General features: G+C 63.9%; 203 protein-coding genes, 3 pseudogenes and 1 riboswitch (2 of these 207 cut by a window edge). Of the genes and pseudogenes, 125 read left to right on the forward strand and 81 right to left on the reverse strand.

Annotated elements, in window-relative coordinates; genetic code table 11:
* The 14 genes from M1D34_RS17500 to M1D34_RS17565 all read left to right on the forward strand — a co-directional run.
* Positions 1-1,448: the 3' portion of an ABC transporter substrate-binding protein gene (locus tag M1D34_RS17500; RefSeq protein WP_498783217.1), read on the forward strand. 634 nt of this gene lie to the left of the window's left edge; only the last 1,448 of its 2,082 coding nucleotides appear in the window; its start codon lies beyond the left edge, outside the window; its stop codon occupies positions 1,446-1,448.
* Between the two features lie 116 nt (positions 1,449-1,564).
* Positions 1,565-2,578, forward strand: coding sequence for an ABC transporter permease (locus M1D34_RS17505; RefSeq protein WP_003527990.1), 1,014 nt, complete (start codon positions 1,565-1,567; stop codon positions 2,576-2,578).
* Entirely contained in the window at positions 2,575-3,702 is a 1,128-nt protein-coding gene (locus tag M1D34_RS17510; RefSeq protein ID WP_003527991.1) for an ABC transporter permease, read from the forward strand. The genes M1D34_RS17505 and M1D34_RS17510 overlap by 4 nt, the downstream gene beginning before the upstream one ends.
* A gap of 11 nt (positions 3,703-3,713) precedes the next feature.
* Complete coding sequence (locus M1D34_RS17515; RefSeq protein WP_027991404.1) at positions 3,714-5,384, forward strand: ABC transporter ATP-binding protein; 1,671 nt, start codon at positions 3,714-3,716, stop codon at positions 5,382-5,384.
* 20 nt (positions 5,385-5,404) lie between these two features.
* Positions 5,405-6,778, forward strand: coding sequence for an alpha-glucosidase/alpha-galactosidase (locus M1D34_RS17520; protein ID WP_498783220.1), 1,374 nt, complete (start codon positions 5,405-5,407; stop codon positions 6,776-6,778).
* 163 nt (positions 6,779-6,941) lie between these two features.
* Complete coding sequence (locus tag M1D34_RS17525) at positions 6,942-7,700, forward strand: DUF992 domain-containing protein (RefSeq protein ID WP_498783222.1); 759 nt, start codon at positions 6,942-6,944, stop codon at positions 7,698-7,700.
* Positions 7,701-7,848: 148 nt separating this feature from the next.
* Complete coding sequence (gene paaX / locus M1D34_RS17530; protein ID WP_498783224.1) at positions 7,849-8,769, forward strand: phenylacetic acid degradation operon negative regulatory protein PaaX; 921 nt, start codon at positions 7,849-7,851, stop codon at positions 8,767-8,769.
* A gap of 205 nt (positions 8,770-8,974) precedes the next feature.
* Positions 8,975-9,973 (forward strand): 1,2-phenylacetyl-CoA epoxidase subunit PaaA, encoded by a 999-nt coding sequence (gene paaA, locus M1D34_RS17535; protein WP_498783226.1) that lies wholly within the window; start codon positions 8,975-8,977, stop codon positions 9,971-9,973.
* 19 nt (positions 9,974-9,992) lie between these two features.
* Complete coding sequence (paaB, locus tag M1D34_RS17540) at positions 9,993-10,277, forward strand: 1,2-phenylacetyl-CoA epoxidase subunit PaaB (protein ID WP_003527997.1); 285 nt, start codon at positions 9,993-9,995, stop codon at positions 10,275-10,277.
* Positions 10,277-11,062, forward strand: a complete 786-nt coding sequence (paaC, locus tag M1D34_RS17545) for a 1,2-phenylacetyl-CoA epoxidase subunit PaaC (protein WP_498783229.1) — start codon at positions 10,277-10,279, stop codon at positions 11,060-11,062. Before paaB ends, paaC begins: the two co-directional genes overlap by 1 nt.
* 9 nt (positions 11,063-11,071) lie before the next feature.
* Positions 11,072-11,596: a 1,2-phenylacetyl-CoA epoxidase subunit PaaD gene (gene paaD, locus M1D34_RS17550; protein WP_498783231.1), complete on the forward strand. Its 525-nt coding sequence runs from the start codon at positions 11,072-11,074 to the stop codon at positions 11,594-11,596.
* 28 nt (positions 11,597-11,624) lie between these two features.
* Positions 11,625-12,701, forward strand: a complete 1,077-nt coding sequence (paaE, locus tag M1D34_RS17555) for a 1,2-phenylacetyl-CoA epoxidase subunit PaaE (protein WP_498783233.1) — start codon at positions 11,625-11,627, stop codon at positions 12,699-12,701.
* A gap of 49 nt (positions 12,702-12,750) precedes the next feature.
* The gene (gene paaZ / locus M1D34_RS17560) at positions 12,751-14,817 is read left to right on the forward strand and encodes a phenylacetic acid degradation bifunctional protein PaaZ (RefSeq protein WP_498783235.1); all 2,067 of its coding nucleotides are present in this window, start codon (positions 12,751-12,753) and stop codon (positions 14,815-14,817) included.
* On the forward strand, positions 14,817-15,317 hold the full coding sequence (locus tag M1D34_RS17565; RefSeq protein WP_003528002.1) for an acyl-CoA thioesterase: 501 nt from the start codon (positions 14,817-14,819) through the stop codon (positions 15,315-15,317). The genes paaZ and M1D34_RS17565 overlap by 1 nt, the downstream gene beginning before the upstream one ends.
* Before the next feature lie 33 nt (positions 15,318-15,350).
* On the opposite strand, the gene paaG is transcribed toward M1D34_RS17565, so the two are convergent.
* Positions 15,351-16,142, reverse strand: coding sequence for a 2-(1,2-epoxy-1,2-dihydrophenyl)acetyl-CoA isomerase PaaG (gene paaG / locus M1D34_RS17570; protein ID WP_498783238.1), 792 nt, complete (start codon positions 16,140-16,142; stop codon positions 15,351-15,353).
* A gap of 92 nt (positions 16,143-16,234) precedes the next feature.
* On the opposite strand from paaG, the gene M1D34_RS17575 reads away from it, so the two are divergent.
* From M1D34_RS17575 to M1D34_RS17630, 12 genes are all read left to right on the forward strand, one after another.
* A complete protein-coding gene (locus M1D34_RS17575) occupies positions 16,235-17,551 on the forward strand; it encodes a 3-hydroxyacyl-CoA dehydrogenase family protein (RefSeq protein WP_498783240.1) in 1,317 nt (438 codons plus the stop codon).
* Between the two features lie 119 nt (positions 17,552-17,670).
* On the forward strand, positions 17,671-18,768 hold the full coding sequence (nspC, locus tag M1D34_RS17580; RefSeq protein WP_498783242.1) for a carboxynorspermidine decarboxylase: 1,098 nt from the start codon (positions 17,671-17,673) through the stop codon (positions 18,766-18,768).
* Between the two features lie 43 nt (positions 18,769-18,811).
* A complete protein-coding gene (locus M1D34_RS17585) occupies positions 18,812-20,053 on the forward strand; it encodes a saccharopine dehydrogenase family protein (RefSeq protein WP_498783244.1) in 1,242 nt (413 codons plus the stop codon).
* Positions 20,054-20,452: 399 nt separating this feature from the next.
* Entirely contained in the window at positions 20,453-21,412 is a 960-nt protein-coding gene (locus M1D34_RS17590) for a LacI family DNA-binding transcriptional regulator (RefSeq protein ID WP_498783246.1), read from the forward strand.
* A 51-nt stretch (positions 21,413-21,463) separates the two neighbouring features.
* Positions 21,464-22,699, forward strand: a complete 1,236-nt coding sequence (locus M1D34_RS17595) for an ABC transporter substrate-binding protein (RefSeq protein WP_498783248.1) — start codon at positions 21,464-21,466, stop codon at positions 22,697-22,699.
* Positions 22,700-22,888: 189 nt separating this feature from the next.
* On the forward strand, positions 22,889-23,806 hold the full coding sequence (locus M1D34_RS17600) for a carbohydrate ABC transporter permease (protein ID WP_498783250.1): 918 nt from the start codon (positions 22,889-22,891) through the stop codon (positions 23,804-23,806).
* The gene (locus tag M1D34_RS17605; protein ID WP_498783252.1) at positions 23,803-24,666 is read left to right on the forward strand and encodes a carbohydrate ABC transporter permease; all 864 of its coding nucleotides are present in this window, start codon (positions 23,803-23,805) and stop codon (positions 24,664-24,666) included. Before M1D34_RS17600 ends, M1D34_RS17605 begins: the two co-directional genes overlap by 4 nt.
* 19 nt (positions 24,667-24,685) lie before the next feature.
* Positions 24,686-26,608 (forward strand): glycoside hydrolase family 127 protein, encoded by a 1,923-nt coding sequence (locus M1D34_RS17610; protein ID WP_498783254.1) that lies wholly within the window; start codon positions 24,686-24,688, stop codon positions 26,606-26,608.
* A 12-nt stretch (positions 26,609-26,620) separates the two neighbouring features.
* Positions 26,621-27,706 carry an ABC transporter ATP-binding protein gene (locus M1D34_RS17615; protein WP_498783255.1) on the forward strand — a complete coding sequence of 362 codons (1,086 nt, stop codon included), beginning with the start codon at positions 26,621-26,623 and terminating at the stop codon, positions 27,704-27,706.
* Between the two features lie 98 nt (positions 27,707-27,804).
* Positions 27,805-28,059: a type II toxin-antitoxin system VapB family antitoxin gene (locus M1D34_RS17620; RefSeq protein WP_498783257.1), complete on the forward strand. Its 255-nt coding sequence runs from the start codon at positions 27,805-27,807 to the stop codon at positions 28,057-28,059.
* Positions 28,060-28,144: 85 nt separating this feature from the next.
* Complete coding sequence (locus M1D34_RS17625) at positions 28,145-28,414, forward strand: CopG family ribbon-helix-helix protein (RefSeq protein WP_498783259.1); 270 nt, start codon at positions 28,145-28,147, stop codon at positions 28,412-28,414.
* On the forward strand, positions 28,411-28,719 hold the full coding sequence (locus M1D34_RS17630) for a type II toxin-antitoxin system RelE/ParE family toxin (protein ID WP_498783261.1): 309 nt from the start codon (positions 28,411-28,413) through the stop codon (positions 28,717-28,719). Before M1D34_RS17625 ends, M1D34_RS17630 begins: the two co-directional genes overlap by 4 nt.
* Positions 28,720-28,752: 33 nt before the next feature.
* Here the strand turns inward: M1D34_RS17630 and M1D34_RS17635 are convergent, their stop codons facing one another.
* Positions 28,753-29,739 (reverse strand): AraC family transcriptional regulator, encoded by a 987-nt coding sequence (locus M1D34_RS17635; protein WP_027988255.1) that lies wholly within the window; start codon positions 29,737-29,739, stop codon positions 28,753-28,755.
* 75 nt (positions 29,740-29,814) lie between these two features.
* On the opposite strand from M1D34_RS17635, the gene M1D34_RS17640 reads away from it, so the two are divergent.
* Entirely contained in the window at positions 29,815-31,020 is a 1,206-nt protein-coding gene (locus M1D34_RS17640) for an MFS transporter (RefSeq protein WP_107592037.1), read from the forward strand.
* A gap of 24 nt (positions 31,021-31,044) precedes the next feature.
* Here M1D34_RS17640 and mtnA read toward each other — a convergent pair whose 3' ends face one another.
* Together mtnA and mtnK are read right to left on the reverse strand one after the other, a co-directional pair.
* Positions 31,045-32,139, reverse strand: coding sequence for an S-methyl-5-thioribose-1-phosphate isomerase (mtnA, locus tag M1D34_RS17645; RefSeq protein ID WP_498783264.1), 1,095 nt, complete (start codon positions 32,137-32,139; stop codon positions 31,045-31,047).
* The gene (gene mtnK, locus M1D34_RS17650; RefSeq protein WP_498783266.1) at positions 32,136-33,407 is read right to left on the reverse strand and encodes an S-methyl-5-thioribose kinase; all 1,272 of its coding nucleotides are present in this window, start codon (positions 33,405-33,407) and stop codon (positions 32,136-32,138) included. Before mtnK ends, mtnA begins: the two co-directional genes overlap by 4 nt.
* Positions 33,408-33,542: 135 nt before the next feature.
* On the opposite strand from mtnK, the gene M1D34_RS17655 reads away from it, so the two are divergent.
* The 3 genes from M1D34_RS17655 to M1D34_RS17665 are packed head-to-tail and all read left to right on the forward strand — an operon-like array spanning position 33,543 to position 37,192.
* Positions 33,543-35,066, forward strand: coding sequence for a sugar ABC transporter ATP-binding protein (locus tag M1D34_RS17655; protein WP_498783268.1), 1,524 nt, complete (start codon positions 33,543-33,545; stop codon positions 35,064-35,066).
* Positions 35,056-36,102 (forward strand): ABC transporter permease, encoded by a 1,047-nt coding sequence (locus M1D34_RS17660; RefSeq protein WP_003529409.1) that lies wholly within the window; start codon positions 35,056-35,058, stop codon positions 36,100-36,102. The genes M1D34_RS17655 and M1D34_RS17660 overlap by 11 nt, the downstream gene beginning before the upstream one ends.
* Before the next feature lie 46 nt (positions 36,103-36,148).
* Positions 36,149-37,192: a substrate-binding domain-containing protein gene (locus tag M1D34_RS17665; protein ID WP_498783270.1), complete on the forward strand. Its 1,044-nt coding sequence runs from the start codon at positions 36,149-36,151 to the stop codon at positions 37,190-37,192.
* Positions 37,193-37,234: 42 nt separating this feature from the next.
* Here M1D34_RS17665 and M1D34_RS17670 read toward each other — a convergent pair whose 3' ends face one another.
* From M1D34_RS17670 to thiC, 6 genes are all read right to left on the reverse strand, one after another.
* The gene (locus M1D34_RS17670) at positions 37,235-38,224 is read right to left on the reverse strand and encodes a sugar-binding transcriptional regulator (protein ID WP_498783272.1); all 990 of its coding nucleotides are present in this window, start codon (positions 38,222-38,224) and stop codon (positions 37,235-37,237) included.
* A 69-nt stretch (positions 38,225-38,293) separates the two neighbouring features.
* Entirely contained in the window at positions 38,294-38,899 is a 606-nt protein-coding gene (locus tag M1D34_RS17675) for a thiamine phosphate synthase (protein ID WP_498783274.1), read from the reverse strand.
* Positions 38,896-39,669 (reverse strand): thiazole synthase, encoded by a 774-nt coding sequence (locus tag M1D34_RS17680; protein ID WP_498783276.1) that lies wholly within the window; start codon positions 39,667-39,669, stop codon positions 38,896-38,898. Before M1D34_RS17680 ends, M1D34_RS17675 begins: the two co-directional genes overlap by 4 nt.
* Positions 39,670-39,671: 2 nt before the next feature.
* Entirely contained in the window at positions 39,672-39,869 is a 198-nt protein-coding gene (thiS, locus tag M1D34_RS17685; RefSeq protein ID WP_003529414.1) for a sulfur carrier protein ThiS, read from the reverse strand.
* Positions 39,866-40,843, reverse strand: a complete 978-nt coding sequence (gene thiO / locus M1D34_RS17690) for a glycine oxidase ThiO (RefSeq protein ID WP_498783279.1) — start codon at positions 40,841-40,843, stop codon at positions 39,866-39,868. The genes thiS and thiO overlap by 4 nt, the downstream gene beginning before the upstream one ends.
* A 1-nt stretch (position 40,844) precedes the next feature.
* A complete protein-coding gene (gene thiC, locus M1D34_RS17695) occupies positions 40,845-42,680 on the reverse strand; it encodes a phosphomethylpyrimidine synthase ThiC (RefSeq protein WP_498783281.1) in 1,836 nt (611 codons plus the stop codon).
* 98 nt (positions 42,681-42,778) lie between these two features.
* Positions 42,779-42,890: riboswitch (TPP riboswitch) on the reverse strand.
* A gap of 205 nt (positions 42,891-43,095) precedes the next feature.
* Here thiC and M1D34_RS17700 point away from each other — a divergent pair.
* Positions 43,096-45,114, forward strand: coding sequence for an aq_1923 C-terminal domain (locus M1D34_RS17700; protein ID WP_498783283.1), 2,019 nt, complete (start codon positions 43,096-43,098; stop codon positions 45,112-45,114).
* Between the two features lie 124 nt (positions 45,115-45,238).
* Here the strand turns inward: M1D34_RS17700 and dctD are convergent, their stop codons facing one another.
* The gene (gene dctD / locus M1D34_RS17705; protein ID WP_498783285.1) at positions 45,239-46,621 is read right to left on the reverse strand and encodes a C4-dicarboxylate transport transcriptional regulatory protein DctD; all 1,383 of its coding nucleotides are present in this window, start codon (positions 46,619-46,621) and stop codon (positions 45,239-45,241) included.
* Between the two features lie 3 nt (positions 46,622-46,624).
* Positions 46,625-48,490, reverse strand: coding sequence for a sensor histidine kinase (locus M1D34_RS17710; RefSeq protein ID WP_498783287.1), 1,866 nt, complete (start codon positions 48,488-48,490; stop codon positions 46,625-46,627).
* 231 nt (positions 48,491-48,721) lie between these two features.
* On the opposite strand from M1D34_RS17710, the gene M1D34_RS17715 reads away from it, so the two are divergent.
* Positions 48,722-50,047, forward strand: coding sequence for a dicarboxylate/amino acid:cation symporter (locus M1D34_RS17715; RefSeq protein WP_010976308.1), 1,326 nt, complete (start codon positions 48,722-48,724; stop codon positions 50,045-50,047).
* A gap of 112 nt (positions 50,048-50,159) precedes the next feature.
* Here the strand turns inward: M1D34_RS17715 and M1D34_RS17720 are convergent, their stop codons facing one another.
* Positions 50,160-51,089, reverse strand: a complete 930-nt coding sequence (locus tag M1D34_RS17720) for a response regulator transcription factor (protein WP_498783289.1) — start codon at positions 51,087-51,089, stop codon at positions 50,160-50,162.
* Positions 51,076-54,456, reverse strand: coding sequence for a hybrid sensor histidine kinase/response regulator (locus tag M1D34_RS17725; RefSeq protein WP_498783291.1), 3,381 nt, complete (start codon positions 54,454-54,456; stop codon positions 51,076-51,078). The genes M1D34_RS17720 and M1D34_RS17725 overlap by 14 nt, the downstream gene beginning before the upstream one ends.
* 304 nt (positions 54,457-54,760) lie before the next feature.
* Here M1D34_RS17725 and M1D34_RS17730 point away from each other — a divergent pair, with 304 nt between their 5' ends.
* The 9 genes from M1D34_RS17730 (at position 54,761) to M1D34_RS17770 (ending at position 62,740) form a co-directional block, all read left to right on the forward strand.
* A complete protein-coding gene (locus M1D34_RS17730) occupies positions 54,761-55,099 on the forward strand; it encodes an ArsR/SmtB family transcription factor (RefSeq protein WP_003529430.1) in 339 nt (112 codons plus the stop codon).
* A 32-nt stretch (positions 55,100-55,131) separates the two neighbouring features.
* Positions 55,132-55,596, forward strand: a complete 465-nt coding sequence (locus tag M1D34_RS17735) for an SRPBCC family protein (protein ID WP_498783294.1) — start codon at positions 55,132-55,134, stop codon at positions 55,594-55,596.
* Positions 55,593-56,042 carry a GFA family protein gene (locus M1D34_RS17740; protein ID WP_498783296.1) on the forward strand — a complete coding sequence of 150 codons (450 nt, stop codon included), beginning with the start codon at positions 55,593-55,595 and terminating at the stop codon, positions 56,040-56,042. Before M1D34_RS17735 ends, M1D34_RS17740 begins: the two co-directional genes overlap by 4 nt.
* 210 nt (positions 56,043-56,252) lie before the next feature.
* Positions 56,253-57,545 carry an urea ABC transporter substrate-binding protein gene (gene urtA / locus M1D34_RS17745; RefSeq protein ID WP_498783298.1) on the forward strand — a complete coding sequence of 431 codons (1,293 nt, stop codon included), beginning with the start codon at positions 56,253-56,255 and terminating at the stop codon, positions 57,543-57,545.
* Positions 57,546-57,687: 142 nt separating this feature from the next.
* On the forward strand, positions 57,688-59,301 hold the full coding sequence (gene urtB / locus M1D34_RS17750) for an urea ABC transporter permease subunit UrtB (protein ID WP_498783300.1): 1,614 nt from the start codon (positions 57,688-57,690) through the stop codon (positions 59,299-59,301).
* A complete protein-coding gene (urtC, locus tag M1D34_RS17755) occupies positions 59,298-60,473 on the forward strand; it encodes an urea ABC transporter permease subunit UrtC (protein ID WP_498783302.1) in 1,176 nt (391 codons plus the stop codon). The genes urtB and urtC overlap by 4 nt, the downstream gene beginning before the upstream one ends.
* A 5-nt stretch (positions 60,474-60,478) precedes the next feature.
* Positions 60,479-61,231, forward strand: coding sequence for an urea ABC transporter ATP-binding protein UrtD (gene urtD / locus M1D34_RS17760; RefSeq protein ID WP_010976302.1), 753 nt, complete (start codon positions 60,479-60,481; stop codon positions 61,229-61,231).
* A gap of 18 nt (positions 61,232-61,249) precedes the next feature.
* Complete coding sequence (gene urtE / locus M1D34_RS17765) at positions 61,250-61,945, forward strand: urea ABC transporter ATP-binding subunit UrtE (RefSeq protein ID WP_498783304.1); 696 nt, start codon at positions 61,250-61,252, stop codon at positions 61,943-61,945.
* 366 nt (positions 61,946-62,311) lie between these two features.
* Positions 62,312-62,740 carry a BRA0787 family protein gene (locus tag M1D34_RS17770; protein WP_003529443.1) on the forward strand — a complete coding sequence of 143 codons (429 nt, stop codon included), beginning with the start codon at positions 62,312-62,314 and terminating at the stop codon, positions 62,738-62,740.
* Positions 62,741-62,802: 62 nt separating this feature from the next.
* Here M1D34_RS17770 and repB read toward each other — a convergent pair whose 3' ends face one another.
* The 3 genes from repB to M1D34_RS17785 all read right to left on the reverse strand — a co-directional run bounded on the left by repB (position 62,803) and on the right by M1D34_RS17785 (position 65,707).
* The gene (repB, locus tag M1D34_RS17775; RefSeq protein ID WP_498783306.1) at positions 62,803-63,879 is read right to left on the reverse strand and encodes a plasmid partitioning protein RepB; all 1,077 of its coding nucleotides are present in this window, start codon (positions 63,877-63,879) and stop codon (positions 62,803-62,805) included.
* Between the two features lie 3 nt (positions 63,880-63,882).
* Complete coding sequence (repA, locus tag M1D34_RS17780) at positions 63,883-65,142, reverse strand: plasmid partitioning protein RepA (protein ID WP_498783308.1); 1,260 nt, start codon at positions 65,140-65,142, stop codon at positions 63,883-63,885.
* Positions 65,143-65,287: 145 nt separating this feature from the next.
* The gene (locus tag M1D34_RS17785) at positions 65,288-65,707 is read right to left on the reverse strand and encodes a DoxX family protein (RefSeq protein ID WP_498783310.1); all 420 of its coding nucleotides are present in this window, start codon (positions 65,705-65,707) and stop codon (positions 65,288-65,290) included.
* Positions 65,708-66,035: 328 nt separating this feature from the next.
* Between M1D34_RS17785 and M1D34_RS17790 the strand changes: the two genes are divergently transcribed.
* Positions 66,036-68,879: a DNA translocase FtsK gene (locus M1D34_RS17790; RefSeq protein WP_498783312.1), complete on the forward strand. Its 2,844-nt coding sequence runs from the start codon at positions 66,036-66,038 to the stop codon at positions 68,877-68,879.
* A gap of 51 nt (positions 68,880-68,930) precedes the next feature.
* On the opposite strand, the gene M1D34_RS17795 is transcribed toward M1D34_RS17790, so the two are convergent.
* From M1D34_RS17795 to M1D34_RS17805, 3 genes are all read right to left on the reverse strand, one after another.
* Entirely contained in the window at positions 68,931-69,245 is a 315-nt protein-coding gene (locus M1D34_RS17795) for a cupredoxin domain-containing protein (RefSeq protein WP_498783314.1), read from the reverse strand.
* 8 nt (positions 69,246-69,253) lie between these two features.
* The gene (locus tag M1D34_RS17800; protein ID WP_498783316.1) at positions 69,254-69,778 is read right to left on the reverse strand and encodes a DUF4142 domain-containing protein; all 525 of its coding nucleotides are present in this window, start codon (positions 69,776-69,778) and stop codon (positions 69,254-69,256) included.
* A 78-nt stretch (positions 69,779-69,856) separates the two neighbouring features.
* Complete coding sequence (locus M1D34_RS17805; RefSeq protein WP_498783318.1) at positions 69,857-70,540, reverse strand: RNA polymerase sigma factor; 684 nt, start codon at positions 70,538-70,540, stop codon at positions 69,857-69,859.
* Between the two features lie 420 nt (positions 70,541-70,960).
* Between M1D34_RS17805 and M1D34_RS17810 the strand changes: the two genes are divergently transcribed.
* Positions 70,961-71,248 carry an acylphosphatase gene (locus tag M1D34_RS17810; RefSeq protein WP_324280274.1) on the forward strand — a complete coding sequence of 96 codons (288 nt, stop codon included), beginning with the start codon at positions 70,961-70,963 and terminating at the stop codon, positions 71,246-71,248.
* A gap of 197 nt (positions 71,249-71,445) precedes the next feature.
* Here M1D34_RS17810 and pcaF read toward each other — a convergent pair whose 3' ends face one another.
* From pcaF to M1D34_RS17825, 3 genes are read right to left on the reverse strand one after another with little or no spacing between them, the layout of a single operon-like run.
* Positions 71,446-72,648, reverse strand: a complete 1,203-nt coding sequence (gene pcaF / locus M1D34_RS17815; protein ID WP_498783320.1) for a 3-oxoadipyl-CoA thiolase — start codon at positions 72,646-72,648, stop codon at positions 71,446-71,448.
* Entirely contained in the window at positions 72,648-73,433 is a 786-nt protein-coding gene (locus tag M1D34_RS17820) for a CoA-transferase subunit beta (RefSeq protein ID WP_498783322.1), read from the reverse strand. The genes pcaF and M1D34_RS17820 overlap by 1 nt, the downstream gene beginning before the upstream one ends.
* A gap of 12 nt (positions 73,434-73,445) precedes the next feature.
* Positions 73,446-74,306, reverse strand: a complete 861-nt coding sequence (locus M1D34_RS17825) for a CoA transferase subunit A (RefSeq protein WP_088199880.1) — start codon at positions 74,304-74,306, stop codon at positions 73,446-73,448.
* 131 nt (positions 74,307-74,437) lie between these two features.
* On the opposite strand from M1D34_RS17825, the gene M1D34_RS17830 reads away from it, so the two are divergent.
* Entirely contained in the window at positions 74,438-75,193 is a 756-nt protein-coding gene (locus tag M1D34_RS17830) for an IclR family transcriptional regulator (protein ID WP_498783325.1), read from the forward strand.
* 122 nt (positions 75,194-75,315) lie between these two features.
* Here M1D34_RS17830 and ggt read toward each other — a convergent pair whose 3' ends face one another.
* Together ggt and M1D34_RS17840 are read right to left on the reverse strand one after the other, a co-directional pair.
* Positions 75,316-77,061 carry a gamma-glutamyltransferase gene (gene ggt, locus M1D34_RS17835; protein WP_498783327.1) on the reverse strand — a complete coding sequence of 582 codons (1,746 nt, stop codon included), beginning with the start codon at positions 77,059-77,061 and terminating at the stop codon, positions 75,316-75,318.
* Positions 77,062-77,273: 212 nt separating this feature from the next.
* Positions 77,274-77,954: a sulfite oxidase-like oxidoreductase gene (locus tag M1D34_RS17840; RefSeq protein ID WP_153405068.1), complete on the reverse strand. Its 681-nt coding sequence runs from the start codon at positions 77,952-77,954 to the stop codon at positions 77,274-77,276.
* 154 nt (positions 77,955-78,108) lie between these two features.
* On the opposite strand from M1D34_RS17840, the gene pobA reads away from it, so the two are divergent.
* From pobA to M1D34_RS17855, 3 genes are all read left to right on the forward strand, one after another.
* On the forward strand, positions 78,109-79,281 hold the full coding sequence (gene pobA, locus M1D34_RS17845; protein WP_003529476.1) for a 4-hydroxybenzoate 3-monooxygenase: 1,173 nt from the start codon (positions 78,109-78,111) through the stop codon (positions 79,279-79,281).
* Between the two features lie 91 nt (positions 79,282-79,372).
* Positions 79,373-80,293, forward strand: coding sequence for a LysR family transcriptional regulator (locus tag M1D34_RS17850; RefSeq protein ID WP_498783330.1), 921 nt, complete (start codon positions 79,373-79,375; stop codon positions 80,291-80,293).
* A gap of 144 nt (positions 80,294-80,437) precedes the next feature.
* A complete protein-coding gene (locus M1D34_RS17855) occupies positions 80,438-82,327 on the forward strand; it encodes a bifunctional sugar phosphate isomerase/epimerase/4-hydroxyphenylpyruvate dioxygenase family protein (protein ID WP_498783332.1) in 1,890 nt (629 codons plus the stop codon).
* Positions 82,328-82,523: 196 nt separating this feature from the next.
* On the opposite strand, the gene pcaQ is transcribed toward M1D34_RS17855, so the two are convergent.
* Positions 82,524-83,465: a pca operon transcription factor PcaQ gene (gene pcaQ, locus M1D34_RS17860; protein ID WP_498783334.1), complete on the reverse strand. Its 942-nt coding sequence runs from the start codon at positions 83,463-83,465 to the stop codon at positions 82,524-82,526.
* A 94-nt stretch (positions 83,466-83,559) separates the two neighbouring features.
* On the opposite strand from pcaQ, the gene pcaD reads away from it, so the two are divergent.
* The 5 genes from pcaD (at position 83,560) to M1D34_RS17885 (ending at position 87,311) form a co-directional block, all read left to right on the forward strand.
* Positions 83,560-84,366: a 3-oxoadipate enol-lactonase gene (gene pcaD / locus M1D34_RS17865; RefSeq protein WP_498783336.1), complete on the forward strand. Its 807-nt coding sequence runs from the start codon at positions 83,560-83,562 to the stop codon at positions 84,364-84,366.
* Positions 84,363-84,770 (forward strand): 4-carboxymuconolactone decarboxylase, encoded by a 408-nt coding sequence (gene pcaC, locus M1D34_RS17870; RefSeq protein WP_014530107.1) that lies wholly within the window; start codon positions 84,363-84,365, stop codon positions 84,768-84,770. Before pcaD ends, pcaC begins: the two co-directional genes overlap by 4 nt.
* Positions 84,771-84,786: 16 nt before the next feature.
* Complete coding sequence (pcaH, locus tag M1D34_RS17875) at positions 84,787-85,548, forward strand: protocatechuate 3,4-dioxygenase subunit beta (protein WP_498783338.1); 762 nt, start codon at positions 84,787-84,789, stop codon at positions 85,546-85,548.
* Positions 85,549-85,558: 10 nt separating this feature from the next.
* The gene (gene pcaG, locus M1D34_RS17880; RefSeq protein ID WP_003529487.1) at positions 85,559-86,173 is read left to right on the forward strand and encodes a protocatechuate 3,4-dioxygenase subunit alpha; all 615 of its coding nucleotides are present in this window, start codon (positions 85,559-85,561) and stop codon (positions 86,171-86,173) included.
* Between the two features lie 82 nt (positions 86,174-86,255).
* Positions 86,256-87,311, forward strand: coding sequence for a 3-carboxy-cis,cis-muconate cycloisomerase (locus M1D34_RS17885; protein ID WP_003529488.1), 1,056 nt, complete (start codon positions 86,256-86,258; stop codon positions 87,309-87,311).
* Positions 87,312-87,324: 13 nt separating this feature from the next.
* On the opposite strand, the gene M1D34_RS17890 is transcribed toward M1D34_RS17885, so the two are convergent.
* A complete protein-coding gene (locus M1D34_RS17890) occupies positions 87,325-89,952 on the reverse strand; it encodes a malto-oligosyltrehalose synthase (RefSeq protein WP_498783341.1) in 2,628 nt (875 codons plus the stop codon).
* Positions 89,953-90,132: 180 nt separating this feature from the next.
* Here M1D34_RS17890 and msuE point away from each other — a divergent pair, with 180 nt between their 5' ends.
* The 10 genes from msuE to M1D34_RS17940 all read left to right on the forward strand — a co-directional run bounded on the left by msuE (position 90,133) and on the right by M1D34_RS17940 (position 99,643).
* Positions 90,133-90,690, forward strand: a complete 558-nt coding sequence (gene msuE, locus M1D34_RS17895) for an FMN reductase (RefSeq protein ID WP_498783342.1) — start codon at positions 90,133-90,135, stop codon at positions 90,688-90,690.
* 88 nt (positions 90,691-90,778) lie between these two features.
* Positions 90,779-92,128 (forward strand): LLM class flavin-dependent oxidoreductase, encoded by a 1,350-nt coding sequence (locus M1D34_RS17900; RefSeq protein WP_498783344.1) that lies wholly within the window; start codon positions 90,779-90,781, stop codon positions 92,126-92,128.
* Between the two features lie 16 nt (positions 92,129-92,144).
* Positions 92,145-92,990, forward strand: coding sequence for an ABC transporter permease (locus M1D34_RS17905; protein ID WP_498783346.1), 846 nt, complete (start codon positions 92,145-92,147; stop codon positions 92,988-92,990).
* Between the two features lie 96 nt (positions 92,991-93,086).
* The gene (locus tag M1D34_RS17910; protein WP_498783348.1) at positions 93,087-94,079 is read left to right on the forward strand and encodes an ABC transporter substrate-binding protein; all 993 of its coding nucleotides are present in this window, start codon (positions 93,087-93,089) and stop codon (positions 94,077-94,079) included.
* 10 nt (positions 94,080-94,089) lie between these two features.
* Positions 94,090-94,860: an ABC transporter ATP-binding protein gene (locus M1D34_RS17915; RefSeq protein ID WP_003537466.1), complete on the forward strand. Its 771-nt coding sequence runs from the start codon at positions 94,090-94,092 to the stop codon at positions 94,858-94,860.
* Positions 94,861-95,039: 179 nt separating this feature from the next.
* Positions 95,040-96,212, forward strand: coding sequence for an ABC transporter substrate-binding protein (locus M1D34_RS17920; protein WP_498783350.1), 1,173 nt, complete (start codon positions 95,040-95,042; stop codon positions 96,210-96,212).
* Between the two features lie 101 nt (positions 96,213-96,313).
* Positions 96,314-97,177: a branched-chain amino acid ABC transporter permease gene (locus tag M1D34_RS17925; RefSeq protein WP_013850315.1), complete on the forward strand. Its 864-nt coding sequence runs from the start codon at positions 96,314-96,316 to the stop codon at positions 97,175-97,177.
* Between the two features lie 6 nt (positions 97,178-97,183).
* Complete coding sequence (locus tag M1D34_RS17930) at positions 97,184-98,185, forward strand: branched-chain amino acid ABC transporter permease (RefSeq protein WP_498784292.1); 1,002 nt, start codon at positions 97,184-97,186, stop codon at positions 98,183-98,185.
* On the forward strand, positions 98,182-98,946 hold the full coding sequence (locus M1D34_RS17935; protein ID WP_498783352.1) for an ABC transporter ATP-binding protein: 765 nt from the start codon (positions 98,182-98,184) through the stop codon (positions 98,944-98,946). Before M1D34_RS17930 ends, M1D34_RS17935 begins: the two co-directional genes overlap by 4 nt.
* A complete protein-coding gene (locus M1D34_RS17940; RefSeq protein ID WP_498783354.1) occupies positions 98,927-99,643 on the forward strand; it encodes an ABC transporter ATP-binding protein in 717 nt (238 codons plus the stop codon). Before M1D34_RS17935 ends, M1D34_RS17940 begins: the two co-directional genes overlap by 20 nt.
* 177 nt (positions 99,644-99,820) lie before the next feature.
* On the opposite strand, the gene cyaK is transcribed toward M1D34_RS17940, so the two are convergent.
* Positions 99,821-101,770, reverse strand: a complete 1,950-nt coding sequence (gene cyaK / locus M1D34_RS17945; RefSeq protein ID WP_498783356.1) for an adenylate cyclase CyaK — start codon at positions 101,768-101,770, stop codon at positions 99,821-99,823.
* Positions 101,770-105,342: a FecR domain-containing protein gene (locus M1D34_RS17950; RefSeq protein WP_498783358.1), complete on the reverse strand. Its 3,573-nt coding sequence runs from the start codon at positions 105,340-105,342 to the stop codon at positions 101,770-101,772. The genes cyaK and M1D34_RS17950 overlap by 1 nt, the downstream gene beginning before the upstream one ends.
* Before the next feature lie 130 nt (positions 105,343-105,472).
* Here M1D34_RS17950 and M1D34_RS17955 point away from each other — a divergent pair, with 130 nt between their 5' ends.
* Positions 105,473-106,018, forward strand: coding sequence for a Pycsar system effector family protein (locus M1D34_RS17955; RefSeq protein WP_010976262.1), 546 nt, complete (start codon positions 105,473-105,475; stop codon positions 106,016-106,018).
* Positions 106,019-106,080: 62 nt separating this feature from the next.
* Here M1D34_RS17955 and M1D34_RS17960 read toward each other — a convergent pair whose 3' ends face one another.
* The gene (locus tag M1D34_RS17960; protein WP_013850321.1) at positions 106,081-106,767 is read right to left on the reverse strand and encodes a GntR family transcriptional regulator; all 687 of its coding nucleotides are present in this window, start codon (positions 106,765-106,767) and stop codon (positions 106,081-106,083) included.
* Positions 106,768-106,964: 197 nt separating this feature from the next.
* Here M1D34_RS17960 and M1D34_RS17965 point away from each other — a divergent pair, with 197 nt between their 5' ends.
* From M1D34_RS17965 to M1D34_RS17990, 6 genes are all read left to right on the forward strand, one after another.
* On the forward strand, positions 106,965-108,011 hold the full coding sequence (locus M1D34_RS17965) for a 4-hydroxythreonine-4-phosphate dehydrogenase PdxA (RefSeq protein ID WP_010976261.1): 1,047 nt from the start codon (positions 106,965-106,967) through the stop codon (positions 108,009-108,011).
* 75 nt (positions 108,012-108,086) lie between these two features.
* Positions 108,087-109,073 carry a tripartite tricarboxylate transporter substrate binding protein gene (locus M1D34_RS17970; protein WP_003536886.1) on the forward strand — a complete coding sequence of 329 codons (987 nt, stop codon included), beginning with the start codon at positions 108,087-108,089 and terminating at the stop codon, positions 109,071-109,073.
* An 18-nt stretch (positions 109,074-109,091) separates the two neighbouring features.
* A complete protein-coding gene (locus tag M1D34_RS17975) occupies positions 109,092-109,679 on the forward strand; it encodes a tripartite tricarboxylate transporter TctB family protein (protein WP_498783362.1) in 588 nt (195 codons plus the stop codon).
* Positions 109,680-109,713: 34 nt separating this feature from the next.
* Positions 109,714-111,252, forward strand: coding sequence for a tripartite tricarboxylate transporter permease (locus M1D34_RS17980; protein ID WP_153314058.1), 1,539 nt, complete (start codon positions 109,714-109,716; stop codon positions 111,250-111,252).
* A gap of 53 nt (positions 111,253-111,305) precedes the next feature.
* Entirely contained in the window at positions 111,306-112,247 is a 942-nt protein-coding gene (locus M1D34_RS17985) for a sugar phosphate isomerase/epimerase family protein (RefSeq protein ID WP_003536883.1), read from the forward strand.
* A gap of 16 nt (positions 112,248-112,263) precedes the next feature.
* On the forward strand, positions 112,264-113,982 hold the full coding sequence (locus tag M1D34_RS17990; protein ID WP_003536882.1) for a dihydroxyacetone kinase family protein: 1,719 nt from the start codon (positions 112,264-112,266) through the stop codon (positions 113,980-113,982).
* Between the two features lie 149 nt (positions 113,983-114,131).
* On the opposite strand, the gene M1D34_RS17995 is transcribed toward M1D34_RS17990, so the two are convergent.
* From M1D34_RS17995 to phnG, 7 genes are read right to left on the reverse strand one after another with little or no spacing between them, the layout of a single operon-like run.
* Complete coding sequence (locus M1D34_RS17995) at positions 114,132-114,746, reverse strand: DapH/DapD/GlmU-related protein (RefSeq protein ID WP_003530637.1); 615 nt, start codon at positions 114,744-114,746, stop codon at positions 114,132-114,134.
* A complete protein-coding gene (gene phnL, locus M1D34_RS18000) occupies positions 114,743-115,450 on the reverse strand; it encodes a phosphonate C-P lyase system protein PhnL (RefSeq protein WP_013850329.1) in 708 nt (235 codons plus the stop codon). Before phnL ends, M1D34_RS17995 begins: the two co-directional genes overlap by 4 nt.
* 33 nt (positions 115,451-115,483) lie before the next feature.
* Positions 115,484-116,260, reverse strand: a complete 777-nt coding sequence (gene phnK, locus M1D34_RS18005) for a phosphonate C-P lyase system protein PhnK (protein WP_010976255.1) — start codon at positions 116,258-116,260, stop codon at positions 115,484-115,486.
* Positions 116,257-117,150, reverse strand: coding sequence for an alpha-D-ribose 1-methylphosphonate 5-phosphate C-P-lyase PhnJ (locus M1D34_RS18010; protein WP_498783366.1), 894 nt, complete (start codon positions 117,148-117,150; stop codon positions 116,257-116,259). The genes phnK and M1D34_RS18010 overlap by 4 nt, the downstream gene beginning before the upstream one ends.
* On the reverse strand, positions 117,147-118,253 hold the full coding sequence (locus tag M1D34_RS18015; protein WP_127526948.1) for a carbon-phosphorus lyase complex subunit: 1,107 nt from the start codon (positions 118,251-118,253) through the stop codon (positions 117,147-117,149). Before M1D34_RS18015 ends, M1D34_RS18010 begins: the two co-directional genes overlap by 4 nt.
* A gap of 4 nt (positions 118,254-118,257) precedes the next feature.
* Positions 118,258-118,860 carry a phosphonate C-P lyase system protein PhnH gene (gene phnH, locus M1D34_RS18020; protein ID WP_498783369.1) on the reverse strand — a complete coding sequence of 201 codons (603 nt, stop codon included), beginning with the start codon at positions 118,858-118,860 and terminating at the stop codon, positions 118,258-118,260.
* On the reverse strand, positions 118,860-119,327 hold the full coding sequence (gene phnG / locus M1D34_RS18025; protein ID WP_498783371.1) for a phosphonate C-P lyase system protein PhnG: 468 nt from the start codon (positions 119,325-119,327) through the stop codon (positions 118,860-118,862). The genes phnH and phnG overlap by 1 nt, the downstream gene beginning before the upstream one ends.
* Before the next feature lie 125 nt (positions 119,328-119,452).
* Between phnG and phnF the strand changes: the two genes are divergently transcribed.
* On the forward strand, positions 119,453-120,187 hold the full coding sequence (phnF, locus tag M1D34_RS18030; RefSeq protein ID WP_015008113.1) for a phosphonate metabolism transcriptional regulator PhnF: 735 nt from the start codon (positions 119,453-119,455) through the stop codon (positions 120,185-120,187).
* Positions 120,188-120,198: 11 nt separating this feature from the next.
* Here the strand turns inward: phnF and scpA are convergent, their stop codons facing one another.
* The 3 genes from scpA to M1D34_RS18045 all read right to left on the reverse strand — a co-directional run bounded on the left by scpA (position 120,199) and on the right by M1D34_RS18045 (position 126,120).
* The gene (gene scpA, locus M1D34_RS18035) at positions 120,199-122,337 is read right to left on the reverse strand and encodes a methylmalonyl-CoA mutase (RefSeq protein ID WP_498783373.1); all 2,139 of its coding nucleotides are present in this window, start codon (positions 122,335-122,337) and stop codon (positions 120,199-120,201) included.
* 225 nt (positions 122,338-122,562) lie between these two features.
* On the reverse strand, positions 122,563-124,575 hold the full coding sequence (locus M1D34_RS18040; RefSeq protein ID WP_498783375.1) for an acetyl-CoA carboxylase biotin carboxylase subunit: 2,013 nt from the start codon (positions 124,573-124,575) through the stop codon (positions 122,563-122,565).
* A 12-nt stretch (positions 124,576-124,587) separates the two neighbouring features.
* Complete coding sequence (locus M1D34_RS18045) at positions 124,588-126,120, reverse strand: acyl-CoA carboxylase subunit beta (RefSeq protein WP_498783377.1); 1,533 nt, start codon at positions 126,118-126,120, stop codon at positions 124,588-124,590.
* Between the two features lie 153 nt (positions 126,121-126,273).
* Between M1D34_RS18045 and M1D34_RS18050 the strand changes: the two genes are divergently transcribed.
* From M1D34_RS18050 to mmsB, 4 genes are all read left to right on the forward strand, one after another.
* Positions 126,274-127,692, forward strand: a complete 1,419-nt coding sequence (locus M1D34_RS18050) for a helix-turn-helix domain-containing protein (protein ID WP_498783379.1) — start codon at positions 126,274-126,276, stop codon at positions 127,690-127,692.
* Positions 127,693-127,808: 116 nt separating this feature from the next.
* On the forward strand, positions 127,809-128,951 hold the full coding sequence (locus tag M1D34_RS18055; RefSeq protein ID WP_498783381.1) for an isobutyryl-CoA dehydrogenase: 1,143 nt from the start codon (positions 127,809-127,811) through the stop codon (positions 128,949-128,951).
* A 12-nt stretch (positions 128,952-128,963) separates the two neighbouring features.
* Positions 128,964-130,034: an enoyl-CoA hydratase/isomerase family protein gene (locus M1D34_RS18060; protein WP_498783383.1), complete on the forward strand. Its 1,071-nt coding sequence runs from the start codon at positions 128,964-128,966 to the stop codon at positions 130,032-130,034.
* A 50-nt stretch (positions 130,035-130,084) separates the two neighbouring features.
* Positions 130,085-130,981 carry a 3-hydroxyisobutyrate dehydrogenase gene (gene mmsB, locus M1D34_RS18065; RefSeq protein WP_498783385.1) on the forward strand — a complete coding sequence of 299 codons (897 nt, stop codon included), beginning with the start codon at positions 130,085-130,087 and terminating at the stop codon, positions 130,979-130,981.
* A gap of 190 nt (positions 130,982-131,171) precedes the next feature.
* Here the strand turns inward: mmsB and M1D34_RS18070 are convergent, their stop codons facing one another.
* Both M1D34_RS18070 and M1D34_RS18075 read right to left on the reverse strand, forming a co-directional pair.
* The gene (locus M1D34_RS18070) at positions 131,172-131,921 is read right to left on the reverse strand and encodes an SDR family oxidoreductase (RefSeq protein ID WP_107592022.1); all 750 of its coding nucleotides are present in this window, start codon (positions 131,919-131,921) and stop codon (positions 131,172-131,174) included.
* A 19-nt stretch (positions 131,922-131,940) separates the two neighbouring features.
* Entirely contained in the window at positions 131,941-133,416 is a 1,476-nt protein-coding gene (locus M1D34_RS18075) for a mannitol dehydrogenase family protein (protein WP_498783387.1), read from the reverse strand.
* 494 nt (positions 133,417-133,910) lie between these two features.
* Here M1D34_RS18075 and M1D34_RS18080 point away from each other — a divergent pair, with 494 nt between their 5' ends.
* Both M1D34_RS18080 and M1D34_RS18085 read left to right on the forward strand, forming a co-directional pair.
* A complete protein-coding gene (locus M1D34_RS18080) occupies positions 133,911-134,975 on the forward strand; it encodes a glycosyltransferase family 2 protein (protein ID WP_498783389.1) in 1,065 nt (354 codons plus the stop codon).
* Between the two features lie 83 nt (positions 134,976-135,058).
* Positions 135,059-135,733: an HAD family hydrolase gene (locus M1D34_RS18085; protein WP_338281928.1), complete on the forward strand. Its 675-nt coding sequence runs from the start codon at positions 135,059-135,061 to the stop codon at positions 135,731-135,733.
* A gap of 19 nt (positions 135,734-135,752) precedes the next feature.
* Here the strand turns inward: M1D34_RS18085 and M1D34_RS18090 are convergent, their stop codons facing one another.
* Positions 135,753-135,938: a DUF2735 domain-containing protein gene (locus M1D34_RS18090; RefSeq protein WP_010976240.1), complete on the reverse strand. Its 186-nt coding sequence runs from the start codon at positions 135,936-135,938 to the stop codon at positions 135,753-135,755.
* 564 nt (positions 135,939-136,502) lie between these two features.
* Here M1D34_RS18090 and M1D34_RS18095 point away from each other — a divergent pair.
* The 3 genes from M1D34_RS18095 to M1D34_RS18105 all read left to right on the forward strand — a co-directional run bounded on the left by M1D34_RS18095 (position 136,503) and on the right by M1D34_RS18105 (position 141,283).
* Positions 136,503-137,537 carry a glutamine synthetase beta-grasp domain-containing protein gene (locus M1D34_RS18095; RefSeq protein WP_498783392.1) on the forward strand — a complete coding sequence of 345 codons (1,035 nt, stop codon included), beginning with the start codon at positions 136,503-136,505 and terminating at the stop codon, positions 137,535-137,537.
* Between the two features lie 395 nt (positions 137,538-137,932).
* Entirely contained in the window at positions 137,933-140,545 is a 2,613-nt protein-coding gene (locus M1D34_RS18100) for an autotransporter family protein (protein ID WP_498783394.1), read from the forward strand.
* 9 nt (positions 140,546-140,554) lie between these two features.
* Positions 140,555-141,283 (forward strand): DUF6065 family protein, encoded by a 729-nt coding sequence (locus M1D34_RS18105; protein ID WP_498783396.1) that lies wholly within the window; start codon positions 140,555-140,557, stop codon positions 141,281-141,283.
* Positions 141,284-141,368: 85 nt separating this feature from the next.
* Here M1D34_RS18105 and M1D34_RS18110 read toward each other — a convergent pair whose 3' ends face one another.
* The 5 genes from M1D34_RS18110 to M1D34_RS18130 form a co-directional block, all read right to left on the reverse strand.
* A complete protein-coding gene (locus tag M1D34_RS18110; RefSeq protein ID WP_003530575.1) occupies positions 141,369-141,533 on the reverse strand; it encodes a hypothetical protein in 165 nt (54 codons plus the stop codon).
* A gap of 149 nt (positions 141,534-141,682) precedes the next feature.
* Complete coding sequence (locus M1D34_RS18115) at positions 141,683-143,200, reverse strand: tripartite tricarboxylate transporter permease (protein ID WP_003530573.1); 1,518 nt, start codon at positions 143,198-143,200, stop codon at positions 141,683-141,685.
* Between the two features lie 120 nt (positions 143,201-143,320).
* Positions 143,321-143,812 carry a tripartite tricarboxylate transporter TctB family protein gene (locus M1D34_RS18120; protein WP_498783399.1) on the reverse strand — a complete coding sequence of 164 codons (492 nt, stop codon included), beginning with the start codon at positions 143,810-143,812 and terminating at the stop codon, positions 143,321-143,323.
* Positions 143,809-144,753 carry a Bug family tripartite tricarboxylate transporter substrate binding protein gene (locus tag M1D34_RS18125; protein WP_003530569.1) on the reverse strand — a complete coding sequence of 315 codons (945 nt, stop codon included), beginning with the start codon at positions 144,751-144,753 and terminating at the stop codon, positions 143,809-143,811. The genes M1D34_RS18120 and M1D34_RS18125 overlap by 4 nt, the downstream gene beginning before the upstream one ends.
* A gap of 234 nt (positions 144,754-144,987) precedes the next feature.
* On the reverse strand, positions 144,988-146,055 hold the full coding sequence (locus tag M1D34_RS18130) for an ABC transporter substrate-binding protein (protein WP_498783402.1): 1,068 nt from the start codon (positions 146,053-146,055) through the stop codon (positions 144,988-144,990).
* Between the two features lie 77 nt (positions 146,056-146,132).
* Here M1D34_RS18130 and M1D34_RS18135 point away from each other — a divergent pair, with 77 nt between their 5' ends.
* A complete protein-coding gene (locus M1D34_RS18135) occupies positions 146,133-146,810 on the forward strand; it encodes a response regulator (RefSeq protein WP_498783404.1) in 678 nt (225 codons plus the stop codon).
* A gap of 13 nt (positions 146,811-146,823) precedes the next feature.
* The gene (locus tag M1D34_RS18140; RefSeq protein ID WP_498783406.1) at positions 146,824-148,221 is read left to right on the forward strand and encodes a sensor histidine kinase; all 1,398 of its coding nucleotides are present in this window, start codon (positions 146,824-146,826) and stop codon (positions 148,219-148,221) included.
* 121 nt (positions 148,222-148,342) lie between these two features.
* Here M1D34_RS18140 and M1D34_RS18145 read toward each other — a convergent pair whose 3' ends face one another.
* From M1D34_RS18145 to M1D34_RS18155, 3 genes are all read right to left on the reverse strand, one after another.
* The gene (locus M1D34_RS18145; RefSeq protein WP_498783408.1) at positions 148,343-149,293 is read right to left on the reverse strand and encodes a substrate-binding domain-containing protein; all 951 of its coding nucleotides are present in this window, start codon (positions 149,291-149,293) and stop codon (positions 148,343-148,345) included.
* Positions 149,294-149,358: 65 nt separating this feature from the next.
* Positions 149,359-150,369 carry an ABC transporter permease gene (locus M1D34_RS18150; RefSeq protein WP_498783410.1) on the reverse strand — a complete coding sequence of 337 codons (1,011 nt, stop codon included), beginning with the start codon at positions 150,367-150,369 and terminating at the stop codon, positions 149,359-149,361.
* A 76-nt stretch (positions 150,370-150,445) separates the two neighbouring features.
* Entirely contained in the window at positions 150,446-151,972 is a 1,527-nt protein-coding gene (locus M1D34_RS18155) for a sugar ABC transporter ATP-binding protein (RefSeq protein WP_498783412.1), read from the reverse strand.
* Positions 151,973-152,238: 266 nt separating this feature from the next.
* Between M1D34_RS18155 and M1D34_RS18160 the strand changes: the two genes are divergently transcribed.
* Complete coding sequence (locus tag M1D34_RS18160) at positions 152,239-153,270, forward strand: LacI family DNA-binding transcriptional regulator (protein ID WP_498783414.1); 1,032 nt, start codon at positions 152,239-152,241, stop codon at positions 153,268-153,270.
* A 379-nt stretch (positions 153,271-153,649) separates the two neighbouring features.
* Here M1D34_RS18160 and M1D34_RS18165 read toward each other — a convergent pair whose 3' ends face one another.
* The 7 genes and pseudogenes from M1D34_RS18165 to M1D34_RS18195 form a co-directional block, all read right to left on the reverse strand.
* Positions 153,650-154,675, reverse strand: coding sequence for an ABC transporter permease (locus M1D34_RS18165; protein ID WP_498783416.1), 1,026 nt, complete (start codon positions 154,673-154,675; stop codon positions 153,650-153,652).
* A gap of 96 nt (positions 154,676-154,771) precedes the next feature.
* On the reverse strand, positions 154,772-156,313 hold the full coding sequence (locus tag M1D34_RS18170; protein ID WP_029960232.1) for a sugar ABC transporter ATP-binding protein: 1,542 nt from the start codon (positions 156,311-156,313) through the stop codon (positions 154,772-154,774).
* Positions 156,314-156,500: 187 nt separating this feature from the next.
* Positions 156,501-157,430, reverse strand: coding sequence for a sugar ABC transporter substrate-binding protein (locus M1D34_RS18175; protein ID WP_029960234.1), 930 nt, complete (start codon positions 157,428-157,430; stop codon positions 156,501-156,503).
* Between the two features lie 239 nt (positions 157,431-157,669).
* Positions 157,670-158,482 carry a TIM barrel protein gene (locus tag M1D34_RS18180; protein ID WP_498783418.1) on the reverse strand — a complete coding sequence of 271 codons (813 nt, stop codon included), beginning with the start codon at positions 158,480-158,482 and terminating at the stop codon, positions 157,670-157,672.
* Between the two features lie 202 nt (positions 158,483-158,684).
* A complete protein-coding gene (locus M1D34_RS18185; protein WP_498783420.1) occupies positions 158,685-159,572 on the reverse strand; it encodes an NAD(P)-dependent oxidoreductase in 888 nt (295 codons plus the stop codon).
* Between the two features lie 163 nt (positions 159,573-159,735).
* Positions 159,736-160,987: pseudogene (locus M1D34_RS18190) on the reverse strand (DUF2254 domain-containing protein).
* A gap of 218 nt (positions 160,988-161,205) precedes the next feature.
* The gene (locus tag M1D34_RS18195; protein ID WP_498783422.1) at positions 161,206-161,763 is read right to left on the reverse strand and encodes a DNA-3-methyladenine glycosylase; all 558 of its coding nucleotides are present in this window, start codon (positions 161,761-161,763) and stop codon (positions 161,206-161,208) included.
* A 211-nt stretch (positions 161,764-161,974) separates the two neighbouring features.
* On the opposite strand from M1D34_RS18195, the gene M1D34_RS18200 reads away from it, so the two are divergent.
* Positions 161,975-162,526 (forward strand): methylated-DNA--[protein]-cysteine S-methyltransferase, encoded by a 552-nt coding sequence (locus M1D34_RS18200; protein ID WP_498783424.1) that lies wholly within the window; start codon positions 161,975-161,977, stop codon positions 162,524-162,526.
* A 1-nt stretch (position 162,527) separates the two neighbouring features.
* Positions 162,528-163,793, forward strand: coding sequence for an adenylate/guanylate cyclase domain-containing protein (locus tag M1D34_RS18205; RefSeq protein ID WP_498783426.1), 1,266 nt, complete (start codon positions 162,528-162,530; stop codon positions 163,791-163,793).
* Positions 163,794-163,844: 51 nt separating this feature from the next.
* Here the strand turns inward: M1D34_RS18205 and M1D34_RS18210 are convergent, their stop codons facing one another.
* The 3 genes from M1D34_RS18210 to glgA form a co-directional block, all read right to left on the reverse strand.
* Positions 163,845-164,621, reverse strand: a complete 777-nt coding sequence (locus tag M1D34_RS18210; protein ID WP_498783428.1) for an ABC transporter substrate-binding protein — start codon at positions 164,619-164,621, stop codon at positions 163,845-163,847.
* 133 nt (positions 164,622-164,754) lie between these two features.
* On the reverse strand, positions 164,755-165,666 hold the full coding sequence (locus M1D34_RS18215; protein WP_498783430.1) for a DMT family transporter: 912 nt from the start codon (positions 165,664-165,666) through the stop codon (positions 164,755-164,757).
* A gap of 312 nt (positions 165,667-165,978) precedes the next feature.
* Positions 165,979-167,439: a glycogen synthase GlgA gene (gene glgA / locus M1D34_RS18220; protein ID WP_498783432.1), complete on the reverse strand. Its 1,461-nt coding sequence runs from the start codon at positions 167,437-167,439 to the stop codon at positions 165,979-165,981.
* Between the two features lie 322 nt (positions 167,440-167,761).
* Between glgA and M1D34_RS18225 the strand changes: the two genes are divergently transcribed.
* Entirely contained in the window at positions 167,762-168,229 is a 468-nt protein-coding gene (locus tag M1D34_RS18225; protein WP_498783434.1) for a YbhB/YbcL family Raf kinase inhibitor-like protein, read from the forward strand.
* Positions 168,230-168,275: 46 nt separating this feature from the next.
* On the opposite strand, the gene M1D34_RS18230 is transcribed toward M1D34_RS18225, so the two are convergent.
* A complete protein-coding gene (locus M1D34_RS18230) occupies positions 168,276-169,871 on the reverse strand; it encodes a winged helix-turn-helix domain-containing tetratricopeptide repeat protein (RefSeq protein ID WP_498783436.1) in 1,596 nt (531 codons plus the stop codon).
* A 251-nt stretch (positions 169,872-170,122) separates the two neighbouring features.
* Here M1D34_RS18230 and M1D34_RS18235 point away from each other — a divergent pair, with 251 nt between their 5' ends.
* From M1D34_RS18235 to M1D34_RS18265, 7 genes and pseudogenes are all read left to right on the forward strand, one after another.
* Positions 170,123-170,875, forward strand: coding sequence for an SDR family oxidoreductase (locus M1D34_RS18235; RefSeq protein WP_498783438.1), 753 nt, complete (start codon positions 170,123-170,125; stop codon positions 170,873-170,875).
* Between the two features lie 78 nt (positions 170,876-170,953).
* Complete coding sequence (locus M1D34_RS18240) at positions 170,954-171,367, forward strand: cupin domain-containing protein (RefSeq protein ID WP_028003808.1); 414 nt, start codon at positions 170,954-170,956, stop codon at positions 171,365-171,367.
* A gap of 86 nt (positions 171,368-171,453) precedes the next feature.
* Complete coding sequence (locus M1D34_RS18245; RefSeq protein ID WP_498783440.1) at positions 171,454-172,551, forward strand: HlyD family secretion protein; 1,098 nt, start codon at positions 171,454-171,456, stop codon at positions 172,549-172,551.
* Positions 172,548-174,201, forward strand: a pseudogene (locus M1D34_RS18250) (DHA2 family efflux MFS transporter permease subunit). The gene M1D34_RS18245 and the pseudogene M1D34_RS18250 overlap by 4 nt, the downstream one beginning before the upstream one ends.
* Before the next feature lie 170 nt (positions 174,202-174,371).
* The gene (locus M1D34_RS18255; protein ID WP_498783442.1) at positions 174,372-176,066 is read left to right on the forward strand and encodes a M20/M25/M40 family metallo-hydrolase; all 1,695 of its coding nucleotides are present in this window, start codon (positions 174,372-174,374) and stop codon (positions 176,064-176,066) included.
* 89 nt (positions 176,067-176,155) lie between these two features.
* Positions 176,156-176,290, forward strand: a pseudogene (locus M1D34_RS18260) (SDR family oxidoreductase); the annotation flags it as partial.
* A 130-nt stretch (positions 176,291-176,420) separates the two neighbouring features.
* The gene (locus M1D34_RS18265; RefSeq protein WP_498783444.1) at positions 176,421-177,227 is read left to right on the forward strand and encodes an SDR family oxidoreductase; all 807 of its coding nucleotides are present in this window, start codon (positions 176,421-176,423) and stop codon (positions 177,225-177,227) included.
* Between the two features lie 138 nt (positions 177,228-177,365).
* On the opposite strand, the gene xth is transcribed toward M1D34_RS18265, so the two are convergent.
* The 6 genes from xth to M1D34_RS18295 all read right to left on the reverse strand — a co-directional run bounded on the left by xth (position 177,366) and on the right by M1D34_RS18295 (position 184,181).
* Complete coding sequence (gene xth, locus M1D34_RS18270) at positions 177,366-178,139, reverse strand: exodeoxyribonuclease III (protein ID WP_498783446.1); 774 nt, start codon at positions 178,137-178,139, stop codon at positions 177,366-177,368.
* A 7-nt stretch (positions 178,140-178,146) separates the two neighbouring features.
* Positions 178,147-178,788: an alpha/beta hydrolase family protein gene (locus M1D34_RS18275; protein ID WP_498783448.1), complete on the reverse strand. Its 642-nt coding sequence runs from the start codon at positions 178,786-178,788 to the stop codon at positions 178,147-178,149.
* Position 178,789: 1 nt separating this feature from the next.
* Complete coding sequence (locus M1D34_RS18280; RefSeq protein ID WP_498783450.1) at positions 178,790-179,875, reverse strand: tetratricopeptide repeat protein; 1,086 nt, start codon at positions 179,873-179,875, stop codon at positions 178,790-178,792.
* A complete protein-coding gene (ku, locus tag M1D34_RS18285; RefSeq protein WP_003526412.1) occupies positions 179,875-180,759 on the reverse strand; it encodes a non-homologous end joining protein Ku in 885 nt (294 codons plus the stop codon). The genes M1D34_RS18280 and ku overlap by 1 nt, the downstream gene beginning before the upstream one ends.
* Before the next feature lie 91 nt (positions 180,760-180,850).
* Positions 180,851-183,307, reverse strand: a complete 2,457-nt coding sequence (ligD, locus tag M1D34_RS18290) for a DNA ligase D (protein WP_498783452.1) — start codon at positions 183,305-183,307, stop codon at positions 180,851-180,853.
* A gap of 37 nt (positions 183,308-183,344) precedes the next feature.
* Complete coding sequence (locus M1D34_RS18295) at positions 183,345-184,181, reverse strand: bifunctional allantoicase/(S)-ureidoglycine aminohydrolase (RefSeq protein ID WP_498783454.1); 837 nt, start codon at positions 184,179-184,181, stop codon at positions 183,345-183,347.
* A 134-nt stretch (positions 184,182-184,315) separates the two neighbouring features.
* Between M1D34_RS18295 and M1D34_RS18300 the strand changes: the two genes are divergently transcribed.
* Together M1D34_RS18300 and M1D34_RS18305 are read left to right on the forward strand one after the other, a co-directional pair.
* Positions 184,316-185,200, forward strand: coding sequence for a LysR family transcriptional regulator (locus M1D34_RS18300; RefSeq protein ID WP_498783456.1), 885 nt, complete (start codon positions 184,316-184,318; stop codon positions 185,198-185,200).
* 179 nt (positions 185,201-185,379) lie between these two features.
* The gene (locus M1D34_RS18305; protein WP_498783458.1) at positions 185,380-187,434 is read left to right on the forward strand and encodes an SMc04171 family calcium-binding repeat protein; all 2,055 of its coding nucleotides are present in this window, start codon (positions 185,380-185,382) and stop codon (positions 187,432-187,434) included.
* Positions 187,435-187,470: 36 nt separating this feature from the next.
* Here M1D34_RS18305 and M1D34_RS18310 read toward each other — a convergent pair whose 3' ends face one another.
* On the reverse strand, positions 187,471-188,292 hold the full coding sequence (locus M1D34_RS18310; protein WP_498783460.1) for an IclR family transcriptional regulator: 822 nt from the start codon (positions 188,290-188,292) through the stop codon (positions 187,471-187,473).
* Positions 188,293-188,461: 169 nt separating this feature from the next.
* Here M1D34_RS18310 and gcl point away from each other — a divergent pair, with 169 nt between their 5' ends.
* The 7 genes from gcl (at position 188,462) to M1D34_RS18345 (ending at position 195,551) form a co-directional block, all read left to right on the forward strand.
* A complete protein-coding gene (gene gcl / locus M1D34_RS18315; RefSeq protein WP_498783462.1) occupies positions 188,462-190,246 on the forward strand; it encodes a glyoxylate carboligase in 1,785 nt (594 codons plus the stop codon).
* Positions 190,247-190,300: 54 nt separating this feature from the next.
* Positions 190,301-191,116, forward strand: a complete 816-nt coding sequence (gene hyi / locus M1D34_RS18320; protein ID WP_498783464.1) for a hydroxypyruvate isomerase — start codon at positions 190,301-190,303, stop codon at positions 191,114-191,116.
* A gap of 5 nt (positions 191,117-191,121) precedes the next feature.
* Positions 191,122-192,006 (forward strand): 2-hydroxy-3-oxopropionate reductase, encoded by an 885-nt coding sequence (locus M1D34_RS18325; protein ID WP_498783465.1) that lies wholly within the window; start codon positions 191,122-191,124, stop codon positions 192,004-192,006.
* A gap of 114 nt (positions 192,007-192,120) precedes the next feature.
* On the forward strand, positions 192,121-193,389 hold the full coding sequence (locus M1D34_RS18330; RefSeq protein WP_498783467.1) for a glycerate kinase type-2 family protein: 1,269 nt from the start codon (positions 192,121-192,123) through the stop codon (positions 193,387-193,389).
* 47 nt (positions 193,390-193,436) lie between these two features.
* Positions 193,437-193,928 (forward strand): ureidoglycolate lyase, encoded by a 492-nt coding sequence (locus tag M1D34_RS18335; protein WP_015242798.1) that lies wholly within the window; start codon positions 193,437-193,439, stop codon positions 193,926-193,928.
* Positions 193,929-194,026: 98 nt separating this feature from the next.
* Positions 194,027-194,950 (forward strand): DUF930 domain-containing protein, encoded by a 924-nt coding sequence (locus tag M1D34_RS18340; RefSeq protein WP_498784294.1) that lies wholly within the window; start codon positions 194,027-194,029, stop codon positions 194,948-194,950.
* A gap of 25 nt (positions 194,951-194,975) precedes the next feature.
* Positions 194,976-195,551 (forward strand): DUF1349 domain-containing protein, encoded by a 576-nt coding sequence (locus tag M1D34_RS18345; protein ID WP_127515762.1) that lies wholly within the window; start codon positions 194,976-194,978, stop codon positions 195,549-195,551.
* Between the two features lie 33 nt (positions 195,552-195,584).
* Here M1D34_RS18345 and M1D34_RS18350 read toward each other — a convergent pair whose 3' ends face one another.
* Entirely contained in the window at positions 195,585-196,604 is a 1,020-nt protein-coding gene (locus M1D34_RS18350) for a LacI family DNA-binding transcriptional regulator (protein WP_498783470.1), read from the reverse strand.
* Between the two features lie 211 nt (positions 196,605-196,815).
* On the opposite strand from M1D34_RS18350, the gene M1D34_RS18355 reads away from it, so the two are divergent.
* From M1D34_RS18355 to M1D34_RS18365, 3 genes are read left to right on the forward strand one after another with little or no spacing between them, the layout of a single operon-like run.
* Complete coding sequence (locus M1D34_RS18355) at positions 196,816-198,396, forward strand: sugar ABC transporter ATP-binding protein (protein WP_498783472.1); 1,581 nt, start codon at positions 196,816-196,818, stop codon at positions 198,394-198,396.
* On the forward strand, positions 198,393-199,715 hold the full coding sequence (locus M1D34_RS18360; protein ID WP_498783474.1) for an ABC transporter permease: 1,323 nt from the start codon (positions 198,393-198,395) through the stop codon (positions 199,713-199,715). Before M1D34_RS18355 ends, M1D34_RS18360 begins: the two co-directional genes overlap by 4 nt.
* Positions 199,712-200,680, forward strand: coding sequence for a substrate-binding domain-containing protein (locus tag M1D34_RS18365; RefSeq protein WP_498783476.1), 969 nt, complete (start codon positions 199,712-199,714; stop codon positions 200,678-200,680). Before M1D34_RS18360 ends, M1D34_RS18365 begins: the two co-directional genes overlap by 4 nt.
* A gap of 118 nt (positions 200,681-200,798) precedes the next feature.
* On the opposite strand, the gene otnK is transcribed toward M1D34_RS18365, so the two are convergent.
* From otnK to ltnD, 3 genes are read right to left on the reverse strand one after another with little or no spacing between them, the layout of a single operon-like run.
* The gene (gene otnK, locus M1D34_RS18370) at positions 200,799-202,076 is read right to left on the reverse strand and encodes a 3-oxo-tetronate kinase (RefSeq protein WP_498783478.1); all 1,278 of its coding nucleotides are present in this window, start codon (positions 202,074-202,076) and stop codon (positions 200,799-200,801) included.
* A gap of 3 nt (positions 202,077-202,079) precedes the next feature.
* Positions 202,080-202,856: a 2-oxo-tetronate isomerase gene (otnI, locus tag M1D34_RS18375; protein WP_498783480.1), complete on the reverse strand. Its 777-nt coding sequence runs from the start codon at positions 202,854-202,856 to the stop codon at positions 202,080-202,082.
* 11 nt (positions 202,857-202,867) lie between these two features.
* Complete coding sequence (gene ltnD, locus M1D34_RS18380) at positions 202,868-203,773, reverse strand: L-threonate dehydrogenase (protein WP_498783482.1); 906 nt, start codon at positions 203,771-203,773, stop codon at positions 202,868-202,870.
* A gap of 143 nt (positions 203,774-203,916) precedes the next feature.
* Between ltnD and M1D34_RS18385 the strand changes: the two genes are divergently transcribed.
* From M1D34_RS18385 to M1D34_RS18425, 9 genes are all read left to right on the forward strand, one after another.
* The gene (locus M1D34_RS18385) at positions 203,917-204,921 is read left to right on the forward strand and encodes a LacI family DNA-binding transcriptional regulator (RefSeq protein WP_498783484.1); all 1,005 of its coding nucleotides are present in this window, start codon (positions 203,917-203,919) and stop codon (positions 204,919-204,921) included.
* Positions 204,922-204,937: 16 nt separating this feature from the next.
* Positions 204,938-205,615: a 3-oxo-tetronate 4-phosphate decarboxylase gene (gene otnC / locus M1D34_RS18390; RefSeq protein WP_498783486.1), complete on the forward strand. Its 678-nt coding sequence runs from the start codon at positions 204,938-204,940 to the stop codon at positions 205,613-205,615.
* Between the two features lie 320 nt (positions 205,616-205,935).
* Positions 205,936-206,700, forward strand: coding sequence for a FadR/GntR family transcriptional regulator (locus M1D34_RS18395; RefSeq protein ID WP_014527790.1), 765 nt, complete (start codon positions 205,936-205,938; stop codon positions 206,698-206,700).
* A 44-nt stretch (positions 206,701-206,744) separates the two neighbouring features.
* Positions 206,745-207,728, forward strand: coding sequence for a D-erythronate dehydrogenase (gene denD / locus M1D34_RS18400; protein ID WP_498783488.1), 984 nt, complete (start codon positions 206,745-206,747; stop codon positions 207,726-207,728).
* A gap of 1 nt (position 207,729) precedes the next feature.
* A complete protein-coding gene (locus M1D34_RS18405; protein WP_498783490.1) occupies positions 207,730-208,506 on the forward strand; it encodes an SDR family oxidoreductase in 777 nt (258 codons plus the stop codon).
* Positions 208,507-208,589: 83 nt separating this feature from the next.
* Positions 208,590-209,657 carry an ABC transporter ATP-binding protein gene (locus M1D34_RS18410; RefSeq protein WP_003526380.1) on the forward strand — a complete coding sequence of 356 codons (1,068 nt, stop codon included), beginning with the start codon at positions 208,590-208,592 and terminating at the stop codon, positions 209,655-209,657.
* Positions 209,658-209,791: 134 nt separating this feature from the next.
* Positions 209,792-211,096: an ABC transporter substrate-binding protein gene (locus tag M1D34_RS18415; protein ID WP_010976184.1), complete on the forward strand. Its 1,305-nt coding sequence runs from the start codon at positions 209,792-209,794 to the stop codon at positions 211,094-211,096.
* A 192-nt stretch (positions 211,097-211,288) separates the two neighbouring features.
* Positions 211,289-212,221 carry a carbohydrate ABC transporter permease gene (locus M1D34_RS18420; protein WP_010976183.1) on the forward strand — a complete coding sequence of 311 codons (933 nt, stop codon included), beginning with the start codon at positions 211,289-211,291 and terminating at the stop codon, positions 212,219-212,221.
* Between the two features lie 13 nt (positions 212,222-212,234).
* Entirely contained in the window at positions 212,235-213,134 is a 900-nt protein-coding gene (locus M1D34_RS18425) for a carbohydrate ABC transporter permease (protein ID WP_013850375.1), read from the forward strand.
* Between the two features lie 7 nt (positions 213,135-213,141).
* On the opposite strand, the gene M1D34_RS18430 is transcribed toward M1D34_RS18425, so the two are convergent.
* The 4 genes from M1D34_RS18430 to M1D34_RS18445 all read right to left on the reverse strand — a co-directional run bounded on the left by M1D34_RS18430 (position 213,142) and on the right by M1D34_RS18445 (position 215,793).
* The gene (locus tag M1D34_RS18430; RefSeq protein WP_498783494.1) at positions 213,142-213,798 is read right to left on the reverse strand and encodes a DUF6064 family protein; all 657 of its coding nucleotides are present in this window, start codon (positions 213,796-213,798) and stop codon (positions 213,142-213,144) included.
* Positions 213,799-213,836: 38 nt separating this feature from the next.
* Positions 213,837-214,751: an aldo/keto reductase gene (locus M1D34_RS18435; RefSeq protein ID WP_498783496.1), complete on the reverse strand. Its 915-nt coding sequence runs from the start codon at positions 214,749-214,751 to the stop codon at positions 213,837-213,839.
* A gap of 197 nt (positions 214,752-214,948) precedes the next feature.
* The gene (locus M1D34_RS18440; protein ID WP_498784295.1) at positions 214,949-215,425 is read right to left on the reverse strand and encodes a VOC family protein; all 477 of its coding nucleotides are present in this window, start codon (positions 215,423-215,425) and stop codon (positions 214,949-214,951) included.
* A 191-nt stretch (positions 215,426-215,616) separates the two neighbouring features.
* The gene (locus tag M1D34_RS18445; protein ID WP_498783498.1) at positions 215,617-215,793 is read right to left on the reverse strand and encodes a hypothetical protein; all 177 of its coding nucleotides are present in this window, start codon (positions 215,791-215,793) and stop codon (positions 215,617-215,619) included.
* Here M1D34_RS18445 and M1D34_RS18450 point away from each other — a divergent pair.
* Positions 215,777-216,154, forward strand: a complete 378-nt coding sequence (locus M1D34_RS18450; protein ID WP_498783500.1) for a hypothetical protein — start codon at positions 215,777-215,779, stop codon at positions 216,152-216,154. The two genes, M1D34_RS18445 and M1D34_RS18450, sit on opposite strands and share 17 nt — an antisense overlap.
* Here M1D34_RS18450 and M1D34_RS18455 read toward each other — a convergent pair.
* On the reverse strand, positions 216,151-216,273 hold the full coding sequence (locus M1D34_RS18455; RefSeq protein WP_013850378.1) for a hypothetical protein: 123 nt from the start codon (positions 216,271-216,273) through the stop codon (positions 216,151-216,153). The two genes, M1D34_RS18450 and M1D34_RS18455, sit on opposite strands and share 4 nt — an antisense overlap.
* Before the next feature lie 354 nt (positions 216,274-216,627).
* Here M1D34_RS18455 and asnB point away from each other — a divergent pair, with 354 nt between their 5' ends.
* The 4 genes from asnB to nadE are packed head-to-tail and all read left to right on the forward strand — an operon-like array spanning position 216,628 to position 221,434.
* The gene (gene asnB, locus M1D34_RS18460) at positions 216,628-218,565 is read left to right on the forward strand and encodes an asparagine synthase (glutamine-hydrolyzing) (RefSeq protein ID WP_028006220.1); all 1,938 of its coding nucleotides are present in this window, start codon (positions 216,628-216,630) and stop codon (positions 218,563-218,565) included.
* 26 nt (positions 218,566-218,591) lie between these two features.
* Positions 218,592-218,858 carry an acyl carrier protein gene (locus M1D34_RS18465; protein WP_010976177.1) on the forward strand — a complete coding sequence of 89 codons (267 nt, stop codon included), beginning with the start codon at positions 218,592-218,594 and terminating at the stop codon, positions 218,856-218,858.
* 27 nt (positions 218,859-218,885) lie between these two features.
* Complete coding sequence (locus M1D34_RS18470) at positions 218,886-220,433, forward strand: class I adenylate-forming enzyme family protein (RefSeq protein ID WP_498783503.1); 1,548 nt, start codon at positions 218,886-218,888, stop codon at positions 220,431-220,433.
* Positions 220,430-221,434 carry an NAD(+) synthase gene (gene nadE / locus M1D34_RS18475; protein ID WP_498783505.1) on the forward strand — a complete coding sequence of 335 codons (1,005 nt, stop codon included), beginning with the start codon at positions 220,430-220,432 and terminating at the stop codon, positions 221,432-221,434. The genes M1D34_RS18470 and nadE overlap by 4 nt, the downstream gene beginning before the upstream one ends.
* A 50-nt stretch (positions 221,435-221,484) precedes the next feature.
* On the opposite strand, the gene M1D34_RS18480 is transcribed toward nadE, so the two are convergent.
* Positions 221,485-221,880, reverse strand: coding sequence for a hypothetical protein (locus tag M1D34_RS18480; protein ID WP_162145506.1), 396 nt, complete (start codon positions 221,878-221,880; stop codon positions 221,485-221,487).
* Positions 221,881-221,954: 74 nt separating this feature from the next.
* On the opposite strand from M1D34_RS18480, the gene M1D34_RS18485 reads away from it, so the two are divergent.
* The 6 genes from M1D34_RS18485 to M1D34_RS18510 all read left to right on the forward strand — a co-directional run bounded on the left by M1D34_RS18485 (position 221,955) and on the right by M1D34_RS18510 (position 226,745).
* The gene (locus M1D34_RS18485) at positions 221,955-222,998 is read left to right on the forward strand and encodes an aldo/keto reductase (RefSeq protein WP_498783507.1); all 1,044 of its coding nucleotides are present in this window, start codon (positions 221,955-221,957) and stop codon (positions 222,996-222,998) included.
* 439 nt (positions 222,999-223,437) lie between these two features.
* Positions 223,438-223,689, forward strand: a complete 252-nt coding sequence (locus tag M1D34_RS18490; protein WP_127668825.1) for a YjiS-like domain-containing protein — start codon at positions 223,438-223,440, stop codon at positions 223,687-223,689.
* Positions 223,690-223,980: 291 nt separating this feature from the next.
* On the forward strand, positions 223,981-224,730 hold the full coding sequence (gene minC, locus M1D34_RS18495; protein ID WP_498783510.1) for a septum site-determining protein MinC: 750 nt from the start codon (positions 223,981-223,983) through the stop codon (positions 224,728-224,730).
* 97 nt (positions 224,731-224,827) lie between these two features.
* Entirely contained in the window at positions 224,828-225,643 is an 816-nt protein-coding gene (gene minD, locus M1D34_RS18500; protein ID WP_010976171.1) for a septum site-determining protein MinD, read from the forward strand.
* On the forward strand, positions 225,640-225,903 hold the full coding sequence (gene minE, locus M1D34_RS18505; protein ID WP_003526351.1) for a cell division topological specificity factor MinE: 264 nt from the start codon (positions 225,640-225,642) through the stop codon (positions 225,901-225,903). The genes minD and minE overlap by 4 nt, the downstream gene beginning before the upstream one ends.
* 389 nt (positions 225,904-226,292) lie before the next feature.
* Positions 226,293-226,745 carry a hypothetical protein gene (locus M1D34_RS18510; RefSeq protein ID WP_498783513.1) on the forward strand — a complete coding sequence of 151 codons (453 nt, stop codon included), beginning with the start codon at positions 226,293-226,295 and terminating at the stop codon, positions 226,743-226,745.
* Here the strand turns inward: M1D34_RS18510 and M1D34_RS18515 are convergent.
* A complete protein-coding gene (locus tag M1D34_RS18515; RefSeq protein WP_498783515.1) occupies positions 226,735-227,394 on the reverse strand; it encodes a LuxR C-terminal-related transcriptional regulator in 660 nt (219 codons plus the stop codon). The two genes, M1D34_RS18510 and M1D34_RS18515, sit on opposite strands and share 11 nt — an antisense overlap.
* Complete coding sequence (locus M1D34_RS18520; RefSeq protein ID WP_498783517.1) at positions 227,391-228,803, reverse strand: sensor histidine kinase; 1,413 nt, start codon at positions 228,801-228,803, stop codon at positions 227,391-227,393. Before M1D34_RS18520 ends, M1D34_RS18515 begins: the two co-directional genes overlap by 4 nt.
* A 275-nt stretch (positions 228,804-229,078) precedes the next feature.
* On the opposite strand from M1D34_RS18520, the gene M1D34_RS18525 reads away from it, so the two are divergent.
* Positions 229,079-229,151: the beginning of a hypothetical protein gene (locus tag M1D34_RS18525; protein WP_498783519.1), read on the forward strand. 671 nt of this gene lie beyond the right edge of the window; 73 of the gene's 744 nt are visible here — the first part of the coding sequence; its start codon is at positions 229,079-229,081; its stop codon lies beyond the right edge, outside the window.

Below are 229,151 nucleotides of genomic sequence, written 5' to 3' on the forward strand. Positions count from 1 at the left end.
CGCCCGAAACCTTCGGCGAGGGCACGACGCTCAAGAAGATCGACCAGTATACGGTCGAATGGACCTTCAAGGAGGCCTTCCCGCGCCAGCATCTTTTCGCAATGGCCTACGGTACCTTCTGCCCCGGCCCGTCGCATATCCTCAAGACCAAGCATCCGAAATATGCCGGCACGACCTATAACGAATACAAGAACGGCTTCCCCGCCGAATATATGAACCTTCCGGTGATGGGTGCATGGGTGCCGGTCGCCTATCGTCCTGACGACATCATCGTGCTGCGCCGCAATCCTTATTACTGGAAGGTCGACGAGGCCGGCAATCAGTTGCCCTACCTCAACGAGCTCCACTACAAGCTCTCGACCTGGGCCGACCGCGACGTGCAGGCGATCGCGGGTTCGGGCGATATCTCGAACCTCGAACAGCCGGAAAACTTCGTGGAGTCGCTGAAGCGCGCCGCCAATGAGAGCGCCCCGGCGCGGCTCGCCTTCGGCCCGCGCGTCATCGGCTACAACATGCACATGAACTTCTCCGGCAATGGCTGGGGAGACCCGGACGAACGCGCGAAGGCGGTGCGGGAGCTCAACCGCAATCTGGACTTCCGTAAGGCCGTCACCATGGCGGTCGACCGCAAGAAGCTTGGGGAGGCTCTGGTGAAGGGCCCTTTCACGGCGATCTATCCGGGCGGGCTTTCCTCCGGCACGAGCTTCTACGACCGGAACTCCACCATCTACTACCCTCACGATCTCGAAGGCGCCAAGGTGCTTCTCGAAAAGGTGGGGCTCAAGGACACGGACGGCAACGGCTTCGTCAATTTCCCGGCCGGCAAGCTTGGCGGCCGCGACGTCGAAATCGTGCTGCTCGTCAATTCCGACTACAGCACCGACCGTAATCTTGCCGAAGGCATGGTTGGGCAGATGGAGAAGCTCGGGCTCCGGGTCGTCCTCAATGCGCTCGACGGCAAGCAGCGCGACGCCGCCAATTATGCCGGACGCTTCGACTGGATGATTCATCGCAACACGGCGGAATTTGCATCCGTGGTGCAGAATACGCCTCAGCTCGCCCCGACCGGCCCGCGCACCAGCTGGCATCACCGCGCTCCGGAAGGCGGCGAAGTCGACGTCATGCCCCACGAACAGGAGCTCGTCGACATCGTCAACAAGTTCATCGCCAGCAACGACAATGACGAGCGAACGGAGCTGATGAAGCAGTACCAGAAGGTGGCCACCACCAATGTCGATACCGTCGGCCTGACGGAGTATCCGGGCGCGCTGATCATCAACAAGCGCTTCTCGAACATTCCTCCTGGCGCGCCGATCTTCATGTTCAACTGGGCGGAAGACACGATCATCCGCGAACGGGTCTTCGTTGCCGCCGACAAGCAGGGCGACTACGAACTCTATCCCGAGCAGCTTCCCGGCAAGCCCGGTGAAAGCGGCCCGATCAACTGAAGCTGAACCGCCTCCGCCGGCTCCGAGGAAAGGAGCCGGCGAGGGTGCAGCCCTTCACGCCGCCGCGAGCCGATGCAGGCATGGCTCTCGCGGAACTCGAGACAGAAGGAAACGGCATGTTCAGATTTCTGCTTGTCCGAATAGCCTCTGCCATTCCGGTGCTGCTCGTCCTGAGCGTGGTGACCTTCGGCATCATCCAGGCACCGCCGGGAGATTACAGCGACTACATCCGCTCGCAGCTCATCAATCAGGGCGGCGCCTCTTTCGAGGAGGCGGATGCCCAGGCGCAGGCCTATCGCAAGGAGCACGGCCTCGATAAGCCGCTGCCGATCCAGTACGTCAACTGGATAACGGGCATCGTGACGCGCGGCGACTTCGGCCACAGCCTCTACTACAACAAGCCGGTAGCCGACGTGGTCGGCGAGCGCCTGCCGCGAACGCTGGCGCTGGCCCTCGTCTGCCACATTCTGGCCTCGGTGATCGGCATCGCCTTCGGCATCATCGCGGCGACCCGACAATATTCCTGGATCGACAGCCTGCTTTCGACGGTATCCTTCCTCGGCATGACGGTGCCGCGCTTCCTCATGGCGCTGATCATCGTCTATATCCTCGTCTTCCATTTCAATGTGAGCGAGATCAACAGCTTCCATTCCGCCCGCTACGGCGGGGCGCCCTGGTCCTGGGACAAGTTCGTCGACCTCATCAAGCATGTCTGGCCGGTCGTGGCGATCGCCACCTTCGGCGGGCTCGCCTACAATATGCGGGTGATGCGCGGCAATCTCCTCGATACGCTGAACGCGCAGTATGTCGAAACGGCACGCGCCAAAGGCCTGAGCGAGGGCGCGGTGGTCATGCGCCATGCGGTGCCGAACGCTTTGCACCCGCTGATCATGTACCAGGGCGTCGTGCTTCCCTACATGCTGACCGGCGAGATCGAGACGGCGATCATCTTCGCGCTGCCGACCGTCGGGCCGGCGATCGTCGGCTCCATGTGGGTGGGCGACGTCTATGTGACGGCGACCTTCATGCTGGTCCTCTCCGCAACGCTGATCGTCGGCAACATCATCGCCGACATGATGCTCGCCGCGCTCGATCCGCGCGTGCGCATGGGAGGGGGGGTATACGCATGACCATCGAAGCCGAAAGCACACTTCCGGTGGCGATCGAGCCCGAGGAAAAGCACCACCACGAGAGCTACTCCGCTCTCGTCTGGCGCCGGTTGAAGCGTTCCTGGACCGGCCTGCTCGGCCTTGTCCTCGTCTGCCTCCTGATCCTGATGGCGGTCTTCGCCGAGTTCCTGTCGCCCGTCGATCCGAAGGCGACGGACGTAGCCTTCGCTCAGCCGCAGACGATCAGCTTCCGGGACAAGGAGGGGAATTTCGTCTTTCCGCCGAGGAGCTATCCGGTGCGGGAGACGGAGGAGCTCGATCCCGTTACCTTCCAGCCGATCATCGGACCGGATTACGACAATCCGCAGGTCCTCGGCTTCTTCGTCAAGGGCGCACCCTACAGGCTCTTCGGGCTGATCCCGGCTGAGCGGCATCTGTTCGGCGCCGTCGACGGTACGCCGGTGCATCTGCTCGGCACCGACAAGTTCGGCCGCGACGTGCTGTCCCGCATCCTCTACGGCTCGCGCATCTCGCTGATGATCGCGCTCACCGTCGTCTTCATCGTCACCGTGGTCGGGACCACCGTCGGCATGGTGTCCGGCTATTTCGGCGGGCGCTTCGATGCCTGGGTGCAGCGTTTCGTCGAACTTGTGCTCGCCTTCCCGCAATTGCCGCTCTATCTGGCGCTCGCCTCGCTGATCCCGGTCACCGCGCCGACCAATGTCTTCCTCGCCTTCGTCATCATCGTGATGTCGGCGCTCGGCTGGGCGCAGATGTCGCGCGAGGTGCGCGGCAAGACCCTGGCGCTTGCGCGGATCGAATATGTGCGGGCGGCGATCGCCATCGGCGCGACGGACCGGCGCATCATATTCCAGCACATCTTCCCGAATGTGATGAGCCACGTCATCGTCGCGGTGACGCTCGCCATCCCGCATGTGGTGCTGCTCGAGTCCTTCCTTGGTTTCCTCGGCTTTGCGGTCAAGCCGCCGCTGATCTCCTGGGGGCTAATGCTGCAGGACACGGCGAATTATTCCGCGATTGGTTCCTATCCCTGGATTCTCTCGCCCGTCGCCTTCGTGCTCGTCACCGTTTTCGCCTTCAATGCGCTGGGCGACGGCCTGCGCGACGCAATCGACCCCTATTGAGGAGCATGCCGATGGTAACGATCGAAAGCATTGTCCCGGCACCCGAGGAACGGCGCGACCGCGATATGAAGGATGCGAGGCCGGTGATCGATGCCCGAAAGGTGGCGGTATCCTTCAAGGTCGAGAACGGCACGGTCCAGGCGGTGAAGGATGTTTCCTTCCAGCTTTACCGCGGCGAGACGGTGGCGATCGTCGGCGAATCCGGCTCCGGCAAGTCGGTGACCGCGCGCACCGTCATGGGGCTTCTGTCGAAGCGCGCTACGATCGCGCCGCAGGCGCGCATCGAATATGACGGCAGGGACGTGTTGAAATTCTCGAAGAGAGAGCGCCGAGCGCTGCGCGGCGATCGCATCTCGATGATCTTCCAGGAGCCGATGAGCTCGCTGAACCCCGTCTACACGATCGGCAGCCAGATCATCGAGGCGATCCGGGCGCATCGCCGCGTCAGCCGGCGCGCCGCCGCCGAGCGGGCGCTGGAGCTCTTGCGTCATGTCCAGATTCCCGACCCCGAAGCACGGCTCAACCAGTATCCGCATCAGCTTTCCGGCGGCCAGCGTCAGCGCGTGATGATCGCAATGGCGCTTGCCAACGATCCGGACGTGCTGATTGCCGACGAGCCGACGACGGCGCTCGACGTAACGGTGCAGGCGCAGATACTCAACCTCATCCGCAAGCTGCAGCAGGAGCTCGGCATGGCGGTGATCCTGATCACGCATGACCTGACGGTGGTCCGCCAATTCTCCGATTACGTCTATGTCATGCAGCTCGGCGAAGTGAAGGAACACAACACGACCGAGGCGCTGTTTGCCGATCCGCAGCACGCCTATACGCGGCGGCTGCTTTCCTCCGAACCCTCCGGTTCGGCCAATCCGCTGCCGGACGACGCGCCGATCCTGCTCGACGGCCGCAATGTCCGTGTCTCCTTTACCTTGAAGAAAGGCGGGTTCTTCAGGCCGGAATTCAAGGAACTCGTCGCGGTCGACGGGCTCAGCCTCAATCTTCGCCGGCACGAGACGCTCGGGCTCGTCGGCGAGTCCGGTTCCGGCAAGACCACTTTCGGCCAGGCGCTGATCCGGCTTCTCAACACCGATGGCGGCGAGATCTATTTCGAAGGCGAGCCGATCCACGACAAGGACCGCAAGGGCATGCGGCCGCTTCGCTCGAAGATCCAGATCGTCTTTCAGGATCCCTTCTCCTCGCTCAACCCGCGAATGTCGGTTGGCCAGATCATAGAGGAGGGTCTGATCGTCAACGGCATCGGCGAAAACCGAAAGGACAGGCTGAAACGGGTGGAGGACGCGCTTGTCAGCGCCGGCATGCCGTCGAACATCCTTTCGCGCTTCCCGCACGAATTTTCCGGTGGCCAGCGCCAGCGCATCGCGATCGCCCGCGCCGTCGCGCTGGAACCGGAATTCATCCTGCTCGACGAGCCGACCTCGGCGCTCGACCTCTCGGTGCAGGCGCAGATCATCGAACTCCTGCGCCGGCTGCAGGACGAGCGCGGCCTGAGCTATCTCTTCATCTCCCACGACCTGAAAGTCGTGCGCGCGCTCTGCCACCGCGTGGTCGTCATGCAGGACGGCAAGATCGTCGAAGAGGGGCCGGTGAGCGAAATTCTCAACAATCCCAAGACTGCCTACACGGAGCGGCTGGTAAAGGCCGCCTTTGAAGTGGCCGCGTGAGTTCAAACAGAGGCTATCCCATGACGAGACAACCCAGGATTACTTTCATCGGTGCCGGTTCCACCGTTTTCATGAAGAACATCATCGGCGACATATTGCAGCGCCCGGCGCTTTCGGCCGCGACCATCGCCCTGATGGACGTCAACCCCGAGCGGCTCGCCGAAAGCGAGATCGTCGCCGGCAAACTGGCGCGCACACTTGGCGCCGATGCCAGGATCGAAACCCAATTGAACCAGCGCAAGGCTCTGGAAGGAGCGGACTTCGTCGTCGTCGCCTTCCAGATCGGCGGTTACGAGCCCTGCACGGTCACCGACTTCGAAGTGCCTAAGAAATACGGGCTGCGTCAGACGATCGCCGACACGCTGGGCGTCGGCGGCATCATGCGCGGGCTTCGCACCGTGCCGCATCTCTGGAAAATCTGCGAGGACATGCTCGAGGTCTGCCCCGAGGCGATCCTTCTGCAATATGTGAATCCCATGGCGATAAACACCTGGGCGATCGCCGAGAAATATCCGGCGATCAAGCAGGTGGGCCTCTGCCATTCGGTGCAGGGCACGGCCTTCGAGCTTGCCCGGGACCTCGACATTCCACTTGAAGAAATCCGCTACCGCGCCGCCGGCATCAACCACATGGCGTTTTATCTCAAGTTCGAGCACCGCCAGAAGGACGGCAGCTATCGCGATCTCTATCCGGACCTGATCCGCGGCTACCGCGAGGGCCGCTTCCCCAAGCCCAGCCACTGGAACCCGCGCTGCCCCAACAAGGTGCGCTACGAGATGCTGACGCGGCTCGGTTATTTCGTCACCGAGAGCTCGGAGCATTTCGCCGAGTACACGCCCTACTTCATCAAGGACGGGCGCCCCGATCTGATCGAGAAATTCGGCATTCCGCTCGATGAATATCCGAAGCGCTGCGTCGAGCAGATCGAGCGCTGGAAGGGGCAGGCGGCCGCCTTCAAGGAGGCGGAGACGATCGAAGTCGCGGAGAGCCGCGAATATGCCTCCTCGATCATGAATTCGGTCTGGACCGGCGAACCTTCGGTCATCTACGGCAACCTCAGGAACAATGGCTGCATCACCTCGCTGCCGGAAAACTGTGCGGCGGAAGTGCCCTGCCTCGTCGATTCATCCGGTATCCAACCGACCTATATCGGCGCCTTGCCGCCGCAGCTCACGGCCCTGATCCGCACCAACATCAACGTCCAGGAATTGACTGTCCAGGCGCTCGTCACCGAGAACCGCGAGCACCTCTATCACGCGGCGATGATGGATCCGCATACCGCCGCCGAGCTCGATCTCGACCAGATCTGGTCGCTCGTGGACGATCTGCTCGCGGCGCACCGTGACTGGATCCCGGGATGGGCCCGTGTGACGAAGAAGGTAGCGGCCGCCTGATTTCTTCTCCCGGTCAGGCGACCAAACGGCCCCGGAACCGATCGGTTCCGGGGCCGCATTGTTATGCGGACTGGCGCAACCCCCGCACTCGAGATGCTGGGTTTTCGGGGTGAAGACCTAAGACCGGGCGCAAGCCTGTAGTCCAATAGACGTGGTCGGGGAGATGTGGGACAGCGGCTATACGGAGCGCACGCAGGCAACAGTCATGTTTTGCGACAGGCAGCGCTTTCCGAAAGTGGTTTTAGCGGCTTCAAGCCTGCTTTCGACAATGCCTGACTCAAAGGCCGTAACCCACAGTAAGGAAGCTTTAATGATTGAACGATTCCGTAACGTCCTGATCCGCGCGACAGTTGGCGGCCTCGCTTTCAGCGCTATCGCAGTGTCCGGCGCGATGGCCGAGGAGACCAAGGAGCAGGCTCAGGCCGAGTTCGTGAAGCGTGGAACGCTCTCGTGCGACGTCGCAGCAGGCATCGGTCTGGTGCTGGGTTCGTCGAAGGCGCTGGAGTGCGTTTTCGAAGCGGACGGTTTGAAGGCACCACAAAAATATACGGGTACGATCGACAAGCTGGGCCTTGATATCGGCATAACGGCGGAAAGCCAGCTGGTTTGGGCAGTTTACGCGAAGCCGAAAACCAAGCTCAAGGGTGCTCTTGCCGGCAACTATTCCGGCCTTTCCGCCGAATTCGCAGCAGGATTGGGCCTGGGGGCGAAATCCCTTGTCGGCGCGAAAAAGGAAATCGCGCTGCAGCCGCTGAAGATCGAGGGTCAGACCGGACTGAACGTCGCTGTTGGAATTGCCAGTGTTAAGTTGACGCCGGCGAAACAGACGGCACGAGCGGCTTCGCCGCATTCGTCACAGCGCCGCGCGTCTCATCGGACGCGCGGCGCTGTCGCGCTTTTATCTGCTGCCCGTTTCCTTTAGAGCGTTTCAGTGTTTCAAAGAGACACTGAAACGCTCTAAGTCTTTGAAGTTAAGCACTTCACGACGGAAAACCGCTGCACAGTTTTCCTGGAGGTGCTCTAATCGGAGACGATGAGGAACCGTGCGGCAGATCTCCAAAGGTGGTCGGATGCAGGCGAATGGCGAAAATTCGGCAGAGCAGGGCTCGAGGATCATCCGGCCAATTTTGGATGAAACGCCGCTCAGGGCCGCAAGCTTCATCGTCACCATCTACGGCGACGTGGTGGAGCCGCGCGGCGGCGCGATCTGGATCGGCAACCTGATCGAGATCTGCGCGGGCGTCGGTATCAGCGAGACGCTTGTGAGAACCGCCGTGTCCCGTCTCGTCGCCGCCGGCCAGCTCGCCGGAGAGCGGGAGGGACGGCGCAGCTTCTATCGGCTGACGGATGCCGCACGCGCGGAATTCGCCGCGGCGGCGCGGGTGATCTTCGGACCGCCGGAGGAAGCGAGCTGGCACTTCGTGCAACTGATGGGTTCGTCGGCCGAGGAGCGGATGCAGATGCTCGAGCGCTCCGGCCATGCGCGGCTGAGCCCCCGGCTCGCGGTCGGCGTGCGGCCGTTCCCGAGCGCGATCATGCCCGCCGTGGTCTTCCGTGCGGAGCCTGCCCAGGGCGCGAGCGAGTTGAAGGCCTTTGCCTCGGGCTGTTGGGACCTCGGACCTCACGCGCAGGCATACCGGCGGTTTCTCGCCTGCTTCGGCAAGCTCGCCGATCTTCCGGATACCGCTACGGCGATTGCTCCCGCCGAGTGCCTTTCTGCACGCCTCCTCATGGTACACCAGTTCCGCTTCGTGACGCTCCGCGAGCCGCGCCTTCCGGCCGAGATTCTGCCCGCTGATTGGCCAGGCGACGAAGCCCGCCGCCTGTTTGCCCGGCTGTACCGCAGCCTGTCTCCCCAGGCGGACCTGCATGTCGCGCGGAACTGCGTCACGCTTACGGGTCCGCTGCCGAAGGCGACCGGGGCGACGGAGCATCGGCTTCGAATGCTGTGCGGTGAAGCTGCGCCTGCGAAATCCGGCAACCCCGCTTAACCTGCCGCGCTCCTTCGTTCCTCATTCCTGTCACGAGTACGAAGATGGACGAAAATACCCGCCCGATCTCACTCGCTAAATGTCACAGAAAAATGTGTAAATGACGTTGAAGTGTGACATGTCCTGCGCTAAATTCTAACGGATCGTTCAAAAGGAACTGCATCGAACATCACTCCCGAACGCCTCCGGCGGAGGAGAGAGCAGCATGTATGCTCAAATGGTGAAGACGGATGCCCCTCGGGTCAAAAGCCCCGACGAAATGGACCCGCAAGAGCGCGCTTTCCAGGAGCGGATCGACGCGGGTCAGAAGATCGAGCCGAAGGAATGGATGCCCGAAGGCTACCGCAAGACGCTCATCCGCCAGATCAGCCAGCACGCCCATTCCGAGATCGTCGGCCAGCTTCCCGAAGGCAACTGGATCACCCGCGCCCCGACGCTGGAGCGCAAGGCGATCCTGCTCGCCAAGGTTCAGGACGAGGCGGGGCATGGTCTCTATCTCTATTGCGCCGCCGAGACGCTGGGGGTGAGCCGCGACGCGCTTTACGAGCAGCTCCATACCGGCAAGGCCAAGTATTCGTCGATCTTCAATTATCCGACGCTCAGCTGGGCGGATATCGGCGCCATCGGCTGGCTGGTCGACGGCGCGGCGATCATGAACCAGGTGCCGCTGCAGCGCTGCTCCTACGGCCCCTATTCGCGCGCGATGATCCGCATCTGCAAGGAGGAGAGCTTCCATCAGCGCCAGGGCTACGACATCCTGATCAAGATGATGAAGGGCACGCCTGACCAGAGGGCCATGGTGCAGGACGCACTGAACCGCTGGTGGTGGCCGTCGCTGATGATGTTCGGCCCGTCGGACGACGCCTCGGTCCACTCGGCCCAGTCGATGGCGTGGAAAATCAAGCAGAACTCCAACGACGAACTCAGACAGAAATTCGTCAACCAGACGGTCCCACAGGCCGAATATCTCGGGCTGACCGTCCCCGATCCGGATATGAAGTGGAACGAGGAAAAAGGCGGCTACGATTTCGGCGAGCCGGACTGGAACGAGTTTTTCGAAGTGATAGCCGGCAATGGCCCCTGTAATGCCGAGCGTCTCGGCGCGCGCAGGAAGGCCTGGGAGGACGGCGCCTGGTTCCGGGACGGCCTGACGGCGCATGCCGAAAAGGCCGCACGTCGCGCGCAGCCGGTCGCCGCCGAGTGAACATCGGGAGCGAGACGTTATGTCCAGCGAATGGCCCCTCTGGGAAGTCTTCATCCGCGGCCAGCACGGCCTGAACCATCGCCATGTCGGCAGCCTGCACGCGCCGGATGCCGAAATGGCGATCAATAACGCCCGCGACGTCTATACCCGCCGCAACGAGGGCGTCAGCATCTGGGTGGTGCGTTCGAGCGACATAGCGGCAAGCGCGCCCTCGGAAAAAGGCCCGTTGTTCGAGCCTGCGAATGCGAAGGTCTACCGGCACCCGACTTTCTTCGACATTCCGGATGAGGCGGGGCACATGTGATGGTTCAGGCAACCGCGATGCAGGCGGCCGTCGACAGGGCCGCTCTCTTCGACTTCCTGCTCGGCATGGGCGACAATACGTTGATCCTCGGCCATCGTCTTTCGGAATGGTGCGGCCACGCCCCGGCTCTCGAAGAGGACATCGCGCTCGCCAACACGGCACTCGACCTCATCGGCCAGACGCAGCTCTGGCTCGGCCTTGCAGGCGAGGTCGAAGGAAAGGGCCGCAGCGCGGACGATCTTGCCTATCTCCGCGACGCGCGCGACTTCCGCAATCTGCTGCTCACCGAGCGGCCAAACGGCGATTACGGCGGGACGCTGATGCGTCAGTTTCTGTTCGATGCATGGCACTATCTCGCACTGAAAGGCCTTCGCAGCTCCTGCGAGCCGCGCATCGCCGCGATCGCCGAGAAAGCGTCGAAGGAGGTGGCCTACCATCTCGAACGGAGCCGCGATCTCGTGATCCGCCTCGGTGACGGAACGGCGGAAAGTCACGCCCGTATGCAGGAGGCGCTGGTCGATATCTGGCCCTATACCGGCGAGATGTTCGTGAGCGCGGCGCACGACCTCGTCCTTGCGGCCGCCGGCGTCGCGCCGGAGCCGGAGAGCTTGAAGGCCGAATGGCATGCGCTGGCCGCTGAGACGCTTCGCGCGGCGACGCTCGAAAAACCGGAGGACCGCTATATGCACAAGGGCGGCAAGCGCGGCCTCCATACGGAGCATCTCGGCTATGTGCTCGCCGAGATGCAGTTCCTGCAGCGCGCCTATCCCGGCGCCAGCTGGTAGGAGGCTCATATGGCAACGGCGATACGCCCCTCGATCGCGGATGTATGGCATTGGCTCTCGCAAGTGCCGGATCCGGAAATTCCGGTCATCTCCGTGACCGACCTCGGCATCGTCCGCAACGTCGACTGGGATGGCGAAACGCTGGTGGTGACGGTGACGCCGACCTATTCGGGCTGTCCCGCCACGGCGGTCATCAATCTCGATATCGAGCGGCGGCTCAAGGAGAACGGCATCGAGAGTGTCAGGCTCGAACGCCAGCTCTCGCCCGCCTGGACCACCGACTGGATCAGCGCCGAGGGCCGCGAAAAGCTTGAAAGCTATGGCATTGCGGCCCCCGTCGACGGTACCGGGGCGGAGGGCAGGCTGTTGAAACGGATCGAAGGCCTCTCGGGCGGCGCGGCGCTGACGGTCTCCTGTCCCCGCTGCGGCTCCGCCCGGACCGAGAAGGTCAGCCAGTTCGGATCGACGCCCTGCAAAGCGAGCTATCGCTGCCGGGACTGTCTGGAGCCCTTCGATTATTTCAAATGCATCTGACGTAATGCGAGGCGGGAAGAACGCTCAAATGGCACGTTTTTATCCTCTTCAGGTCACCGAAGTCCGGCGCGATACGCGCGATGCCGTGGTCGTGACGCTCGAGCCGCGCGAGGAGGACCGCGCCTCCTTCGATTTCACGCAGGGGCAATATCTGACGTTCCGCCGCCTCTTCGGCGGCGAGGAGCTGCGCCGTTCGTATTCGATCTGCGCCGGTCTTGACGAAGGCGCCCTGAAGGTCGGCATCAAGCGCGTCGATGACGGCTGCTTCTCCAGCTGGGCGAATGAGGAGCTCGAGCCCGGAGACACGCTGGAAGCCATGCCGCCGATGGGCGCCTTCTTCACGCCTATCGAGCCGGAGGCCGCCAAACACTATCTCGGCTTTGCGGGCGGCAGCGGCATCACGCCGGTGCTCTCGCTCATAAAGACGGTGCTCGCGCGCGAGCCGCGGTCCGCGTTCACGCTTGTCTATGCCAACCGCCACTTCAGCTCGATCATGTTCCGCGAGGAACTGGACGACCTCAAGAATCTCTATCTGGGGCGGCTTTCCGTGCTGCACGTCCTCGAGAGCGAAGCCCAGGAGATCGACCTGTTCAGCGGGCGGCTCGACCGGGAAAAATGCACTGCCCTCTTCCGGAGCTGGATCGACGTAAGGTCGGCCGATACCGCCTTCATCTGCGGCCCGGAACCGATGATGCTTGGCGTTGCCGCAGCACTTCGCGCGCATGGCCTTGGCGACGACCGGATCAAATTCGAGCTGTTCGCCGCCTCCCAGCCCGGACGCGCCCGGCGCAAGGTCGAAAGCGCCGCCGGCGCCGATAGCCGGGCGCGTTGCGAGGCGACCGTCACACTCGACGGCGCCACGCGCAGCTTCACCTTTCCGAAAGAGGGGCTGAGCCTCCTCGAAGCGGCGCTCGAAAACAGGATGGACGCGCCATTCGCCTGCAAGGCGGGGGTCTGCTCCTCGTGCCGCGCCAAGGTGCTGGAAGGCGAGGTGGAGATGGAGAGCAACAACGCGCTCGAGGACTACGAGGTGGAGCAGGGCTATGTGCTGACCTGCCAATCCTATCCGCTCAGCGACCGGATCGTCGTCAGCTACGATCAGTGACCGCGATGCCGAGCCGACGCTGAGTCTGAACTGACGGGAGGACCATCCGATGAACGTAGTGGCGGACCGGCCGCGCCGGCTCGAAAGCTATATCGCCGGCGCCTGGATGCGCGGATCGAAGGACGGCGTGACCCTTTGCGACGCTGCGACCGGCGCGCCGGTGGCGCTCGTCGATTCCAGCGGCATCGATTTCGCTGCTGCGCTTGCCTATGGACGCGAAAAGGGCGGGCCGGCGCTCCGCCGCATGTCGTTCCACGAGCGGGCGATGATGCTGAAGGCGCTTGCCCAGGCACTGATGGAGAGCAAGGAGGAATTCTATGCGCTGTCCACCGCCACCGGCGCCACGCGCCCGGACAGCTGGATCGATATCGAAGGCGGCATCGGCACGCTTTTCTCCTATGCCTCGAAGGGCAGGCGGGAACTACCGAATAGCCATGTGCTCCTGGACGGCGACGTCGAGGCGCTGTCGCGCGATGGCACCTTTTCCGCCCAGCATATCCTGACGCCGCTTCAAGGCATCGCGGTGCACATCAATGCCTTCAACTTTCCCTGCTGGGGCATGCTCGAAAAGCTCGCGCCGGCGCTGCTGGCGGGGATGCCTGCGATCGTCAAGCCTGCGAGCCAGACCGCCTATCTCGCCGAGCTGGTGGTGCGGCGGATCGTCGACACCGGTTTGCTTCCGGACGGGGCGCTCCAGCTCGTCTGCGGCTCCCCGGGCGATCTCCTGGATCATGTCGGCGACCAGGACGTGGTGACCTTCACCGGCTCGGCCACGACCGGGCGCAAGCTCAAGACCCATCCCGCGATCGTCGGCAATTCGGTGCGCTTCACCATGGAGGCCGACAGCCTCAATGCGGCCGTTCTCGGGCTCGATGCGGTCCCTGGAGCGGAGGAGTTCGATCTTTTCGTCCGCGAGGTCGCCCGCGAGATGACGTCGAAGGCCGGGCAGAAGTGCACGGCCATCCGCCGGGTGATCGTGCCGCGCGCCCATTGCGACGCGCTGATCACCGCTCTCGGCGAGCGGCTTGCCAAGGTTCCGCTCGGCGATCCCGCCGACGAGAACGTGCGGATGGGGCCGCTCGCAAGCCTCGATCAGCGCGAAGAGGTGAGGGCGCGCATCCTCGATCTCACCACGGATGCAGAGATCGTTGCGGGCGATCCGGCAAGACCGCAGCTTGTCTCCGGCGATGCGGGGGCGGGGGCTTTCCTCAATCCCGTTCTTCTCTATTGCGATAGTCCCGACGCAGCGCGGTCGGTTCACGACGTCGAGGCCTTCGGCCCCGTGAGCACGGTCATGCCCTATGATACGGCGGAAGAGGCGGTTGAACTCGTCCGGCGCGGAAGGGGGAGCCTCGTCACCTCCGTCTTCACCAATGATCCCGATATTGCGCGGGAGCTGGTGATCGGCATGGCGCCGTTCCACGGCCGCGTGATGATCGGCAATCGCCTGAGCGCGAAATCTTCGACCGGGCACGGCTCGCCTTTGCCGGGTCTCGTCCATGGCGGCCCCGGCCGGGCCGGCGGCGGCGAAGAACTGGGCGGCATGCGGGGCGTCAGGCACTACATGCAGCGCACGGCCGTCCAGGGGGCGCCGGGCCTTGTCGCTGCAGTCACCGGCCGCTGGATGGAGGGTGCGCCGGCGCGAGCTGGGACCGAGCACCCCTTCCGCAAGTTGCTCGCCGAGCTGCGGGTCGGCGACCAGATCGTCACGGCAACGCGCACCGTTACGCTCGAAGACATCGAGCATTTCGCCGAGTTCACCGGCGATACGTTCTATGCGCATATGGACGAGGAGGCCGCCCGCGCCAATCCGTTCTTCGACGGCCGGGTCGCGCATGGCTATCTCGTCGTCTCCCTGGCCGCCGGTCTCTTCGTCGATCCCGCCCCGGGGCCGGTGCTCGCAAACTACGGCGTCGACGGGCTGCGGTTCCTGACGCCCGTCTATCCCGGCGACACGCTTCAGGTCCGGCTCACCTGCAAGGAGATCAGTGCGCGAATAAACTCCGACTATGGGGAGGTGCGATGGGACTGCCGCGTCACCAACCAGACTGGCGCAACCGTCGCCCAATATGATGTATTGACGATGGTGGCGAAGACCGAAAGCGGGGAAGAATGATGACGGAGCAGGAGACGCGGCATCTGGTGATGACCGTCCTGATGACGCCGGACATGGCGAATTTCAGCGGCAAGGTGCATGGCGGAGCGCTTTTGAACCTGCTCGACCGGGTGGCCTTCTCCTGCGCGTCCCGCTTTTCCAAGCAATATGCGGTGACGCTCTCAGTCGACCAGGTGATCTTCAAGGAGCCGATCCATGTCGGCGAACTCGTCACCTTCCGCGCGGCCATCAACTATGCCGGCCGCACCTCGATGGAGGTCGGAATAAGGGTGGAGGCGGAAAACATCCGGGCGGGCACGCGGCGGCACACCAATTCCTGCTATTTCACGATGGTCGCCGTCGACGATGCGGGCCGGCCCGTCACGGTTCCGGAGTACCACCCGGAGACGGCAACCGAAAAACGCCGCCACCAGGCGGCCGAGCTGCGCCGCACGCTTCGGCGGGAATTCGCCCATCGGCTGAAGACGGTCGCCGAAACGGGGCGGGATGTTGGGGAGTAGGACTGCTCGTCTGGCTCCGACACCGACCCCTCGTCACCGACCCCTGAATTCCGGCTTGCGCTTGTCGAGGAAGGCTGTCACGCCCTCTGCATAGTCGGCGCTGCGGCCTGCTTCGCGCTGCAGGTCGCGTTCGAGGTCGAGCTGTTCGTCGAAGGAATGGGTGGCGGCGGTCTGGATCGCGCGCTTGGTCAGACCGAGCCCCCTGGTCGGCCCGGCAGCGAGCCGAACGGCGAGCGCGGAGGCCTCGTCCATCAGCGCCGCGTCGTCGACGGCGCGCCAGATCAGGCCCCAGCTCGCTGCCGTCTCCGCGTCCAGCGGTTCGGCCGTCATCGCCAGCGCCTTGGCGCGCGCTTCGCCGACGAGCCGCGGCAGGCTCCAGGTTCCGCCGGAATCGGGTACCAGTCCGATTTTCGCGAAGGCCTGGATGAAGCGGGCGGAGCGGGCGGCAAGCGTGATGTCGCAGGCAAACGCGATGTTGGCGCCGGCCCCCGCGGCAACTCCGTTGACGGCGCAGACGACCGGTTTCTCCAGGCTTCGGATCAGCCTCAGGAGCGGATTGTAGAAGGTTTCGATCGTGTGGCCGAGGTCCGGTGCGCCGCCCTTGCGGGGATCGCGGTCGCCGAGATCCTGGCCCGCGGAAAAGCCGCGCCCCGCTCCCGTCAGCATCACGGCACGCACATCGTCGTCAGAACGGGCGCGCTCGAAGCCGGCGCGCAGTGCGAGATGCATTTCCTCGTTGAAGGCGTTGAGCTTGTCGGGCCGGTTGAGCGTCAGGCGCAAGACGCCGGCCTCAAGCGCCGACAGTACGGTGTCGGAATCGGACATGTTTCCTCCCTGCACCCTCTGGTTCCCGCCCATAAAAGCCTTGCATGGACCGATCGGCCGGTCAATCATGCCCCGCACGGAGGACGAGCATCGTGCCCCTCAGCATCGTGCATAGAGGCGGGATCGCCGTCGTCGCCACCGGCAATCCCCTGCGCTACGTTTTTCACGCCGAGCGCGCCGCACGGCGCCCACCGGCGCTTGCCGGCATCGAGCCGCACCCGATCCGTTCGGCGGCGGTGATCGGCGGCGGCACCATGGGAACCGGCATCGCCGCGGCGCTGCTTCACGCCGGTCTTCCGCTCGTCCTGGTCGAGCGTGACGAGGCGGCGGTGGAACGGGCGCTTGCCAGGCTGCGCACAATCTTCGACGGGGCGGTGAAACGCGGGCGCATCTCCGCCGGGCTTGCGGCCGAGCGCCTTGCAGGCGTCACGGGCTCGACGGATTATACAGCGATCGCGGAGGCGGATCTGATCATCGAGGCGGTCTTCGAGGATCTGGACGTGAAGCGCGATGTCTTTCGAAGGCTCGCCGCCGTCTGTCGCGCTGACGCCATTCTCGCGACGAACACATCCTATCTCGATCCCGAACGGATCGCCGCGGACATCGGGAGCCGGGAGCGGTTTCTCGGGCTGCATTTCTTCAGCCCGGCGCAGGTGATGAAGCTTCTCGAAATCGTGCCCACGCAAGCGACGGCGCCCGACGTGTTGGCGACCGGTTTCGCGCTGGCGCGGATGCTCAACAAAATCCCCGTACGCGCGGGTATCTCGGACGGTTTCATCGGCAACCGGATTCTCAAGGTGACGCGGGCCCAGGCCGAGCGGCTGCTGCTCAGCGGCGCGACACCGGCCGCCGTCGATGCCGCCATGCGCGCCTTCGGGCTGCCGATGGGACCATTCGAGGCGCAAGACCTCGGCGGGCTGGATATCGCCGCCTTCCAGCGCCGTGCCGCCCGTGCCCGCGGCGAGACGACTTTTGCGCCGGTTGCCGATCGCCTCTCGGCGATCGAGCGCTTCGGGCAGAAGAGCGGCGGCGGCTGGTACGACTACGCGCCGGGCGACCGCACGCCACGGCCCTCCGCGACGGTCGCCCGCATCATCGCGGAGGAGGCTCGGGGCTGGCCCCGGCGCGATTGGGACGAGGCGTCCATCGTCGGCTGCATCCTCTGGCCGATGGTGAACGAGGCTGCGCGGATTCTCGAAGACGGAACGGCTCTGAGGGCTTCCGATATCGATCTCGTGGAGATCCACGGCTACGGCTTTCCGCGCTGGCGGGGCGGGCTGATGCATCATGCCGAGGCGCACGGCCTTCACAAGGTCGCGGGGGCGCTGAGTGGGCTTGCGGAGGCGGGGCTCGCCGATCCCCCTTGCGACCCGCTGCTCCGGGCTGCCTCGCGAGGCAGCTTCCTTTGACGGGCGCCCCCCGGGGCCACGGGGCGGGCATTTTGTCTCGGCAGGCCGAGCCGGGTTGCGCAAACAGTCACGTTTTCCTAGGAGGACCGTTTCGGATTTAAGAACAGACAGGTCCTGCCTTGATCGAGACCCCATACTACCTCATCGACAAAGCCAAGCTTACCCGCAACATGGAAAGGATCGCCCATGTGCGCGAGAAATCCGGCGCCAAGGCTTTGCTGGCGCTGAAGTGCTTCGCCACCTGGTCGGTTTTCGACCTCATGCGCGACTATATGGACGGCACCACGTCGTCCTCGCTCTTCGAGGTGAGGCTCGGCCGCGAGCGGTTCGGCAAGGAAACCCATGCCTATAGTGTCGCCTATGGTGACAACGAGATCGACGAAGTGGTCTCTCACGCCGACAAGATCATCTTCAACTCGATCTCGCAGTTGGAGCGTTTTGCCGACAAGGCGGCGGGCATCGCGCGCGGACTGCGGCTCAACCCTCAGGTGAGTACCTCGAGCTTCGATCTCGCCGATCCCGCGCGTCCCTTCAGCCGCCTCGGCGAGTGGGACGTGGCGAAGGTCGAGCGCGTCATGGACCGGATCAACGGCTTCATGATCCACAACAATTGCGAGAACAAGGATTTCGGCCTCTTCGACCGGATGCTCGGCGAGATCGAGGAAAGGTTCGGCGCGCTCATCGCCCGCGTCGATTGGGTCAGCCTCGGCGGCGGCATCCACTTCACCGGGGACGACTATCCGGTCGACGCCTTTTCGGCGCGCCTCAGGGCATTTTCCGACCGCTACGGCGTTCAGGTCTATCTGGAGCCGGGCGAAGCTTCGATCACGAAGAGCACGACGCTGGAAGTGACGGTGCTCGACACGCTCTACAACGGCAAGAATCTCGCCATCGTCGACAGTTCGATCGAGGCGCACATGCTGGACTTGTTGATCTATCGCGAGACCGCCAAGGTTTTGCCGAACGAGGGGCCGCATAGCTACATGATCTGCGGCAAGTCCTGCCTCGCCGGCGACGTCTTCGGCGAGTTCCGCTTCGCCGAAGAGCTTAAGGTCGGCGACCGCATCTCGTTTCAGGACGCCGCCGGTTACACGATGGTCAAGAAGAACTGGTTCAACGGCGTGAAGATGCCGGCGATCGCCATCAGGGAACTTGACGGAAGCGTCAGGACCGTCCGCGAATTCACCTACGCGGACTACGAGCAGAGCCTCTCCTGAGGCTTCACGCAAGCAAGACGGGTAGAAGGAGATATTCCCCGAAATGAAAAAGAACGTTCTCATCATCGGCGCCGGTGGCGTGGCACAGGTCGTGGCGCACAAATGCGCCCAGAACAGCGATGTATTGGGAGATATTCATATTGCCTCACGCACGGTCGACAAGTGCCGCAAGATCGTCGAGTCCGTACGTGAAAAGAAGAGCCTGAAGACCGAGGTGAAGCTGGAGGCGCATGCGCTCGACGCGCTCGACGTCGAGGCGGCGAAGGCGCTGATCGTCAGCACCGGCTCTCAGATCGTGATCAATGTCGGCTCCCCCTTCGTCAACATGTCGGTGCTGCGCGCCTGCATGGACACGGGTGTGGCCTATATGGACACGGCGATCCATGAGGAGCCGAACAAGATCTGCGAAACGCCGCCGTGGTACGGGAACTATGAATGGAAGCGCGCCGCCGAGTGCAAGGAGAAGGGCATCACCGCCATTCTCGGCGTCGGCTTCGACCCGGGCGTGGTCAATGCCTATGCCCGCCTCGCGAAGGACGAATATTTCGACAAGATCACGGATGTCGACATCGTCGATATCAATGCCGGCAACCACGGCAAGTATTTCGCCACCAATTTCGATCCGGAGATCAACTTCCGCGAATTTACCGGCGTGGTCTATTCCTGGCAGAAGGGTGCCTGGCAGACGAACCGGATGTTCGAGGTCGGCAAGGAGTTCGACCTGCCCGTCGTGGGCAAGCGCCAGGCCTATATGACCGGCCATGACGAGGTTCACTCGCTGTCGAAGAACATGGACGGGGCCGATGTGCGCTTCTGGATGGGGTTCGGCGACCATTACATCAACGTCTTCACGGTTCTGAAGAACCTGGGCCTCCTGTCCGAGCAGCCGGTCAAGACCGCCGAGGGCCTCGAAGTCGTGCCGCTGAAGGTGGTGAAGGCGGTCCTGCCTGACCCGGCGTCGCTCGCGCCCGGCTACGAGGGCAAGACCTGCATCGGCGATTTCGTCAAGGGCCTCAAGGACGGCCGGGAACGCGAGGTGTTCATCTACAACGTCGCCGACCACAGGCAAGCCTATGAAGAAGTGGGCTCGCAGGGCATCTCCTACACGGCCGGCGTTCCGCCGGTGGCGGCCGCCATGCTGATCGCCAGCGGCGAGTGGGACGTCAGGCAGATGGCGAATGTGGAAGAACTGCCCCCGCGGCCGTTCCTCGATATCCTCAACCGGATCGGCCTGCCGACCCGCATCAAGGATGAACAGGGCGATCGGCCGCTCAGCTTCTCCTGACGAGCGGGACGAGGAAAAGTATGTGTGGTTTTCCGCCCGCATCCCGCTCTAACTAAAATCATTGTGATCTGAAGCTTAAACGCCAGCACCCCCCTCATCCGGCCTGCCGGCCACCTTCTCCCCGCAGGCGGGGCGAAGGGGACTCGCGGCAGCGTCGTACTCGTCCCCTCTCCCCGCGCGCGGGGAGAGGGTTAGGGTGAGGGGCAAGCTGCTGCCACCTTCGTCGTCCACACCACTCGCGAAAAATCATACTTATTTGCTGAGAAAACCTTTTCTCAGCTTGACTCGCGCATTGAGAAAAGGTTTTCTCATTGTGACTCTCGGGAGGAGGCGAAACTGAACTCACAGCGCAGCAAGGGGCATCGGGTCACCATTCACGATCTGGCGAGGGTCGCCGGCGTGAGCGTTTCGACTGTTTCGAAGGCTCTCAACGACAATGGTCGCATGGCTGCCGACACGCGCGAGCGGATCAAGAATCTCGCGGCGGAGATCGGCTTCCGGCCGAACGCGCTGGCGCGGGGGCTCTTGAGCAACCGCAGTTTCACCGTAGGCCTTCTGACGAACGACACCTATGGGCGCTTCACGCTGCCGGTCATGGCCGGGGTTTCGGAAGCACTGGTGGATCATGGAGTATCGGTCTTCCTGTGCGCCATAGAGGACGACCCGGCGCTTGGGAAAATTCATGTCGACGCCATGCTGGACAAGCAGGTGGACGGCATCATCGCGACAGGCAAGCGGGTCGACAGGTCTCTCCCGGTCGATCTCGCCGGCCTGCCGGTGCCGGTCGTCTATGCTTTCACCAAGGGCGAGCCCGGCAGCGTGACGCTGACCTCGGACGACGGTCACGGTGCGAGGCTGGCGGCGGAGCGGCTGAAGAAGATGGGCCGCAAGCGGCTGTTGCACATCACGGGCCCGCTGGAATTCACCTCCGCGGTCGAGCGCGCCGAGGCATTTCGGGCTGTTGCGAGCGGTGAGGCGCCGGTCCTGCATGGAGTCTGGTCGGAGGCCTGGGGTCACGAGGCGATCGGCCGCATCTGGAATGCGGGCGGCGAAAGGCCCGACGGCATCTTCTGCGGCAACGACCAGATCGCCCGGGGCGTGGTCGATGCGCTGCGCGAACGCGGCGTGAGGGTGCCGGAGGATGTCTCCGTCATCGGTTTCGACAATTGGGAGATCATGGCGGCGCAGACGCGGCCGCCGCTGACGACCGTCGACATGAACCTGAAGGAGCTTGGGCGGGAGGCCGGGCTGATGGTGCTCGCGCTTGCGGAGGGCCGGACGATCGAGCCCGGCCTGCGCAAGCTGCCCTGCAGGCTTGTCGTACGGGACTCCTGCGAAGGCGGGGGACGACAGAACTGATTGAGGAGATGGGTTCACCCGAGGTGGCCCCGCATTTGGGAGGAATGCGAAATGTTCAAGAAACTGATGGCAGCGACGGCCCTCATATCGGCCAGCATGATTTCGGCCGCTTCGGCCGAGACGATCAGCATGTGGGTCCGCTCGGGTATCGGCGACTCGTTCAAGGAAGTCGTCAAGGCCTACAATGCAGGTCACGAGAACAAGGTGGAGCTCACCGAAGTGCCTTTTGCCGAGCTCGTGCAGAAATATGCCACTGCGATCGCCGGCGGCCAGGCGCCAGACGCGCTTTCGCTCGACCTGATCTACACGCCGGCTTTCGCCGCCGCCGGTCAGTTGGAAGACCTCACCGACTGGGCGAAGGCGCTGCCCTACTTCAATTCGCTCTCGCCCTCGCATGTGAAGCTCGGCACCTATGAGGACAAGATCTACGGCCTGCCGCTCACGGTCGAGACCTCGATCTTCGCCTGGAACAAGGACCTCTACGAAAAGGCCGGCCTCGACCCCGAAAAGGCGCCGAAGACCTGGGAGGAGATCACCGCCAATGCCGAGAAAATCCGCGCGCTCGGCGGCGACACCTACGGCTTCTACTTCTCCGGCGGCGGCTGCGGCGGCTGCATGATCTTCACCTTCACGCCGCTGACCTGGGGCGCGGGCGCCGACATCCTTTCGGCCGACGGCAAGACCGCGACGCTCGATACGCCGCAGATGCGCAAGGCCGTCGACATTTACCGCAACATGGTCGAGAAGGACCTCGTTCCTGCGGGTGCCGCGAGCGACAACGGCGTGAATTTCCTCAGCTTCACCAATGGCAAGATCGGCCAGCAGAGCCTCGGCGCCTTCGCCATAGGCACGCTGGTGACGCAGCATCCGGAGATCGATTTCGGTGTGACGCTGATCCCCGGCGTCGACGGCAAGCCGTCCTCCTTTGCCGGCGGCGACAACTTCGTCGTCACCAAGGGAACGCCGAAGCTCGAAGAGGTCAAGGAATTCCTCGAATACACCTATTCGCCGGAGGGCCAGAAGATCATGGCGAGATTCGGCAGCCTGCCCACCCGCGGCGACATCGCCAATGAGGTGCTCGAGGGCCTCGACCCGCGCCTGAAGGTCGGCATGGAGGCGATCGCCGTCGCCCAGACGCCTTATACGCTGCAGTTCAACGACCTGATCAACAGCGCCAACGGGCCGTGGGCGACCTTCACCAATGCCGCGATCTACGGCGACGACGTCGACGGTGCGTTCTCGAACGCACAAGACGAGATGCAGTCGATCATCGACGCGGGGCAGTGAGGCTGGCACGAAAGGTGTGCTGCTTCGTGAGTGGCGGGTGGGGGACAAACCCCCTCTGCCCTGCCGGGCATCTCCCCCACAAAGGGGGAGATCGGCAAGAAGCAGGGCCTGCGCCAACCGCGAACATGAATATGCCAAGAGGGTGTTTCCCCCTGCCGCCGATGCCTCGAAACCCTTGAAAGCGCATCCATGACGACGTCAGCACTCACATCCGCCACCCGCCGGCGACGCCCGAAGCGGCAAGCCGGATGGCGCGGCCTCATCTATATCGCGCCCGCCATGGCGCTCGTCACGCTCTTCTTCGTGCTGCCGGTGCTGTTCACGCTGTGGATGAGCCTGCACAAATGGCCGCTGCTCGGCGAGCCGGCCTGGATCGGCCTGCGCAACTATACGCGGATGTTCACCGATGCGCGGTTCTTCAACGCGCTCGGTTTCACCGCCCACTATACCCTGATCGTCACGATAGCGATTTTCGCGGTCGCCTTCCCGCTGGCGGTTTTCGTGGAGAAACAGAGGCCGTTGGTCTCGCTCTACCGGACCATCGTCTTTCTGCCTGTCGTGGTGGGGCTCGCGTCCGCCTCACTGCTCTGGGTGTGGCTCGCCAATGTCGACAGCGGGCTCTTCGCGCCGCTCTTCGATATGCTGGGCCTGACCTCCGGACGGATCAACCTGCTCGCCAAGTTCGATACCGCGTTTCTGACGATCATCGTCATGGTCGTCTGGAAGATCGCCGGCTTCACCATGATCATCCTGCTGACCGGGCTGCAGGCCATCCCGGCCGAACTGACAGAGGCCGCGCGCATCGACGGCGCCGGCCGCTGGCAACGCTTCCGCCACCTGACGCTGCCCCTGATGCGCCGGACCATGGCGCTGGCGCTCATCCTTTCGGTCACCGGCTCGATCCTCGCCTTCGACCAGTTCTACATCATGACCAGCGGCGGTCCGCAGAACAAGATGATCTCTGTCGTCTACTATATCTTCAACCAGTCCTTCGTGTCCTTCAATCTCGGCTACGGCGCGGCACTGTCGATCGCGCTCCTCCTGATCCTGGTGACGCTCAGCGTCGTCCAGCTCTGGCTGCTCAAGGTGGGGGATGAACGCCCATGAGGACGCGCCGCGAAATCCGCGCCCGCAAGGCGCTCCGGGACAGGATCGTCTATCACGGCATCGGCATCGGAACGGCCTTCTTCTTCCTGGCGCCCTTTGCCGTTTCCTTTCTTGCCTCGTTCCGGCCGAACAGCGAATCCGGCAGCCCGCCGCTGCCGCCATGGCCGATCTCGGGGCTGAGTTTCGACGCCTACCGGGCGCTCGACAGCTTCGGTGCCGGCATCTGGCAGCACATGTTCAATTCGCTCCTCGTGTCGATCGGAACGGTCGTCCTGACCGTCGCGGTCAGCGTGCTCGCCGGCTACGGCTTCTCCCGCTACCGCTTCCCCTTCAAGAACGCGCTCTTCGTACTGATCATCGCGACGTTGATGATCCCGTTCCAATCGATCCTGACGCCGCTCTTCATCATTCTGGCGCGGCTCGGGCTCAACAATTCGCTCGTCGGCCTGATGCTCGTCTATGTGACGTTGCAGCTTCCCTTTTCCGTCTTCATGATGCGCAACGCCTTCGATGCCGTGCCGAAGGAGATCGAGGAAGCGGCGCGCATCGACGGCGCCCGCGACCTGAAACTTCTCGTCCGGGTGCTGCTGCCGCTGGTCATGCCCGGGATTGCGACCGTGTCGATCTTCGCCTTCCTCAATGCCTGGAACGAATTCTTCGCCGCGCTCGTCCTCCTGTCCAGCAACGACAATTACACGCTTCCCGTTCTGATGACCGCCGTGCGCGCCGGCCGTCTCGGCGCGATCAACTGGGGCGCGGTGCAGGCCGGCGTCGCGGTGATGGTCGTTCCCTGCCTCTTCGTCTTCCTTCTTCTGCAACGCTATTACATGCGCGGGCTGATGGCCGGCGCGGTAAAATGATCCGAGAGAAAGCGACCTCATGACAAAGACCGTGAAAGACCGCCAGTTCCGCCCCGTTGCCGTTCCCGATGTCGAACTCGGCGGATTCTGGGGCAAATGGCAGGATGCCGTCTGCCGATCCACCGCCGAAACCCTGCTCGACCGCTGCGTCGAGGCGGGCATGATCAAGGCGATCGACGTCAGTCAGCCGAGCCCCGGCATCGTCATCCCCATCCAACCCTGGGGCGGTACCACGCAGATGTTCTGGGACTCAGACCTCGGCAAGTCGATCGAGACGATCGCCTATTCGCTCTACCGCCGCCCCAATCCGGAACTCGAGGCGCGCGCCGACCGGATCATCGACATGTACGAGAAGCTGCAGGACCAGGATGGATATCTCAATGCCTGGTTCCAGCGCGTGCAGCCCGACAGGCGCTGGACCAATCTGCGCGACCACCACGAGCTCTATTGCGCGGGCCATCTGATCGAGGCTGCCGTCGCCTATTACCAGGCGACCGGCAAGCGCAAGCTTCTCGACATCATGTGCCGCTTTGCGGACTATATGATCACGGTCTTCGGGCGCGGCGAAGGGCAGATCCCTGGTTATTGCGGCCATGAGGAGATCGAGCTCGCGCTCGTCAAGCTTGCGCGCGTGACGGGCGAGAAGAAGTATCTCGACCTTTCGAAGTTCTTCATCGACGAGCGCGGCACCGAGCCGCATTTCTTCACCGAGGAAGCCAGACGCGACGGCCGCGATCCGGAAAGCTTCATCCAGAAGACCTATGAATACGGCCAGGCGCACCAGCCGGTGCGCGAACAGACGAAGGTCGTCGGCCACGCCGTGCGCGCGATGTACCTTTATTCCGGCATGGCCGATATCGCGACCGAATACAGGGACGACAGCCTGACGGCAGCCTTGGAAACGTTGTGGGACGACCTCACCACGAAGCAGATGTACATCACCGGCGGCATAGGTCCGGCAGCCTCGAACGAGGGTTTCACCTGCTATTACGACCTGCCCAACGACACGGCCTACGCCGAGACCTGCGCCTCCGTCGGCCTCGTCTTCTGGGCGAGCCGCATGCTCGGCCGCGGCCCGGAGCGCCGCTATGCCGACATCATGGAGCAGGCGCTCTATAACGGCGCCTTGCCGGGTCTTTCTATCGACGGCAAGACCTTCTTCTACGACAATCCGCTCGAAAGCACCGGCAGGCACCACCGATGGAAGTGGCATCATTGCCCCTGCTGCCCGCCCAATATCGCGCGGCTCGTGACCTCGATCGGTTCCTATATGTATGCGGTCGCCGAGGACGAGATCGCCGTCCATCTCTACGGCGAAAGCACGGCGCGGCTGAAACTCGCGAACGGCGCCGAGGTCGAGCTCAGGCAGGAGACCAGCTATCCCTGGGAGGGGGCGATCGCCTTCACGACGAAGCTCGACAGGCCGGCGAAATTCGCGCTGTCCTTGCGCATACCGGAATGGGCGGCGGGCGCGACGCTCAGCGTCAACGGTACGATGCTCGATCTCTCGGCGCATCTGACCGGCGGCTATGCCCGCATCGAACGCGAATGGTCGGACGGCGACCGCGTGGCGCTTTACCTGCCGCTGGCGCTTCGGCCGCAATATGCCAATCCGAAGGTGCGGCAGGACGCCGGCCGCGTGGCGCTGATGCGCGGTCCGCTCGTCTACTGCGTCGAGGCCACGGACAATGGCGAGGACCTGAACGCGATCGTGCTTCCCCGCGAACTGCCGGCTGCCGAGGCGGTCGTGCTCGACGATCTGAACGGTGCGGTCGCCATCGACATTTCCGTCGAGCGCGAGGAAACGGAAGACTGGGGCAAGGCGCTTTACCGTCAGACGAGGCCTGAGCGCCGCCCGCACAACGCACGCTTCGTGCCCTATCATCTCTGGGACAACCGGGCGCCGGGCGAGATGCTCGTCTGGGTCCAGGCGGACAAGTAGGCGATCTCCAGGATGGCGAACGGCATCAGCAACAAGAGTGTCGTGCTCAGCGACATACGCAAGAGTTATGGCGGCCTGGAGGTTATCCATGGCATCGACCTGACGATCGAGGAAGGCGATTTCGTCGTCTTCGTCGGCCCGTCAGGCTGCGGGAAATCGACCCTGCTGCGGATGATCGCGGGGCTCGAAGAGGTGTCCGAGGGGGAGATCGCCATCAAGGGCAGGGACGTGACAGACCTCGACCCCTCCGAGCGCGGCATCGCCATGGTCTTCCAGTCCTACGCGCTCTACCCGCATATGAGCGTCAGCGAAAATCTCGGCTTCGGGCTCAAGATGGCCCGAACCGACCCGGCCGAAATCGCGCGCCGCGTCGCGCAGGTCTCGGCCATCCTCAAGATCGACCATCTGCTCGACCGACGGCCCGGCCAGCTTTCCGGAGGTCAGCGCCAGCGCGTGGCGATCGGCCGGGCGATCGTGCGCAAGCCCGACGTCTTCCTGTTCGACGAGCCGCTTTCCAACCTCGATGCGGAACTGCGCGTGTCGATGCGCATCGAGATTGCCCGCCTGCACCGCGAGCTCGGCAACACGATGATCTATGTCACCCACGATCAGACGGAAGCGATGACGCTGGCCGATCAGATCGTCGTGCTTCGGGACGGCCGGATCGAGCAGGCCGGCAGCCCCCGCGACGTTTACGAGGACCCGGCCAACATGTTCGTGGCAGGCTTCATCGGTTCGCCGCGGATGAATTTCCTCGATGCGGAATGGCAGGGGGACGGTACGATCCGGGTCGGCGAGACCACACTCGAGGCAGCAATCGACGGCGGCAGTCTGAAGCACGGCGAGCGCCTGCTTCTCGGCATACGGCCGGAACATATCGCGGTGGCGGAGCCGGGGCCGGAACGGATCGCTGCCCAGGTCGAGTTCTCGGAATATCTCGGCGGAACGCGCTACCTCTATTGCCAGCTCGAAGACGGCCAGAGCCTCGTCGTCGAACAGCGCGAGGGCCCGAACTGGCAGGCGGGGGAAAGACTTTCTTTCGCCGTGCCCGATGACCGAAGGCGGTTCTTCGCCGAAGACGGGCGGCGTTTGCGGTAGGGGGATCAGGCCGCGTTCTCATGCCGTCGCCTCGCGAGCTTGCTTGCACGGGATAGTGCCCGCATTATCAGCGAATGTGATCTGAATGGGCTGCTGCGATGGCGATCAATATCAACGACCCCCAGGCGGATGCTTTGACGCGCACGTTCGCCCGTATGGCCGGTCTCAGCATAAGAGAGGCGATCGTCACCGCCATGAAGGAGGCTATCGACCGCCGTCGCAATCGGGAAAAGCCATTGGAGACGGCAAGACGGCTTCGAGAGAAGCACGGGATCGTCATTGGTGGGGCGGCAAGTAAGCCACTTCAGCGCGAAGCTTACGACAAGATGTGGGATGACTTGGTCCAATGGTGAGCGCTCCGTCCTCCGAAGAGGCACAGCCTTGAACCGATTCGGCATCATGTGTTAACATGTACACAACCGAATACAGGATAACATCATGCCCGTCAGCACCACTATGACCATTCGGGTCAGCCCCGAGCTAAAGAAGAAGCTCGATCGGATCGCTAGCGCCACTTCGCGTAGCCGCTCCTTCCTCGCGGGCGAAGCCGTAGCTGCCTATGTGGACCGGGAGCTTGAAATCATCGACGGGATCAAGCGCGGTATGGCCGATGCCGAAGCTGGCCGCCTCGTTCCGCATGAAGAGGCCATGGCTGAAATTTTCAACGTAATCCGGAAGGCGGAGACCGGTAAGGGCGACAAAGTTTGAGGCGGCTTGTTCAGTGGTCGCGTGCGGCTCTGGATGACCTCAAGGATCAGGTTCTCTTCATTGCTCGGGAAGACCCGGATGCAGCGGCAGGAGTGGCGGGCCGGGTTCGCGACACGGCTGCAGCACTCGGCGAGATGGCGACCGGGAGGCCGGGGCGGGTGATCGGCACGTACGAGAAGTCCATCACCCGCTTGCCCTATGTAATCGCATATGCACTGATGAACCACGGCGGCCGCGAAAGCGTCATGATCCTGCGCGTCATCCACACCGCGCGGGAATGGGCAGCCGAGGAGTGGCCGCCCTAAAGCACTTCAAGGATAGGTCTTCTTGCCTCTCCCTCAGCCCTCGCCGATGGAAAATGTCGGTGCTTCTGGCGGTTCGGAGCCGCGATAGTGGCTTGGCGGCAAGCCGATCACACGCTTGAAGGCGCGGCTGAACGAGGCCTCCGAGTCATAGCCGAGGCGGCGTGCGACGACGGAGATGCGCATGCGGTCGCGGGTCAGCCATTGCCGTGCCTGGTGCATGCGCACTTGCGTGAGATAGCGGGCCGGCGTCTCGCCGACCACGGCGGCGAACTGCTGCGCGAAGCCGGAGCGCGAGGCGCCCATGAGCTTGGCGAGGGAATCCACGGTCCAGGTCTTTTCCGGATCGAGGTGCATGGCCGCGATCACGCGGCCGAGCCCGGGGTGGCGGACCGCCGCCACCCAGCCGTTCGTATTGCCGCATCCGTGCTCCACCCAGGAGCGGATGATGAGCGCCGCGAGCACGTCGGCGAGCCGCGCCAGCACGCCGCCGGAGCCGACGCGGCTGGCGCCGACTTCCCGCGCCATGGCGTCGAGCATATGCGGGATCGCCGGCTCGCTGGCCGTCAGGGCGTCGATGCGCATTACGTCGGGCATCATGCGCAGCAACGGATGCATGGCATCCATGTTGAACCGCAGACTGCCGCAGAAAAGGATGGTGGTCTTGCCGCGCCCGCCGCCGCAGACGTCGTAGACGCAATGGCATACCTCCTCGACCGAATAGGCTTCGAGCGGCGACAGCTTCTCGCCGGGCGCGCTCGCCAGCGCATGCGCGCCGCCACGCGGCAGAAGCACGGCATCGCCGCGCTTCAGTTCGATCCAGTCTCCGTCGGCCACCCGCAGCCAGCAGTCTCCGCAGATGAAGTGGAAGCGCGCCGCCTCCTGCGCCGGAAATGAAATTCCCCAGGGGGCGGTCAATTCGCAACGGACGTAGTCGACGCCGTCGAGGCGCAGTCCGCGCAGGAGTTCGCTGAGAAAATCCTCCGAAGCGGAAGACGATGTTTTGGACGAATGATCAAGCATTGCGGAATTTCTAGCATGGAATGTCCAGGGCGTCACGCCTTATCTAAGCCGGACCCTCTCAAGGAGACCGCTCTTATGACAGATACAGCGACCACTCTGGACGCCACGTTCATACCGGAAAGCGAGGAGCGAATCGATCCGGCATGGGCCGGGGTCGGCTCCCTCGCGCTCGGCGTGTTCGGCCTCGTCACCGCAGAATTTCTCCCCGTCAGCATTCTGACACCGATGGCCGCCGATCTCGGTATCAGCACGGGCACGGCCGGCCAGGCGGTGACGGCGACCGCCGTCGTCGGCGCGGTTGCCGGGCTGACGATCGCCATCGCCACGCGCCGGTTCGACCGCCGGCTCGTGCTTTGGGGCTTCACCCTGGCGCTGATCGCCTCCAGCCTGCTTGCGGCTTTCGCCACCAATCTCGCCATGCTCCTTGCCGCACGCGTCGTCCTCGGCATCGGGCTCGGCGGCTTCTGGTCGATGATGGCGGCAATCGCCTTGCGTCTCGTGCCGATGTCGCTCGTGCCGCGTGCCATGTCGATCGTCTTCACCGGCGTCTCGGTGGCGACGGTCTGCGCGGCGCCCATAGGCGCCTATATCGGCGATCTCTGGGGCTGGCGCGCCGCATTCCTGATGGCTGCGGCGGTCGGTGCCGTAACGCTGATCGTGCAGATGGCGACCATACCGCGGCTGCCGCCGCAATCGGCTCCGAGCCTGAAGCTCCTGTTCGATCTGATGCGCATGCCGAGCATCCGCATCGGGATCATCACCGTCCTGCTTTTTGTCTCGGGCCACTTCGCCGGCTTCACCTATGTGCGCCCGTTCCTCGAAAACGTCCCGGAGTTCGGCATCGAGGCGATCTCGCTGATCCTGCTGGCTTACGGCACCGGCGGCTTCTTCGGCAATCTCGCCGGCGGGCTCATCATCGAACGCAGCATCACGGCGGCCGTGAGCCTCGGAACGCTGCTCATCGCAGCGATGGCGTTCGCCCTCGTGACCTTCGGTTCGCTCGATGTCGTGTCGGCCGTGGCGGTGACCCTCTGGGGCTTCGCATTCGGGGCGCTGCCCGTCGCCGTCCAGACCTGGATGGTGCGAGCCGCCCCCGACCATGCGGAAAGCACGGGCGGCCTCATCGTCGCGACCTTCCAGGTCGGCATCGCCAGCGGCGCTGTCCTCGGCGGGCTCTTCGTGGACAGCTTCGGCCCGCTCGGCGCCATCACCTATTGCGCCGTCGCGACCCTCGCGAGCGGGCTCTATGTCATGGCCTCGCGGCGCAGCATAGAGGTCTAACTGCCGTCCGGTCGCGGCATCGTCTCAACGCCGTTCGGGGAAGAGCGCTTTAAGCCCTTCCGGTGACGGCGTGGCGATGCCGCGCTCGGTGATAAGGCCGGTGATCAGGCGTGCGGGCGTCACGTCGAAGGCGGGATTTGCCGCGGGACTGCCCTCCGGCGAGATGCGCACGCTGGCGATGGAGCCGTCGGACGCGCGTCCCTGCACGAAGCTCACCTCGTCTCCGGGCCGTTCCTCGATCGGAATTTCCTTGACCCCGTCATGGACCGTCCAGTCGATCGTCGGCGACGGCAGAGCGACATAGAAGGGCACGCCGTTATCCCGTGCGGCGAGCGCCTTGAGGTAGGTGCCGATCTTGTTGCAGACGTCGCCATTGGCCGTGGTGCGGTCGGTGCCGACGATCACCAAGTCCACGTCGCCGTGCTGCATGAGATGGCCGCCGGCATTGTCGACGATCAGCGTGTGCGGCACGCCATGGCTGCTCATCTCCCAGGCGGTGAGATAGGCGCCCTGGTTGCGCGGCCGCGTCTCGTCGACATAGACGTGCACCGGTATGCCTTCCTCGACCGCCATGTAGATCGGCGCCGTCGCGGTGCCGTAATCGACGGTCGCCAGCCAGCCGGCATTGCAGTGGGTGAGGATGCGAACCGGCTCGCCCGGCTTCTTCTTGGCGGCGATTTGGCGGATGACCTTGAGGCCGTTCGCGCCGATGGCGCGGTTGAGTTCGACGTCCTCTTCCGCGATTTCCGTGGCGCGCTGGTAGGCGGCGTCCGCGCGTCCTGCTTCCGGCAGCGGGCGCAGATGGTCCCGCATCGCGTCGAGCGCCCAACGCAGGTTGATGGCGGTCGGCCGCGTTTGGTGAAGCTCGTCCCAGACGGCATCAAGATGCGCATCCGATGGGTCCTTCGCCATGGCGATGGCAACGCCGTAGGCGGCGGTGACGCCGATCAGCGGCGCGCCGCGCACCCACATGTCGCGAATGGCGAGGGCCACGTCGGCGACAGTCTTCAGCGTCACGACACGCAAGTCGTGCGGCAGCCAGCGCTGGTCGATGATGTCGACGGAGCGGCCATCCTCGTTGAGCCAGATCGTATGGTAATGACGGTCTCCGACTTTCACGCGAGTGTCTCCTTCTGAAGCCGCTCCGCCGTGGCGCGGATGTCCCTGAGGCTGTGGATGCGATGCCGATTGACGGCGAGATGACGTCCGAGCTTCAACGCCTTGCTTTCGCAGGCGGCGCGGCGGTCGGGATCGGCAATCGTTTCGAAATCGGCATTGTGGGCGAGGCCGAGAATGCGGCGGTGGATCTCAATTCCGGCAAAGCCGAGCATCTCGCGCCAGATATCGTCGATGACGATGTTGAGCGCCTGCTCGGCGCCGAGCGGGTCGTTCCTGTCCTCGAAAACGCGCGCCTGGTAGAGGATGCCCAAGCGCTCGGTCCGCCAGAGCTGGGCAAATTCGGAGCGGAACGTTTCCCAGATCGTTTCGATCGTCTCGAGCAGATAGGCGCGCATGCCGTCGCGCGCGCCGGTGGTGCTCTCCTGGCCGCTCTGCGAGAAGTAGCTCATCCAGAAATTGGCGAGAAGCATCCCGACGTCGAAGCTGATCGGTCCGTAGAAGGCGAATTCCGGGTCTATGACGCGGGTCTCGACGTTCGTGACCATCACCGAACCGGTATGCAGGTCGCCGTGGCAGAGCGTTTCGGCCTTGGCGGAGAAGAGATGCTTCAGCCGCTGCGCCTCGACCTTGAGGTCGCGGTCGGAGCGGAGCTCCATCACGATCGGGTCGAGCTGCGGCGCGGTGTGGCGGTTGAGATCGGCTTCGAAATAAGGGTCGGAGAAAACGAGATTTTCGGTGATGTCGCACAGTTCGACATTGTCTGCAAAGAGTGCCAGGTCCGCTTTTTTGTCGCGCGTCGCCATGGAAAGGTCCGAGCCGCGGAAAAGCGTGCGGGCGGCGAAGAGGCCGAGATCGCAACCTATATTGGGCAGTTCGCGCCCATCGATCAGCGCGCGGCGCAGGATAACGTGCGGTGTCAGATACTCCATGACGATCAGCGCCTGCGTCTCGTCGAAGAAGAAAATCTCCGGCACCATACCGGGAGCACGCGCAGCCTGGCGCACCAGCGCGTGGTATTCGAAGAAGGAGCGTTTCAGAGGCAGCGGCCAGCTCTCGCCGACAAGGCGAACATAGGGCAGGGCCTGCTTGACGACCGCCGTGCCTTTGCTGCCCGTGACGATGAACACGAGGTTGAGGTTGCCGTCGCCGATCTCCTTGACGGTCCAGTGCGAAACGTCCCCGCCGATCTTCTCCCTGAGAGCGGAATTGCCGCCGAGCCGATGCGGCAATGACTCGGCGCTGAGCGCCTCGAAGACTTGCTTGTCCATATCGTCCTCCTCCTGCGGATGGCGCGGCCTCCACCGCCCGCCGCCATGGCACAGCTAAGGCACCATTCTGGCAAATGTCAATGACCTTGACATTTGATGAAAGCCTATCCTAACGTGCATCGTCGGGAGGAGACAATGAGCGGAAAGGCAGTGTTTCGCATCGAGGGCGTGCGCAAATCCTTTGGACCCGTGCAGGTTCTCCAAGGGGTGGATCTCGATCTTGAGGCCGGCGCGGTAACGATTTTGATGGGCGCCAACGGCGCCGGAAAATCCACCCTCGTGCGCATTCTCTCCGGCGTCTATGCGCGCGACTCCGGCGCGATCACGCTTGCGGATGCGGCTTTCGAGCCGGTGACGCCTGCCGAGGCGATCCGCGCCGGCGTCGTCACCGTGCACCAGAACATCAATGACGGGGTCGTCGCCGACCTCGACGTCGCAACCAATCTGACGTTCGACCGGCTGAACGGACGTGGCTCGCGGTTCTTCTTCAATCCGCGGCGCGTCCGGCGCGAGGCGGCTGCGGTCGCCGCCCATATGGGGCTCTCCATCGATCTTGCCGCCAACGTCAACGACCTGACCCTTGCCGACCGGCAGATGGTGGCGATTGCCCGGGCGATGTCGCATGAGCCGAAGGTGCTTATCCTCGACGAGCCGACGTCCTGCCTCTCGAGCGCCGAAGCGGAACGCCTCTTCGATCTCGTCGACCGGCTAAAGGCACGCGGCGTCGCCATTCTCTATATCTCGCACCGCATGTCGGATATCCGCCGCCTCGCCGACCGCATCGTCTCGCTTCGCGATGGCCGGATCACGGGCCGTTTCGACGGGCCCGATCTCGACTATGAGGGCGCCGTCGACGCGATGCTGGGCCGCAAGGTTTCGGCGGGCAAAATCGCGGTGCACAAGGCCGGCGGGCCGATCTTCAAGGTGCGCGGCCTGAAGCTGTCCGACCATGCGCGGCCTTTCGATTTCGATCTCCTTGACGGCGAGATCGTCGCGGTCACCGGCCTGGTGGGGGTCGGCAAGACGGCGCTTGCCGAAACGCTGTTTGGTGCGCGCTCCCCGCTGGCCGGCGAAATGACCCTTGACGGATTGCGCTATGCGCCGAAAACAACCGGTCAGGCGATTGCGCGCGGCGTTTTCCTCGTCGCGAAGGACCGCGCCGAAAGCGGCATCGCGCCCGATTTCAACATCTACGAGAACATCAGCCTGCCGTTTCTGGGCAAGCTCTCCCGCTGCGGCATATCGAGCCGCAGGGCCGAAAGGGCCAAGGCGCGCGGGCAGATCACCTCGCTCGGCGTGATCTGCCGAAACGAACGCGACGAGATGCAGACACTTTCGGGCGGAAACCAGCAGAAGGTGATGGTCGGGCGCTGGCTCTGCGAGCCTTCGCGATTGCTCATCCTCGACGAGCCGTTCCAGGGCGTCGACATCGCCGCGCGCCGGGACATCGGCAACAAGCTGCGCATCTCGGCCGCGGGCCGTTCCACCATCCTCTTCCTTACCGAACTCGACGAAGCGTTCGAGGTCGCCGACCGCATCCTCGTCATGTCGGAGCAGACCATCGTCGGCGAACATCGAAACACTGAAGTCGATGTCGAGCGCCTGCTGTCGGAGATCGCCGGTCAATCCCATCAGCAGGTCATGCATCATGAGCAGTGAACAGAGCAAACCCGCCGCGGCCCCCGTACTTCCGGGCACGTGGGGCATCAGGGAGACCGCGATCAAGTACGGCTTCCTCATGCTGCTCGCCGGCATGGTTCTTTATTTCTCGCTCGTAACCGGAGGTTTTGCCTCCCCTCAAAGCGCAGTCTTCATTCTGCAATCCGTGTCGATCACCGGCATTCTCGCCCTCGGCGTGACGGCGACGCTTGTCGTCGGGGGGTTCGACCTCTCGATTGGCTCGGTCGCCACCACGGCGATGATGGCTTCCTCCTATGTCATGGTGGTGATGGGAGGCGACGCGCTTACGGCGGCGCTCGTATGCCTCGCCGTCGGCGCGCTCGTCGGCCTGATCAACGGCTTCATCATCGTCTACATGCGCGTTCCGGACCTTCTGGCTACCCTCGGCATGATGTTCCTGCTGCTCGGCCTTCAGCGCATCCCGACCGAGGGCCGCTCGATTGCCGCGGGCATGACGCTGCCCGACGGTTCGGTCGCGACCGGCACTTTCAGTCCGGCTTTCCTGGCGCTCGGGCGCCACCGCTTCGATCTCGTCCTGCCCAACCTCGTGCCGGTCTCGGTCGTGGTGCTCGTGGTGCTCGCCATAGCGATCTGGTTCTTCCTCGAATACACCCGCTTCGGCCGCATAATGTATGCGGTCGGGTCCAACGAGCGCGCGGCCGCGCTAGCAGGGGCGCCGGTCAATGCCTACAAGATTTCGGCCTACGTCATTTCCGGCGTCTTCGCCTCTATCGGCGGCATTCTGCTTGCAGCACGCCTCGGCCGCGGCGATATCGCCTCCGGAAACAACCTGCTGCTCGACGCCGTCGCCGCCGCACTGATCGGTTTTGCCGTGCTGGGTGCGGCCAAGCCGAACGCTTTCGGAACGGCCGTCGGCGCGCTTTTCGTCGGGATCCTACTGCAGGGCCTGACGATGATGAATGCGCCTTACTACACGCAGGATTTCATCAAGGGCGCCGTGCTCGTCGTCGCCCTGATCTTTACCTTTGCGCTCTCGAAAAGAGGCAAACGCTGAGGAGACCTCGGCGGACCATCAAAGTTCATCAGTGGAGGAGACTGACATGGACATAACTCGAAGAACCCTGGGCAGATGGACGCTCGCGCTTATGGGCGCGGCTGCCTTTGCCGTGCCGTCCCTTGCCGCCGACATGCCGAAGCCGTTCGACAAGCCCGGCGACGTGAAGATCGCGCTCGTGCGTTATCTTTCGACCGGCGACTTCTTTCAGTCCTATCTCGCAGGCGTCGAGGCGCAGGCCAAGGCGCTCGGCGTTGAGCTTCAGATATTCGACAGCCGTCAGGACGCCGCGCTCCAGGCCGATATGGTCGATCAGGCGATAGCGCTCGGAGTGGATGGCATCATTATCCAGCACGGCCTGACGGAATCCATGAAGGAAGCTGCCCAGCGCGCGATCGATGCCGGCATTAAGGTGGTCGCCTTCGACGTGAATGTCGAGAATGAGAAGATTCCGCAGATCGAACAGTCCGACCGCGACCTCGCCCGTCTCGCCCTCGAACAGGCGATCAAGGATAACGGCGAGAGCTTCAGGGCCGGTTACGTCTACGTCGCCGGGATCGCCCCGCTCGACCGCCGCGACGAGACCTGGAAGGAATTCAAGAAGAAATATTCCGGCATCGAGGAAGCTGCCCAGTTCGGCACCATGGACAACCCGATCGCCAATTCCGTCGCCAACCAGGCCCGTTCCGTGATTTCAGCCAACCCGGACATCACGGTGATGTTCGCCCCCTATGACGAATTCGCTAAGGGTGTGAAGATCGCGGTCGACGAGGCGGGCCTCTCCTCCAGCGTGAAGATCTACTCAGCCGACATCTCGACCTCGGACATCGCCGCCATGCGGGAGGCGGGCTCGGCCTGGGTGGCGACCGCGGCGACCAATCCCGCCGTCGTCGGCCAGGTCTCGGTGCGTTCGCTCGCCATGCTGCTTGCCGGCGAGGATCCCGGCCGGCAGGTGATCGTGCCCCCGACGCTGATCACGCAGAAGGACCTGAGCGATCAGGACATCAAGAACATGGAAGAACTCGGCGTGAAGCTGCCGCAATTCGCGCATGCCGACGTCGCCATGCCGGCCTGGATGCCGAAGCCCTGATTACGTGCGCCGCGCGTCCCGATGGACGCTCGGCGCGCATATTCAATGATCGCGGCTCCAGCGGTCCATGATCCGTCGCGCCATCGAGGCGGTAACGACGAGATGCGAAGCAAACCCGCCCTTCAGAGCCGCCATCAGCGGCTCGAACTTGCTTTCCTCCTGCACCACCAGCATGCGCTTCCGGATCGCGCGGATGGAGTCGAGGTCTGCCGAGATGCACCGTCGGTTGTGCGCGCAGTCCATCCACTGGCCGTCGAGATCGATCAGCTGTCCGGCGATGACGCCGGCTGCCCCCCTTTTGCCCATCGCATGCATGTCCTCCGCCGAAAGGGCACCGCATTTGACGAGATGGCTATCCTCCTCGATGCCCCCGACGGAGTAGAGCGCGAGCTTGCAGTCCGAAATCGTGGCAAGTTGGTCCCTGATGACGGGCTCGCGGCGCAACTCCTCGGCGAGCCGCTCGGATGAGAGGACGAGGGGCGCATAGAAATTGATGCCTTCCGCATTGAGACGGCGGGCGATTTCCGTGGTGCACTGATCCGGGCGGTAGGAGTAGGGAGCGCCGAGATTGCCGCAGAGCTGCACGACCGACACGCCCCGAAGATCGGCAAACGGCATGACGTCCGCTATGTGATACACGGTGCGGCCCCAGGCGACACCGATCCTGTCGCCCTTGTTGATGAGCTCCAGGAAAACCGAGGCCGCCACCACGGGCATCTCGACGGCCGGGTCCATGGCCTGCCGGTCCTCGGGGACGATCCAGACACTCGTCAGTCCTGCGGCGTCCTCCAGCTCGCGGGCAAGGACGTCGTCGGAGAAGAGTTCCGTCGACGTGGTGATGGTGACTATCCCCATCTCGCGCGCCTTGCGCAGATACATGGCAATGGAAGCACGCGAGATTTCAAGACGTTGGGCGACTTCATCCTGGCGCAGGCCATGCGTATAGTAGAGCCATGCGGCCTTGTGGATGATCTGATCGTTGGCGCGGATCGGCATGGAGTTCTTTCGGACGGAAACCCTGACATAATTCATCACACGTGACAAATGTCAAGCATCGCTGCTTCGACCCATGATGCCGGGCCGTCTCCCCCCGCGCTACCGCTATCTCCACGCCTCCGTCTTCCGTATCCACTCCCTTGTGCGTGCTTCCGGATCGGCATTCAGCGTGATGTCAGTCACCACGGCGGCGCTGTCGGCGCCATGCGCGAAGACGCCTTCGATCCGCTCCGTATTGAGGCCGCCAATGGCGACGAGCGGGAGCGGGTGAACGCGCTCGCGCCACCATGAAAGCCGCTCCAGCCCCTGCGGCGCCCACTTCATCTTCTTGAGGATCGTCGGATAGATCGGCCCGAGCGCGACGTAGTCCGGTTCGGCTGCGAGCGCCTTTGCCAGTTCCGCCTCGTCATGGGTGCTGACGCCGAGCTTGAGCCCTGCGGCACGGATGGCGGCAAGATCGGCCTCCGCCAGATCCTCCTGACCGAGATGGGTGAAATCGCAGCCTTCCTCTATCGCCAGCTGCCAGTAGTCGTTGACGATCAGCTGGCATGCATGGGCGGAGCAGACTGCCCTGGCGACCCGTATCTGGTGGCGGATGTCTTCCTCGTTCCGGTCCTTGATGCGGAGCTGCACGAGTTTGACGCCGAGCGGCACCAGCCGTTCGATCCATTGGGCGCTGTCGACGATGAGATAGAAGGGATCGAGCTTCACGAGAAGACTGCCTTTCCGATGACGGGCGTGGATGGAACGGCCATATCGCGCGGCTCCAGCATGCCGGCGCCGTGAGCCGCGTGGCCGGCATCGATCGCCTTGGCGAAGGCTTCGGCCATGGCGGCGGGATCGGCAGCGCCGGCAACAGCCGTGTTGAGCAGCACCGCGTCGTAGCCGAGCTCCATGACGGTGGTCGCGTGGGACGGGCGGCCGACGCCAGCGTCGACGATCAGCGGCACGTCGGGAAATTCCGCGCGCATGGCGCGCAAGCCCTGCACGTTCTGCGGTCCCATGGCGCTGCCGATCGGCGCGCACCAGGGCATCAGCACTTGGCAGCCCGCCTCCAGCAGCCTTTCGGCGACGACGAGGTCGTCCGTCGTGTAGGGGAAGACCTGGAAACCTTCCCCGGTGAGGATGCGAGCCCCCTCCACGAGGCCGAAGACGTCCGGCTGCAATGTGTCCTGGTGGCCGATCACTTCCAGCTTGATCCAGTCGGTGCCGAACACCTCGCGCGCCATCCTGGCGGTCAGCACGGCCTCCGAGACGGAATGGCAGCCGGCGGTGTTGGGCAGCACGCGCACGCCGAGTTCGCGGATCAGCTCGAAGAAGGCGCCGCCCTGGCGCCCGCCGGCCGTCTCGCGGCGGAGCGAGACCGTGACGATATCGGTGCCCGACCGCCGCACCGCTTCGGCGAGCACGGCCGGCGAGGGATAGCGGGCGGTTCCGAGCAGGAGCCGCGATCGGACCTCTGTTTCATAGAATAGCGGCATCGTCAGCCTCCCTGCATGGGCGACAGGATTTCGATACGGTCGCTGTCCTCAAGCCGGTGACCGGCGCGGTCTGCCTTCCGGACGAGTTCGCCGTTGACGGCGGTCGCCAGCCAGTCGCCCTCGAATTCGAGGCGCTGCAGGAGTTCGGCGAGCGTCGCGGCCTGAAGCTCATGTTCCTCGCCGTTGATGGTCAGCTTCATCGGATATCTCCTCTAAGATTCTCTTCGCCAAGGGCCAGTGCTGCCGCCTCCCCGGCCATGGCCGGGGAGAGGAGGAAGCCGTGCCGATAAAGGCCATTGACGGTAATCGTGTTTTCACGGCGCGAGGCCCGCGGCAGGTTGTCGGTAAAAGCCGGGCGCACGCCCGTGCCGGTTTCGACCAGGCGCGCTTCGGCGAAAGCCGGATGGAGCGCATAGGCGGCGTTCAGCAGTTCCATCAGCGAACGGGTGGTGATCGGACCGGCGTCGTCGCTCTCGATCATCGTCGCGCCGCACATGAAGAGCCCGCCGCCGCGCGGCACGATATAGAGCGGGATCCGGGGATGCAGCATGCGCACGGGGCGGGAGATCGCCACCTCGTCCGTCTGCAGATAGGCCATCTCGCCGCGAACGCCGCGAAGCCCGTCGATCCCGCCAATTCTCGACGCGCCGGTGCAGTCGACGGTGAGCGCGAAACCGCGATCGTCCATGTCCTCGCCGGCGAACGCGGCGCCGCGTGCCGCCAGCCCTTGCCGGAGCGCCGAGAGTGCCCGGCGGGGGTCGAGATGCGCCTCCTGCGGAAAGAACAGCGCCTGCCGGAAACGGCCGGCGAGGGCCGGCTCCAGCGCTGCGATCTCCTCCGCATCGAGCCAGCGGAAGCCGGAGGTGCGCGAGGCGAAGCGCTTGAGTTCGGCTCCGTCACGCGGTTGCGCCACGACGAGCGTGCCGTTGCGGTGGACGGAACCGGCGGGGAGGGCGGCTTCCCACCAGTCGGCGGCGCCGATCCCCAGGGTCAGGACGGTTTCCTCGGCGCTTTCCCGCTCGCACCAGGGAGCGAGCATGCCGCCCGCATACCAGGAAGCAGCCCCGGTGAAGCCGGCGGCACTTTCGATGATCGTTACTTCGGCGCCGAGCGCGAGAAGTTCATGGGCGGCGGTGAGGCCGGCGACGCCGGCCCCTCTGATCAGCACGCGCATCTCATTCTCCAGCGGGCGCGGCATTGCTTTCATCGAGCGGCATGTAGAGGTCGCCGCCGTCACGATATTTCGCGGCCATGGCCTCGAGGCCCTCCTTCTGCGCCTCGGCGCGGATATCGTGGGAAATCCGCATCGAACAGAATTTCGGCCCGCACATGGAGCAGAAGTGCGCGACCTTGTGCGCCTCCTTCGGCAGCGTCTCGTCGTGGAAATTGCGCGCGGTCTCGGGGTCGAGCGAGAGGTGGAACTGGTCCTCCCAGCGGAACTCGAAGCGGGCGCGCGACAGTGCGTCGTCGCGGGTTCGGGCGGCCGGGTGCCCTTTGGCGAGATCGGCGGCATGGGCAGCGATCTTGTAGGTAATGACGCCGGTCTTGACGTCGTTGCGGTCGGGCAGGCCCAGATGTTCCTTCGGCGTCACGTAGCAGAGCATGGCGGTGCCGAACCAGCCGATCATCGCCGCGCCGATGCCTGACGTGATGTGGTCGTAGCCGGGCGCGATATCGGTGGTCAGCGGCCCGAGCGTATAGAAGGGCGCTTCGCCGCAGACGGCGAGCTGCTTGTCCATGTTCTCCTTGATCTTGTGCATCGGCACATGGCCCGGCCCTTCGATCATCACCTGGCAATCCTTGGCCCAGGCGATCTTCGTCAGTTCGCCGAGCGTTTCGAGCTCCGCGAACTGAGCCCGGTCGTTGGCATCGGCGATCGAGCCGGGACGCAGGCCGTCGCCGAGCGAGAAGGAGACGTCATAGGCGCGGCAGATGTCGCAGATATCCTCAAAATGCTCGTAGAGGAAGCTTTCGCGATGATGATGCAGGCACCATTTTGCCATGATCGACCCGCCGCGCGAGACGATGCCGGTGACGCGATCCACGGTGAGCGGGATATAGTGAAGCCTGACGCCGGCATGGATGGTGAAATAGTCGACGCCCTGTTCCGCCTGCTCGATCAGCGTGTCGCGGAAGACCTCCCAGGAAAGGTCTTCCGCGATGCCGTTTACCTTTTCCAGCGCCTGGTAGAGCGGTACCGTGCCGATCGGTACCGGCGAATTGCGGATGATCCATTCGCGGATGTTGTGAATGTTGCGGCCGGTGGAAAGGTCCATGACCGTATCGGCGCCCCAGCGCGTCGCCCAGACCATCTTCTCCACCTCTTCGGCCATCGAGGAGGTGACGGCGGAATTGCCGATATTCGCGTTGATCTTCACCAGAAAGTTGCGGCCGATGATCATCGGCTCGGCTTCCGGATGGTTGATGTTGGCCGGAATGATCGCCCGGCCGGCGGCCACTTCCTGGCGGACGAATTCCGGCGTCACGAAATCGGGGACCGAGGCGCCGAAGCTTTCGCCGTCTCGGGCGAGCGCCTCCTTCGCGGCCTTCCGGCCGAGATTTTCGCGAATGGCGATGAACTCCATCTCCGGCGTGACGATGCCGGCGCGGGCATAGGCGAGCTGGGTCACCGCTTTTCCGGGCTTGGCCCTGAGCGGCCGATTGCGAACCGGGAATTCCGGCGTCAGCCTTTCGCCGGTCGCAAAGCCGTTATCCTCGGCCTTCACCGCACGGCCGTCGTAGCTTTCGACATCGCCGCGCTTGAGAACCCAGTCGCTGCGAAGGCGTGGCAGGCCCGCGTCGATGCGGATATCGGCGTTTTCGACCGTGTAGGGACCGGAGGAGTCGTAAACGGTGACCGGCGGCTCGCCGGAGGTCGGATGGAGCGCGATCTCGCGCATCGGCACGCGGATGTCGGGATGGATATCGCCCGGCTTGTAGACCTTGCGGGATGCGGGAAGCGGTCCCTGGGTGACCGAGGGCGCCGCGGTGAGAGGTTTGACTAGATTCATCTTGAGGCTCCAAAGTTTTCGCGTTGGAGACCCAGTTCTGAAGTCGGAAGGATGAAAAGACGTTTGGCCGACGGATCGCGGGTACACGGATTCCTGGCTGTCGCACGTCTGCACCGTCCCTACGCCAGTATGAACTGGATCAGGTTCAACGGGTCACTGCGCGCTCTAGCAGTATCTCAGCCCCTTGCCGGGACCCCCCTGGTGAATGGCGCAATTAGGACCGGTTATCGGCGCGGCGTCAAGATGGTTTTTGAATGGCCGCCTCCGGCGCGGTCCGGTCCCGGGTGAGGATGTCGGGCGCGTCAGTTATCTGCTCTGGATTGTCCTCCCGCCATGCTTGCAAATGCAGCTCCTTGCATCTAATCACCCGTCACGAATGGGGCGCGGTGAAGCAGGTAGTGGAAGGACGATTGTCGTGGGGCAAGCTGAGGCAGGGACAGGAAAAAAGAGACGCAAGGCGCTTTGGGCCGCAGTTGCGGTGATAGCAATCACCGCCGCCGGCATGGCCGGCTACAAGACCATCGTAGAAAATCGCGTGAGCAGGTTGATCGCCGAGCGCGGTGGCAAAGCGGCCAGCGTCGAAGCGGATTTCCTTGGGCGAATTCATCTGCGCGACGTGGCCTTGCCGCTGAAGGACGGGTCGGACGTTCGTATCGCCGCGGTTGACGGCCGGCCCAGTATCTTTTTCCTCCAGGGCATGCTCGAAGTAAGCGGCCTTGAGCTCAAGACTGCTTTCGGCACGGTCTCTGTCCCGCGCGCGGTCGTCGAAGAAGCAGATTTCGATCGCGGCACCTTGGAGCAGATGTTCGGCGGGAAGAGCGAACTCTCGATCTCCAAGCGAGTAGAACTTTTCACGGCAAGGCGTATCTCCGCCCCGGAGATCGTCTTCGCCGAGATCGTTGCCGGGACCGAGCAGAAGCTGATCTACAAGAACGTGGTCTCGGAAGGCATCGCCGATGGGCGTATCGCCCGCTATTCGGCGAGCGGCGGCAGCTTCGAAGTCGGCGTGGACCGTTCGGGGGGAGAGGGCGGTAAGAAGAATAGGGTGGCGGGTTCCATCGGAGCCGTGACGGCGCAGGATATCGATGCCGCCTATCTGGCGCGGCTCTATACCGAAAAAGCCGGCCCGGACGACAACGAGGCAAAGCCTGTCTATGGGCCGATTTCGGTAAAGGACATCGCCTTCTCGGATGGCGAGGCGAGCTTCGGCTATGACGAGGTTCGCAGCAGCGGCTTCAGCATGCGAATGCCGGCCGAGCCGCTGGTCGAGACGCTGGAAAAGCTGAAGTCGGTCTCGGCGCCGGATCAATTGCCGCCGGCGGAACGCCAAGCCTATTTCAATCGGGTCTTGTCGATTATCGACATGACGAGGAAGGCCGACATGGAAATGCTCGGCCTTACGATCGACGCGCCGATGAAGGACGGTGACGAAGGCGAGAGGATCAAGGTTTCGATAGACCGCCTCGCCCTTGAGGTCGATGGACGGAAGCTTGACGGCACGCTGAATGGCCTCTCGATGGGAGAGGGCGCGGACTACATCAAGGTCTCCGAAGTGAGCATTTCGGGATTTTCCTGGAATTCGACCTTGGAGGGTCTGCAGAGGATGGTCGCGCTCGACGAGCGGCAGCGCGAGAGTTTTCCCTTTACGACACTGTTGCCGGAATTCGGTACGGTCCGGCTGGCGGGTCTGGATGCCGATCTGCCCGATACAGAAACCGAAGGCGCCGAGAGCGACGCACAGGATTCGGTGCCGAGGCGCGTCCGCTTCTCGCTCAAGGATTACGAGTTGGCGCTCACGAAGGCCCGCAACGGCATTCCGACCGACATCCGCATCAGATATCAGGATCTGACCCTGCCGATCCCGGAGCATATGCACGACGAGCCGTTCGCGCAGCTTCGCAACCTCGGTTTCAATGAGGTGGTCCTGTCGTCCAACATCGAAGCCGCCTGGGACGAGCCGAACCAGACTCTGGTCATCAGGGATATCTCCACACGTGGAAAAGATATCGGCGGCTTTTCCCTCTCCGGCCTGCTAGGGGGCGTGAGCGGCGACTTCTTTTCCGGCGACGAGGCGAAGATGCGGGCAGCGCTGTTCGGCCTCACCGCCCGTGAAGCAAAGCTGAAGATCGAGGACAAAGGTCTCGCCGCCAAGGCCATACGGGCCTATGCCGAGCAAAACGACATGACGGAGGATCAGGCGCGCGGCATGCTCACGATGACGGCTTCGGTGGCGTTGCAGCAGTTTGCCGCGCAGGAGCCTCGGTTGCAGGACGTGCTGGACGCGGCTTCGCAGTTCATTGCCAAACCGGGAATGTTCACGTTGACGGTCAAATCGAAATCCGCGAACGGAATCGGTGCGCTCGAATTCGCGGTTGCTTCGCAAAATCCGCTCTTGCTTCTCGACAGGGTCGACTTCGAGGCGACGGCGGAATAGGCGGCCTTCTCACCGCAGGCCGGGCGAAGACGACTTGCAGCGCCGAGCAAGTGATCGCCCCTCCCCACAGGTGGGAGGGGCTTAAACCTGCCGCACCGCCACCGACTTTGTCGCTGCCGCAGGCTCAAGTTTTCGATATGGCATTGGGACGCCCCGGGCCTGCCCGTTCGACATAATCTGCCCGGTTGATCCCATGGCGCTGCAGCTTGTCGTAAAAAGTCTTGCGGGGGATGCCGAGGGCTTGCAGGGTCTCTTTGACGTCGCCGCAATGCGCCGTGAGCGCCTGCTTGAGGATATCGGCCTCGTAGCGTTCCAATCTTTCCGGCAGGGTCGCTCCGCTTGAGGCGGGCGCTACGGCCGGAACTCCCAGGTTTCCCTCCACCCCCAGCGCCACCCGTTCAGCGAAGTGCGAAAGCTCGCGCACATTGCCGGGCCAGGAATGCGTCGCCAGGTACGCGCGCATGGCAGCCGAGATCGCGGGCACTTCGCGGCCGAAGCGTTCCGAGGCGCGGGCCAGGAAATGGGAGAAGAGGAGGGGGATGTCGTCGCGCCGTTCGCGCAGGGGCGGGATCGAGAGCGTCACGACGTTCAGCCGGTAATAGAGATCCTCGCGGAAATCGCCGCGCGCGGCCGGGTCGCCGAGATCGACCTTGGCTGCGGCGACGACGCGGATGTCGACGGGGCGGGTCAGGTTGGTGCCGAGCGGCGTGATCTCGCGTGCTTCGAGCACGCGCAGCATCTTCACCTGGGTTGCCGGCGGCATCGCCTCGATCTCGTCGAGGAAGAGCGTGCCGCCGCTCGCATGCTCGATCCGGCCGATCCGCTTCTTGACGGCGCCGGTAAAGGCGCCGGGCTCGTGCCCGAAGAGCTCGCTTTCGATCACCGTTTCCGGCAGAGCGCCGCAATTCAGCGCCACGAAATTGCCGGTCCTGCGCCGGCTCCATTGGTGCAGGAGCGTGGCGACGACCTCCTTGCCGCTGCCCGTCTCGCCGGCAACCAGCACGTCGACATCGGTGTCGGCGATGTGTTTCAAGGTCTGGCGAAGCCGCTCCATGGCCGGCGTCTGGCCGATCAGCGGCAGGCCTTCGGAGGCGGCTTCGGCCGCGCGGCGCAGCGACCGGTTCTCCATCACGAGCCGCCGCTTCTCCTCTGCGCGCCGGGCGCTCTGGACAAGACGATCGGCGGCAAACGGCTTGGCGATGAAGTCATAGGCGCCGTCCTGGATCGCCTGCACCGCCATCGGTATGTCGCCGTGCCCCGTAACAAGGATCATCGGCAGGTCCGGATCGAGCGCCAGGATCTTGCGGAAAAGGGCAAGCCCGTCCATGCCGGGCATGCGGATATCGCTGATGACGATGCCCGCGAAGTCGGCGGAAAGTCCGGCGAGCGCCTCCGTCGCGCTGGCGAAGGACGAGACGATGAAGCCCGCAAGCTCGAGCGTCTGCTGCATTGCCTTGCGCAAGTCGCGGTCGTCATCGATCAGGAACACGGATGGGGCGGCGCTCATCGCTCAGGCCTTCTTGAGATTGACGGCAAATGTCGTTCCGGAGGGGCCGCTCTCGACCTCGATCGTGCCGCCATAGTCGGAGACGATCTCCTTGGAGATCGCGAGACCGAGGCCCAGCCCGTCTTCCTTCGAAGTGTTGAACGGCGTGAACAGCTCTTCGCGGACATCGGCCGCAATCCCCGGGCCGTTGTCGGCGACGGTCAGCGCGATGCCGCCGGCCGCCTCCTCGCAGCGCACCTGGATCGCGCCGTCCTCGCTGTCGCCGATCGCTTCCAGTGCATTCTGCAGAAGGTTGATCAAGACCTGCTCCAGCCGGATGCGGTTGCCGAGTGCCTGGAGACCATCGGGCGGCAGATCGATGCGGATTGCGTCCATCCGTCCTGCAAACCGGCTGCGGAGCAGCATGAGCGCACCCTCGACGACCTCCTTCATCGCGGTCGGCCCGGCGGCGAAATGGCCCTTGCGGGCGAAGCGGCGCAGTTCGTCGGTGATGGCGCCGACGCGCTCGGTAAGCTCGGCTATGCTTTCCATGTTTTCGGCGGCGGTGACGGTCTGGCCGCGGTGGAGAAACGTGCGGGCATTATCCGCATAGGCGCGGATGGTGGCGACCGGCTGGTTGATCTCATGGGCAACCCCGGCGGCGACCTGGCCGAGGATCGCCAGCCGGTTCGCCTGGACGAGGTCCTGCTGCACGGCCTGGAGCTTCTCGGTGGTCTGCCGGTGGTCGGCGATCTCGGTTTCGAGACGGTCGCGCGCCATGCGCAGGTCGCGCGTCCGCTCCTCGACGCTCGCCTCAAGCGCATTGCGGGCCAGCCGCTCCTCGGCGCTGCGCATGGCGACTACCTGGCGACGGCGCAGGAGCAATGCGGCAAGCGCGAGAAGCGGTACGAGCGCGGCAAGGGTGAGGAGCTGCGCCTCCCGCGCACCCGCTGCGAGCGGCGCCTTCAGCGGCGACAACTGCTCGAGCCGCCAGTTCGTCGACGGCACCATGGTTTCCACGCGCAGGAAGGCTGCGGTGGAGTCGCCCGGCAGCAGGGCGTCGAGCGTGGAGGAGCCATCGGGCCGCGCTTCGATCTTCCGGAAGGGCAGCGGCAGCAGCGGCGCATCGCCGAACTGCAGGCTTTCGCGAATGGGCGCCAGCCGGTCTTCGGCGATCGGCTTCGTCGTCATGAAGCGCCAGGAGGGCAGGCTGGTGATGAGGACGATGCCGCGCCGGTCGGTGACATAGGCCGGCTTGCCCGAGGCCTGCCAATCCGCCTCGACCCCGTCGAATTCGAGCTTGGCGACGATCACCCCCAGCGGACCGCCTGGCCCGTCGACGCGCCGGGAAATATAAAGCCCGGGCCGATTGCTGACCGTGCCCATGGCGAAATGTTCAGCCATGCCGTCGCGGACGGCGAGCCGGAAATAATCGCGGAAGGCATAGTCGTTGCCGACAAAGCTCGTCGGCTCCTGCCAGTTGCTGGCCGCGACGGCGACGCCGCTCCGGTCGATCAGATAAATGACCGCGGCTTCGGCGCTTGTCGCCAGGGCCTCGAGCTTACGGTTGATGCGGTCGAGCGACGGCCTGTCCGGCGAAAGCAATGCGCCACGAATGGCTGCGTCGTCCGCGAGGACAAGCGGCAGGGCGCGCTGCCGTTCCACGACTGCTCGAAGAAGCGAGGCTTTCAGGCTGGCGTCGATCCGGCTCTGACCGGCAAGGCCGGCGAGCGCCTGCGACCGGCCGTAGTCTCGCGCAAGAAGAAGGCCGGCTGCCAGAAGGACCAGCGCGACTACCGCGAAAACGAGCCAGGACCGTCGGGCCCGGCTGCGAAGCGCATGCGGATCGCTCGCTTCTGCAGGAAGTTTGACCATGCGAACATTGTGCATGTTTTCGCCCAGGACGCCAGCGCTTCTGTGCGGAAATCCGCACATATCCACGACCAGCAAGCGAGCACCGCCCCCAAAAATCTCATGAATTTAATCGCATCGGCCTTCCGCGGCAAACTGGCACGCATGTTGCTGACCAGCTCCACAAGGCAGCCACTGCTGTCGATCTTCGGAAAGCGGCCCGGGAGGCCCGGCATGTTGCCGGACTGGGCCTGCCACGTGGAGGATATCATGATCATCGAACATTCCGCGGAGGTCCGCGGCAAGACACCCCTTTACCGCCATCTCTATGTTCAGGTGCTGGCGGCGATCGCCGCGGGCATCCTGCTCGGGCATTTCTATCCTGATATCGGCACGGAGCTCAAACCGCTCGGCGACGCCTTCATCAGGCTCGTGAAGATGATCATCGCGCCGGTGATCTTCCTGACGGTCGCGACCGGGATTGCCGGCATGACCGATCTCGCCAAGGTCGGCCGCGTCGCCGGCAAGGCGATGATCTACTTTCTCGCCTTCTCCACCCTCGCGCTTGTCGTCGGCCTCGTCGTCGCAAACGTGGTGCAGCCGGGCGCGGGCATGCATATCGATCCGGCCTCGCTGGACGCCAAGGCGGTCGCTACCTATGCCGAGAAGGCGCATGAGCAGTCGATCACCGGCTTCCTGATGAACATCATCCCGACGACGCTCGTCGGCGCCTTCGCCGAAGGCGACATCCTGCAGGTCCTGTTCATCTCGGTGCTCTTCGGTATCTCGCTGGCGATCGTCGGCAAGAAAGCCGAGCCCGTGGTCGATTTCCTGCAGGCGCTGACGCTGCCGATCTTCCGGCTCGTTGCGATCCTGATGAAGGCCGCCCCGATCGGCGCCTTCGGCGCCATGGCCTTCACCATCGGCAAGTACGGTATCGCCTCGATCGCCAATCTCGCCATGCTGATCGGCACCTTCTATCTGACGTCGTTTCTCTTCGTCTTCATCGTGCTCGGCGCGGTCGCACGCTATAACGGCTTCTCGATCCTCTCGCTCATCCGCTACATCAAGGAGGAGCTGCTGCTGGTGCTCGGGACGTCTTCTTCGGAGGCGGCTCTTCCGGGCCTCATGAACAAGATGGAGAAGGCCGGCTGCAAGCGCTCGGTCGTCGGTCTCGTCATTCCGACCGGTTATTCCTTCAACCTGGACGGCACCAATATCTACATGACGCTTGCGGCCCTGTTCATCGCCCAGGCGACCGATACGCCGCTCTCATACGGCGACCAGATCCTGCTGCTCCTCGTCGCAATGCTGAGCTCGAAGGGTGCGGCCGGCATTACCGGCGCCGGCTTCATCACGCTTGCCGCAACGCTCTCGGTCGTTCCCTCCGTGCCGGTCGCCGGCATGGCGCTGATCCTCGGCATCGACCGCTTCATGTCGGAATGCCGCGCCCTGACCAATTTCGTCGGCAACGCGGTTGCGACGATCGTGGTGGCGAAGTGGGAAGGCGAGCTCGATCAGGCGCAGCTTTCCGCAGCTCTCGGCGGCGAGGCGTCCGTCGAGGCCATCCCGGCGGTCGTCCAGCCCGCCGAATAAGCTTGCCTCCCAGGGCGAGACCGCACGCTGGTGCGGTTGGCGCGGTCCGGTTCTCCGGGCCGCGCTTTTTTATCGCCGGCCAGGCCAGAGGGGGTGGGCACTCGGCACAAGATCAGATCCCGTGCAGCACCTGCGTCGCCTTCACTGCCGCCGAGGCCCGGTTTTCGACGCCGAGCTTCACATAGATCTGTTCGAGATGCTTGGTGACGGTGCGCGAGCTCAAACCCAGGATCTCGCCGATGTCGCGGTTGGATTTTCCCTTGGCGATCCAGAGCAGCACCTCGGACTCCCGCTGGGTGAGCCGGAAGTGCTGGCGCAGCGTTTCGTCGTCGCTCATGCCGTTCTCGGCCGTCAGCCGGAAGAGGTATTCATTGGCGCCGATCGCGCCGAGATAGGAGATCTGCAGGCCCGTCTGGCTGGCGCGCTGCAGGGTGAAAGTCCCTTGCCTTTCGCCGGGGCTGTTTTCCCGCTCCCGCATCCACTCGGCAATGCGCCCGGCGACGAAGGCAAGACCGTCGTCGCTGCCGGTGGCCGCGTTGACGAGGCGGGTCGCCTGCGGGGTCGACCAGCGGACCGTTCCATTGCCGCGCACCGCCAGCAGATGCCGCCCCGCCGCGTCCAGTGCGACGCGGGCGCTTTGGGCGGAGCGCGCATTGGAAAGATGGACGCGGATGCGGGCGCGCAACTCGTCGATATTGATCGGCTTGGTCAGGTAATCGACGCCGCCGGCTTCGAGCGCCCGCACCACATGCTCCGTCTCGGTGAGGCCGGTCATGAAGACCACGGGCACCTGGGCGACCGAAGCATTCGCCTTCAGCCGGGTGCAGGTGTCGAAGCCGTCCATGCCGGGCATGACCGCATCGAGCAGGATGATGTCCGGCGTGATGCGATCGGCGATGTTGAGCGCCGCGTTGCCGGAGGTCGCGATCAATACGGAAAAGCCGGACTGTTCCAGCGCTTCGGTCAAGAAGCCGAGCGCCTCCGGCGAATCGTCGACGAGGAGTACGATGTCGCGCGCGTTCGCTGCCTCAGGCACGGGCATTCGCCTCCCCGGCGAGCAGGCGTTTGAGAAAGGCGTCATACCCCGCGAGGTCGAATGCCCCGACATAGGCGCGCGCCGCCTCGGCGAAGGCTCGGTTGTCGGGGTTCAGGGCGATCTCCGTCAATTTTGCTTCGATGCCCCTCACGTAGCCGATTTCGCCGAGCTCGATCAATTCTTTCAAATGATGATGACCGGGGCTCGCCACCGCAGTGGTCTTGTCGGTGCCGGACGTTTCCTTCGGGCCGTCGTCGTAGATCCATTCGAGTTTCAGGTGGATCGCGAGCTTGTCGGTGAGCTGGCGCAGGCCGAAGGGCTTGGCAAGCGCATCGTCGTGGCCGATGGCGCCGGCGGCCGAGCCATCGCCGATATTGGCCGAAAGCATGATCGCCGGCGCGCTCTGGCCGGCTTCCCTCAGCCGCGTCACCAGATCCCAGCCGCTCATGCCGGGCATGGAGATGTCGATCAGGAACAGGTCCGGTTCCGTATGTTCGGCGAGCGCCAGGCAGGCCGCCCCGCTCGCCGCCGCAAGAACGGTGAAATCGAGCGGCGTCAGCAGCTCGCGCATCAGGTCGCGGTGATCCGCATTGTCGTCGACCACGATGATCGTCCGGCGTGGCCCGTGATAGGACTTGATCTTGCGCACCGGGTCCTTGAGCGCGGCGGGCCGGTCGACCGCAGAGAGCATCAGCCGGACCTTGAAGGCCGTGCCCTTGTCCTTCTCGCTGGTGACGGAGATTTCGCCGCCGAGCGTCTGGGTGAGGAGGCGCGTGATGGTCAGGCCGAGGCCGAGGCCCGGCATGCGATATTCCGCCTCGCCGCGCTGGAAGGGCTCGAAGATCCTGGGCAGGTCCTTCTCGCTGATGCCGCGGCCGCTGTCCTCGATGGTGAAACTTGCGACCTGGCTGCGATAGGCGACGTCGAAGCGGATATGTCCCCGTTCCGTGAACTTCAGGGCATTGGAGAGCAGGTTGACGAGGATCTGCCGCACGCGCTTGTCGTCGGTCCGCACATATTGCGGCAGCGAGGCTGCGCGGTTATGCGCGAAGGCGATGCCCTTTGCCTGCGCCTGCGGGCGGAACATGTCGACGATCTGATCCAAGAAGTCCTGAATGTTGATCTCGTTGGAATAGACCTGCAGCTTGCCGGCTTCGATCTTGGAGATGTCGAGGAGGCCGTCGATCAGTCCGGAGAGATGGTCGGCGCTGCGCCTGATCGCCTTGATCGCGCCCTGCCGCGGCGGCGGTATCGTCTCGTCGCGCTCGAGGATCTGGGCGTAGCCGAGCACCGCATTGAGCGGCGTGCGCAGTTCGTGGCTGAGCCCCACGACATAGCGGCTCTTCGCGCGGTTGGCCGACTCCGCCCTTTCTTTCGCGTCCTGCAGCGCCGCGTCGGTCTTCTTGTGGGCGGCGATCTCCTTCAGGAGAGCCGTGTTCTGCCGGGAGGATTCCTCTTCCGCAACGACCCGGCTGTCATGGGCAAGCACGTAGAACCAGGACACGACGCCGGCAAGGATGGCGAAGACGAAGAAGACGATGGCGATGGTCCGCTCGACGACGTCGGCGGTCTCGGGAGAGGCGGCCGTCGTCTGGTGGGCGATCATCGCCAGGATGACGCCGATGCCGGTGATCGAGATCACCGCCGAAATCGCGTAACGGCCGAGCCTTGTCGCGAGCTTTGCGACGACCGTTTCGGGCAGCACCGCCTTGGCCACGGTCGCGACCTGCGTGTTCAGCCGCGCCTTCGGCTTGCACATATCGTGGCAGCGGCTGTCGAGAGAGCAGCAGAGCGAGCAGATCGGCGCCGCATAGGCCGGACACCAGGCCATGTCCTCGGGCTCAAACGGATGCTCGCAGATCGAGCAGGTGATCTCGCTTTCGGTGAGCCAGCTCTTGCGCGGCTTGCGGGCGAGATAGAATTTCCCTTCCGTCCACCAGGCGATCAGCGGCGAGACGACAAAGGCCGTGACGAGCGCGATATAGGGGGCGAGCGAGGCGGCGATTTCGCCCGCCGCGCCGAAATGCGCGACGAGGGCGAAGAGCGTCGACACGCCCATGGTGCCGAGGCCGACGGGGTTGATGTCGTAGAGATGGGCGCGCTTGAACTCGATTCCGGGCGGGGCGAGCCCGAGCGGCTTGTTGACGAAGAGATCCGCGGAGATCGTTGAGAGCCAGGCCATGGCGACGATCGAAAAGATGCCGAGCGTCTCCTCCAGCAGACGATAGATGCCGAGCTCCATCAGCAGGAGCGCGATCGCCACGTTGAACACCAGCCAGATGACGCGGCCCGGATGGCTGTGGGTGAGCCGCGAGAAGAAGTTCGACCAGGCGAGCGAGCCCGCATAGGCGTTCATCACGTTGATCTTGAGCTGCGAGACGACGACGAAAGCGGCCATCAGCAGGAGCGCGGCCGTGTCCGACGGGAAGATGTAGCCGAAGGCGGTGTAATACATCTGCGCCGGGTCGGCGGCCCTGGTCGAGGGAACGCCGGTGCTGAGCGCCAGCACGACGAGAAAGGAGCCGGCAAGCAGCTTCGGCGCGCCGACGATCACCCAGCCGGAGCCGGCAAGAAAGACGGCGATGCGGTGCCGGAGCTTGCGCTCGCCGTCAGGCGGCAGGAAGCGCAGGAAGTCCACCTGTTCGCCGATCTGCGCCATCAGCGCGAAGATGACCGCCGAGGCAGCGCCGAATTCGACGAGATGGAACGGCGCGAGCGTGCCGGGGGGACCCGATGTGTGATGGATGCCCGCATAAGCGAGCCACAGACCGACCTTCTCCCAGTCCGCAAACGCGATGAAGGCGAAGGGAAGAATGTTCAGGACGATCCAGAAGGGCTGCGTGACGAGCTGGAACCGGCTGATCAGCTTCACGCCATGGGTGACCAGCGGGATCACCATGATAGCACTGACGATGTAGCCGATCCAGAGCGGTATGCCGAGCGCGAGCTCCAGCGCCCCGGACATGATCGAGGCTTCGATCGCGAAGAGGATGAAGGTGAAGCTCGCATAGATGAGCGAGGTGATCGTCGAGCCGATATAGCCGAAGCTCGCGCCGCGCGTGAGAAGGTCGATGTCGACGCCGTGACGGATGGCATAGCGGCTGATCGGCAGGCCGACGATAAGGATCATCAGGCTCGCGACGAGTATCGCGACGATGGCGTTGGTCGTGCCGTAGGACATGGTAATCGCGCCGCCGATGGCTTCCAGCGCCAGGAAGGAGATGGCGCCGATCGCCGTCTGCGAAATGCGCGCGGAGGAAAAGCGCCGCGCGCTCTTGGCGGTGAAGCGCAGCGCATAGTCTTCGAGCGTCTGGTTGGCGACCCAGCGGTTATATTCTCGTCGAACGGGAATGATGCGCTGGCGTGCCGCCATGGTCCCTCGTCATCTCGCATTGCCGGCCGAATGCGCCAGCCGCTCCTGTCGTAACACGGACGAGCGGCCCGGGAAATTGCTGCATTGCGGAAAACGTCGACGCTCCGCGAGGGCCGCTTGATCAGTTTTGATCGTTTTGTATCGAATGTTCTCCCTCTTGAAGCGGATTTGCCTGCTGTCCCTTGAGACCGACCAAGTGAATGGCAATGGCGCGGCACCTGTCTATTGCAGATTTCAGCTCTTGACAGAACGCAACGCTGCTGCAATAAACCATCAAGTTAAATAACCGGTAGGTTAAGCATTGATGGATCAGCTCAGCAGCACCCTGTCGGCACTGGCCGACCCGACCCGCCGTGCCATCGTTGCGCGCCTTGCCGCCGGCGAGGCGACGGTGAACGAACTTGCAGCTCCATTCGAGATGAGTCTGCCGGCGGTCTCCAAACATCTGAAGGTATTGGAACGCGCGGGGCTGATATCCCGGGGCCGTAACGCCCAATGGCGGCCCTGCCGGCTGGAGGCGGCGCCGTTGAAGGAAATCGCCGACTGGGTCGAACGCTACCGCCATTTCTGGGAGGGCAGTTTCGACCGACTCGACAGCTATCTTCATGAACTGCAGCGCAACGAGAAATCGGATCAAGACTGAACCGGGTTCGCCCGACCGCAAGGGAGAAGATCATGAATGCCCCGTCTCTGAAGGAAGAGAACGCGCTTACCATCACGCGCGTCTTCGACGCGCCCGCCAACCTCGTCTTCAAGGTCTGGACGACCCCCGAACACTTGGCACGCTGGTGGGGCCCGAAGGGCTTCACCGTGCCCGCGATCACCACCGATTTCCGTGAAGGCGGCGCCTGGCGCGGCTGCATCCGCTCGCCGGAGGGCCAGGACTACTGGGCGCACGGCATCTATCGCGAGATCGTGGCCCCAAGCCGGATCGTCCTTAGCTTCGCCTGGGAAGAGGAGGGCGCCATCGACACGCTGATCACGGTCACCCTCGATGATGTGGCGGGCGGCACGCGTCTCACCTTCCACCAGGTGCCGTTCACGAGCGCTGAGAGCCGCGATTCGCATGCGGAAGGATGGAGCGAGTGCATGGACCGGCTGGTTTCCTATGTCGCTGCCCGGAAGGAGGAAGTGCAATGAAGAAGACCTATCACGGGAGCTGCCATTGCGGCGCGGTGCGTTTTTCCGCAAATCTCGATCTTGCGCCGGAGGGAAAGCGATCCGAAGCGCCGCGGCCGGGCGTGTGGTGGACGACGACCTTCCGCTGCAACTGTTCCTCCTGCCTGAAGACGCGATTCTGGAAGGTGTTCGTCACGCCCGAGGATTTCTCCCTGCTTTCCGGCGAGGAGGCCTTGGAGGAGTACCGCTTCGGCGAGCGCATGATCCGCCACGTGTTCTGCCGGCACTGCGGCGTCCACCCCCTTGGCAGCGCCGATTTCGAGATCATGGGCGGGCCGTTCCATGCGGTGAATATCGCCTGTCTCGACGACGCGACCGACGAGGAGCTGGCGAATGCCCCGATCGTCTATGAGGACGGGCGCCATGATGCATGGGATCGGCCACCCGCGGTGACGTCCTATTTGTGAGGAGCCGTACCGCTCCTTCGCGTCTGCCGCGGTAGCCAATCGGATCCGCGGCAGACCTCCCCCAGTAAGCCCAAGCTTCCTTCTTCCCCCCGCCGCCTACGTAGAATGACGTATGTGCCGTGCAGCGCGGCTGCCCGATGATCCCCCGAGCAACGGCCATGGAGAACGGCCACTTGCGTTGCGGCGATCAGAACAAGGGGGTTCAATCAGATGACTATCAGGGCACGCGTCACCGGCGCATTTCTCGCTGCCGTCCTTTCTACGACGGCGTTCAACGGCGCCTTTGCGGCCGACGACACGATCAAGGTCGGCATCCTGCATTCGCTTTCCGGCACCATGGCGATCTCCGAAACGACGCTCAAGGACGCCATGCTCATGCTGATCGAGGAGCAGAACAAGAAGGGCGGCCTGCTCGGCAAGAAGCTGGAAGCGGTTGTCGTCGACCCGGCCTCGGACTGGCCGCTCTTTGCCGAAAAGGCGCGCGAGCTCGTCTCCGTCGACAAGGTTTCCGCCGTCTTCGGCTGCTGGACGTCGGTGTCGCGCAAATCCGTGCTGCCGGTCTTCGAGGAGCTGAATTCGATCCTCTTCTATCCGGTCCAGTACGAGGGCGAGGAAAGTCAGCGCAACGTCTTCTATACGGGCGCCGCTCCCAATCAGCAGGCCATCCCGGCCGTCGATTATCTGATGGAGAACGAAGAGGTCGAGCGCTGGGTGCTCGCCGGCACCGATTACGTCTATCCGCGCACGACCAACAAGATCCTCGAGGCCTACCTGATCTCCAAGGGTGTCGCGCCCGAGGACATCATGATCAACTACACGCCTTTCGGCCATTCCGACTGGCAGACGATCGTCTCGGACATCCAGAAGTTCGGCTCGTCCGGCAAGAAGACCGCGGTCGTCTCGACCATCAACGGCGACGCCAACGTGCCGTTCTACAAGGAACTTGCCAACCAGGGCATCAAGGCCGAGGACATCCCGGTCGTCGCCTTCTCGGTCGGCGAGGAGGAACTTGCCGGCCTCGATACCGGGCCGCTCGTCGGGCATCTCGCTGCCTGGAACTATTTCCAGTCGGTCGACAACCCGGCCAATGCGGAGTTCATCGAGACCTGGCAGGCCTATACCAAGAACGACAAGCGGGTCACCAACGACCCGATGGAAGCCCATTACATCGGCTTCAACATGTGGCTGAAGGCAGTCGAGAAGGCCGGCACCACCGATACCGATGCCGTGCTCGACGCCATGATCGGGGTCTCGGTACCGAACCTTTCGGGCGGATATTCGACGATGATGCCGAACCACCACATCACCAAGCCCGTGCTGATCGGCGAGATCCAGTCCGACGGCCAGTTCGAAACGGTATGGGAAACGCCCGGCCTCGTCGTCGGCGACGAATGGTCGGACTACCTGCCGGACTCGAAGGACCTGATCTCCGATTGGCGCGCGCCCATGTCCTGCGGCAACTTCAATGTGGCCACGGGCAAGTGCGGCGGCAAGGGTTCCTGATTTCATGACGAAAGACTTGCTCAGGGAGCGGCCCGGGTCGGGCCACTCCCCCAAACGCCGCTTTTCATGACGAACCGCTAGCTCGAAATCCCCTCCGTCCGAATGCTTCCCGTCGGACGGAGGCCTGCAAGGCGAGAGACGAATGTACCGCATCATCCCAACCGTGCTGGCTGCCCTGTTCCTTTTCGTTGCGATGGCTCCGGGGCTTCGCGCGGAAGAGGGACTGCGCGATCTGGTGAACGCGCTCGGCGAGGCGAAGCTGTCCGAGATGGACGAGCATATCGCGGCACTGGCGAAGACCGGAAAGCCCGAAGTCGTCGCCATCCTCGAGGCGCTCGGCGAAGGCGAGCTCTATGCGCGCAAGGCGGACGGCCAGGTCTTGCTGACGAAGGAGAACGGTTCGAACCTGGCCCTTACGGATCCGATCTCCGGCGACAGCGCCGGCGAAGCGCCGAAGGCGGCACTTTCGAAGATCAGGGTGAACAACAGCGTGCGGCGCGCCGTGCGCACCGCCCTCGGCAGCCTGACGCTCCTCAGCCCCGATCGCAATCAGCGCCTCAGGGCCGCGCAGTCGGTGCTGCAATCGCCCGATGCCGACGCACTCGGCGTCATCGAGAATGCACTGGCTGCCGAGAAGGATGGAGCCGTTCGTGCGGTTCTCGAACAGGCGCGCGCCACGATGCTGCTTCTCTCCGACCGGCCGGTCGAGGAGAAGAAGGAGGCGGTGCGGCTGTTGGAGGAAAACGGCGGCCGCGAGGCGCTGCCGATCCTTTCTGCCGCGCTCGGCTCTGCCGACGAAAGCCTGAAGCCGGACATCGAGGCGGCGCTCGCCAGCATCGAACAGGCGCAAGCCTTCTGGAATGCGGGCCAGAACATATGGTACGGCCTGTCGCTCGGCTCGGTGCTGCTCTTGGCGGCGATCGGTCTCGCCATCACCTTCGGCGTCATGGGCATCATCAACATGGCGCATGGCGAGATGGTGATGCTCGGGGCCTATACGACCTTCCTCGTTCAAGATGTCGTGCGCACCTCCTTTCCTCATCTTTTCGAGTGGTCCTTGGCGATCGCGCTGCCGCTCGCCTTTCTTGTTACAGGCGCCGTGGGCCTCGCACTGGAACGCGGCGTCATCCGCTTTCTCTACGGGCGCCCGCTCGAAACGCTGCTTGCAACCTGGGGCATATCGCTCATCCTCCAGCAGACGGTGCGGACGATCTTCGGCCCCACCAACCGCGAGGTCGGCAATCCGTCCTGGATGTCCGGCGCCTTCGAGCTCGGCGGACTGGCGATCACCTGGAACCGTCTCTGGATCATCGTCTTTGCGCTTGCCGTGTTTGCAGCACTTCTCTTTCTGCTCAACAAGACGCCGATGGGCCTGCAGATGCGCGCGGTAACGCAGAACCGGCGCATGGCCTCTTCCATGGGCATCCGCACGCCCTGGGTCGATGCGCTGACCTTCGCGCTCGGCTCCGGCATTGCCGGCATTGCGGGTGTGGCGCTTTCGCAGATCGACAACGTCTCGCCGAACCTCGGGCAGGGCTACATCATCGACAGCTTCATGGTCGTGGTCTTCGGCGGCGTCGGCAATCTCTGGGGCACGCTTGTCGGCGCCTTCTCGCTCGGCATCCTCAACAAGTTCCTGGAGCCCTATGCCGGCGCCGTGCTCGGCAAGATCCTCGTGCTCGTGCTGATCATCCTCTTCATCCAGAAGCGGCCGCGCGGGCTCTTCGCACTCAAGGGCCGGGCGGTGGAAGCATGATCACCTCGTTTCTCGTCAAATCGCTGGATCGGACGATCGTCGTCGCTGTCGCGATCCTGCTGGCGCTGGCCGTCATCGTTCCCGCGCTCAACCTCCTGACCGCGCCGGAACACCCGCTGCATGTGCCGACCTATCTGGTCTCGCTCTTCGGCAAGTACCTGACCTATGCGCTCTTGGCTCTGGCGCTCGATCTTGTCTGGGGTTTCTGCGGCATCCTCTCGCTGGGGCATGCGGCCTTCTTCGCGCTCGGCGGCTACGCCATGGGCATGTATCTGATGCGCCAGATCGGCGCACGCGGCTCCTACGGCAATCCGCTGCTGCCGGACTTCATGGTCTTTCTCAACTGGAAGGAGCTGCCCTGGTTCTGGTACGGCTTCGACATGTTCTGGTTCGCAGCGCTGATGGTGGTGCTGGTGCCGGGCCTGCTTGCCTTCGTCTTCGGCTGGTTCGCCTTCCGCTCGCGCGTCAACGGGGTCTATCTCTCGATCATCACCCAGGCGATGACCTATGCGCTGCTGCTCGCCTTTTTCCGCAACGACATGGGCTTCGGCGGCAATAACGGGCTCACCGATTTCAAGGACATCCTCGGCTTCAACATCCAGGCCGACGGAACGCGTGCGGCACTCTTTGCAGCCTCCGCGCTGGCGCTTGCCGTTTCGCTCGTCGTCACCTCGGGCATCGTCCGCTCGAAATTCGGCAAGGTGCTGGTGGCGCTGCGCGACGCGGAAAGCCGCACACGCTTTCTCGGCTATCGCGTCGAGCACATGAAGCTCTTCGCCTTCACGGTCTCGGCAATGATGGCGGGCGTCGCCGGCGCGCTCTACGTGCCGCAGGTCGGCATCATCAATCCGGGCGAGTTCGCCCCCGCCAATTCGATCGAGGTGGTCATATGGACGGCCGTCGGCGGGCGCGGCACGCTGATCGGGCCGATCGTCGGCGCGATCCTCGTCAACGGGGGAAAAAGCATCTTCACCGCCGCCTTCCCCGAATTCTGGCTCTTTGCGCTCGGCGGGCTCTTCGTCCTCGTCACGCTTTTCCTGCCGAAGGGTGTGGTCGGCACGGCGCAGAACTATCTCGCAAGCCGGCGCGCATCACACGCGGCGGCCCGGAAGGAAAGCGAGAGCGAGAAAGCGGCGACCCTTGCGGACGCCGAAACGGTGGCCGCGGAGTGATCGCCATGACCGGAAAGAAACCCAGGAACCTGCTCTATCTCGATGGGGTCTCCGTCTCCTTCGATGGCTTCAAGGCGCTGAACTCGCTCTCCTTCGTCGTAGAGCCGGGGGAACTGCGCGCGATCATCGGCCCCAATGGCGCCGGCAAGACGACGATGATGGACATCATCACCGGCAAGACGCGGCCGGACGAGGGCGAGGTCTTCTTCAAGGGCGACATCGACCTCACCAAGAAAGACGAAGCGGCAATCGCCGAGCTCGGCATCGGCCGCAAGTTCCAGAAGCCGACCGTCTTCGAGAACCATACGGTCTGGGACAATCTGGAGCTGGCGCTGAACCGCAGCCGCGGGGTCTTCGCGACCCTGTTCTATCGGCTGACGAGAGAGGACAAGAGCCGCATCGAGGAGATCCTTTCGACGGTGCGGCTCACGGCGCGCCGCGACGATCTCGCCGCCAATCTCTCGCATGGCCAGAAGCAATGGCTGGAGATCGGCATGCTGCTCGCCCAGGAGCCGGAACTCCTGCTCGTGGACGAGCCGGTGGCCGGCATGACCGATGCGGAGACGGCGGAAACGGCGATCCTCCTGAAGGAAATCGCCAGGACGCGCTCGGTGGTCGTCGTCGAGCACGACATGGGCTTCATCCGCGATCTCGGCGTCAAGGTCACCTGCCTTGCGGAAGGCTCGGTGCTGGCGGAAGGGTCGATCGATTTCGTCAGCAACGATCCGAAGGTGATCGAGAACTATCTCGGCCGATGAGCGGGAGGAATTGAACCGATGCTGAACGTCGAAAACGTCAGCCTGCATTACGGCGCCGCCCAGGCGCTCCGCGACGTCTCGTTCAAGGCGGAAATGGGCAAGATCACCTGCGTTCTCGGCCGCAACGGCGTCGGCAAGTCGAGCCTGCTCAGGGCCGTCAGCGGCCAGCATCCGGTGACGAGCGGCACGATCTCTTTCAACGGCGCGCCGCTCGACGGCATGGCGCCCTTCCGGCGCGCCAAGCAGGGCGTCGGCTACGTGCCCCAGGGCCGCGAGATCTTTCCCTTGCTGACGGTGAAGGAAAATCTCGAAACCGGCTTCGCTCCGCTGAGGCGGGCTCAACGCTCGATCCCCGAAGATATCTTCAGTCTGTTTCCGGTACTTCAGACGATGCTCGGCCGGAGGGGCGGCGACCTTTCCGGCGGCCAGCAGCAGCAGCTCGCGATCGCTCGCGCTCTCGTGACGCGCCCGAAAATTCTGGTTCTGGACGAGCCGACCGAGGGCATCCAGCCGTCGATCATCAAGGACATCGGCCGCGCGATCAAATATTTGCGGGATTCGACCGGTATGGCGATCCTGCTCGTGGAGCAATATCTCGATTTCTGCCGCGAGCTTGCCGACCATGTCTACATCATGGACCGTGGAGCTTTCGTGCACGAGGGCCCGCCGGAGACGCTCGACACCCCGCAAGCGCGCCGGCATCTAACCGTTTGAAGCCCCATGGCGAGCCTGCGCGCGGTTTTCCACAGACCCGGAAACAGCCGGTAAAGTCAATGACTTGGGCCGGAAGCCCGATCTCAGGGGCGCCTTCGGGCGACAGAAAAATCCACTTCTTTTGTGGATTGCATTTGCCCGCTCAAGCGCTTTGACCCATACTGCACATGCATGTTCGATGATTGCTCCTGCATGATTCTTCGACCGGAACCGGTCGAAGGGTTAGCCCATGCAGCAGTTCAAAGTGTCACGGCGCGTTCCATGTCTCTGGACGAAGCATGGTGCCGTGGCGAGTTTCGCAATCACATCTCACTGACAGAATTGGCCATTTCGCGTTTCCGGCCTATCCAATCGGAGGAGACCCTAATGACGAATTTCCTGCCCGCCCTTCATGAAGGGCACGCCCCCATTACGCTCCAGACACTCTTCAAGGATGCCCTCGAAGCCTATGACGACTGGGAGGAGGGCATGCCCGAACCCATCGTTTCCTTCGAGGACAAGGTGCTTCCGGTCAGTGCCGTTTTCGAATGGATGAGACCCTGCACGGACCTCATGCCGGCCAATATGATCGGCATAGTCACCGACCGGTTGACGAAGCCCTGGAGCGGCGCCGGACCGCTGGACGCAATGACCTTCTCGACCGCCGCCCGGGTCATGTCCATTCTGGTGCGGCGGCGCTTGAGACGCTTCGGGCGCGGCTCCATCGAGGCCTTTGCCGAGCGCTTCAGCCATCCGATGCATTCCGTTCCCTCGCCGTCGCCCGATTCGGCGGGATCTCGACCAGCCGGCCTATGAAGACATCGCTCACGACCGTGGCGATGCCCATATGGGCATCGTTGCGGCCGAGCTGTGTCGCTCTATGGCTTCTGATTCTCCACGAAGGCTGCATGCCACTTGGCGAGCATCGACACGGCTTCCTGGACGACGGCCGGATGGGTGCCCGGGAGGAACTCGATCCTCGGCGCCTTCCCATCACGCTTCAGCCGAGCGAAGACCCGCCCTGCCGCGTCCTTCAGTTCCTCCGGCCTTTCCGGTTCCGGCTTGTCGCTTTGCGACAGGCGATTGAAGACGAGCTGAAAGCGTCGGTCTGAATCGACGGCGCGGAAGCGTGGCGAAGCGATCTCGTCTTGGGCTCGGGCGCGCGCCTCTTGCCTTTCAAGCAGCGTCCCGATTGCCATCCAGCGCTCGCGTCCGGCCTTCGGCGCCGGGCCGATGGCGCGGGCGACTTCGTGCGGCACACCGTCCGCTACCTGCAGGAGGCGCGAAAGTTCGCTCTTCTGCACCGCAAGCGCATCGCCGATCACCTTGCGGTCGAAGCCGCGCGCTACGAGCGCAGCGGCGAAAAGCGCACGCTCGATGAAGGAAAGGTTGCGCCGCTCGGCGTTTTCCTTGCCTTGCGCAAGCACGAGCTCGTCATCTGTCAGCGTCCGGACGATCGCCTTTACCTGGAGCTCGAGCCGGCGCACCGCCTTCAGGCGCCGGTGGCCGTAGGCGGTCTGGTAATGGCCCTGCTTTTCCGGGTGCGGGCGAACGAGGATCGGCGATTGCTGGCCGTTCTCGCGAATGCTCTCGACGAGCGCGAGGAAATCCGCATCGTCTATCTCGCCGTCGGTCAGCCGATCCTCGACGAAGGAGCTTTCGACCAGCGCCGGATCGAGCGAAACGACGCGTTCGCCTTGGGTCAACGCTTCCCTGAGCACCCGTGCTTCCTCGGCCTCGCGCGTGATGCTGCCGAGAGAGAGCCCCATGGCCTTCACTGCGCCGGAAGCCGCACGGGCCTTGGCGGGGTCGGGTGCATCGAGCGGGGCGGCCGGCCTGGCGTTGACAGGTGTCAACTCGCCCGACGCCGTTTCGGCGGGGGTTTGCGGATCGGCGGCAGGCGCACCCGCGGAAAACAGTGCCCGCAATTCGTTTTTCCGGTTATTGCCAGCCATGACTCAGCGCCCCCATGCCGCGTGAATGAGAGCCTCGATCTCGCCGTTGACGGCGTTCAGCGACTCGATCGCCCGGTCATAGGTCGCGCGGGTGAAATTCTCCCGGCCCACCTCGTAGAGCGTCTGCTTGGTGAGACCCGCATCCGAGATCGCGGTCGACTTTACCATGGCGGAGGTCAGCACCCGGTCGCCGAAGAGCGAGCGCATGAAGCCGACGATCTGCGCCTGCGGTCCGTCATTCGGCTCGAAGCGGGTGACGAGATAGCGCAGGAAATCGAAATTGAGCTCGCCGCCGGCGTCGCGCACGACGCTGAGCAGGTCCGAGGTCATGTAGAGGAACTGGTTCATCGATGCGACGTCGAGCATTTGCGGATGCACGGTGACGATGACCGACGTCGAAGCGCAGAGCGCCGAAAGCGTCAGGTAGCCGAGCTGCGGCGGGCAGTCGATGACGACGACGTCGTAGTCGTCGGCGACGCTTGCGAGCGCCGCCTGCACCCGGGCGAAGAAGAGCGGCCCGGCATCGGCACCGCTCTGCCGCGCACTGAGCGCCTGCGGTGTCGTGTGTTCGAACTCCTGCAGTTCGAGGTTGCCCGGCACCAGGTCGAGCCCGTCGAAGTAGGTCTTGCGGATGATGTCCTTCAGCGGGCGCGCCTCGGCGTCGTAACGGATTGCGCCATAGAGCGTGTCGTTGCCGGTCAGGTCCAGTTCCGGCTGGTAGCCGAACAGCGCCGAAAGCGACGCCTGCGGGTCGAGGTCGACCGCAAGCACCCGGTGCCCGGTCAGAGCGAGATATTGTGCGAGATGGACCGATGAGGTCGTCTTGCCGGAGCCGCCCTTGAAGTTGGTGACCGAGATCACCTGCAGATGCTCGCTTCTCGCGGCATCGCGCCATTTGAGATAGCCGCGCGCCTTGGCGCCATTGCCTTTGGCGATCGCCTGTTCGGCCAGATGCCGGCGCAGCGCGTTGATATCGGAGAGCGAATAGGAGCGTCGTCCGCCGGCGCCGGTGTCGGGCTGCGGCCCCTCGCCAGCCAGCGACAGCTGGCGCAAGTATCCGTCGGAAACGCCGATGAGCTTGGCGGCCTCGCCGGAGGTGAAGCTCCGGAGCGTCTTCATCGCTGTCGGCGCAAAGAGCCGGTCTCGCATCGCTTTCAGCTGTTCGGAAAGCGCCCGCGCGTCGGCGGCGATCGCCTCGTCTGCGGGTCTGCGCGATGCCACGCCGGTCGCGCCTGTCGTCGTCGCTGCCGTCATCATATCCATGGTCGAATCTCCTCGTGCCGCATGGCGCGCTGCCGCCGTGCAGATGCGCCTGCCGCATGTCCTGACAGAGCAATCGCTTAGCTACGCCGAAATGCGAAATATGCGGTCTATTCCGTTAGAGGAATGATTCATCCTCTGATTCGCGTCAACCCATTTCTCGGCCGGCGCGGGCGGCCCGACCATCCAGGCTGAAGACACCCGCGCCGAAGGCGGCGATCTGAAGGAAGCCGCCGGTGATCGCTAGATTCTTCATGAAGTGGATCATCTGGTTCTGGTCGGCGAAGTCGGTGTGAAAGCCGATCGCCGAGGCCAGGGTGAAGGCTGCAAGGATCAGCGCCACCCACCGCGCCCGGTAGCCGAGGACGAGGAGGATGCCTGCGCCGATCTCCACGGCAAGAGCAACCGCATAGGCGACCGGAGGCAGGGGCAGCCCCGCCGAGGCGATGTAGCCGATCGTGCCGGATGGATCGCCCAGTTTTCCGAAACCGGAAAGAATAAACATGGCGGCGAGAAGCAGGCGGCCGATGAGGGCCAAGGAGCTTTGAAGTGCGGGATTGTCGCTCATGTGACGTGCCTTTCTTCACTGTGGCCTGATCGCGAACGCATACCCGCTCCGAGCCTTCGGAACGGCGGCAAGCGCTCGCTGCTCCATGATTGTAAATGCACAGCCCGTGGATCGGAAATTTTCCACAACTGAAACAGAAATTGAACGTAACGGAATTGCATCGCCAAAGCGCGGGAAAGCCTTGCGCCGCGAGCATGGGACGGTACTTGGGAGGGTTTTCGAAGCGGCCCGGCGCCCTTCCGGCGAGGCTCCCGGAAGTAAGTTGTTAACCTTCATTTCCTATTCCCTAGGGCAGCCCCTTCGATGATGAATTTCGAGTTTTCAGGCCATGCGCATTCCCCGGACAAATTTCTCGCCTGCAGCTTTGTACGACGCAAATCACGCGGATGATTACGAGGACCCGCATCCGGCTGCGCAAGGTGCCGCGCATGTTCCGGCGGCGCCTGAGGCGGCCGCTCACGACCATCTGTTCGAGGCACCGGAAGCGCCGCGGCGCGCGCCCGGCCATCGCGACGAGGAGACAGGCTATGCAGGCCGCGCCGCGCGCCTTTACGGTCACGGCTCCGCCTATGCTCCGGCCGAGGTAACCGTCTCCACGCGCGATCCGCTTCCCACGCTCGCCGAGATCACCGGCCTATCCGGCGAGCCGGGCTGGGAGAGCCACTTCTTCCTGTCGCCGAATGTGCGCTTCACGCGTACGCCCGAGCGCGAACTCATGAAGCGTCACCCGCCGGCGCCCGAAGAAAACCGGGCTGAGGCCGACGAAGCCGCGGCGGAAGCGTCCGATCCCGAAACGGTGATGGACGTGGTGCCGGCCGAGCCCGCCCCGTCCGTGGTCGAAACGGAACTGCCGTCCTACAGTCCGTCCGAGCTCCTCCGTGTGCTGACGCAGCAACTGCCCTCCTGGAGCGCTGCACGCTCGCAGGTGCCGGAAGCGAGCGTCACCAAGCCGGCAATCACCGAAAACGCGGCCGTGGCGGAGGAAGAGCCCGCCACTCCTGAAACGCCATCTGCCCTGCCGGTAACGGACGAAGTGCCTGTGGTTCCGCATGCACTGCCCGTCGCGAATCTTGCGCCCGAGAGTGCCGCAGTGGAGGAGGACGTGCCCCATCAGGCAGACGCGCGCCTGGCCTATCTTTCCGATTTTGCGTTTTTCGAGTTCATGCCGCTCGAAGTCGCGGCTGTTCCGCCGACTGTCACGGAACCTGTGAAGGAAGCCGCGCGCATTCCCGCGCCGATCGCAGCCGTGCCGAAGGTCTCGCCACCGAAGATCGTCGCTGCAATGCCTGTCGAGATCCGGCCGCAGCCGCCCACGGCGATAAGCTCGCTGTTCCGGGTGGTGGAATGCCGGCGGCCCGAGCCCGCCACTGCCGAACCGGTTCCGGCCGCGCCGCAGGATCTCGCCGCTGAGCCGGCCGCCGCGGAGGCTGGCGCCCTTCCGGCCCCCCAGGTCGTCGAAACACCAGCCCCGGCGCTCGCCGAGCCCGCAATCGTGCCCGCAAGCGAACCGGCTCCCGAAGCGCCGGTGACCAGGGCGGCGATCACCATGCCGGCCGTGATACAGCGTTCGTCGCCGTCTCTGCCGCCGATCGGCGCCATCGAGCCGCTGCAGGGCGGCGACGCCTACGAATTTCCGTCGAAGGAGCTCCTGCAGGAACCGCCGCAAGGCCAGGGTTTCTTCATGACGCAGGAGCAGCTCGAGCAGAATGCCGGATTGCTCGAAAGCGTGCTCGAGGATTTCGGCGTCAAGGGCGAGATCATCCATGTCCGCCCCGGCCCTGTCGTCACGCTTTACGAATTCGAGCCCGCGCCGGGCGTCAAATCCTCCCGCGTCATCGGCTTGGCCGACGACATCGCCCGCTCGATGTCGGCGCTCTCTGCCCGCGTCGCTGTCGTGCCCGGCCGCAACGTCATCGGCATCGAGCTGCCGAACGCGACGCGCGAAACCGTCTATTTCCGCGAGCTGATCGAATCCGGCGATTTCCAGAAGACGGGCTGCAAGCTGGCGCTCTGCCTCGGCAAGACGATCGGCGGCGAGCCGGTGATCGCCGAACTCGCAAAGATGCCGCATCTGCTCGTCGCCGGCACCACCGGTTCGGGCAAGTCGGTTGCGATCAACACCATGATCCTGTCGTTGCTCTACCGGCTGAAGCCGGAAGAATGCCGGCTCATCATGGTCGATCCGAAGATGCTCGAACTCTCCGTCTATGACGGCATCCCGCATCTGCTGACGCCCGTCGTCACCGATCCGAAGAAAGCGGTGATGGCCCTCAAATGGGCGGTGCGCGAGATGGAGGACCGCTATCGCAAGATGTCGCGGCTCGGTGTGCGCAACATCGACGGCTACAACCAGCGCGCGGCGGCCGCGCGCGAGAAGGGCGCGCCGATCCTCGCGACGGTGCAGACCGGCTTCGAGAAGGGCACCGGCGAGCCGCTCTTCGAGCAGCAGGAAATGGACCTTTCGCCGATGCCCTATATCGTCGTCATCGTCGACGAGATGGCCGACCTGATGATGGTCGCCGGCAAGGAGATCGAAGGGGCGATCCAGCGGCTTGCGCAGATGGCGCGTGCGGCAGGCATCCACCTGATCATGGCGACCCAGCGTCCCTCGGTCGACGTCATCACCGGCACGATCAAGGCGAACTTCCCGACCCGCATCTCCTTCCAGGTGACCTCCAAGATCGACAGCCGCACGATCCTCGGCGAGCAGGGGGCCGAACAGCTCCTCGGCCAGGGCGACATGCTGCACATGGCCGGCGGCGGCCGCATCGCCCGCGTCCACGGTCCGTTTGTTTCCGATCAGGAAGTCGAACAGGTGGTCGCGCATCTGAAGACGCAGGGGCGTCCGGAATATCTCGAGACGGTGACCGCGGACGAAGAGGAGGAAGAGGTCGAGGAGGATCAGGGCGCCGTGTTCGACAAGAGCGCGATCGCCGCCGAAGACGGCAACGAGCTCTACGATCAGGCGGTGAAAGTGGTGCTGCGGGACAAGAAGTGCTCGACCTCCTACATCCAGCGCCGCCTCGGCATCGGCTACAACCGCGCCGCCTCGCTGGTCGAACGGATGGAGAAGGACGGTCTCGTCGGTCCGGCGAACCACGTCGGCAAGCGCGAGATCATCTACGGCAACCGCGACAATGCGCCGAAGCCGGAAAGCGACGATCTGGACTGAGTTATCATCGCTTCTGCTCCCTCCGGCCTGCGGGCGAGAGGGAGCTGCGGATCACGGCCGCACGGTGATGTGGCCCTTCATGTTCGGGTGGTAGCGGCAGATATAATCGAAGCTGCCCGCTTCCTGAAGCACCAGCCGGCCGGATTTCTTCGCCGGCAGAAGCACGTCCGCGCCGCCTTCGACGGTCGCCGTGTGGACGAGCGCATCCCTGTTGATCCACTCGACCTCGTCGCCCACCTTCGCCTCGATCTCCGCGGGCAGGTAGACGAGGCGATCGATCGACACCTGGATGGTTTCCGCCTGCGAAGGAGCGGCGGCGGCCGCTCCCATCGACAATAAGACAATTGCCGTTCGCGTTATGAACATCGCCGCGCTCACTTCAATTCGGCCGCGACGTGTTCGGCATGCTGCTGATGTCCCTGGAACAGCTTCAGCCCGGTCTCGAGCAGCGATTTGAGTTCGGCATTCTGCGCCGACGGGATCAGCAGCGTTTCCAGCGCGCCGTTGACCTGCTTGTGGTAGGCGACCTCGTGTTCGATATAGGCCATGTCGAATTCCCCGCCCTTAAGCTTCGCCAGCTCCTGGCGTTTCGCCTCGGCCGCTTGCGAGAGGGATTTGCTCGTGTCGTTGTCTTCGGGCGTGACGTTGAGCTTCTTGACGAGATCGAGGGCTTGCTTGTTCACCGACTCGTGGTCGCGCAGCATGCTCTCGGCGAATTCGACGACGGTCTTGTTCTTCGACGTCGCGATTGCCTGTTTGGCGGCTTCGACGTCGAGCACGCCGGCAGTGTAGGCGATGTGGGCGATTTGCGGGTCGGTCGGCTTGTCGTTGCCGAGTGCCCCGCCGGTGCCGAAGAGGAGGGCGATTGCGGCCGCTGCGGTCGTCAGTTTGATAGTCATGGGATGTTCCTTTCCTCGAAGATCAAAGCCTGGTTTGAACGACATGCTTTGGATGCTTCGCGGCTCGAAACGTTCCCGCTATTTTCCGTCCGGTTCCGGGGGCCGAGGCGAGATGCGGGCGAGAACGGCCTCGGTCAGACGCTCGCAGCGCTTTCCCGCGAAAGGAAAGGCATCGAGCAGAACCGGGCCGATCTGCCGCTCCAGCTGCTCTTTCAGGATGCGGCGCGCCCGGTGCAGCCTTGTGCGTGCCGTTTCCGGTTTGAGGCCAAGCAGGGCGGCCGCCTCTTCGTTGTCGAGCCCTTCGATGACGCGCAGCACGAATACGGTGCGGTAGGTGTCCGGGAGATCGTCCGTCAGCCTTTCGACGAGATCGAGGATTTGTCGCTGTGCCATCGTCTTTTCCGGATCGCTGACGCCTGAATTGAGGGGAAAGGCGATGATCTCCGCCTCTTGCGACTGCCGCATGTCCTTGGCCAGTCTCATCTGTCGCCGTCTTTTCCGCAGGCGGCCGAGCGCCTCGTTGATGACGATGCGGGCGAGCCAGGTCGTGATCGCTGCATCGCCGCGAAAATCCTCAAAGCGTGTGAAGGCCCGGACATATGCCTCCTGCAGCACGTCTTCCGCATCGCTGTCGTTGCGCAGGATGCTCCGGGCGATCCGGTAGAGCTTGCGGTTGTGCGCCTGCATGATCGCGCGGAAACGGGCGAGGTCCTGCGCAAGTGGCGGCGCATTCAGGCAAAGGTCGGTTTCAGCGGTAGGCATGGCTCGGGCTCCTTCTCGGATATTGGATGCCCTAGCTCCGGAAATGTTCCCAGCTATGTGCCGGCCAAGTTTCGGATCTTACCGCGGTGTTGTCTTGTAAGGATAACGGAATTCGGGATCGCCGCCGGCTCAATGCCTCGGCTGAAAGAGAAAACCCGGCGCGGGAGGAGGTGCGCCGGGCTTTCGATCCTGACCGGCAACTGGGAGGAGGAGGGTTGCCGATCCCGCGATGGAACTGGGAGGAGGAGTGTTCCATCGACAGTTATATAATAATGCTGCAGTGCAGCATCTTCAAGACCGAAAATGAAATTTTTTCCGGCTGATAAAGAAATGCCCGAGTTCGGGCATCGGCAGCGTCAGGAAGACGCTTGCCTTAGCCGCCATATGCGCCAGATTCGAAAGGGAAAGGAGGGCAACGTCATGACGAAGGACCGCAGGGCCGCTCTGGTCAGGATTACCGGACGGGTACAGGGCGTGTGCTTTCGCGACTGGACACGCGAGGAGGCCGAAAGGCTCGGCCTTGACGGCTGGGTTCGCAACGAGAGCGACGGCTCGGTGACCGCCCTCATCGCCGGGCCGGACGGGGCCGTCAGCAGAATGCTTGACCATTTCTGGAAAGGACCGCCCGGCGCTTCCGTCGCCGATGTCGCGAGCGAGGAGGCTTCTTCCGTCGAAGCGCCGGCGGGATTTCGCATTACACGCGGATGATCTTGGGCACTGCAGAACCCCTCCCCAACCTCTCCTCACAAGGGACCCCACAAGGGGGAGGGGCTCGGTGCCCGCGGCAATGGCCTGCCAGTTTCGACGTTTCGCCTCGGGAGACCTCGACGCAGAGCCGGAAACGGTGCCCCCGTAAGCCCCTCCCCTTTGTGGGGAGGGGTTGGGGAGGGGAAAGCATCGCCGCTCTACACCCGCTCCAGCGCCACCGCGATGCCCTGGCCGACGCCGATGCACATGGTGGAGAGCGAGGTGCGGCCACCCGTTTCGGCAAGCTCCAGCGCTGCCGTTCCGGTGATGCGCGCACCCGACATGCCGAGCGGATGGCCGAGCGCGATGGCGCCGCCGTTGCGGTTGACGCGGGGATCGTCGTCGGCGATCCCCAGCGCGCGCAGGACCGCAAGCCCCTGGCTGGCGAAAGCCTCGTTTAGCTCGATGACGTCGAACTGATCTTGCGTCATGCTGAGCCGCGTCATGAGCTTCTGCGAGGCGGGCACCGGTCCCATGCCCATGATGCGCGGCGGCACGCCGGCCGAAGCGCCGCCGGGGATGCGGGCCATGGGTCGCAGCCCATGCTTTCTGGCAGCCTCCTCGGAGGCGATGATGAGCGCCGCAGCGCCGTCGTTGACGCCCGAAGCGTTGCCGGCGGTGACGGTGCCGCCCTCCCGGAAGGGTGTCTTGAGCCCGGCGAGCGCCTCGATCGTCGTGGCGCGCGGATGCTCGTCGCGGTCGATGACGACCGGGCCACCCTTCCTTTGGGGGATGGTGACGGCGACGATCTCGCTCGCAAGGCGGCCGTTCGCCTGGGCGGCCGCGGCCTTTGCCTGGCTGCGCAGGGCGAAGGCGTCCTGGTCCTCGCGCGAAACCTTATAGTTTTCGGCGACGTTCTCGCCGGTCTCCGGCATCGAGTCGACCCCATATTGTGCCTTCATCAGCGGATTGACGAAGCGCCAGCCGATCGTCGTGTCGTGAATTTCGGCGTTGCGCGAAAAGGCGCTCTCGGCCTTCGGCAGCACGAAAGGCGCCCGCGACATGGACTCGACGCCGCCGGCTATCATCAGCTCGGCCTCGCCGCATTTGATCGCCCGCGCGGCCGCAATCACCGCGTCCATTCCGGATCCGCAGAGCCGGTTGATCGTCGTGCCGGGAACGGCGACGGGCAGCCCCGCAAGCAGCAGCGACATGCGTGCGACGTTGCGGTTGTCCTCGCCCGCCTGGTTGGCGCAGCCGAAGATCACGTCATCGACCGCTTCCCAGTCGACCGACCTGTTGCGGTCCATCAGCGCCTTCAGCGGTATGGCGCCGAGGTCGTCGGCGCGCACCGAAGCGAGCGAGCCGCCGAAGCGGCCGATCGGGGTGCGGATATAGTCGCAGATATAGGCTTCGGGCATCACGCTGCCTCCTTTCCCGCGGCCTCATGGGCTTTTTTGGTGCGGGCGTTGATGTCGCGCAGAACGACCAGCTCGGTCTCGGTCGGTGCCGGTGTTTCGATGACGGTCTCCGCGAATTTGATCGGCCAGCCGCAATTTTCGGCGATCTGATCCCGAGCGACGCCGGGGTGCATGGAAACGACGGTCAGTTCCTTCGTCTCCGGATCCGGCTCCAGAATGCAGAGATCCGTGATGACCCGGGTCGGGCCGCTGGTCGTCAGTCCGAGCCGCTCCCGATGATTGCCGCCTTCGCCGTGTCCCATGGAGGTGACGAAGGGCAGCCTCTCCACGAAGCCGCGCTTCGTCAGCGCCATGGTGATGAAGATGCGGCCGCAATTGGAGGCGATTTCCGGCGCACCGCCGCCTCCCGGCAGGCGCACCTTGGGATGGTCGTAGGGGCCTACGACGGTCGTATTGAGATTGGCGAAACGATCGATCTGCGCGCCGCCGAGGAAGCCCGTGGTTATCCGGCCTCCCTGGAGCCAGTAGCGGAACATTTCCGGCACCGAGACGGTGAAGAGCGCGGTATCGCAGAGCTCTCCGTCGCCGATCGAGAGCGGCAGCACGTCGGGCTTGGTGCCGACGGTGCCGCTCTCATAGATCAGCGTGATATCCGGCGCATGCGTCAGCCGCGCCACATTGCAGGCGGCTGACGGCGCGCCGATGCCGACGAAGCAGACGTCGTCGTTGGAAAGCGCGCGCGCCGCGGCGATCGTCATCATCTCGGTGGGGGTGAAATCAGTCATTTTTTCTTCCCCTCAAGCAACCTTGGCCGCGGTCTTCGCGGCGTGGCGGGCGAAGTCCTCGGGCTTTGCGGCAAGGACGTTCTCCCTGATCCATGCGGTGAACGTCTCCCGGTCGCGGGCAATCTCGTCCCAACGGATGTAGAAGGCGTTGGAGCGGGGATAGTAACCATGCGCATAGGACGGGAAGGCGCCGCCCGGCACATGCGCGACGGCAGTCACCGCCCAGCCCGGCAGCACCACCGAATTGGGCGAGGGCGGTGAGAGTTCGTCGACGATCTCCTCGACCGTCACGATCGAGCGCCTGGCGGCGAGCACCGCTTCCTTCTGCACGCCGACGATCCCCTCGATCAGGACGTTGCCGTTGCGGTCGGCACGCTGGGCATGGATGATCGTCACGTCCGGGCGGATTGCAGGCACCGCGGCGAGCACCTCGCCGGTGAAGGGGCAGTTCACGCTTCTGATATTGAGGTTCACCTTAGGCAGGTCGGCGCCGATATAGCCGCGGAAGGCCGCAAAAGGCAGGTTCGCGGCACCCGCCTCATAGGCATTGGCCATGGCGGCATGCGAATGCTCCTCGATCTCGAGCGGTCGCGGCCATTGGTTCTCGACCGCATCGCGAAAGCGGTGCAGCGAGCCGACGCCCGGATTGCCGCCCCAGGAGAACTTCATGCCCCGTGCTGCACCGACTCCGATCAGCTGGTCGTAGAGGATGTCGGGCGTCATGCGCACGAGGAACAGGTCCTTCCGGCCCTGGCGAATCACCTCGTGCCCCGCGGCGTAGGGGATCAGGTGCGTGAAGCCCTCCATCGCAACAGTATCGCCGTCTCTGACATTCTCCTCTACCGCCTCGGCGAGAGACATTATCCGCGCCATCGTTTTGCCCCGGTGATGTTCGAGCCGAATAAGCGCCTGTTCTTCGCAAGCGTCAATTTACTTCGTGCGGTATTTGACATTTGTTCATATATCGCACAAAAAAAGGAGGCCAGAGACCGGCAGGAGGCACAATGCGTGAAACGGATTTCGTCAGCGGCTTTGCACGCGGTTTGAAGGTGATCGAAGCCTTCGGCGAGGCGCAGCCGCGGCTTTCGATTGCCGATGCCGCGAAGATCACCGGGCTCGACCGGGCGACGGTCAGGCGATCTCTGCTGACGCTTTCGCAGCTTGGTTACGCCGATTACGACGGCAAGTTCTTCACGCTCACACCGAAGATCCTGAGGCTCGGCCATGCCTATCTTTCGGCGACGCCGCTGCCGACCATCGTCCAGCCTTACCTGGACCAGCTCGCGGAAAAGGCCGGGCAGAGCGCCTCCGCCTCGGTGCTCGACGGCACCGAGATCGTCTATGTGGCACGCGCGTCGCAGCGCCGGGTGATGTCGATCAACCTGACGCCCGGCTCGCGTCTTCCCGCCTACTGCGCCTCGATGGGGCGGGTGTTGCTTGCCTCATTGCCCGAGGCCGAGGCACGCGACATTCTCGGACGTTCCGAATTGAAGGCGAACACACCGCTGACGCGAACCGATCCGGAAGAGCTTTTGGCGGAATTGCGGCGGGTTCGCGACGAGGGCTATGCGATCATCGACCAGGAACTGGAGCTCGGCCTCTGCTCGATCGCGGTACCGGTCGCCAATGATCGCGGGCAGGTGCTCGCGGCCCTGAATATCGGCGCATCTGCCGCCCACGTGCCGGCCCGCGAGATGGCCGAGCGCTTTCTGCCGCTGCTCAGGGAAACACAAGCCGCGTTGCGGCTTGTGTTTCGCTAGATCACGATGATTCTGGCTTGAGTCGGCCTAGAATCATGAACGTGATGGATTCAATAGGTTAGAACGGGATGCGGGCGGAAAACCGCACACACTTTTCCTCATCCCGCTCTAGCCATCGCCCCTCAATATCCCCGCGCAGCACCTGCGCCGATGCGGCTGTCGACGGCGCCGTTGTAGCGGGCGCCGCCGCCAGCCTCGATCTCGGCGACGTTCTCGCCGCCGACGAGGATGCCCGCTGCCTGGCCCCAGATCATCCAGTTCTCGTCGACCTGAACGTCATGGCCCATGGCGGAAAGCAGTTTGCGCGTATCGGGCGAAAGAGCATAGGGCTCCATGAAGACCTTGTCCGGAAGCCACTGATGGTGGACTCGCGGCGCGTCGACGGCCTCCTGAATGTTCATGCCGTGGTCGATCACGTTGATGATCGCTTCCAGCGTGATGGTGATGATGCGGGCGCCGCCGGGGCTGCCGATCACCATGAACGGCTTGCCGTCCCTGGAGATGATCGTCGGGCTCATCGATGAAAGCGGCGTCTTGCCAGCTTCGATCGCATTCGCCTCGCCCTGCACGAGTCCATAGAGATTGGGGGTGCCCGGCTTGGCGGTGAAATCGTCCATCTCGTTGTTGAGGAGAATACCCGTGCCGGGCGCGACGACGCCCGCGCCGAAGGAGCCGTTCAGCGTGTAGGTCACCGCGACCGCATTCCCCTCGTCGTCGATGATGGAATAATGGGTCGTCTCCTTGCTTTCGGTAAAGCCCGCCGGCATCAGCTCCCGGGAAACGCCGGCCTTGAAGGGGTCGATCTTGGCGCGGATTTCTTTCGCGTAGCTCTTGTCGACGAGCTTTGCGACCGGGTTCTCGACGAAGGCCGGGTCGCCGAGCGCGGTGTTGCGATCCACATAGGCGTGGCGCATCGCCTCGATCATCGCATGCACCGTCTCGGCAGAGCCATAACCGAGATAGGAGAGCGGATAGCCTTCGAGGATGTTGAGGATCTCGCAGATGATCAATCCGCCTGACGATGGCGGCGGCGAGGAGACGATGTCATAGCCGCGGTAGTTGCACTTGACCGGCTCGAGCTCGCGGACCTGATAGCGTTCGAAATCCTCCTTGGCGAGAATGCCGCCCTTATCCGCGCTCGCCTTGACGATCGCGTCGGCGATCGCACCCTTGTAGAAGGCGTCCGTGCCTTTTTCGGCGATGCTCGAAAGCGAAGCGGCAAGATCGGTCTGGATCAGCCGGTCACCGGCTGCAAAAGGCTTGCCGTCCGGCTTCAGGAAGATCGCGGCGGCAGCCGGATCCCTGGCGAGCCGCTCGGTCTCGCCGTCGAAAGACTCGATATCGCCCTGTTGGAGCACGAAGCCTTCTCGCGCGAGCTCGATCGCCGGATCGATCAGTTCCTTCAGCGGCTTGGTGCCGTAACGGCTGCGCGCGAACTCGAAACCCATGACCGGTCCGGGCACGCCGACGGCGAGATAGCCTTCGGTGCTCAATCCCTCGACGAGATCGCCCTTGTCGTCGAGATACATGGTCTTGGTGGCGGCGAGAGGCGCGCGCTCGCGAAAATCGAGGAAGGTCGTCTTGCCGTCCTTGAAGCGGATGGTCATGAAGCCGCCGCCGCCGATGTTGCCGGCGGTAGGGTAGACGACGGCGAGGGCATAGCCGACCGCAACCGCCGCATCGATCGCATTGCCGCCCTTCTTCAGGACCTCGACGCCGATGTCGGATGCAAGATGCTGGGCGGTCACGACCATGCCGTGCTCTGCCTTGACCGGCTCCGGCGAGGCCGCCAGGCCCTGCCGCGGTGCGAACGTACTCAGCGCGACGATCAGGGTAATGGATAGGGATTTCAGGCAGGGACTGCGCATGCTTTCCTCCCGGACAGGAATGTTGGCTTCAAGTTCGGCGCGGGGATGCGTTACCGCTCCCTCAACCGGGGACTGTAGCATCAAAAATTACGAGTTACAGTCGAAGACGGAGCGTTAGAGCATTTCCGCTTTTTCTCCGAATCGCGGAAACTCTCTTTTTCCGAAATTCCGGGCGGAAAACCGCACACACTTTTCCTCATCCCGCTCCAGCGTCAATCGCCGGAATAGCGCTCCTCCAGCCACGGGTCGCCCCGCATGTGGTAGCCGTTCCGCTCCCAGAAGCCTGCCGAATCGGCCGCGCGGAAATCGATGCGCTGCAGCCATTTGGCGCTTTTCCAGAAATAGAGATGCGGGACCACCAGGCGCATCGGCCCACCATGGGCTCGCGTGATCGGCGCGCCTTCCCAGGCAGTCGCGAGGATCGCGTCCTCGGCGGCAAAATCGGCGAGCGGCAGGTTGGTGGTGTAGCCGTCAAAGCTCGTCAGCATGACATAGGCGGCCTCGGGCTTCGGCATGACGCGATCGAGGAGGTCGCGCGTGGATACACCGTGCCAATTGTTGTCGTAGCGCGACCAGGTCGTCACGCAGTGGATGTCCGACAGGCTGTCGCTCTGAGGCAGCGCCTGGAAGGCGTTCCAGTCGAGCGAGAGCGGGTTCTCGACGAGGCCGGTGACGTCGAGCCGCCACGTCTCGTGGGTCAGGTGCGGCTGCTGCCCGAGATCGAGAACCGGCCAGTCCCTGACGAGATGCTGACCGGGCGGCAGGCGGTCCGTCTCAGGACGGGCAATGCGGCCGGTGAGAAACTTGCCGTCGGCCGCCCAGCGGCGCTTCGTGGAAGTCAGCTTGGTTTCCGGCGCCTGTGTTTCGTCGGCCACGACTGCTCTCTCCTGCATGTTTTCTTTGATCGTATCGCGATTGACGGAAAAAAGCATGCATCAGATCAAAGCGCTACAGCCGAGCCGCCGGCGATGTACGATATCTGTAAGAATTCGCGTGCCGATTCCGGCGGGACAGCTGCAATTTCCTGGGGGAAGTGGGAGGACAATCATGCGCACTCAGGTCGTCATCATCGGCTCCGGGCCTTCGGGGCTCCTGCTCGGGCAATTGCTGACGGAAGCGGGGATCGCCAATGTTATCCTCGATCGCGCGACCAAAGCTCACATTCTCGGCCGTGTGCGCGCCGGCGTTCTGGAGGAAGGCACGGTGCGGCTGATGGAGGAGGCGGGCTGCGGCGCCCGCATGCATGCCGAGGGCCTGCCGCATGACGGCTTCTCGCTCGCCTTCGACGGGCGCGACCATCGCATCGACCTCTTTGGCCTGACCGGCGGAAGGCGGGTGATGATCTACGGGCAGACGGAACTCACCCGCGACCTGATGGACCATCGCGAACGGGTCGGGGCGCTCTCGATTTACGAAGCGGCGAACGTGATGCCGCGGGATTTCGACGGGCGGACGCCGCATGTCGCCTATGAGAAGGACGGGATCGCGCAGCGCATCGACTGCGACTTCATTGCCGGCTGCGACGGCTTTCACGGTGTCAGCCGACGTTCCCTGCCGGAAAAGGCCATCCGCAATTTCGAGAAGATCTACCCCTTCGGCTGGCTCGGCATCCTTGCCGACGTGCCGCCGGTCGACCACGAACTGGTCTATGCCAACCACCCGCGCGGCTTCGCGCTCTGCTCGATGCGCTCGCACACGCGCAGCCGCTATTACATCCAGTGTCCGCTCGAGGAGAAGATCGAGGACTGGGACGATCAGCGCTTCTGGGACGAATTGCGCCGCCGCCTGCCCGCCCATCACGCCGAGCGCGTGGTCACGGGGCCCTCCTTCGAGAAGTCCATCGCGCCGCTCCGCTCCTTCGTCGCCGAGCCGATGCGGTTCAATCGGCTGTTCCTGGCGGGTGACGCCGCCCATATCGTTCCGCCGACCGGCGCCAAGGGCCTGAACCTCGCGGCGAGCGACGTGCACTATCTGTTCGAGGGATTGCTCGAACACTATCAGGACCGCTCGAATGCCGGCATCGACGCCTATTCGGCCCGCGCGCTCGCCCGTGTCTGGAAGGCGGTGCGCTTCTCCTGGTGGATGACGACAATGCTGCACCGCTTTCCGGAGACCAGCGACTTCGACCAGAGAATCCAGGAGGCGGAACTCGACTATCTCACCCATTCGCGCGCGGCGGCGACCGCGCTCGCGGAGAATTACGTGGGGTTGCCGTTTTGAGGCCGCGCGCAAACCTTCCTGGACGCTACTTGCGCGGGGATACCGGCTCTGCTCGACTGTCGCCGGTGAGGCAGCTGCCAGGGAGGGTGCGATGGGGCTTACGCTACGCCAGATCGAAGTGATCCGGGCGGTGATGATCGCCGGCACCATCGCCGGCGCGGCGCGTCTGATGAATGTCGCCCAGCCGGGCGTCAGCCGGACTATGAAGCATATCGAAAGCGCGCTGGGGATAAAGCTCTTCGTCAAGAAGGCCGGCCGTTACGTGCCGACCGACGAAGCGCGCGACATCTTCGCCCAGCTCCAGGAAGTTCATCGCAAGGTCGACGACCTGCAATTCTCCATCGGCCAACTGGAGCGCGGACGAGGTGTGGAACTCGCGCTCGGCTCGGTGCCGAGCATTGCGAATGCGATGATGCCGCAAGCCATCGCCGGGCTCATGCGGCGTTATCCGGACATCCGCATCAATTTCGATATTCTGAGGATAGAGGAGGCGATCGATTACCTGTTGCTCGGCAAAGGAGAGCTGGTCGCGATGAGCTATCATTTCACCCATCCTTCGATCACTTTCGAGCCCCTGTCCAAAGGGCACCTCGTCTGCATCGCCGCCAGGGAGCATCCGATTGCCGGGCGGTCCAGGATTTCCGCCCGCGAGATCGCCGAGCATCCGCTCATCGGTATCGACCCGCGCGATCCCTACGGGGCGATAATGGCGGGCATATTCGAGAGGGAGAAGCTGGAATATCGTACCCCGATCAGGGCGCGTTTCGGCACGACGGTTTGTGCGCTGGTCAAGCGGAATCTGGGCATCGCGGTCATCGACGCCTTCACCGTGGGCGGTATGGCCGACCAGGGACTGGCCGTCATTGCGATCACCGAGGACACGGAGTTCCAGACCTATGTCGCCTATCGCGCCGACGCCGCGCTGTCCAGCTATGCCGAGCGGTTGGTGACGACGCTGCGCCGCGTCATGGACGACTCGACCGGCCGTTCGCGTGGCGGCCGAGATGCATAACAAAACGGTATGGAGGACGGAAAAAACGGTATTTGCGGTATAGGTAAGAAGTAACGATCATCGAGCCTTCGACGCTTCGCCTTTTCCGGAAGCAAGCCGGCCCTGACACCCGGCAAAGGACGAGGCCAGCGAGAGGAGATCGGCATGAAGACCTCGATCGCGACCGTTTCGATCAGCGGCACTCTTTCGGAGAAGCTCGCCGCCGTCGCTGCGTCAGGCTTCGATGGCGTGGAGATATTCGAGAACGATTTCCTGACCTTCGACGGCTCGCCGGCGGAGGTCGGCCGCATGGTCCGCGATCACGGGCTGGAGGTGACGCTTTTTCAGCCGTTCCGCGATTTCGAAGGTCTGCCGGAACCGCACCGGTCGCGTGCTTTCGACCGGGCGGAGCGCAAGTTCGACGTGATGCAGGAGCTTGGAACGGAACTGATGCTCGTCTGTTCCAGCGTTTCCCCGCTCGCATTGGGCGGCATCGACCGCGCTGCCGACGATCTGCTGGAGCTGGGCGAGAGGGCGGCCAGGCGCGGCTTGCGCGTCGGCTACGAGGCGCTTGCCTGGGGCCGACATGTCAACGATCATCGGGATGCTTGGGAAATCGTGCGGCGGGCGGACCACCCGAATATCGGGCTGATCCTCGACAGTTTCCACACCCTGTCGCGCAATATCGACCTGCGGTCGATCCGCTCCATTCCGGGGGACCGCATCTTCATCGTTCAGCTCGCGGACGCGCCGCGGATCGAGATGGATCTGCTTTATCTCAGCCGCCATTTCCGCAACATGCCCGGCGAAGGCGATCTTCCGGTCGTCGATTTCATGCAGGCTGTCGCCGCGACCGGCTATGACGGCGCCCTGTCGCTCGAAATCTTCAACGACCAGTTCCGGGGCGGATCACCCAGGGCGATCGCCGAGGACGGGCATCGTTCGCTGGTCTATCTGATGGATCGGGTCAAGCGGCGCGAGCCGGTGGCGAAGAGCGCGCTGGCGATGCCCGACCGGGTGGAGGTGCTGGGCGTCGAATTCGTGGAGTTCACCGCCGATCGGGCGGAGGCGGAGACGCTCGGCTCGCTTCTGGGAACCATGGGTTTTCACGCCGTCGCCTCTCATCGCGAGAAATCGGTGACGCTATGGCGCCAGGGTCGCGATCATGGAGGCGTAAACATCGTCATCAACACCGAGCAGCAGGGCTTCGCTCATTCGAGCTACCTGGTGCACGGGGCATCGGCCTATGCGGTCGGCCTGAAAGTACCCGATGCCTCCGCCGCCATCGAACGCTCGCGCGCGCTCGGCGCCGAAATATTCCTGCCCGAGGCGAACGAAGGCGAGGGGGCGATGGCCGCAATCCGCGGCATTGGCGGCGGGTTGATCTATTTCCTGGACGAGGCCGACGACGTCTGGTCGCGCGAGTTCGTCTGGTCGGGGGCGACGCCCCAAGGCGCATCGCCGCTCCTCGCCATCGACCATGTGGCGCAATCCATGCAGGCGGAGGAGCTCCCGAGCTGGCTGCTCTTCTACACGTCTATCCTCGATGCCGACAAATTGGCAGAGGTCGATATCGTCGATCCCGCCGGTCTGATCCGCAGCCAGGTCGTTGAGAATGCGAGCGGGACGCTTCGGCTGACGTTGAACGGAGCGGACAACCACCGCACGCTGGCAGGCCACTTCATCGCAGAGAGCTTCGGCTCGGGTGTCCAGCATGTGGCCTTCCGCACCGACGATATCTTTGCAGCCGCCGACCATATGCTCCGCAGCGGCTTTCGCCCATTGGCAATCTCGCGCAACTATTACGACGACATCGAGGTGCGGTTCGGGCTCGAACCTGACTTCGTCGACCGGCTCAGGGATGAGAGCATCCTCTATGACCGCGATGAGGATGGCGAGTATTTCCAGATCTACGGCCCGACCTATGGAGAAGGCTTCTTCTTCGAAATTGTCGAGCGGCGCGCCGGTTATCGCGGCTACGGCGCAGCCAACGCGCCCTTCCGCATCGCCGCCCAGAAACGCTCGCTTAGGCCCGCCGGGATGCCGGCCCTTTAGGTTCTTCCCGCGAGTCGTCTCCCCTTGTGGGGCAGGGCTATCGCATATGGCCGATTTCGAGGAATCGAATGGCGAACAGAACGGAATCGCATCGAGAACAAACCCTTCGATGTTCCATGCCTGTTCCGCATATGCGATTCCCCTGCCTTGTGGGGGAGATGCCCGGCAGGCCAGAGGGGGTTCGATAACCCCAGTGCTAGGCCGTCCTCTTTGCTTCCGCAGCCATCGCCGTCCCCGCCGCTTCACGCAGCGTCTGCATCAGGATCGAGAGCGGCAGCGACGGGATCGCGTCGGTGCGCATGGTAAGCCCGACGGGTCCCCTCGTCTCGCTCGTGTCGACCGGCAGCGCCGCCAATACGCCATCCGCGATATCCGTGGCGACGACGCCCGCCGATATGATCCAGATGGCGTCGCTGGAGCGTACGAAGGCCCGGCCGAAGGAGTCGGAAACGGTCTCGATCTGGTTCGGCAGGCCGGCAATGCCGCTGGCGATCAGGAAATGCTCGACGAAGGGGCGGATGATCGAGGCGCGGGTAGGCATCAGCACCGGATAGTCGCTCAGATGCGCGAATAAAGACTGCCTGCCGGAGATGAGCGGATGCCCGGCCCGCACCGCGAAGACCACCTGTTCCGAGTAGAGATGCTCGAACGAAAATCCGGTCATCTTGTCCGGAGCGGCGAGCCTGCCGACGACGAGGTCGAGATCGCCGATGCGCAATTGTTCGAGAAGCACTGCGTTTTCACCGGTGACGATCTTGATGCGTGCGCCGGTCTTCTCTTTCAGGAAGAGCGCGATGGCGCGCGGCATGATGCGGGTCGAAACGGTCGGAAGCGCACCGACGCGGATCGGCGGGCCTTCGCCGGACCGCTCCTGCGAGACGGAATCGAGGCCTTGGCGCAGCGCCGTCAGCGCGGCGCCAGCATGGCGCAGAAAGACCTCGCCGTAGCGCGTGATCTTGATGCCACGCCCCTCGCGCTCGAAAACCGCGACGCCCAGAACCTCTTCGAGTTCCCGGATCGTCTTGGTGACCGCCGGTTGCGTGACATGCAGGAGTTCGGCCGCCTTCACCACGCTCTTCTGGCGTGCGACCTCGACAAATGTCTGCAGATGGCGAAACTTAACGCGAGCGTCGATCACGGATCGTATAACCCCCTGGTTAAGGGAAAGCCACGAAATATCATTTTACCTAACCGGATGAAACATCCAATTCTGACGACGGAGGAGAACTGCCGTGCAATTCACCCGCATCAACGACGTCACGATTCACTATCGCGTGGTTGGCGCGGTCACGGAAAAGCCCGCGCTCGTCTTCATCAACTCGCTCGGCACGGATTTCCGTATCTGGCGCGATGTCGTCCTCCGGCTGGCCGGCCATTTTGCCATCGTGCTCTATGACAAGCGTGGCCATGGGCTGTCCGATATCGGCCAGGTTCCCTATTCCATCGAGGACCATGCGACCGATCTCGCCGGACTCCTCGATCGCCTCGCCGTGAAACAGGCGATTGTTTGCGGACTTTCGGTGGGCGGTCTCATCGCGCAATCGCTCTACGGCCGCCGCCCCGACCTCGTGCGCGCGCTCGTGCTTTCCGGCACCGCCCACAAGATCGGCACCGTCGAGTTCTGGGACGCCCGCATCACGGCGATCGAGGCGCACGGCATCGAGGCGGTCGCCGATGGCGTGCTCGAACGCTGGTTCACCCCGGCCTTTCGGCGGCCCGAAAACCTCGCCTTCACCGGCTACCGCAACATGCTGGTCCGCCAGCCGGTGCCGGGCTACGTCGGCACCTGCGCCGCCATCCGCGACGCCGATTTCACGGAAGCCGCAGGCAGGATCGCGGTTCCGGTGCTCTGCGTCGTCGGCGACCAGGACGGTTCGACGCCGCCCGATCTGGTCCGCTCGACGGCCGATCTCATACCGGGCGCGCGCTTCGAAGTGATCCGCGGGGCGGGACATATACCCTGCGTCGAGCAGCCGGAAGCCTTGTCGTCGGTGCTGAGACGCTTCTTCCGATCCGTGTTGTCTGGAGGCAAACCATGAGCGATACCCTTGCGCCTTCCGGGCGCTACCGACAGGGAATGGCGACGCGCCGCGCCGTTCTAGGCGACAATCACGTCGACCGGGCGGCGTCGGCATCGACCGATTTCGACCGTCCTTTCCAGGAGCTGATCACCGAGGCGGCATGGGGGCATGTCTGGTCGCGTCCCGGCTGGACGAAGCGGGAGCGGTCGATCGTCACCATCGCCCTGCTTGCCGCTCTCGGACAGGACGAGGAGGTGGCCATGCATGTCCGCGCCACGGCCAATACCGGGGCGACGCGCGAGGATATTTGCGAGGCACTGCTGCATGTCGCCATCTATGCAGGCGTTCCGGCGGCCAATCACGCGATCAAGATCGTCAAGCAGGTGTTCGCGGAAATGGATGCCGGCACGGTTGCTCGATAGGCGAGGGAGAAGGACGATGCCCGACAATCAAAATGGCAGACGGAACGGCAAGTCCGAAACGGGCGCCTTTTTTGCCCGCGACCGCGCCTGGCACCCGCCGGCCTTCGCGCCCGGCTACAAGACCTCCGTGCTGCGTTCGCCGCAGAAGGCGCTGCTGTCGCTCGACGGCACGATATCGGAGATCACCGGACCGGTCTTCGGCCATTCGATGTTGGGCGAGCTCGACAACGACCTGATCCATAACTTCGCCAGTCCCGGTGAAAGTGCGATCGGCGAACGCATCATCGTCCATGGCCGCGTCCTCGACGAACGCGGCCATCCGGTTCATGGCGTGCTCGTCGAGTTCTGGCAGGCGAATGCCGGCGGACGCTACCGTCACAAGAAGGAAAGCTATCTCGCGCCGCTGGACCCGAATTTCGGCGGTTGCGGCAGAACGATCACCGACGAGGAAGGCCGTTACTGGTTCCGTACGGTCAGGCCCGGCGCCTATCCATGGCCGAACGGGGTCAACGACTGGCGGCCCGCCCATATCCATTTCTCGGTCTTCGGCCACGGTTTCGCCCAGCGCCTGATCACGCAGATGTATTTCGAAGGCGATCCGATGATCTGGAAATGTCCGATCGTCGGCACGGTCCCTGACCGCCGGGCGATCGAGCAGCTGATCGCGGCTCTCGACTGGGGCAACACCGTGCCGATGGATGCGCGCGCCTACAGGTTCGACATCGTGCTGCGTGGCCGCCGCTCGACCTTCTTCGAAAACCGGCCGGAAGGGAATTGAGGACGCACCGATGGTTCAGGATCTCAGCACCCTCAAGGAAACCGCGTCGCAGACGGCCGGACCCTATGTCCATATCGGCTTGACGCCGAATTTCTGCGGCATCGGCGGCGTATATGAGGGCGACCTCGGCGCTTCGATGGTCAACGACAAGACGCTCGGTCAGCGCATCACCGTGACCGGTCGCGTCATCGACGGCGCCGGAATGCCCCTCAGGGACGCACTTCTCGAAATCTGGCAAGCGGACGCAGCCGGGCTCTACAATTCCCCGTCGGAGCTGCGCGGTACGGCGGACCCGAACTTTACCGGCTGGGGACGCTCGCCGACGAGCGACGAGGGCGGCGTCTTCACTTTCGAGACGGTGAAGCCGGGCCGCGTTCCATTCCGCGACGGCCGGCTGATGGCCCCGCATATCAGCATCTGGATCGTCGCGCGCGGCATCAATATCGGCCTCCACACGCGCATGTATTTCCCAGACGAGGCGGCGGCGAACGCCGAAGATCCGCTGCTTGCCCGCATCGAGCACCGCCACCGGGCCGAGACGCTTGTCGCGGCGGGTCAGGCGCCTAATTATGTCTTCGACATTCATCTCCAGGGCGAGAAGGAAACGGTCTTCCTGGATATTTGATCGTTCGGCAGCCCGCCCCCGCGTTGCCGCATGCGTGTGAGGCTCCCTTCGAACCGAAGGGAGCGAGAGCTGGAGATGCGGCATGACCTATTCGGCCTTCGATCACCCCTATCTTTCCGGCCTTCTCGGAGACGAGGCGGTGGCGGCGGAATTCTCCGTCGTCGCCGATGTTCGCGCCATGCTGGCCTTCGAGGCGGCGCTTGCGCGTGCCGAGGCGCGCCACGGCGTCATCCCCGAAGCGGCCGCCAATCGCATTGCCGAGGCATGCCGTGGCTTCTCTCCGGACGTCGGCGCCATGCGCCGGGCAACTGCCATCGACGGTGTCGTCGTTCCCGAGCTCGTGCGGCAATTGCGCCGGGCGGTCGGCGAAGAGGCGGCGGAACATGTCCATTTCGGAGCCACCAGCCAGGACGTGGTCGATACCAGCCTCATGCTGAGGCTGAAGGCGATCGCGGAACTTTTCTCCGGCCGGGTCGGCGACGTCGTGACGGCGCTCGAAGCTTGCGGGCGGCACTGGGGCGAGCGTGCGCTGACCGCCCATACGCGGATGCAGCCGGCGATCCCGATTACGGTGGCCGACCGACTGCGGAGCTGGATCGAGCCGCTGCTCGACCATCAGGACAGGCTGGATGCCACGGGCACGGACATTTTCGCGGTGCAGTTCGGAGGAGCCGCCGGCACGCTCGAAAAGCTCAAGGGCAAGGCCGACATCGTCCGCGCGACGCTGGCGGAGGAACTCGCGCTGGTCGACTGCCCGCAATGGCACAGCCAGCGCCTGCCGATCGCCGATTTCGCCCACCTCCTGTCGCTCGTCACCGGCAGCCTCGGCAAGTTCGGTCAGGACGTGGCGCTGATGGCGCAGGCGGGAGACGAGATCGTGCTTGCCGGCGGCGGCGGCTCCTCGGCCATGCCGCACAAGCAGAATCCGGTCGCCGCGGAGGTGCTGGTGACACTCGCCCGCTTCAACGCGACGCAGGTTTCCGCCATCCACCAGTCGCTGGTGCACGAGCAGGAGCGCTCGGGCTCCGCCTGGACGCTCGAATGGCTGATCCTGCCGCAGATGGTCGGCGCGACGGCGGCCGCATTGAGGCTCGCCGCCGAGCTCGCCGGCAATGTCCGGCGGCTGGGGCGGGTGTGAGGTTGATCCGTGCTCACGCCTCGACCAGCAAGGCGACGGGGAAGTCCCGTAGAACGTCCGCCACGGCAAGAAGAGGCCGAGGCTCGGTGACGCCGCCGGTCAGGAGATTGCACATGGGCTTGAATTGGCAGCCCTCGGGCCAGGCGAGGAAGGTGTTTCGCCACAGTTCCGGACGGATGGACAGGCGACCGTCTGGCGTCTGGCCGAAGACAAGCCGCGGGATGACTGTGAGCGCAAAGCCATCCCTGCTGCGACGCATGAAAGCGGCTGCGTGGCGGGCACCCGGACCTTCGACGCGCACTGCGCGGTATTCGCCTCCCGCAAGACAATCCGCGCCGCGCCCCCGGCGATAGTTCAGGCCTATTGAGATCAGCCTCTGCTTGCAGTCCTCGAAATCGCCGATCGTCGGCGCTTGGGGTAGCTGGGAAAGCGAGCCGCGCGGTGAAAAGCCGCGGCGGTTGTCGGGATCGACGAGGGAAAGGTCGATGCGTTCGCTGCCCTGATAGATATCGGGAATGCCGGGCGCGGTGAGCTTCACCAGCGCTTGCGAGAGGCTGTTGATCAGCCCGGCATGGATGAACGGTCCGGCCGTTTTCTCGAAATCGCCGAGGAAAGACCGGTTATGCCGATCCAGGAGATCGCCGAGAAAGGCCTTGATCGCTGCTTCATAGCGCTCGTTCGGATCGTCCCAGCTCGTCCTGAGCTTTGCCTCCCGCAGCGCCTTCACGGCGAAATCGACCATCCGCTCGTGCAGGGAAATCAGGTCGTCTTCGTCACCAAGGGGCGCGATCGGCCAGACGCCGAGCAGGCTCTGATAGAGGAATTGCTCGACCGGAGCGTCCGGTTTCTCGCCGGCCGGGAGTCGGCCCATGCTTTCCGCATTCATCCCGTGCCAGCGGTCCACCGCTGCAGCCCAGACGTCCGGTGCCTCGCTGACGACGTGGAGCCGGGCGCGCGCATCCTCCCCCCGCTTGGTGTCGTGCGTGGAGGTAGCCGAAAGGCCGTGCGGCATCTGGCTTGCGCGATCCTGCATCATCGCATGAAAGCGGCCGACGCCGCCGGGCGTCCAGAAGGGGGAGGCACCCACCTCGTTCGCCGCGAGATAATCGCCTCTCCGATAGAAGAAGGTGTCCTCGACCGCCTTGGCCATGACTGCGCCGCTCAACTGCTGAAACCGCGTGCGGAATTCGGACCGCAGCTTGCCGTCCGCCGAGTCGACCGGCGCCCTGAGTGCGGAAACGATCGCTGCGATCTCGGCGCCGGCGCCGGGCGCGCGCGCCGCTGCCTTCGCTGCTATCCCGTCGAGGATGCGGCTGTCGCGCGCTCCGGCCCCCTGGTCGCCGACATAGGTCCGATAGACGGGCAGTGCCGCCATCAGCTGGCGAATGGCCTCACCGGTCCGCACGTTCTGATCCGGAGCCCCATCGCCTGTGAAGCGAGCGGCCAGTCCGGTCAGCCGCCGGACTTCCGTATTGAAATTGCGGCCGAGGACCTGAAGCTTGCATCCCGTGACCGCCTCTTCGGCCGCGGATCGCCTTTCCTCGCCTGAAAGCCACGAAGACGGAGTGTCGTCGGAAAGAAGATCCGCGAGGGCCGATATGAACTCGTAGCCCGTGGCCCCCTCGACTGCCCAGTCCTCCGGCAGCGTTTCGTTCTCCCCGAGTATTTTCTCGACGATGATATAGGTGCCGTCGCCGGCCTCCCGGCGGAGCCGATCGAGATAGCCCTTCGGATCGGCCAGGCCGTCGATGTGGTCGATCCTGAGCCCATCGATCAGGCCTTCCCGGACGAGGGCGAGCGCGAGCCGGTGGGTCTCCGTGAACACCGCTTCATCTTCGACGCGCATGCCGATGAGGCCGGCGACCTCGAAAAACCGTCGGTAGCTGAGCTTGTCCCGGGCCGTCTGCCAGCTCATCAGCCGCCAGGATTGCATTCGATGCAGCCGGTCGAACTGCAGTGTGTCCGCGGAAAACCGCGCGAGACATTGGTCGAGCTCGGCCGCGATCGACGGCGTCGCGACGACAGAGGCGATTTCCGCGTGGAACTGTGCGGCGGTTTTCCGTTCGGCCGTGCCGGCGACAGCCGCGATCCTTTCGAGCGCGGCATTGCCGTTGCCGGGGATCGCCGCATAGCTGGTGGGATTGAGCGGATAGAGAGCCTCGTAATATCGAAGCGCCAGGCAGCGGTGCTCGTGGTCGTATGCAAGGCGCAGATTGCCGGCTGCGACCTCTTCCTCAAACGACTTTCCGAGGAAGGGGAGCGTGAGCGGCTCCCGCCAGTCGATGTCGAAATAGTCGGCAAATCCGCTAAGGCGGCCCCATTCGATCACGCTGTGCCACCAGTCATTCTCGAGATGCGCGGCCATGTGGTTCGGGACGATGTCCAGAACGAGACCGAGTCCTTCGGCTTTCAGCGCATGAGCGAGCCGCACAAATCCATCGTAGCCGCCCAGGGCCGGGTCGATCTCGTTGTAGTCGACGATGTCGTAGCCGTGGGCCGACCCGCGGACCGCGGTGAAAAGGGGCGAGGCGTAGAGGTGAGAGATGCCGAGCCCGACGAAGTGCGGGATCAACTCCACGGCTTTTGCGAAGTCCATCCCGTTGCGGAACTGGAGACGGTAGGTTGCGTCGGGCAGATGCATGGCGGTCTTGCACTTGTCTGGCGGTAACACCGCGGCCGGTGCTTTGTTCCCCGAGGGACGCCCCCAAAGCAAAGTCTTCTTGTTCGCGTATCGGGAATAGAATGGCGTTCCTTTAGTCTACTAAGATTATAGATTTTGATGAATACCACCGAAGCATGGATCTCACGGGGAGCTAAAGCGATGCCGCAGACACGAGTGGTGGGTATTTCAGGCAATATCACGCGTCCGTCCAGGACACGCGCCTTCGTGGACCATATCGTCCACCGGCTGGCGGTCGATGCCGGCGCGTCGGCGCAGACCTTCGATATCGAGGATTTCGGGGCGTCCCTGCTCCCTGCGAGAAGGCTCGACGAACTCGCGCCGGAGGCGCGTTATGTCGTCGGCCAGATACTTGCAGCCGACATCCTGGTGGTCGCGTCGCCGACCTTCAAGGGAAGCTATACCGGCCTCTTCAAGCACGTCTTCGACCTGCTCGATCCCTCCTCGCTCCGCGGCAAGCCCGTCATCCTCGCCGCGACCGGGGGCGGGGAACGCCACTCGCTGATGGTGGAGCATCAGTTGCGGCCACTGTTCGGCTTCTTCGAGGCATTGGCGATGCCGACTGCGATCTACGCCTCCGACAAGGACTTTGCCGACGGCGCTCTCGCCTCGGAGGCGATCCATGCCCGCGTCTGCAGGGCGGTCGGCGAGGCAACGCAGGCGCTCGCGCGCGCCGCCAGGGCAAGCTTGGCGGCCTAGCCGCAAATTCAATCACACCAACCCGGTTTGCGTCGGCTATCGAAGCGAAGTGACGCCGGCCCGTGAAGCAAATCCAACGGAGGCAGCAATGACCAGACAGATCAAGCTTGGAGCCTTTCTCCCCGGCGGCGGCCAGCATATTGCCGCGTGGAGGCATCCGGACGCTCCGGCAGACGGTGCCACGAATTTCGAATTCCACAGAAGGCTCGCCGAGACCGCGGAGCGCGGTCTGTTCGACGCCTATTTTCTCGCCGACAACCTCTCCGTCGGGCTCGGCGGCCGCGAAGGCGGCAATGCGAAGATCGCCGGTTTCGAGCCTGTCACCCTCTTTGCAGCACTCGCGCCGCTGACGACCCATCTGGGCTTCATCGCCACGGCGTCGACGACCTATGAGGAGCCCTACACGCTCGCCCGCAAGTTCGCCTCGCTCGACCTTCTTTCCAACGGGCGGGCAGGCTGGAACGTGGTCACCTCCGCCGGCGACGAGACGGCACGCAACTTCAACAGAGAAACCCAGCCGAGCCACGCCGACCGATACGAGCGCGCGCACGAGCACGTCGAGACCGTCAAGGCTCTGTGGGACAGCTGGGAAGATGACGCCTTCATCCGTGACAAGGCGACCGGCCGCTTCTTCGACGCCGGCCGGGTTCACGACATCGACCACAAGGGCAAGCATTTCAGCGTCAAAGGACCGCTGAACGCGCCGCGTCCCGTACAGGGGCACCCGGTCGTGGTGCAGGCGGGGCAATCCGAGGACGGACGCAGGCTAGCGGCGGTCAGCGCCGAGGTGATCTTCACCGCCCATCAGAACCTCGCTTCGGCGCAGGAATTCTACCGTGACATCAAGGCACGGGTGAAGCGCGCCGGGCGCAACCCCGAACATGTTCTGATCATGCCGGGGGTGGCCCCCTTCGTCAGCCGGACCGAAGAGGAGGCGCGCTCCAAATATGAAGAGCTGAATGCGCTGATCGTGCCGGAGGACGGCGTGGCGCTGTTGAATGGCTTGACCGGCGGCACGCTCGACCTGACGGGATATCCGCTCGATGGGCCCTTACCCGTCAGCAATGAGACAGAGGGGATGAAAAGCCGGCAGGCGCTGATCCGGAAGATCGCGGATGAGCATGGCTTCACCATCCGCCAGCTCTATCGGTGGATCGCGACCGCACGCGGTCACTACACCGTCGTCGGCAGCGCCGAGCAGGTCGCCGATCAGCTTGAGGAGTGGTTCCTGAGCGAAGCCGCCGACGGGTTCAACATCCTGCCGCCATGGCTTCCGGGCGCTCTCGACGATTTCGTCGATCTGGTCATCCCAATACTGCAGACACGCGGCCTATTCCGCACCGCCTATGAGGGGCGGACGCTGCGGGAAAATCTCGGTCTTCCCCGTCCGGCGAACCCGTGGACTTTGGCGCGCGCCACCGTCCAGGCGGCCGAGTAAGAGGGGAGACACGAAAATGAGCTTGCAGGAACTCGACAGGTCGATCATCCACGAAGGCGGCAGCGTCAGCGCAAAAGCGGACGAGTATCTCCGCCGGTCAGGCGCCGCCGCCGGCAGCTGGCTGTCGCGCTACGGACTGCTCATCGCCTTTCTTGCGCTCTGGCAGGCGGCCAGCACCGCCGGCTGGATCAACCCGGCCGTGTTTCCGTCCGTCGGTGCCATCCTTTCCGCCCTGTGGACGGGAATTTCCGGTGGAGCATTGCTCGACGACATCGCGATCAGTCTTCAGCGCTCCGGCACCGCCTTCGTAGGCGCGGTAGCTCTGGCCATACCGCTCGGCCTCTTGATGGGGCAGGTGCGTGCGATCGAGAACGCACTCGATCCCGTCCTCCAGCTTTTCCGCCAGACGTCCGCGCTCGCTCTCTATCCGGTTTTCATCCTGCTTCTCGGACTCGGCGAGGCCTCGAAAGTCTTCGTCATCTTCTGGGCGACGCTCTTTCCGCTGCTCCTGAGCACCATCAGCGGGGTCAAGGAAGTGGATTCGAAGCTGATCGAGATGGCGCGGGTCTATGGCGCGTCGCGTCTCACTGTCTTCCGTCGCGTGATTCTCCCGGGCGCCGTTCCTTCGATTTTCGTCGGCCTGCGCTTGAGTGCAACGACTGCCCTGCTGCTGCTCATCGCATCCGAGATGATCGGAGCCAACAAGGGCATCGGCTTCCAGGTCATGAACGCCCAGTACAATTTCCAGATTCCCCTGATGTTCGCGGCGATCTTCATTCTGGCCGGGCTCGGGCTCGTCTCCAACTACGCGCTGGTCTTTGCGCAGCGCCGCCTCTGCCGCTGGAGCGACGCCTCGAACTAGAGCGATTCCAGGAAAAGTGCGCAGCGGTTTTCCATCCGGAGTTGCGGCAAAACGGCCTCGACATTCGAAACTTCCAGATCACGGAAAAGGTGACACATGACGATTTCCATTCGCGCCCTCGCATTCGGCAGCCTGTTCTCGATCGGTCTTTCCAGCCTTGCGGCAGCAGAAGCTCCGGAACCGGTGACGCTGCGGTTCCTTGCGAGCCAGGGCAGCCTATCGCCGCACGAACTCGCCTATGAGCTCGGCTATTTCGACGACCTCGGCATCAAGCTCGAGAATGTCGGTTATGCGGGAGGCGGACCCGCATCGCTGTTCGCGCTTGCCTCCGGCAGCGTCGACATCGGCTCGGCGGCGACCGCAGCCGTCATCAACTCGATCGCCGGCGGAAACGATTTCGTCCCGGCCTTTCCGACCAACGGAATCAACGAGCAGGTCAAGAGCATCTTCTACGTGCTCGACGACAGCCCGATCAGGACCATCGAGGATATCGCAGGTAAGACGATCGCGGTGAATACGCTCGGGGCGCATCTCGACTATGCGGTACGCGAGGCGCTGCACGGCAAGGGCTTGCCCGAAAACGCAGCGAACCTCGTCGTCGTACCCGGGCCGCAGCTCGAACAGACGCTCCGGTCGAACCAGGTCGACATCGCCGCCGTGGGATACTGGCAGGCGACCTTCAACGGCCAGATCGTCGATCACGGCGGGGTGCGCGCGGTCTTCGACGATACGGATGTGCTCGGTGAAATTGCAGGCGGTTTTGCGGTTCTCAGGCGGGATTTCGTGGAGAAGAATCCGGTCGCCGCCAGAAACTTCGTAGAACAGTCCGCGCGCGCCGCCGACTGGTCACGCGAGCATCCGGAAGAAGCGCGGGCCGTGCTGGACCGTATTCTGACCGAGCGCGGCGAAAACGGCGATCTCGCCAGGCATTGGACGGGATTCGGTCTGCGGAAGGGCGCGCAAGCGACCGAGCGGGATCTGGATTTCTGGATCGGCGTTCTCGAGCGCGAGGGCAGCCTGCCGCAGGGCAAATACAAGGCTTCCGATCTTCTGTTCCGGCCGGATGCGACGTCCGCCGCGGCGAATTGAGGTGGTGAAAATGGCTGAAGTCAGAAGCCTGCGCAGAGGGGAGGTGGCGCTGCGCGATCTCTCGAAATCCTTCCAGATCAACGGACGGCCGCTCAGCGTCCTAAGGAACCTCAATCTGGACATCCGGTCCGGGGAATGCCTTGCAATCGTGGGCGCAAGCGGATCGGGCAAGACGACATTGCTGCGGGTTCTTGCGGGTCTCGAGACGGCCGATGCGGGCCGGGTATTGATCGACGGCCGGCCGGTTTCCGGTGTGGGCAGGGAGCGGGCGGTCATCTTCCAGGAGCCGCGGCTGCTTCCATGGCTGACGGTCCTCGGCAATGTGGCGTTCGGCCTGAAGGTCCGAGGCGAGGATTCCGGACGCGCCGAGCAGCGTGCACGTCACTACATCTCGCTTGTCGGCCTTGCCGATTTCCAGGATGCCTATCCGAAACAGCTATCGGGTGGAATGGCACAGCGGGTCGGGCTTGCGCGAGCGCTGACGGTAAAGCCCGAGATCCTGCTGCTCGACGAGCCGCTGGGCGCCCTCGATGCGATGACGAAACTGACGATGCAGCAGGAGCTCGAGCGCATCTGGCGGGAGGAGAACGTGACGATGGTTCTTGTCACGCACGATCTCGAGGAGGCCATCTATCTGGCGGATCGTGTCCTGATACTGCCGAAGCAAAAGGACGGAGCGCCGAGAGCGATCGACATCGACTTGCCCCGGCCGCGCGATCGCAGCGGCGCACGCTTCGTGCGCTACAGGCAGGAGCTGCTTCGGGAATTCGGACTGCACTAAGGCCCGCGCGCTTCCTCCATAATCCCCGCACAAAACAATAACCGGGGGATTATGGATTTCCGCCCATATTTCATTTTTGCATCACCGTTTGACATGGCAGACTGCCCGCTGTCGATCGCGATTGATGTAAAAGGAAGCGATGCCGGCCGGGAGTAGCGGACGTCGCGGGGGGAGGAAATATGAGAAGGATCATTCTGGCCGCGCTCGCGGCTCTGGCAACGAGCGTCGCGGCGCAGGCGGATACGATCAAGGTCGGAGTCGTCGGGCCGTTTTCCGGTCCCTTTGCGCTGCAGGGCAAGAACTTCAAGGCGGGCATCGACGCCTATATGGCGGTGAACGGCGCCAAGGTCGGCGACGACGACATCGAGATCATCTACCGTGACGTGCCGCAGGCGGACCCGGCCCAGTCCAAGGCGCTGGCGCAGGAGCTGGTCGTAAAGGAAGGCGTGCAATATCTCGCCGGCTTCTATTTCACGCCCGACGCGATGGCCGTCACGCCGCTGCTCGAGCAGGCGAACGTGCCGCTGGTGATCATGAATGCCGCCACGTCGGCGATCGTCACCAAGAGCCCGCTCGTGGTGCGCACCTCCTTCACGCTTTGGCAGACATCCACGCCGATCGCCAAGGTGGCGAAGGATGCCGGCGTCTCGAAGATCATCTCCGTGGTCAGCGATTACGGCCCGGGTGTCGATGCGGAGAACGCATTCAAGGCCGGCTTCGAGGCGGCGGGCGGCGAGATCGTCGAGGCGATCCGCATGCCGCTCTCGACCAACGATTTCTCGCCGATCATGCAGCGCATCAAGGATTCCGGTGCCGAAGGCGTCTTCGCCTTCCTGCCGTCCGGCCCGACGACGCTCGGCTTCGTCAAGGCGTTCAACGAAAACGGCCTGAAGGACGGCGGCATCAAGTTCTTCGCGCCGGGCGACCTCACCCAGGAATCCGACCTGCCGGCGCTGGGCGACGCCGCGCTCGGCCTGCAGACGACCTTTCACTATGCCGTTTCGCATGACTCACCGGAAAACAAGGCATTCGTCGAGGCGGCCGGCAAGGCGATCGGCAATCCGGCCGAGCTTTCCTTCCCCGCGGTCGGGGCCTATGACGGCATGCATGTCATCTACAAGATGATCGAGGCGACAGGCGGCGAGCAGGATGCCCGGAAGGCGGTCGACGCCGTGAAGGGGCTCTCCTGGACAAGCCCCCGCGGGCCGGTCTCGATCGACCCAGAATCGCGCCATATCACCCAGAACATCTATCTGCGCGAAGTCGCCAAGGCCGATGACGGCACCTATTACAACAAGGAGATCCAGACCTTCGAGAAACAGGGCGATCCGGGTCTAGCCGCGGTGAAATGATCGGCGGCCCGCTGTATGCGACGGCTGCATCGTTGGTTTGGCGGAAGCCTTCCGGAATGAGGATCGAGGGTGAAGCCTTGCCACAGCGTTAGGATGCGCTCATGCAAACCATCTTCAGCATAGCCGTCGATGCGCTCGCCTATGGCATGGTGCTGTTCGTGATCTCGATCGGCCTTTCGGTCACGCTCGGCCTCATGCGCGTCGTCAATCTTGCCCACGGCGCCTTTGCGATGATCGGCGGCTATATCGCATCCTATGCGGCGCGTGATCTCGGGCTCGGCTACGGCGCCGCGGTGCTGATCGCGGTCTTCGGCACGATCGTCATCGCCATCCCGATCGAGCGCCTGCTCTACCGCCGCATCTACGGTCAGCCGGAGCTGACTCAGGTGCTGATGACGATCGGCATCACCTTCTGCATCATCGGCATTGCCAACTACGTCTTCGGCCCGACTCTCAAGACTATCCCGCTGCCGCCGAGCCTTGAGGGCTCCGCCGATCTCGGCTTCCGTTCGATCGCCGTGCACCGGATCTTCGCGATCGTCTGCGGCCTCGCCGTTGCCGGAGCCCTCTGGTTTGCCATCGAGAAGACGGCCTTCGGGGTGAAACTCAGGGCCGCCGTCGACAATGCGGCGATGGCGGCAGCACTCGGAGTGCGCACGGAGGTCGTCTATGCCGTGAGTTTCGCCGTCGCCGTGGGGCTTGCCGCATTCGGCGGCGTCGTCGGCGCGGAACTGCTGCCGGTCGAGCCCTATTATGCGCTCAGATACATGGTCACCTTCCTGGTGGTCGTTTCCGTCGGCGGTGCGGGGTCGATCCCGGGTGCGCTTGCCGCCTGTCTCCTGCTTGGCGGTATCGATACGACCGGACGCTATCTCATGCCGGAATTCGGGGAATTCTTCTTCTATCTCGCCGTCATCGCCATTGTCTGCGTCTTTCCGCGCGGCCTTGCCGGGAGGATGAAGTAGGTGACCATGGCAACGATGAACGAAGCAGCCACGGCACTTTCTGCGGGCAGGCGGGGGCTCGGCCGCGATCTTGCGGGCCTCGCGGTGATCCTCGTACTGGCCGGGATCGGCTATCTCCTCTTTCCGAACAATCTGGCGCTGCTCACCCGCATCACCGCGATCGCGCTGCTGGTACTCTCGCTCGATCTCATCACCGGCTATTGCGGCGTCGCGACGCTCGGCCATGCCGCGCTGTTCGGCAGCGGCGCCTATGCCGCCGGTATCGCGGCCGTGCATTTCGGCATCACCGATCCGCTCCTCATGCTCGCCGCCGGCATTCTCGTCGGTGCGCTGGCGGGGCTCGCCTGCGGGGTCGTGATCCTCAGGGCGCACGGTCTCCCGCAGCTGGTGCTCTCGATCGCCCTCATCCATCTGTTCCATGAATTTGCCAACAAGGCCTCCTCCTGGACGGGGGGAAGCGACGGACTGGCCGGCATCTCCCCCGATCCGCTCATCGGCCTTTTCGCCTTCGACCTCTGGGGCCGCACGGCCTATGTCTTCGGCGTCGTGCTGCTCGCAATCGTCTTCGTGCTCCTGCGCCTCGTCGTGCGCTCGCCCTTCGGCATGCTCTGCCGCGGCATCAGGGAGGACCCGATCCGCATCCGGGCGATGGGCGCGTCGCCGACGATCGCCCTCCTCAAGATGTATGTGATTTCCGGCGCGGTCGCCGGGGTCGGCGGGGCGCTCAACGCCGTCTCGACGCAGGTCGTCGGTCTCGACAGTCTCTCCTTCACGCTCTCGGCCGAAAGCCTGGTCATGCTCGTGCTCGGCGGTACCGGCTCGCTCTTCGGGGCGCTTACCGGCACGATCGTCTTCATGTTCTTCGAAGACCTCGTCTCGGCGGCCAACCCGTTCCACTGGCTGACCATGGTCGGGGCCCTGTTGATCGCGGTCGTGCTCTTTGCGTCGAAAGGGCTTTACGGCACGGCCGCAGAAATCATCGCGCGGCGACGTGGGGCGGGCCGATGAGCGCCATATTCGAAGTCAGAAATCTCAAGCGTTCCTTCGGCGGTCTCGCCGTCACCAACGATGTCAGCCTTTCCATGGCACCGGGCGACCGCGTCGCGTTGATCGGCCCGAACGGTGCCGGCAAGACGACCTTCGTCAATCTCGTCACCGGCAATCTGAAGCCGGACGCCGGAGAGGTACGGATCGGCGGCGAAACCGTCACCCATATCGATGCGATCGGCCGCGTCCGCCGCGGCCTCGTGCGTTCGTTCCAGGTGACGCGGCTTTTCCAGGACATGACGCCCGCCGAGCACGTGGCGCTCGCGGTCCTGCAGCGCGACGGCCGGGCGGGGCGCATGTTCGGCAATTTCCTGGCGATGCCCGGGGTGATGGCGGAGGCCGGGAGCCTGCTCGGCAAGCTTGGCCTGCGCGATCTCGCGCACCGGCCGGTGCGCGAGATCGCCTACGGCCAGCAGCGGCTGCTGGAGATCGCGGTGGCCCTGGCGCTCAAACCGAGGGTGCTGCTGCTCGACGAGCCGGCAGCCGGCGTGCCGCAGAGCGACACGGGCCGCATCGAGCAGGCGCTCGCCGATCTTCCCGATGACCTCGCCGTGCTGATGATCGAGCACGACATGGATCTCGTCTTCCGCTTCGCCAAGCGCGTGATCGTGCTTGCCGCCGGCACGGTCATCTTCGACGGCTCTCCAGCCGACGTCACCAAAGATCCGCGTGTGCGCGAAGCCTATCTCGGGAGCTATGCCGATGCCGGCAGCGCCGCTTGAGGTCGACAATCTCTCCGCCGGCTATGGGCCGACGCGGGTGCTGGAAGGGATTTCCTTTTCGGTGCCTGCCGGCGCGCGGCTTGCGGTTCTCGGGCGTAACGGCATGGGCAAGACGACGCTGCTCGCTACGCTCGCCGGCCAGACGCGGCGCTATGACGGGCGCATCCGCATCGGCGATGCCGACGTGACCGCGCTGCCGAGCGCATCACGCGCGCTGAAAGGCCTCGGTTTCGTGCCGCAGGCGCGCTGCGTCTTCCCGTCGCTGACGGTCGAGGAAAATCTCTTCGTCGGCCTCAAGGGCCGGCCGAAGACGGCGCTGAGCGAGGCCTATGAGATGTTTCCGCGCCTCTACGAGCGGCGCCGAAACCTCGGCTCGCAGCTTTCCGGCGGCGAGCAGCAGATGTTGTCTACCGCCCGCTCGATCCTCGGACGGCCCTCGGTCCTGCTTCTCGACGAGCCGCTCGAAGGTCTGGCGCCGGTCATCTGCGAGGAGCTGATGAAGGCTTTCGCCGAGCTCGCGAAGACCGGCGACATGACCATCCTGCTCGTTGAACAGCGCATCCAGAGCGCACTCGATTTCGCCGACCGGGTGATCATCCTCGAGCGCGGCAGGCTCGCCTGGAGCGGAACTCCGGAGGCGCTGGCGAAGGAGCACGCCACGGTCGAGCGGCTGCTGGGGGTTGGCGGGCTGCTTTGAGCGCCGAGCCCGTGATTTGCTCCTCATCCGCCTGCCGGCACCTCCCCCGTTTGACGGGGAGAAGGGACAAGCGGCTAGCTCCTGCCCCGATCTAAGGAAGAGGCGTTGCGGCATATTCCCTTCGCCCCGCGCGCGGGCAGAAGGTGCCGGCAGGCGGATGAGGGGCGATTTGCTTATTCATCCCGACAGCCGTTCCCGCTCACGCTCGTAATAGCGCGCGAGCGGCGGCAGCGCCGCCTTGAGTTCATCGAACAAGCCGTCATCGGCAGCGATCTCGCCGCTGTATTTCCGGGCGAGGTAGGCGCGGTGGCGTTCGAGCGCCGGTTCCGAAGCGCCGTCGGCCAGGGTGAAGACGGGGGAGACTGCGCTGCGTCCCTTGACGGTGATGCGGTCGAGCTCGGCAACCGCAAATTTCCGGGCCGCGAGTGTTGCAGTACGCTCGCCGAGGAGCAGCGGCACGCCGTAGTCCTTGGAGGCACCTTCGAGGCGGGAGGCGAGATTGACCGCATCGCCCAGCGCCGAATAATCGAAGCGGCGGGCCGAGCCCATATTGCCGACGACGCATTCGCCCGTGTTGATGCCGATGCCGATCCTCAGCGCCTTCGGCGGACGTCCCGCCGCTTTCGCCTCGGCTTGCAGCTCTGCGTTGAGATCGCCGAGGGCGGTGAGCATGTCGCGCGCCGCCTGAACGGCATGGACGGCATGGTCCGGATCGTCGAGCGGCGCGTTCCAGAATGCCATCAGGCAGTCGCCGATATATTTGTCGATCGTGCCGCGCCGGTTGAGCACCGCCTCCGAAAGAGGGGTCAGGAGCCGGTTGATGAGCGTCGTCAGTCCCTCCGGATCGTCCTTCATGTCCTCCGATATGGTGGTGAAGCCGCGAACGTCGCAGAAGAGTACCGTGAGCGTCCGTCTTTCGCCGCCGAGCTTCAATTGCGAGGGGTCTCTCGCCAGCCGCTCGACGAGCGCTGGCGAGAGATATTGCGAGAAGGCACGGGTGATCGCGCGGCGGCGGCGCCTTTCTTCCGCATAGTCGAGGCCGGCCTGCCCGACTGCCACGCCGAGAAAAGCAAGTGCCGGTGCGAGCGGCGAGACGAACACATGGCCGAGGCGCATCAGGCCGTAGCTTGCAAGAAAGATCAGAATAAGGGCGAGGGCGCCGTAACCGAGCGTCTTCCAGCTTGTCGACCCGAGGACGGCAAGGGCTGCGGCAAGGCTGGCGAGGACGATCGCGGCGATGGCGACCGCCGCTCCCGTCCGCTTGACGAACAGCCGGTGCACGAGATTGTCGTAGATGGTCGCGTGGATCTCGGCGCCGGCGACGAGACCGCGGGAAAAGACCGTGTCGGAGGTGGCGAAGGCATCGATGCCACCGCCCGAGATGGTCGGGGCGTTCTGCAGGCTCAGGCCCACGATGACGACCCGGTCGCGGAACGTTTCTTCCGGCAGGAAACTTTCCGGGTCGAGCGCCTGATAATAGGAAACGGTCGGGTAGGTGCGCGCCGGGCCGAAGGTCTGCATCAGGGCTCGTCTCGGCGGATAGTGAGGCTCCGCACCGGCAACGGTTGCGAGCGTCACGGCCAAGCCGTCCGGATAGGAGGGAATCTGCCTGAGCGTGCCGTCGCCGCTGAGGTCGACCGAGGCGATGCCCACCTTGGCGCCCCGCTCCAGAAAGACGGGAAGAGGCTCGGTCCGGACGAACTGCTCTGCCTGCGGTGTCCGGATCAGCGTCTCGTCGCCGGCAAGCACCACATCGGGCCCGAGGACTTCGGCAAGCGCCTGATCGTTCTCCGGGGCGGCGGCCGGTTCGGCGAAGATCACGTCGAGTGCGATCGCCCTGGCGCCGGCGGCTCTCAGCGCCTGGATCAGCCGGGCGTGCAGGGCGCGCGGCCAAGGCCACTGGCTGCCGATCTCGGCCATAGACGGTTCGTCGATCGCGACGATAACGGGGCCGTCTTCCGGAAGCGGCGGCCGGCCGAGGATCGAGAGATAGTCGTAGGCGCGCAGGTCGACCAGCGACCAGGAACCGGTCAGCGAGACGAGCGAGACGAGGGCGGCCACCAAGGCCGCAAGGGCGGCAAGCTTTGCCCGCCGGGAGGAAAGGCGAAGCTGGCGAGAGGCCTTCATCAGAACCGCACTTTGACGGTGCCCTTGACCGTGGGACCCCAGCCGGGCAGCCCGTCGCGCACCTCGAACTCCTCGTCCAGAAGGTTGAAGCCGGCGAGTTCGACTTCGAACCGCTTGTCGAAGGGCTCCCATTGGAGAGCGGCGTCGACCGTCCAGAAGTCGTCGTGGGTTATCGGACCCTCCGCTCGCTCGCCTACGTAGTTGGCGGCGACGGTCGTTTTGATGTTGGCTGTGCTGACAAACGTGAGTGCCACCTGGCCCGAATATTCCGGCAGGAAGGGCAGATCGCCGCCGGCGCCTGCCGACCGGTCCTCGCTTTCCGTGCGGGCCATCGTCGCCGATAGGCCGAATCCGTGACCGAGCGCGAGGTTTGCGGTCAATGCCACGCGGTCGATGCGGCCCTTGTCGAAAGGGAAATCCGTCAGTGCGAAGAAGGGGCTGGTGACCGGGATGGCAATTGAACCGTCGCGGATTTCCTGGTGCTGGTAGTCGACGGCTGTAAAGAGCCAGTCGTTCCACTCGGCATCCCAGCGCAAGGCCAGCGTGTCGGCATAGCCGCCCGTGCCGATCAGGAACTGGTTGGGCTGCAGTCCGACGATGCCGACTGGCGCAAGCGTGGCAGAGCCGAAATTATAGCCGTCGCGCTGAACGGCGGCGCGCAGCCAATGGCCCTCGGCCGGTGCCCAGGCGATTCCGAGTCTCGGCTCAAGCCGGATATTGTTGTCGTTGACGTCCTCTATGTAACGGGCGAACAGGGCGCCTTCGACTTTGAGGTCCGGGGTCATTTCATAGAGGACATCAACATAGGCTTTCGCCACCGCTTGCGTGGACGAGTCGAAGACGGCCGGTGAGCTGTCCGACCGGACCTTCCCGCCCTGAACGCCATAGCGCCACGTCAGGTCCCCATCTCCATACAAGTGGTTCACTGCAGCGATATAGGTCCGCTCCTTCGTTTCAAGATCGATGGTCCCTCCAGCGCCGCTGGCATCCAGAATGGATAGGCTATCACCGGTGCGGAGTTCCCTGAAAAACAACGCGGCGTTTCCGACGTTGCGGTATCCGAATGTATGGCTCCATGCGAGCCCGGAAATGAGACCGGAAGACTCGTCCCCTATCTCAAGGTCAGGCGGAACAGGCAGAAATTGCTGTGTCTCCTCGATATCGGAATAGTTCGCGAAGACTACAATGCGGTCATCGGGCGTCGGACTGGCCGTAACGTAGCCGTTGCCTCCGATTATCCGCAGCTCTCGTTCCACTCGGGCGCCTCCGAGATCGACCACATCCTTCGGCTCCTCCCACTGAAATGTCCCGTAGACGCTGATCGGGAACGGCGAGACGGTAAATCCGCGAACCGCAGCTTCCCCGACCCATCCGGTATGATCCTCATTGGCGATGAACCCGCCGCCGAGCTCCGTCTCGAAGAAAGGCGAACGCAGCAGGTTGACCGTCCGCTCGCGGCTGGCGAGCATGTGCGGCTCGATCAGAAGCCCCTGGATGAGAGCGGAGAAACTTGCGGTATTGACCGTGTTCGTGACGGCGTTGGCGGCGAAATCGTAAGCGTTGAAGAAGGGATTGACGCTGCCGCGCACCGCCTGGTCGACATAGCTGGCACCGGTGAAGGGATCGAAGACGGCGTCGCCGTAATATTGGCCCCAGGCATCCAATCCCTGCAGGCGGAAGGCGTCGTTGAGCGTCGAGCCTTGCTCCTGGTTGGCGCCGAGTGCCGCCGTGTCGCCGCCCTTGGCGCGGGTGCGGCGCAGGGCTTCCTGAGCGTTGCGAATGGCCGCGTCGGCGTCATAGGCATCGATCGCGATCGCGGTTCTGACCGTCGCCACGACGGGATCGTTCGGGTCGAGCCTGTCGGCATTGTCGAGCGCCTGAGCTGCCGGAATGCGGTCGCCCTTCTCGTAATGCGCGGCCGCGAGCAGGAGCTGTGCGTTCGAGTAGGCCGGATTGGCCGTCGAGCCGGCGAGCAGGTCTTCGACCGCCTTGTCGGCCTCGCCGTTCTGCATGTGATAGCGGCCGCGTGCCACCAGCGCCGCGTCGAAGGAGGGATCGACGGAAAGCGCGGCGTCGATCTCCCGCTTCGCCTCGGCCATCCGCATCTCGTCCATGTATTGTATTGCGAGGTTTGCGTGGGAGACGGGATCGAGCGGATCGAGCGCAATCGCCTGCTTGAAGGCAGCCTCGGCGGCACGGTTGTCGCCGCGCGCGCCCTGGACCAGTCCGAGGGAATTCCAGATGGAGGAGGAGCCCGGAGCGGTTTTCAGCGCCCTTTCGAGATCAGCAAGGGCGCCCTCGAGATCGTTGTCGATGTGATAGCGGTAGTGGGCGCGCGCCTCGAGCGCAGTCGGGTCGTCCGGATCGATCGATAGCGCCCGCTCGACGCCGTCGCGAAGCTCGTCGCGGTCATCCAGCAGGAGGGCGAGCTGCGCGCGTGCCGCGGGTAGGGTCGGGTCGTCGGGATATTGCTGCTCGGCCTTCTTGATCACCGCGATCGCCGCGGGGATGTCTTCCCGGAAGCCGGCAGTCCAGGCCCGGGCCATGCCCGCATAGCGGCCGCTTGCGTTGCGCGGCGGCTCCTCCACGCGGGCAGGATCGGCGAGCCCGCGCGCAAAATAGCCGCCATAGGCCGCGATCGTGCGGCGGCTCGGGTCGAGGCCGCGTTCGGCCCTGGCGAACAGACGCGCCGCCTCTTCGTAGCGGTTCGAAGAACCGGCGATCAATGCCTTGACGAGGTCGGCACGTGCCGCCTGGGAGCGGGTCAGGCCCCGGCTAGCGGCTTCCGCGAGCGCGGCCTGAGCCTTGTCGCGGCCATCCAGGGAAAGATAAATCTCGGCAAGCGTCAGCCATTCCTCGGCCGGGCGGGATGCTGCCGGCGAGGCCTCGATGCGCGCACGCTCGCGGCGCATTTCGGGAACGCTGAACGGCGTGGCCGGCATCCAGACGAAGGCGTTGCGGAGCGACAGATGAAAGAGCATCTGCTCGCGATCCTTCGGCGTAACGATCACGATCTTCGTCGGCGCGCTGCCGATCGCGGCAACGGCGCCTTCGCCCTGCTTCACCGTCACGCTGCCATAGGCATTGCTGAGTTCGACGACGCCTTCGAGGACGACGAGCGAAGTCTTTCCGTCGGCGCCGACCGTCAGCGTCCAGTCGGTACCGCGGATGGCGGCGGCTGCGGCCGGCGTATCGATGACCAGGCCCTCGCCGCCACGCTCGGCGCGGGCCCAGATCGTACCCGATTCCAGCCCGAGATTCGTGTCGCCCGCCCCGATCTGCTTGACGCGCAGCGCGGTATTGCGCCCCAGCCTTATCTGCGTGTGATCTCTGAAGAGGACGGCCAGCGCGCCCGTTGCGTTGGTGCGCAGCACGTCGCCGGGAAGCAGGTCCTGGGCGAGGTCGACGACCCGCCAGTTGGAAACGTCGACGAAGCGCACCTCCTCGCCGGATTTGCGGGCAATGACGGAGCCGGCCGCGGGTGACGGGCGCGGAACCGGCTCGGCAAGCGCCCACAAGGGCGCAAAAAGCGTCACCGCGGCAAGCAATGCCCCCTTTCTTCTTCCCCGCATTCCCGAAATACCCCTCGCTATAGTGAATCCAGTGGATTTATAGGGAGGAAAAGTCAAGAGCCCAGTTTTGGGCGTATCTCTTTACTGGTGGAGTGTAATAAAGAGGAGACGAAATAGAGGGGAGTGGCGGATGGAATCAGGGGGAAATCTGTACAGGCTCGATCCTCCAAGTGAAGGAGCCGGGCCGGAGGCGGCGCTGGGGGCCTATTACGACCACATCAGGAAGATCAACGACGTCTTTGCCGATCAGATAAAGACGTCCGATCAGAAGGCGGCCTATATCTTCACTTTCATGTTCGCCTTTCTGGTCACTTCGCAAGAAGGGCGGAGCGTCTTTGCCTGGCAGCGCTATGCGGAGGGCAGCACCGTCACGATGGTATTCTCGGCTATGCTGGCGCTTGCATCGATCTTCTCGATCGTTTCGGCGATCCTCGTGGTCCTGCCCAGGAAGAGCGCAACCTCGACGACGCTGTTCTGGGGCGCCTGGTCCCGTCATCGGGAAGGTTTCATGCGGGCAGCGGGGGCCGGCGATCAGGACTTTCTCTTCCGTCAATACGCCGAGAACGCAGACGCGCTCGCGGCGATCGCCTGCGGCAAATACCGCTGCGTCAGCTTCGCCTTCCACGGGCTGCTCGTAACGGTGCTTTCCTATATCTGTCTGCTGGCGGTGAAGTGAGGCCCTGACCGGTGATACCCCCCTCTGGCCTGTCAGAGGGGTTATTTTGCCTCGCGTCCGCCCTAAACCGCGTCGCGCACCCGCTCCCAGGCCCTCGTCAGATGGAGCCCCAGCACTTCCGATAGCCTGGCTTTGTCGCGCGCTTCCAAAGCGGCGATCATTTCCTGATGTTCGGCGACCGCTGCGGCCCATTTCTCCGGGCCTTCATGGCCGATGAAGCGGATGCGCTTCAGCCGCGTCTGCAGCATGGCATGCATGTCGGCCAGGGCAGCATTGCCCGAAAGCCGGGCGATGGCGGAGTGGATGTCCTGGTTGAGCTTGTAATATTGCATCCGGTCGCCCGCCTCGTAGCGGCGCACCATTTCGTCGTGGAGCGCCCGCACTTCGGCGATCTCCGCATCCGTCGCGGCCTCGCAGGCAAGCCTGCCTGCGAGCTCCTCCAGGGTCTGCAGCACGGTGAGCATGTCCCGGACGTCCTTGGCGCTGAAGCGCTTGACGACGGCGCCGCGGCTCGGGACGAGCTCCACCAGGCCTTCGCTCGCAAGATACTTGATCGCCTCGCGCAGCGGCGTGCGCGATACGCCGAGCTGCTCGCCCAGTTGCCCCTCGTGCAGACGGGTTCCTGGCGGAAGGTCGCCCTCGATGATCATGTCGCGCAGATGGCTGACCAGCGTGTCGTGCAGTGCGGTGCGCCGGATGGGTCCCGGGCCGCCTATGGGCCGCTGCTCCAGTGATTTGATTTCGTTCATTTTTCTCGTCTGAGCTTCGGACCGCCGCGCGGCCCTTCCCCTTGAGTATGCGCGATTGAATCAGCGCCGTTCATTCAAGCATGGAGACTGCCCCTGACGTCGTCAACAGAAAATGCTGCATACAGAATACAAAAGACTTGATGCAGAATTTTGAATGACGTATGAGACATCGAAGCATGAAGCGGAGGACATCTCGAATGACGACATCAGGAGCGGACGGAACGAAGGAGCGGCGCCCTGTGATTGCGCTGGCCATGGGCGACCCCGCGGGAATCAGCCCGGAACTGACGGCGCGGCTGCTGGCCCTTTCCGACATCCGCGACGCGGCGCACATCATCGCCATCGGCGATCGCCGCATCCTCGACGAGGGCGCCCGGGTGGCCGGCGTCACGCTGGATCTGGAAGCCGCTTCGCTCGATGCGCTCGACAACGCCGGCACCGCCCGCCACGTCTTCGTGGATCTCGCCCATCTCGATCCGGCCGATGTGGTGCGCGGCGAGGCGACGCTGGCCGGCGGCACCTTCGCCACACGCAATTTCCGCACCGCGCTCGAACTCGCCCATGCGGGCAAGGCCGATGCCGTCTGCTTCACGCCCTTCAACAAGAAGGCGATGCGCTTTGCCTATCCCGGCTATGACGACGAGATACGCTTCGTCGCCGACGTGCTTTCCTTCACGGGAAAGGTTCGTGAATTCAATGTTCTCGAAAAGGTGTGGAACGCGCGGGTGACGTCGCATATCCCGCTCAAGGACGTGGCATCCCACCTGTCGGTGGAGGCGATCCTTGCCGAACTCAAACTGACGCAGGCCTGCCTCAAGGATGCCGGCTACGAGGAGGCGAAGATCGCGGTTGCGGGACTCAATCCGCATGCCGGCGACGGCGGCAGCTTCGGCATGGAAGAGATCGACATCATCGAGCCGGCGGTCGAGAAGGCCAGGGCGCTCGGCTTTAACGTCGAGGGGCCGTTCCCGGCCGATACGGTCTTCCTCCGGGCGCTGAAGGAAGGCTTCAACGCGGTGATGACCATGTATCACGATCAGGGTCAGATCGCCATGAAGATCATCGGCTTCGACAAGGGTGTGACGATGATGGGCGGACTGCCGTTCCCGCTCTGCACGCCCGCCCACGGCACCGCCTACGACATCGCCGGCAAGGGTATCGCCGATATAGGCGCAACACGCGAGGCGATCCTGCTTGCAGCCCGCATGGCGAAGAAAAAGAGGGCGCTTTCGGCGGCTGCCTGAATTCGCACGCTTTCGATGAATACCGGCGTGAGGGGAGGTCTCGCGCCGCAATCCAACTCAACGGGAGGACCACGCATGAAAAAATCCGTCTCCATCGCAGTAATCGCGGCCGCCGCTTTCGGCCTTGCCGCGCCGGCATCGGCCTTCGAGCCGAACCGCCCGGTCGAATTCGTCGTCACCGCCGGCCCCGGCGGCGGTACCGATATCTTCGCGCGCACCATCCAGGCGATCATCGGCAAGTACGAGCTGATGAAGGCACCGGTCGTCGTCACCAACAAGGGCAGCGCCGGCGGCGCGGAAGGCTTCGTCTACACGGCTGGCTACAAGGGCGATCCCTACAAGCTCGCCTTCGGCACCAACAATGCCTACCTGCTGCCGGTCCGCGCCAAGGTGCCGTATACGTCCGAGGACCTGACGCCGGTCGCCTCGCTCGCGTCCGACGAGTTCGTGCTTTGGGTCAATGGCAAGGCGGACTACGCGACGGCTGCCGATTTCGTGGCCAAGGCGAAGGAAGGCGGCCTGAAGATCGGCGGCAGCCAGTCCAAGGACGCCGACCAGATCCTGACCTCGATGATCAACGACGCAACCGGCGCCAAGATCAACTACATTCCCTTCAAGAGCGGCGGCGAGGCGGCCGTTCAGCTTGCCGGCGAGCATCTCGACGCCAATGTCAACAATCCGAGCGAGAACCTCGGTCAATGGCAGGCCGGCATGATCAAGCCACTCTGCGTCTTCAAGAGCGCGAAGTTCACGAGCGACGCCAAGGTCGCCGGCGACAAGGCCTGGAGCGATATCCCCACCTGCAAGGAAGCCGGCATTCCGATCGAAAACTACTCGATGCCGCGCACCGTCTGGCTGCCGGCCGGCGTCGAGCCTGAGGTCGTCCAGTTCTATGCGGATGTCCTGCGCAAGGTCTCCGAGACGCCGGAATGGGCGAAATATCTCGCCGACAGCTCGCAGTCTCCCGGCTATGTGACCGGCGACGAACTCAAAGCCGTCATCGAAAAGGATGGCGCGACGGTCGGCGAAGTGCTGAAGCGCGAAGGCTGGCTCGCCAACTAAGTACCGGTCGATGGGCGCTTGGGACCCAGGGAAGAGGATGCGGGCAGAACCGCATCCATCCTCGGCCTCTCGGACGCCCATTCTCTGCTCGGAAAGGTCACGATCATGAGTGAGAAAAGTGCGAATGGGGCCAGCCGCTTTGCGGTGGAACTCGGCGTCGCCGCGCTGACCGGTGCCTTCGGCATCGCTGTCTGCTACGGCTCCCTCGACATCGGTGCGGGCTGGACAGATATGGGTCCGGATGCAGGCTATTTCCCCTTCTATATCGGCCTGCTCATCGTTCTCGGCAGCCTCGCCAATATCGGGCACGCATTTTTCAAGCATCGCGGTACGGGCGAGGTCTTCCTCGACGGCGCCCGCGCCAGAGTGGTCGCCTCTTTCCTGCTACCGGTTGCGGCCTTCGCCGCCGTTTCCGCCTGGCTGGGGCTCTATGTCGGAACGGCGCTCTACATCGCCGCGACAATGCTCTTCCAGGGGCGCTACAAATGGTGGATCGCGATCCCCGCAGGACTCGGCGTCTCGATCTTCTTTTTCATCGTTTTCGAAATCGGCTTCCAGGTTCCGCTGCTGAAGGGACCGGTCGAGGCCTGGTTCGGAATTTACTGACCCGCAAGGGTGCAGTGCTTGCGGGAGGAATGACATGGAAAATATCGGTCTTCTGATCGATGGCTTCGGCCACATCCTCAGCTGGAACCACATCCTGCTGATGATCGTCGGCGTGACGCTCGGCATCCTCGTCGGCGTGCTGCCGGGCCTCGGTGCGCCGAACGGCGTGTCGCTGCTCCTGCCGCTGACCTTCTCCATGGACCCGATCTCGGCGATCATCCTCCTGTCCTGCATGTATTGGGGCGCGCTTTTCGGCGGCTCGACCACGTCGATCCTCTTCAACATTCCGGGCGAGCCCTCCTCGGTCGCCACAACATTCGACGGCTATCCCATGGCGAGAGCCGGCCATGCGAGCCGGGCGCTCACGCTCGCCTTCGTTTCGGCCGGCCTCGGCGCGCTTGCCGGCGTCGTCATGATCACGCTGCTTTCGGGCTGGGTGGCGAACTTTGCGCTCAAATTCTCCTCGCCCGAATATTTCGCCGTCTACTTCCTCGCCTTTGCGAGCTTCATCTCGATGGGCGCGCAGTCGCCCTTCAAGACGCTCGTCTCGATGATGCTCGGCTTCGCGCTCGCCTCCATCGGCATGGATACGATATCCGGCAATCTGAGGCTCACCTTCGACATCCCCGAACTGATCAAGGGCGTGAGCTTCCTGATTGCCGTCATGGGACTCTTCGGCATCGGCGAACTCCTGCTGACGACGGAAGAGGGGCTGCGCTTCGAAGGCATCAAGGCGCGGGTGCGTCTCTCCGAGATCGGCAGGACGCTGGTCGAGATCCCGCGCTACTGGCTGACGATCGCCCGCTCGACGATCATCGGCATCTGGATGGGGATCACGCCGGCCGGCCCGACCGCCGCTTCTTTCATGAGCTATGGCGTCGCCCGGCGCTCGGCGCGCGACAAGTCGATGTTCGGCAAGGGCGATCCGCGCGGGATCGTCGCGCCCGAGACGGCCGACCATTCCGCCGGCACTTCGGCCCTGCTGCCGATGTTGGCGCTCGGCGTCCCGGGTTCCGCCACCGCCGCGGTGATGATGGGCGGGTTGATGATCTGGGGCCTGACGCCCGGCCCGATGCTCTTCACCGATCGCCCGGACTTCGTCTGGGGTCTGATCGCCTCCATGTATCTCGGCAATGTCGTCGCCGTCTTCCTCGTGATCGCGACGGTGCCGCTTTACGCCTCGATCCTGCGCGTGCCGTTCTCGATCATCGGACCGATCATCGTCGCGGTGATCTTCTCGGGGGCCTACCAGGTCGCGAACTCCGTCTCGGACATCTTCATGGTGATCGGCTTCGGTCTCCTCGGCTATGTGTTCAAGAAACTCGACTACCCGCTGGCGCCGCTGGTTCTCGCCATGGTGCTCGGCGACAAGGCGGAAGACGCCTTCCGCCAGTCGATGCTGATGTCGGGCGGCAGCCTCGACATCTTCTGGTCGAACGGCCTTGTCTCCGCCCTGATGGCCGTCGCCCTTGCGCTGCTTCTGTCGCCGCTCTTCTTCTGGCTGATCGGCACATTGCGCAAGCGCAAGAACGAGGTTGCCGCTTCGAGCGGCGACGGCAACGCGGCGGCCTGACCGGCTGCCTCGTCCGGTACCCCTAGTTCCAATTCAATCCCGAGGAGTCCGCCATGGCGCCGCGCAAATGGAACCGTGACAACTGGCCGATTGCGGCCGCGATGATCCAGTACCCCAACCTTCTGCCGGACGGCCGATCGGTGCAGGACCAGCCGGTCGAGGAGTGGGCGGCGACGCTCGCCGACGTGGTCGATGCCGGCTTCACGGAACTGGACCCGACCGACAGCTGGATACGGCTGGCGGATCTTTCGGCGGAAAGGCTCGATGAATTCGTGGGTCTGACCCGGTCTCTCGGCCTCACGATACCGGCGATCTCCACCTCGCGGCGCAGCCTCATAGACCCGGAACATGGCGAGGAATACCTCGCCTATGGACACCGGGTCATCGAGGCGGCCGCCGCCGTAGGCGCCGGTTCCGTGTCCTTCGGCTTCTTCGGCCCGCTGACGGAGGCGCAGAAGAAAGTGCTCTGGTTCTGGACGGTCGACGGCGTGAAGAACCCCGACGACGCGGGAACCTGGCAGTTGGCGGTTTCGCGTGTTCGCGAACTCGGCCGCCATGCCGAAGAACTCGGCATCGAAGTTTCGCTGGAGATGTACGAGGACACCTATCTGGGCACGGCTGACAGTTCCGTGCGCTTCGTTAAGGAGGTCGGCCTCGCCAATGTCGGCATCAATGCCGATCTCGGCAATCTCATCCGCCTGCACCGGCCCGTGGAACATTGGCAGGAAATGATGGCGAAGGTTGCGCCTTTTGCCAAATACTGGCACGTCAAGAACTACAACCGCACGGAAGATCCGGCATCGGGCGTCATCGTCACCCATCCGGCCCCGCTCGAATTCGGCCTGATCAACTATCGGGCGGCAATTCGCATGGCGCTGGCGCATGGCTTCGACAGTCCCTTCCTCTGCGAGCATTACGGCGGTGACGGCCTTTCCGTCAGCGCCGCCAATCGCGACTATCTGAGGCGTATCCTGCCTCGACAAGAAGGACATTGAAGGGGACATTGAAGCGATGACCACGATCTTTGACGCTCCGGAAGATTTCGCCACGACCGCACTCGCCGGTTTCGCAGCGATCTATCAGCGCAACGTCCGCCTGGTGAAGGGCGGCGTCGTGCGCTCGACCAAGGTGCCGAAGGGCAAGGTCGCCGTCGTGGTCGGCGGCGGCTCGGGACATTACCCGGCCTTTGCCGGCTATGTCGGGCCGGGGCTCGCCGACGCGGCGGTCGCCGGCGATGTCTTTGCCTCGCCCTCGACTGCCGCGGTAGCCCGCGTCTGCCGCCATGCCGACCAGGGCGGCGGAGTGCTTCTCGGCTTCGGCAATTACGCCGGCGACGTCCTGAATTTCGGGGTTGCTGCCGAACGGCTTCGCTCCGAAGGCATCGACGTGCGCATCCTGCCGGTGACCGACGACGTGGCGAGTGCGCCCGCGGAAACGTCTGCCAAGCGCCGCGGGATTGCCGGCGACCTCGTCGTCTTCAAGATTGCCGGCGCGGCAGCCGAAGCCGGCAAGTCGCTCGACGAGGTCGAACGGCTCGCGCGTCATGCCAATGATCGGACGGTATCCTTCGGCGTCGCCTTCGGCGGCTGCACGCTTCCGGGTGCTGCCGGCCCGCTCTTCACCGTGCCGAAGGGCCAGATGGCGCTCGGGCTCGGCATTCACGGCGAACCGGGCGTCAGCGAGGAGACGATCGCGACGGCGAGCGATCTCGCAAAGCTCCTTACCGGCAAGCTTCTTGCCGAGCGCCCCGAGGGCTCCAGGAAGGTGGCCGCCGTGCTGAACGGCCTCGGCTCGACCAAATATGAAGAACTCTTCGTGCTCTGGACGGCGGTCGCCAGACAGCTCAATGACGCGGGTCTTGAAATCGTCGACCCCGAATGCGGCGAATTCGTCACCAGCCTCGACATGCAGGGCTGCTCGCTCACCCTTCTCTGGCTGGACGAAGAGCTGGAGGCGCTCTGGCGCGCGCCCACGGATGCGCCGGTGCTGCGCAAGGGCGTGATCATTGCCGCCGAACCGGCGACCGACGAGATCGTAGACGCCGACGGACCGCAGTCTTTCGGCCCTGCATCGGACGCCTCGAAGGAAAGCGGCAAATGCATCGCCCGGCTGATCGGCAATATTGCCGAGGCGCTCAAGGAGGCGGAAGAGGAGCTCGGCCGCATCGACGCCTTTGCCGGCGACGGCGATCACGGCCAGGGCATGCGCCGCGGTTCTGCCGCCGCATTCGACGCAGCACAGACCGCGGTCGTGGCGGGGGCAGGGGCTGCAAGCGTACTTGCTGCCGCGGGCGACGCCTGGGCGGACCGCGCCGGCGGCACCTCGGGCGCCATCTGGGGCCTGGCTCTGCGCTCCTGGAGCAATGCCCTCAGCGATGAGGATAAGGTGAGCGACGCGGCGATCGTGAAGGGCTCCCGCCTCGCACTCGACGGCGTCACGCGCCTCGGCCGCGCGCGCGTGGGCGACAAGACGCTGGTCGACGCGCTGGTGCCTTTCGTGGAGACGCTGGAAAGGGAATCCGCCGCCGGCAGGCCGCTTGTCGAAGCCTGGGATGCGGCGGCCAAGGCCGCACAAGAGGCCGCCGATGCGACCTCCGCGCTGACCCCGAAACTCGGCCGGGCGCGGCCGCTGGCCGAAAAGAGCATCGGCCACCCGGATGCGGGTGCGGTCTCGCTGGCGCTGGTGGCACGGGTCGCGGGTGCGTTTTTGAGGGAAGCTGCGGCGGGTTGATACGCTTGCGGCGGCGGATTTGCCCCTCACCCTAGCCCTCTCCCCGCCTGCGGGGAGAGGGGACTTAAGGGTCTGCGGCTTGTCCCTTCTCCCCGTCGAAACGGGGAGAAGGTCGCGGCAGCGGATGAGGGGTATCATATGCGCGGCGCCTAACTATACCGCACAAGAAACTCCTCCGCCGTCAGTTCCCGGAAATCGTCCAGCGCGTGGCGCAGCTTGGCGTGATCCCAATCCCACCAGGCGAGCCGGTCCATGGCTTCGCCGATCCTGGCCGTGAAGCGGTCGCGGATGAGTTTCGCAGGGACCCCGCCGACGATCGTGTAGGGCGCGACGTCCTTGGAGACGACGGCGCCGGCGCCGATCACGGCTCCGTTGCCGACGCTCACGCCGGGCAGGACCGTAGCGCCGTGGCCGATCCAGACGTCGTGGCCGATCGTCACCCGGTTCTGCCGCCGCCAGGCGAAGAGATCGTGGTCGGGCTCCGCATCGTCCCAGTACATAGGTGCGCGATAGGTGAAATGATGCAGCGTCGCCCGCCAGGTCGGGTGGTTGGTGGCATTGATGCGCACGGCCGCGGCGATGTTGACGAATTTGCCGACCGTCGCGCACCAGATCGAACCGTCCTGCATGATGTAGGAATAGTCGCCGAACTCGACCTCGTCGAGGCGCGAGCGTTCCTGGACTTCGGTGTAGCGGCCGAGGGTCGAGTTCACGACGCTCGCAGTCGGATGGATGGTGGGTTCGGGGCCGAGTTTCTGGCTCATGCGGCGTATTTCCTCGGCGAGAATTCCGAGACGTCGATGATGCGATCGGCGACCGCCTCGCGCACCTCCTCGTCATGGAAAATGCCGATCAGCGCCGTGCCGGCCGCCTTCTTCCCGGCGATCATTTCCACCACCACGGCGCGGTTCTTCGCGTCGAGCGACGCCGTCGGTTCGTCGAGGAGCAGGATCTTGTGGTCGGTGATGAAACCGCGGGCGATGTTGACCCGCTGCTGCTCGCCGCCGGAGAAGGTGGCCGGCGGCAGAGCCCAGAGTTCCCTCGGCAGGTTGAGCCTCGAAAGCAGCTCGGCCGCGCGCTCCCGCGCTTCCGCCGCCGCCACACCGCGTGCCTGCAAGGGCTCGGCGACGATGTCGAGGGCGGAGACGCGCGGCACGACACGCAGAAACTGGCTGACATAGCCGAGCGTCGTGCGGCGCACCTCGAGCACGGTGCGCGGCTCGGCCGTCGCGAGGTTCACGAGGCGGCCGTCATGTTCCACCAGGATCTGGCCTTCGTCGACGCCGTAATTTCCGTAGAGCATCTTGAGGATCGAGCTCTTGCCGACGCCGGAGGGGCCGCCGAGCACGACGCATTCGCCGGCCTTCACCGAGAAGGAGACATTCGCGACCACCGGCAGGCGCACGCCGTCGCGAAGGTGCATGGTGAAGCTTTTCGCGACTTCCGAGACAACGAGGGGAGTTGGCATGGTCTTTACTTTCCGTTGCGCATTGTCAATGCGTCACACCTGAAGAATCGAGGAAACGAGGAGCTGCGTGTAGGGCTCGCGCGGATCGTCGAGCACCCGGTCGGTCAGACCCTGCTCGATGACGGCGCCGTCCTTCATCACCATCATCCGGTGCGAAAGGAGGCGCGCGACGGCGAGGTCATGAGTGACGATGACCGCCGCAAGGCCGAGGTCGTGGACGAGCCCGCGAACCAGATCGAGCAGGCGTGCCTGCACCGAGACGTCGAGGCCGCCGGTCGGCTCGTCCATGAAGACGAGGCGGGGCGAGGTGACCAGATTGCGGGCGATCTGCAGGCGCTGGCGCATGCCGCCGGAGAAGGCGCGCGGCTGATCGTCGATCCGGTCCTCTTCGATTTCCACGCGCCTCAGCCAGTCGCCTGCCGCCGCGCGGATATTGCCGTAGTGCCGGTCCCCGACCGCCATCAAGCGCTCGCCGACATTGGCGCCGGCCGAAACCGTCATCCTCAGCCCGTCCGCCGGGTTCTGGTGAACGAAGCCCCAATCGGTGCGCATCAGAAAGCGCCGCTCGGCCTCGCTCATGCGCGCGAGGTCCCGGTATTGGCCGTCGCGCATGTGATATTCGACGATGCCGGATGTCGGCATCAGCCGGGTCGAGAGACAGGAGAGCAGCGTGGTCTTGCCCGATCCGGATTCCCCGACGATGGCCAGCACCTCGCCCGGATAGAGCTCGAAGGAGACGTTGCGGCAGCCGATGCGGCTTCCATAGAATTTCGAAACGTCACTGACTTTCAGAAGCGGCACGGCGCTCATTCTGCAGCCTCCTGGCTTTCTTTCGCGGCGGGGGCGAGCATGGCGCCGGCATGGCCGTGCGCCCGGCGATCCTCGCAATGGTCGGTGTCGGAGCAGACGAACATGCGCCCGCCCTTGTCGTCGAGCACCACCTCGTCGAGATAGACGTTCTCGGCGCCGCAAAGGGCGCAGGGCTTGTCGAATTTCTGGACCTCGAAGGGGTGATCCTCGAAATCGAGGCTGACGACCTCGGTATAGGGCGGCACCGCATAGATGCGCTTCTCCCGGCCGGCGCCGAAGAGCTGGAGGGCCTCCGACATATGCATCTTCGGATTGTCGAATTTCGGCGTCGGCGAGGGGTCCATCACGTAACGGCGCTCGACCTTTACCGGATAGGCGTAGGTCGTGGCGATATGGCCGTTGCGGGCGATGTCCTCGTAGAGCTTCACATGCATGAGCCCGTATTCTTCCAGCGCATGCATCTTGCGCGTCTCGGTTTCGCGCGGCTCGAGGAAGCGCAGGGGTTCCGGAATGGGCACCTGGTAGACGAGCGTCTGCCCCTCTCGCAGTTGCTCCTCGGGAATGCGGTGGCGCGTCTGGATGATCGTCGCCTCCGTCGTCCTCGTGGTGACGGCGACGTCGGCGACCTTCTGGAAGAAGGCGCGGATCGAAACGGCGTTCGTCGTGTCGTCGGCGCCCTGGTCGATCACCTTGAGCACGTCGTCGGGCCCGAGGATGGAGGCGGTCACCTGCACGCCGCCGGTACCCCAGCCATAGGGCATCGGCATTTCGCGGGAGGCGAAGGGCACCTGATAGCCGGGAATGGCGATCGCCTTCAGGATCGCGCGGCGGATCATCCGCTTCGTCTGCTCGTCCAGATAGGCGAAGTTGTAAGTTGCGAGGTCGTTCATTCGGCGGCCTCCTTCATGCCGTCCTTGCCGCCGGCCTGGGCGGCGTCGTGTTCGCGGCGCATGCGCCTGACCAGGTCGAGCTCGGCCTGGAAGTCGACGTAATGCGGCAGCTTCAGGTGCTCGACGAAGCCGGTCGCCTGGACGTTGTCGGCATGCGAGATGACGAATTCCTGATCCTGGGCGGGAGCGACGATGTCCTCGTCGAATTCGTCGGTCCGGAGCGCCCGGTCGACCAGCGACATCGACATCGCCTTGCGCTCGCTCTGGCCGAAGACGAGCCCGTAACCGCGGGTGAATTGCGGCGGCTGCCTGGACGAGCCCTTGAACTGGTTGACCATCTGGCATTCGGTAACGCGGATGACCCCAAGCGAAACGGCAAAGCCCAGCTCCGGCAGCTCCAGTTCGACCTCGACCTCGCCGATCCTGACCTCGCCGACGAAGGGGTGCGTGCGGCCATAGCCGCGCTGCGTGGAGTAGGCGAGCGCCAGCAGGAATCCTTCGTCGCCACGGGCAAGCGCCTGCAGGCGGAGATCGCGCGCCATCGGAAATTCCATCGGCTCGCGCGTGAGGTCGCCCGCCACGTGGCCTTCCGGCATCTGGCCGTCGCCCTCGATCAGGCCTTCGCCGTCGAGAATGTCGGAGACGCGCATGACATGTTCGCCCGGCTCCTTGAGGGCCGGCTCATCGACCGGTTCTTCGCCGATCAGCGACGGGTCGAGAAGGCGGTGCGTATAGTCGAAGGTGGGGCCGAGAAGCTGGCCGCCGGGCAGATCCTTGTAGGTCGCCGAGACGCGCCGCTCGACCTTCATTTTCGCGGTGTCGACCGGTTCGCAATAGCCGAAGCGCGGCAGGGTGGTGCGGTAGGCACGCAGGATGAAGATCGCCTCGATCATGTCTCCGCGCGCCTGGCGCACGGCAAGCGCCGCAAGCGCACGGTCGTAAAGCGAGGCCTCGGCCATCACGCGGTCGACCGCGAGCCCGAGCTGCTCGACGACCTGATCTATGGTGATCGCGGGCAGCGCCCGGTCGCCGCGCCGGCGGTCGGCCAGCAGCCGGTGAGCATTGGCAATGGCGGCTTCTCCGCCCTTGACGGCTACATACATGCGCTTACTCCCGCTCGAGTTTGGTGGTGCGCGGCAGGCAGAGCACTGCCTCGCGCGCCGTCAGGACGAGATCGATGCCGCGCGGAAAGATCGCCCGGTTGGCGGCCCAGAGGTCGAGGAACACGTCGGGCAGACCCTTCGGTGCGATGACGATCCCGTGCTTGATTCCCGGTCCCCGGCCGATGAGCGGCTGCCCGCCTTCGAGCGCTTCCACCTCGACGACGAGCGTGGTGGAACGGTCGGGATATTCCTGCGTGCCGAGGGCGAACTGGTCGAAGCCCGGCACGGCCGCGCCCTTCTCGAAGAATGCAAAGCGGGCCTCGTCCTTCGTCTCGGTGACGCCGGCGCCGGTGTGAAACGCGATCCACTTCGGCGCCGAGCATTTGGAGAGCGCCGGCGATAGCCAGACCGGCGTGTCATGGTCGCAGAGCGTGAGCGCGACAGCTCCGCTTGCCTCTCCGAGTGGCGCCGGCGGGGCTGCAGCAGTGGACAGCCGGCCGATGATGCCCGGGCGGGCGAAGCAGTCCATCAGGCTGCGGAACACGGACTGCGCCTCGAAGACGGGATCGGCGAAGGCGCCGCTATAGATTTGCGATTGGGCGGTCATCAATCCTCTCCGCGGACCATGGTGAAGAAGTCGACGCGGGTCGCGGCCGTTTCCTCGGCCTTGCGACGGTCTTCCGCATCGAGACGAGCGGCCACCTGCTCGTGCAGCGCCTTGACGCTTGCGCGATGCGTAGCGCTCTGAAAAAGCGCGTCGAAGATCGCGGCAAAGCGGGCGCGTGCCTTGTCGGTGCCGAGCAGTTGCCCATGGCCGACCTCGCCGGTCGAAAGCCGCACGGTGGCGCGTGAAACGGTGGCCTCGCCGAGATTGAAAGGATCGCCGCCGCCGCCGATCTTGCCGCGCACCATGACGAGCCCGGTTTCCGGACCGCGCACCGGCGCGACCTCCGGCTTGTCGTCGATCGCGTCCCAGGCCAAGGAAAGTTCGCCGAGCGTCGCGCGCGCCAGAAGCCGCATGCCTTCCCGGCGCTGAGCGCCGCCTGCATCGTCACTTGTCTTCGCTGCGTCCATCATTTCACTCCAAAATGTCTATTGATCTAGACAACTATACATCTTATACCTTTCCATAACCTTCGCAAATGACAGGCTTGTGACATTTGCTAAGAAACTGGCGGCTAAGAAGCGGGGCGAAGAAGATGGTGGCGAAGGTCGTCGAACGGCAGATGGGCGTGGCGCTATGGCGGCAGATTGCCGACAGGATACGGCTCGCGATCAGCAATGGCGACTATGACGCCACCGGCATGGTGCCGCCGGAGACGGCCCTTGCAGCGGAATTCGGCGTCAATCGCCACACCGTCCGCAGCGCGCTGGCCGCACTCGCGGAAGAAGGTCTGGTGCGCGCGGTGCAGGGGCGCGGCACGATGATCGAGCGCAAGGATCGCGTGAGCTATCCGATCTCGCGGCGCACTCGCTTCTCGCAAGGTCTCGGCCGTCAGGTGAGGGAAATCGGAACCGAGCTCCTGGGGCACGCCCAAGTGCCGGCAAGCGGCGAAATCGCCGCTGCGCTTGGCGTTCCCCCAGGCACCCCTCTCATCGAGCTCAGCACCGTCAGCAGCGGCGACGGGCGGCCGCTTTCGACGGCGGTCAGCTACTACCCCGCCGAGCGCTTTGCGAGGATGGCGGAGGAATATGCGCGGCTCGGCTCGGTCACCAAGGCCTTCGCCGCGCATGGGCTCGACGACTACGTCCGGGTCTCGACGGAGATCGTCGCGCGGCACGCGGAGGCAGAGGAACTCTCGCTTCTGAAACTATCGCCGGGGGCGATCGTCATGGAGACGCAATCGGTCAACGCCGATCTAGAAGGCCGCCCAGTCGAATATTCGCGAACGCGCTTTGCAGCCGACCGGATGAAGCTCCGGATCGAGACTTGAACTCGGCCGGTTTACACGTTTCGCCGCTTGCCTTCGATCAGGTCCAGCACGGCGCGCGCCGCGTCGAGCACCTGGGTGCCGGGTCCGAAGACGGCGGCGACGCCGTTCTCCATCAGATAATCATAATCCTGCCGGGGGATGACACCGCCGCAGACGACGATGATGTCCTCGCCGCCGCGCTTCTTCAGTGCCTCGGCAAGTTGCGGCATCAGCGTCCTGTGCCCGGCGGCAAGCGATGAAACGCCGATAACGGTGACCTCTTCGGCGAGGGCCAGATCGGCAGCTTCCTCCGGCGTCTGGAACAAGGGGCCCGCGACGACATCGAAGCCGATATCGCCGAAGGCCGATGCGATCACCTTGGCGCCGCGGTCGTGCCCGTCCTGGCCGAGCTTGGCTACCATGATCCTCGGCTTGTGGCCGAGGCGCTTCGTCGCTTCGCCGAGCCGCCCGGCGAGAACGCCGAGTTCCGGATCGCCTTCATAAGCCTTGCCGTAGATATCGGTGACGACTTCAGGAATGGCAGTGTAATCGCCGAAAGCCTCGCGCATGGCGTCGGTGATTTCACCGACAGTGGCGCGCGCCCGGGCAGCCTCGACCGCGGCGGCGAGCAGATTGCCCTTGCCGCTGCGCGCCACATCGGCCAGCGCGTCCAGCGCTTGCTTCATCTTCTGCGAGTCCCGGCGCCGCCTGGTCTCCTCGATGCGCTTGACCTGTGCCGTCCGAACCGCGGCGTTGTCGATCTGGAGAATGTCGATCGGTTGCTCGTTCTCGAGCCGGTATTTGTTGACGCCGACGATGACCTCCTCGGCGCGGTCGACGGCCGCCTGGCGCCGGGTCGCGGCCTCCTCGATCAGCCGCTTCGGCAGGCCGGCATTGACTGCCTTCGTCATGCCGCCCAGCGCCTCCACTTCCTCGATCAGGGCCCAGGCCTTTTCGGCAAGCTCGTTCGTCAGGCTTTCGACGTAATAGGAGCCGGCAAGCGGATCGACGACCTTCGTCACGCCGGTCTCGTGCTGCAGGATCAATTGCGTGTTGCGGGCGATGCGGGCGGAGAAATCCGTCGGAAGCGCCATCGCCTCGTCGAAGGAATTGGTGTGCAGCGATTGCGTGCCGCCGAGGACGGCCGACATCGCCTCGAAGGCGGTGCGGACGATGTTGTTGTAGGGATCCTGTTCCTGGAGCGAGACGCCCGACGTCTGGCAATGGGTCCGCAGCATCAGGGAGGACGCCTTCTCGGGCTTGAACTCCTGCATGATCCGCGTCCAGAGGAGCCGCGCGGCGCGCAGCTTCGCCGCCTCCATGAAGAAGTTCATGCCGATCGCGAAGAAGAAGGAGAGCCGGCCGGCGAAATCGTCGACGTCGAGCCCCTTGGCGAGTGCTGCGCGCACATATTCGCGCCCGTCGGCGAGGGTGAAGGCGAGTTCCTGCACGAGCGTCGCGCCGGCCTCCTGCATGTGATAGCCGGAGATCGAGATCGAATTGAACTTCGGCATCTCCTTCGCCGTATATTCGATGATGTCGGCGACGATCCGCATCGAGGGTTCCGGCGGATAGATGTAGGTGTTGCGGACCATGAACTCCTTGAGGATGTCGTTCTGAATGGTCCCGGAGAGCTTGTCGCGGCTGACGCCCTGTTCCTCGCCGGCAACGATGAAGGAGGCGAGGATCGGGATCACCGCGCCGTTCATGGTCATAGAGACGGAAATCCTGTCGAGCGGGATGCCGTCGAAGAGGATCTTCATGTCCTCCACCGAGTCGATCGCGACCCCGGCCTTGCCGACATCCCCTTCGACGCGCGGGTGGTCGCTGTCATAGCCGCGGTGCGTGGCGAGATCGAAGGCGACCGAGACGCCCTGCTGGCCGGCGGCGAGGTTCCTGCGATAGAAGGCGTTGGACGCCTCGGCCGTCGAGAAGCCGGCATATTGCCTGACAGTCCAGGGCCGCCCGGCATACATGGTGGCGCGCGGGCCGCGCACGAAGGGTTCGAAGCCGGGGAGCGAGTTCAGATGGCCGATGCCGGAGATGTCGTCGCTCGTATAGAGCGGCTTGACGTCGATGCCCTCGGGCGTGTGCCAGACGAGGCTTTCGGGGGAGCCCCTGAGTTCTTTCTCGGCGAGGGCTTCCCAGTCCTTGATGGTCTTTTCGGTCATTGGTTCCACTCCAAGCTTCCGTGCAATGGTGGGCCGCTCATCCGGCTGCCGGTTCCGGGCGCCAGCCCCTCATCCCCCTGCCGGGACCTTCTCCCCGCAAGCGGGGAGAAGGTGTCTGCCGCGCTGACGAAGTCCCCTCTCCCCGCATGCGGGGAGAGGGTTAGTCCTCGGGTTAAAACCGAGGAGAGGGGCAAGCCGGAAAGGCGACGCGCCCAGTTCCTCCCATCACTCGAACTCCATGATCAACTCGTCCACCGCGAGGCTCGCGCCGGCTTCGATCGCCACGCGCTTCACGATCGCACGCTTTTCCGCCCGCAGAATGTTCTCCATCTTCATCGCCTCGACGACGGCGATCGCCTGTCCGGCCTCGACCGCTTCGCCGGCCTTGACCGTGATCGATGTCACCACCCCGGGCATCGGGCAGAGCAGCATCTTCGAGGTGTCCGGCGGCAGCTTCTTCGGCATCAGCCGGGCGAGTTCGGCGATGCGCGGGCTTCTGACCCGTGCAACGACGTCAATCCCGCGCCAGCGCAGCCTTATGCCCGGGCCGGCGAGCTCGACCTTCACGCTCATGGGCTGATTGTCGATGTTGAAAGCGGCGCGGGTGCGGCCGGGGGCCCAGTCGGTTGCGACGGAAACGGATGTCCCGTCGGCAAAGCGGACATAGGTGCCGTCGGCGGAAACCTCGCAGGTGACCTGAATTTCGTGCTCGTCGAGGCTCGCCACCCATTCATGGCCGACGACCCGGCGGTGGTTGCCGATGGTGCCCGAAATGCGGCTGGCGCGCTCCTGGAGCGTCTGGTTGACCGTCGCCGCGACGGCGGCGAGCTTGCGTGCGGATGCATCGTCCAGCGCCACCCCGTGGAAACCGCCGGCAAATTCCTCGGCGATATAGGCGGTGGTCAGCCGCCCCTCGCGAAAACGCTCCTGCTGCATCACGGCTGCGAGGAAGGGCAGGTTGTGGCCGATGCCCTCGACCTCGAATGCGTCGAGCGCATCCGCCATCGCGCGGACCGCCGTCGGCCGGTCCGGTCCCCAGGTGCAGAGCTTGGCGATCATCGGATCGTAATACATCGAGATCTCGCCGCCGACGAAGACGCCGGTGTCGTTGCGGATGACGGTGCCGTCCGCCTGCGTCCCTTCCTCGGGCGGGCGATAGCGCGTCAGCCGGCCGATCGAGGGGAGGAAATTGCGGTAGGGGTCTTCCGCATAGAGCCTGCTTTCGATCGCCCAGCCGTCGAGCCTCACGTCCTTCTGGGCGAAAGCCAACTTTTCGCCGGCCGCGACGCGGATCATCTGCTCGACCAGATCGAGGCCGGTGACGAGTTCCGTCACGGGATGCTCGACCTGCAGCCGGGTGTTCATTTCGAGAAAGTAGAAGTTGCGGCCGGCGTCCACGATGAATTCGACGGTGCCGGCCGAGTGATAGCCGACGGCCTTTGCCAGCGCGACCGCCTGCTCGCCCATGGCGCGGCGCGTCTTCTCGTCGAGAAAGGGCGAGGGCGCCTCCTCGATGACCTTCTGGTTCCGCCGCTGGATCGAGCATTCGCGCTCGCCGAGATAGAGGATATTGCCATGCTTGTCGCCGAGCACCTGGATCTCGATGTGGCGGGGCTCGGTCACGAATTTCTCGATGAAGATGCGGTCGTCGCCGAAGGAGCTCTTCGCCTCGTTCTTCGACGACTGGAAACCCTCGCGGGCCTCGCGCTCGTTCCAGGCGATCCGCATGCCCTTGCCGCCGCCGCCGGCGGAAGCCTTGATCATCACCGGAAAGCCGATCTCGGCAGCGATGCGCGCGGCCTCGTCCGCATCCCCGATCAGCCCCATATGGCCGGGAACGGTGGAAACGCCCGCTTCGGCGGCGAGCTTCTTCGAGGTGATCTTGTCCCCCATCGCTTCGATCGCCCGGACCGGCGGGCCGATGAAGGTCACGCCATCCTTCTCGAGAGCCTCGGCGAAGGCGGCATTTTCCGAGAGGAAGCCGTAGCCGGGATGAACGGCATCGGCCCCGGTCCGGCGGATCGCCGCGAGGATATTCTCGATGACGATGTAGGATTGGCTGGATGGGGATGGGCCGATATGGACGGCCTCGTCCGCCATGCGCACATGCATGGCGTCGCGGTCGGCATCCGAATAGACGGCGACGGTCGGAATGCCGAGAGCCTTCGCGGTGCGGATGACGCGGCAGGCGATTTCACCACGATTGGCGATGAGGATCTTTTTGAACATGTGTCCCATCGGGTTCTCCCGTCAAAGCGGGATGGTGTCGTGCTTGCGCCAGCGGGTCTCGACCTGCTTGTTGCGCAAGGAGGCGAAGGCGCGGGCGATGCGGCGGCGGGAGGAGTGCGGCATGATCACCTCGTCTATGAAGCCTCGCTCGGCGGCGACGAAGGGATTGGCGAAGCGCTCTTCATATTCTTTCGTCCGGGCCGCGATCTTCTCGGGATCGCCGAGTTCGGAACGGTAGAGAATCTCGGTCGCGCCCTTGGCGCCCATCACGGCGATCTCGGCCGTCGGCCAGGCGTAGTTCACGTCGGCTCCGATGTGTTTGGACGCCATGACGTCATAGGCGCCGCCATAGGCCTTGCGCGTGATCAGCGTCACCATGGGGACCGTCGCCTGGCTATAGGCGAAGAGCAGCTTGGCGCCGTGCTTGATGACGCCGCCATATTCCTGCGCGGTGCCGGGCAGGAAGCCGGGCACGTCGACGAGCGTCAGGATAGGGATAGAAAAGGCGTCGCAGAAGCGGACGAAACGCGCGGCCTTGCGCGAGGAGTCGATGTCGAGGCAGCCGGCGAGAACCATCGGCTGGTTGGCGACGACGCCGACCGTCTGGCCCTCGATGCGGATGAAGCCGGTGATGATGTTGCGGGCGAAGCTTGCCTGCAGTTCGAAGAAATCGGCCTCGTCGGCAATGGCGAGGATCAATTCCTTCATGTCGTATGGCTTGGCGGCACTGTCCGGGATCAGGCTGTCGAGGCGCATCTCCAGGCGTCCCGGATCGTCATGGAAGGGGCGGACCGGCGGCTTCTCGCGGTTGTTGAGCGGCAGGAAATCGAAGAGCAGCCGGACATGCTCGAGCGCCTCGATGTCGTTCTCGTAGGCGCCGTCGGCGACGGAGGATTTCGTCGTGTGCGTGCGGGCGCCGCCGAGCTCTTCCGCGGTGACGATCTCATTGGTGACCGTCTTCACGACGTCCGGGCCGGTCACGAACATGTAGGAACTGTCGCGCACCATGAAGATAAAGTCGGTCATCGCCGGCGAATAGACGGCGCCGCCGGCGCAGGGGCCCATGATCACCGAGACCTGCGGAATGACGCCCGAAACCTCGGCGTTGCGGCGGAAGACCTCGGCATAGCCGGCGAGCGAGGCGACACCCTCCTGGATGCGGGCGCCGCCGGAATCGTTGAGGCCGATCACCGGCGCACCGTTGCGCGCGGCGATGTCCATGATCTTGCAGATCTTCTGGGCATGCGTCTCGGAGAGCGAGCCGCCGAGGACCGTGAAGTCCTGGCTGAAGACGTAGACCTGGCGGCCGTTGATCGTGCCCCAGCCGGTGACGACGCCGTCGCCGGGGATCTTCTGGCCAGCCATGCCGAAATCGACGCTGCGATGCGTCACATACATGTCGTATTCTTCGAAGGAGCCCTCGTCCAGAAGCACGTCGATGCGCTCGCGCGCCGTCAGCTTGCCCTTGCCGTGCTGCGCAGCGATGCGGCGTTCGCCGCCCCCCGCCCGCGCCTCGGCCCGTCGGGCTTCGACCTGTTCAAGTACCGCGCGCATCGCTCTCCTCCCGTTTTTTGCTGATTGTGCAGAGGCTTGCCGACCTTCGCAATAGCGCCGAAGGCCGGATGGAAAAACGGCCGATCATGTGCAAAGGTGAAACATACAATATTGCGAAGCGCAAATTGCAAAATTGCGAAACGGGCTGCGAGCATGGCGATCGGCAAGCTTTATATCGGCCGCAAGGTCAGGGATCTGAGGGATGGCAAGCGGCTGACGCAAGGGCAGTTCGCCGAGCGCATCGGCATCTCCACGAGCTATCTCAACCAGATCGAGAACAATCAGCGTCCCGTGTCGGCGGCGGTACTGCTGGCACTCGCGGAGAAGTTCCAGATCGACATCGCCGAGCTTTCTTCCGGCGAAAGCGACCGGCTTCTCTCGGCGCTGTCGGAGGCGCTGAGCGATCCCTTGTTCGAGACCTATTCGCCGAGCCTGCAGGAGCTGAAGCTCGTCGCCCAGAATGCGCCGGGGCTCGCCCATGCGCTGATCTCCTGCCACCAGGCCTATCGGCGCAACAGCGAGCAGCTCGCCAGCATCGACGACACGATCGGCCGCGGCGCTTCCTTCGTCGAGACGACGCCCTATGAAGAGGTGCGCGACTTCTTCCACTTCGTCGACAACTACATCCACGAGATCGACATGCTTGCCGAGACGCTCGCGGGTGAGCTCGGTCTCGGCGATGGCGACAACCACGCGGCCCTTGCCGCCTATCTGGAAGCGCGCCACGGGATACGTGTCGTGCGCGGGGCAGCGGGCGACGAGGCGATCCGCCGTTTCGATCCCCGCGCCCGCCTACTCACGCTCAATCCCTACGCGCCGGCGGCGACGCGCGACTTCCAGCTCGCATTGCAGATCGCCCAGATGCACGCCCGCGAGGAGATCGACCGTGTCGCGGGAAGCGCCGGCTTCCGCACCGAGGAAGCCTATGAGATCTGTCGAATCGGCCTGCAGAACTATTTCGCCGGCGCGCTGATCCTGCCCTACCAGCCGTTCCTGAAAGCCGCGCGCGATCTGCGCCACGACGTGGAGCTTCTTGCAGCCCGTTTCGGTGCCTCGCTGGAGCAGGTCTGTCATCGGCTTTCGACGTTGCAGCGGCCCGGTCAGAAAGGCATTCCGATCTTCTTCGCGCGGATCGACCGGGCCGGCAACATCACCAAGCGCCACAGCGCCGCCAAGCTGCAATTCGCCCGTTTCGGCGCGGCCTGCCCGCTCTGGAACGTGCACCAGGCCTTCGAGACGCCCGGCCGGATCATCCGCCAGCTTGCCGAGACGCCGGATGGCGTGCGCTATCTCTGCCTTGCGACCCAGATCACCAAAGGCGGCGGCGGCTACCGTGCCGCCCATCCCCGTTATGCCTTGGCGCTCGGCTGTGAAGTCTCCTACGCCGATGCCTTCGTCTATGCGGACGACATGGACCTCGGCAACCGCGCCGCCTACGATCCGATCGGAATTTCCTGCCGCATCTGCGAGCGCACCAGATGCGCGAGCCGTGCGGTGCCCCCGCTCAAGCGCAAGCTGATCGTCGATCATGACATGCGCGGCGCTCTGCCGTATCGTCTGAGTGAGAGCTGAACTCCCGCTCTGTTCGTTTTTGAACAGATACTGTGAGAATTTACGCCTGTGCCTGTACGGCATTTATTGTAACTAGGCCATACACCATCACTATGCGGGTCAGGGAGGACATGCATATGGATTTTCGCCTGTCGGAGGAGCAGGAGGCCATCCGCACGATGGCGCTCGATTTTGCGCGGGACGAGATCGCGCCCCACGCCGTCGACTGGGACCAGCAGAAGCACTTTCCCGTGGAGACTTTGCGCGCGGCGGCTGCGCTCGGAATGGCCGGCATCTATGTCCGCGACGACGTCGGCGGAACGGGACTTACCCGCCTCGACGCGGCGATGATCATCGAGGCGCTCGCGACCGGCTGCCCCGCGATCGCCTCCTTCGTTTCGATCCACAATATGTGCGCCGGCATGATCGACCGCTACGGCACGGACGAGCAGCGCCGGCGTCTGCTTCCGCCGCTTCTCACGATGGACGTACTGGCGAGCTATTGCCTGACGGAGCCCGGCTCCGGCTCGGACGCGGCCGCGCTCAAGACAAGGGCGGTGCGCGAGGGTGACGCCTATCTGCTTACCGGCCAGAAACAGTTCATTTCCGGTGCCGGCGAGTCCGGTCTTTATGTCGTCATGGCGCGCACGGGCGAGGAGGGGCCGAAGGGGATCTCCGCCTTTGTCGTCGAGAAGGACGCTCCGGGGCTCACCTTCGGCGCCAATGAGAAGAAGATGGGCTGGCATGCCCAGCCCACGCGGGCGGTGATGCTCGACAATGTTCGCGTTCCCGTCGAGAACCGCCTGGGGGCCGAGGGCGAGGGCTTCAGGATCGCCATGGCCGGCCTCGACGGCGGAAGGCTCAACATCGCCGCCGCCTCGCTCGGCGGCGCGCAATCCGCTTTCGACAAAGCGCTCGCCTATGTCCAGGAGCGCCGGGCCTTCGGGAAGGCGATCGGCGAATTCCAGGCGCTGCAGTTCCGCCTCGCCGACATGGCGACGGATCTGGAAATCGCCCGGACCTTCCTCTGGCGGGCGGCCTGCGCCCTCGATGCGGCGGACCCGGAGGCGACGAAGCTCTGCGCCATGGCCAAACGTTTTGTCACAGATCGCTGCTTTGCTGTCGCCAATGACGCACTGCAATTGCATGGCGGCTACGGCTATCTCGCCGACTACGGCGTCGAGAAGATTGTCCGGGACCTCAGGGTGCACCAGATACTCGAAGGTACCAACGAGATCATGCGGCTGATCGTGTCGCGTGCGATCATGGGACGGAAATAGGAAGGATTTTCGATGGAGATGCAGACCACGCTTCCGGAGGTCATTGTCGAGCGCCAGGGCGCGATCGGCAGGCTGCGCCTCAACCGTCCGCGCGCACTGAACAGCCTCAATCGCACGATGATCCGCGCGATCGCTGCGGCGCTGACCGAATTCGAGCGCGACCCGGAGATTGCCGCAGTGCTTGTCACGGGCGAGGGCGAACGGGGCCTCTGCGCCGGCGGCGACATCCGGATGATCTACGAAAGCGGCCGTGAACGGCCTGAGGAAGGTGCGCAGTTCTGGCGCGAGGAGTTCATCGTCAACAGCCGAATTTCAGCCTATTCCAAGCCCTATATCGCGATCATGGACGGGATCGTGATGGGCGGCGGCGTCGGCGTTTCCTCCCATGGCAGCCATCGGATCGTGACCGAGAGGACGCGCTTTGCCATGCCGGAAACGGGGATCGGCTATTTCACCGATGTCGGCGCGACCTGGCTCCTGCCGCGTGCGCCCGGCGAGTTCGGTACCTATCTCGGGCTGACGGGCCGCGACATCGGTGCGGCGGCGGTCATCCATGCGCGGCTCGCCGACAGTTTCGTTCCCTCCGAGAGGATCGGCGAGCTCCTCGGCGCGCTCTCCTCGCTTTCCGCCTCGGCCACGGCCGATGACGTTTCGGCGGCGATCCGCGCCGTTTCGAGCGAGCCCCCGGCATCGGCCCTGCTGGACCACCTGTCCGTCATCGACCGTTGCTTCGCCTTCAATGCCGTGGAGGAGATCTTCGCGGCGCTGGAGAAGGACGAGTCGGATTTCGCGCGCGAGACGCTCGAACTCCTGAAGACCCGATCGGCGATCAGCCTCAAGCTGACGCTGTCGCTCTTAAGGGCAGGGCGCTCCAGCGCAACGCTCAACGAATGCCTCGAGCGGGAATATGCCGCGACCCTCGGCATGCTTTCCAATCCGGATTTCTACGAGGGCGTCAGGGCCGCGGTGATCGACAAGGACCGGAATCCGAAATGGTCGGTCGGGCTTTCGGAAGCTACCCCCGATCTGCTCGCCCGTTTCGGGAGGAATGACGGCGCGGTGCTCTTCGCCGGGAAGGCATAAGGCCCGCGCGGGCGGTTCGTGACAGGTTTCAGTTGAGGAGGAGAGGCAAGATGACGAAGATCGCCTTTATCGGGCTTGGCAACATGGGCGGACCGATGGCCGCCAATCTGGTGAAGGCAGGCCACGCGGTGACCGGCTTCGACCTGTCGGAAGCCTCGCGCAATGCCGCCGCCAAGACGGGCGTCTCGGTCGCCGGCTCGATCGCCCAGGCCGTGCGTGAGATGGAATGCGTCATCACCATGCTGCCGGCGAGCGCGCATGTCCTTTACGTATGGGACGAACTGCTCGGCTTCGTCGATCCCGGCACGCTTCTGATCGACAGTTCTACGATCGATGTCGAAAGCGCGCGCAAGGTGCACGGCTTTGCCGAAAAGGCCGGCTGCCCTTCGCTCGACGCGCCGGTTTCCGGCGGCACGGCGGGGGCGTCGGCCGCTACGCTGACCTTCATGGTCGGAGGGAGCGAGGGCGCCTTCTCGCGCGGCAAGCACCTGCTCGAAGCCATGGGCAAGAAGATCGTCCATTGCGGCGACGCCGGCGCCGGCCAGGCGGCGAAGATCTGCAACAACATGATCCTCGGCGTTTCCATGGCGGCGGTCTGCGAGGCCTTCGTGCTCGCCGAACGGCTCGGCCTCTCGCATCAGGCGCTCTTCGACGTGGCCTCCACCTCGTCGGGCCAGTGCTGGTCGCTGACGACCTATTGCCCGGTGCCCGGCCCGGTTCCGACCTCGCCTGCCAATGGCGGCTACAAACCGGGTTTCGCCGCGAGCCTCATGCTGAAAGACCTGAAACTCTCGCAGCAGGCCGCCAGCGCCAGCGGTGCGACGACGCCGATGGGTGCACAGGCGACACAGCTTTACAGCCTCTTCGAGAAGCTCGGCCACGGGGCAGAGGATTTCTCGGCGCTGATCCATCTGCTCAGGGGGAACGAGGAGGCGAAAGAGGGGTAGGGGCTCCGCTTTACCCCCTCTGGCCTGCCGGCCATCTCCCCCACAAGGGGGAGAATAGATGTGGCAGGCTCTCTGCATCACTGATGCGTTCCGCTTGCAGAAGCTTATGGGGAAAGCGAAGGTCAAGCAGCTTGTTGTCTCCCCCCTTGTGGGGGAGATGGCCGGCAGGCCAGAGGGGGTGCCGGCGTGCTCACATCTGCACGGTCATCCCGCCGTCGACGGTGAGCGTGATTCCGTTGACGAAGCTCGCGGCGGGCGAGGCGAGGAAGACGGCGGCGGGGGCGATCTCTTCCGGCCGCCCCCAGCGCTTCAGCGGAATGCGGATGTCGACGAAGGCCTTGAGCGCCGGATCGGCTGCGAGATGCGCATTGGTCTCGGTTGCAAACCAGCCGGGCGCGATCGCGTTGACGGTGAGATTGTCGGCGCCGAGTTCGACGGCGAGCGAGCGCGTCAGTGCGGCGAGCCCGCCCTTCGCTGCCGTATAGGCGGGATCGCCCGCCCGCGCCGCAAAGGCGGCGATCGAGGTCACGAAGATCAGCCGCCCTGCCGCAGAACGCCTGAGATAGGGAAGGGCGGTCTTTGCCACGGCGTAGGCCGCGGTCAGGTCGGTGTTCAACAGAGCCGCAAATTCGTGCGGTTCCATCGCTTCCGTCCCGCGGCGGTCGCGTTCGCCGACCGCGTGGATGAGAATGTCGAGCCCGCCCGTCTTTTCGACCGCAGCGGCGATAATCGCCGGGGCGTCGCGGGTTATGTCGCCGGCCGCAATCCCGATCTCGATGCCGTCGCCGTGGAGCCGCTTGCGCGCCTCTTCAAGGCCTTGGCCGTTGCGGCCGTTGATCACCGTCCAGGCGCCGGCCCCGGCAAGCGCCTTCGCCATCTCCAGTCCGAGGCCGCGTCCGCCGCCGGTAACCAGTGCCGTCTTGCCGCTGAGATCGAACATGGCCTTCCTTCGCTTGCCCTTACTGTCGAAAACTTCGCAGCGTTGCCGCCGACCCGATCCGGAGGAGTCCATCCAGCGCCTTGATCAGCGCGGCGCGAAATGGGGCGCTCGCCGGAAGATCCGTGCCGAAGACGTCCGTCATCGTCAGAAAGGCATCGACGATGCGATCCGGCTCGTCAATTCCCTGCGCAAGGCCGGCGATCCGGGCGGCATGCGGATCGCGCACGTCGATGGGACGGCCCGCCTCGTCCAGGCCGCGCGCATAGCGCATCCAGGCGGCGACCCCGAGCGCCAGCCGGTCATAGCCGGCCCCTGCCTGCAAGCGGTCGCGGATCGAGCCGAGAAGGCGCTGCGGCAGCTTCTGCGAGCCGTCCATGGCGATCTGCCAGGTGCGGTGGCGAAGCGCCGGATTGCGAAAGCGCTGAAGGAGTTCGGCCCGATAGGCCGGAAGGTCGAAGCCGGGCAGTTCCGCCAGGGTGGGGCTCACCTCGTCGCGCATCAAGCCTTCGACCAACGCTTCCATGCCCGGAAGGGCCATGGCGTCCGCCACGGTCTCGGCACCGGCGAGATAACCGAGATAGGCGAGCGTGGAATGGCTTCCGTTCAGAAGCCGGAGCTTCATGAACTCGAAGGCGGAGACGTCTTGGACGAAGAGCGCTCCCGCCTTTTCCCAGGCCGGGCGGCCGAGCGGGAAATCCTCCTCGATCACCCATTGCCGGAAGGGTTCGGTCATGATCGGCCAGGCATCTTCGAGCCCCATAGCCGAGGCGACCGCGCTCCGGTCGCTGTCGGTGGTGGCCGGAACGATGCGATCCACCATGGTCGAAGGCGACGCGACGTTGCGGACGACGGCGGCGAGGGCGGGATCGCGCGCTTCCGCGAACTGCGTGACGATACGCTTCAGGACATGGCCATTCCCCGGAAGATTATCGCAGGAGAGCAGCGTGAAGGGCGCGATACCGGCGCCGGCGCGGCGCGAAATCGCCTCGACGATGAAGCCGATCGCAGATCGCGGCCGCGCGGGGTTTGCGAGATCGTGGACGATGTCCGGGTGGCCTTCGTCGAGCGTGCCGGTTGCCGGGTTATGGCAATAGCCCTTCTCGGTGATCGTCAGCGACACGATCCGTGTGCCGGGATCCGCCATGCGGCGAAGGACGGCTTCCGGGTCCTCCGGCGCGCAAAGGAGCTCGACGACACTGCCGACCACGCTGAGATCGGAGCCTTCGCCGTCCTGGACGGCGAGGGTGTAGAGCCCGTCCTGCGGTTGAAGCGCGTCGCGCGTCTCCGGGCTGCGCAGCGAGATGCCGCAGATGCCCCAGGACGGATCCTCGGAGAGTAGCGCATCGGTGTAGACGGCCTGGTGCGCGCGATGAAAGGCACCGATGCCGAGGTGGACGATGCCGACGGTGACTGTCCCGAGGTCGTAATGGGGCCTTTTGACGGTGCGCGGCAGGCTGTCGATCGTCTTTCTCGAAAGCCGCATCAGAAGGCCCATCCTTTTCCGGGACCTGCTTGTCCTGTAACTGCTTGTCCTGTGCCTGCTTGTCCTTTGCCTGCGACCGGCATCGCGTTCGCGGGCTGCGATGTTGCGCCTCGCGCCGTGAATCGCGTGGCAATCACCGTCACGTATTTGGGGTGTCTGGCATCCACGCGGCTTCCTCCCTGCGTCATTTTGGCTGCAGAACTGGTATATCAGCCGCCGGAGGCGCGTCAACCGAGGTCACTTTGCTGCCTATCCGGGCATAGGCTCGATCATCGGCACGGTAAGGCTGCAGAACGGCGTGCCGCCGCTGCGGCGGTCACTCAAATGCCACAAAACTGGGGAGGCTCACGCAGGATCGAGCACGATCTTCGCCGCCCGCCCCGGCGCAACTGCGCCGTTGTCTTCACCGCAGCCCGAGAGGCTGTGCTTTCGGGACGGGCATCACCCTCAAGGACCTGCATGAGAAGGTTCGCCGCGACCAAAGCCGAAAAGCGAGGTTCACTGCGATGCGTTCCATCCGAGACCATCTTCCTGTCTCCATCATCATAGCGAATTACAATTATGCGCGGTTCCTGAGCCGCGCGATCGACAGTGCCCTCGACCAGGACTACGCGAAGGTCGAAGTCATCGTCGTAGACGATGCGTCGACCGACGGGTCGGCGGAGGTGATCGCGTCCTACGGCGGGCGGATCAAGGCCTGCCTGCGGGAGGAAAATGGCGGTCACGCAGCCGCTTTCAACACCGGCTTTGCGGCAAGTCGTGGAGCGATCGTTCTCTTCCTCGACGCCGACGACTATCTTTACCCGGCCGCCGTTTCCGAATTGCTTGCCCAATGGAGCGACGACACGGCCCAGATGCAGTTCCGGCTGCACCTCGTGGACGAGGACCTGCGCGTCAAGGACATCTTCCCGCCTCTGGAGGTCCCGTTCGACTCCGGTGACGTAACGCCGCAGCTGGCGCGCCGCGCACGATACCAGACGACGGTCACCAGCGGACTGGCCTTTGCACGCTCGGCTCTCGATGTCATCATGCCGGTTCCGGAAGCCGAGTTCCGGCAGGGTGCCGACGGCTACCTTGTCACGCTCGCCCCGCTCTACGGAAAGGTGACGTCGCTCGAAGCCTGCCTCGGCGCCTACCGGATGCACGGCAGCAATCATTCGGTCTTCGCCGAAAAACTCGGGCAGAGGGCGCGCTGGAGGATGGAGCACGATTTTCACCGGCTGCATGCCCTCAACGAACAGGCGGCCGATGTCGGTCTATCGGTTTCGCCCAAAGCGAACCTGCGCGATCCGGTGCATCTGGAGGAGCGTCTTGCATCGCTCTGCGTGGACGGCGGGCGCCATCCGGTGGCTGCGGATTCGAGGCTCGGCCTCGCCGCTCACGGTGCCGTCGCCAGCATGCAGATGAACGTCTCGCTGCGCCGTCGTGCCATGCTGGCAGCCTGGTTCGTCTCCGTCGGACTGCTACCGCGGCGCATGGCGCAGGCGGTCCTTTCATGGAAGCTCGTCGCTTCCTCGCGGCCGGCTTTCCTCACCCGGATTTCGAGAACCATCCGCCATGCGATGGGATAGTTGAACTTGCAGGCAACGCGATCAAGGTTCACAAAGGAAAGGTAGAGGGCGCCTATGCCGTTGCGGTAACCGGGAGAAATAGCATGCGCATCGAACCCGTCTTCCTGTTCGATCTGGACGGCACACTCGTCGACAGCGTCTACCAGCACGTGCTTGCCTGGAAGGAAGCCCTCGACGCAGAAGGGATCGACCTTTCGGTCTGGCGCATCCATCGCAAGATCGGCATGAGCGGCGGCCTCTTCACCGACCAGCTTCTGCGCGAAACGAATATGGAAATCAGCGGTGACAGGGTTGCGCGATTGCGTCAGCGCCACGCCGAGGCCTACAGGCGGCAGGCGGACAGCATAAGACCGTTGCCTGGCGCGCGCGAGCTTCTAACGTGGCTCACCGATGCGAAGATCTCCTATGCGATCGCCACGAGCGGGCGGATGGAGACCGCCGCCGTCAATCTCGCCGCTCTCGGCGTCGATCCGGCGGTTGTGCCGGTCGTGACGCGAGACCTCGTCAAATATGCCAAGCCAGATCCGGATCTTTTTCTCGCCGCCGCCGAACAGCTCGGCGCCCCGATCGAGACGGCAGTGGTGGTCGGCGACAGTATCTGGGACATGCTGGCGGCGGTGCGCTGCCGTGCCTTGGCCATCGGCTTGCTGAGCGGAGGCTACGGGCATGAGGAACTGCGGCAAGCCGGTGCCTACCGCATTTTCGACGACCCGGCCGACATGTTGCACCACATCGACGAGGTCGGCGGGCGACGGTGAGCGGGAATAGCCGCCCCGCTCAGTGCTTCGTTTCGTCGCTCAGGGCTTCTTCGTGGTACCAGCAGCCATCGACGGCGGCGCACACGTCCGACGGTGCGAGATCCAGTTTGCGCTGGGCTTCGGAACGCCGTTCCTCGGCCTTCCGCGAGACAGCGGCCGGAAACTTCAGGATCGTCGCAGACTTGCCGTAAAGACTTGTGGCCATGCTCTGGTCTCCCGTGAGTTCTGGGGAGAAACATAGTGCAACCGGGCGGGATTTGCACATCATTTACGCGAATTGCCAAAATTTCGTTCAATTCCGTGCCGGAATTGCGAGCATTCTCGTACGCATTCAGCGATGCAATGGTCGCGAGTGCGATTTTTTAGGCAGCGGCGCCTGCCCAATAATTTTTGGGCAGAAATTTTCGGGCGGCGGACGCCGAAAAGGATGCGCAGGAGAGGCGGCTCCAGGCGCCTTTCCGGAAGCGAGGAGATCGCGGTATCGGTTTGAATTGCTGCATGTTTTTCTACCCAGGCCGGCCCCGAACCGCGGAGAAATGCCGGGCTTTGCGCAGCAATGCCGACGATTCTTTCCGGCTGCGTCCGCGGGGCGCGTCCCCGCCGATTCGCGTCGCCGCTGTGCCCTAAGCCGAAAAAAGAGTCTCTCCAGCCGCCCAACTGGCACGCTTGATGCTTCAAGGTATTCGATCCCTGGCGGTTGAGCGTGTGTAGCGCTGAACCTGTCAGGATTTGCTCAAACCATGCAGCACCACGTTAGAGAGATTCGCTAATGACCAAGTATAAGCTCGAGTACATCTGGCTCGATGGCTACACGCCCGTCCCAAATCTCCGCGGGAAGACGCAGATCAAGGAATTCGACGCGTTTCCGACGCTCGAGCAGCTTCCGCTCTGGGGCTTCGACGGCAGCTCGACGCAGCAGGCCGAAGGGCGCAGCTCCGATTGCGTCCTGAAGCCGGTTGCCGTCTATCCCGATCCGGTCCGCACGAATGGCGCATTGGTCATGTGCGAGGTCATGATGCCGGATGGCAAGACGCCGCATTCGTCGAATACCCGTGCAACGGTTCTCGACGATGAAAGCGCCTGGTTCGGCTTCGAGCAGGAATATTTCTTTTACAAGAACGGCCGCCCGCTGGGCTTCCCGGAGCAGGGCTATCCGGCGCCGCAGGGCCCGTACTACACCGGCGTGGGCTACAAGAATGTCGGCGACATCGCGCGCCAGATCGTCGAAGAGCATCTCGACATCTGCCTGGCCGCGGGCATCAACCACGAAGGCATCAATGCCGAGGTGGCCAAAGGCCAATGGGAATTCCAGGTCTTCGGCAAGGGCTCCAAGAAGGCTGCCGATGAAGTCTGGCTGGCGCGCTACCTTCTGCTGCGCCTGACGGAGAAATACGGCATCGACGTCGAGTTCCACTGCAAGCCGCTCGGCGACACGGACTGGAACGGCTCGGGCATGCACGCCAACTTCTCGACGGCCTATCTGCGCGAAGTCGGCGGCAAGGACTATTTCGAAGCGCTGATGGCAGCCTTCGAGAAGAACCTGCACGACCACATCAACGTTTACGGCCCGGACAACCACTTGCGCCTGACCGGCAAGCACGAGACGGCGCCGTGGGACAAGTTCAGCTACGGCGTGGCCGACCGCGGCGCCTCCATTCGCGTTCCGCACAGCTTCGTCAACAACGGCTACCGCGGCTATCTCGAAGATCGCCGCCCGAACTCCCAGGGCGACCCCTACCAGATCGCTTCGGTCATCCTGAAGACGATCTCGAGCGTGCCGACGGCGGTTGCCAAGGTCGCTTGATTTTTTGCCGGACGTCCGCGTGACCTTAAAGCGCGCGGGACCGTAAAATCTTCCTGGCGCCGGCCAATTTGCCGGCGCCATTTCTATTTGCGAATTCCCATTCCGGCGGCGATGCGGGGAACGCGCAGCAAATGATGCGGTCCGATCCGTGGACCATCGCAATTTATCGCTCTTCCTGCGAGCCGGCACATGCGCTCGAATGTGCCCCAAAGTCCAATGTCGACGGACTCGCGTTTTCGTTAGATTGCGCGCTAGCGAAGCAACTTACCATCGAATCGCGCAGCGCCAGCGGATAGGCCTGGCCGGCTTTGTCGCTGGTGACCGCCACTGCAAATTTACCAGCAGCAACGGGTGAATGGATGATGGCTCCTGACTTTACTCGCTCCGGCGAATGGTTGGCTAAAATTCGCAGCGGCGTTGCGGGTTTCGCGGTGTCGGGCGACCAGGCCGCTATCGGAGGAGGCGCGTGGCAACGGCACTCCCGCCGCCAAGGTCGAGCCGACCTGTTCCGGTCCAGACGCGAATTCGACAAGCTCCTGCTCGGCTCCGTCGCTTCTGCGGCGCTTCTTTGCGCCCTGGCATCCGAAGCCCGCGCTGCGTGCGTCGAAACCAGTCCGGGCATCTACGACTGCTCGGGAACGGGCCCCGGCCCGACCTTCACTGGGCAGTCCGTTACGATCAACGCCGATCCGACGGCGAGCTTCACGAGCGACGTTTCGATCACCGGCCCGGGCACGAGCACGCTGAACAACGACGGCACGCTGACCAACAGCCTGCGCGCGACGGACAACGACCGGTTCACGCTGAACAACCGCGGTTTGATCGACGGGACTATCTTCCTCGGCGGTTCGGGCGAGAACTTCATCGTCAACTATGCCGAAGGCGCGGTTCAGAACGGCGTCACGAGCACGGGAGATTCCCACGACACGGTGATCAACCGAGGCTTCTTCGCCGGGTCTATCGTCTTTGGCAATGGAAACGATGTGCTGGGCCTGATCGAAGGGACCGTCCAGACGTCGGTCGACATGGGCGCGGGTAACGACCAGTTCACCTGGCTGGTCGGGAACATTGCCGCGACCGTCCAGATGGGTGATGGTGACGACCGGGCGGTCTTCGGAAATCTGACGCAGCAGAACCTGAGTGCCGGCAAGAGGGTCGACGGCGGTCTGGGGACCGATACGCTCGTATGGGAGCGTACGACCAACGACGATGGAAGCGGTTCGGGAGATCATCCGGAAAACATTATCAACTGGGAGGAAATCGAGCTTCGCAACGGGTCGGAGATGACCTTCATCTACAGCACCGGCAATCTGACGCTCGGCGATTCGGCGACCGGAACCGGGGCGCTGTCGATCGACGAGACGAGCGCGGTCCGAGCCGGCAATTCCTTCGGCTATGGCGTCAAAGCCTTCGATTCGTCGCAATTGGTGACGGTCTACAATGCCGGCCTCATCGATATGACGAACGACACGGTGAATGTCGGCGACCTCCTGCACGACACGTTCACGGTCTACGGCAACTATGTCGGCCAGCAGGGCGGGCTCCACTTGCACACGGTGCTCGAAAGCGACGATGCGCCCTCGGACAAGCTGGTCATCAGCGGCACGGGCGCGAGCGCTTCGGGCGAAACCTTTATTTTGATCACCAATGTCGGCGGGGAGGGAGCGCTGACGCTCGCTGACGGCATCAGGGTCGTGGATGCCACTGCCGGTGCCACCACCGAGGGCACTGCCTTCACACTGGGCGCCCCCGTCGCGGCCGGCATTTTCGAGTACCAGCTCTATCGCGGTGGTGTGACCGAAGACCCGGAGAACGACGACGACTGGTTCCTGCGCACGGGCGGCGTTTCTCCACCGCCACCGCCGCCACCGCCGCCGCCGCCGCCGCCGCCGCCACCGCCACCGCCACCGCCGCCGCCGCCACCGCCGCCGCCACCGCCGGGGCCGCCGCCGCCGCCACCGCCACCGCCGCCGCCGCCACCGCCGCCGCCACCGCCGCCGCCGCCGCCACCGCCGGGGCCGCCGCCGATTACGCCGTCGGTCCGGCCGGAAATTCCCGGCTACATCATCACGCCGGCGCTTGCGCAGAAGATGGGCGTCGCCGCCATAGGTACCTTTCACGCGCGGCAGGGTGACGAGTTCCTGCTGAACAGCAGCGGGAATCTCCCCGGTGCTTGGGGACGGCTGTTCGGCGAGTCCTTCGACCAAACCTGGTCGTCCAAGATCAGCAGGTTCGAATTCGAGGTCAGTCCGTCCTTCTCGGGAGAGCTATGGGGACTTCAAGCCGGTCAGGACCTGATCGGAGCCCTGCACGACGACGGAAGCCAGGACCGCGTCGGCCTGTTCTTTGCCTATACCGGCACTTCGGGCTCGAACGGAGGCAATACGCTCGGGAGACTGCAGTTCGAGGTGGGCTCGATCGACCTCCATGCGAATTCGATCGGCGCCTATTGGACGCATATCGGCGCGGACGGCTGGTATGTGGACAGTATAGGAATGTACTCATGGCTCGATGGGGGCTCGAGTTCCGACCGGGGCATCGGGGCCGACACATCCGGGAACTCTGTCGCCTTTTCCATCGAGGCGGGTTACCCGTTCAGGTTCGACAATGGATGGGTGCTCGAACCGCAGGGCCAACTCATCTGGCAGCACGTCGATCTGGATGACGCGCGGGACCGCTTCACGGGCATCGATTATGAGTCTTTCGGAGCCTGGACGGGCCGCCTCGGCATGAGGCTCGAAGCGAACACCACGATGAATGATGTTCCGGTCCAGCCCTTTGCCAGCGTCAACTTGTGGCATGACTTCGATGCGGACTATAAGGTCTCATTCAACCGGGTTCCGGTCGTGACCGAGCTGGAGCAGACGTCGCTCGAATTGAATGTGGGTATGTCGGCTCAAATGAGCGAGACGGTCAGCATCTATGGCGGTCTGCAGTTCGCAACCGGGCTCGACGATGGCGACAACCGAAGCTACGGGGGCAATGTTGGCCTGCGCATCAAATGGTAGATATTCCGGATGACGAGACTGACCGCCTATGTGATCGACGGACATGAGATGACCATCCGCCCCGCTCCCCTGGAGCGCGATTGGATGAACGGGACGAACCAGCGCTTCGCCTATCGCTGCCTGCCCTTGAACATCGCGAATGCGCATGGGTGGGAAATTCTGAACGCGGCCGGTTTTTCCGCGGCATGGGATGGGGGCGAACGGGAGAATGCCGTTCGCATCGAACCGGATCCGGGCACGCATGCGCCCGCCGTCAGCCACTTCGGAAGCGGTACGCTGACCTTTCACATTCCGTGCCTGTTCAAGACGGACAGCGGAACCGACCTGTTCGTGACGGGACCGTTGAACAGGCCGAAGGACGGCATCGCTGCGCTGACGGGTATCATCGAGGCGGATTGGTCGCCCTACACATTCACCATGAACTGGCAGTTCACCCGGGCGGGGCATCGGGTTCGCTTCGAACCGGGCGAGCCGATCTGTCACATCTTTCCCGTTTCGCGCGGCGGGCTCGAGGCCGTCACGCCGGAAATGCGCAAACTGTCGGAAAATCCGGAGCTCGAAGGCGAGTATAAGGCGTGGTCGGACAGCCGGAACAGCTTCAATGAGGGGCTGAACGATCCGAACTCCGATGCGGTACGGGAGAAGTGGCAGAAGTCGTATTTCCGCGGAGTGTGCCCGTCCGGGCGCAATGGGCCGGAGGATCATCGCAGCCGGTTGAGGCTGAAGCCGTTCGCCTGATGGGAGCGCAGTTCCCCGGGCGGAGGGGGCGTCGCCTTATGGCGACGCGATCCTGTTCCAGGTTGGGGCTTGGACGCGCGGCAGGTCAGCCCCGGCGGTTGTCCGGGAAGGCTGCGGGATCGATGCCGAGGGTGCGGAGATCCTGTGCCTTGGGGCGGCGATGGCCTTCAACGGCGGCGGCAGCAGCGGTTGCGGCGCCGAGCACGGCGAAGGCGCGGCCGATGAAGCCCATGCGGTTCTTGCTGGTCATCTCTTGCTCGCTTTCGTTTTCTATTCGATGAGCAAAAGATGGGCCCGGCAAGGTCTTTTTGCAATGCACAAAACCTCAGCCCAGCCATGCAGCGAAAGCAGGCCCGCACGGCGGTAACCGACCGGACCTGCCAAATCGTGAGAAGCCGCTCAGTCTTCGCTGGCGGCAAGTTGGGCGAGCACTTCGCCGCGGCCGCGGGCCCTGAGGATCAGCGGCACGACCAGCGCGAGCGCGGCGATCACCAGGAGCACGGCCGCGATCGGCGACGTGAAGAGCACGGTGATGTCGCCCTGGCTGATCGAGAGCGCCCTGCGGAGCTGCTGCTCGGCGAGCGGCCCGAGGATGAGGCCCACGACCACCGGGGCGATCGGATAGCCGAAGACGCGCATGACGTAGCCGAGAAGGCCGAAGGCCAGCAGCATGCCGAGTTCGAAGACCGACGGATTGGCGCCGATGGTGCCGAGCGTCGCGAAGAGCAGGATGCCCGCATAGAGCCACGGCTTCGGAATCGTCAATAGCTTCACCCAGAGGCCGATCAGCGGCAGGTTGAGGACGAGCAGCATGAAATTGGCGATGAGGAGGCTGGCAATCAGACCCCAGACCAGCTGCGGATTGGTGGCGAAGAGCAGCGGCCCCGGCTGCAGCCCGTATTGCTGGAAGCCGGCGAGCATGATCGCGGCCGTTGCCGTGGTCGGCAGGCCGAGAGTCAGGAGTGGCACCAGCGTGCCCGCCGCGGATGCGTTGTTGGCGGCCTCCGGGCCGGCCACGCCTTCGATGGCGCCGTTGCCGAATTCCTCCGGATGTTTGGTCAGGCGCTTCTCCGCCGCATAGGAGAGGAAGGTGCCGATCTCGGCGCCACCGGCAGGCATGGCGCCGATGGGAAAGCCGATGAAGGTGCCGCGCAGCCACGGCTTCCAGGATCGTGCCCAATCCGTGGCGCTCATCCAGACCGAACCCCTGACCGCTTCCACCTTGTCCGGGCCGCGGTCGCCTTGCGCGGCGATGAACAGCGTCTCGCCGATCGCGAACATGGCGACGGCGAGAGTCGTCACCTCGATGCCGTCGAGGAGGTCGGGTACGCCGAAGGAAAGGCGCGCCTGGCCGGTCAGCTGGTCGATGCCGATGCAGGCAAGGGTCAGGCCGATGAAGAGCGAGGTGAGCCCCCGCAGCGTCGAGTCGCCGAAGGCGGAGGAGACGGTGACGAAGGCGAGCACCATCAGCGCGAAATATTCGCGCGGTCCGAAGACGAGCGCTAGCTTGACGATATAGGGCGCGATGAAGGCCAATCCGAGCGTGGCGATGAGGCCGGCGACGAAGGAGCCGATGGCTGCCGTGGCAAGCGCCGGACCGCCGCGGCCGGCGCGCGCCATCTTGTTGCCCTCGAGCGCGGTGACGATCGAGGCGCTTTCGCCGGGCGTGTTGAGCAGGATCGACGTGGTCGAACCCCCATACATGCCGCCATAGTAGATGCCGGCGAACATGATGAGCGACCCGGCCGGATCGAGCTGATAGGTGACCGGCAGGAGCAGTGCGACGGTCAATGCGGGGCCGATGCCGGGCAGCACGCCGACGGCGGTGCCGAGCGTTACGCCGATGAGTGCGTAGAGAAGGTTCATCGGCTGGGCAGCGACCAGCAGCCCCTGCAACAGGAAATCGAAAGTACCCATGGTCGTCGGCCTCTTTAGATCACGGCGCTAGGATCGACCTAGAATCATGAACGTGATCGATCTGATAAGTTAAGAGCGGGATGCGGGCGGAAGACCGCACGCACTTTTCCTCATCCCGCTCTAGAAGAACAGGCGTTCAAGCGGCCCTGCGGGCAGCGACAATTGCAGGAGCTTGGCGAAGACAGCCCAGACGATGAAACTGAACACGACGCCGATCGGCACGGTCAGCCACAATTTGCGCTTGCCGAAGCCGCGGGCCGTGAGGGCGAAGAGAATGCCGGTCGCGATCGAGAAGCCGAGCGTGTTCAAGAGCAGCATCTGCGCCGCAAGCCCGGCGACGATCCAGACAATCGGACCCGCCTGCTGGTGCTCGCGTTCGGGAAAGTCGCCCCGCCAGGCTTCGACCGCCGTCCAGACCGCGAGCGCGATGAGACAGCAGGCGATCGCATAGGGCACGGTCATCGGCCCGACTTGCGAGTAGCCGGCAAGGCCGCTCAGGCGCGACACGTCCCAGAAGATCACACCGGCGATTGCTGCCAGAACGGCGGCGATGACCAGCGCCGCCTGGTCGGGGCGGCGCGTTTCGGCGGAAGGGTTGTTCCCCTTGTTCATTTGACCAGCCCGATGTCCTTCAGGACGGTTTCCGTGGCGGAAATGTCCTTGGCGAGCTGCTCGTCGAAGGCGGCGCCGGCGAGATAGGTGTCCTGCCAGCCTTTGGTCTTCAGCACTTCCTGCCAGCCTGCGGATTTGGCAAGCTTCTCGATGTCGGCGGAGACTGCGGCCTTCTGTTCTTCCGTGAGACCCGGGGCAGCGGCGACCATGCGCCAGTTTTCGACGACGACGTCGACGCCGGATTCCTTCAGCGTCGGCGCGTCGATACCCTCGAGGCGCTCGGCGCTGGAGACGGCGAGCAGGCGGAGCGTTCCGGCCTTCACCTGGGACTCGAATTCACCGTAACCGGAAATGCCGGCGGTTACCTGGTTGCCGAGGATCGCGGCAAGCGCCTCGCCGCCGCCGGAATAGGCGATGTAGTTGATCTTGGTCGGATCGACACCGGCGGCCTTGGCGATCAGGCCGACCGCGATGTGGTCGGTGCCGCCGGCCGAGCCGCCTGCCCAGGAAACCGCGCCCGGATCCTTCTTCAGCGCCTCGACGAGGTCTTTCATCGTCTGGATCTCGGAGGCGGCGGGAACGACGATCGCCTCGTATTCGCCCGTGAGCCGCGCGATCGGCGTCACGTCCTTGAGGGTGACCGGCGAGTTGTTGGTGAGGATGGCGCCGACCATCACGTAACCGCCGACGAGGAGCGCGTTCGGGTTGCCCTTCTGCTGGCTGGCGAACTGGGCAAGGCCGATCGTTCCGCCGGCGCCCGGAACGTTCTGGACCTGCACGTTGCCGGATATGCCCTCCTGCTGCATGACGGTCTGCAGCGAGCGGGCGGTCTGGTCCCAGCCGCCGCCGGGATTGGCCGGCGCGATGATCGTGTAGTCGGCGGCATAGGCCGGCAGAGCAATTGCGCCGGCGAGAATGGATGCGAGAAAGAAGTGTTTCAAGGTCGGTCCTCCGTGAGGCGCGCTTCGTCACGCGCACGTTGATTATCGTTCGCGAAGGGGAGAAGCGGCTGGTCGACATCGACGGCGACCTTAGACCGGACTGGTGAATCCTCCCGATACGCTGCCGGCGGTCCGCCTCCACGGTTCGCCGGCGACCTTAAGCAACATAGAAAGCTGACATTAACCTGACATCAAGTCCGCTTCGCGTAAATGACTTGTTTGCCTGCCTAATGTTCACTGCAGGCGCAGCATCTCGTTCCAGCGGGAAATCAGCCGCGCCCGCTTGACCTGGTCGAGATAGACCATCAGTCCGGGACTGACCGGTACGGGTTTCAACTGACCTCCGAGCATTTCCCTCATGGTGTTCGCGGTGTTCTCGCCGGCGACTTCGGGACTGACCGCCGGGATCTGTAACTCGCGCGCCATGATCGTCTGGCCCTCCTTCGACATGAAGAATTCGAGATAGCGGCGGCCGAGTTCGGGGGCGGCTGCCGCCTGCGGCACCAGCCCGATGCGCGACATGACGACCGTATAGTCCTTCGGTAGCACGATGCCGACATCCGGATGCCGCGATGCCCAGTCGGCCGCATAGGAACCGAGAATGTTGTAACCGAGGACGAAGCGCCCGTCCGAAATTCTCTCCAGGATCGCCTGACTGGTCGAATAGAGCTTCACTCCGGCCGCCCCCATGGTGCGGATCACCGTCCAGATGTCGCCGAACTGCTCCTGGTCGCGCGACATGAAGAGGAAGCCTACGCCGGAGCGTTCGATGTCATAGGTGCCGATGCGGCCGAAGACGGCGTTTCCTTTCCGCTTGAGGTAATCGACGAATTCGGCGCGCGTCGACGGCGGCCGCTCGTCCCTGAAGCTCGGCTTGTGGTAGACGAAGACGGCCGGCTCGAAGGTCAGCGCGTAAGCCGTGTTGCGCCAGTTTGCCCAGGCCGGCCAGCGCCCGCTCATGGGCAGGTCGCTGCGTTGCGCATAACCGTCATTGCTGAGCTTGACCTGCAGGTCCATGGCGGAGGAAAAGGCGAAATCGGCGGTCTTCTCGCCGGCATCGGTCTCTTTGACGATCCTGTCGTAGATCTCGCCGGTCAGCATGTCCTCGTAGCGGACCGCGACGTCCGGATTGGCCTTCTGGAAGCCGTCGATCATCGGTCTCGCCAAGGGTTCGTCGAGCGAGGAATAGACGGTCAGGACCGGTGCGGCGCCGTCACCGGAGAGCGCCGGGAAGAACGTCGGCGCGGCCTCGGCGAGCGCGGCCGACAGGATCAAAAAACCGAGAGAAATCAAGAACCGCATGAATTCACAATGCCTGAGAGCGCTGCCGTTCACAAGCAAGCTCGCGACCGATAGAGTGATCCCGGGGAGAGGCGATATTGCGTATCTTGCTTGTTGAGGACAATCGGGCCCTGGCGGAGGGTCTTTCGACGCTTCTGCGGGGCAGCGGCTATGCCGTCGACGTCGTGAGCGACGGCGCGTCCGCGCATGCGGTTGCGGCGGCCGAAAGCTTCGATCTGGTGATCCTCGATTTGAACCTGCCGGAGATGGATGGACTGGACGTGCTGCGTGCCATGCGGGCACGGCAGAACCGCGCGGCGGTTCTCATCCTGACGGCGCGCGGCACGCCCGAGGAGAGGGTCAAGGGACTCGACCTCGGCGCCGACGATTACCTGATCAAGCCATTCGATATCGGCGAGTTCGAGGCGCGCGTGCGGGTCCTGTTGCGCCGGCAGGCGGGGTTGCGGGCCTCCGTCGTCAGCTATGGCAATGTCTCGCTCGATCTCACCTCGCGGAGCTTCTCCTCGGCAGGCATGCCGATCGAAATTCCGGCGCGCGAGCTCGGTCTTCTCGAGCTTTTGTTCATGCGCGCCGGAAAGGTCGTCGCCAAGGACGCGATCGTGCAATCGCTGACGGGCCTGGACGACGATCTGAGCCCCAATGCGATCGAGCAATATGTGAGCCGGCTGCGCAAGCGGCTGGCGCCCTTCGGGCTGACCGTCCGTACCGCCCGCGGCATCGGCTATTATCTCGACAAGACGGCCGATCCCGAATGAAAGCCGCCCCCGAATGAAGGCCGCCCCCGGAATGAGAAAGGTCATCTATTCGCTGCGGCGCAGGCTGCTCGGCTGGCTCCTGATCTCGACAGCGGTGATCGGCGTCGTCGCACTGGCGGATACCTACCGGGAAGCCGTCAAGACGGCAAATGCCGTCTCGGACCGGGTGCTTGCCGGATCGGCGCTGGCGATCGCCGAGCGCGTGGTCGTCGCCGAAGACGGCTCGTTGCAGGTCGATATCCCCTATGTCGCGCTCGAGATGCTGACATCGGCGGCGCAGGACCGGGTCTTTTACCGGGTGGACGGCCCGCCCGGCGAGTTCATCACCGGTTATCAGGCCCTGCCTTCGCTTTCCGAAAGCACCGGTCAATCGACGAGCTTCGCAGACGCCGTCTTTCGCGGCGAGCCTATCCGCGTCGCAGCACTAAGACGCTCCGCCTCGACCGGGGTCAATTCCGTTCCCTTCGTCGTCACCGTCGCCGAGACGACGATCGCCCGGCGCCAGCTTGCGCAGACCATCATCATCCGCTCGGCCCTGCGCCTTGGGCTGATGATCGCCGGGGCGGCGATGATCGTCTGGGTCGCCGTCACCTTTTCCTTGAGGCCGCTCTATCGGCTTGGCGACGCGATCGCCGAGCGCAGTCCGGACGATCTGCATCCGATCCGCGAGCAGGTGCCGAACGAAGTCCAGGGGCTCGTCGATACCGTGAACTCCTTCATGGTCCGCCTGCAATCGGCCCTCGATGCGCTGCGGCACTTCACCGGCAATGCCAGCCATCAGCTCAGGACTCCGCTCGCGATCATCCGCACGCAGCTTGCACTTGCGCAGCGGGCGACGACGATCGAGGAAACCCGGGCGGCGGCGATGAAGGCGGACGAAGCCGTCGCCAATGCCGAGCGCATTCTCGCGCAACTGCTGCTGATGGCGAAGATCGATGCCGCGGGCCGAGACGAGCCGCGGGGATTGGAGCGGGTCGAGCTCGTCGGGCTTGCCCGCGCCGTCACGGCGGAACACGTGCCGGCGGCGGGCGAAGCCGGCATCGATCTGGGCTTTGCCGGCGAGGGCGAGCACTGGATCCGCGCCGAGCCTCTGCTTGTCGGCGAACTCCTGAAGAACCTGATCGGCAATGCGTTGCTTTATGCCGGCCGCGGGGCGGAGGTGACCGTGCGCGTCGAGAGCCGGGACCACTCGGTCCTGCTGGAAGTGGAGGATAACGGCCCGGGCATTCCGCCGGAGCAGCGCGAGGCGGCGCTCAAGCGTTTCCGGCGCGGCGGCGAGGAAGCCCCCGGTACCGGACTCGGCCTACCGATCGTCGAGGAAATCGCCGCGCTTTACGGCGGGACCATGCGGCTGGAGGAGGGTGACGGCGGTCGGGGGTTAAAGGTGGTGGCGGTGTTTCCGGCGGGGTGAGCGGTGGCGCGGCCTATCGGGGTCGGCGGCGGGGGTGGCCCCTTGCGTTGCACGCTAAACCAAACGGCCCGCCCAAGGAAAGCCTCAGGCAGGCCGTATCTTCACTGGCTCCGGCGTCCGATCAGAACGGCGAATCGGGGAAATAGAAGTCCTTGGCGTTTTCCTTGGTCACCAGCGTCGCATCGATCGTGTAGGTGCCGCGAACCGGGACCTGGCCGTAGAAGTTGGCAACAGTCATTTCGAGCGCGGTGCCGACCATTGCCGGCGGGTAGAGCACGTCGACCGGGATCATCTTGTCGCCGTCCATGACCCTCTTGATCATGTCCTTCGAACCGGCTCCGGCGACCACATACTGGATGTCGGTGCGCTTGGCCTGGTCGATCGCCTGCAGCACGCCGACGGCCATGTCGTCATCCTGGCACCAAACGACGTCGATCTCCGGATACTTGGTCAGGTAGTCCTGCATGACCTTGAAGGCGTCGTCGCGGTTCCAGTTGCCGTATTGGCGGTCCAGGATCTCGACCTTGGAGCCGGCGATGCCCTTGTCGAAGCCGTCCTGACGCTGCTGGTCGATCGGGATCGGCAGGCCGCGAATAACGACCACCTTGGCTTCCGGAGTGGTGACCTTGATGTATTCGCCGGCGACCTGGCCGAGTGCCGGGTTGTTACCGGCGACATAGAGGTCACGCACGCTGTTGTCGTTGGTCGAGGGCGCGCGGTCCACCAGCGCCACGAAGGTGCCCTTGCCCTTGACTTCCTTAATGGCGTTGACCAGCGGATCGGGGTCGGTCGGCAGGATCACGAGGGCGTCGATCCCCTGCGTTTCGAGGTCCTGCACGGCGTTGGCCTGGCTCGCCGGATCCGGCGAGGTCTTGACGATGACGTTGAGGCCCGGATGCTGTTCCATGAGCAGCTTGGCAACGCGCTCGGCATGGAACACGACACCAGCGGTCCAGCCATGGTCGGCCGCCGGAATCGACACGCCGATCGTGACGTTCTTGTCTTGTGCATGGGCTGCACCCGTCAGTGCCATCATCGCGACGGCGGCAATACCCATTAATCCCTTTCGCATGCTTCTTCCTCCCAATGATTCTAGGTCTTGGTTGATGTGGCCGGTTCGCCCTGGATCCGGCCTCGTCACGATTTGCGTACCAGCGAGCGCTGGACGAGCATCGCGATGATGATGATCGCACCCTGCATCGCGCCGATCAGGTATTCGCTGATGAAGTTCGACAGGAGCATGATGTTTCCGACCAATTCGAGAATGAAGGCACCGCAGATCGTGCCCCAGACACGGCCGGCGCCGCCCTTGAGCGCGGTTCCGCCGACGACTACGGCGGTGATGGCCTGCAGTTCCCAGAGGATGCCGGTCGTGGCCGAGGTGGAGCCGAGGCGCGGCACGTAGAGCAGCACAGCGACGGCGACGCAGAGTCCCTGGATGACGAAGGCGATGGTGCGCACGCGGTTGACGGCGATGCCGGAATAGCGGGCCACGTCGCTGTTGGAGCCGACCGCGACCACGTGCCGGCCGTAACGCGTGCGATAAAGGATGAAGGCGGCGACGGCGGTGACCGCGAGGATGATCGCGATCGGCACCGGCATGCCGAGAACGCTGCCGAAATAGGCCGGGCGATAGAGCTCCTGTATCTCCGGCTCGCGCAGGGTGATCGCGCCGCCTTGCGACAGCCAGGTGGTAAGGCCGCGATAGATGCCCATCGTGCCGAGCGTTGCGATGAAGGGCTCGATTCTGCCGACCGTGGTGATCAGCCCGTTGGCGAGCCCGCAGACGCTACCGGCGACGACCGCAAAAAGCACCGCGGCCGTGAGCATCAGTGCCGGATCGGCGATCACGCCGGAATTCATGAACAGGATCATCAGGCTTGCGACGAAGGCGACCATCGAGCCGACGGAAAGGTCGAGGTCGCCTGCGGAAATGACGAAGGTGGCGCCCACCGCGATGATGGCGATGAAGGCGCTGCGGGTGGCGACGTTGGCGAGGTTGTTGAGACTGATGAAATTGGGGTTGACCATGGCACCGACGATCAACAGCAGTGCAAGCGCGGCAAACGGCGCCACGGCCCTGAGGTCGACGTCCCGCCAGGTCCGGCGGTGTGTTGTGCTTTGGATGCTTTCCTCGTTCACGCTCATGTCCAGATCAACCTCCCGCCCCGGAGCCCGGGGGATTCCTTTTCCTGTGCCTGCCTTCGCCGCGCGTCCAAGCCGGTCAGGCCGCAGCCATTTTCTTCAGCCCGGCTGCGTAGCGCATGATCTCCTGCTCGGAGATCTCGTCTCCTTCGAGCATGCCGACGATGCGTCCCTCGCGCATCACCGCGACCCTTGTGCAAAGTCCGATGACCTCAGGCATTTCGGAAGAGACGACGATGATCGAGCGGCCGTCGCGCGCGAGCGCCGAGATGAAATGATAGATCTGCTGCTTGGTGCCGACATCGATGCCGCGTGTCGGCTCGTCGATGATGATGATGTCCGGTTCCGTTTCCATCACCTTGGCGAGCAGCAGCTTCTGCTGGTTGCCGCCGGACATACGCCTGGCGACGACGTTGCCATCGCGCACGCGGATGTCGAAGCGGCGGCGGGCTCTTTCGAGCGCAGCCGCCTCGCTCGCCGGGCTGAGATAGCCGATGCGGGCATGCCGGCCGAGCGACTGCAAGGTCAGGTTGGCCGTCATGCCGGAATTGAGCAGCAGGCCCTTCGCCTTGCGGTCCTTGGTCATGTAGGCAAGACCGCGCCGGTTGGCCGCGTGCACGTCGCCGGAGGGCACGGTCTCTCCACGGATCGTCACCTCGCCCGACAGGCGGGGCCTGAGGCCGGCGACCGCCTCCATGAGTTCGGTGCGGCCGGAGCCGATCATGCCCGAAAAGCCGAGGATTTCGCCTTTGCGCACCTCGAAGCGGGCGTCCTTGACATAGTCGGTCGAGACGGCGTCGACACGCAGCACGACCTCTTCGTCGACGTTCGGCTCTTTCTTGGCGGGAAAGAGGCTCGACATTTCCCGGCCGACCATGAGCTGCGCGATCGCCTCGCCGTCGAGCATCGAGGTCGCGGCAGTCTTCACCCACTGCCCGTCGCGCAGCACCGTCACGCGGTCGGTCAGTTCGATGACTTCGTCGAGCTTGTGCGACACGAAGACGAAGCTCGTGCCCCGGTCGCGCAGCTTGCGCACCTGCCGGAAAAGGAAGTTGGTCTCCTCGCGGGATAGAACGGCAGTGGGCTCGTCCATGAAGACGATCCGCGCGTCGCGGCTGATAGCCTTGGCGATCTCGACCATCTGCTTTTCGGCGATGGAAAGACTGCCGATCAGCGCGTTCGCGTCCACATGACAGCCAAGCAGATCGAGAACCCGGCGCGTCTCCGCGCGCATATACTTGCGGTCGAGCACGCCGAAACGCGTCACCTCGCGACCGAGAAACAGGCTTTCGGCGACAGTCAGATGTTCGGCAAGATTGAATTCCTGGTGGATGATGACGATGCCCAGCGCTTCGGCCGCGCCGTTAGCAGGAAGCGTTATCGGCTGACCGTCGAGCAGGACCTCGCCCGAGGACGGCTGCTCGAAGCCTGAGAGGATCTTGACGAGCGTCGACTTGCCGGCGCCGTTCTCGCCCATCAGGGCGTGGATTTCGCCGACGCGAAGCTCGAAATTGACACTGAAGAGTACCTGCACGCCGCTGAACGACTTGCTGATCCGCCGTGCCTCCAGCACGACGCGCGCGGCGTCGACCGTCTCCGGATTCATCGATTCCCCCCTTGCGGCTCCCGACCGCCCATAATCGCCATGTAAACCTTTACACTCCCGATGTAAAGGTTTACATAACGGCATGCACAGGAATTTGCCCGGCCGCCTTTGACGTTGCCCGCGGTGTGTGTAGTGTCCCGCCGTGTACAGCGCCGCGCGTTCTTATCGGACACGCAAAGGCCGCAGCAGATTGAATTGGCTGCTTGTTTTATCCTTGAATCGGGATTTAGGGAGACATGCAGTAGGGAGACGCAAGGCAGAGCGCAGTGTCGGATTCCACGACCGCAACCATCGAAGACGTCGCCAGGATCGCTGAAGTTTCGATCGCGACGGTATCGCGGGCAATCCACAACCCGGAGAAGGTTGCGAAATCCACTCGGCTGAAGGTCAACCAGGCGATCGCGATCACCGGTTACACCACCAATGCCATGGCTCGCAGCCTGCGCCTCGGCCGCTCGAACATGATCCTGGTCGTCGCTCCGGATATCGGCGATCCGAACTTTTCGAGTATTCTGGTCGGCCTCGAAAACGAGGCACGGTCGCACGGCTACGGCGTGCTGATCGGCCATACCCAGAACGACGCCCAGCGCGCGGTCGAGTATCTGAAGTTTCTCAACTCCAACCAGGCGGCGGGTCTGATCCTCTTTACCGGCATCCTGCCCTTCGGCCACGAGACGATAGCGGCGCGGCTGCCGCCGAGCGTCGGCATCTTCGAGCCCGTCTTCAACGGCGGCATACCCTATGTGGGTGTCGACGATGTCGAGGGCGCCCGCAAGGTGGTCGACCTCCTCATCGCCGAAGGCCATCGCAAGATCGCTTTCATCGGCGATTCGCGAACCCGTCTTGCCTATAAGCGGCGCCGCGCCGGCTATGATGCGGGCCTCGATGCGGCGGGGGTGCCGGCGGAACTTCGGCTCGTCCAGGAGGGCGATGGCACGCTCGAGAGCGGCAGGGCTGCCGTCGAGCGGCTCTTCGTTCGCGACACGCTGCCGACGGCATTCATGTGCGTCAACGATCAGACGGCACTCGGAGTGATGATCGGGCTGAAGGCACGTGGCTATGACATACCCCGCGATTTCTCGGTGACAGGCTTCGACGACGTGCCGCAGGCTACATTCATGACGCCGGCTTTGACCACGATCCGTCAGCCGCGCACGCTGATCGGCAAACACGCCATGGCGCTTCTCTTGGAGCTTCTCTCCGACCGCCGCCCCGCCGAGACCGAGATTTTCCTCAGGCCCGATCTGGTGGTGCGCAATTCCGTGTCGTTACCGTCTGCGCGGTGGATGGGGCGATAGCCCAACTGCCGGCGGATGAAGGGCCGCCCGAGGCGTTATGTCTGCGGCTTTGGACTACCGCGCGCGGGAACTGAAAAAGGAGGCCGCTTCGCGGGTCTGGACCCGGAGCATCGCGTTCCAGAGCTGGAACATGAACCGGGGCCGGCTGTGCTTCGCAAGCTGACGCTGCGACGACATGGTAATTCTCCGATAGTTTTGCATACTGCCACATAGTCTGTCGGCGACCTACGAGCCAGCCCGGAGTCGAAGGGGCTGCGTTGCAAGACGAGCATATGTCCTTCGCGAGAATATCGCGGCTCAAAGCGTTGGCGAGGAAAGAAAAAAGCCGGGATGAATTCCTTCATCCCGGCCGATAATTTTGCTTGGAGGAGCAGTATGTTTACGTCTTTTTCCGGCCTTTCTGGCGATAGACGTCGACGACCACGGCAGCGACGATGATGATGCCCTTGACGATCTCCTGGTAGTAGGCGTCCACCCGGAGGAAGGTGAAGCCTGACGTCATCACGCCGAGGATCACCGTGCCGATCACCGTGCCGGTGACGCGGCCGACGCCGCCGGTGAGCGACGTGCCGCCGATGACGGTCGCGGCGATCGCGTCGAGCTCGTACATGACGCCCATGCCGGCCTGTGCCGTCTGGGCGCGGGCGGCGGTGACCACGCCTGCGAGGCCCGCAAGCATGCCGGCGATCGCATAGACCTTCACCAGATGGGCTTCGACATTGATGCCGGAGACGCGCGCGGCCTGGACATTGGCGCCGATCGCGTAGGTGAACTTGCCGTAGCGGGTGTAGCGCAGCGCGATGTGGAATATCAGCGCAACGACGAGGAAGACGATCACCGGCCAGATGCCCGTGCCGATGAAGTTGAACTGCTCGGTGAGACCCGAGACCGGCTGGCCCTTCGTGTACCACTTGGAGACACCGCGGGCCGACACCATCATGCCGAGCGTGGCGATGAAGGGCGGGATCTTGGTCCTGGCGATGAGCTGGCCGTTGATGAAGCCGGCGAGCAGACCGATCCCGACACCAAGGCCGATCGGTACGATGGCCGGAAGGTCGGTCAGTGACGGATAGAGCGCCCGCGGCCAGGTGGAGGCCTGCGCGACGCTAGCCGAGATCATCGCGGTCATGCCGACGACCGAGCCTGACGATAGGTCGATGCCGCCCGTGATGATCACCTGCGTGACGCCGACGGCGATGATGCCGATCACCGACACCTGCAGGATCATGATCGTCAGGCGCTGCGAATTCATCAGGAAGCTCTGCCCGACGAAGAGCCAGCCGAGAACCTCGTAGACGAGCGCGATACCGATCAGCACCAGAAAGATGTTGAGCTCGGGCGGCACGCGCCGTCTCGAGCGGGCGAGGGACGAGCCCGTGCCCTGTGCTGCGACATTGGTATTCATCTTCTTTCCTCCCTGCGGTCGGCAGTTCGCCTTGATCGTTTCCAAAGGTCAGAGCGGAATGCGGGCGGAAAACCTTACACTTTTCCTCATCCCGCCCTATCGCGCCGCAAGCTCCATGACCTTGATTTGGGTAGCTTCCGCCCTGTCGAGAATGCCGGTGACCCGGCCCTCGTGCATCACCATGATCCGGTCGCTCATGCCGAGCACTTCGGGCATTTCCGACGAGATCATGATGACCGCGACACCGTTGCGGGCGAGTTCGGTCACCAGACGGTGGATTTCGGCCTTGGCACCGACATCGATGCCGCGCGTCGGCTCGTCGAGAATCAGGATGCGCGGATTGGTGAGCAGCCAGCGGCCGATCAGCACCTTCTGCTGGTTGCCGCCCGAGAGGTTCTCGACGCGCTCCTGCAGGTTCGGCGTCTTGACCCGAAGCTTGCGGCTCATCTCCTCGCAGGCGGCGGTGACCTCCCTCTCGCTGACGAAGCCGCGCTTGACGAATTTGTCCTGCAGCACGGCGATCTGCATGTTTTCGAGAATGTCGAGGATGAGCAGACAGCCGGTGTCCTTGCGATCCTCGGTAAGAAACGCCATCCGGTGGCGGATCGCCTTGTTGGCGCTGTCGATCACGACCTCTTTGCCGTCGATCGCGATGGTGCCCGAACTCGCCGGGGTGACCCCGAAGAGCGTTTCGGCGACATTGGAGCGGCCGGACCCGACGAGGCCGGCAACGCCGAGGATCTCGCCGGCGCGCACATCGAAGGAGACGTCGCGGAAGACGCCGTTCAGCGTCAGGTTCTTCACCGACAGCACCACGTCGCCGATCGGCACCTCCTCCTTCGGGAACATCTGGGTGATTTCACGTCCGACCATCATGCGGATGATGTCGTCGCGGGTGACCTCGTTCGAGAGGTGGGTGCCGATATATTTGCCGTCGCGGAATACCGAGAACTCGTCGGCGATCTCGAACAGCTCGTTCATCTTGTGGGTGATGTAGACGATGCCGATACCCTGCGAGCGCAGGTCACGGATGATCTCGAAAAGATGCGCGACCTCGCGCTCGGTGAGCGCCGAGGTTGGCTCGTCCATGATCAGTACGTCGGATTCGTAGGAGACCGCCTTGGCGATCTCGACCATCTGGCGGTTGGCGACCGAGAGGTGACGGACCTCGATCTCCGGATCGAGATCGATCTTGAGCCGCTCGAAAAGCTTTGCCGTCATGCGGCGCATTTCGCCATGATCGACGAAACCGAAACGGTTCTTGGGTTCCCGGCGGATCCAGATGTTCTCGGCGACGGTCATGAAGGGCATCAGGTTCAGTTCCTGATGGATCATGGCGATGCCGTTCTCGAGCGCGTCGAGCGGAGACTTCAGCCGGATTCCGGCGCCCCTGAGCTTCACCTCGCCCTGGTCGGGATGATAGATCCCGGCGAGGATCTTCATCAAGGTCGACTTGCCGGCTCCGTTCTCGCCCATGAGCGCATGCACGGTGCCGCGCTTCAGCTTGAACTCCACGTCGTCGAGCGCAACGACACCCGGAAACTCCTTGCGAACGCCCTCCGCAGTCAGAAGGTATTCGGATTTCGGAACGGCGCCGCTGGCGCGCACGGCTGCCATTGTCGTGGGACTGAGTGTCATTCTCGTTGCCTCCCATGTTCCGGTTCAACCGGAATGTCCACGCGGCGTGCGGAACATGCCTCCCCTTTCGGCCTTGCAGGCTCGGCCGATAAGACGCGCGGCGCTCAAAGGGAGCGCGGCATTACCGCGCCCCATGACTCTCTGTAAACGGGGATGCGGCTTTGCCGCGCCCCCGGGGCAGCGAAGATCAGTTCTTCGCCTGATATTGCTCCAGGTTCTCCTTCGTGACGAGCTCGAAGGGAATGTAGACCTTCTTTTCGACCGGCTCGCCCTTGGCGAGCTTCAGGGCGGCATCGACCGAGCCCTTGCCCTGACCGGCGGCATTCTGGAACACCGTCACGTCGAGATCGCCGGCCGCCATGGCCGCCAGCGCATCCTGTGTCGCGTCGATGCCGCCGATGACGACGGAGTCCATCGAGCGCCCGGCCGCCTTCAGCGCCTGGATTGCGCCGATCGCCATTTCGTCGTTGTTGGAGATGACGGCGTCGAATTCGAGGCCGGCGGAGAGCCAGTTAGTCATGAGATCCGAGCCCTGGGTGCGCGACCAGTTCGCGGTCTGCTCCTCGACGATCTCGATGCCCTTGCATTCGTCGGTCGCGATCACGTCGTGGATGTCCTTGGTGCGCATGCGGGCAGCCTGATTGGAGAGTTCGCCCATCATGACAACGGCCTTGCCCTTGCCGCCCAGCATCTTACAGATTTCCTTGGTCTGCAGCGTGCCGGATTCCTGTTCGTTCGACGCCACGAAGGCCTGCTTGTCCGGAAGCGTATCGACGTTCACGGGCTCGCGGTTGACATAGACTAGCGGAATGCCGGCATCCGCAGCGATCTTCGACATGGCGGCGGTCGCATCGGTGTCGACCGGGTTGACGATTATGGCGTCGACGCCGGCGGCGATGAAGTTCTGGATCTGGCTCTGCTGTTTCGCGACGTCGTTCTGCGCGTCTTCGACCTGCAGCTCGACGCCGTCGAGCGTCTTGGCATAGTCCTGCATGCCGCTGCGCAGCACCGTCAGGAAGTTGTCGTCAAAGAGCGCCATCGACACGCCGATGGTCTCCGCATGCGCGGCCGTCGACATCAGGACGGCCATCGCAGTGCCCAGGAAAAATTTCTTCATTGTTCTTCTCCTCCACTTGGTGCCGGCCACACCTTCTTCAGCCGGGAACGCGATCTTCTTCCCGAGATCGCGTCCAGTCTTCGACCGGAAGCGGCACTCCCGCTGCGCTTGCGGTCAAAACGGAACAAACAAACCAGAGTTTCGATATTACGGAATATGTATTCCATTTTATCCGGGCGCCGTCAAGAGCGCTTGGGCGCGCCGGTTTGGATTCCCGCTCTTTCCACTGCCGGTGGCGATCAGCTCCGTGACCGGAGGTAGTCCATGCTCTCGCGCAGGGCGTCCGCGGGGTCGGCAAGTTCGTGTACGGAAGGGGCAAAGGGCTCGAATGAGAAGGGGCCAACATAGCCTTGATCCTGCAGCCGGCGAATCTGGCCTTGATTGTCCAGCCTGTCGGCGGCGTCGACGAGAACGCGATGCGGATCGCGCATGTCCGAGACGGCCAGGTTTGCGTCGATGACGCCGGAGATATGCACGAGGCCGGTGAGATCCGGAAAAAACTGGTCTTCGCCAGCAAGGTGATGGTGGAATGTGTCGTGCACCAGGAGGAAGCTCCGTTCACCGGAGACTGCCCGGATCGCTTCGGCGGCCTCCGCCTTCGAGCGCAGCGAGCAGATCTCGAAGCCGAGCGGCTCCAGGAGACCGGTGATGCCGGCGGCGTCGAGCATCGGCTTCAGCGCGCCGAGCGCCTGCCGAAGATTGCTTTGCCGCACGCCGTCCTCCTTGCCGCTGCCGTCATTGACTGGCACCAGCACCAGGGTCTTCGCGCCGCAATCGCGTGCATAGGCGATGAGCTCGCGCGCTTCGTCTGCCCTTTGCTCGTCCCATTCGTTGAAGCGCTGCAAGGCGTTGATCGAGGCGATCGTCAGCCCGTGCTTCTCCGCAATGGCTCTCACCTCCTCCGGAGGCGTCCCGTCGGCAATGGCGTTGCCGGCGAGGTCGTTGCGGATTTCGACCATGGAGATGCCGAGCGACTTCGCAAGCGAGAAGAACGCGTCGACCGGGAGGCCGGGCGCAGCCATATGGTTGAGGGCGAAGGTGAGGGCGGTCATGTCGGATGTCTCCTAAGGGGAATGGTGCTGAGATGCGGTGATGCCGGAACGTTTGTTCCATTTACGGCCGCAGTCACATTCACCATTCCGCGAGACTCAGTCAAAGCCGCAGACCAGCGGCAACGTTGCATTCCTGCAAGATTGCATTTCACCGCTGATGGAATTCTGTCAGACCGCCCGACAAAGGCGCTCGCCGTCGCTTTCACTCGAGACCGTTCGCCTCGGCGATGAAATCCGACAGCATAGGCACGTAGTCCTCGCCGCGGCCCGCGCCGACCGCCTGTGCAAATGAGTTCCGGACGGCTGCCCCGACGGGATTGGCGACGCCGGCGGCAATGGCGTAGCCGGCAAGATAGCTCATGTCCTTGAAGCCGTTGCGGATCGCGAATTTGTGGGCATTCGGGTCGCGTTCCAGGACCCAGCGGAAGAAGGTCTGATAGAAAGGGCAATCCATCCGGCCGCCGCGAATGACGCTGTCGAAGACCTCGGGCGTCAGTCCGGCCTTGCGTCCGAGCATCAGCGCTTCGGAATAGAGGGCCGCGTAGCCCATCGACAGGAAGTTGTTGAGCAGCTTCATCGTGTGACCGGAGCCGGTCGGACCCGTGTGGATGATCCGACCGGCGAAACATTCGAGTACCGGCCAGACGCGCTGCACGTCTGCCTCCGAGCCGCCGACCATGACATCGAGCGTGCCGGCGGCGGCATCGGCCGGCGTACGGCTGAGCGGCGCATCGATAAGCGTAAGGCCGCTTCCCGCGAGATCGGCTGCAAGCTTCGTCGTGACGGAGGGATCGGATGTGGAACAGTCGACGATGATGACCCGCCTGCCCGCGCTCGCGATGCCTTCCGGGCCGCCGATGACCGAAAGGACTTCCGGCGAGCCGGTAACACAGAGGACGATGACGTCGCATTGCTCCGCCATCTCGCGCGGCGTCTTGGCTTCGCGTGCGCCCTCGGCCACGAGCGTCTCCACCGGAGCCCGGTTGCGATGCGCCATCACCTGGAGCGGCCAACCCTTTTTCAGGATATTTGCCGCCATGCCCTGGCCCATCAATCCGAGCCCGATGAAGCCTATGTTCGATTTCGACATCTAATCGCCTCCTGTGATGCATGTTTGGTGTTGAACGACTGGTATCCACGATCCTAGAGAATTCGAGCGGGATGCGGGCGGAAAACTGCGAGCGCTTTTTCCAGAATTCGTCTAGCGGTACTTCTCCAATCGGCCATAGCTTGTTCTGGGATATCGGTAGATGTCACTCATTACCGACCTTTTCCGCCTCCCGCCTCAGCCTCTGCAGATCGCTGGCAATGCCAAGTACCGCTTCCGCTCGCTCGAGCGCTTCTTTCGAATGCCGCATGGCTGCATCGCGAAACCGGTCCTGGTTGAACTTCGCGAGTGTGCCGAAGGCCTTCTGGAGTCGGACTCCGACTTCGAGGATAGCCGCGCCGTCCCGCGCGATCGGTGTGAACAGATCATCGAAAACTTCGTCGAGCTCGATTGCCGGCACGTGGATGTTTGGATACAGCACCTCGTCCTGCAATGCCTTCTCCACGGGCTCGGTCCAGACGGCAAGCACGCGCAACGCACGGCTGATGACGTCGATGGCGGTCCCGGGGTCGATGATGGCCGGCGACAGGGCGCGTGACGCCACTTCAGCCAGCACCGCCGCCCCGAACCTCGGATCCTGATCGAACGAACGCGTGTCTCCCACCGAGAAGCACCTGGCGATCTCGGCAAGGACCTGCTCGTCCTGTGTGCAATCGACGGAAGCGACGGGGCGGTTTGGATCGACAAGCTGGCCAGGTATCAATCGGACGAATATGCGCATCTTCAGATCGTTGGCGATCGCGGAAAGCTTGCTTACGTCGAGATGCTGGATGTAGCCGATCCTGTCGATAAAGACCGGCGTGGCGGATGTGGGGGATGTGTACGGCATCAGCCAACCGGTTTCCGCCTAGGTAGGGTAAGCGTCGCGATCGCATTGCCTCGATAGTGACCGCCTCGACCTGTTCCGTCGTTTCGGTAACGCGCCCGAGACTGGAGAGATGATCGATCCACCGCAGCAGCGTCAGGACGATGACGCCGATCGTCACCACGAATAAAACGAGGCGGCCCTGGTCGCCGTAGGCGCCGGTGCTGAGAGCGATGATGCCGACGAGGCTGAACAGAAACGAGCCTATGAAGGTCGCAAGCACGTTCTGTGTCGTGCTGTCTTCCATGAGGAGCTTCGTTGCACGTGGGGTAACGCTGCTTGTCGCCGCCGAGTAGGCTGATACCATCGTGCTCAGCGAAAACGTCGAGACCGTCAGCATGCTGGAAGCGATGATCCCCAGGACGTTGTCGACTGCGTCCGCTCCTATCCGGTTCGGAAGGTCTCTCGGAATGAAAGGGCCAAGGAAAATTGCGATGAGTGCGGTTACAATCGCAAGAATAGAGAAAAGCGTGGCTCGAAACCAGATTCGCCGCGTGATCTGCGAAAACAACCAGGCCCATCGTGATGTCATCAACTCATCCACTTACGATCACCTCTGATCGAACCATCGATGCATTTGTCCTTTAATTCTACCCGATCGAAGGACAACGACATGCAGAAGATCAAAGTGCTACAGCGATATTTGCGCGTCCGATCAGACGCGCGGGGTGTAGCTTCAGGACAGGAGCGGGTCTCCGTGTCAACTTGAACGGAACCGAAGAGCGGCTTCACCCGACCGGCGAAGCTGCATCAGAACTTGCGGCTCACAAAGGATGAGCCGGCCAGCCCGAACCGCCAGGGCTGTTCTACCGCCTTGGTTATGCCGACGCGGATGCCGGCGGCGAGCGGCGGTTTCGTGGAGGGCAGGGTGAGGCGGAACGGATCCTCTCCGAGCGGCAATCCGTCCAGCTCCCGGCTGATCGCCAGCGCCTGTCCGACACGTCCCGGTCCGGAACACAATAGCCTCTCTTCACGGACGCCACGTCTCGCCCGCATCGTGTCTATGCCCCATTTCGGTTCGATCGCGCGGATCAGTACGGCGCTGCCTGGCAGGCAGACGAAATTCAGGCACCAGTGCAGGCCGTAGGAGAGATAGATGTAGGCATGCGCCGGCGGACCGAACATGGCGCGATTGCGCGCCGTGGTGCCCGCAAAACTGTGCGACGCCGCGTCGTCAGGCAGGTAGGCCTCCGTCTCGACTATCGTGCCGCCGACACCGGAAACGGTGAAATCGGCGCCGATCAGATCAGCCGCCACCTGGACGGCGCTGCGCGCGAAGAAGTCGACATCTGAGGTCAAGCGATGCACCGGTCAGTTCGAGTTATCCGCATCCTCGCAAGAGATCCGGCGAGCGCCAAGGCATGAATGACGAAAATCAGATCGTCTTTTTTAGGTCCCCCCTAGGGAAAACGGGTTGAATTGAAGACCCGGGCGCACGATTCTCCATGAAGGAATTCGAAGCGCTACAGCAACGCGGCGTGCCTCAGTCGGGCATGCGGTGCTGGAGGAGAGCGAACTCATGAACCATTACCATATTTTCGAAACCGCACGCGGTTTCTGCGGCATCGCCTGGAGCGATACCGGCATCACGCGCTTCCAGCTGCCGACGCGAAGCGCCGAATCCACCGAGCGACTGCTTCTGCGGCGTTTGCCGGACGGAGCGCCGCACGAGCCGCCGCCGCGGGTTGCCGAAGCGGTCGCGGCGGTGAAGGACTATTTCGAGGGAAGGGAGACGGATTTTTCCCGCTTCGATCTCGATCTGCAGGGACAGGGCGCCTTTTTCGAGAAGATCTACCAGGCCGCGCGAAAGATCCCGTGGGGCAGCACGACGACCTACGGCGCGCTTGCGAAGGAGCTCGGCGCAGGCCCTGAGGCGGCCAGGGATGTCGGCCAGGCGATGGCGAAGAATCCCGTGGCACTGATCATCCCGTGCCATCGGGTTCTCGCAGCCGGCGGCAAGATCGGCGGCTTCTCGGCGCCGGGCGGTTCTTCCACGAAGCTCGGAATGCTCGAAATGGAAGGCGTCAAGGTCGCTCCGCCGGAGCCCGCGCAGCAGTCCCTGGGGTTTTGAAATGGCCACCACGAATCCGAGCGAGGCGAACGTCGCAGTTCAGTCTCCGACACAGCCACACCCGCCTTTGCCCGGCGAAAGCGAGGGGACATGGCCGGCGCGGCGGCGCCGGATCATCGACTGGCTCGTCATCGAGACGCGCGGCGAACGCTTCATCGACAACATCTTCGTGGAGATGTGCGACAGGCTGGTGGAGGCGGGCGTGCCCGTCGCCCGCGCCACCCTGCATTTCAGAATTCACCACCCGCAGTGGATCGGTGCACGTATTCTGTGGCGAAAGGGTCTGGCGGAGGCGGAGCTCGATACCTATGCCTACGGCGTCGAGGACACCGCCGAATATCTGAGCAGCCCCTTGCGCGATTTCAACGAGGGGGCGGAGGAAGTGCGGCGGCGCCTTGACGACCCGACGTCTGCGGGTCCGGATTACCCGCTCTATAATGAACTGCGAGCGGAGGGACTGACCGAGTACATCATCTGGCCCCTACTCCATACGCTCGGCAAGCGGCACGCGGTCACCTTTGCGAGCGACAGGCCGGGCGGATTCAGGCCCGAGGACCTCGCCTTCCTGAAGGATATTCTGCCGGCCCTGGCGCTTGTCAGCGAGATCCGGCTGAAAAACCGCTTCGCCCGCACGCTTCTCGAAACCTATGTCGGGCCGCATGCGAGCGAGCAGATACTTGCCGGAGCGACGACGCGCGGCAGCGGCGTGACGGTGGGTGCGGCAATCCTCATTTGCGACCTGCGCGACTTCACGAAGCTGTCGGACCTCTGGCCCCGGGACGACGTCATCGAACTCCTCAACGGGTATTTCGATGCCATGTCGGAACCGATCGAGCGGCACGGCGGGGAGATCCTGAAATTCATGGGCGACGGGCTGCTGGCGATCTTTCCGCTCAGCAATCCCTGTGCCTGCAGTCAGCTTCTCGGGGCCATCGGCGAGGCGCAGGCCGCTCTTGCCGTTCTCAACGAGGAGAACCTGCGCAAGGGCCATGATCCGCTCGGCTATGGCATCGGCGTCCATGTCGGCGATGTGATGTATGGCAATATCGGTTCGCGCCGGCGTCTCGATTTCACGGTGATCGGACCGGCGGTCAACATCGCCTCGCGTCTCGAAACCCTTACGAAGGAGCTGAAGCGCCCGGTTCTGCTCTCAAGAGCCTTCGTCGAAAAGGCAGGTTGTGCAGGGCAGATGGAAAATCTGGGTTCCTATGCCTTGCGGGGGCTTGATGAGCCGGTCGATGTGTTCGCGTTTTCGGGAAAAAAATAGATTCTGCCTCTCATCCGGCCTGCCGGCAGGCCGGATGAGAGGCATGCGCCGTCACTTCATCGTGTAGACGTCGATGGTGAAATACTTGTCGTTGATCTTCTTGTAGGTCCCGTCGGCGCGGATCTCATCGAGCGCCTTGTTCAGCCTCTCGCGCATTTCGTTGTCCTCCTGCCGGACAGCAATGCCGACGCCGTCGCCAACAAACTTTTTGTCGGTGATCGGCTCGCCGATAAGCTCGCAGCAACCCTTGCCGTCGTCATTCTTGGTGACCCAATCGAGCAACGGCAGCATGTCGCCGACCTGCAGGTCGAGCCTGCCGTTGACCATGTCGAGATTGGCTTCATCCTGGGTTGGATAGAGCTTGATCTCGGCATCCGGGTAGACGGCGGCGATATAGTCGGCCTGGGTCGTGCCGGATTGGGCGCCGATCACCTTGCCCTTGAGCGCCTCGTTGCTGAAGTCGCTGATGCCGGCACCCTTCGGTGCCGCATGCGTCATCGCGGCGAGGTAATAGGGATTGCTGAAAGCTACCTGCTTCTTGCGCTCCTCGGTGATGAACATCGAGGCGATGATCATGTCGTACTTCTTGGCAAGAAGGCCCGGAATGATGCCGTCCCAATCCTGGGCGACGACTTCGCACTCGACCTTCATGCGCTCGCAGAGCGCGAGACCGATTTCCACGTCGAAACCGCCGATCTTGCCGCTGGAATCGACGAAGTTGAAGGGCGGATAGGCGCCCTCGGTTCCGATCTTCAGCTTCTCCGCAGCAACGGCGGAGGAAGACAGTGCAGTGCCGGCGAGTGCCAGCGCCAGAATGAGCTTTCGCATGTTCTTTCCCCTCGGTTGCGCCTTTGTTCGGCGCTTCCAGGGAACTGTAGGGGCCGACGTTACATAAGCGAAATCGATAGGCGCGATAATCGATATTCGTGGCGTTGATGAAGCACGGAAACGGTGCCGGGATTTAGCCCTTCAGCCGCCCCTGCCTTTTCAGCTGCTGTTCGCGGAAGAAGATGAAGAGGCCGGAAGCGACGATGAGGGCGGCGCCGATCACCATCGACAGCCGCGGCGTATCGCCAAAGATCAGCCAGCCGAAGAAGATTGCCCAGAAGAGCAGCGTGTATTGCAGCGGGGCCACCGTCGCGGCGTCGGCGAGCTTCAGCGCCCGGTTGACGAGGACATGGGCGATCATTGCTACGGCGCCCAGCAGGCAGATGAGCGCCGTGTCGAGCGGTTTGAGGGGTGTCCAGTCGAAGGGTGCCCAGACGAGGCCGGCGACCGCGGCGCCGACGATCTGCCAGAATGCGAGCGTCGTATCCGGAGTGCCGCGCAGCGACCGCCCGGAAATCATCATGAAGGCGAAGGTCATGCTGCCGAGAATCGAGATGACGGCCGGCAGCGTGAAGGCCTGCGACGACGGTTCGAGCGCGACGACGACGCCGACGAAGCCGATGCCGATCGCCGTCCAGCGCCGCCAGCCGACCGGTTCCTTCAGCACCAGCGGCGAAACGGCCGCGACATAGATCGGCGCCGCCAGCCAATAGGTCATGACGTCAGCCAGCGGCAGGTAGACGACGGCGAAATAGAACGCGACCACTTCGGCGGTCGAGGCGACGACGCGGGCAAACTGAAGGCCGGGCCGCTCGAGGGTGAAGAGCTTTTTCGGGCCGCTTACCCACAGAAAGGGCGCGAGCAGAAGGGCAGCGGCGATGCTGCGGATCAGCACCACCTGGCCGACCGAGTAGGTGGCGACGAGCCACTTCCCCATGACGTCGTTCACCGAAAACATCAACATGCCGAGGAGCATGACGACCACGCCGGCGCGGGCGGCGCCGTTTTCACGGGAAATGTTGCCGGGGACGCTGTCGACGGCCATGGATGCGAATTCCTTCAGAGCGGGTCCGCGGTCCCGCGGAACGTTTCCGGTCGCGAGGCACGGGTTTCGGAGAATCCGGCGCGGCGACCTGCGCAGCCAATCGCATATTCGGGCGGCGCAATCCATGCCGCACTGCTTATCAATTCATCACCTTTGCGAATGATAGCAATTTGCGAAATTGCGGAGTCGCAGGAAAGGCGAGGGACGGCGCCGCGCACGCTGGAGCATTTTCGCTTTCCCCCGAATGACCAGCCCTTTGCTTTCGAAATTCCGGACGGAAAACCGCTGCGCGCATTTCCCGGAAGTTCCAGGTCAAGCGCTGCGGACCAGGCGCATGTCGGGATTGAGGAGTTCGCTGTAAAGCTCCGCATAGCGGGCCGCACTGCGATGCCACGAGCAGTCGGTTTTCATGCCCTGGCGGCGAAGTCCCTCCCAGACGCGTCGCAGCCGGTAGAGCCGGAAGGTGCGGCGTAGTGCATGGCGTAGTCCGTCCTCGTCGATGGGCGCAAACTGTATGCCCGTCGCGACATGGGCATGGAGCGCGGCATCGTTGGCATCGATGATGGTCTCCGACAGTCCGCCCGTGCGGGCGACGACCGGTACGCAGCCGTAGCGCAGCGCGTAAAGCTGCGTGAGGCCGCAGGGCTCGAACCGGGACGGAACGAGCATTGCATCCGCGCCGGCATGAATCCTATGGGCGAGGTGCTCGTCATAACCGATGCTTACGCTGATGTTTTGCGGGAACCGTCGCATGAGATCCATGAATGCGGCTTCCAGCTTCCCCTCGCCTTGCCCATGGATGATCAGGGTGCCGCCATTCTTGACGATCTCGCCGGCGGTCGCCGCGAGCAGGTCCATGCCCTTCTGCCATGTCAGGCGGTTGACGCTGGCGAAGATCGGGCCGCAGGTGTCCGGCAGACCGAAATGCCGGAGCAGCACCTGCCGGTTGGGCAGGCGGCGCAGCGGCACGCGCGCCGAATAGTGATGCTCGATGCAGGGATCCGAGGATGGATCCCATACTTCCAGGTCTATGCCGTTGACGATGCCCACGACATCCGCATGCCGTTCGTTCATCACGCCTTCCAGGCCCATGCCGAAGGCCGGGGACATGATTTCCCGTGCATAGGTGGGGCTGACGACCGTGATCGCATCGGCTGCCTGCAGGCCGCCCTTGAGGAACCCGATATCGCCGTAGTATTCGACGCCGTCGATCGAATAGGCTTCCGCCGGGAGGCCGAGCTCGGGGAAGTAGTGGGCCGGGAATTGCCCCTGGAACGCGAGGTTGTGCACGGTCAGGACGCGAGAAATGGTGTCGTCGCCGGCGTATTTCAGGTAGAGCAGGCTCATCGCCGCGTGCCAGTCATGTGCGTGAATGATGTGCGGCCGCCAGTTGGGAACGAGCCCGCGCGCGATTTGCGATGCGACCAGCGAAAAGGCGGCGAAGCGTTTCCAGTTGTCCGCATAATCCCGGCCATGCCTGTCTACGTAGAGAGCCCCTTGCCTGTCATAGAAGGCCGGCGCATCGAGCACGAAGAGATCCAGCCCGTGAGCGCGCGCCGCGATGAGGGTGGCGCGTTCGCCGAACAGGCTTTCAAACTCGGCGACCGGGGTCGCGTCGCTGAGCGCGCGCATGACGCCGGGGTAACCCGGAACGAAGCTGCGCGTGTGGATACCGTGGGCCCTCAGTGCCTTGGGGAGCGATCCCGCTACATCTGCCAGGCCGCCGGTCTTGACGAGCGGAAAAATTTCGGCCGTGACAGACAGTATCTGCATCGATCATGTTCCGGAAAACGTGTTGACTGCGACCGGCCCACTCGCCGCCGATGTGCCCTCCATCAACACAATCATGAGCATCAAAGTTCCGGCCGTCCGACGAAATTTTATCTGCCTGTCGCGCTGTCCGTGCGGCCGGAATTCGCGGTGCCTGCCGCCTTCGGGAACACAAGTCGCGGCTCCTGGTTCTCCTATTCGCGCGAGGAGGCGCCGATGGGGCAATGCCCCCCGCGCTCTCGCTTTCGTAGCAGCCGCGCCGTGCGTCCCGTGGGACGCGCAAGGATCGCTGCGGCATTTGCTCGTACATGGAAGGAGGCAACTGATGACCTTCAGTCTGATCAGTCCCGTATTCGCCGACGGCCAGCCGATACCGCAGAAATATTCCCGCTTCGGCGAGAACCTGTTCCCGCCGCTGAAATGGACGGGTACGCCCGAGGGAACGCAGAGCTTCGCGTTGATCGTCGAGGATCCCGATGCGGTGAGCGGTTTGTTCCGCCACTGTGCGATCATCAACATTCCCGGCAGCTGGACCGAGCTTCCGCAAGCGGTCGATACCGGACCCGAACGTGGGATCAAGTTCATCAAAAACGATTTCGGAAACGCCCGTTACGACGGGCCGCAGCCGCCTTCCGGAACAGGCGTGCACCGTTACCGGTTCAGGCTTGCCGCCCTCGACGCGGCCAATCTTTCGATCCCCGACGACGTGGGCGCGGCAGAAGCCTGGGAGAGGGCCTGCAAGCATCTCATCGGCGAGGCGGAGATCGTCGGCACATACGAAGGCCAGATGTAAGCACTTCCAGAAACGGTGTGTCTAGCGGCTTTCCCCCCGCATCCGGTCACTCGGGCAATCCGGCCAGCCGCAGTCCGTCCGCAAATCGGGCGAGGTCTTCCGGGCGATGAATCGGCAGCCAGTCCCGGAGGGTGGAGACGCGCAATGACGGGTCGAGCCGGCGTAGGCGCTGCATCGCCTTCTGCGCTTCCTCCGAGCGCCCGGCAAGCGCATGGCTCGCCGCCACCAGGGCGACCGCGACAAGCAGGCTGGGCAGGTTTCCCAGCGCCCTTTCCGCCCAGACCAGGGCGGAATCGAAGCGGCCGGCGAAGAAATGCGCGAGTGCCGTTCCGGCCTGCATCCGGAACATTTCTTGGTCCAGCGGGCTCAGACGGGCGGCGTGCTCGATATGCTCGATCGCACTCTCCGGTTCACCACGGAAAACGCGCAGGAAGCCGCCGAGGAACCAGGCGGGGGCGAAGTTGGGATTGAGCAGCCGTGCCCGGTCGATGAGCGCGATGCCGCCGTCCAGGTCTCCGACGAGATGTCCGAGCGCGTGCCCGCTTCTCGTCAGCGCTACGGCATCGTCACGGCCGAGTTCGACTGCGCGCCGCGCCAGGCGCGCTCCCTCGGCTATCTCTTCGGCCCGATCGACCATCCAGCCATTCAATTTGCGCCAGAAATAGCACCAGGCCGCCCCGGCATAGGCAGACGCAAATTCCTGATCGAGCTCGATCGCCCGATAGAACAAGGGCAGTGCGGCCTCGATTGCTTCATGGGTTCCGCTGTGCAGTTTTGCCATTCCGCGTAGATAATAGTCATGGGCGTCGAGGCTTTCCGTCGGCTTGCGCTTGGCGCGCTCCATTTCCGCCCGCTCGACCTGAGGTGCGATAGCGCCGACGACGCTTTCCGCCATCCGGTCCTGCAGCTCGAAAATGTCGTCCAGGGTACCCTCGAAGCGCTCCGCCCAAAGATGCGTCCCCGTCGTCGCGTCGATGAGCTGCCCGGTTATGCGCACCCTGTTTCCGGATTTGCGCACGCTGCCTTCCAGCACGTAGCGCACGCCAAGCTCCCTGCCGACGTCCTTCACCTCCACCGCCCGGCCTTTGTACCTAAAGCTCGAATTGCGGGCGATGACGAACAGCCAGCGGACGCGCGAGAGGGCCGTGATGATGTCCTCCACGATGCCGTCGGCGAAATATTCCTGCTCCGGATCGCCGCTGAGATTCTGAAAGGGCAGGACGGTGATGGAGGGTTTGTCCGGAAGGACGAGCGCGGAGGGTGTTTCTCCCGCTCCGCCGGAGGTCTGTAACGCGGCGCCTGGCCCGACGGGTTGTCGGACTTCTGCGATCCCGCCGATCCTGATGTCGCCGACGAAGCGGAAGCCCTTGCGGGCGACCGTCCGGATCAGGCGCTGCTCCCCGCCGGTGTCGCCGATGGCTTTGCGAACCGCATTGATGTGGCTGGTGATCGTCGATTCCGAGACGATGCGGCCGCCCCACACCGCCTGGAGCAACTCGTCCTTGCTGACGACGCGGTCGCGGGTGCCGACCAGATGCAGCAGGAGGTCGAAGACCTGCGGTCCGACGGACACGACCTGTCCGCGCCGGGTGAGTTCCCGGCGCTCCTTGTCGAGCACGTAGTCTCCAAACATGAACTGCACTTCGGCATCCCCTGGCCGGCCGCGCTCGCTATCCGGGCAACTGGCGAATAATATCTGATAGCACGGCATCGCGTAACTGGCTGCACCGCCGGCAGCAAGGCATGCCGGTCGAACAACCTCTCCTTTGGACGGAAATCCAAGCTTCCTTGAAGGGCAATTCAAGCCCGCCACAGGGACTTCCCTGATGCTCGCAGGCACTCTCCGTTCAGACCGACGGCAATGGTTGCAGTCGAGAGAAGCGGAGACAAGCGATGAAGATCGTCGTTATCGGAGGCACCGGCCTCATCGGATCGAAACTTGTGAAGAACCTTCGCGAGCGCGGCCACGATGTGCTCGCAGCCGCCCCCAACACGGGCGTGAACACCATCACCCGCGAGGGCCTCGCGGGTGCGCTGGACGGTGCGGATGTCGTCGTCGACGTGGCGAACGCGCCGGTGTGGGAGGACAAGGCCGTGCTCGATTTCTTCGAGACGTCGGGCCGCAACCTGCTGGCTGCTGAAGCTGCCGCCGGCGTCCGCCACCACGTTGCCCTGTCGATCGTCGGCAGCGAACGTCTTCCCGACAACGGGTATTTTCGTGCGAAGGTCGCGCAGGAAAACCTCATCAAGGCATCCGGCATTCCCTACACCATCCTGCGTGCCACGCAATTCTTCGAGTTCGTCGGCGGCATTGCCCAGTCGGCGGCCGTCGGCGACGAGATCCGCCTGTCGCCGGCGCTGATCCAGCCGATCGCCTCCGACGACGTGGCGGCGGCGCTCGCCGAGGTCGCGGTCGCACCGCCGGTCGACGGCACGCTCGAAGTCGCCGGTCCCGAGGCGATACCGCTCGATGAACTGGTCAGGCGCTTCCTGCGGTCGACTGAGGACCCGCGCAAGGTCCTGCCCGATGTCCACGCGCGCTATTTCGGCGCCGTGCTTGACGATCAATCGCTGACCCCCGGCAAGAACCCGCGCCTCGGCGCGATCCGCTTCGAGGACTGGCTCGGCCGCCAAACCGCGGCCTGAGGCTCCCGCGAACAATCGAAAAAGCCGACGCGGCACCGGGCCGCGCCCACACCAAGGCACTCTCAAAGGAGAACTGAAATGTTCACGCGATTCCTCTCGGCCGTTGCTCTGGCAGCGCTCTCGTTCACTGCAGCCTCGGCGGGCGACCGGCCTGCCGGCAAGGTGACCGTCGTATTCGACCACGCCCTTCCGAACGTGCCCGGCAAAAGCATGAGGGGCGTCCTTGTCGAATACGGACCCGGCGGCGGTTCGCCCGCCCACACGCATCCGAAATCTGCCTTCATCTATGCGACGGTGCTCGAAGGCGCGATCCGCAGCAGCGTCAACGGCTCGCCGGAAAAGGTCTATCAGGTCGGCGAAAACTTCTACGAAGATCCAGGCTCCCAACATGAAGTAAGTGCGAACGCTAGCGACACGGAACCTGCACGGCTGCTGGCGGTGTTCGTTCTCGATACCGAGGAAAAGGAGCTGACGACACCCGTCAAGGAGTGAACGGAAGGGCGCTCATCAACGCTGCAGCTCTGGCGCAGACCCCTGCGGCAGGGCTGCTGCAACCGTCACCAACAGGAATTGAGAAGATGGAATCGCTCGAGGACAAGGTCGCGATCATCACCGGCGCAAGGTCCGGGAACGGTGTCGCAGTGGCGCGACGCAACAGGAAAAAGATGATCGGCCTGGCGCTGTGCCTGGGGGCGGTCGTCGTCGTGGTTGCCGGGTGGACCTGGGCGCTCGAGAGTGGAGGGGCGTCGACCGACAACGCCTATGTCCGGGGGGATCTTACCTCGCTTGCTCCAAAGGTCGCGGGCTACGTCATGGCGGTCGAGGTCGAGGACAACCAAGCGGTCCGGGCGGGCGACGTGCTCTTCCGGATCGACGATAGGGACTACCGCGCAAAGCTTGCGCAAGCGGTGGCCAATGTCGAAGCGGCCCAGGCGCGGCTGACCAACGTCGATGCGGAGATGGCGCTTCAGCATGCCCTGATCCGCCAGGCCGAAGCGCAGCGACGTTCGGTCGTGGCCGAGTTGAATCTTGCGGCCAAGGCCTCTGACCGCCGCCGCGCGCTTATCCGCAGCAACACGATCAGCCAGGCCCATGTCGACGAAAGCGACGCGGCGAAATCGAGGGCCGAGGCGAACGTGTTGGCGGCTTCCGCAACGGTCGAGGCTCAGCAGCAGCGCATCGCCGTGCTTGCCGCGCAGCGCGAAGGCGCCGTTGCTGCGGTGGCGCAGGCGGAGGCCGCGCGCGACCTTGCCGGGATCGATCTCGAGAGCACCGTGGTGCGCGCGCCCGTCGGCGGCGTCATCGGCAACCGGCAGGTCCGCGTCGGCCGGCTCGTTGCGCCGGGCGCTTCCCTGCTCGATATCGTTCCGCTCGACAATGTATGGATCGTCGCGAATTTCAAGGAAACCCAACTCGAACATATCCGGCCCGGTCAACGCGCCAGCATCACCATCGATGGGTACCCGAGCGGAGCGCTTGAAGGCGTGGTCGACAGTTTTGCGCCCGGCAGCGGCTCTGCCTTCAGCCTGCTGCCAGCAGACAACGCCACGGGCAACTTCGTCCGGGTCGTCCAGCGCGTTCCGGTGAAGATCCGGTTTGCCGGCAATCCGCTGGCGGGCCGCCTCGTGCCGGGCCTGTCGGCGCGCGTCGAGATCGATCTGGAGAGCGGTTCATGACCATCGCCACCGCCACGCCGAACCGCGACATATCCATGGCAGGGAGCCTTCTCGTCGCCGGCATAGTGCTTGCGACGCTGACCGAGGCGATCGCCAGCACCGTGCTCTCGCTCGGGCGCGGCGATATCATCGGCGACACATATGCGACGGCCGACGAGTTCGCCTGGGTGGATGTCGGCTACACCGCTTTCAAGCTTATCGGGTTCATGGCCGCCTCCTGGCTGATGAGCCGCTTCGATCCGCGCAGCCTGATCGTCGGCTCGACCCTCGCCATGGGCATGGCGTGCGGCATTGCCGCCATGACGGCCCGGCTGGACCTCCTCGTCGCTCTTCGAATGATTCAGGGCTTTTCCGGCGGCACCCTGCTCGTCGGCGGCCAGGCGATCATCTTTCTCGCCTTTCCGCGATCCCGCCAGCCGATCCTCCAGGCGCTGTTCGCGATGGGGTCCGTCGTCGCTCCGGCGACGATCGCCCCGGCGCTTCAGGGCTGGCTGCTCGATAGCCAGTCCTGGACATGGATCTTCTTCAGCATCGTTCCGCTGGCGCTGGCGGCTGCCGGGCTTCTGCTGATCGCGGAAGCGCCGATGCCCGCACGAGCGGCGCGGCGGCGGTTTGACTGGATCGGCTTCTCCCTGATTTCCATTGCGCTTTTTTGCTTCACCTACGTCTTCAGCCAGGGCAGCCGGTGGGACTGGCTCGAAGAACCGCGAATCCTGTGGCTGGCAGTGATCGGTACGGCCACGCTTCTTGCCTTTCTCGGCCAGCAGGTGCTCGCCAAAGGACAGGGCCTGTTCGACTTCACCCTGTTCGAAACGGAGGATTTCTGCTTCGCCTTCATCGTGAGTTTCGTCGCCGGCGCCGCATTGTTCGGGAGCGCGTTCCTGATCCCGTCCTTTGCCGTGTCCGTCCTTGCCTTCACGCCGACAGACGCCGGGCAGCTCCTGCTGCCGAGCGGGGCACTCTTCATCGGCGCGCTCCTCATCGCCGCCTTTGTCATGCAGTTCCGCCGTGTTCCTCCGGTCGCCACCGTGCCCTTCGGCATCCTGATGATCATGGCGGCGATGTGGATGCTGTCCGGGTCGACCAGCGAAAGCGGTGCGGGCGACATGATGGCAGCGATCCTTTTGCGCGGCGCTGGCCTTGGCTTCCTGTTCCTGTCGATCACCCTGATCGCCTTCAGCAATCTCAACAGCCGAAATCTCGCCTCCGGCATCGGCCTCTTCAACACGGGCCGCCAGCTCGGCGGACTCATAGGGGTCGGCGCACTCCAGACCCTGATCGAGCACAACGTCTCCCACAATCTCGCGGTCCTTGGCGCCAACGTCACCGCGGGAGCCCCTGCGGTCGCCGAGCGGCTGACGACGAGTGCTGCACTGCTGACGGCAAAAGGGATGGACGCGGCCGCCGCGAGCCGCGGAGCGGCGAGCCTTCTCGGCCGCGCCGTGGCAGGTCAGTCCACCGTCATCGCTTTCGACACCGCCTTCAACGCGATCGCTCTACTCTTCGTCATTGCCGCCCCCGTGCTGGTCGGCATCAAGATCGGCCTCTCGCGATATGCAAAAGCCCGTGCTGAAAAAGGCCGCGCCGGTGTGGCGGCCAAGCCGTCGGGTCACCACCACCTTTCCGATCAAGCGCGTCCCGGCATCATAAACATCTCGCTTTTCGAGACACCGTCAGTTACCCGTACCGTCGAGATCAGCTCGTTCGGTTCCGAGATTGTCGAAACCTCAGTCTCGGCAATCACGTCCCACACACCTTTGGTGAAGACGGCACGCGCGAGTTCGTTCGAAAGCATCTGTCGAACTGAAGACGGAGACACGATGAGCAACGCACGACAAAAGACCGTTTCTCTCGCCAGAGGCCGCATCGACAGCGATCGCGTGCGGCAATTCGCTCTGCGCATGACGTCCTGGCCGAGTGAAACCGGCACGCCGGGCGAAGCGTCCTTCGCGGATCGCCTCCACGGTCTTCTCGGTGAACTCCCCTATTTTCGGGAGCATCCGCAAGACCTGCGCCTCGTTGCAAGTCACGGCGAACCGCTGACCCGCAATGTCGTTGCGCTCGTTCGCGGCACGGGTAAGCGAACGCTGGTCATGGCCGGCCACTTCGACACGGTGTCGACCGACAACTATCACGAGCTCAAGGCCCTGGCATGCGACAGCCTAGCGCTCAAGGATGCACTCATCGAAAGCCTGTCGGCGCGCACCGACCGATCCGAACAGGAAGAGCGGGCCCTGCAGGATCTGGCGAGTGGCGACTTCCTCCCCGGCCGCGGCCTGCTCGACATGAAGAGCGGACTCGCCGTGGCCATCGCCTGTCTCGAACAATTCGCGGCCGACACGGACCGACTGGGCAATCTCATGCTGGTCGCCACCCCCGACGAGGAACGCGAAAGCCGGGGAATGCGATCGCTCCGGGACGCGTTGCCCGGTTTGGTCAGGGATTTCGATATCGAAATCGCCGGGGGCATCAACCTCGACGTGACCTCGGATCAGGGCGACGGCAGCGAAGGACGGGCCGTTTACGCCGGCACGATCGGCAAGCTTCTACCCTTTGCCCTGGTGATCGGCTGCAGCTCTCATGCGAGCTACCCCTTCGAAGGGGTGAGCGCACAGGCCATGGCGGCCGGGATCCTGGCACGCCTGGAAGGGAACGCTTTCCTGGCGGATCGCGACGACAACGACATCTCGCCGCCCCCGATCTGCCTCGAAGCGAAGGATCTGCGCGACGGTTACGAGGTGACGACGCCGGAGCGTTTCTGGATCGCTTTCAACTGGCTCTACCATTCGATGACGGCGGACGCACTCTTTGCGCGCTTCCGAGAGGAAGTGCTGACTGGCGCGAACGAAGCCATCGAGAAGTTTGCGGCACAGTCGGCGGAATACGGCAAGCTCGTCGGCAGAAGTGCGGGCGCCCTACCAGCCAAGCCGCGCCTCCTTTCGTTCCAGGAATTGCGGGCGGCGGCTGCACGCGTTTTCGGACACCGCTTCGACGCATCTTATGCCGAGAAGGAAAGGGAATTCTCCCAGAGCGACAACCCGCTCGTCGCTACGCGGCAACTGACCGAATGGCTCGTCGGTATCGCGCGCCTTTCCGGCCCCGCCATCGTCATCGGCTTCTCCGGATTGCATTATCCGCCCAGCCATCTGCGCCTGGCGGAAGGAAACGACCGCTCCCTTCATCAGGCGATCGAGAAGGCGCGTGCCGGTCTTGGCAACGATCCCGCGCGAAGCCTCATCTGGAAGCCGCATTTCTACGGAATCTCCGACATGAGTTTCCTGGGGCTCGCCGCAAGCGGCAGCCAGGTCGTTTCGGACAATACCCCGATCTCACGCCTGGTCGATCGGCCACCCGAGAACGCGCTGCGTTTTCCGACCGTCAATCTCGGACCTTGGGGACGGGAGTTTCACCAGAAGTTCGAGCGCGTCCATGAACCCTACGCGTTCAGGGTCCTCCCGGATATCGTCTCCGACATCGCCCGGACCTTCCTCGGCGACGACAGTCACCGAAACTGACGCGGCACGCGGATCGGCAGGAAATCGTCAGCTAACGCTCGCTAGGATTCCCCGGCGCGGGACATCAAGCTTTGGGAATGCTCTCCACTCTCGCGCGCATCCCCGCCGGCCGCTGGGGCCGGCCCGAGAACTTTGCCGGCCCGGGGGTGTTCCTGGCCTCGGCGGCATCCGATTACGTCTCGGGCACGATCCTGACCGTGGATCGCGGCTGGATGGGACGCTGATCCCACCTCGCCCGCCGGTAAGGAACTGTACCACAACCCTGTTTTCTCTTATGTTCCGGGTGGGCAGCGGAGCCAAGGCTCCGCCATGCCCGCCGTGCCGAGTGGCATGCCCGTCCAAGGAGCCCGAGACATGATGGATGGCGCCTCAAACGCCGCGCCGCGGATAAGCGGTCTTCCCGCGCTTTTCGATCTGAGCGGCCGCGTCGCCCTGATTACCGGATCGAGCGGCGGGCTCGGCCTCACCATGGCACGCGCTCTTTGCGAGGCGGGGGCGTCAGTCATCCTCAACGGCCGCGACGAGGCGCGCCTTGCCGGTGCACGCGCGGAACTCGAAGAGCACGGCATTGTTGACCAGAATGTCGATACGGCCTCGCTCGGCCAGAATATTTGCCACCGCTCGGCCAATCTCGGCCGACTTGGTGACGTCGAAGGCCGAGGTTCCCACGGTGAAGCCGGAATACAGCACCGCACGCCGCTTCACGAATTCCCGGAAGACGCCTTCAGGCGCGTCATCGAAACCAATTTGACGAGTGCTTTCCTTGTCGGCCAGGCGGTCGTCCAGGGGATGATCGAACGCCGCGAGGGAACGATAATCAATATCTGTTCGGTGCAGAGCGAACTCGCACGTCCCTCGATAGCGCCCTACGCCGCGTCTAAAGGCGGGCTCAAAATGTTGACCAAAGGCATGGCGCTCGACTGGGGACGATACGGCATCCGCGTCAACGGGCTTGCGCCGGGCTACTTCAAGACAGAACTGAACAGTGCGCTGGTTTCGGACGAGAAGTTCTCGACATGGCTCGAGCAGAGAACGCCGCTTGGCCGCTGGGGCGATACCGGCGAGTTGGCAGGGGCCGCCGTGTTCCTGGCGTCCGCCGCATCGAGCTTCGTCACCGGTCACATACTCTATGTCGACGGTGGCATCACCAGCTGCCTTTGAAACGGGCATTTTTTCCGTTGCAACCGAAGAAGACCGTCCTGCGGCAAATTGCAATCCAATCAGCGTTCAGAACACTAGAAAAGTGCGTAGCGTCAAGGAGTTGCAGCGCGACAGTGTTCCAATGAAACATGAGACGCTCTAATCCCGCAGCGACACCCATACCGGCGCATGGTCGCTCGACCCTTCAAGCGCACGGATCTCCCGGTCGATGCCGGCGCCAGTCAGGCGGCGCCGGAGCTTGCGGCTCAGGAGAATGTGATCGAGGCGAAGGCCGGCGTCGCGCTGCCAGCGGTTGCGGCGGTAGTCCCAGAAAGTGAAGAGCTGTTCTTTCGGGTGGATATTGCGCAGCGCGTCGAGCCAGCCCTGATCGACAAGGCTCCGGAAGGCTGCGCGGCTTTCCGGCTGGACGAGGGCGTTGTCGTCGTAGGAGCGGGTCGGATAGATGTCGCGTGGTTCCGGAACGACGTTGTAGTCGCCGGCGAGCACCACCGGCACGCCCGTCTCGAGCAGCGCGGCGGCATGCTGGTTGAAGCGCAGGTGCCAGGCGAACTTGTAGTCGAATTTCGGCCCGGGCTGCGGATTGCCGTTGGGCGCATAGAGCGACGCAATCAGGATGCCGTTCACCGCAGCTTCGATGTAGCGGCTCTGCGTATCCGAGGGATCGCCGGGCAATCCGGTTCGCGTGAGCACCGGCTCGCAATCGCGGGCGAGAATGGCAACGCCGTTCCAGGCGGCCTGGCCCCGCCAGACGGCACCGTAACCGGCCGCCTCGATCGCGGCTCTCGGAAACTGTCCGTCCGTCGCCTTGAGCTCCTGCAGGCAAACCACGTCCGGCTCGGCCGCAGCGAGCCAGGTCAAGAGGATGTCGAGCCGCTTGTTCACACCGTTGATGTTGAAGGTCGCGATCTTCATGAGGAGCTCAAGGCGCGAGGCGATCCGCCCATCGCGCAACCGCCTCGGCCAGCGTCTTCAGGTGATCTGCGGTCGAGAAGCCCGAGACTGTCTTGCGCGACTTGAGGTCGTGGTCGCCGTCCTCTAGCCAGAGAAGTTCGATCCTGTCGGACAAGGTGTATCGCGAAACCTCGTCGCGGATGCCGAATTCGTCGCGGGTCCCCTGGCAGATCAGTGCCGGCGTCTTGAGATCGGTAAGGTGCCGGGTGCGCACCTGGTCCGGTTTTCCGGGGGGATGGAAGGGATAGCCGAGGCAAAGGAGCCCGGCGATCTTGCCCTCGGCATGAAGGTCGTCGGCGACCATGCTGGCGACGCGACCGCCCATGGACTTGCCGCCGATCACGAGGGTGCCTTGGGCGCCGAGCTCGGCAATGGCCGCCCGATACTCCGGATTGAGCGTTTCCGCGCGGGGCGGGGGCTTGCGGCCGTCGGCAGTGCGCCGGGCTGCCATATAGCCGAACTCGAAGCGGGCGACGCGAAAACCCACCCCTGCAAGCGCCATGGCGGCCGCGGTCATCGAAGTCGAATCCATCGGCGCGCTGGCTCCATGCGCGAGGAGAATGGTGACGGGCGCATCGCCCGGCCCGTCGAACAGGAATTTTCCGTTCATGTCAGCCAGCCGTTCTGGAGAGGAGATGAAGGTTCACGAACTGCACGCCGCGCTCGGCGGCGCGTGCCCATTCGGAATGTTGATCGAGCTCGAGGTAACGCATCCACCAGCGGCGGGCTTCGGCGAGATTGCCGGCATCGAACTCCAGCTTCGCCAGGTTGAAGATGGCATCGGCGTAATCGCGATCGATTTCGATCGCTCTCCTCAGATGCCGCCTGGCCGTGTCCGTGCGCCCACGTTCGCCCATCAGCCCGGCAAGATTGAACCAGGCCTCGACGAAGCAAGGATCGAGCTTGATGGCGCGGGCATAGTCATGCGCCGCTTCGGCCTCCCGCCCGGCGGCCCTGAGGCAGTTGGCGCGGTTGAAGGCTGCAACCTCGTCGGTGCGGTCGATGGCGAGATAGCGCTGGTAGAACGCGGCCGCCTGGTCGTATTCCCCCGCCTCTTCGGCCGCTTCGGCCTGAGCGAAGAGATCTTCGAGCGCCTCCTCGTCGGGAGAGCCGACGTCGAGCAGCAATTGACCGTCGAGCTCGCTCAGGCCCTCGGCGCGTCGCGCATAGATCGTATCCTTGCCATCGTGGTGCAGCGAGAGCGCCGTGAGGGAGGCGACGTTTCCGGAGCGGTGGACCGAGCGCGCGATCGCGCCCCAGCCGGCGCCGCTGGCCATCAGTCCCGCATATTTTCTGGCGAGGATCAGATCGCGGAAAGAATAGGGCTCGCCGTCATGCTCGAAAGCGTCGAACAACGACAGAAGATCGAGGTGGCGAGGGGAGAGCCCGGACTGGTCGACGAGCGATTGCCGCGTCAGCGCCGATGTTTCCGGGGCGCTCGCCAGTCCGAGCAGGCGGAGGAAGCCGTTTTCGCTGAGCACGCGCCGACGCTGCCCGCTTTCGCTCTCGAAGCGGGCCTCGATCTCCGCTTCGGACGCCTTTGCGAGCAGCCCGCGCCCGAAGACCACGAACTTCGTCTGCCTGTTGACACCGCGCCTGAGGTGCCCGCCCTGGCGCTCGACCTCGCGAGCCGCCAGCCGCCGCGGAAAGGCGGCGAGCGCGCCCACGATACCGAATGTCCGACCGGCAACCGCCATCAGGCTTTCTTCTTGGCCGCGGGTTTAGCCGTTACGCGTTTCGCCGCCGCGGCTTTGGCAGCGGGCTCCTTTGCTGCGGGCTCCGCCTTGGGCTTGCTCCGGGCGGGCGGCTTGGCCTGGGAAAGGCTCGCCTTCAGGGCATCCATGAGATTGACGACGTTGCCGCGTTCGGGCGCCTGCGCAATGATCGGCTTGTGACCCTTGAGCTTCTCGCGGATCATCTGCATCAGCGCGACCTCGTAGCGGTCCTCGTACTGCTTCGGATCGAAGGTCGTCGTCTTCTGCTCGATGAGCGCTTCGGCAAGCTGCAGCATCTCGGGATCCGGTTTGCCGACCGGAATGTTGCCGAAATAATCCGCCGTGCCGCGCACCTCGTTGGGATTGCGCAAGGTGCAGACGAACATTCCGGTCTCGCGCGGACCGATGGTCACCACCCTTTCGCGGCTGGACAGCACGAGACGGGCGATCGCGAGCTTCCCGCTTCGGCGCAGAGCTTCACGCAGGACGACGAAGGTTTCCTCGGCCATGGCCCCGTCGGGCGCCAGGTAATAAGGGGCGTCCTGATAGATGACGTCGACGGAACCCGCGTCGACGAAAGCCTCGATGTTCATCGTGTGATTGGATTCGATCCGGACGCTTTCCAGATCCGAATCCTCGATGATGATGTATTTCTTGTCTTCGTATTCGTAGCCCTTCACGAGGTCCGAACGCTCGACGAGGCCGAGCTCCGGATCGACGGGCTTCATGTTGATCCGGTTATGGGTGTCCTTGTGAAGCTGATTGAAGGAAATGCGCTCGCTTGCGCTGGTGGCGGGGTAAAGCCTCACCGGACAGCTCACGAGACTCAGTCTGATATAGCCCTTCCAACTTGCCCTGGGTGCCATGGTTGTCTCCTACGCGGCACTACGATCACATCTGCCAGAGCGGGATGAGGAAAGTGCATGCGGTTTCCGCCTGCATCCCGCGCCTCAACGACTACAGTATAGGCAGATCCCTCGCGAAGTCGTCGATATCGGCCCAGGGATCGCCGGACGTGGCCAGAAGGCCCGGCAGCGAAGAATAGTTCAAATCCGCCGGAGCGTCGATAGTCTCCAGATCCGCCCAGCTGAGCGGGGTGGAGGCGGGCAGATTGGTGCGGGCGCGCAGCGAATAGGGGGCCGCCCAGGTATGGCTGCGGGCGTTGCGATGGAAGTCTATGAAAATGCGCCTTATGCGGTTGTCCTTGCCCATGGTGGTGGTGAAGGTGTCCGGAGCGGTGGCCGCGAGACGGGTCGCGAGCGCGCTCGTCGCCTGATGGAATTTCTTCCAGTCGAGCTTCGGCACGACCGGTACGACGACGTGCACTCCACTGCCGCCCGATGTCTTTACGAAGGGCACGAGGGCGAGCGCCTCGAGTTCGGCCTTGATGTGGATCGCGGCCTCGACCACCTCGCGCCAGGCGATGCCCTCGCCGGGATCGAGATCGAAGACGACGCGATCCGGCTTGCCGAGCAGCTTGCGCGTCGTCCCCCAATTGTGGAATTCGACGACGCCGAACTGCGCCAGCGCCAGGTATCCTCTCGCGTCCTCCACCGACAGGTAGGTTTTCGCCTCGCCCTCCGAGTTGGTTGCCTGGAATGTCGCGACCGAAGGCGGCATGCCGGTAAAGGGATGGCGCTGGAAAAAGCAATCCTGCGTCCGGCCGGTCGGGCAGCGTACCAGCGAAACGGGACGGCCGAGAATATGCGGCAGCATGAAGTCGCCGATCATCGCGTAATAGACGGCGAGGTCGAGCTTGGTCGGGCCGGATTTGCCGAAGAGCCGCCGGGTCGGGTTGGTGATCGATATGCCGGCGAGGTCCGCGTCCGAGATCAGACGCTTTCTCGACATGGAAACCGGCGTCGACAGCTCGACGTCGCGGAGCCCCTTGAAGACGGCGTGACGCAGGACGTTGTCGGTCGTCCGGTTGCCGTAGTGGATATGCGCCCGGAGCAAGGGCCGCACCCAGATGATCTCCCTCGGCGCTCCCTCGATCTTTGCGGCGCCGGCGTGCAAGGGCTCGAGCCTTGCGAGCAACTCCTTGAGCATCTGCGCGTCGAAGCCGGTTCCGACCTTGCCGCGATATTCCAGTTCGCCGTCGGCCCACTCTCCGAGTGCAAGCGACGCAATGCCCTCGGCCGCCTCCGAAACGGTGTAGCCGACGATCACGAAATCCTCCGCCTTCAGCGCCTTCGTCTTGGTCCAGGTCTTCGACCGGCCGCTTCGGTAGGGTGCCGAGATGCGTTTGGAGACGATCCCTTCCAGGCCCATCTCGGAGGCTCGGTCGTAAAGCGCGCGCCCTTCGCCCAGCACATGATCGCTGAACTGGATCGCCGAGCGGCTTGAGACCTGCCCTGCAAGCAATTGCTTCAACAGTGCCTTGCGCTTTTCGAGCGGGACGTCGAAAAGATTCCAGCCGTTGAGATGCAGGAGGTCGAAGGCGTAGAAGACGAGGCTGTTGCCGGCGCCGGTGGAAAGCGCATCCTGCAGCAGCGCGAAGCGGCTGACCCCCGTCCCGTCCAGCACGACGATCTCGCCGTCGATGATCACATCGCGGCACGGCAGCCGCCGGAAAGCCTCCGGCAGGTCTCCGTAGCGCTTCGTCCAGTCGAGGCCGCCGCGGGTGACGAGGCGCACCTTTCCGTCCGCCACGTGGGCCATGGTGCGATAGCCGTCGAACTTGATCTCGTGCAGCCAGAGCTCGGGCTTTTTCGAGTGCTTTTCGGCTTCCGGTGGGAGAATCGTCTGTGTTGCGAGTTGAGGTTCGATGCGTTCGGGTGGTGCGGCCTTGACCGCACCGGCAAGCGCGCCGGGATTGAGCTTGACCGGCTTTGGCGGGGCCTTCGGCTTCTCCACCAGTTCCTCGATCCGCCGGCCGGACTTGACGCTTTCCGGCCGGGCGGCAAGAATATCGATCGATGTGTCGGCGGCCGGATCGCGCTCCTTGAAAAGGAGCCAGTTGCGCTGGTCCTCCTCTCCCGGGCGAGGCTTCAGACGGGCCAGCATCCATCCGCCGTTGAGTTTCTCCCCTGCCAGGCGAAACTTGAAGGCGCCCTTGCGCAGGTCGTCGTCGACATCGCCCATCGGCGCCCAGACGCCCTTGTCCCAGACGATCATCGGACCGCCGCCATATTCGCCTTCGGGGATCACGCCCTCGAAGTCGATATAGCCGAGGGGATGGTCCTCCGTCTCCACCGCCAGCCGCTTGTCGGCCGGATTGAGCGACGGACCTTTCGGCACCGCCCAGCTTTTCAGCACGCCGTCGACCTCAAGCCGCAAATCGTAGTGGTCGGCGGTCGCATGGTGCTTGTGCACGACGAAGCGATTGCCGCCGCCGGTCAGATTTCCGACCGGCTCCGGCGTCTTCGAAAAATCCCGCTTCTTGCGGTAGGCCTCCAGCTTCGGCGTCGCCATGCGCCCAAGCTATGGCGGATCGCGGCAGGCTGCAATATCAGGCGAGCCTGCCCGGATTGCCGAGCGTCATGTGGCGGTTCACGTCCTTATAGAGCAGGTAGCGGAATTTGCCCGGTCCGCCGGCATAGCAGGCCTGCGGGCAGAACGCCCTGAGCCACATATAGTCGCCTGCTTCCACCTCCACCCAGTCATTGTTGAGTCGGTACACGGCCTTGCCTTCGAGCACGTAGAGCCCGTGTTCCATCACATGGGTTTCCATGAACGGGATGACGCCGCCGGGCTCGAAGGTCACGATCGTGACATGCATGTCGTGGCGCATGTCGGAAGGATCGACGAAGCGGGTGGTGGCCCAGCGCCCGTCCGTTTCCGGCATGGGGGAGGGTGGGATTTCGCGCTCGTTGGTGACGATCGGCTCGGGAAGGGGAACCCCGTCGACCTTCTCATAGGCCTTGCGGATCCAGTGGAAGCGCGTCGGCGCACCGGATTCGTTTCTGAGGCTCCATTCGGTGCCGGGCGGGATGAAGGCATAGCCGCCGGATTGCATCAGATGCGTCTCGTCGCCGAGCATCAGATGGAACTCGCCGTCCACCACGAACAGCACTGCTTCGGCGCGGGGATCCGTCTCCGGCCTGTTGCTGCCGCCGGAAGGGCCGACCTCCATGATATATTGCGAGAAGGTCTCGGCGAAGCCGGAAAGCGGTCGCGACAGGACCCAGAGCCGTGTGTTCGTCCAGAAGGGCAGATAGCTCGTCACGATGTCGCGCATGACGCCCTTTGGAATGATCGCATAGGCCTCGGTGAAGATGGCGCGGTCGGTAAGCAGGTTGGTCTGAGGAGGATGGCCGCCTTCCGGAAAATAGTAGTTCTTCTGCATGTGAGTCCCATCGAGATGCGTGGCGGAGACGGTGCCTCCGCCTCTCTGCAACGACTTTACCGGCTTGCTCCGCGATACGTCCAATATATTGTTCAACTCGATCCAGAGTAACAACGTATCGATAGGGTTATGCCATGGAGCTACGTCACCTGCGCTATTTCGTTGCGGTGGCCGATGCCGCGAGTTTCACTGCAGCCGCCAGGGGCCTCAACATCTCGCAGCCGCCCTTGAGCCAGCAGATCAGGGATCTGGAGGCGGAAATCGGCACGCGGCTGTTCGAGCGTTCCAGCCGTAATGTCGAGCTGACCGAGGCGGGCGCCAATTTTCTCGAACATGCCCGGATGATCCTCGGTCAGGTGGAGCACGCAACCCACCAGGCGCGCGCCATCGGTTCCGGGCAGGTAGGAACGCTGAACATAGCGACGACCGGCTCGGTGCTGCTGGGGCCGTTGTCCAACCTGATCGCGCGGTTCCGGGATGCATGGCCCGGCGTGTTCGTCCGTATCCATGAGATGGACCCCGAGGCGCAGGAGGCGGCCCTGCTCTCCCATCGCACCGACCTCAGTTTCGTGCGCAGGCCTCGAAACAATCCGGACCTCGTTGCGCATGTCGCCTGGCACGAGAAGGTGGGCGTGGCCCTGCCCGATCACCATCGCATGGCGGGTTCAGAGACGATCGAGCTCGGTGATCTCCGAAAGGAAAACTTCGTCTTCCTGAGGCTCGCGGACTCCCGCTTTGCCCGCTACCTGCATGATTGCTGCGTGGCGGCGGGTTTCGTACCCGATATCACGAACGAGGTCGTGGAATCATATTCCCTCACCAGCCTCGTCGCCGCGGGGCTCGGCGTGGCACTCGTCCCGGAATGCATCAGCACTCTTTCGCGGCCGGGCGTCGTCTACCGGCCGCTCGCCGACCCCGCGCCGGAAGCCGACGTGTACGTCATCAGCCGGCCGAACCCCGGACCCGTCATCGCAGCCTTTCTGGAGGCAGCGCAAAGGCTCGCCGGACTACACGATTGATGCTGGGGTTATACTTCCCAAATTGAAAAAATCTAATACGATTTTAGAAATAAATCCGTATTATATTATCCATATCACCGGAGTTGCTGATAAATACTAATAGTTATACATTGACTGCAGTCTTGATGTTGTGGTGCAATGGGGTGCCGCGACCTTAATCGGTCAGGGAGAATGGCGTCATGGCGACGATCGTGGGTTCGAGCGGTTATGATATACTTCAAGGTACGGATGAGACCGATCGTATCTGGGGCTTGGACGGTGGCGACACGATCGACGCGGGTGGCGGCGACGATTTCGTTGACGGCGGTGATTCAGACGACGTGTTGACGAGTTCGAGCGGCTATGACCGGCTCGACGGCGGCGCCGGCGCCGACCACATCGTCCTGACCGGCACCGGCGGCGCCGTCACCGGCGGCAGCGGCTACGATGGGCTGACAGTGGATGTCTCGGCGCTGTCCGGTCAGTTGGTCTTCAACGGTGCCAGCGGCCACGGCATCATCGGATATGGCAGCGCCGAGGAACGGCACATCTTCTTCCACGACGTCGAGTGGGTCCGTCTCGTTGCCGGAAGTGGAAACGACCGGATCGTGGGAACGGTAAGCAACGACAGGATCTCGACCGGAGCCGGCATCGACGTCGTCGCCGCGGGGCCCGGAAACGACATCATCACGAGTACGGGCGGCTACGACCGGCTCGAGGGCGGCGACGGGAACGACCGCTTCGTGCTCGTCGGTACCGGCAGCACCGTAATCGGAGGCGCTGGAGACGATACGTTGACAATCGATCTGGCTGCGACCTCGGACGGTGTCGTGTTCAACGCGAACACCGGCCACGCGATCATCGGAAGCGGAACTCCGGACGAGCGCCACGTCTTCGCCCAGTATAGCGAGATCGAGCGGATCGAGGTGATCACTGGCAGCGGAAACGACCGTGTCCAGGGGAGCGCCCTCGGAGACGCCATCAGGACGGATGCCGGAGACGATGTCGTCGACGGCGGAGCGGGCAACGATTCGATCACCGATGGGCGCGGCGTCAATCATCTCTCGGGCGGCGATGGCACCGACCTCATTACGACCACACTTTATTCCGCTTCGGTCGACGGCGGCGAGGGCGAGGATTCGGTCCGGATCGAGGAACGATCACGTACGAGCGACGTCACCATCGACTTCATTGCAGGGACGGCGTCGACCGGAACGGTCTTCCGCAACATAGAATTAGCCAGTCTTGGGCTCGGAGCCGGCAACGATACGGTGATCACGACCGATCTCCTTGTCTCCTTCGTATATGCCGGCGCGGGGGACGACCGCCTCGAAGGGGGAGCCGAGCGTGATGCGTTCCACGGCGAGGACGGCAACGACCGCATCGAGAGCGGCGCGGGCAACGACATGATAACCACCGGTCTCGGTGACGATGTTGCTTTTGGCGGCGACGGCATGGACACGCTCGCCAATGGCGGCGGGAGGGACATTCTTGACGGGGGCGCTGGCGACGACTGGATTGCGGACGCCATTCCCGGACGCGGCAGCCTGGGCGATGGATCGGTGATGCTCGGCGGCGACGGAAATGACGCCTTCAGGGCGGCCTTCAAGGGAGAAGTCGATGGCGGCGAGGGGCGCGACCTGCTTCAGTTGGGCCTCGGATCGCTCTCGGTTGCAATCGACTTCGATGCGACGCTGGGAGCACTCCAGACTGGATTGACCTTCACCAATATCGAGGATTTCACGGTAACGACCGGAATTCGGAACGATACGCTCCGGGGTGGAAACGGTAACGACGTGTTCGATGCCCTGAGCGGCAACGATCTTCTCGAAGGGCGAGGCGGAAACGACATCCTGCGGGGATATTCGGAGTGGGATCGGCTGTTCGGCGGCGATGGCGAAGACCGGCTCGAGGGCGGCGCGCATGACGACCTTTTGAGCGGCGGCAACGGCACCGATACGCTGATCGGCGGCAGCGGAGCGGACACGTTTCTCTGGTCGGACGAAATCGCCGGACAGAGCGGCATAGACCGTATTGTCGACTTCAGCATAAGCAGCGGCGACGTCATAGCCTTTTCCGCTGCCGCTTCAGACAGGACCGGCATTCGCGATTACGCCGATTTCGTCGCCGCCGCGACCGATACGGACGCCGGCATTCATGTCGCCTTCAGCGGTTCCGATACGGACGGGATCCTGATTGCGAACGCTTCGCTTGCAGCTCTGACGGCGAGCGATCTGGTCTTCGGTTTCGTTTGATTCTCCGGTGAGCTCGATGCTGGATGCGACGCGCCTTCAGCCTTCCTCCGGCCTGTGCCCGCCGATCGCGCGCGTCAATTCGTCCGCTGTGCGGCGCACGGCCGGGCCGAGCACGCCGAGTCTCTCGTCGTCGATGCGGACGGTGGGGCCGGAGATCGAGATGCCGCCGATCGCCTCGCCGTACTCGTTGAAGAGCGGGGCGGCGATGCAGCGCATGCCGAGCGTGTGCTCTTCGTCATCGACCGACCAGCCGCGAAACCGGATCTCCTGAACGTTGCGGATCAGATCAGGCAGCGTGGCGAGCGTCCGCCCGGTAAAGCACGCGAGCGTTCTGCCGCTCAGCGTCTTGGCGATCTCCGTATCGGACCAGGTCGAAAGAATGGCCTTGCCGATGCCGGACGCGTGGATCGGCCCCCGCCGCCCGGGACGGAAGAAGGCGCGCATCGGCGCGTGGCTTTCGACCTGGGAGATGAAAACCACGTCGCCGTCTTCCTCTATGCCGATATTCGCCGTCTCGCCGCTTTCGTCCATGAGCCGCTTCAGGAATGGACGGCTGATCGTGCCGAGCTTGCGAAAGCGCAGGAAGGCGTTGCCGATCTCGAACGCCTTGACGCCGACGGTCCACGTGCCGGCCTCCGCGTCGTTCGCCACCATCCCGTGCTGGGCGAGAGACGTCAGCAGCCGGTGCACGGTCGAAGGCGCCATGCCTGACCGCTCCGAAAGCGCGGTCAAGGTCGAGCCGTCGCCTTCGGCGATGATCGCCAGCAGGGACAGGCTTCTGTCCAGCACCTGAACGGAAGCCGGCGCGGCGTTCTCTCCCGCCTTGCGTCCCCTCTTGCCCCTGCCGTTCGCGTCCATGCCAGTCTCCAAATCATTTGCCGCCTGAGATCATGCTCTACAGCCATTGCATCCGATTTTCTCCTATTTGTTGAAAATCTTTATTTCCATATGATGGGAATGATTTCCATAAATGCGTTGAAACAGATGCTGCATGGATTTACCTTCCATACAAACAGGAGGAGTTCCCATGGCCAAGATGCGCGCAGTCGATGCAGCGGTTTATGTTCTGGAAAAAGAAGGGATCGATTGCGCCTTCGGCGTACCCGGCGCGGCGATCAATCCATTCTACTCGGCCCTCAGGGCGCGCGGATCGATCCGTCACATACTCGCTCGCCACGTCGAAGGCGCTTCGCACATGGCGGAGGGCTACACCCGCGCCAAGCACGGCAATATCGGTGTCTGCATAGGCACCTCCGGCCCGGCCGGCACGGACATGATCACCGGCCTCTATTCGGCCTCCGCGGATTCGATCCCGATCCTCTGCATCACCGGGCAGGCGCCGCGTGCGCGTCTCGACAAGGAGGATTTCCAGGCGGTCGACATCGCGAAGATCGCGGCGCCGGTCACCAAATGGGCGGTCACCGTCATGGAGCCGGCGCTGGTCCCCTTCGTCTTCCAGAAGGCCTTCCACCTGATGCGCTCGGGTCGGCCGGGGCCGGTCCTCATCGACCTGCCCGTCGACGTCCAGCTTGCCGAGATCGAATTCGATCCGGAAACCTATGAGCCGCTCTCCGCCTACAAGCCCGCCGCCACCCGTGCGCAGGCCGAAAAGGCGCTCGCCATGCTCAACGAGGCAGAGAGGCCGCTGATCGTCGCCGGCGGCGGCATCATCAATGCGGACGCCTCCGATCTCCTTACCGAATTCGCCGAGATCACCGGCGTTCCGGTCGTTCCGACGCTGATGGGCTGGGGCGTCATCCCGGACGACCACCCGCTGATGGCGGGCATGTGCGGTCTGCAGACCTCGCATCGTTACGGCAATGCGACGCTGCTCGCCTCCGATTTCGTCTTCGGCATCGGCAATCGCTGGGCAAACCGCCACACCGGCAACATCCCGACCTATACGGAAGGCCGCAAGTTCATCCATGTCGATATCGAGCCGACGCAGATCGGCCGCGTCTTCGCGCCCGATTTCGGCATCGTCTCCGACGCGGGTGCCGCGCTCAAGCTCTTCCTCGACGTCGCGACCGAATGGAAGACGGCCGGCAAGTTGCGCGACTGGTCTGCCTGGGCCGAGGAGTGCCGCGAGCGCAAGCGGACGATGCTGCGCAAGACCCATTTCGATCAGACCCCGCTGAAACCCCAGCGCGTCTATGAGGAGATGAACAAGTCTTTCGGCCGCGACACCTGCTACGTCTCGACCATCGGCTTGAGCCAGATCGCCGGCGCGCAATTCCTGCACGTCTACAAGCCGCGCAACTGGATCAATTGCGGCCAGGCCGGTCCGCTCGGCTGGACGCTGCCGGCGGCACTCGGCGTGCGGGCCGCCGATCCGGACCGGCAGATCGTTGCTCTTTCCGGCGATTACGATTTCCAGTTCCTGATCGAAGAGCTCGCGGTCGGCGCCCAGCACAAGCTGCCTTACCTGCATGTCGTCGTGAACAATTCCTATCTCGGGCTTATCCGTCAGGCTCAACGCGGCTTCAACATGGATTTCGAGGTCAGTCTGGCCTTTGAAAACATCAATGCCGACGGCGACGCGGAGAAGGGTTACGGGGTCGACCACGTGGCGGTTGCCGAGGGGCTCGGCTGCAAGGCGATCCGTGTCAGGAGCCCGAATGAATTCGCCGACGCCTTCGATCGGGCGCAGGCGCTGATGGAAGAGCACCAGGTGCCCGTCGTCATCGAGTTCATCCTGGAGCGCGTCACCAACATCGCCATGGGCGCGGACATCAACGCGGTCGTCGAGTTCGAGGAACTCGCCGAGCGCGGCGAGGATGCCCCGACCGCAATTGCCGCCCTTCTCGATTGAAGAACGTCCTACGCGGTTCCACCCGCATCCCGCTTACCACAGAGGAGTGATCGCATGCCGAGATTTGCTGCGAACCTGACGATGCTGTTCAACGAGGCGCCGTTCCTCGACCGTTTCGCACTGGCCGCCAAGGCGGGGTTTGAAGGTGTTGAATATCTCTTTCCCTACGAGTTCGATAAGACGGCGCTGCGCGGCGAACTCGACCGCCACGGCCTGACGCAAGTGCTGCACAACCTGCCGGCCGGCGACTGGGCCGGCGGCGAACGGGGCATCGCGATCCTGCCGGATCGCATCGACGAATTCCGCAAGGGGGTCGCAACGGCCATCGACTATGCGACTGCGCTCGGCTGCCGCCAGGTCAATTGCCTCGTGGGGATTGCCCCGGACGGTGTACCCGACAGCGTGCTGCGCACGACCCTCGTCGCCAATCTGAAGCTTGCGGCGGCCGAACTCGGCAAGGGCGGCATCCGCCTCCTGATCGAACCGATCAACCCCTTCGATATTCCCGGCTTTTATCTCAACACGGTCGGGCAGGCGGCGTCGATCATCGAGGAGGTCGGGAGCGATAACCTCTTCATCCAGTACGACCTCTACCACCAGCAGCGCACCGAGGGCGAACTTGCCGGCACCTACAGGCGCTACCGCGAAAAGATCACGCACATACAGCTTGCGGACAATCCCGGGCGTAACGAGCCGGGCACCGGCGAGATCAACTATCCCTTCGTCTTCGACGCGCTGGAAGCGGCCGGCTACGACGGCTGGATCGGGTGCGAATACAAGCCGCTGGCGACGACAGCGGAAGGACTTGGGTGGCTCGGCACCGAGCGCCAGCGCAAACAATCCGCAGACATCATCCAAATCAGGAGCTAAGCACGATGGCATCTATCGGTTTCATTGGACTGGGTATCATGGGCACGCCGATGGCGCGCCACCTTCAGGATGCCGGCCACAAGATCATCACGTCCAATTTCGTCATCCCGCCGCGCCAGGAGCTCGTCGACAACGGGCTGGAAATCGTCGAAACGCCGAAGGCGCTCGCGGAGACGGTCGACACGATCATCCTGATGCTGCCGGATACGCCGGAAGTGAAGGACGTCCTGTTCGGTGAGAATGGCGTCTACTACGGCCTGGGCGAGGGCAAGCTCGTCATCGACATGAGCTCCATCTCGCCGATCGAGACGAAGGAGTTCGCCAAGAAGGTCCGCGAAACCGGTGCCGAATATATCGACGCGCCGGTTTCCGGAGGCGAGGTCGGCGCCAAGAACGCCTCTCTCAGCATCATGGCCGGCGGCAAGGCGAGCTCCTTCGAACGCGCCCTGCCGCTCTTCAAGCTGATGGGCAAGAACATCACGCTCGTCGGCGATTGCGGTGACGGCCAGGTCACCAAGGTCGCAAACCAGATCATCGTGGCGCTGACCATCGAGGCAGTCTCCGAGGCGCTGGTCTTCGCGTCCAAGGCAGGAGCCGATCCGGCCCGCGTCCGTGAGGCACTGATGGGCGGCTTTGCATCGTCGCGCATCCTCGAAGTCCATGGCGATCGGATGATCAAGCGTACCTTCGAGCCGGGCTTCCGCATCTCGCTGCACCAGAAAGACCTGAACCTCGCGCTGCAGGGAGCGAAAAGCCTCGGCATCTCGCTGCCGAACACGGCGGCCACCCAGGAACTCTTCAACAATTGCGCCGCCAATGGCGACAGCGGGCTCGACCATTCCGGGCTCGTGCGGGCGCTCGAGCGGATGGCGAACCACGAGGTCGCATAAGTCGCGATCGAGGACGCGCATGATCGGCCGGCGGCCTCATCCGCCGTGGAGATCATGCATCCGGGCGGCGGAAGGAGGAGCCGCCGCCCGCGCATTTCTCAAACGGGAGGAACAATGGCCGCCATCGCCAACCCGCGTCAATTCCTGGAGAGCCTGTTCGCCTCTGCGGTGTCCGCCGCTGATCCGGAACGCGTCATCGCCGCAAATCTGCCGGAGCGGCCGAAGGGGCGCACGGTCGTCATCGGAGCCGGCAAGGGCGCTGCTCAGATGGCCCGGGCGTTCGAAACCGCCTGGGAGGGGCCGCTCAGCGGCGTGGTCGTTACGCGCTACGGCTTCGGCGCGCCTTGCAAGAATATCGAGGTGCTCGAAGCCTCCCATCCCTTGCCGGACGAGGGCGGGATGAAGGCGTCGAAGCGGCTCCTCGCGGCGGTCAGCGGCCTGACCGGGGACGACCTGGTCGTGGCGCTGATCTGCGGCGGCGGTTCGGCGCTCCTGCCCGTACCACCGCCGGCGCTATCGCTCGAGGATGAAATTGCCGTCAATCGGGCGCTTCTCGCGTCAGGCGCGCCGATCAGCGCGATGAACGCGGTACGCAAGCACGTTTCCTTGATCAAGGGCGGCCGCCTGGCCGCTGCGGCCCATCCGGCCAGGGTCGTCTCCCTCGTCGTCTCCGATATTCCGGGCGACGACGCGGCGCTGGTCGCATCCGGCCCGACGATCGCCGACGCAGCCAGCCGCGAGGACGCTCTGAAGATCGTCGAGCGCTATCTTCTCGCTTTGCCGGAAAAGGTCATGCGCTGGCTGGCAACTGCTGCGGCGGATGCGCCGAGACCTTCCGATCCGCGCTTTGCCCGCAACGAGGTGCGGCTGATCGCTTCGGCAGGCGTCTCGCTGGAGGCCGCGGCGTCCAGGGCCCGGGCCTTGGGTATCGAGGCCGTCATTCTTTCCGATGCGATCGAAGGGGAGGCGCGCGACGTCGGGCTTGTTCATGCGGCGATTGCGCGCGAGACGGCGCTGCGCGGCCGGCCCTTTCCGAAGCCCGCCCTCCTGCTCTCGGGCGGCGAAACGACGGTGACGGTCCGGGGCGAAGGACGCGGCGGGCGCAACAGCGAGTTCCTGCTGTCGCTGGCGCTCGGCATCGACGGCATCGGCGGGATCTCGGCGCTCGCTGCGGACACCGACGGCATCGACGGATCCGAGGACAATGCCGGTGCCTTCGCCGATCATACGACGATCGCCCGCCTGCTGGCGCGGCGCCTGGATGCCGCTGCGCTGCTTCACAAAAACGACAGCTGGGCGGCCTTCGATGCGCTTGGAGACCTTTTCAAGCCGGGCCCGACCGGCACGAACGTCAATGATTTCAGGGCGGTGCTGATCCAGTGATCGGTGCCGGCGCCCAAAGACAATTGGTCCACCAGGGAGGAAAGACCATGATACCTCTACCGATCCGCCCGCTTTCGCACAGCGAGTTCGCACCCTTCGGCGATGTCATCGAGCCTGACGATGCGAAGAGCTTTCCGATCAACGCCGGCAAATGCATCCGCTATCACGACCTTGCGAAGGTGGAGACGAGCGGCCCGGAAGCCCGAACGCTGGTCAGCCTCTTGAAGGGCGAACCCTATGACATCCCATTGACGCTGAAGATGGTGGAACGGCATCCGCTCGGAAGCCAGGCCTTCATCCCGCTGACGGGAAATCCCTTCCTCGTGGTCGTGGCGCCCGACGAAGGCGGGGAGCCCGGCGAGCCGATCGCTTTCGAGACCGCGCCGGGCCAGGGGGTCAACATCGCGCAAAATGTCTGGCACGGAATTCTGACCCCGCTTCGTTCGACCTCCGAATTCGTCGTCATCGACCGCGGCGGCAGCGGGTGCAATCTCGAGGAGCACTTCTTCGAAAAGCCCTATCAGGTCGAATACGCTTGACCGACGCGCGTCCCGCACTTGTTGCGGGGCGCTCGAACTCTTAGGTTCGGTGCTTCCGAGTCCGTGACCTTTGAGCAATGCAGCACTTCGCCAGGAAAATGTGGGGAGAAACCGGTTGGGGCATGCCGACGTCGCTCGCCCTGCACCTGGCGCTCGCCTTTCTGCTGCTGGTTCGGCTTCCGGAATTGTCTGCGCCGGCAAAGGAACAAAGCGTCAGCGTCGAGCTCGTTCCGCAGCCGAAGAGTGCGGAAAAGCCCGAGCAAAAGCCGAACGCGGCCAAGAGCGAGCAGGCGCGCCCTCAGCCTGAGGCGTTCGAGTCGGCGGCAGCGCCGGCCGAAAAGGAAAAGCCGCCTCGGCCCGAGTTGCCTCCGGCCGCGCCGAAGAAGACCGAAACGCCGAGCGAGACGCCGGAGGCCTCGCGGCCCGCCCCGGCAAAGACGGAGAACTCCGCCAGCGAAAAGCCGGCGGAAAGCAAGACAGCGCTTGCGCAATTGCGCGTCGATGCCCGGAGCGCAGCGAACGAGGCGGCCGATGCTGCCGCGGCGCCGCCGGCTGCGGCTGTTCCCCAGGAGAAACCGGTTCTGGAGGAAGCAAGGGCGGAGCCGACGCAAAAGCCGGCCGAGGCGAAGGCCGAGCGCGAGTCGAGCCAGCTCGTCCAGGCGAAGGAACTCTATTCTGAAAACGCCCTGTCGGACCCGCGCGTGAAACAGGCGATCGGCAGGCTGCCGCCGAAAAAGCGGATCGTGCAGCTTTGCAGCATCGAGGCGCTCGAGCAGGTGCGGCGCGAAATGCCCGGTGCCTTTCCGGACATGCTCGTTCCCTTCGGTCCTTCCGGGGGCTTCATCTCGCAGACGGGCCTGAACGCCGATGGCGGCGCCTTCCGCAGCCGGTCGACATGGTACGCCATCGACTTCAAATGCGAAGTGAGCCCCGAGACGACATCGGTCACTTCCTTCAGCTTCGCGATCGGCAAGGCGATCCCGAAGAGCGAGTGGGGTGCGCGACAACTGCCGAGCAATTGAACAGTGGGATGGATGGAGGGACTGAATGGCAAGCGCGTATCGCTGGTTGAACGAGCCGGCAAGCTGGGAGGGCGACGAACGCGATCTGTCGCTCAAGACCGACGGCAATACGGACTTCTGGCGCGAAACCTTCTACGGGTTCGTGCGCGACAGCGGACATGCCTATCTTCGTCCGGTTTCAGGCGATTTCACCGCCTCGGCGACGATCGTCGGTCAGTATGAGCAGCTTTACGATCAGGCCGGTCTGATGCTGCGGGTCGACGAACAGAACTGGATCAAATGCGGTATCGAATATACCGACGGGCTGATGCATTTCAGCGTGGTCGTGACGCGGGGAGTATCGGACTGGTCGGTCATCCCGTTACACGCCAAGGCGCCTTCGGACCCACTGGAGGTGCGGCTGACGCGGCATGGGGATGCGGTGCGGGTGCAATTCCGCTTTGGCGAGGAACGTTGGCAGATGGCGCGGCTCTGTCCCTTTTCCGCCGCCGATGCCGAGGTCGGAGCCACGGCCTGCTCTCCGGAACGCGCGGGCTTTGCGGCAAGGTTCCGCGACTTGAATCTCGGCCCGCCGATCGCTCGCGCCTTGCACGACGACTGAAGTCCCGACACCGGGGACTTTTGGGAAAATGGGTCAGGCGATCGCGCGCGGCGCCAGGCTTCCGACCGGCCGGCAGGAGTCGCGGATCACCAGCCGTCCCTGGAGCACGAGCCGGCGCGGCGCTTCCGGGCTCGCGCCGGAAAGGCGGTCGAGCACGAGCTGCGCGGCCTGTTCGCCGATTGCCTGGACCGGCTGGGCGATCGTCGTCAGATGGGGCTGGAAGACGTCCGCCCAGGGGAAATCGTCGAAGCTTGCGACCGAAACGTCGTCCGGGCAGCGAAGGCCGATATCCCGGATCGCCTTCATCACCCCGATGACCATCAGGTTGTTGGCGGAGAAAATCGCCGTTGGACGCTCGGGACTCGTCAGCAGCTGGAGCGCGGCGGTATAGGCGTCCTTCTCCCGAAAATTGCCGATCCGGATCAGGTCCTCCTCGCAGGGGAGCCCCGTCGCCTCCAATGCTGCCCGATAGCCGGCAAGGCGCTCCCGTCCAGTGGACGTGTCGAGGGAGCCGGAAATATAGCCGATGCGCCGATGGCCGAGGCCGAGCATATAGATTGTTGCGTCCTGAACCGCGCGACGATTGTCGAGCACGACCGCATCGGTGTCGATGCCGTCGCAAAGCCGGTCGATCAGCACGGTTGGAAGATTGGCGCTCGCGATCATGCGTTTCAGCGTCTCGTCGTCTCCGGCTGGCGCGATGATCAGGCCGTCCACGCTCCGGTCGATCAACAGGGCGATCTGCTCGTCCTGCAGGGCGACGTCCTCGTCGTTGCAGCAGAGCATCACGGCGTAGCCGGCCCGATGCAGCACGTCCTGGATGACGGCCACGACATCGGTGAAGAACGGATTGGTGATATCGGCAACCATCAGGCCTACGGTGCGGGTCGTGCCGAGCTTGAGGCTGCGGGCGATGGCGTTGCGCTTGTAGCCTATGAGGCCGATCGCCTGCTCGATGCGGTTGCGCAATTCCGGACTGACCGGGGCCGAGCCGTTGATCACGGCCGAGACCGTCGCCACGGAGACATGCGCCGCCTTGGCGACGTCGAGCATGGTCGGTGCACCGGATTTCCGTGAATTTCGTCGCTGCTGCATCTCTTCCGAAACGTTTTGGTGATTTGCTCGCGAAACTGTATTTGAATTGCTGAAATTACGCAATGAAGGCCCGATCGGTCTGCTTGACAGTGTCGAAACGTTTAGAATAGGCTGCAGGAACTAGGCGAATAGAGCGTCAGATGTCGGCGGTAGGGAGGCTGCCAATATCATGCGCGATGCTATCCCCCGTGATTCGGTCACCACTGAACCCGACCGGCCAATTCTGGCGGCCGAAGCGATCTCGAAATCGTTTGGCGGCGTCGCGGCGCTCAAGGATGTGGGCTTCGAACTGCGCGCGGGCGAAATCCACGCGCTCATGGGCGAGAATGGCGCCGGCAAGTCGACGCTGATGAAGGTCCTGTCCGGCGTCTACCCGGACTACCAGGGCACCGTCCGCGTCGATGGAGAAACCGCCCGCTTCTCCAATGTGCGCGACGCCGAGGCGGCCGGGATCGCCATCATCCATCAGGAACTCAACCTCGTCCCCGAACTCGGCATCGCCGACAACATCTTTCTCGGCCGCGAACGGGTGATCGCTGGTCTTTTCGTGGATCGCAAGGCGAGCCTGGAGGCCGCACGAGGGCTGTTGAACCGCCTCGGGATCGAGCTCGATCCGGAGGCGCGCGTGGGGCAATTGCGGGTCGGCGAACAACAGCTCGTCGAGATCGCGAAGGCCCTGTCCGTGGAAGCGCGCATTCTGATCATGGACGAGCCGACCTCGGCGCTTTCGCCCGGCGAGTGTCGGCGCCTCTTCAAGATCATGCGGCAACTCGCAGCCGACGGCGTCGGCATCATCTATATTTCGCACCGGATCGACGAGGTCATGCAACTCAGCGACCGGGTCACCGTCTTCCGCGACGGCCGGCATGTCTGGACCCGGCCGATGGCCGGACTGGAAGAGAATACGATCATCACCGCAATGGTGGGCCGCAACCTCCTCGACGCGCACCGGCCCGACCAGGGCAAAGGCGGCGGCGAGCCCGTCCTTTCGGTCATGGACATGTCGCTTGCCGTATCCGGACGCCATGGCTGGCGCGACGTGCTGAGGGGGGTGAGCTTCGACGTTCGCGCCGGCGAGATCCTCGGCATCGGCGGCTTGCTCGGCGCAGGGCGCACGGAAATCCTGGAGACGATCTTTGCATCGAATGAAGGCCTTCGCGGCGGCGAAATCCGGCTGGACGGCATCGCCGTCAATATCCGTTCGCCACGCGATGCTCGCCGCCTCGGTTTTGCTCTGGTGACGGAGGACCGCAAGGCGAAGGGGCTGCATCTTCATGAATCGATCAGAGACAATGTGGCCCTACCGCTTGTTGGAAGGCTCGCACGATTCGGCCTGCGCTCCTTCGAAGGCGAGCGTGCGCTTGCGAAAGGGGCGGTCGATGCGCTCGGCGTTCGCTGCGCCGGGACCGATCAGGCGGCCGGAACCCTCTCCGGCGGCAACCAGCAGAAGGTCGTCATCGGCAAGTGGCTGGCGACCGGTCCGCGTGTCCTTCTTCTCGATGAGCCGACGCGCGGCATCGACGTCGGTGCGAAGCGCGAGATCTACGATCTCATCTTCAAGCTCGCCGGCGACGGGCTGGCGATCGTGGTGGTCAGTTCCGAATTGCCGGAGCTTCTGCTCCTCGCGGACCGCATTCTGGTGATGGCCGAGGGGCGGCAGACCGGACTCATCTCCCGGGAGGAGGCGAGCGAGGAGCGCATCATGCAGCTCGCCGCACCGCGGAGCGCGCGCGGAAGGGCGGTTGCATGAATTTCCTGAAGGCTCTCTCGCGCACGAAACTCTATTGGGGGCTGATCGCCATTTTCCTGATCGGAGTCCTGTCCTCACCGGTGACGTCATCGGGCAGGAACATCTTTCTCTCCTCCGGCAATCTCCTCGACGTGTTGCGGCAGGTATCGACCACCGGGCTGATCGCCACCGGCATGACGGCCGTCATTCTGACCGGCGGCATAGACCTTTCGGTCGGCTCGCTGATGGCGATCTGCACCGTCGTCTGCGCGATGCTCTTGACCGTTCCGGGGGACACGGCCGCCCTCTATCTGGGGCTGCCGGCCGTCGGGCTTGCCGTCCTGGTCGTCGGTGCGGCGGCCGTACGCTTCGTCTTCCTGAATATCGAGAAATCCCGTGCGGGCGTGACGCATATCCGCGACATCCAGCTTAACCGGACACGCGGTACCGTTCTGCCCGCCGCAGCCGGTATCGTTCTCTGTGCCCTGGTTCTGAGCTTCCTCTTGCCTCAGATGCAGACGAAATTCGGCGTGCTCGGCGTTCTGCTCGTGGCGCCGGCGGTCGGCCTCATGTTCGGCGCAGTCAACGGCGTGATCATCGTGGTCGGACGGTTGCAGCCATTCATCGTCACGCTTGCCATGATGGTCACGGCGCTCGGCATCGCCCGGCTCACCGCCGGGCAGAACAACGCCGTTCTGCCGGTCTATACCGGCAGCAATGCCACCGCCGACTTCGATATGCTGCGGCAGCTCGTCTTCGGCATCGTGCCGATGCCCGGCATATTCTTCATCGTCGCGATTCTTCTCTACGGCGCGGTGCTGCGCTTCACGCCTTTCGGCCGCTATGTCTACGCCATCGGCGGAAACGAGGAGGCGGCGCGCCTTTCCGGCATCAATGCGGGCCGGGTGAAAATCGTCACCTATGCGGTATCGGGTCTCCTCGCGGGCATCGCCGCGGTGCTCTATGTGGCGCAGTACCGCCAGGGCAAGCCGGACGCTGGCGCGGGCCTCGAACTGGATGCGATCGCGGCAGTGGTCATCGGCGGGACGAGCCTGATGGGAGGACGCGGGAGCCTTGCCGGGACGTTCTGCGGCGTCCTGATCTTCGGCCTGCTCTCCAACATCCTGCAGCTCCACAACATCAATTCCAATCTTCAGCTGGTGCTGAAGGGCGTGATCATCATCGGCACCGTGCTCGTTCAGGAGCGCAATGCCTACGATCTTCTCGCGCAGTTGCGGCTGCCGGGCGCAAGCCGGCGCTCGGCTCAAGGAGACACGTCCGTGGAGGAGCGGACGTCGAGAGAGACGTTGTCCATAACAATGGGAGGAAAGAAGAAATGAAACGCCGTGACATCCTGAAACTGACGGCGGTCGCCGCCGTACTCGCCGCGACGACCGCACTCATGCCGGCGGACGACGCCCTGGCCCAGGACAAGAAGTTTCGCATCGGCTTCAGCCAGGCGACGACGATCGAGCCGTGGCGCGCGCAGTTCAACAAGGACATCATCGCCGAGGCGGCAAAGCATCCGGATGTCGAGCTGATCATAACCGACGGTGAGGACAGGACGGAAAAGCAGGTGGCCGACGTCGAGAACCTCATTCGCCAGGAGGTGGACGCATTGCTCGTATCGCCGAAAGAGTCCGCAGGGCTCACCGGCGTGGTGCAGCAGGCGATCGATGCCAAGATCCCGGTCTTCGTTCTCGACCGCAACGTCGAGACCGACCAGTACACCCAGTTCGTCGGCGGCGACAACAAGCTGATCGGCCGCGCGGCCGGCGAATATGCGGTCGAGCTTCTCGGCGGCAAGGGCAAGGCTGAAGGCAATATCGTCGAGATATGGGGCGGCATGGGTACCCAGCCGGCGCATGACCGCCACGACGGCTTCCACGAGTTCACCGACAAGGAGCCCGGCATCAAGAACCTGCTCGATCAGCAATCCGGCGACTGGAAGCAGGACCAGGCCTACAACATCATGGCGACGGCGCTGCGCAACAACGAGAAGATCGACCTCGTATACGGCCACAACGATCCGATGGCCTATGGCGCCTACCTGGCGGCGAAGGACGCAGGCCGCGAGAAGGAAATGAAGTTCATCGGCATCGATGCGCTCCCGAACGAAGGCGTGACCTGGGTCAACAACGGCGAACTGACCGCGACCTTCCTCTATGCGACGCCGGGAGCGGAAGGTCTGCGCCAGGCGGTGAAGTTCCTGAAGGGGGAAAAGATCGAAAAGACCGTCACGCTCGACACGATGAAGGTGACCAAGGAAAACGCCGCGCAGATACTGAAGGACAACGGCCTTTAAAAGCCCTAGCGCGGACGCGCTGCGGCAAACGCAAAGTCTGCATGCTCTCCTCGGTCCGATTTGAGGAAGCGTGCAGCGGGCGGGCGGCGGATACGAGGGGGACCGCCCGCCTTACCTCTCACCGCATCATCGACAGCGCCGTGGCGAAGAAATCCTCGCCGCCGAAATTGCCCGATTTCAGCGCCAGCAACATGTCGTTTCCGCCAGTGCCGATCGTCCTCAGCAGAGGGACGCCGGGGGCGATCTCCGGACCGATCAGGAAAGCCGGGATGCCGAGCCTGTCGACGGTTGCGCCGGAGGTCTCTCCGCCGGCGACGACGAGGCGTCTCACGCCGCGCTCGACCAGTTCGCCGGCGATCGCGGCGGTTGCCGTCTCGACCGCGTGCCCGGATGCCTCTCGCCCGTATCGCGCCTGCAAACGCGAAACGACCTCAGGTGCGGCGCTCGCGGCGATGGCCACCGGGCCCTCGGCTATCCGTTCCCCGGCCCAGGCAATCGCTGCGGAAATCTCGTCCGATCCGGCGAGGAGCTTTTCCGTGTCGAGCCGCAGCACCGGCATATGCCGTTCCGCCGTATCGAGCTGCTTCAGCGTTGCCGCCGAACAACTGCCTGCGACCACCGCGGCAAGACCGCCGACGGGGCGGATGGCTTCGTTTTCCCCGTCGCTTGCCGAAGCCCGGCCGGAGCGTAGAAGCGCGCGGGCGAGGCCGAGGCCGAGGCCCGACGCGCCCGTTGAGACGGGCATTTCGAGCGCTGCCTCCCCGAGCGTTTCGAGATCGCGTTCGAAGACCGCATCCGCGATCGCCGCGGCGGCACCTTCAGCGCGTAACCGATCGAGCCGCGCCCTTACCGCATCGGCTCCGTCCGTCACGGTCGGCAGGTCGACGAGGCCGACCTTGCCGCGCGATTGGCGGGTGAGCACCCTTGCCAGGTTGGCATCCCGCATCGGGTTGAGGGGATGGTCTTTCAACGGGCTTTCGTCGAGCGGCTGGCCGTTGACGAAAAGATGGCCGAGATAGACGCTCCGTCCCGTTTCCGGAAAGGCCGGCGTGACGAGGGCGATGTCGCCGCCGGAGGCGCTCAGAAGCGCTTCGGTCACCGGCCCGATATTACCAAGATCCGTCGAATCGAAGGTAGAGCAGATCTTGTAGAGCACATGGCCGGCGCCGCGGCCACGCAGCCAGCTTTCCGCCCCGAGGGCGGCGGCCACGGCGTCCTTCGCTGCGACCGAGCGGATCTTCAGGGAAACGACCACTGCATCGACGTCGGGAAGGGCGAGCGACGGATCGGGAATGCCGACCGTCTGCACGGTGCGAAGCCCGTTCTTCGTCAGCGTGTTGGCGAGATCGGAGGCGCCCGTGTAGTCGTCGGCGATCGATCCGAGCAGGATTGTCATGGGTCAGCTCCGTCGAAAGGGTTTGAACCAGCCGAGGCCGTCGAGCGTCTGGCCGCGCGGGTTATATTCGCAGCCGACGAAGCCGCCATAGCCGAGCCGGTCGATTTCTTCAAAGAGGTAGCGATAGTTCAACTCCTCGCCATCCGGCTCGTGCCGCGAGGGCACGCTGGCGATCTGGATATGGCCGGTGACCGGCATACGGTGGCGGAGTGCCATTGCGACGTCGCCGTGCAGGATCTGCCGGTGATAGATGTCGAATTGCAGCTTGAGGTTGGGGAGCGCGAGCTCGGCGATGAGCCGCTCGGCGGTCCCGAAATCGTTGAGGAAATATCCCGGCATGTTGCGGCCATTGATCGGTTCGATGAGGAGATCGATGCCCTCGTCGGCCAGGCGCTCGGCGGTATAGGCGACCGAGCGGCGGTAGCAGGATGCGGCCTCCGGGTCGCGCGGATCAGCAAGACCTGCCATCAGGTGCAGGCGTTTGGCGCCGGTCGTCGCCGCGTAGTCGAGCGCCTTGTCGACGTCCGATTTCAACGCGTCGAAGCGGCCGGGCAGGGCGGCGATGCCGCGTTCGCCGGCTGCCCAATCGCCCGGCGGCAGGTTGAACAGTGCCTGCTCGAGACTGTTACGGGCAAGCCGCTCGGCGATCGCTTCCGGCGGCACCTCGTAGGGAAAAAGATACTCGACGGCGGCGAATCCGGCGTCGGCGGCCGCGTCGAAGCGGTCGAGGAACGGCAACTCGGTGAACATCATCGTCAGATTGGCGGCAAAAACGGGCATGCGCGTCTTCCTTATGGATTATTCGTGCCGGGCAGCGCGGCCCCGGAGAGCTGGGCGTAGAGCCGCGCGAGGGAGGAATCGTCATCGCGCCCCATGCCTGCGCCCGAGGCTGCAAGATACATCTGCAGTGCCGCCGCCACGAGCGGCACCGGATAGCGCTCCGCGCGCGCCATATCCTGGACGATGCCGAGGTCCTTCACGAAAATCTCGATGGCGCTCAGCGGGGCGTAATCTCCCGCGAGCACATGCGGGATGCGGTTTTCGAACATCCAGGAATTGCCGGCCGAAGCGGTGATCACCTCATATACTTTGTCGAGGTCCAGCCCCTGTTTGGCCGCGAAGGCGATCGCTTCGCAGGCGGCCGCAATGTGCACGCCGGCGAGAAGCTGGTTGATCATCTTGAAGGCGGCGCCGGTCCCGGCGGTCTCGCCGAGTTCGTAGACCTTGGCGGCCATGGCGTCGAGGGCCGGTCGGGCGGCTGCGAAGGCCTGCGGCGAACCCGAAGCCATGATCGTCAGTTCGCCCTTAGCCGCCTTTGCGGCGCCGCCTGAGATCGGCGCGTCGAGATAGTGAAGCCCGAGTGCTTCGAGCCGCTGCGCCAGGTCGCGCGCGATCGCCGGATCCATGGTCGCAGACGATATGAAGGCGCCACCGGGCTTCATGGCGCCTGCGACGCCATTTGGACCGAACAGAACGGCTTCGGTCTGCGCGCCGCTCACGACGACCGAAACGATGATGTCGGCGCCCGTCACGGCCTCGCCTGGCGTTCCCGCTCCGCGACCGCCCTCGGCGACGAAACGCTCCACTGCGCGCGGGGCGACGTCGTAGCCCAAGACGTCGAGGCCCGCGCTTTTCATCGAGCACGCCATACCGAAGCCCATCGAGCCGAGCCCGAGCACTGCGATCTTCGATGCCATTTCGTCTCCTCCAGTTGCTAGGGCACCCGTTCTAGTGAGCTTTGGCAGCGCTGCCAACCAAAATTGATAGCGCTGCCAAAAATTTCCGCCTATGAAGGCGATCAGACCCCTGAACGGCCACGTCAAACTGGAACAGGCGCGAAGTGACGACGGACTTCAAGCAGCAAACGACCGTAACGCTCGCAGAGGTGGCGGAAGCCGCGGGTGTGGGCGAGAGCACGGTTTCCCGCGTGCTGCGCAATCACGGCTCGTTCTCCGGCAAGGCCCGGGAGCGCGTGTTGGATGCGGTCGAGCGGCTTGGCTACGTCCCGAACCGGATCGCCGGCACCTTGGCCTCGGCCGGGTCCCGCCTCGTCGCCTTCGTCATCCCGTCGCTCACCAACATCGTGTTCCCGGACGTACTGCGGGGTGCAGGCGCCGTTCTGGAGGAAAATCGCTATCAGGCCGTCTTTTCCGTGACGGACTATGAGCCGGAGCGCGAGGAGGCCCTTGTCGCCGCCATGCTCGCCTGGCGGCCGACGGCGGTGATGCTTGCCGGCTTCGAGCATACGGGGGGCACGCTCAAGATGCTGCGGGCGAGCGGCTGCCGCGTCGTCGAACTGCTCGACATCGACGGGACCGCCATAGACCTGGCGGTCGGCTTTTCCAATCGCGAGGCGGGTCGCGCAAGCGCCGAATTCCTGTTGAAGCGAGGTTATCGCCGGATCGGCTATGTCGGCCACGATCTCGGCCGAGACACGCGCGCCGGCAAACGCTTCGAGGGCTTTCGTGAAGCGCTGAACCTGGCCGGCGTCCCCCTCGTGGATCGGGAAATCCGGGCGGGCGCTTCTTCGGTCGGGAGCGGGCGGGCGGGGCTCGAGCAGCTTCTTCGAAGGGCTCCGGGGCTCGATGCGGTCTATTTCTCGAACGACGACATGGCGCTCGGCGGATATTTTCATTGTCTTGCACGCGCCATTCCCGTTCCCACCAGGCTCGCCCTTTTCGGCCACAACGGCCTCGACATCGGCCAGGCCACGCCGCAACCTCTGACGACCATTCGCACGCCTCGCGTCGCGACGGGAAAGCTGGCGGCTGAGTTGGTCATCAACGATCACCCGTCCCACGTCGCCGATCTTGGATTTGAACTTATCGAAGGCGCTACAGCCTGAACGGAAAGGACCACCAATGTCAGAAACGCGTCTTCGCGAAGAAATCTGCCGCTACGGCCGGTCGCTCTTCGAGCGGGGCCTGACACCCGGCTCTTCCGGAAACATATCGATGAGACTCGAAGACGGCGGCTGGCTGGTGACGCCCACCAACGCCTCGCTCGGCTTCCTCGACCCCGCGCGCATTTCGCGGCTCGATGCCGGCGGCCGGCTCGTCTCGGGCGACAAGCCGACGAAGGAGATTCCCCTTCATTCCGCCCTCTACGAAACGCGCGGCAGCGCCCGGGCGATCGTGCATCTCCATTCGACCCACGCGGTCGCGCTGACGATGCTGCCGGAGATCGATCCGCGAGCGGGCCTTCCGCCGATGACGCCCTATTACCTCATGCGGGCCGGGGAGACGGCGCTCGTGCCCTATTACCGCCCCGGAGACCCGGCCGTCGCCGATGCGATCCGCGGGCTTGCGGGCAGATACTCCTCCGTGCTGCTCTCTAATCACGGTCCGGTCGTTGCCGGCGACAGTCTGGAGGCAGCGGTCTTTGCGACGGAGGAACTGGAGGAGACAGCCAAGCTCTACCTGCTGCTGCGCAACCTCAATCCGCGCTACCTGAGCCCTCAGCAAGTCGCCGATCTTGTCGAAACGTTCAGCCTCGACCTGCCGTCGCTCGGCGACCATGAGGGGCATAATCACGGATAGAGTTAGAGTGCCTCTATTTTGCCCCTCACCCTAGCCCTCTCCCCGCGCGCGGGGAGAGGGGACGTGCCCCTGGAAAGCGCCGGCGATATTGGTTGCAATGACGAACCCGCTTGTCCCTTCTCCCCGCCTGCGGGGAGAAGGTGCCGGCAGGCGGATGAGGGGCGGCCGAGCGTCTCCCAACCCACCGCGGCGCACAACGGGCGCCGTGCACTTTTGGTGCGCTGCCGCAACGAACCTCTCTTGACCGCGCCCTCCTATCGGCACTCTATTTGTCATACTGATCTGCTGGACCAACCAGTGGATCAGTTGGAGGCGCCGCGGTGAATGGAAGTCCAATCCTCACGCATATGCCTAAAGTCGGGAAGAGCCTCGAGCGCCGTACCGCGCGCGACCTCATTGCCGACAAGCTTATGGTGCTGGTTGCGACCAACATGCTGAGGCCGGGCGATGTGCTGCCGGGCGAGCGCGAGCTTGCGAGCGTGCTCCATGTGAGCCGCGAGACGGTGCGCGGGGCAATCCAGACGCTGGCGGCGCGCGGTGTGGTCGAGGTGTCGCAAGGAAGCCGAACGCGCGTCGGGAATGTCGATCTGAGCCATGTCACAGTGACGATCGCTTCCCCGAACGCGATCGACAGCTACGATCTCGAGGACGTTCACGCCGCAAGGCTTCACATCGAGCTGAAGGTGGTCGGCGACGCGGCCGAAAACATCGATGAAGAGGCGCTGCGCAAGCTTGACAGCCTTCTCGACGCGCAGAAGATCTGCGGCGACGACGCGATGCGCTTTCTGATCTGCGACCGCGAGTTCCATGTGGCGATCTACCGGGCCTGCGGCAATCCGCTGCTCTCCGATTTCGTCACCGACCTTTACACCTATATGATGGACTACCGGCGCAGCGCCATGTCACGGCCGGGAGCAATCGAAGCGAGCTACAAGGATCACAGCGACATCGTCGCCGCCTTGAGACGGCATGACCGGGCGGCCGTCGTCGCCGCCTTTCACCATCATCTGATCCGGATCTATGAAACGACGAAGGCTCTGCTGGCGGACGAGGAGGCAAACGGAAGGAACAGAAAGTCGAGCTGAGCCAGGACTGACCGGGTGGCTGAACAGGAGGAGGTTCGCCGAAAATGCATGTAATGGTCATAGGTGCCGCCGGCATGATCGGCCGGAAGCTGGTCGAAAGGCTGGCCGCGGAGCCCGGTGCTCTAGGACGCGAGATCGCCAGCCTGACATTGGCGGACGTGGTGGAGCCGCCCGTGCCGCCGGCGTTTTCGTCGCTTGCGACGACGCTTGCGATCGACCTGTCCACCGAGGGCAGCGCAGAGCGCCTGATCTCGTCGCGGCCGGACGTGATCATCCATCTCGCGGCGATCGTCTCGGGAGAGGCGGAGGCCGACTTCGACAAAGGCTACCTCGTCAATCTCGACGGCACACGCGCGCTCTTCGAGGCGATCCGCCGCGAGGGACAACGTGAGCGCTACCTCCCGCGCGTCCTCTTCGCCTCCTCTATCGCCGTCTTCGGCCAGCCGTTTCCGGAAAGGATCGGCGACGAGTTCTTCACCACGCCGCTGACCAGCTACGGGACGCAAAAGGCGATCTGCGAACTGCTGCTCGCGGATTATAACCGCCGCGGCTTCTTCGACGGCATCGGCATTCGGCTGCCGACCATCTGCGTCCGGCCCGGAAAGCCGAACAAGGCCGCATCCGGCTTCTTTTCCAACATCCTGCGCGAGCCGCTCGTCGGCCAGGAAGCTATCCTGCCGGTGGACGAGAATGTCCGGCATTGGTTCGCGAGTCCGCGCTCGGCCGTGGGCTTCTTCATCCATGCGGCGCGAATGGACACGGGTATCATCGGGCCGCGGCGCAACCTCACCATGCCGGGGCTCTCGGCGCTGGTCGGCGAGGAGATCGAGGCGCTCGCCCGCATTGCCGGCCAGAAGGCCGTGAGCCTCATCCGCCGCGAGCCGGATCCGGTGATCCAGACGATCGTCTCCGGCTGGGCGACCGACTTCGATGCCCGTCGTGCGCGGGAACTCGGCTTCACGGCCGAGAGCAACTTCGACGAGATCATCCGCATCCATATCGAAGACGAACTCGGAGGGAGGGGCTGAGATGGCGCAAGGGAAGGGATCGGGCGAGGGCAGGGTCGCGCTGGTCACGGGCGGCGGGACCGGTGTCGGCCGCGGCATCGCCCAGGCCTTGAGTACGGAAGGCTACAGCGTCGTCATTACCGGCCGCCGTCCGGATGTACTCGAGGCTGCGGCCGGCGAAATCGGCGGGCGGACCGGCAATATCGTCCGCGCGGTCGTCTGCGATGTCGGCGATCCGGATCAGGTCGCGGCTCTCTTCGCCGCCGTCCGGGCGGAATTCGCCCGGCTGGACCTCCTCGTCAACAATGCCGGCTCGAACGTGCCGCCCGTGCCCCTCGAAGAGGTGACCTTCGAACAGTGGAACGGTATCGTCGCGGCGAACCTCACGGGCGCCTTTCTGTGCACGCAACATGCCTTCCGGCTGATGAAGGCGCAGACGCCGCACGGGGGCCGGATCATCAACAACGGCTCGATTTCCGCGCAGACGCCGCGGCCCAATTCGGCGCCCTATACCGCGACCAAGCACGCCATCACCGGCCTCACGAAATCGACGGCGCTCGATGGCCGGATGCACGACATTGCCTGTGGCCAGATCGACATCGGCAATGCCGCGACCGACATGACCGCGAGGATGAGCACCGGCGTGCTGCAGGCCAATGGCGAGGTTGCGGCGGAGCCGACGATACCGATCGAGCACATCGCCGAGGCGGTCGTCTACATGGCGAGCCTGCCGCTCTCGGCCAATGTTCTCACGATGACCGTGATGGCGACCAGGATGCCGCTGGTCGGCCGCGGATAAAAGAGGTTTTCAGCCTGGCGCGGTCGCGCGAACGATGAATTGGGCGGCCGCAAGGATAAAGATCAGTTCTGGGAGGAACGCAAATGGCAGGCGTGGATTTTGTCGATGTCCGGAAGTCCTTCGGTGCTTTCCCTGTCATCAAGGGCGTGAACATCGAGATCGAGGATGGCGAGTTCGTCATTCTCGTCGGCCCTTCCGGTTGCGGCAAATCAACCTTGCTCCGGATGCTGGCGGGTCTCGAAAACATCACCGCGGGCGAAATCCGCATCGGCAACCAGGTGGTCAACCGCTTGCCGCCGAAGGACCGCGACATCGCCATGGTGTTCCAGAATTATGCGCTCTATCCGCATATGACGGTCGCCGACAACATGGCCTTCTCGCTGATGCTGGCAAGCAGACCGAAATCCGAAATCGACAAGCGCGTCGGTGTGGCGGCCGAAATTCTTGGCCTTTCGAAGCTGCTGGACCGCTATCCGCGTCAGCTTTCCGGCGGTCAGCGACAGCGTGTCGCCATGGGACGGGCGATCGTGCGCGACCCGCAGGTGTTTCTCTTCGACGAACCGCTTTCCAATCTCGATGCAAAGCTGCGCGTCGCCATGCGCGCCGAGATCAAGGAACTGCACCAGCGGCTGAAGACCACGACCGTCTACGTGACGCATGACCAGATCGAGGCGATGACCATGGCCGACAAGATCGTCGTCATGCATGACGGCATCGTCGAGCAGATCGGCGCACCGCTCGAGCTCTACGACAACCCCGCCAATCTCTTCGTGGCCGGTTTCATCGGCTCGCCTGCGATGAACATGCTCAAGGGCCGTCTCGATCCGGCCGACCCGAGTGTCTTCCTCACGGCCGACGGAACGGCTCTGCCCGTGGCGCGGCCGGCGGCAGCCGCCCAGGGGCGCGATCTCGTCTACGGACTGAGGCCCGAATACATGGCTCTCGATCCGAACGGGCTGCCGGCCGAAATCGCGGTGATCGAGCCGACCGGCTACGAGACGCAGTTGATCGCAAGGCTCGGCGGCCACGATGTGACCTGTGTTTTCCGCGAGAGGGTGAATGCCAAGCCCGGCGAAACGATCCATCTCGCAATCGATGCCGCGCATGTGCACTTGTTCGACGCCGGAACCGGACGGCGGCTGGTCGCCTGACGTCGCTGACGAAGGGAGGAGCCTTCGTGGGCCAATAAAGATGCCAGGCAGTGGCCGGCATCGCTCAAGCCGCATTCGCCAAGCGGGACGGTGAATGCGGAGAAAGACGCTCCCGCTTTTTGAGGAGGAGTAGCATGCCGATAAAGAGACGTGATTTTCTCGCGACCTCCGCCGCACTCGCCGGCGTTGCGGGTCTGGGCATCCGCCCGTCCTTCGCGCAGGCCGAGCCGAGCTACAAGCCGGAGGAGGGGGCAAGCCTCAGGCTTCTCAGATGGACGCCCTTCGTCAAGGGCGATGAAGACGCCTGGATCGCCAATACCAAGAAGTTCACGGAGGCAACGGGGGTCGAAGTCCGCATCGACAAGGAAAGCTGGGAGGACATCCGGCCGAAGGCGGCGGTTGCCGCCAATGTCGGCTCCGGCCCTGATATGGTGATGTGCTGGTTCGACGACGCACATCAATATCCGGACAAGCTCGTCGACCTGACGGAGCTCGCCGACTATCTCGGCAACAAATATGGAGGATGGTACGACGGCCTGAAGGGTTATGCGAGCCGCGACGGGCAGTTCATCGCCATGCCGCTGGCCGCGATCGGCAACGCCGTCTGCTACCGCGAGAGCCACATGAAGGCGGCCGGCTTCAGTGAATTCCCGAAGGACACGGCCGGCTTTCTCGAACTCTGCAAGGCTCTCAAAGCCAAGGGAACCCCGGCCGGTTTCCCCCATGGAAAAGCGGTCGGTGACGGCAACAACTACGCCCATTGGCTTCTGTGGAGCCATGGCGGCAAGATGGTCGACGAGAGCGGCAAGGTCACGATCAACAGCCCGGAAACGCTCGCTGCGGTCAATTACGCGAAGTCGCTATACGAGACCTTCATCCCGGGTACCGAAAGCTGGCTCGACATCAACAACAACCGCGCCTTCCTTGCGGGGCAGGTATCGCTGACGGCAAACGGCGTGTCGCTCTACTATGCGGCCAAGAAGGACGCGGCCCTTGCGGAGCTTGCAGCCGACATCCGCACGACCAACTTCCCGGTCGGTCCGGTCGGCCAGAGCGTCGAACTCCACCAGACGAGCTCGATCCTGCTGTTCAAGCACAGCAAGTATCCCGAAGCCGCCAAGGCCTATCTCAAGTTCATGATGGAAGCCGACCAGATGAACGCCTGGATCGAGGGGTCGAGTGCCTATTGCTGCCAGCCGCTGAAGGCCTTTGCCGACAACCCGGTCTGGACTTCGGACCCGATCCACGCACCCTATGCGCGCGCCTCGGAGACGCTGCGGCCGAACGGCTATGCCGGACCCCTCGGCTATGCCTCGGCAGGCGTCATGGCCGACTACGTCCTGGTCGACATGTTCGCCAGTGCGGTCACCGGCCAGGCGACGCCGGAAGACGCCGTCATCGAGGCCGAACGGCGGGCGAACCGCTATTATCGGGTCTGATCCAGCCGCTGCCTACAGCGCCGCGCGTCTTAACAGACGCGCAAAGGTCGCTGTAGCACTTTGATCTGCTGCATGTTTTTGTCCTTTAATCGGATAGGATTAAAGGAAACATGCAGTAGGGCCGCCTCAAAGCCGGCAGCAAACGCTGCCGGCAAATGCCTCGAGATCCGTTCCTCCAGCCGGAGAAGCCCGATGTCCTCCATAACGCCGTCCGGAAAGCCATCCACCACGGCTTCGCTGATGCAGAACAACAATGTGCTCGGCTTCCTGTTCATGCTGCCGGCAGCCGTCTTTCTGATCTGCTTTCTGACCTATCCGCTCGGGCTGGGCGTCTGGCTCGGCTTCACCGACACCCGCATCGGCCGCGACGGCGTCTTCATCGGGATCGAGAATTACGAATTCCTGGCCCGGGATTCGGTCTTCTGGCTGTCGGTCTACAACACGCTGCTCTACACCTTCGTGGCGTCGATCCTGAAATTCGTGCTCGGGCTCTGGCTGGCGCTGCTGCTGAACGAAAACCTGCCTTTCAAATCCTTCTTCCGCGCGATCGTGCTCCTGCCCTGGGTCGTGCCGACGGTGCTTTCGGCGCTCGCCTTCTGGTGGATCTACGATTCGCAGTTTTCCATCATCTCCTGGTCGCTGATGCAGCTCGGCATCATCGACGGGCCGATCAATTTCCTGGGCGACCCGAACAACGCGCGCGCTTCCGTCATTGCCGCCAATGTCTGGCGCGGCATTCCCTTCGTGGCGATCTCGCTTCTCGCCGGCCTGCAGACGATCCCGGCTTCGCTGCAGGAGGCAGCCTCGCTCGATGGCGCCACCAGCTGGCAGCGTTTCCGCTATGTCACCCTGCCGATGCTGACCCCGATCATCGCGGTCGTCATGACCTTCTCGGTGCTCTTCACCTTCACCGATTTCCAGCTGATCTACGTGCTGACCAAGGGCGGGCCGGTCAACGCAACCCATTTGATGGCGACGCTCTCGTTCCAGCGCGGCATTCCGGGCGGGCAGCTCGGGGAGGGGGCGGCGATCGCCGTCGCCATGATCCCCTTCCTGCTCGCCGCCATCATGTTCAGCTTCTTCGGCCTGCAACGCCGCAAATGGCAGCAGGGCGGCCAGGATTGAGCGGGAGGACAAAATGAACACGACCACACGAGTTGACGACGAGGTCCTCACCGACACGGCCGAGGGCATGAGCTATCTGAACCGCCTGCCGCGGCGGATCGTGGTGCTTTACCTGCCGATGGCGGTCTTCGTCTTCGTATTGCTCTTCCCGTTCTACTGGATGGCGATCACGGCGGTGAAGCCGAATGCGCAGCTGACCGACTACAACAATTACAGCCCGTTCTGGGTGGTCCGTCCGACGCTCGACCACATCAAATATCTGCTCTTCGAGACCTCCTATCCGGGCTGGCTCTGGAACACGATGCTGGTGGCCGTAGGCTCGACCATCCTGTCGCTTGCCGCATCGGTTTTCGCGGCCTATGCGATCGAGCGGGTGCGCTTCACCGGCGCGCGGCCCGTCGGGCTGCTGATCTTCCTCGCCTATCTGGTGCCGCCGTCGATCCTGTTCATCCCGCTCGCCTTCATCGTCTTCAAGTTCGGCATCTACGATTCCAAGCTGGCGCTGATCTTCACCTATCCGACGTTCCTCATACCGTTTTGCACCTGGCTCCTGATGGGCTATTTCCGCTCGATCCCCTTCGAACTCGAAGAAAGCGCGCTGGTGGACGGAGCCACGCGCTGGCAGATTCTGGTGAAGATCATCCTGCCGCTCGCGGTGCCGGGCCTGATATCGGCCGGCATCTTCGCCTTCACGCTCTCGTGGAACGAGTTCATCTACGCGCTGACATTCATCCAGTCCTCGGAGAACAAGACCGTACCGGTCGGCGTGCTGACGGAACTGGTGCGCGGCGACGTCTTCGAATGGGGCGCGCTGATGGCGGGCGCACTGTTCGGTTCGCTGCCCGTGGTCATTCTCTACTCCTTCTTCGTCGATTATTACGTGTCGTCGATGACGGGAGCGGTGAAGGAGTGAGTTTCCCTCATCGTCTGACGAGGAGGAGGGCAAATGTCACGAGGATCACCGCGAAAGGTGCCCAGGCGCCCGCATCCTCCAGGGCCAGAAGGGTGAGGGCGCTGAAGGCGCACCAGAGGACCGGAATGGGCAGAAGCAGCCACAGCTTCTGCGGCATGAGCGCCACGAGGGCGCCGAGCGTCACGGCAACGGTCGGATCCGGCATTGCACCGAAGGACTCGGCCGAGGCGGGCGCGCGGCCGGCAAGCAGCGGGCCGAGAGGATAGCCGAGCGAGCCGAACACCATCAGGCCGATGCCGCCACGCCGGCGCAGGCTGTTCGCGGGCAATGCGCCGCGTTGCGTCCACCGGATCGCGACAAGCAGCAAACCGGCCTGCAGCATGAAGGCCGCCGTTGCATAGGACATCGCCCAGTTTATGGTGGAGTAACGCAGCCACAGAAATTGCCACGCGCAGAAGAGCCAGGCCAGGGCCAGCGTCGCCATGGCCGCGGCGCGGGCGCGCCGACCGTCCGTTGCAGTGGCGAAGAGGATGGCAAGCGCGCCGGCAACGAAGACCAGTTGAAGCGGCCAGAGTCCCTGATTGTAGCGTTCGACGAGGCGAAAATAGACGCGCGGCGAAAACATGAGGAAATCCGCGAGCGTGTAGGTCGCCCAGTCCGGCATCACGTCAAATCCGTATCACGCCGCGACAGGATCATGCTTCAGAGCGCCTCCACATAGGCGGCCATGCGTCCGCGCAGCTTCTCGTCGGGCAGGATGCCTCTTGCGGCCTCCAGATTCTCCCGTACATGGTCGACGCGCGTCGTCGCCGGGATTGCGCAGGTGACCGCCGGATGCGAAATGATGAACTTCAGCAGAAACTGCGCCCAGCTGCGAGCGCCGGTCTCCGCAATCCAGTCCGGCAACGGTTCGTCTTCAACCTGCCGGATCAGATCGCCCTGCCGGAACGGCCGGTTGACGATCACGGCAATGCCCTTCTCCTGCGCCAGCGGCAAGATGCGCTCCTCCACCTCGCGGTCGAGGATATTGTAGGTGACCTGGACGAAATCGATCGGCTGGCTCACCATGACCTGCTCGATCTCGCGGTGCCTGCGCCCCTCCGAGGTGGTGATGCCGACATAGCGCAGCCGGCCTGCCGCCTTCATGTCGAAGAGCGCGGGCAGGTGCTCCTCCCAGGAGACGAGATTGTGAACCTGCATGAGATCGAATTTATCGACGCCCCAGTAGTCCTTCGATGCTTCGATCTGGGCCGCGCCTTCGCCGGGGTCCGATATCCAGACCTTTTCCGCCGAGAAGAGCTGCTTCGGATATCCGAGCTTGCCGAGGCCGTAGCCGATGGTCGGCTGGGACGATCCGTACATCGGCGAGGAATCGATCATGCGACCGCCGCCTTCGAAGAAGGCAGCGATCACCGCGGCACATTCGTCCATCAGTACAGGGTCGTCTCCGACGTTGAAGGTGATCCAGGTGCCGAGGCCGACAAGCGGCAGCGGTTCTTCGCTCTTCGGTATGACCCGCTTCGTGAGGTCGGCAGCCTGGCCCCACGCCCGCGGCACAAGCGGCAGCGACATACCCATGCCTAGCCCCTGAACGACTGCGCGCCGCGTGAAAGTCATCGCTCGCTCCCTTCGGCCCGAAGCTCTCCAGATCACGATGCTTTTGGGTCAGGTCGACCTGAAAGCATGAACGTGATCGATTCCAACAAGTTGAGACGCGGGATGCGGCCCGCGCTAGCCTGTGGCTCACGGGGCGGGATAATAACCCCTGCGGCGCCACTCTGCAGCCACGAAGTCGTGAGCGCGGTGCTGTAAAGCTAACCGCGGTGAGCCCGCTCGAGTGCGGCGATATCGAACTTTACCATGGCAAGCATGGCTTCCGTCACGCGCTTCGCTCTTTCGCGGTTCGCATCCGAGATCATCTCGCCGAGGACGCGGGGAACGATCTGCCAGGACAGGCCCCAGCGGTCCCTCAGCCAGCCGCAGTGCTCCGCTTGGCCGCCATTGTCGAGGAAGGCCTCCCAGATGCGGTCGAGCTCTTCCTGGCTGTCGCAGGCGACCTGGATCGAGTAAGCGTGGTTGAAAGGATCGAGAGGACCGGCTTCGAGCGCGGTGAAATTCTGGTCGCCGAGCCTGAATTCGATCACCGTGACGCTGCCCGGCGGGCCGCTGGGTGTTTCGGCGGGCACGGTGGTGCTGCCCGATATGGCGGAATTCGGGATCGTCGATACGTAGAAGTCGACCGCCTCACGCGCGTTTTCCGGGAACCAGAGATGGGAGATAATCTTGGGGATGGAAGGATCTCCTTCGATAAGGGGACATTCTGTACGGCCCAAGGACGTTCGGGATTCGCGGTTCCCGACAGACACCATCAGAATATCTTCCACGCCTCCAGGTAGAGCGGATGCGTGCAGCTTTGCGCCCGCATCGGCTCTACCTTTTTGCACCTACGCAATGATCGTCGTAATTTTAGGGGCGAAGCGGACTAGCTCCTATGCGCGTTCCGCGGGGTCGCGGAGGGCTCCAGTTCATTGATACCGTCGATGCGCTGATCGTTCGCAGGAACGGCCTCGATCTCGAGATTGTGCTTTGCACGGCGCATGTGCTGCCATTCCTTCTCGAGGCGCAGGAATACGTCCGTCGGCATGAATTTTCTCTGCATTCGACCCTCCACGCGGCTGCGTCGAAGAACACGCAAGGAACTGCTTTGTTCCCGCGCCATTTTGCAAATCGCGAAGGAATTTGCGTTTCGGTGTGCCATCGAACTGGCCGGCACCGACCCGATAGGTGAACCCGCGCTGCTGCTGATCGGTTATGCGGCGGGGTCCACCTATCGCCCCCTCGAAACTGGTGAGGCCGCCTCCTCAATCGTATTCGGCGGTCGGCCTCAAGGCATACGCCTCAACGCGGATTTCACTCCCGGCGCGCGCTCGCGTCAAGGTTTAGCCCTTACTCAATTCGAGTTAGGAAAGATGTATCGGGTGTGTTTGCCTGCCGGGCAAGCCGAATGCGATACGGCTTAGATGGTCTGCAGGGTCCAGGACGCCGCGCCGGCAATCAGCCCGAGGGCGAGCGCAATGGCGATCGCATATCTCATCATCTTCATCCGACGTGTCCGCTCGCCGGTCCAATCGTAGCTCATCATGTGCTCCGAGATGTGCAGCTCAAACGTTAAGATTGGACGCTTTTTCTTAACAAAATGGAAACTACGCGGTTCCACGCCTCGAGACCTGCCGTATGAAAGAACCTGTCGGCGCGCGGTCCCGTTATCGATCTGTTAAGACTGCACGATTTGTCCGCCGATCCAATTTTCGTAAAATAAGTGTAAAAACGTATCAAAGTAAATACGAATATTAAGCGGCGCAAGGATGCGGCGATTATTATTGAGGCCAAGAAGACAATTTACCATTATTGAAAAAAGCTCCGCTGATTAACTATTCTCGCCGGTATTCAGGCTATATTTAGGGTGTCATTGCGGGCGTGAGAGCGAATAGGCATGTGCGGATTCGGCGGGTATCTTGGTTCAATACGGGACGGTAAGCCCCTTCTCGAAAGGATGACGGCCGCGATCGGCCACCGCGGCCCGGACGAGCGTGGGATCTTCACCGCGCCGGGTGCGGGCCTCGGTCATGTTCGGCTGTCGATTGTGGGGCTCGGGGACGGCCAGCAGCCGATGTCCGACCCGAGCGGCGAGCTGACGATCGCCTTCAATGGCGAAATCTTCAACTATGTGGAGCTGCGCGACGAACTGCGCGCCAGAGGCCGCCGGTTCCGCACCTCCAGCGATACGGAGGTAATCCTCCATCTTTACGAAGAGATGGGCGAGGACTGTCTCTCTCTCCTCAACGGCGATTTCGCCTTCGCGATCTGGGACGCACGCCGGCGCCGGATGATGCTCGCGCGCGACCGCATGGGTGTGCGCCCACTCTTCCACACTTTGAAAGGCGGCACGCTCTATTTCGCATCCGAGGTCAAGGCGCTCCTCGAAGTTCCGGGTGTCTCCGCAGAGATCGACCCGATCGCGCTCGACCAGATATTCACCCTATGGGCGCCGATCGCGCCGCGTACGCCCTTCCGCGACATCCACGAGCTCGAGCCCGGGCATCTGATGATCGCCGATCAGAACGGCACCACGACAAGGCCCTATTGGCAGCTCGACTATCCGGACCGGGACGAGCGCCCAGCCTATGCGGAGGAAAGCCGCGCTGCGGAGGAATTGCGCGCGCTCCTGACGGACGCGACGCGGATCCGCATGCGGGCCGATGTGCCCGTCGGCGCCTATCTTTCCGGAGGCCTCGATTCGTCCATCATCTCGGCGCTGGCGGCCGGGATGACGTCCCAAGGCTTGCGCACCTTCTCCGTCACCTTCGATAGCGCGGAGCATGACGAAAGCGCATTCCAGGAGGAGATGGCAGCGGCGCTCGGAACCGAACACCGCGCGGTCGCATGCCGCGCCGGCGACATCGCCAGGGACTTTCCCGATGTCATCCGCTTTACCGAGAAGCCGATCATCCGCACTGCGCCCGCGCCGCTCTACAAATTGTCCGGCCTGGTGCGCGAGGCGGGTCTGAAAGTAGTGCTGACGGGCGAGGGCGCCGACGAGGTTTTCGCCGGTTACGATATCTTCAAGGAAGCGCGCGTCCGCCGTTTCTGCGGCCGGCAACCCGGCTCGCGGATCAGGCCGCATCTGTTCCGCAAGCTTTACCCCTATCTGCCAGGCCTGCAGCAGCAGTCGGCCGAGTATCTCGCCGCCTTTTTCGGCGCCGGCGACGTGGCCCTCGACGACCCGCTCTTTTCGCATCGGCCACGCCTCAAGGGCACGGCGGCAACCAAGATGTTCTTCTCCTCGGACCTGCGCGCCGAACTCAAGGGCTATGATGCGGCGGAAGAATTGGTCAGCCGGCTCCCCGCCGCCTTCGGCCGCTGGCATCCGCTGCATCAGGCCCAATATCTCGAAAGCCGCTTCCTGCTGCCCGGATATATTCTCTCGAGCCAGGGCGACCGCATGGCGATGGCGCATGGGATCGAGGGCCGTTTCCCGTTCCTCGACCACCGCCTCGTCGAATTCGCCGCAAAGCTGCCGCCGGAAATGAAACTCAGAGGGCTCGTCGAGAAGCATATCCTGCGCGAGGCGACGAAAGACCTGCTGCCGCCGGCGATCGGCCGGCGGACGAAGCAGCCCTATCGCGCTCCGGACAGCCACTCCTTCAGCGGCGCGGGCGAACTCGATTATGTGCGCTCCGCCATGAGCGAGGACGCGGTCGCCGCCGGCGGGCTCTTCAACGCCAAAGCGGTAACGAAACTCTACGAGAAATGCCAGTCGCGCCCCGCCTCGGGCTTTCGCGACAACGCGGCCTTCGTCGGCGTCCTGTCGACGCAACTCTGGCTGCAGACATTCACCGGCACCAGCCTTCGCAAGGCTGAGGCCGCGTAAAAACCGTTGGAAAAAAGGATAGTGGAATGACCCAAGCGATTAAGGACAAGGTCAAGGCATTCGTCATCGAGAACTTTCTCTTCGGCGACAGCGCATACGAACTCGCGGACGACGCTTCGCTGATCGAGAACGACATCATCGATTCGACCGGCGTTCTGGAACTGGTGGCCTTCATCGAAGACGATTTCGGGATCGTGATGGCCGATGCCGACATCGTCCCGCAAAATCTCGACTCGCTCGCGCGGATTTCGGCTTTCATCGAAGCGAAAGCCGCCGTGCCGGTCTCGGCGTAAGCGGCGAAGGGCGGGGGCATCACCATCATGCGGTTCGAGCAATTCCTCATCAGGAACGCCGCGGCCAACGGGGCAAAGACGGCGCTGGTCACCGATCGCCGGCGGCTCGGCTATGCCGAACTCGACGATCTTTCGACCCGCCTCGCCGCCGCTCTTGCCGAAAACGGCGTGAAGCGGAACGATCGGGTTCTGGTCTTCATGGACAATTGCTGGGAGGCGGCCGCCGCGATCTTCGCGATCCTGAAGGCCGGAGCGACCTTCAGCCCGATCAATGCTTCGACCAAGGCGGACAAGCTTGCCTATATCGTCGCCGATTGCGAGGCGGCGGCTATCCTGACGCAGGCCAAGCTGATGCCGGTCGTTGCCGAGGCGCTGGCGCTTGCTCCCGGCCATGCGCCATTCGTCGCCTCGACCGCCGCGCCGGGCGGCCGCATCCCGGACGGTGCCGCTTCCTTCGAGGAATGCCTGACGGCTGCACCCGCCCCCGTCCGCCACGGCGGCATCGACGTCGACCTCGGCATGCTGATCTATACCTCCGGCTCGACCGGCCGTCCCAAGGGCGTGATGATGACGCATCGCAATATCGATGCGGCCTCGGAGTCGATCACCACCTATCTCGGCAACACGCCTGACGACATCATCCTGAACGTGCTGCCGCTCGCCTTCGACTACGGGCTCTATCAGCTGCTGATGGCGATCCGGCTCGGCGCGACGCTCGTGCTCGAAAAGTCATTCGCCTTCCCGCAGGCGATCTTCGACCGCATCCGGACCGAAAGGGTTACCGGCTTCCCGCTGGTGCCGACCATGGCGGCGATGATCCTGCAGATGCGTGATTTCGAACCCGGCTTCCTGCCGAGCCTTCGTTATCTCTCCAACACCGCGGCAGCACTGCCGCCGGCGCATATCGCCCGCCTGAGGGAGCTTTTCCCGGGCGCCCGGCTCTATTCCATGTACGGACTGACGGAATGCAAGCGCTGCACCTATCTGCCGCCGGAAGAGCTCGACCGGCGCCCGGGTTCCGTCGGGATCGCGATACCGAATACCGAAGCCTTCGTGGTCGATGACGAGGGAAACCGGGTACCGCCCGGTGTACCCGGCGAACTGGTCATTCGCGGCCCGCATGTGATGCAGGGCTACTGGCGCAACGACGCCGCGACCGAGCGCATGCTCCGCCCCGGCCCCAACCCCTGGGAAAAGGTGCTTCACACCGGTGACCTGTTCCGTACCGACGAGGAGGGTTTCCTCTATTTCGTCGGCCGCAAGGACGACATCATCAAGACGCGCGGCGAAAAGGTGGCGCCCAAGGAGGTCGAGACCGTGCTGCATGCGCATCCGGGAATTGCCGAGGCCGTGGTCATCGGTGTTCCCGATCCGGTGCTTGGAGCCGCGATCGGCGCTCTCGTCGTGTTGTCGGACCCGACGCTGACGGAGAAGGACATCATCCGTCATTGCAGCCGCCATCTCGAGGATTTCATGGTGCCGAAGATCGTCGAGTTCCGCACCGAATTGCCGAAGACGGATACAGGAAAAGTCAGCCGCCGCCTTGCGGCCGAAACATTGGAGCCCGCAGAATGAATATCCGACCGGACCAGAACAGGCTCGTCTTCTCGGCCGACACGCTGAAAATCGACGAAGCTGCGGAGGCCGACCGAATCGTCGCCGGATTGCGGGCCCAGTTGCGCAGCCTGCGCAAACGCGGCCTCGTACTCGGCCTTTCCGGCGGCATCGATTCGAGCGTCTCGGTCGCACTGGCCGTGCGCGCCGTCGGTGCGAAGAACGTCTTCTGCCTCTTCATGCCGGAGAACGATTCCGACCCGGAAAGCCTGCGCCTCGGCCGCCTGGTCGCCGAGACGTTCGGTGTCGAGGCGGTGGTCGAGGACATCGGACCGACGCTCGATGCCATGGGCTGCTATCAGCGGCGCGATGCCTTCATTCGCGAACTCGTCCCCGATTACGGCCCGGGCTGGGCGTCGAAGATCGTCATCGCCAATGCGCTCGAAGGCGACGGCTACAACATTTCCTCGCTCGTGGTGCAGGACCCCGAAGGCAAACAGAGGAAGCTGCGCATGCCGCCTTCCGTCTATCTCGGCATCGTCGCCGCGACGAATATGAAGCAGCGCACCCGCAAGCAGATCGAATATTACCATGCCGACCGGCTGAACTTCGCCGTGCTCGGCACGCCGAACAGGTTGGAATACGACCAGGGCTTCTTCGTCAAGAATGGCGATGGCGCGGCAGACGTCAAACCGATCGCCCATCTTTACAAGTCGCAGGTCTATGCGCTCGCCGGACATCTCGGCATTCCCGAGGAAATCCGGCGGCGGCCGCCGACCACCGACACCTATTCGCTCGAGCAGACGCAGGAGGAGTTCTATTTCTCCCTGCCTTATGACCGCATGGACCTCTGCCTCTTCGGCCTCAACAACGGACTCAGTGCCGACGAGGTCGGACGCGCGGCGAATCTAGGCGTGGCTCAGGTCGAGCGCGTCTGGGCCGACATTGCCGCCAAGCGCAAGGCGACGCGCTACCTGCATCTCGGGCCGCAGCTGGTGCAGCCGGTCGAGGAGATCGAGTAAGGATCCGATCGCACGCCCCGTCTCTGAACGGGGCGTGCGATCGGCCGGCTTTATTGAGAGGGTGCAGGTGTCGTCGGTGCCGGTGCCGGTTCTGTGGGCGCGGGCTCCGTCGTCGCCGGGGGAGTCGTTTCAGTCGCCGGGGGCGTTTCAGCCGTCCCTGGCATGAAGAATATGACCGCGAGAATGATAATCGCGAGCACGATAATGCCAATGATAACGTTGCGGTTCATGGTGTTTTCTCCGCTGCTGACGATCATCTTCGATTGACTGCACGACGGCGAGTAGAGAAGCGGCCGCCATGCGTTCAACCGGAGATGCGCCGTTAGCGTAACATGAGTCTCGCCAAGCAATAACATACCAGCTGAATTGACTGTCTTTTCTGCCGGTTCGATGCGCTGCCGAGGCCGGATTGCCGCACCGGCCGATTTTTCATCGGCGAAAAACACCCTGCAGAATCGGAACTTCCGGGCGCCGTTTGGGCGGTGACATAGTGCGCGAGCATCGTTCCACAAAGGGAAGAATGATCATGCTTGCCAGCGACGTATCAGCGATCGAGCACAGACCATTGGGTCGCTCCGGCCTCTCCGCCGGATCGATCGGCCTCGGCTGTTGGGCGATCGGAGGCTTCTTCACCCTCGACGGGAAGGCGGACGGCTGGGGAGAGGTCGATGACGAACAGTCGATCCGAGCAATACATGTCGGGCTCGACATGGGTGCATCGCTGATCGACACCGCCGACGCTTATGGAACCGGTCATAGCGAGGAGGTCATTGGCCGAGCCCTCAAGGGGCGAAGAGGCGAGGCAATCGTCGCAACCAAGTTCGGATATACCTACGACCGTGCCAAACGTGCCCTGATCGGCACGGATGTCAGCCCTTCCTATATCGAGCAGGCCTGCACGGCGTCGCTCCAGCGTTTGGGCACCGGCCATATCGACCTCTATCAGATACATGTCGGCGAACTGTCGCACGATCAGGCGGATGCTGCCGGCGAGACACTTGAAAAGCTCGCGGAGACAGGTGCCATCCGTTTCTGGGGCTGGAGCACGGACAACGCCGCCGGCGCGAAGCGGATGGTGAAGTTTCCGCATTTCGTCGCGGTTCAGCAGGAGCTCAACGTCTTCACGAACGGGCCCGATATGCTGGCGATGTGCGAGAGCACCGATCTTGCAAGCCTGAACCGGTCGCCATTGGCGATGGGATTTCTGACCGGCAAGTTCAATCCTGATACGCGCCTGCCTGACGACGACGTGCGCGCAGCCGGTCACAGCTGGGTGCGGTTCTTCGAGGACGGACGGCCGCGTGCCGACTATCTCCGGCGCCTTGAAGAGCTCAGGGAGCTTCTCCAGACGGGCGGCAGAACCTTGGCTCAGGGTGCGCTGGGTTGGCTTCTCGCCCGTTCGCCCAGCACCTTCCCCATACCCGGTTTCAAGTCGGAGGCGCAGGTCCGGGAGAATCTCGCGGCGATGCAGCTGGGGCCATTGCCGGCCGCAATAATGGCGGAGATCGATGCGCTTCTCCGCAAAGGACCGACCGGCGTGGATCGACCCGCCGGCGGGCGGTGATCGGCGGGCCGCTCAGGGCAGCTCGATCGATTTGAGCCTTCGCGGCGGAGATCGGCCTTCCAATCGGAAAGTGTTGCTTTCCTGCAACGGAAATCGCTCGGGGGCTGCAATTCGAAATTGAGTACTTGCCGATCGGCCGGTCTCGTGCAAGGATCACCTCATCCGCAATTCAAATCAGAGGAGGCGTAAGATGGATTCCAATCTCGTGTTTGTGCGCCTCTGCGGCGGAACGGCTATCACGCCTTCGATGCGTAGCGCATCTGGTTTCAGCCGCTACTGATCCAAGGCTCACAAGCCCGCATTTCCGCCTTTTGGCGCTTCCCTTTTTACCTGACGTGACCGGATGACGGGGCGATTGTTCGCATTTTTGCGTTCCGCATCCGCACGTCTCTGATCCTCGAAAGGACCTGGCTGCGTCACTGCGCCGGGACGGACAGTCATGCGTGAACCACAAGCTGTAGTTGTCGAACCCCTCGCGGCGACGGTCGATGAACTTTACCGGAAATTCGGCGTCTGGAAGACCGCACGCGCGCTAATGTCGGCCGCCTGGAGGCGCCGTCAGGCGCAAAACCAGATCACCCATCTGTCGAACCGGATGCGCCGAGACATCGGCCTTCCGGAGGCGGAGGAGGAAGTCCCCATCTGGGACATAGGCGCCTTCATTCAGGCTAAGGCAGGGCGCCCGGATTGACTTGCAGTGGTCGGCCTGCAGCAAAAGGAGAGAGGAACCGAAACTTCCTCTCTCCTTTTTGATGCCCTTCTCCCGCCGTCAGCCCTGTGCAAGCTCCCATCGTCACCATGCTGCCTAGAACTGGTCGCCGGTTCCGTCGAGTCTCGTTGCGGACAGATGGTCTCGCACGTCACGGAAATCTCCACGTCGTGCGGAGGCGAAACGGACCGAAGATCAGGCAAAGAAGGAGGCCCGGTTAACCATTTGTTAACCATGGCTCGCCTACATCTTGGCAACCAAAAATTAACGAAGATGACCAAAGTGCTAACAGACGCTCGCTCGATCCGCATCAAGGGCCGCTCCTTCCTGGCGCTGGTGCTTTCCCCGGAACTGCCGCTCGACTGGTGGCTTGGCCGGCTCGATGACCTCGCTTCGCGTTCGGCGGGCTTCTTCCTGGGGCGCCCGGTGGTGCTCGACGTGGCGGATCTCGAGATCGACCGGAAACAGTTGAAGAGCCTGCTCGACGAGCTCGGCCAGCGCAATGTCAGGGTCATGGGGATCGAAGGCGGACGTCCCTCGCTCTTCGAACCGGGAATGCCGCCTGCCATGAAGGGCGGCCGGCCGGCGCCCGATTTCGAGGTGCCTGAGACCGATCCGACCGATCCGCCGAAGGCCGGCAAGGGAAAGGCCGCTGCGCCGATTACAACGGAGGAGGTTCAGCCGGTGCGGGCGACGGCATCGATCATCGTCCGGGAACCGGTTCGTTCCGGACAGTCGGTCATCTTCCCGGAAGGCGACGTGACGGTGGTCGGCTCTGTCGCATCCGGCGCGGAGATCGTCGCAGGAGGTTCGGTCCATATCTACGGGACGCTCCGAGGGCGGGCGCTGGCAGGCTCGGTCGGAAACGCGTCTGCGCGCATTTTCTGCCGCCGGCTCGAAGCGGAATTGCTGGCGATCGACGGCGTCTACAAGACGGCCGAGGACATGGCGCCCAATCTGCGCGGCCAGTCGGTCCAGCTCTGGCTGGAAGGCGATTCGATCATGGCGGAAAGACTTAACTGAGCCGGTTGCCGGCGGGATTTATCGGATTAGAGCGGGGATGCGGGCGGAAAACCGCTCACAGTTTTCCTCATCCCGCTCTGACAACAGGAGCGGGAAGATGGCGAAAGTAGTTGTAGTTACATCTGGAAAGGGCGGCGTCGGCAAGACGACGTCAACCGCCGCACTGGGTGCGGCGCTGGCGCAGCGCAACGAGAAAACGGTCGTCGTCGATTTCGACGTCGGGCTGCGCAATCTCGACCTCGTCATGGGCGCCGAGCGCCGGGTCGTCTACGACCTCGTCAACGTGATCCAGGGCGACGCGAAGCTGCCGCAGGCGCTGATCCGCGACAAACGGCTCGATACCCTGTTCCTGCTGCCGGCATCGCAGACCCGCGACAAGGACAGCCTGACCCCCGAGGGCGTCGAGCGGGTGATGGAAGAACTCAGGAAACACTTCGACTGGATCATTTGCGACAGCCCGGCCGGGATAGAGCGCGGCGCGACGCTCGCGATGCGCCACGCCGACCTCGCCGTCATCGTCACCAATCCGGAAGTCTCCTCCGTTCGCGACTCCGACCGCATCATCGGCCTGCTCGATGCCAAGACCGAAAGGGCAGAGCGCGGAGAGCGGGTCGAGAAGCACCTGCTGCTGACACGCTACGATGCCGTCCGTGCCGAGCGTGGCGACATGCTCAAGGTCGATGACGTCCTCGAGATACTCTCCATCCCGCTCATCGGCATCGTTCCCGAGAGCATGGACGTTCTCAAGGCTTCCAACCTCGGTGCCCCGGTGACGCTCGCCGACAGCAGCAGCGCTCCGGCGCGTGCCTATCTGGATGCTGCGCGCCGCCTCGCGGGAGAAACGGTACCGATGACCATTCCCGGCGAGAAGCGTGGCTTCCTGGGCAAGATATTCGGACGGAGGGCAGCATGAGCATTTTCCGTTTCTTCAGCAAGCAGACCTCGGCGCCGACGGCGCGCGAGCGCCTGCAGGTGCTGCTGGCGCATGAGCGCGCGTCGGTCGGCCAGTCGGATCTCGTGGCGGTGCTTCGGGAAGAAATTCTCGCCGTCATCGCCAAGCATGTCCAGGTCGACCGCGACAAGGTCAACGTCACGATGGAACGCGGCGAGCACGTCACCACGCTCGAAGTCGACATCGAGATCCCGATGAAGGCGGGCGTGAGGGCGGCCTGAGCCGGCCGCGTCGCCGGACCGCAGCATCACCGAGCCCGGCAGGTTGCACAATGGCTACCGGATGGATAACCTTTTTCTGCAGCCTCTCATTCGAGAGGCTGCAGAGCCGCTTTCGCCTGGCCGCCTTGCCCCATCGTCGGACTTTGGTCCGAATCGCATCGGACGATCGTCCGACCGGTGAAAGCGAAACGTCTGAACCACCTCGATTGCAGTTGACGCACTGACCAGACCGTGAACAAAGATGGCGCAACAGCTGGCGAAAGCGAATGTTGGGCTTTCCCGGTGGACTGTTGTCGCGTCGGCGGCGATGCCGACGATCGGTGAAAGCGTCAATGCATTCGCGAGACCGCGTCAGGCGCAGGCCGGTAAAACTCTTCAGGAGGAGCGTGATGGTCACGCGTCGAAACTTTCTCGCAGCACTGTGCTGGGTTTCGGTCGGCCTTCCCGTCGCCGTATCGCCTTACAAAATCGCGCTGTCGGGCTCAGGCATCGAACTGGAACCGCAGTCCGCTCTCGCCAAGGGAGGCGGTAGCGGCGGCGGACGTGGCGGTGGCGGTGGCGGACGAGGCGGCGGAAACGGTGGCGGCGGCGGAAACGGGAATGGCAGGGGCGGCGGCTCGAACGGCAAAGGCGGCGGCAATTCGAATTCCGGCCGGGCAAGCGGAAGAGCAGCGACGTCCGTGGAAGGCGGCGGCTCCATCCTGCGCGTACGTCACCGGGACGGCATCAGCGAGGTGATCGAAGGCGCCCGTTACATCATGAAGGATTCGCGCGGGCGCACGATCGTCAACCGGCGTGCGACGTCGGCCGACCGGAGACGGCTTCTGTCGTTCATTGACTGACCGGACGCCAGTCGAGCGCGTCGCGCAGCACCATGGCCGCCTCCGTCCGGTTGGCGACGTCGAGCTTCGCCATGATCTGCGTCATGTGATGTTTCACCGTTTTCTCGTGCAGATCTAGCTTTCGGGCAATCTGCTTGTTGCTCATTCCCGAGGCGACGAGGTGCAGGACCTCCTGTTCGCGCCGCGTCAGCTCGGCAACGAGGTTGGACTTGGCCGGTGCAGAATTGGCCAGCTGCCCCGTCAGCAGCTTGGCGGAAAGGGTGGGGGCGACATAGCTCTCGCCTGAGGCGACGGTGCGAATGACTTCCGCCAGCGCCCTCGCGCCGATGCCCTTGAGAATGTAACCCTTCGCGCCTTCCTTCAGGGCTGCCGCGACGTCGTCATTCGCCTCGGAAACGGTCAGCATGACGATCTTCTGCGAGGGCGCGACGCTCAGGATCGCCGGAATTGCGTTCAGCCCGCCGCCCGGCATGGAGATGTCGAGCAGCATGACGTCAGGGTTGAGGCTTTGCGCAATCGCGACCGCTTCGTCCCGCGACCCGCCTTCCGCGACGATCTCGAACCCGTCGATCTCCGACAGGCTCCGGGTCACACCCTCCCTGAACAGAGGATGGTCATCGACCACGGCTACTCGAATTCCCGTCATCATGCCTGCTCCATTTCCTCGAGGCCGAGCGACATCCGGACGATGGTGCCGGGCGCGTTGGGGTTGATCTCGAATGTTCCGCCGAGGCTCTCGACGCGGCCTTTAAGACCCGCGAGGCCGAGGCTCGTCGGCCGTACTTCGCTTGGGTCGAAGCCCGGACCGCCATCGGCAACCTCGACGGTAATCTTGTCACTGTTCGTGTTCTGCGTCACGCGCTGAGCGATGCCGCCGCCGTGACGAAAGGCGTTGTTAAGTGCTTCCTGCACGAAACGGTATATGCAGATCTTGGCCGATGCGGAAAGGCGCTCGGGCGGGTCGCTCATCGACAAGTCCACGGTCGTTCCCGTTCGTTGTTCATGGGCGCGAACGCAACGCTCCAGAATCTCCCTCAGGCTGGCAGTCTCTATCTGCGGCAGCACCAGCCCGTTGCACAGCGTCCTGATCTCGTTCATCGCCTCGTCGAGGCTGCCCTTGATGGCGGCGATCTCACGCTCGCGCAGTTCGGCGGGCGTCGAGGGGCTGACAAGTTTGTTGCTGTCCAGCCGAAGCGAAGCATAAGCCACGAGCTGCGCCGGTCCGTCATGGAGGTCGGCGCCGATCCGCCGCAACAGGGTTTCGTTCAGCGCGGTCGCACGCTGGGATGCCTGGCGCAGGCGCGCGCGCAGTGCCTCGTTCTGCGCAAGCAGCGCCGAAAGCTCATCGACGCGCTGCCCAAGCGCATGGCGCTGTTTCTCGATCGTTCTGCTGCCGCGCAGGACGATGGCCGAAAGCGCGATGAAGAAGGCGAGCGTGAAGCCGGCAACGGCGATCCACGTGTGAAGCCGCGCCCGATTGAGGCTCTGCTCGAATTCATCGGCAATCTCGTGGAATTCCGAGACGGCGACCACCTCACCGGACCAGGGTTGGAGAAGGGGATTGTAGATCTCCAGGAGAGGACTGTTCGAAAGGCGCTCCGTCTCGCCGTCGGCCTCGTCGAGAGGCATGAAGCGAGCGACCATGCCGCCGTCGAATGCTGCCGTCAGCTCCGGACCCAGCTCGTACTTTTGACCAACCATGGCCTTTTCGCTCGAATAGAGAACGGTGCCGTCGGCCCGCCAAAGTCGGAACGACGCGAGCCGATCGCCCAAAGCGCCCTGCCCAAGCGTTTCGTCGAGCGCCCGTGCGACCGAGTCGTCGAGCACCTGCGTCGTTTGCATGTCGGGCAGGAGCGGCGCAATCACGCTGTCGACATAGAGCGCCGTGGTTGCCGCGGAGTTGCGCGTCACGGCTTCCTCTATGAGGCTCGTCACGAAGGCACCGACGACAAGCATCGCCGCAGCCGCTACCGAGCCACCGATAATCAGGAACTGCTTTGCCAGCGGCTGAGAGTTCCACCGTCTGATGAGGTCGTCGACGTGCACGAGAAATCTCACGATGGCCCGCTCAATTCGTCGCCGGCACTGCTGCGTTCTTTGCAACCGACAAATTAGCATCTCCGGCCGGCCGGTCAACGCGCGCCATCCCTTACCCCTTGGTCATAGCGCATCTTGGGACTTTTGACGACCGTGCCCACGGACCTAAGTCCTATCAACCGGCGCATTGGTCCGGCGACGGTGGAACCCGCGCCAGTTGCACGCTATCGCTTTATCAATTGAAGCAGAAAATCGGCCGGAGCAACAACGGCCGCGACATTCGATAGGAGGCCCTCATGCCTGTTTCCAAATTCGTCGGACGAGGTCTTATTGCGCTGGCGCTTGCAGGTGCGCCCCTGGCGGGCATTA

Source organism: Ensifer sp. D2-11, from assembly GCF_054161295.1.

Excerpts from the sequence above, each read along its gene's own strand:
- M1D34_RS18170 (WP_029960232.1), bottom strand. The coding sequence starts at position 156,313 with ATGACACTCAGTCCCACGACAATGGCAGCCGTGCGCGCCAGCGGCGCC.
- M1D34_RS17715 (WP_010976308.1), top strand. The coding sequence starts at position 48,722 with ATGATCATCGAACATTCCGCGGAGGTCCGCGGCAAGACACCCCTTTAC.
- M1D34_RS18115 (WP_003530573.1), bottom strand. The coding sequence starts at position 143,200 with ATGGGTACTTTCGATTTCCTGTTGCAGGGGCTGCTGGTCGCTGCCCAG.
- thiO (WP_498783279.1), bottom strand. The coding sequence starts at position 40,843 with ATGCGCGTGCTGATCAGAGGGGCCGGCGTCGCCGGCCTCACCGCCGCC.
- M1D34_RS18415 (WP_010976184.1), top strand. The coding sequence starts at position 209,792 with ATGCCGATAAAGAGACGTGATTTTCTCGCGACCTCCGCCGCACTCGCC.
- M1D34_RS18085 (WP_338281928.1), top strand. The coding sequence starts at position 135,059 with ATGCGCATCGAACCCGTCTTCCTGTTCGATCTGGACGGCACACTCGTC.
- ggt (WP_498783327.1), bottom strand. The coding sequence starts at position 77,061 with ATGCGCAGTCCCTGCCTGAAATCCCTATCCATTACCCTGATCGTCGCG.
- paaD (WP_498783231.1), top strand. The coding sequence starts at position 11,072 with ATGGCAACGGCGATACGCCCCTCGATCGCGGATGTATGGCATTGGCTC.
- M1D34_RS17810 (WP_324280274.1), top strand. The coding sequence starts at position 70,961 with ATGACGAAGGACCGCAGGGCCGCTCTGGTCAGGATTACCGGACGGGTA.
- paaE (WP_498783233.1), top strand. The coding sequence starts at position 11,625 with ATGGCACGTTTTTATCCTCTTCAGGTCACCGAAGTCCGGCGCGATACG.
- M1D34_RS17740 (WP_498783296.1), top strand. The coding sequence starts at position 55,593 with ATGAAGAAGACCTATCACGGGAGCTGCCATTGCGGCGCGGTGCGTTTT.
- glgA (WP_498783432.1), bottom strand. The coding sequence starts at position 167,439 with ATGCAGATACTGTCTGTCACGGCCGAAATTTTTCCGCTCGTCAAGACC.
- M1D34_RS18365 (WP_498783476.1), top strand. The coding sequence starts at position 199,712 with ATGAAACGCCGTGACATCCTGAAACTGACGGCGGTCGCCGCCGTACTC.
- paaA (WP_498783226.1), top strand. The coding sequence starts at position 8,975 with ATGTATGCTCAAATGGTGAAGACGGATGCCCCTCGGGTCAAAAGCCCC.
- M1D34_RS18075 (WP_498783387.1), bottom strand. The coding sequence starts at position 133,416 with ATGGGCCTTCTGATGCGGCTTTCGAGAAAGACGATCGACAGCCTGCCG.
- M1D34_RS18140 (WP_498783406.1), top strand. The coding sequence starts at position 146,824 with ATGAAGGCCGCCCCCGGAATGAGAAAGGTCATCTATTCGCTGCGGCGC.
- otnK (WP_498783478.1), bottom strand. The coding sequence starts at position 202,076 with ATGACAATCCTGCTCGGATCGATCGCCGACGACTACACGGGCGCCTCC.
- M1D34_RS18155 (WP_498783412.1), bottom strand. The coding sequence starts at position 151,972 with ATGAATCCGGAGACGGTCGACGCCGCGCGCGTCGTGCTGGAGGCACGG.
- M1D34_RS18165 (WP_498783416.1), bottom strand. The coding sequence starts at position 154,675 with ATGAATACCAATGTCGCAGCACAGGGCACGGGCTCGTCCCTCGCCCGC.
- M1D34_RS18095 (WP_498783392.1), top strand. The coding sequence starts at position 136,503 with ATGACCAAGTATAAGCTCGAGTACATCTGGCTCGATGGCTACACGCCC.
- M1D34_RS17920 (WP_498783350.1), top strand. The coding sequence starts at position 95,040 with ATGAGAAGGATCATTCTGGCCGCGCTCGCGGCTCTGGCAACGAGCGTC.
- M1D34_RS17510 (WP_003527991.1), top strand. The coding sequence starts at position 2,575 with ATGACCATCGAAGCCGAAAGCACACTTCCGGTGGCGATCGAGCCCGAG.
- M1D34_RS17790 (WP_498783312.1), top strand. The coding sequence starts at position 66,036 with ATGCGCATTCCCCGGACAAATTTCTCGCCTGCAGCTTTGTACGACGCA.
- M1D34_RS18145 (WP_498783408.1), bottom strand. The coding sequence starts at position 149,293 with ATGCGAAAGGGATTAATGGGTATTGCCGCCGTCGCGATGATGGCACTG.
- M1D34_RS18280 (WP_498783450.1), bottom strand. The coding sequence starts at position 179,875 with ATGGCGGTTGCCGGTCGGACATTCGGTATCGTGGGCGCGCTCGCCGCC.
- phnH (WP_498783369.1), bottom strand. The coding sequence starts at position 118,860 with ATGACCGCCCAATCGCAAATCTATAGCGGCGCCTTCGCCGATCCCGTC.
- M1D34_RS18200 (WP_498783424.1), top strand. The coding sequence starts at position 161,975 with ATGAACCATTACCATATTTTCGAAACCGCACGCGGTTTCTGCGGCATC.
- M1D34_RS17995 (WP_003530637.1), bottom strand. The coding sequence starts at position 114,746 with ATGAGCCAGAAACTCGGCCCCGAACCCACCATCCATCCGACTGCGAGC.
- M1D34_RS18175 (WP_029960234.1), bottom strand. The coding sequence starts at position 157,430 with ATGAAGAAATTTTTCCTGGGCACTGCGATGGCCGTCCTGATGTCGACG.
- M1D34_RS17660 (WP_003529409.1), top strand. The coding sequence starts at position 35,056 with ATGAGCAGTGAACAGAGCAAACCCGCCGCGGCCCCCGTACTTCCGGGC.
- M1D34_RS17930 (WP_498784292.1), top strand. The coding sequence starts at position 97,184 with ATGGCAACGATGAACGAAGCAGCCACGGCACTTTCTGCGGGCAGGCGG.
- M1D34_RS18455 (WP_013850378.1), bottom strand. The coding sequence starts at position 216,273 with ATGAGCTACGATTGGACCGGCGAGCGGACACGTCGGATGAAGATGATG.
- M1D34_RS17520 (WP_498783220.1), top strand. The coding sequence starts at position 5,405 with ATGACGAGACAACCCAGGATTACTTTCATCGGTGCCGGTTCCACCGTT.
- M1D34_RS18050 (WP_498783379.1), top strand. The coding sequence starts at position 126,274 with ATGGCGATCGGCAAGCTTTATATCGGCCGCAAGGTCAGGGATCTGAGG.
- M1D34_RS17730 (WP_003529430.1), top strand. The coding sequence starts at position 54,761 with ATGGATCAGCTCAGCAGCACCCTGTCGGCACTGGCCGACCCGACCCGC.
- M1D34_RS17505 (WP_003527990.1), top strand. The coding sequence starts at position 1,565 with ATGTTCAGATTTCTGCTTGTCCGAATAGCCTCTGCCATTCCGGTGCTG.
- M1D34_RS18185 (WP_498783420.1), bottom strand. The coding sequence starts at position 159,572 with ATGTCGAAATCGAACATAGGCTTCATCGGGCTCGGATTGATGGGCCAG.
- M1D34_RS17830 (WP_498783325.1), top strand. The coding sequence starts at position 74,438 with ATGCGTGAAACGGATTTCGTCAGCGGCTTTGCACGCGGTTTGAAGGTG.
- M1D34_RS17925 (WP_013850315.1), top strand. The coding sequence starts at position 96,314 with ATGCAAACCATCTTCAGCATAGCCGTCGATGCGCTCGCCTATGGCATG.
- phnG (WP_498783371.1), bottom strand. The coding sequence starts at position 119,327 with ATGGACGCAGCGAAGACAAGTGACGATGCAGGCGGCGCTCAGCGCCGG.
- M1D34_RS18275 (WP_498783448.1), bottom strand. The coding sequence starts at position 178,788 with ATGAACGGAAAATTCCTGTTCGACGGGCCGGGCGATGCGCCCGTCACC.
- M1D34_RS17785 (WP_498783310.1), bottom strand. The coding sequence starts at position 65,707 with ATGAGCGACAATCCCGCACTTCAAAGCTCCTTGGCCCTCATCGGCCGC.
- M1D34_RS17950 (WP_498783358.1), bottom strand. The coding sequence starts at position 105,342 with ATGCGGGGAAGAAGAAAGGGGGCATTGCTTGCCGCGGTGACGCTTTTT.
- urtC (WP_498783302.1), top strand. The coding sequence starts at position 59,298 with ATGATCACCTCGTTTCTCGTCAAATCGCTGGATCGGACGATCGTCGTC.
- M1D34_RS17635 (WP_027988255.1), bottom strand. The coding sequence starts at position 29,739 with ATGCTTGATCATTCGTCCAAAACATCGTCTTCCGCTTCGGAGGATTTT.
- M1D34_RS18310 (WP_498783460.1), bottom strand. The coding sequence starts at position 188,292 with ATGGACGCGAACGGCAGGGGCAAGAGGGGACGCAAGGCGGGAGAGAAC.
- M1D34_RS18040 (WP_498783375.1), bottom strand. The coding sequence starts at position 124,575 with ATGGGACACATGTTCAAAAAGATCCTCATCGCCAATCGTGGTGAAATC.
- pcaG (WP_003529487.1), top strand. The coding sequence starts at position 85,559 with ATGGTTCAGGATCTCAGCACCCTCAAGGAAACCGCGTCGCAGACGGCC.
- M1D34_RS17680 (WP_498783276.1), bottom strand. The coding sequence starts at position 39,669 with ATGCCGCTATTCTATGAAACAGAGGTCCGATCGCGGCTCCTGCTCGGA.
- denD (WP_498783488.1), top strand. The coding sequence starts at position 206,745 with ATGCATGTAATGGTCATAGGTGCCGCCGGCATGATCGGCCGGAAGCTG.
- M1D34_RS17890 (WP_498783341.1), bottom strand. The coding sequence starts at position 89,952 with ATGCATCTGCCCGACGCAACCTACCGTCTCCAGTTCCGCAACGGGATG.
- M1D34_RS18120 (WP_498783399.1), bottom strand. The coding sequence starts at position 143,812 with ATGAACAAGGGGAACAACCCTTCCGCCGAAACGCGCCGCCCCGACCAG.
- M1D34_RS18110 (WP_003530575.1), bottom strand. The coding sequence starts at position 141,533 with ATGACCAGCAAGAACCGCATGGGCTTCATCGGCCGCGCCTTCGCCGTG.
- M1D34_RS17605 (WP_498783252.1), top strand. The coding sequence starts at position 23,803 with ATGAGGACGCGCCGCGAAATCCGCGCCCGCAAGGCGCTCCGGGACAGG.
- M1D34_RS18465 (WP_010976177.1), top strand. The coding sequence starts at position 218,592 with ATGACCCAAGCGATTAAGGACAAGGTCAAGGCATTCGTCATCGAGAAC.
- M1D34_RS18410 (WP_003526380.1), top strand. The coding sequence starts at position 208,590 with ATGGCAGGCGTGGATTTTGTCGATGTCCGGAAGTCCTTCGGTGCTTTC.
- M1D34_RS18450 (WP_498783500.1), top strand. The coding sequence starts at position 215,777 with ATGAATTTTCTCTGCATTCGACCCTCCACGCGGCTGCGTCGAAGAACA.
- ltnD (WP_498783482.1), bottom strand. The coding sequence starts at position 203,773 with ATGGCATCGAAGATCGCAGTGCTCGGGCTCGGCTCGATGGGCTTCGGT.
- M1D34_RS17855 (WP_498783332.1), top strand. The coding sequence starts at position 80,438 with ATGAAGACCTCGATCGCGACCGTTTCGATCAGCGGCACTCTTTCGGAG.
- M1D34_RS17720 (WP_498783289.1), bottom strand. The coding sequence starts at position 51,089 with ATGCCCGTGCCTGAGGCAGCGAACGCGCGCGACATCGTACTCCTCGTC.
- M1D34_RS18240 (WP_028003808.1), top strand. The coding sequence starts at position 170,954 with ATGTTCACGCGATTCCTCTCGGCCGTTGCTCTGGCAGCGCTCTCGTTC.
- M1D34_RS18405 (WP_498783490.1), top strand. The coding sequence starts at position 207,730 with ATGGCGCAAGGGAAGGGATCGGGCGAGGGCAGGGTCGCGCTGGTCACG.
- M1D34_RS18435 (WP_498783496.1), bottom strand. The coding sequence starts at position 214,751 with ATGACTTTCACGCGGCGCGCAGTCGTTCAGGGGCTAGGCATGGGTATG.
- ku (WP_003526412.1), bottom strand. The coding sequence starts at position 180,759 with ATGGCACCCAGGGCAAGTTGGAAGGGCTATATCAGACTGAGTCTCGTG.
- urtD (WP_010976302.1), top strand. The coding sequence starts at position 60,479 with ATGACCGGAAAGAAACCCAGGAACCTGCTCTATCTCGATGGGGTCTCC.
- msuE (WP_498783342.1), top strand. The coding sequence starts at position 90,133 with ATGCCGCAGACACGAGTGGTGGGTATTTCAGGCAATATCACGCGTCCG.
- M1D34_RS17795 (WP_498783314.1), bottom strand. The coding sequence starts at position 69,245 with ATGTTCATAACGCGAACGGCAATTGTCTTATTGTCGATGGGAGCGGCC.
- M1D34_RS17905 (WP_498783346.1), top strand. The coding sequence starts at position 92,145 with ATGAGCTTGCAGGAACTCGACAGGTCGATCATCCACGAAGGCGGCAGC.
- M1D34_RS17990 (WP_003536882.1), top strand. The coding sequence starts at position 112,264 with ATGACCACGATCTTTGACGCTCCGGAAGATTTCGCCACGACCGCACTC.
- M1D34_RS17595 (WP_498783248.1), top strand. The coding sequence starts at position 21,464 with ATGTTCAAGAAACTGATGGCAGCGACGGCCCTCATATCGGCCAGCATG.
- M1D34_RS17940 (WP_498783354.1), top strand. The coding sequence starts at position 98,927 with ATGCCGGCAGCGCCGCTTGAGGTCGACAATCTCTCCGCCGGCTATGGG.
- M1D34_RS18215 (WP_498783430.1), bottom strand. The coding sequence starts at position 165,666 with ATGGCCGTCGACAGCGTCCCCGGCAACATTTCCCGTGAAAACGGCGCC.
- M1D34_RS17825 (WP_088199880.1), bottom strand. The coding sequence starts at position 74,306 with ATGGCGCGGATAATGTCTCTCGCCGAGGCGGTAGAGGAGAATGTCAGA.
- M1D34_RS18180 (WP_498783418.1), bottom strand. The coding sequence starts at position 158,482 with ATGACCGCCCTCACCTTCGCCCTCAACCATATGGCTGCGCCCGGCCTC.
- M1D34_RS17770 (WP_003529443.1), top strand. The coding sequence starts at position 62,312 with ATGACGAATTTCCTGCCCGCCCTTCATGAAGGGCACGCCCCCATTACG.
- M1D34_RS18350 (WP_498783470.1), bottom strand. The coding sequence starts at position 196,604 with ATGCTCGACGTCGCCAAGGCGGCGCATGTCTCCGTGGCGACGGTCTCG.
- M1D34_RS17585 (WP_498783244.1), top strand. The coding sequence starts at position 18,812 with ATGAAAAAGAACGTTCTCATCATCGGCGCCGGTGGCGTGGCACAGGTC.
- otnI (WP_498783480.1), bottom strand. The coding sequence starts at position 202,856 with ATGCCCGTTTTTGCCGCCAATCTGACGATGATGTTCACCGAGTTGCCG.
- phnF (WP_015008113.1), top strand. The coding sequence starts at position 119,453 with ATGGTGGCGAAGGTCGTCGAACGGCAGATGGGCGTGGCGCTATGGCGG.
- M1D34_RS18245 (WP_498783440.1), top strand. The coding sequence starts at position 171,454 with ATGGAATCGCTCGAGGACAAGGTCGCGATCATCACCGGCGCAAGGTCC.
- M1D34_RS17970 (WP_003536886.1), top strand. The coding sequence starts at position 108,087 with ATGAAAAAATCCGTCTCCATCGCAGTAATCGCGGCCGCCGCTTTCGGC.
- otnC (WP_498783486.1), top strand. The coding sequence starts at position 204,938 with ATGTCAGAAACGCGTCTTCGCGAAGAAATCTGCCGCTACGGCCGGTCG.
- M1D34_RS18515 (WP_498783515.1), bottom strand. The coding sequence starts at position 227,394 with ATGATGACGGGAATTCGAGTAGCCGTGGTCGATGACCATCCTCTGTTC.
- M1D34_RS18510 (WP_498783513.1), top strand. The coding sequence starts at position 226,293 with ATGGTCACGCGTCGAAACTTTCTCGCAGCACTGTGCTGGGTTTCGGTC.
- phnK (WP_010976255.1), bottom strand. The coding sequence starts at position 116,260 with ATGAGCGCCGTGCCGCTTCTGAAAGTCAGTGACGTTTCGAAATTCTAT.
- pcaC (WP_014530107.1), top strand. The coding sequence starts at position 84,363 with ATGAGCGATACCCTTGCGCCTTCCGGGCGCTACCGACAGGGAATGGCG.
- minE (WP_003526351.1), top strand. The coding sequence starts at position 225,640 with ATGAGCATTTTCCGTTTCTTCAGCAAGCAGACCTCGGCGCCGACGGCG.
- M1D34_RS17655 (WP_498783268.1), top strand. The coding sequence starts at position 33,543 with ATGAGCGGAAAGGCAGTGTTTCGCATCGAGGGCGTGCGCAAATCCTTT.
- pcaH (WP_498783338.1), top strand. The coding sequence starts at position 84,787 with ATGCCCGACAATCAAAATGGCAGACGGAACGGCAAGTCCGAAACGGGC.
- M1D34_RS18010 (WP_498783366.1), bottom strand. The coding sequence starts at position 117,150 with ATGAACGACCTCGCAACTTACAACTTCGCCTATCTGGACGAGCAGACG.
- dctD (WP_498783285.1), bottom strand. The coding sequence starts at position 46,621 with ATGAGCGCCGCCCCATCCGTGTTCCTGATCGATGACGACCGCGACTTG.
- M1D34_RS18150 (WP_498783410.1), bottom strand. The coding sequence starts at position 150,369 with ATGAGCGTGAACGAGGAAAGCATCCAAAGCACAACACACCGCCGGACC.
- M1D34_RS18490 (WP_127668825.1), top strand. The coding sequence starts at position 223,438 with ATGCGTGAACCACAAGCTGTAGTTGTCGAACCCCTCGCGGCGACGGTC.
- asnB (WP_028006220.1), top strand. The coding sequence starts at position 216,628 with ATGTGCGGATTCGGCGGGTATCTTGGTTCAATACGGGACGGTAAGCCC.
- M1D34_RS17955 (WP_010976262.1), top strand. The coding sequence starts at position 105,473 with ATGGAATCAGGGGGAAATCTGTACAGGCTCGATCCTCCAAGTGAAGGA.
- minC (WP_498783510.1), top strand. The coding sequence starts at position 223,981 with ATGACCAAAGTGCTAACAGACGCTCGCTCGATCCGCATCAAGGGCCGC.
- repB (WP_498783306.1), bottom strand. The coding sequence starts at position 63,879 with ATGGCTGGCAATAACCGGAAAAACGAATTGCGGGCACTGTTTTCCGCG.
- M1D34_RS18255 (WP_498783442.1), top strand. The coding sequence starts at position 174,372 with ATGAGCAACGCACGACAAAAGACCGTTTCTCTCGCCAGAGGCCGCATC.
- pcaF (WP_498783320.1), bottom strand. The coding sequence starts at position 72,648 with ATGCCCGAAGCCTATATCTGCGACTATATCCGCACCCCGATCGGCCGC.
- M1D34_RS18330 (WP_498783467.1), top strand. The coding sequence starts at position 192,121 with ATGGCCGCCATCGCCAACCCGCGTCAATTCCTGGAGAGCCTGTTCGCC.
- M1D34_RS18430 (WP_498783494.1), bottom strand. The coding sequence starts at position 213,798 with ATGCCGGACTGGGCGACCTACACGCTCGCGGATTTCCTCATGTTTTCG.
- M1D34_RS18225 (WP_498783434.1), top strand. The coding sequence starts at position 167,762 with ATGACCTTCAGTCTGATCAGTCCCGTATTCGCCGACGGCCAGCCGATA.
- mmsB (WP_498783385.1), top strand. The coding sequence starts at position 130,085 with ATGACGAAGATCGCCTTTATCGGGCTTGGCAACATGGGCGGACCGATG.
- urtE (WP_498783304.1), top strand. The coding sequence starts at position 61,250 with ATGCTGAACGTCGAAAACGTCAGCCTGCATTACGGCGCCGCCCAGGCG.
- M1D34_RS17565 (WP_003528002.1), top strand. The coding sequence starts at position 14,817 with ATGACGGAGCAGGAGACGCGGCATCTGGTGATGACCGTCCTGATGACG.
- M1D34_RS17965 (WP_010976261.1), top strand. The coding sequence starts at position 106,965 with ATGACGACATCAGGAGCGGACGGAACGAAGGAGCGGCGCCCTGTGATT.
- M1D34_RS18045 (WP_498783377.1), bottom strand. The coding sequence starts at position 126,120 with ATGCGCGCGGTACTTGAACAGGTCGAAGCCCGACGGGCCGAGGCGCGG.
- thiC (WP_498783281.1), bottom strand. The coding sequence starts at position 42,680 with ATGAATCTAGTCAAACCTCTCACCGCGGCGCCCTCGGTCACCCAGGGA.
- M1D34_RS17600 (WP_498783250.1), top strand. The coding sequence starts at position 22,889 with ATGACGACGTCAGCACTCACATCCGCCACCCGCCGGCGACGCCCGAAG.
- M1D34_RS18305 (WP_498783458.1), top strand. The coding sequence starts at position 185,380 with ATGGCGACGATCGTGGGTTCGAGCGGTTATGATATACTTCAAGGTACG.
- M1D34_RS17620 (WP_498783257.1), top strand. The coding sequence starts at position 27,805 with ATGGCGATCAATATCAACGACCCCCAGGCGGATGCTTTGACGCGCACG.
- M1D34_RS18130 (WP_498783402.1), bottom strand. The coding sequence starts at position 146,055 with ATGCGGTTCTTGATTTCTCTCGGTTTTTTGATCCTGTCGGCCGCGCTC.
- M1D34_RS17915 (WP_003537466.1), top strand. The coding sequence starts at position 94,090 with ATGGCTGAAGTCAGAAGCCTGCGCAGAGGGGAGGTGGCGCTGCGCGAT.
- M1D34_RS18105 (WP_498783396.1), top strand. The coding sequence starts at position 140,555 with ATGACGAGACTGACCGCCTATGTGATCGACGGACATGAGATGACCATC.
- paaC (WP_498783229.1), top strand. The coding sequence starts at position 10,277 with ATGGTTCAGGCAACCGCGATGCAGGCGGCCGTCGACAGGGCCGCTCTC.
- M1D34_RS17670 (WP_498783272.1), bottom strand. The coding sequence starts at position 38,224 with ATGAATTATGTCAGGGTTTCCGTCCGAAAGAACTCCATGCCGATCCGC.
- M1D34_RS18470 (WP_498783503.1), top strand. The coding sequence starts at position 218,886 with ATGCGGTTCGAGCAATTCCTCATCAGGAACGCCGCGGCCAACGGGGCA.
- M1D34_RS18355 (WP_498783472.1), top strand. The coding sequence starts at position 196,816 with ATGCGCGATGCTATCCCCCGTGATTCGGTCACCACTGAACCCGACCGG.
- gcl (WP_498783462.1), top strand. The coding sequence starts at position 188,462 with ATGGCCAAGATGCGCGCAGTCGATGCAGCGGTTTATGTTCTGGAAAAA.
- M1D34_RS18210 (WP_498783428.1), bottom strand. The coding sequence starts at position 164,621 with ATGCGAAAGCTCATTCTGGCGCTGGCACTCGCCGGCACTGCACTGTCT.
- M1D34_RS18265 (WP_498783444.1), top strand. The coding sequence starts at position 176,421 with ATGATGGATGGCGCCTCAAACGCCGCGCCGCGGATAAGCGGTCTTCCC.
- M1D34_RS18055 (WP_498783381.1), top strand. The coding sequence starts at position 127,809 with ATGGATTTTCGCCTGTCGGAGGAGCAGGAGGCCATCCGCACGATGGCG.
- M1D34_RS17710 (WP_498783287.1), bottom strand. The coding sequence starts at position 48,490 with ATGCACAATGTTCGCATGGTCAAACTTCCTGCAGAAGCGAGCGATCCG.
- M1D34_RS18235 (WP_498783438.1), top strand. The coding sequence starts at position 170,123 with ATGAAGATCGTCGTTATCGGAGGCACCGGCCTCATCGGATCGAAACTT.
- M1D34_RS18425 (WP_013850375.1), top strand. The coding sequence starts at position 212,235 with ATGAACACGACCACACGAGTTGACGACGAGGTCCTCACCGACACGGCC.
- M1D34_RS18485 (WP_498783507.1), top strand. The coding sequence starts at position 221,955 with ATGATCATGCTTGCCAGCGACGTATCAGCGATCGAGCACAGACCATTG.
- M1D34_RS18360 (WP_498783474.1), top strand. The coding sequence starts at position 198,393 with ATGAATTTCCTGAAGGCTCTCTCGCGCACGAAACTCTATTGGGGGCTG.
- M1D34_RS17640 (WP_107592037.1), top strand. The coding sequence starts at position 29,815 with ATGACAGATACAGCGACCACTCTGGACGCCACGTTCATACCGGAAAGC.
- M1D34_RS17725 (WP_498783291.1), bottom strand. The coding sequence starts at position 54,456 with ATGGCGGCACGCCAGCGCATCATTCCCGTTCGACGAGAATATAACCGC.
- M1D34_RS17985 (WP_003536883.1), top strand. The coding sequence starts at position 111,306 with ATGGCGCCGCGCAAATGGAACCGTGACAACTGGCCGATTGCGGCCGCG.
- M1D34_RS18445 (WP_498783498.1), bottom strand. The coding sequence starts at position 215,793 with ATGCAGAGAAAATTCATGCCGACGGACGTATTCCTGCGCCTCGAGAAG.
- M1D34_RS17820 (WP_498783322.1), bottom strand. The coding sequence starts at position 73,433 with ATGACTGATTTCACCCCCACCGAGATGATGACGATCGCCGCGGCGCGC.
- M1D34_RS18205 (WP_498783426.1), top strand. The coding sequence starts at position 162,528 with ATGGCCACCACGAATCCGAGCGAGGCGAACGTCGCAGTTCAGTCTCCG.
- M1D34_RS17885 (WP_003529488.1), top strand. The coding sequence starts at position 86,256 with ATGACCTATTCGGCCTTCGATCACCCCTATCTTTCCGGCCTTCTCGGA.
- M1D34_RS18300 (WP_498783456.1), top strand. The coding sequence starts at position 184,316 with ATGGAGCTACGTCACCTGCGCTATTTCGTTGCGGTGGCCGATGCCGCG.
- M1D34_RS17960 (WP_013850321.1), bottom strand. The coding sequence starts at position 106,767 with ATGAACGAAATCAAATCACTGGAGCAGCGGCCCATAGGCGGCCCGGGA.
- M1D34_RS18070 (WP_107592022.1), bottom strand. The coding sequence starts at position 131,921 with ATGTTCGATCTCAGCGGCAAGACGGCACTGGTTACCGGCGGCGGACGC.
- cyaK (WP_498783356.1), bottom strand. The coding sequence starts at position 101,770 with ATGAAGGCCTCTCGCCAGCTTCGCCTTTCCTCCCGGCGGGCAAAGCTT.
- M1D34_RS17735 (WP_498783294.1), top strand. The coding sequence starts at position 55,132 with ATGAATGCCCCGTCTCTGAAGGAAGAGAACGCGCTTACCATCACGCGC.
- M1D34_RS17910 (WP_498783348.1), top strand. The coding sequence starts at position 93,087 with ATGACGATTTCCATTCGCGCCCTCGCATTCGGCAGCCTGTTCTCGATC.
- M1D34_RS18015 (WP_127526948.1), bottom strand. The coding sequence starts at position 118,253 with ATGTATGTAGCCGTCAAGGGCGGAGAAGCCGCCATTGCCAATGCTCAC.
- scpA (WP_498783373.1), bottom strand. The coding sequence starts at position 122,337 with ATGACCGAAAAGACCATCAAGGACTGGGAAGCCCTCGCCGAGAAAGAA.
- xth (WP_498783446.1), bottom strand. The coding sequence starts at position 178,139 with ATGAAGATCGCGACCTTCAACATCAACGGTGTGAACAAGCGGCTCGAC.
- paaX (WP_498783224.1), top strand. The coding sequence starts at position 7,849 with ATGCAGGCGAATGGCGAAAATTCGGCAGAGCAGGGCTCGAGGATCATC.
- phnL (WP_013850329.1), bottom strand. The coding sequence starts at position 115,450 with ATGCCAACTCCCCTCGTTGTCTCGGAAGTCGCGAAAAGCTTCACCATG.
- nadE (WP_498783505.1), top strand. The coding sequence starts at position 220,430 with ATGAATATCCGACCGGACCAGAACAGGCTCGTCTTCTCGGCCGACACG.
- paaZ (WP_498783235.1), top strand. The coding sequence starts at position 12,751 with ATGAACGTAGTGGCGGACCGGCCGCGCCGGCTCGAAAGCTATATCGCC.
- M1D34_RS17800 (WP_498783316.1), bottom strand. The coding sequence starts at position 69,778 with ATGACTATCAAACTGACGACCGCAGCGGCCGCAATCGCCCTCCTCTTC.
- minD (WP_010976171.1), top strand. The coding sequence starts at position 224,828 with ATGGCGAAAGTAGTTGTAGTTACATCTGGAAAGGGCGGCGTCGGCAAG.
- mtnK (WP_498783266.1), bottom strand. The coding sequence starts at position 33,407 with ATGGACAAGCAAGTCTTCGAGGCGCTCAGCGCCGAGTCATTGCCGCAT.
- M1D34_RS18340 (WP_498784294.1), top strand. The coding sequence starts at position 194,027 with ATGTGGGGAGAAACCGGTTGGGGCATGCCGACGTCGCTCGCCCTGCAC.
- paaG (WP_498783238.1), bottom strand. The coding sequence starts at position 16,142 with ATGTCCGATTCCGACACCGTACTGTCGGCGCTTGAGGCCGGCGTCTTG.
- M1D34_RS17615 (WP_498783255.1), top strand. The coding sequence starts at position 26,621 with ATGGCGAACGGCATCAGCAACAAGAGTGTCGTGCTCAGCGACATACGC.
- M1D34_RS17525 (WP_498783222.1), top strand. The coding sequence starts at position 6,942 with ATGTGGGACAGCGGCTATACGGAGCGCACGCAGGCAACAGTCATGTTT.
- ligD (WP_498783452.1), bottom strand. The coding sequence starts at position 183,307 with ATGGCGACGCCGAAGCTGGAGGCCTACCGCAAGAAGCGGGATTTTTCG.
- repA (WP_498783308.1), bottom strand. The coding sequence starts at position 65,142 with ATGGATATGATGACGGCAGCGACGACGACAGGCGCGACCGGCGTGGCA.
- M1D34_RS17610 (WP_498783254.1), top strand. The coding sequence starts at position 24,686 with ATGACAAAGACCGTGAAAGACCGCCAGTTCCGCCCCGTTGCCGTTCCC.
- thiS (WP_003529414.1), bottom strand. The coding sequence starts at position 39,869 with ATGAAGCTGACCATCAACGGCGAGGAACATGAGCTTCAGGCCGCGACG.
- M1D34_RS18325 (WP_498783465.1), top strand. The coding sequence starts at position 191,122 with ATGGCATCTATCGGTTTCATTGGACTGGGTATCATGGGCACGCCGATG.
- M1D34_RS18420 (WP_010976183.1), top strand. The coding sequence starts at position 211,289 with ATGTCCTCCATAACGCCGTCCGGAAAGCCATCCACCACGGCTTCGCTG.
- M1D34_RS17805 (WP_498783318.1), bottom strand. The coding sequence starts at position 70,540 with ATGCCTACCGCTGAAACCGACCTTTGCCTGAATGCGCCGCCACTTGCG.
- urtA (WP_498783298.1), top strand. The coding sequence starts at position 56,253 with ATGACTATCAGGGCACGCGTCACCGGCGCATTTCTCGCTGCCGTCCTT.
- M1D34_RS17935 (WP_498783352.1), top strand. The coding sequence starts at position 98,182 with ATGAGCGCCATATTCGAAGTCAGAAATCTCAAGCGTTCCTTCGGCGGT.
- M1D34_RS18060 (WP_498783383.1), top strand. The coding sequence starts at position 128,964 with ATGGAGATGCAGACCACGCTTCCGGAGGTCATTGTCGAGCGCCAGGGC.
- M1D34_RS18295 (WP_498783454.1), bottom strand. The coding sequence starts at position 184,181 with ATGCAGAAGAACTACTATTTTCCGGAAGGCGGCCATCCTCCTCAGACC.
- M1D34_RS17900 (WP_498783344.1), top strand. The coding sequence starts at position 90,779 with ATGACCAGACAGATCAAGCTTGGAGCCTTTCTCCCCGGCGGCGGCCAG.
- M1D34_RS18080 (WP_498783389.1), top strand. The coding sequence starts at position 133,911 with ATGCGTTCCATCCGAGACCATCTTCCTGTCTCCATCATCATAGCGAAT.
- M1D34_RS17840 (WP_153405068.1), bottom strand. The coding sequence starts at position 77,954 with ATGCAGGAGAGAGCAGTCGTGGCCGACGAAACACAGGCGCCGGAAACC.
- M1D34_RS17625 (WP_498783259.1), top strand. The coding sequence starts at position 28,145 with ATGCCCGTCAGCACCACTATGACCATTCGGGTCAGCCCCGAGCTAAAG.
- paaB (WP_003527997.1), top strand. The coding sequence starts at position 9,993 with ATGTCCAGCGAATGGCCCCTCTGGGAAGTCTTCATCCGCGGCCAGCAC.
- hyi (WP_498783464.1), top strand. The coding sequence starts at position 190,301 with ATGCCGAGATTTGCTGCGAACCTGACGATGCTGTTCAACGAGGCGCCG.
- M1D34_RS18345 (WP_127515762.1), top strand. The coding sequence starts at position 194,976 with ATGGCAAGCGCGTATCGCTGGTTGAACGAGCCGGCAAGCTGGGAGGGC.
- M1D34_RS17515 (WP_027991404.1), top strand. The coding sequence starts at position 3,714 with ATGGTAACGATCGAAAGCATTGTCCCGGCACCCGAGGAACGGCGCGAC.
- M1D34_RS17980 (WP_153314058.1), top strand. The coding sequence starts at position 109,714 with ATGGAAAATATCGGTCTTCTGATCGATGGCTTCGGCCACATCCTCAGC.
- M1D34_RS17850 (WP_498783330.1), top strand. The coding sequence starts at position 79,373 with ATGGGGCTTACGCTACGCCAGATCGAAGTGATCCGGGCGGTGATGATC.
- M1D34_RS17665 (WP_498783270.1), top strand. The coding sequence starts at position 36,149 with ATGGACATAACTCGAAGAACCCTGGGCAGATGGACGCTCGCGCTTATG.
- urtB (WP_498783300.1), top strand. The coding sequence starts at position 57,688 with ATGTACCGCATCATCCCAACCGTGCTGGCTGCCCTGTTCCTTTTCGTT.
- M1D34_RS18090 (WP_010976240.1), bottom strand. The coding sequence starts at position 135,938 with ATGGCCACAAGTCTTTACGGCAAGTCTGCGACGATCCTGAAGTTTCCG.
- pobA (WP_003529476.1), top strand. The coding sequence starts at position 78,109 with ATGCGCACTCAGGTCGTCATCATCGGCTCCGGGCCTTCGGGGCTCCTG.
- M1D34_RS18335 (WP_015242798.1), top strand. The coding sequence starts at position 193,437 with ATGATACCTCTACCGATCCGCCCGCTTTCGCACAGCGAGTTCGCACCC.